Consider the following 181,902-nt stretch of genomic DNA (forward strand, 5'->3'; position numbering starts at 1 on the left):
ACCTTGTCGATGATGTTAAACGCGATATCGCTGGGCATGGCATCGCCGCTGCCAAACAGCAGGCTGGAGTTGAGTTCGATTTCGACCCACAACTCGTTGCCACGCACGGTCATCTGATTGGAGCTGATCAAATCGCCAAATGCTGCACTGATGTCGTCGGCAATGCTCTTGAGCGGATCCTTGCTGGCCTGGGCGATGCCGGCGTCGATCTGCTCGCTGTCCTTGACCAGCGGTTTGGCCGGGGTGACGGTCTTCGGACGCTCGTCACCGATGGGGATCGGCTTGATGGCACGGTCAGAGTTGGTAAAGACCCCGACCAGCGCTTCGGAAATTTCCTTGTACTTGCCTTCGTTGATCGAGGAGATGGAGTACATCACCACGAAAAAGGCGAACAGCAGCGTGATGAAGTCCGCGTAGGACACCAGCCAGCGCTCGTGGTTGACGTGTTCATCATGCTGGCGACGGCGTGCCATGGGTAATCCCTTAGTCCTAGTCCATGAAGCCCTGAAGCTTCAACTCAATGGAGCGAGGGTTTTCACCTTCGGCAATCGACAGAATGCCTTCCAGCAACATTTCGCGATAACGCGACTGCCGCAACGCGATGGATTTGAGCTTGCTGGCAATTGGCAACAGCACCAGGTTGGCGCTGGCCACACCGTAGATGGTCGCGACAAAGGCCACGGCAATGCCGCTGCCCAGTTGCGACGGATCGCCGAGGTTGCCCATGACATGGATCAGGCCCATGACCGCACCGATAATGCCGATGGTCGGCGCATAGCCGCCCATGCTTTCAAAGACTTTGGCGGCTTCGATGTCACGGCTTTCCTGGGTGTAGAAGTCCACTTCCAGGATGCTGCGAATCGACTCAGGCTCAGCGCCGTCGACCAGCAGTTGCAAGCCTTTGCGCGAGTAGCTGTCGGGTTCGGTGTCCGCTACCCCTTCAAGCCCGAGCAAACCTTCCTTGCGCGCGATGAGGCTCCAGTTGACCACGCGGTCGACGCCACCGGCCAGGTCGACACGCGGTGGAAACAGGATCCAGCCGAGAATCTGCATGGCGCGCTTGAAGGCACTCATCGGCGACTGCAACAACGCAGCGCCAATGGTCCCGCCGAGCACGATCAACGCTGCCGGGCCGTTGGCCAAGGCACCGAGATGACCACCTTCCAGGTAGTTGCCACCAATAATGGCGACGAACGCCATGATGATCCCGATAAGGCTTAAAACATCCATCAGATGCATGCCTCGGCCAGGTGCTTGCCGATATCGTCAAGACCGTAAATCGCGTCTGCCAGATCGGCTTTGACAATCGCCATCGGCATGCCGTAGATCACGCAACTGGCTTCATCCTGAGCCCAGACCGCACTGCCGCCCTGCTTGAGCAGACGCGCGCCTTCGCGACCGTCGGCGCCCATGCCGGTGAGGACCACCGCCAGAACTTTGTCGCCGTAGGACTTGGCCGCAGAACCGAAGGTGATGTCCACGCAAGGTTTGTAGTTCAGACGCTCGTCGCCCGGGAGGATTTTCACCGCGCCACGACCGTCGATCATCATTTGCTTGCCACCCGGCGCCAGCAAGGCCAGGCCTGGACGCAGGATGTCACCATCCTCGGCTTCCTTGACGCTGATCTGGCAGAGCTTGTCCAGACGCTCGGCGAAAGCCTTGGTGAAGGCCGCCGGCATGTGCTGGATCAACACGATCGGCGCCGGGAAGTTTGCCGGCAGCTGAGTCAGCACCCGCTGCAACGCCACAGGGCCACCGGTTGAAGTACCAATGGCAACCAGTTTGTAGGCTTTGCGTTTTGGTGCTGGCGACGATGTGCTGGCAGCTGACGCACGCGCAGGAATCGGTGCCGGTGCCGGACGCGCAGGCGCAACTGCACTGCTGCCGAAACTGCTGACACTCGAAGGTGCCGGCGTCGGGGTTGGTGCGGCCGCCGGGGCCGGTGCGCTGTAGGCGCTGAAACGACGGTTACTGCGCGAGATGCTGTGAACCTTCTCGCACAGCAGTTGCTTGACCTTCTCGGGATTGCGCGAGATGTCTTCGAAATTCTTTGGCAGAAAATCCACCGCACCCGCGTCCAGCGCATCGAGGGTAACCCGAGCGCCTTCGTGCGTCAGCGAGGAGAACATCAAAACCGGGGTAGGACAGCGCTGCATGATATGCCGCACCGCCGTGATGCCATCCATCATCGGCATCTCGTAGTCCATGGTGATCACGTCTGGCTTGAGGGCCAGGGCCTGATCGATCGCCTCTTTACCGTTGGTCGCCGTACCGACGACCTGGATACTCGGATCCGCTGAAAGAATTTCCGAGACGCGGCGGCGGAAAAAACCAGAATCATCCACCACCAGGACCTTGACTGCCATAAACACTCCGTTAGACGGAGCGAGGCTCAGTCGCCCCGCTCCATCAGAATCAAATACGCCGTGCGGCGTAACGCTTGAGCATGCTCGGAACATCGAGAATCAAGGCGATGCGGCCGTCACCGGTAATGGTGGCGCCGGACATGCCCGGGGTTCCCTGGAGCATTTTGCCCAATGGCTTGATGACCACTTCCTCCTGGCCCACCAGTTGATCGACGACAAAGCCGATCCGCTGAGTACCCACCGAAAGGATCACCACATGGCCTTCACGCTGCTCTTCGTGAGCAGCGGAGCTGACCAGCCAGCGTTTGAGATAGAACAGTGGCAACGCCTTGTCCCGCACGATAACCACTTCCTGACCGTCGACCACGTTGGTGCGCGACAGGTCGAGGTGGAAGATTTCGTTGACGTTGACCAGCGGGAAGGCAAAGGCCTGATTGCCGAGCATGACCATCAGCGTCGGCATGATCGCCAGGGTCAACGGGACCTTGATGACGATCTTCGAGCCCTGGCCCTTGGTCGAGTAGATATTGATCGAACCGTTGAGCTGGGAAATCTTGGTCTTCACCACGTCCATGCCCACGCCACGCCCGGACACGTCGGATATCTCGGTCTTGGTCGAGAAACCCGGCGCAAAAATCAGGTTGTAGCATTCGGTCTCGCTCAGACGATCGGCGGCATCCTTGTCCATCACGCCGCGTTTTACCGCGATGGCGCGCAAGACGTTCGGGTCCATGCCTTTACCGTCATCGGAGATCGACAGCAGGATGTGATCGCCTTCCTGCTCGGCCGCCAGGATGACTTTACCGCCACGGGACTTGCCCGAAGCTTCGCGCTCTTCCGGTGACTCGATACCGTGGTCGACTGCGTTGCGCACCAAGTGGACCAGCGGGTCGGCCAGAGCCTCGACGAGGTTCTTGTCGAGGTCGGTTTCTTCGCCGACCAGCTCCAGGTTGATCTCTTTCTTCAACTGACGCGCGAGGTCGCGAACCAGTCGCGGGAAGCGCCCGAAGACTTTCTTGATCGGCTGCATCCGGGTCTTCATCACCGCGGTCTGCAAGTCGGCCGTGACCACGTCGAGGTTCGACACGGCCTTGGACATGGCTTCATCGCCGCTGTTGAGTCCCAGACGAACCAGACGGTTACGCACCAGCACCAGCTCGCCGACCATGTTCATGATTTCGTCGAGGCGCGCGGTATCCACACGTACGGTGGTCTCGGCTTCACTGGCCGGTTTTTCAGGTGGCGGTGAAGCCGCTGCGCGGGCGGGGGCCGGGGCAGCAGCGGCAGCAGGCTTCGGCGCTTCAGCTTTTGGCTCGGGTACTTTGGCGACAGGCTTGGGTGCCGCGGCCTTGGCGACGGGTGCCGCCACCGAAGCGGCAGAACCGGTGCCGACCTCAGTGAACTTGCCTTTGCCATGCAATTCGTCGAGCAGCGATTCGAACTCGTGATCGGAGATCAGATCGCTGCCGGCGACTGCGGCCACAGGTGCCGTAGGCGCTGGAACGGCAGCAATCGCCGATTCCAGAGCATCAACGGCGAAGTTGCCTTTGCCATGCAACTGATCGAGCAGGGCTTCGAATTCGTCGTCGGTAATGTCGGAGCTGTCGCCTGCCGCTTTCGGGGCAGCCGGTGCGGTTGGCGCTACCACCGCATCGACAGCAAACTGGCCTTTGCCGTGCAGCTGATCGAGCAACGACTCGAACTCGGCATCGGTAATTTCATCGCTGCCGGCAGCCGCTTCAGGTGCCGGGGCAACGGTTGCCCCCGCTTCGGCCTGCGCCTTGACCGCGTTCAGCGAGTCCAGCAGCAGTTCGAATTCATTGTCGGTGATGTCGCCCGATTCGCTTTCAGCGGCAGGTGCTTGAACCACTTCAGCAACAGGTTGCGCCACATCGGCCGTCTGAGGCTCGGCCAGACGGGCCAGAGCCGCCAGCAGTTCCGGCGTAGCCGCAGTGATCGGTGCACGCTCACGGACTTCGCTGAACATACTGTTCACCGCGTCCAGCGCTTCGAGAACCACGTCCATCAGTTCCGAGTCGACGCGACGCTCACCCTTGCGCAGGATGTCGAACACGTTCTCGGCGATGTGACAGCACTCCACCAGCTCGTTGAGCTGGAGGAAGCCGGCGCCCCCTTTTACAGTGTGAAAACCGCGAAAAATTGCATTGAGCAGATCCGCATCATCTGGTCGGCTTTCCAGCTCAACCAGTTGCTCGGACAGTTGCTCTAGAATCTCGCCGGCCTCAACCAGGAAATCCTGAAGGATCTCTTCATCGGCGCCGAAGCTCATGTGTATGGGTGCTCCTAGAATCCAAGGCTGGAAAGCAAATCGTCTACATCGTCCTGACCGGACACAACGTCTTCTCGTTTATCGGCATGAATCTGCGGACCTTCACCCTGCGAGAGATGTTTTTGCGGATCTTTTTCAGCCAGCATCGCTTCATGGTCATGTTCGATGCCCGCAAAGCGGTCCACCTGACTGGCCATGAGCACGAGCTTGAGCAGGTTGCTTTCGACTTCGGTGACCAATTGAGTCACGCGTTTGATCACCTGACCGGTTAGATCCTGGTAATCCTGAGCCAGCAGAATATCGTTGAGGTTGCCCGAAACGACCTGCGTCTGCTCGGCGCTACGCGTCAGGAAACCGTCGACACGCCGGGCCAGTTCGCGGAACTCTTCGGCGCCGACTTCGCGGCGCATGAAACGCCCCCAGTCCGCGCTCAAGGCCTGGGCATCAGTGCTCAAACCATTGACCAGCGGCGTGCTGTTCTCAACCAGGTCCATGGTGCGGTTCGCAGCCGCCTCGGTCAGCTTGACCACATAGGACAGGCGCTCGGTGGCATCCGTGATCTGCGAGACTTCCTCGGCTTGCGGCATGTGCGGGTCAATCTGAAAATTGACGATCGCGCTATGCAGTTCGCGAGTGAGCTTGCCCACTTCCTGGTACAGGCCTCGGTCACGGGTCTGGTTGAGCTCATGGATCAATTGCACAGCGTCGCCGAACCTGCCCTTTTCAAGGCTTTCGACCAGTTCCTGGGCATGTTTTTTCAGGGTCGATTCGAAATCGCCCTGTGAAGATTCTCTTTGCTCCATAGCTCCCCCCGTGGCGCAGTGGCTCCGCACATCAACCGATGCGTTCGAATATTTTTTCGATCTTCTCTTTCAACGCCTGGGCCGTGAAGGGTTTGACCACATAGCCGTTTACACCGGCTTGAGCGGCTTCGATGATCTGCTCACGCTTGGCTTCGGCAGTGACCATCAGCACCGGCAGGTGCTTGAGCTTTTCATCGGCGCGCACGTGGCGCAGCAAGTCGATACCGGTCATGCCAGGCATGTTCCAGTCCGTTACCAGAAAGTCGATGCTCCCGCTGTTGAGGACGGGAATGGCGGTAATACCGTCGTCCGCCTCGACCGTGTTGGTGAACCCAAGGTCACGCAACAGGTTTTTTATGATCCGCCGCATCGTTGAGAAGTCATCAACGATGAGGATTTTCATGTTCTTGTCCAATTCGACCTCCAAGCAGTCTTAAACGCGCCCAGCACCTGGACGCGCCATTCAATCAATCAGGCAGAGCACTCAACGACTGTCTGGAGCACAACGGATGAAGACCGGCACAGCTTTACGCCATGCCTGTTTCGTTCGCAGTGTCCCCACACTGCTGTCAGCGCGCTCGCCACTCCCCCAAACGCCCCCGCAAACGGGCCGCGCACTGGCTGTGTAACTGGCTGACCCGCGATTCACTGACCCCCAGGACCTCACCGATTTCCTTGAGGTTCAGCTCTTCGTCGTAGTACAGCGCCAACACCAGTCGCTCACGCTCCGGCAAATTGGCAATCGCATCCGCCAGTGCAGCCTGAAAGCGTTCATCTTCCAGGTCGCGCGACGGTTCGAGATGAGCACTCGCGCCATCCTCGTGCAGCCCTTCATGCTCGCCGTCCTGCAACAGATCGTCGAAGCTGAACAGGCGACTGCCCAAGGTGTCATTCAAAATCCCGTAATAATCGTCGAGACTCAATTGGAGTTCGGCCGCAACCTCGTGATCTTTAGCGTCACGCCCGGTTTTAGCTTCAATTGAGCGAATCGCGTCACTCACCATCCGGGTATTGCGGTGTACCGAGCGTGGCGCCCAGTCACCCTTGCGGACTTCATCGAGCATCGCACCACGGATACGGATCCCCGCGTACGTCTCGAAACTCGCGCCTTTGCTCGCATCGTATTTGGTCGATACTTCGAGCAAACCGATCATTCCTGCCTGAATCAGGTCTTCGACCTGAACACTGGCCGGCAAGCGCGCCAACAGGTGATAGGCAATCCGTTTTACCAGTGGCGCGTAACGCTCGATCAGTTCGTACTGCGCGTCACGCGCCGACTTCTTGTACAGGTTGTAACCGCTGGCTGTCATAGAACCGGACCCGCAGTTTGCTGCACCAGGCGCTCGACGAAAAATTCCAGATGCCCACGCGGGTTGGCAGGCAGCGGCCAGGTATCGACTTTCTGCGCGATGGCCTTGAACGCCAGCGCACATTTGGAGCGAGGAAACGCTTCATACACGGCGCGTTGCTTCTGCACGGCCTTGCGCACGCTTTCGTCGTAAGGCACCGCACCGACGTATTGTAAGGCGACGTCGAGGAAGCGATCCGTGACCTTGGTCAACTTGGCGAACAGGTTCCGCCCTTCCTGAGGGCTTTGCGCCATGTTGGCCAGCACGCGGAAGCGGTTCATGCCGTAATCGCGGTTGAGCAGTTTGATCAGCGCGTAGGCGTCAGTGATCGACGTCGGCTCGTCGCAAACCACCAGCAACACCTCTTGAGCGGCGCGAACAAAACTGACCACCGACTCACCAATACCCGCCGCCGTGTCGATCACCAATACGTCGAGGTTATCGCCAATGTCGCTGAATGCCTGAATCAGGCCAGCATGCTGGGCTGGACTGAGGTGAACCATGCTCTGGGTACCGGACGCTGCTGGAACAATACGAATTCCGCCCGGCCCCTGAAGTAATACATCGCGCAGCTCACAGCGGCCTTCAATGACGTCGGCCAGCGTACGCTTGGGCGTGAGCCCCAGCAGGACGTCGACGTTCGCCAGCCCCAGATCGGCGTCCAGCAGCATGACGCGCCGGCCGAGCTCAGCAAGAGCCAGGGACAAGTTCACTGACACATTAGTCTTCCCGACGCCACCTTTGCCGCCGGTCACCGCGATCACCTGTACGGGATGCATGCTGCCCATGTTCTTTCTTTACCTTGTCTTGCTTAGACGCGGGCTACATGACTGGCTGCGCGCTCACTTTGGAACAATGCATGGCAGGCCATCGATGTAGATACAAATCTATTCATTATTACCTCAGCCGACACGCTTGCTCGGGCTGTGGTAGAGGTCAGCGAACATATCAGCCATGGCTTCTTCGCTGGGTTCTTCCTGCATCTGCACGCTTACGGCGCGACTGACCAACTGATGCCGGCGGGGTAAATGTAGATCATCCGGGATTCGCGGCCCATCAGTCAGATAGGCAACGGGTAATTCGTGGCTGATTGCCAGGCTCAACACTTCGCCCAGACTCGCCGTTTCATCCAGTTTAGTCAGGATGCAGCCTGCCAGCCCGCAGCGCTTGTAACTGTGATAAGCGGCGGTCAGCACCTGTTTCTGGCTGGTAGTGGCCAGCACCAGATAATTCTTCGACTTGATCCCGCGACCAGCCAGGCTTTCCAGTTGCATGCGCAACGCCGGGTCACTGGCTTGCAGGCCGGCGGTGTCGATCAACACCACACGCTTGCGCAGCAGTGGATCAAGGGCTTGCGCCAGGGACTGGCCCGGGTCGACGTGAGTCACCGAGACATTGAGGATACGCCCCAGGGTCTTGAGTTGTTCCTGAGCACCGATGCGGTAGCTGTCCATGCTCACCAGCGCGATGTTCTGCGCGCCGTACTTGAGCACATAACGGGCGGCCAGCTTGGCCAGCGTCGTGGTTTTGCCCATGCCGGCAGGGCCGACCATGGCAATTACGCCACCCTCTTCCAGCGGTTCGATCTCGGGGGTGACGATCATCCGCGCCAGGTGCGCCAACAGCATGCGCCAGGCCTGGCGAGGTTCTTCAATTTCAGTAATCAGCTCCAGAAGATCGCGCGACAGCGGGCCGGACAGGCCGATGCGTTGCAGGCGACGCCAGAGGTTGGCTTGCTGGGGACGACTGCCTTGCAACTGGTTCCAGGCCAGCGAGCCCAACTGCACTTCCAGCAATTCGCGCAGCCCATTGAGCTCGAAACGCATCGAGTCGAATGCTCGCGGGTCCACCCCGGCGGACGGTGCAGGCGCTGGAGCAGGACGCGGACGCTCGGCAAAGGTCGGCTCGATCAAAGGTTCCGCAGCGGTCAGCGGCAGGCCGGCGAACAGCTGGCGATTGGTGGCGGCGCTCGCGTCGCCCTCGCCATCGCCACGCAGGCTCAATTCGGCTTGAGCCGTGACGATCCGCGACTGGGTCTTGCGCAGCTCGTCTTCGAGTTCGATGTTCGGCACACGTGGAGCCAGCGCCGACAGTTTGTAATCCAGGGCAGCCGTCAGCTCGACACCACCGGCGATCCGGCGATTACCGATAATGGCTGCATCAGCGCCCAGCTCATCGCGAACCAGTTTCATGGCCTGACGCATATCGGCGGCGAAAAAACGCTTAACTTGCATAAACCACTACCTCAGCCGTTGGGCCCTACTGTCGCAACGATGGTCACTTGCTTGTTGTCAGGAATTTCCTGGTACGCCAACACATGCAACCCCGGGACTGCCAGACGTCCGAACCGCGAGAGCATCGCGCGTACCGGACCTGCTACCAGCAGAATCACCGGGTGACCTTGCATTTCCTGACGCTGCGCAGCTTCGATCAACGAACGTTGCAACTTCTCTGCCATGCTTGGCTCCAGCAGAACGCCCTCTTCCGAGCCTTGTCCTGCCTTCTGAAGACTATTGAGCAATATTTGTTCCAACCTTGGTTCCAAGGTGATCACAGGCAGCTCGGACTCAGTGCCTACAATGCTTTGGACGATTGCGCGCGATACACCTACACGGACGGCAGCCACCAGAGCGGCAGTATCTTGACTCTTGGAGGCATTGTTGGCGATGGCTTCGGCAATACTACGAATGTCGCGAACCGGAACCTGCTCGGCCAACAGTGCTTGCAGTACTTTGAGCAGTTGCGACAGCGAAACAACACCTGGCACCAGCTCCTCGGCCAGTTTTGGCGAGCTTTTGGCCAGCAACTGCATGAGCTGCTGAACCTCTTCGTGGCCGATCAGCTCGCTGGAATGCTTGTACAGAATCTGATTGAGGTGGGTTGCCACCACCGTACTGGCATCCACCACGGTGTAACCCAGAGACTGCGCCTGAGGACGCTGGCTGACTTCGATCCAGACCGCCTCCAACCCAAAGGCCGGATCTTTGGCGGTGATGCCATTGAGCGTGCCGTAGACCTGCCCAGGGTTGATCGCCAATTCGCGATCCGGATAAATCTCCGCCTCGGCGAGGATCACCCCCATCAGGGTCAGGCGGTAGGCGCTCGGTGCCAGGTCGAGGTTGTCGCGGATGTGCACGGTCGGCATCAGGAAGCCCAGATCCTGGGAAAGCTTCTTGCGCACGCCCTTGATCCGCGCCAGCAACTGACCACCCTGGTTGCGATCCACCAGCGGAATCAGCCGGTAACCGACTTCCAGGCCGATCATGTCGATCGGGGTCACGTCGTCCCAGCCCAATTCTTTGGTTTCCATGGCCCGTGCCGGCGACGGCAGCAGCTCCTGCTGGCGCTTGACCTCTTCCAGAGCCTGAACCTTGACGATGTTCTGCTTCTTCCAGAACAGATACGCGGCACCTGCAGCCACTGCCGCCATACTGAGAAAGGAAAAGTGCGGCATGCCCGGCACCAGGCCCATGACCGCCATCAATCCGGCCGCCACCGCCAACGCCTTTGGCGAAGCGAACATCTGCCGATTGATCTGTTTGCCCATGTCTTCCGAACCGGAAGCACGGGTCACCATGATCGCCGCAGCGGTGGATAGCAGCAGTGATGGCAATTGCGCCACCAAACCGTCACCGATGGTCAGCAACGCGTAGACCTTGCCTGCATCACCGAAAGTCATGCCGTGCTGGAAGATACCGACCGCCATGCCGCCGATCAGGTTGATGAACAGAATCAGCAGACCGGCGATGGCGTCACCGCGCACGAACTTGCTGGCACCGTCCATCGAACCGTAGAACTCAGCCTCTTGGGCCACTTCCATGCGACGCAGCTTGGCTGCGGGCTGGTCGATCAGGCCGGCGTTCAAGTCGGCGTCGATAGCCATCTGCTTGCCTGGCATCGCATCAAGGGTGAAACGTGCACTGACCTCGGAAATCCGTCCGGCACCTTTGGTCACCACGACGAAGTTGATGATCATCAAAATCGCGAAGACTACGATACCGACCACGTAGTTACCGCCGATCACCACCTCACCGAAGGCCTGGATCACCTTACCGGCGGCGGCATGGCCGTCCTGACCGTGGAGCATCACCACCCGGGTCGAGGCCACGTTCAACGCCAGTCGCAACAACGTGGCGACCAGCAGAATGGTCGGGAATACCGCGAAGTCCAACGGCCGCAAGGCGTAGACACAGACCAGCAGCACGACAATCGACAGCGCAATGTTGAAGGTGAAGAACACGTCGAGCAGGAACGGCGGGACCGGCAACATCATCATTGCCAGCATGACCAACAGCAACAGCGGCACACCCAGATTGCCTCGACTGAGGTCTGCCAGGTTGCTGCGGGCACTGTTGATTAACTGAGAGCGATCCACCGGTATTCCCCGTTCCTTGAAGCAAACTTTTGACGCCTGAAGCGGGCGCAGGCGGGCTATTGCAAGAAGCCTTCCAACTTTTGCAGAGGTTTGAAATAGAGGTTTGCGCAGGTAAAAAGATCGCAGCCTCCGGCAGCTCCTACGGGTGTACTTAAGTCCGTGTAGGAGCTGCCGGAGGCTGCGATCTTTTGATTTTCCGAGCGGTGAATCAGATCAGGAATCGCGGCGCAGATCCGGTGGAATCGGCAAATCGTCCTTGAGCGGATCCGGGCGCTTGCCCTTGCCGGCGCGGTGCTGGCGGATCTGATAGACGTACGCCAGTACTTGGGCGACCGCCAGATAGAGGCCGCCGGGGATTTCCTGGTCGAGTTCGGTGGAGTAGTAGATCGAACGCGCCAGGGCTGGCGACTCAAGCAACAGAACCTCGTTAGCCACAGCGATTTCGCGGATCTTCAGCGCCAGGAAGTCGTTGCCCTTGGCGACCAGCATCGGCGCACCGCCCTTCTCCGGGTCGTACTTGAGCGCCACCGCATAGTGGGTCGGGTTGGTGATGACCACATCGGCGTCAGGAATGGCCGCCATCATCCGCCGCTGGGACATCTCACGCTGCAACTGACGAATCCGCTGCTTGACCTCAGGACGACCTTCCTGGTCCTTGTGCTCGTCGCGCACTTCCTGCTTGGTCATCAGCAGCTTCTTGTGACTCTGGTACAACTGAACCGGCACATCGACCGCTGCAATCAGAATCAACCCGCAGGCCATCCATAACGTGCTCCAGCCCACCAGTTGCACGCTGTGGATAATCGCCTGCTCCAGCGGCTCATGGGCGATTCGCAGCAAATCGTCGATGTCCGACCGCAGCACGCTGAGCGCGACGAACAGCACCAACAGGAATTTTGCCAGAGCCTTGAGCAACTCGATCAACGCCGTGGAGGAAAACATCCGCTTGAGGCCGTTGGCCGGGTTCATTCGACTGAACTTCGGCGCCAGGCTACTGCCGGCAAACAGCCAGCCGCCCAGAGAAATCGGACCAATGATTGCCGCCAGCAGCAAGGAAAGCAGCACCGGCTGCACCGCGAGAATCGCGATTTTGCCCGAGTTCAGCAAATACAGGCCCATGGCATCCGGGGTGAGCACCACTTCACGAGGCAGCGAGAAATTCAGGCGCATGATTTCCAGCAAGTCCAGCGCCAGCCCACCGCCGTAGATCAGCAGCCCACCCGCCCCGGCCAGCATCACCGCCAAGGTATTGAGCTCTTTGGAGCGGGCGATCTCGCCCTTTTCACGGGAGTCCTTCTTGCGTTTGTCCGTGGGGTCTTCCGTCTTGTCCTGACCGCTCTCGCTTTCAGCCATGACTCAGCGCGCCTGTGCCATATCACGCAACAACTGTAAGGCCTCGGTGGCCAACGGTTGATACTGATTGAGAATGTCCCCCAGGCTGACCCAGAAAATCACCAGGCCCAGCACCAGGGTCAACGGAAAACCGATGGAGAAGATATTGAGCTGCGGTGCCGCGCGAGTCATGATTCCGAAGGCAATGTTGACCACCAACAGCGCGGTGATTGCCGGCAATACCAGCAGCAGTGCCGCGCCCAGTACCCAGCCCATCTTGCCGGCCATTTCCCAGAAATGATTGACCAGCATGCCACTGCCCACCGGCAGGGTCGTGAAGCTTTCCGTGAGGACTTCAAACACCACCAGATGGCCATTCATGCCCAGAAACAGCAGCGTCACCAGCATCGTCAAAAACTGCCCGATGACTGCCGCCGACACACCGTTGGTGGGGTCGACCATGGACGCGAAGCCCATGCCCATCTGGATCGAAATGATCTGCCCGGCCACCACGAACGCCTGAAAGAACAGCTGCAAGGAGAACCCCAGCAGCGCGCCGATGAGGATCTGTTCGGCAATCAGCAGCAGACCACTCAAATCCAGCGGATTGACCTGCGGCATCGGTGGCAGGCCCGGCGTGATGACCACCGTTATCGCCAGTGCGAAATACATCCGAATACGCCTGGGCATCAGGGTCGTGCCGAAGACCGGCATGGTCATCAGCACCGCGCCCACCCGGAACATCGGCAACATGAAGCTTGCCACCCAGGTACTGATTTGCGCGTCGGTCAGCGCCAGCAACGACATGGCTTAGCCGATCAACTGCGGAATACTGGTGTACAAGCGCAGGATGTACTCCATGAACGTTTGTATCAGCCAAGGACCGGCAACGATCAGGGTCACCAGCATCACCAGCAAGCGCGGCAAGAAACTCAGGGTCTGTTCGTTGATTTGGGTGGCAGCCTGAAACATCGCCACCAGCAGTCCCACCAGCAAACTCGGAACCACCAGAATGGCGACCATCATGGTGGTCAGCCAGAGCGCTTCCCGGAACAGGTCTACCGCAACTTCAGGAGTCATATCGCCCTACCCGCCCACAAGGTTCTAAACGCCACCGAAACTGCTCGCCAGTGTACCGATGATTAATGCCCAGCCATCCACCAGCACAAACAGCATGATCTTGAACGGCAGCGAAATGATCAGAGGCGAGAGCATCATCATGCCCATGGCCATCAGCACACTGGCAACGACCAGGTCGATGATCAGGAACGGGATGAAGATCATGAAGCCGATCTGGAATGCGGTTTTCAGTTCCGAGGTCACGAAGGCCGGCACCAGAATGGTCAACGGCGCCTGATCCGGCGTAGCGATGTCGGTGCGCTTGGACAGACGCATGAACAGCTCAAGATCGCTGCTGCGGGTCTGCGCCAGCATGAAGTCCTTGATCGGCACTTGCGCCTTGGCCACGGCATCCTGAGCCGTAAGTTTCTCGGCCAGATAAGGCTGCAAGGCATCCTGATTCACCCGATCAAAGACCGGCGCCATGATGAACATGGTCAGAAACAGCGCCATGCCGGTGAGGATCTGGTTCGACGGCGTCTGCTGCAAGCCCAGGGCCTGACGCAGAATAGAGAAGACGATGATGATCCGGGTGAAGCTGGTCATCAGCATGACGAACGCCGGAATGAAACTCAGCGCGGTCATGATCAGCAGGATTTGCAGGCTGACCGAATATTCCTGAGCGCCATTGGCGTTCGTGCCCAGGGTGATCGCCGGAATCGACAGCGGGTCGGCGGCGAACGCCAACGGCGCAGCCAGCATCAGAACCAACGTCAACAGGATGCGCAACGGCATTACTTCTTATCCTTACCTAACAGCTCCATCAGGCGCTGGGCAAACTCAGGGGTCGCTTGCTCGGTACTGGGAACCTGAACCGGCTCCTTGAGCACATGCAACGGGGTGATGGTGCCGGGGGTCAGTCCGAGCAGAATCTGCTCGTTGCCGACTTGTACCAGTACCAGACGATCACGCGGCCCCAAGGCGCGCGAACCGATCAGCTCGATCACTTGCCCTTTGCCGGCAGGACCCGCCTGCTGAACGCGGCGCAACAACCAGGCGAGGAAGAAGATCAACCCCAGTACCAGCAATAAACCCAGCACCAGCTGAGTCAACTGCCCGGCCGCGCCACTGCCGACCGAGGGTGTCGCGACCGCCGCTACCGGTTCCGCCGCCCACGCACTGAGCGGCAAGGCCAGCAATATGCCGAGAAACGCCTTCACTCAGCGCAGCTTCTTGATGCGTTCGCTTGGGCTGATCACGTCGGTCAGGCGGATGCCGAACTTCTCGTTGACCACCACCACTTCGCCGTGAGCGATCAACGTGCCGTTGACCAGTACGTCCAGCGGCTCGCCGGCCAGACGGTCAAGCTCGATCACCGAACCCTGGTTGAGCTGCAGCAGGTTACGAATGTTGATATCGGTGCTGCCGACTTCCATGGAGATCGACACCGGGATGTCCAGAATCACGTCCAGGTTAGGACCGTCAAGGGTCACTGGCTCGTTGTTCTTCGGCACGCTGCCGAACTCTTCCATCGCCAGACGATTGGAGGACGACGAGGTCGCTGCATCGGCGGCCAGCAAGGCGTCAATGTCGTCCTGCCCGGCATCACCCGTCTCTTCAAGGGCCGCAGCCCATTCATCGGCCAGAGCCTGGTCGTCCTGGGTATTCATATCGTTAGCCATCATTTGTCCTCGGCGGGCAACCATTCAATTGGAAGCCGTCATTTAAAAGCGAATGTGTACGAGCGCCGATCAGCGGCGCTCGATCGGCTCGATCACTTGCAACGCCAGGTTGCCCTTGTGGGAGCCCATTTTGACCTTGAAGGCCGGCACGCCGTTGGCGCGCATGATCATTTCTTCCGGCATCTCGACCGGGATCACATCCCCCGGCTGCATGTGCAGGATGTCCCTAAGGCGCAATTGGCGACGGGCAACCGTGGCACCGATCGGCACGTCGACGTCCAGCACGTCCTGACGCAAGGCATTGACCCAACGCTCGTCCTGATCGTCGAGGTCCGACTGGAAGCCGGCATCGAGCATTTCGCGGACCGGCTCGATCATCGAGTAAGGCATGGTCACGTGCAGATCGCCGCCACCGCCATCGAGTTCGATGTGGAAGGTCGAGACCACCACCGCTTCGCTCGGCCCCACGATGTTGGCCATGGCCGGGTTCACTTCCGAGTTGATGTACTCGAAGTTGACTTCCATGATCGCCTGCCAGGCCTCTTTCAAGTCGACGAAGGCCTGTTCCAGCACCATGCGCACTACGCGCAATTCGGTCGGGGTGAATTCACGACCTTCGATCTTGGCGTGACGACCATCACCACCGAAAAAGTTGTCCACCAGCTTGAAGACCAGCTTGGCGTCGAGGATGAACAGCGCGGTACCGCGCAACGGCTTGATCTTGACCAGGTTGAGGCTGGTCGGTACGTACAGCGAGTGCACGTACTCGCCGAACTTCATCACCTGCACACCACCGACAGCGACGTCCGCCGAACGCCGCAGCATGTTGAACATGCTGATGCGCGTGTAACGGGCAAACCGCTCGTTGATCATTTCCAGGGTCGGCATGCGTCCACGGACGATGCGATCCTGACTGGTCAGGTCATAGCTTTTGACACTGCCCGGTTCAGCAGCGTTGTCGGTCTGTACCAGACCGTCATCGACACCATGCAACAGCGCATCGATCTCATCTTGGGACAGCAGGTCCTGCACGGCCATGTCGTGTTCCTACTGCAGTACGAAATTGGTAAAGAGCAACTGGTCGATAACGACTTTGCCGACTTCCTTCTGCGCCACTTCCTGCACACTGGCAGTGGCTTTCTGGCGCAGCATTTCCTGACCGACCGGGGTCGCCAGAGTATCGAAACTCTGCCCGGAGAAGAGCATGACCAGGTTGTTGCGAATCACCGGCATATGCACTTTCAGCGCATCCAGATCCGCCTGATTACGCGCCTGCAGGGTAATGCTCACCTGCATGTAGCGTTGACGGCCACTCTGGTTGTAGTTGGCCACAAAGGCTGGGGCCATTGGCTCATAAATCGCCGCCGGCTTGACGTTGCTGGCGGCTTCGGCCGCTGGCGCGGGCTTGCTCTGAGCACTGTGCATGAAGTACCAGGTCGCGCCCACGGACAGGCCGATCGCCAGCAGCACGGCCAGCACAATCACGAGAATAAGCTTGAGTTTGCTTTTCCCGGCGGGGTCTTTCACTGCTGCTTCGCTCTTCGCCATGCCAATAATCCGTCACTATTCGAGTTTTCACAGTTACACGGCAAGGCAAGAGCAAGTGTTATGCCAGAAGTGTCGGGAGGGGAAATGGCGGGGATTGAGCGCAATCTACAAAACACCACAAGACCAATGTGGGAGCGAGCTTGCTCGCGAAGCAGACACTGCGGTTTATCTGTTAAACCGCGTTATCGTTCTTCGCGAGCAAGCCCGCTCCCACAGGGTCCTGTGTTTGATCAGGCGTAATAGTCGACTGCGCTGGAGCCAATGACGCTGGTGGTGCTGGCGGTCGCTTCAGCCACGCTCATTGGCGACTCTTCATCCGCCGAGCCCAGGCGACCACCGCTGGCACTGGTGGACCCGCTCTGACCTTGCTGAGCCTGCTGCTGTCCCTGCCCTTGCCAACTGCGGGACTGGTCGGACACATTGACGTCGACCTGCCCCATGCCTTGCTCGGCAAACATATCGCGCAAACGATGCATCTGCCCTTCCAGCGCCTCCCGCACCGCGACATGGGCGCTCATGAAGGTCACTTGAGTCTGCTGATCGGGAACCATGTTCACCCGAATATCCAAGCGTCCCAACTCAGCCGGTTGAAGCTGAATATCGGCAGCCTTGAGGTTGGCACTTGACAGATACATGACCCGATTGACTACTTCCTCGGTCCAGCCGCTCTGATGCATGGCGATCGGTTGATTCACCGGCAATGCATTCGCGGTCTTCGGCGTGGCGGCCTGGGTCAGCGCCGCCAGACGGTTGGCAAAATCGTCAACGCGAGTGTCACTGGTCGCCGACTTCAGATCCTTGAGTCCTTCATCGATCAACCCACTGAAGGACTTTTCTCCACCCTGGCTGGTGCTGTCCTTGCCGGTTTGCACGTCAAGCATGCTTGCCATGCCATTGGCAAAGTTCTGCGCCGCGGTTGGCTGACTATCGGCCTGATCCAGCGCCGCTTTTGTCGGGGACTGACTGGAAGCCGAAACGTGCCCACTTTGCTCCAGCGCCAGACGCAAGGCCGGCATCGCGTCCAAAGGATCAGATGCAGGATCGAACGCGGGATCAGTCGCGGGCGTAGCCGGCGCAGGCGTCACCGTGGCCGCAAGCGCCGCGTCGACCTGAGGCAAGGGCTGGGCCTGAGACACCACTGGCGGTGTATGTGGGTCTGGTGTGGGCACGGGCGTCGGCGCCGGCTGCACCGCCTGCGCCAATGCTGGATCGAGAGCAGGGTCGACCGGAGTGCTATCAGCCACCGGAGCATCCGTGACCTTTGCGTCGGCGCTTGCGGCCTTATCTCCAGTAGTCGCAGTTTTGTCGGCGGGCAAGGATTTGCCGCTATCGGCAACCGTCGGTTCCGGGGCGGCAGACTTGTTGTCCGACGACACTTTGTCACGCGCAGACTTGCCGGTCCCATCAGTGCTTGACGCAGGAGTAGCTTGCGACTGTTTGGCGTAGACCTGAGAAAAGCTTGCGGCCTTATCCCTGGGCTCTGCAGTCGTTGCCGGGGCATTGACAGACACGTTGGCAGACGCAGCCTGAGTCTGGGCCTGCGAGGCGGCCTGAAGAAGCATATTCGGGGCGAGGGGCATAACGGTCTCCGCTGCACTGGGATCGTAGGTACAGTTGAGAAACAAATTGCAAGGGTCGAGCCAAGTTTGATCAAAAGCCGAAAGAACCTGCAACGATGATACTTTCAATAATGAAAACGCTGGCGCTCTGCTTCGTAAAGCGGCCGGACAATAGCGAATTCGCCGTCGATTTCTCCGACCAGTTTTTCAATGCCGAAGGTCTGTTTTTCCCTGGCTCGCAACTCCAGCTCACTGCACAACTCAGCCAGGCGTCTGGCGCCCATATTGCTGCTACTGCCCTTGAAGCTGTGGGCGGTACTGAGCAATTGATCGGGGTCTTGGGTTCTGCGCAGCTGAGTCAAACGCTCTTCGGAGTCCTGAAGAAAAGTATCCAGAAGTTTCGGGTACTCATCCTCCATCACTTCTTGCAGCGCGTTCAGCACTTCGTGGTCCAGATGAATGTCAGTCACTTGCTCGCTCCTTGATCAAGAATGTGCGGATTATGCCTGAGCCTCCCAGGAAAACTCCACGCGGGCACGCCGGCCGTTGTCCGACCAACTGGCGTTGTGGCTCAATTGGCGGACCAGATTCACTCCGCGACCCGACAAGCGGCCGCCATCAACAGGTCGAGCCATCACCTGTTGCACGTCGAACCCCGCGCCACTGTCTTCAACTTCCACCACCAGACAGCCACCCGCACCTTGCGGCGACACTTGCAAATGCACCCGCAGATAGCCGTCCTCAAGTGCGTCCAGGCGCGCATTACGCTGCTCGTAATACCGAGCGAACCCGGATGCATCGCGCTTGAGGCTCGAATCCAGCCCCAGCACACCATGCTCCAGCGCATTGGAATAGAGCTCAGCCAGCACGCTGTAAAGCGCCCCGCTTTGCACCCGCAGCCCATGCACCTCAAGCAACAATTGCAACAGATAAGGCAACGGATTGAAGCGCTTGAGCGTGTCCGCACGAAACTCGAAACTCACCGACCAGTCCAGCGGAGAGGACTGGCCACTGTCGGAATACACCATCGCCGGAGGACTGAGTTGTGCGGCTTCGAGCAGACTGACCTCAACCATGCTGACGTCATCGCGCGCTTCGCCCCGAAAGTCCCGCAACGCCCGTTCAATATCCTCGAACAACCGTTCTGGCTGGCGATTGTCGGCAAACACCCGCTCTAATCGCTCGACACCAAACAGTTGCTCATTGGCATCACAGGTATCGATCACACCGTCCGACAACAGAAACACCCGGTCGCCGAGGGCCATCGGGAACACTTCAGTGCAATCATCAAAGGCTTGCGGGCTCAACACACCCAGCGGTAGATGCCGTGCCAGCAACGTGGTGCGCTTTCCGCTGGCGATGTCATGCAGATAGCCATCCGGCATACCGCCGTTCCAGACTTCCACAGAACGGCGCTGAAAGCTCAGGCACAGCAGGGTCGCGCAGCAGAACATATCCACCGGCAGGATACGCTTGAGCTTGGCGTTCATCTCGCGCAGCATTTCCGCCAGACCGTACCCCTTGGCGGTCATGCCGTAGAACACTTCCGCCAGCGGCATGGCGCCGACTGCCGCCGGCAGGCCATGACCGGTGAAGTCCCCCAGCAGCACATGCATATCACCGGCAGGGGTGAATGCAGCGAGCAACAGATCGCCGTTGAACAACGCATAAGGGGATTGTGAATAACGAATGTTGGGGGCACTCAGGCAACCGGAGTGAGCGACCTTGTCGAACACAGCCTTGGCCACCCGCTGCTCATTGAGCAGGTAATCATGGTGCCTGGCGATCAGATCGCGCTGCTCCAGAACTGTCGCCTGCAACCGCCGCAAGCGGTCCATCGCCTTGATCTTGGCGCCCAGGATCACCCGGTTATAGGGTTTTGCCAAAAAGTCGTCACCACCCGCCTCCAGGCAACGCGCCAAGGCCTCGCTTTCCGTCAGCGAGGTCAGGAAGATGATCGGCACCAGGGTTTCGCCAGCCAGCAGCTTGATCTGCCGCGCCGCTTCGAAACCGTCCATCACCGGCATCATCGCATCCATCAACACCAATTGCGGACGCTGCTGCTGATACAGCTCGACCGCCTCGGCGCCGTTGGCCGCCGTCAACACCTCATGCCCCTGACGACGAACAATACTCGACAGCAACAGGCGATCGGCCGCGCTGTCTTCAGCAATCAGCACCGTCAGCGGCTCGGGTAGCGTCGACATGACGATCAACTGATGTCGAACAACTTGTCGAAATTGGAGATGGCGAGGATTTTCTTCACATCGGAACTGCTGTTGACGACGCGAATATCAGAGTTATCGCCACCGGCGTGATCACGCAGCAGCAGCAACATACCCAGCGCCGAACTATCGAGGTAAGTCGCTTCTTTCAAATCGACCACCACCGAGTTTGGCATCTGCCCGTCAGGGCGCTCGTAGGATTCACGAAACTCCTGATGCTTGGCGAAATCAAACCGCCCCTTGACCGAAATCGTCAGTTTTTGCCCATCCGCGGATACTTCTGTAACGACTGACATGCTACGGCTTCCCTGTCATTGGCAACGTGTAGAAGGTTTAGCACTTGCGGGGAGCGTGAGCAAGGTCAAAAGATCGCAGCCTTCGGCAGCTCCTACATTGACCGCATGCAAATCCGATCCCGAAGGCTGCGATCTTTTGAAACCAGCACTCAATACGGGTCGTGGCGCGGCAAGCGCTGGGAAAGCTCATCGAGCAGCTTTTGCTCACGCCGGTCGTCGAGCTGACGGGCTTCGTCGACGTAGCGCTGCACCAGCTTGCGCAACCCTTCAACCCGGGCAAAAGCCTGCTGCCAGGCTTCACGCGCCTTGTTCAGGTTGTTCTGGTGCCAGTCCAGGCTTTGGCGCTGCTGATCGATAGCGGTTCCAAGCTGCGCGAGAAAACCTTGATACCCCAACAACCATTGCCCCGAGACGCCGTGGCTGCCGCGTTCGATCCATTGTTCCTGATACTCGAGGCGAAAGTTTTCAAGGTCAGCGAGCTTGCTCTCGGCCAACCGCACCTGGCCCTGGAAGTGCCCCAGGCGCTGGACGGCGGTCTTTTCGGCCTTTTCAGCCATATCGACCACGGGCGTCAGGCGCGCTGACCGGCTCAGGGCCATGAGGTGTTAGCCGCCAGCCGCCGGGGCGAAGATCGAGGCAAGATACGCCTCGCTCTCACCCAGGCTGATGCTGTCGTTCAGGCCCTGACGCAAGTACTTGGCCAATTGAGGCTGCAACGAGATCGCCAGATCGGTTTCCCGATCGCCGCCCGCCACATAGGCGCCGACGCTGATCAGGTCGCGACTTTGCTGATAACGCGACCAGAGCTGCTTGAAGTACTGCGCACGCGCCATGTGGTCCGCAGTGACCACCGACGGCATGACCCGGCTGATGGACGCCTCGATGTCGATCGCCGGGTAGTGCCCCTCTTCCGCCAGGCGCCGCGACAGGACGATATGCCCGTCGAGCACGCCCCGCGCTGCGTCGGCGATCGGGTCCTGCTGATCGTCACCTTCGGACAGTACCGTATAAAACGCGGTGATCGAGCCTCCGCCCGCCTCGGCATTACCGGCGCGTTCCACCAGTTTCGGCAGCTTGGCGAATACCGACGGCGGATAACCCTTGGTCGCTGGCGGCTCGCCGATGGCCAGGGCGATTTCCCGCTGCGCCTGAGCAAAACGGGTCAGGGAGTCCATCAGCAACAACACGTTCTTGCCCTTGTCGCGGAAATACTCGGCGATTCGCGTGCAATACATGGCTGCGCGCAAACGCATCAGTGGCGCATCGTCCGCCGGAGACGCAACCACCACGGAGCGCTTGAGCCCTTCTTCACCGAGGATGTGCTCGATGAACTCCTTGACCTCACGACCCCGTTCGCCGATCAGCCCGACCACGATAATATCGGCCTCGGTGAAGCGGGTCATCATACCCAGCAGCACACTCTTGCCGACGCCGGTGCCGGCGAAGAGGCCGAGGCGCTGACCGCGACCGACTGTCAATAATCCGTTGATGGAGCGAATACCCACGTCGAGCGGCTGGCTGATGGGGTCACGCTTGAGCGGGTTGATGGTCGGACCATCCATCGGCACCCAGTCTTCGGCCTTCATCCCGCCCTTGCCATCCAGCGCACGGCCGGCGCCATCAAGTACGCGCCCGAGCATGCTCATGCCCATCGGCAAGCGACCGGTATCGGCCAAGGGCACAACCCTGGCGCCTGGGGCGATGCCCGCGACACTGCCGACCGGCATCAGAAACACCTTGTTGCCGGAGAAACCCATGACTTCGGCTTCGACCTGTACCGGGTGATAACTGTCGTCGTTGATCACCATGCAGCGGCTGCCCATGGCTGCGCGCAGGCCCTCCGCTTCAAGCGTCAGGCCCACCATGCGCAGCAAGCGCCCTTCGAGGATCGGTTGACCGGGCAACTCGGTGGCATGCGCATAAGTACTCAGGCGCTTGCCGAAGCTGGTGCGATCAAGGCGCATCAGCGATTTCCGGCTCTGGCTCAAGCGCTGCGGCAGACGGTTTTTCGCTGACGGGAAGTTCCAGCGTCATATCCGCCTCGGCCGGGTGCAACGCCTGGTCGTGCAACTGATCGAACAGCTTGGCCATGATTTGCGTGATGCGGGTTTCTACTGTCGCGTCGATGCGGCTGTGCTCGGTCTCGACCCGGCATCCACCCGGCAACATGGCTTCGTCTTCGACGATACGCCAGGTCTCTTCATGGCGCTCGCGCAATGCCTTGACCTGCTCGAAGTCCTGCGGATTGATGTACAGACGCACATTTCCGACGCCCAGCGGCAGCAGTTTCAGGGCTTCGCGCATGACATGTTCGATTTGCGTCGAGTCGATGGCCAGTTCGCGCTGAATCACCTGTTTGGCGACGTGCTGGACCAGACCGACCAGGGACTTCTCGATCTGCGTATCTTGTTCGGCAATCGGCTCGAACAGATTGCTCATCAGCAATTCAAGGCTGGCGAGCTTCGCGCTCAGGGCCACGTCAGCTTCCTGACGAACCTTGAGCGTGGCGCTGTGGAAACCTTCTCTCTCGCCCGTGGCGAAGCCTTCGTTGTAGGCTTCCTGACGAATACTTTCGAGTTCTTCGAGGGTCAGTGGCTGGACTTCCTCCAGCGGCACTTCCTCCATCTCCGGCGGTTCTTCTACCAGTTCTGGCTCAGGCTCCGGGACGTACGGGTCGAAGCTGGGCAACGACCAGATATCGAAACCACGGACATCACGCGCACGGATCAGGTCGGTGGGCGAATCATCACTCTTGGATGCCATGGCGTTAAATCATTTCCTCGCCGCCCTTCCCGCCGAGAACGATTTCTCCGGCTTCGGCCATACGGCGGGCAATGGTGAGGATTTCTTTCTGTGCGGTTTCCACGTCGCTGACGCGTACCGGCCCCTTGGCCTCCAGGTCGTCGCGGAGCAATTCGGCCGCACGCTTGGACATGTTTTTGAAGATCTTTTCCTTGACGCCTTCGTCCGAGCCCTTGAGGGCCAGCACCAGCACGTCCGAGGAAACTTCGCGCAACAGTGCCTGAATCCCACGGTCGTCGACATCGGACAGGTTGTTGAACACGAACATGAGGTCTTCGATCTGACCGGACAGGTCTTCGTCGACTTCGCGAATCGAGTCCATCAGTTGACCTTCGATCGAGCTGTCGAGGAAGTTCATGATGTCGGCTGCACGCTTGATGCCACCCAGGTTGGTACGCGCGGCGTTGGAGTTGCCGGAGAATTGCTTCTCGAGAATCTGGTTCAGTTCTTTCAGGGCCGCCGGTTGCACGGTGTTCAGCGACGAAACCCGCAAAATGATGTCCAGCCGCACCTTGTGGTCGAAGTTGCCGAGCACTTCACCTGCCTGATCCGGATCCAGGTAAGCCACGACGATGGCCTGGATCTGCGGGTGCTCGTAACGGATCACGTCCGCCACTGCACGCGGCTCCATCCACTTGAGACTGTCGAGACCGCTGGTATTGCCGCCCAGCAGGATCCGGTCGATCAGGCCGTTGGCCTTGTCTTCGCCCAGCGCCTGGGTGAGCATCTTGCGCACATAGTCATCGGAGCCGACGCCGAGGCTGGTCTGATCGCCAACGATGTCGACGAACTCGCTCATCACCTGCTCGACCTGCTCGCGGTGCACATTACCCATCTGCGCCATGGCCACGCCCACACGCTGAACCTCTTTGGGCCCCATGTGGCGCAGCACTTGCGCAGCATCGGTTGACCCCAGGGACAGCAGCAGAATCGCGGCTTTGTCGACCCGGCTGAGTTTGGCGATAGCGGCTCGGTTATCACTCATCTGCGTTAATCCACTCTTTCACGACCTGAGCCACACGACCCGGATCTTCTGCCACGAGGCTCTTGATTGCGTTCAACTGTGCGTCATAGCCTTCGCTCGGGCTAGGCAGCAGAATACTTTGCGGGCCACCGAGGCTGACACGGTCGTTGGCCAGTTCCCCGTCCAGACCGCCCATGCCACCGAGCTCGACATCGCTGCCGATACCCGCCAGTTGCTTGCCTTTGCCGCCACCGGTGATGTTGTTGAGCACCGGACGCAGCACGCCGAACACCAGCACCAGAATGAACAGCACCCCGAGAACCTGTTTCACCACATCCCAGAACCAGGGCTGCGAGTAGAACGGGATGTCGGCGATGACTTCGCCACGCTCGGCCGAGAACGGCACGTTGATCACGCTGACACTGTCGCCACGGCTGGCGTCAAAACCAACGGAGTCCTGCACCAATCGCGTTAAGCGCGCCAATTCATCGGCGCTCCATGGCGCACGAGTGGTTTCACCATTGGCCGCGTTGACCTTGACCTGATCATCCACGACGACGGCAACCGACAGGCGATTCAATCGGCCCTGCTGCTGCTTGGTGTGGCTGATGGAGCGGTCGAGTTCGAAGTTCTTGGTGGATTGCAGACGCTTGTCCGCCGGGTACGGTGCCAGCATCGGCTGACCGGTTGCCGGGTCCATGATTTGTTGGCCGTTGGCATCGAGCAGCGGCTGACCCGGCTGCACCATGCCGGCGGAAGCGCTCGCGCCACCAGTGGTTTGCGGGGCGGAGGCAGGCGCAGGCGGCTGATTGCTCAGAGCACCGGGAACGCCTTGCGGGCCGTTGCTGGCGGTGCGCTGTTCGGACGTCGACTGCTCGCTGCGCAGTGCCGGCTGATCCGGGTTGAATTGCTCCGAGGTCGACTCGACCGCGCTGAAGTCCACGTCGGCGGAGACTTCAGCCTTGTAGCGATCATTGCCCAACACCGGTTGCAGAATATTGTGCACACGCTGGGTCAGCATGCTTTCCATGCGGCGGCTGTAATCGAATTGCTTGCCGGCCATGGTCAGTTCGGAGTTTTCCGCCTGATCGGAGAGCAAGGTGCCCTTTTGGTCCACGACGGTGATCTGCGACTTGCTTAACTCGGGAACACTGGTCGCCACCAGATTGATAATGGCCAGAACCTGGCCCGGCTCCAGTGACCGACCGGAATAAAGTTCAACCAGTACCGATGCACTTGGCTTGCGTTCGTCACGCACGAATACCGAGCTTTTCGGAATGGCCAGGTGCACACGGGCACCCTTGACGTTGTTCAGGCTGGAAATGGTCCGCGCCAGTTCACCTTCAAGGCCGCGACGATAACGGGTCGCTTCCATGAACTGACTGGTCCCCAGCCCCTGGTCCTTGTCGAGGATTTCAAAACCGATGTTGCCGTCCTTGGGAGTAACACCAGCAGCGGCGAGCTTGAGCCGCGCACGCGCCACATCATCGGCCTTGACCAGCAAGGCGCCGGAGTTGGGTTCGACGGTGTAGGGAATGTCAGCGGCAGCCAGGGTTTCCATGACCTGCTTGGCGTCCATACCGGCAAGGCTGCCGTACAGCGGCCGATAGTCGGGTTGCTGAGACCACAGCACCACGGCAAATCCAATCGCCACGCTCGCAGCCAGGCCAACCAACAGGCCCACCTGACGCAGCATGGTCATCTCGGAGAGGTTTTCCAGGAAGGACAAACCAAACAGCGGCGGTTTGCCGTCTGGAGGCGTGGTCTTGGCCGGAACGTTATTGGCGACTGCTTCTGCCATGACTCAATCTCGTCCTTAAACCGGCATCTGCATGATGTCTTGGTATGCCTGAACCAGCTTGTTACGCACTTGGGTCAACGCCTGAAAAGACACGCTGGCCTTCTGCGAGGAAATCATCACATCTGTCAGGTCGACGCCGCTTTTGCCAATTTCGAACGCATTGGCCAGTTGGGTCGAAGCCTGTTGGGTATCGTTGACCTTGTTGACGGCCTTGCCGAGCATGTCGGAAAAGCTGCTGCCGCCCATTTCCGGCGCCGCGACTGCCGCTTTCGGCTGAGCCATGGCGTCCATTTGCATGGACCGCATGTCCAACATCAACCGATTAAATTCAATTCCCTGGCTCATGGTCTACTCTCTCTGACGACCCGCAATTTTTTGACACTCACGCGGCGGATAGAGTGGTGTTAGCAACAAGGGTGCCAGCTCCATGGCGACCTTTCATAAAAGTCCGACACGGATCACCGCCTCCCCGTAGCAGCTGCCGAGCCCGCGAGGCTGCGTTCGAGGACGAAGTCCTCGCAAATCCTGCGTTCGCGTTTTTTCTGGAAAATCTCGTCGCCCGGTTTACGACTGCTTCGCAGCCGAACGCCGCCTCGCAAGCTCGACAGCTGCTACGGATACGGTTCAGGTCGCAAACAAATAACCTTCGACATCCATTCCGGCATCACGCATTTGCGCCAACTTGTAGCGCAAGGTCCGCGGGCTGATACCCAGACGCTCGGCCGCTTCCTTGCGCCGCCCGCGCTCGGAACGCAACGTATCGATGATCATCTGGAACTCGCGACGCCGCAGGTCATCACCCAATGCGCCCGCTGAATCGCCTTGCGGCGCCTCGACCTCAAGCATTCGCGCCGACATCGGAACTGGCGCCAACACTGGCAATGGCGCGCAAGCGACCGGCCCTGCGAGACAGAAGTCCTGCGGCTGAATCAAGCCACCCTGCTGCAAAATCAGCGCCCGCTGAATAGCATTGTCCAGCTCACGTACGTTACCCGGCCACGGATAACCGATCAGGCAAGCCTGAGCTTCTGGCGACAGTCTGGCAGCGGCATGCTTCATTTTATTGACGTGCTTGGCCAGCAGACGCTCGGCCAGCGGCAAGATGTCGGCAGTGCGCTCACGCAACGGACGCCAGGCCAGCGGAAATACCGACAGGCGATAGTAAAGATCTTCACGAAAACGCCCCGCTGCCACTTCACCCGCCAGATCACGGTTAGTGGTCGCAACCACTCGGATATCCAGTGCAATCGGCTTGCGCGCACCCACACGCTCGACTTCACGCTCTTGCAAAACGCGTAGCAGCTTGGCCTGAAGCCCCAAGGGCATTTCGGAAATTTCGTCGAGCAGAATGGTCCCGCCATCGGCCTGCTCGAACTTGCCGGCCTGAGCCGCAATAGCGCCTGTGAACGAACCCTTCTCATGACCGAACAAAGTTGCCTCGAGCATGTTGTCCGGAATCGCCGCACAATTGATCGCAATGAACGGCTGACTGGCGCGGTGCGAGTGCTGGTGAATGTAACGCGCCAGCACTTCTTTGCCGGTGCCTGACTCGCCAGAGATCAACACCGTCGAATCACTGCGCGCCACACGGGCTGCCAGCTCAAGCAACTGCGCACTGGCCGGCTCGAACGCTACCGGGCCTTCACCTTCGGTAGCGCCGAGACGACCCAGGGCATGTCGCGCCACCAGATCCAGCAACGCCTTGGGCTCGAACGGCTTGACCAGGTAGTCCGCCGCCCCCTGACGCATGGCGTCGACTGCGCGCTCAACCGCGCCATGAGCGGTCATCAGCAACACCGGCAATTGCGGCTGACGAATACGCAACAAACCCAACAACTGATGACCATCCATGCCCGGCATATTGACGTCACTGACCACCAGATTGAATGACTCGCTCGCCACGGCCTCCAGTGCGTCTTCGGCCGAGCCCACCGCGGTGTAATCGTGACCGGCCAGTAGCAGCGTATCCGTTAAGGCCTCGCGCAGTGCGCGGTCATCTTCGACCAGTAAAACCTTGATTGCCATCAACCTCACTCCACGCCTTGAGCGCTGGAAAACAACGGCAAGACCACCACCGCACACGTGCCGCGGCCCAGCCGCGAGCGCAGTTGCAATTCTCCCTGATGAGCACGGGCCACCGCCTTGACCACGGTCAGGCCAAGGCCGGTACCGGTGGTTTTGGTGGTGAAAAACGGTTCGCCCAAACGCGCCAATACGGCCGCGTCGATGCCGCCGCCGTTATCGCTGACGCACAGTCGAAGGGTGTTTCCACGGGTGTATAAATGAACTTTCAGACGTACATCGCCGGCACTGGCCTGAATCGCATTTTCAATCAGGTTCAGCAGCGCGCCGACCAGCGTGTCGCGATTGCACAGCAACTCCCCGGCATGGCTATCGCACTGCCAACGCACCGGATAATCCTGAACATGCGTCAATGCCGCCGCTTGCAGCGATTGCAGGAGCGCCTTGGGCGTCATGCGATCGGTCAACGGCAGCTCACCGCGAGCGAACACCAGCATGTCACGCACCTGATGTTCGAGTTCATGCAGACGCTCTTTCAAACGTCCGGCAAACCGTTGCTGGGTGGCGACCGGCAGCTCCTGCTCAGTCAAATGACTGGCGTACAACAATGCCGCGGATAACGGCGTACGAATCTGATGCGCCAGGGACGCAACCATCCGCCCAAGGGACGACAAGCGCTCATGGCGAGCCAGTTGGTCCTGCAAGTGTCGGGTTTCGGTCAGGTCGTTGAGCAGCACCAACTGACCCGGCTCGGCATCCAGCGAGCGCGTGGCAATCGACAGGCGCCGACCATCCTTCAAGGAAATTTCATGACCGTCGTCTTCACGCGGGGCAAAGCAGCGTGCAATGACATGACGCCACAACTCGCCTTCAAGCGGTAGACCCAGCAGCTCGCTGGCCGCCGGATTGGCTTCGCGCACGATACCTTGGGCATCAATGACGATGACGCCGCCGGGCAGCAAGTCGAGCAGGTTTTGCAGCCGGTTGGCCAGGCGCTCTTTTTCCGCCAGCTCTTGCATGCGCTGAGCACTGACCACCGCCAGCTCACCCTTGAGCTCGGTGACCCGGGCTTCAAGCATGCTGTAGGAGTCGGTAAGTTGGCTCGACATCTGATTGAACAGCGCGAACGCCTGCTCAAGGCCAAGCCGACTTGCCTGCTCTACAGAGGGCGATTGCCCCGAGACTTCGGGGGCAGGAGACATTTGGGCGGCGTGGGGCATCGTGCTCTCTCGCTTGGCTGACCGTCAGTTAAACGGAACGTTGCGAGGGACGTAGCAATACCCGTGCCTAAAAAAAGCCGCCCATTATTCAGCGAGTTGAAAAACAGGCGTCAATCGTCCACCTGCTCATCACCATCGCGACGGCTCATGCCGTACTTGCGCATCTTCTCCACCAGCGTGGTGCGGCGAATGCGCAGGCGCTCGGCGGCACGCGCCACGATGCCATTGGCATCATCCAGCGCTTGCTGAATCAAGCCCTGCTCCAGACCACCAAGGTAGTCTTTGAGGTCCAGGCCTTCTGGCGGCAGCATGGCGTTCGCGGTGAAGTCCGGGGTATGGCCATTAATGGCTACCCGTTCTTCAAGATCGCTGCGCAAGCTATCAACCAGTTGCTCGTCTTCGTCATCGACATAACGGAATTTCTTCGGCAATTCGACCACGCCGATCACGCCGTACGGGTGCATGATCGCCATCCGCTCGACCAGGTTGGCCAGCTCACGGACGTTGCCCGGCCAGCCATGACGGCACAGCGACATGATCGCTGCCGAGTTAAAGCGAATGGAACCGCGTTTCTCGTGCTCCATGCGCGAGATCAACTCATTCATCAGCAACGGAATATCTTCGACACGCTCACGCAGCGGCGCCATCTCGATCGGGAAGACGTTGAGGCGGTAGTACAGATCCTCACGGAAGCTGCCGACCTCGATCATGCTTTCGAGGTTCTTGTGAGTCGCGGCGATGATCCGCACATCGACGCTCTGGGTCTTGTTGCTACCCACGCGCTCGAAGGTGCGCTCCTGCAACACCCGCAGCAGCTTGACCTGCATCGGCAATGGCATGTCGCCGATCTCGTCGAGAAACAGCGTACCGCCGTTGGCCAGCTCAAAACGCCCGGCGCGGCTGGTGATAGCCCCGGTAAAGGCGCCCTTCTCATGGCCAAACAGTTCGCTTTCCAGCAGCTCGGCCGGGATCGCACCGCAGTTGACCGGAACGAACGGCGCGTCGCGCCGCTTGGAGTGATAGTGCAGGTTGCGCGCGACCACTTCCTTGCCCGTGCCGGACTCACCGAGGATCAGCACGCTGGCATCGGTGTCGGCCACTTGCTGCATCATCTGGCGGACGTGCTGAATCGCCCGACTGGTGCCGACAAGACTACGGAAAAGATTGGGTTCGCGGTGACGACCGCGCTCGCGAGCCTGGTCGTACATCTCGCGATATACCTGGGCGCGGTGCAGGGAGTCCAGCAACTTGCTGTAGCTGGGTGGCATTTCCAGAGTGGAAAGCACCCGGCGACGCTGGTCCTCTGGCAGGTCAGCGGAAGAATTATCGCCCATCAACAAAACCGGAAGGAACTCATCCCAGGTAGCCAGTGTCTTTAACAGACCCGGAAGAGCGCCAGGAGCATTCACGGTCCCGATGAGGACACAGATTACTTCACGACTTGATGACAAAGAGCCGACAGCCTGCTGCCAGTCATGGCTACCACAGGGTAAATTTTCTTCGCCAAGAAAATTTAAAATCACCGCCAAGTCGCGGCGGCGGACGCTATCGTCATCAATCAGCAGAATTTTGGTTTCACGCCACATGCAATAGCAACTTCCCTAGTCAACTCAATGCCCGAAATGAGTGGGCAAGCTAGACGCTTGCAGGCACGTTAAGCCTGGTAGACGCCTGAAATCTTCAAACAGCCACTAGTTAAGTCAAAAAACCGTGCACAGTCAAATTTATGGCGCACTACGGTCGGATTAACTGAGGATTAACCGAACAGATGGTAAACCTTTGCCGCGTTCTGTGCTTGATGGATCTGCGACATCTCATCGAATATTGCCTGACGCTCCCCCGTCGCCGCCTCCAACAACTGCCGATATACCCCAAGCAGCTCCTCAAGGTTATCGCGCAACGCCGCCTCATCCAGAGAAGCCTCACTCAAAACGTCTTCCATGCAGGCACGGCAATCCAGGTCCAATTGACCGATAGCTTCCCAGTTACGCTCGGCCAGGGCATCGACCAGGGCTTCACGGGTCTGTTCGATACGCTGCAGTACAAGACTCATGGTGATCTCCTTAAAACTGCGGACCCGGCACTGCGATGGCATCCCAGCCTTCTTTGACCGTACCGAGCAAATCGGCGACTTCGTCGAGGATCTTTGGATCGCTCTGGATATTAGCCTCTGCCAGACGCTTCATCATGTAGACGTAGAGGTTATCCAGCTCCCCCACCTCATCTGCCTTGTTCTCAAGGTCCAGGCCTTCACGCAAGCCGCCAATGATGTCGATGGCCTTGCTGATCAATACCCCTTTACCCGGAATATCCTTTCGCTCCATGGCGCCTTTGGCCTGAGCAATACGATCCAGCCCGCCTTCCATCAGCATCTGCACCAAGCGGTGCGGACTGGCTTCGGAGGTTTGCGCTTGCGCTCCAACTTTCTGATATTGCCGAAGGGCTAACATCGGATTCATGCTCTACCTCATCACAACTCAAGGGCTCGTATAACCAATGTATCGTCTACGAGTCAAAAAACTTTAAAGTCAAAAGGCAAAAACCCGGCGCGTTAAAAACGCAGCCGGGTTTTTGGCGCCGGCTCATGATTTAGCCGCTGGATTTCTGTGCGTTCAAGGAGCTGAAGAACGAGGTGATGCTGGTCGACGTCGCCTTCATCTGCCCGACCAACAGGTCCATGGCATTGTACTTGGCACTCAGCGTCGCGGTCATAGTGGTAACGCGCAAGTCCAACGCCACCTGCTGACTGCTCAGATCGCTTTTCTGCTTGTTCAGGCTGGTGGTGCGCTGATCAAGAATGCCACCGGTCTGCAAGTAAGGCTTGATTGCCGTACCCATCCGAGCCAGCAGACCGTTGGTGCTATTGGTCCCGGTGAACAGCGTCTGAACCTGACTACCCAACGCCTTGTTGGTCATCGCGGTACCGAACTTGGCAGAATCAAAGTTCAGCGTACCGAGTTTCTGATCGGTCGTGATGCCCAATTGCGATAGCACCGCCAATTGCCCCCCAGGCCCTGGAGTCACCAGTTGATTGCGAATATCGGCAATCAGCGAGCGAGGCACCGAGTCGCCGGTCAGCGCAGCAGAGACGGTCAGTTTGCCATTGGCATCGGCCGAGGCCTGGGTCAGCGAGGTCACCGTCTTGACCAGCGTGTTATAGGCGTCGACGAACGACTGTATCGACGTCTGCAAACCAGTGGTGTTGGTTGCCACAGTCACCGTCGAGGTACCCGGCGCAACCAGCGTCATGCTCATGCCACCCACCGCCTGACTGACGGTGTTGGTTTTGCTGGTGATTGCCAGGCCATCAATCGTCAGGCTCGCATCAGCGGCCAGCGCACCGATCGTACCGGAACTGGTTGCAGCAGGGTTCGCGCCCATCACCTGGGTGCCGTCGATTGCCAGACCGGCAATACCACTGACCGTCAGATCCGAGCCTGCGCCCGTTGTGGTCGACCCGATCACCAGACGCGAACCGTTGCTGTCAGTGACGATGTTGGCCGTGATGCCTTTAGCGGTCAGCGTGGTGTTGATCGCATCACGAGTGGACTGCAACGTCGCACCGGACGGGATAGTGACGTTGTAGGCAGTGCCATTTTGACTGATATTCAAAGTACCACTCGGAATGGCACTGGTAGCACCGCCTGCAAATGACGCACTGGCAACCTTGGAACCGGTAGCCAGATTCTTCACATTAATGTTGTAACTACCGTTGACCGCGGTGTTATCAGAGGTCACGGTCAAGGTCGCCGGAGTCGACGAGGTTGCCGCAAAACCCGCAAACGCAGGACTTGTCGAGCTATTGAGCTTGTCCATGGCGGCCTGATAAGCAGCCAAAGCACTTTTGAGCGAGCCCACACCGGAAATCTTCGAGGTGGTGAGCGTGGTCTGGGTGGTGATCTGAGTTTGCTTGGCAGCTTTGTCGCTGTTGACCAACGCTGTAACGATCGAACTGATATCTAGGCCGGAACCCAGACCTGTGCCCGGTAAAATTGGACTTGCCATGTGCATCTCCCTTTCTGTTTGTCGCCGGTCTTTTGACCACTCACGCCGTCAAATGAACGTACACACTATTCATGCCAGTTGTCAGACTTTTGCGTTGAACAGTACGTTGCTCGCCGTATTCAAACTGTCCGCCAGCTTCAACGCTTCTTCGGAAGGGATCTGTCGCACCACTTCACCCGTTGCCGTGGCAATCACTTTTACAACGACCTTGCCGGAGGCTTCATCGATCGAAAACTCGAGGTTGCGTTTGATCGACTGCACGAACTTTTCGATTTCCTGCACGGCGACTTTCAACTTATCCGCATCAGAGTCTGTACTACCGGCCACAGCCTGTACGCTGTCGGCCTGAGGCGCCTCGGCCAGTTTATCGGCAGTGCTGCTCACCGGTTTAACAGCCGGGTAAGACAAGTTCAGCTTTACGCTCATGTCCATGTCCATCACCTTTTTATAAGCAAAAAGCGGAAGAGCACGACCAGCGCACTCCCCCGCCAAAACTCATTGCAAAATTACTGAAGCAGCTTCAGTACGGCGTTTGGCAGCTGGTTGGCTTGCGCCAGAACAGCGGTGGAAGCCGATTGCAGGGTTTGGTTCTTGGTCAACTGAGCAGTTTCCGCAGCGAAATCGGTATCTTGTACGCGACCCAGTGCAGCGGTGGCGTTTTCGTTGACGTTTTGCAGGTTGGAGATGGTGCTGGTCAGACGGTTCTGCGAAGCACCGAGGTTTGCACGAACGGCACCAACGGAGGCCAGCGCAGCATCGATTGCGGTGATTGCACCGTCGATAGCCGAACCAGCAGCAGCGCTGGTAGCACCGGTCAGAACAGTAGTACCGCTACCTACCGACAGGCTGGCGGCGTCGAACTTGCTGCTCAGGGTCAGAGTGATCTGGTTGGCAGCACCGGTGTTGGAACCCACTTGCAGAGTCATGCTGCCAGCGGAACCGTCCAGCAGGTTTTTGCCGTTCAGGTTGGTGCTCTGGGCAATACGAGTCAGCTCGTCGCCCATCTGACTGAATTCCGCGTTGGTCGCGGTCTGGTCAGCAGTGCCGTTGGTGCCGTTACGTGCCTGGACAGCCAGTTCACGCATACGCTGCAGAATGTTGGTGGTCTCTTGCAGAGCGCCTTCAGCGGTCTGAGCCATCGAGATGCCGTCGTTGGCGTTTTTGATGGCTACGGTCTGACCGCGGATCTGGCTGCTCATACGGGTAGCGATCTGCAGGCCGGCAGCGTCGTCTTTCGCGCTGTTGATTTTCAGGCCGGAAGACAGGCGAGTCATCGATTGCTGCAGAGCGTTGGCCGCAGTGTTCAGGTTCTTCTGAACAGCCAGGGAAGCAACGTTAGTGTTTACGCCTAAAGACATGGTGAGTTCCTCGTTGGTTGGGTACTGCGGCTTCCGGCCCTGGCAACCGCCGGGTGTGGCCTAGAGAACCTTCGTAGTAGTTATCGTCGCGATTGCAGGTTGCTTGAGGGCTTTTTTGAAAAAAATTGCCATCACACTGCCACCCCCCCGAAAACAAAGGCTTGTACGAGACCCACGAGAGAAAAATGACGTCAGGAAATTGCCGACAACAGAGCAGCGAGAGGATCGCCTTTGCCGACAGAAAACTATTTCAGTGGTGAGCGTGACCTGCTTCCAGCAAATCGATCAACTCATACTCCATTGTGTCGGCCAGCCCCAGCCAGTCCTGCGCCTCCTGAGCGGCCAGCATCGACACGAGCAGTTGTGCCCACTGCAGCTGGATATCTTCAGGGCTCTGACAAAGCAGTCCCTGCACCTTGTCGAACACATCGACCATGGTCAGCGCAGCCTCGACATCACGTCCGAGACGAAACAGCCCGGCGCATTGCCGGCAATCGATGACACATTGTGCAAGCTCGCTCATTGCACGAATTCCTGATTGAACGTCGTCCCCACAATCATCGCCCCTGCCCGACTGCTGTTAAAAAAGCGTACCTGCGGATGCCCGGCAATGTAGCGCTCCAGCTCACACAGGTAACTGCGGAAATTCAACTGCGTTCGAACCCGCAACCCATGCCCATCAAGCACCCAGTGCTTGGCCAGGTTTACCCCCAGCCCCAGATCGCCATCATTCCAGCCGGCATGGGTTTTGTTCATCGGGAACGCAAAGTCGGCACCGAACAGGGTAATCCGGTCCGCGCCCATCTTGACCGCAAGGTCCACCGCCGGATGGATCACGCTGCCACCGACATACAGTTCAGCCTTGCTGATCTGTTGGCGGATAGCCGCATAGACCGGGCTGGCGGAATACCCGACATAACGCGTGCCCTTCCAGGCTTTCAGCACCTGCGGATCGCTCATGGGCAGGTACACCAGCGGGATGTTGTCAGTGTCCTCGGGCGGCAAGTGCCTGAAGCTGATGCGTCGGTCGATACTGACCACCAGATCTGGCCTGATACCATGCTCGCGCAACGGTCGATAGGCGGTATCGACGCTGATGAACAAGGGCCGCTGTTCGCGCTCGCGTATCGCCAGAAGCTGGTCGAAATGCAGTTCAAGACTTGGCCCTGTGCCGATCACATAGACTTCTCGACCGGTACACGTCGCGAACAACTCGACTACATCGCGATCACGGCTGACGAGCTCACGACTCTCCTCCAGCCGCTCAATGATCGCTGGGGACTGCGGGTCGAACTCACGATTATTGAAGGTAAGGTGCACTTCGCTGATCAGCCGATCGCGAATCTTGGCATTGAAGTCATCTGCCAGCAGCATCTCGGACGGCAACGCAAAAAACGGCAGGTGGATGTCCGACAAGTCGCCGGCGTAGATCAACTCGACCCGCGGATCACTGAGCCACTGCCGCTGATCGAGCAACTGCAGCGTCAACGAGAAAATCGCGCCATTGAGGATATGCACGTACAAACGCTGAAGCTCGGTGCTTTCAAGCAGCACGCACGGCAAGTCACCCAGCCCTGTGCCATAGACATGCACCACCGGACTGCCCGGTGGCAGGCTGGCCGCTTGCAACCGCGCTTCACGCGTGCGGTCATGGCGGCTGGTGAGCTGGATACCGCCAATGCTCAGGGTCGAACCCAATCCTTCCACCAGCTCTGCCTGAACCGCCGCGCTGTCTTCCGTCATCAACCGTACATGCAACGCCGGCCAGCGACGCTCTATCACCTGGAAATTGTCTTCAACGCTGTCGCTCATGCTGCCTCGATAGTCATTCAGGCAAAAAAATAGCGTCCAAGGTTACACCTTGGACGCTATTTTTATGTCACAGGATGTAGCTCAAGGGCGATAAATAATCGCCGAACCCCACGAGAGCCCTACACCAAAACCGCTCAGCGCAACGCGCTTCCATTTGGCGTCGAGTACGTGTTTTTCCAGCAACAACGGAATGCTCGACGATACGGTATTACCGGTCTCGACCATGTCCTTGATGAACTTCTCCGGATCACCTTCGAAACGCCGCGCCACGGCGTCAACAATCGCCGCACTGCCCTGGTGAATGCAGAACGCATCGATATCATCAGCGTGCAGACCGGACTCGTCGAGCAACTCGTGCAAATGCGCCGGGACTTTCAGCAACGCAAAGTTGAACACCTGACGACCGTTCATGAAGAACACCCCGTCAGTGACTTTCAGGTGCGGTGCGCCGGAGCCGTCAGTGCCGAACTTGGCCTTGCCCAGCTGCCACGGGGCGTCTTCGCCCATCCAGGTCGCGGTGGCGGCATCACCGAACAGCATGGTGGTGTTGCGGTCTTCAGGGTCGACGATTTTCGAGTAAGGGTCGGCGGTCACCAACAGGCCATTCTTCAGGCCCGTGGCTTCCATGAAGCCCTTGATCGCGTAGATACCGTAAACGTAACCAGAGCAGCCCAGGGAAATATCGAAGGCGGCAACGGTGGTCGGCAGACCGAGCTTGTCCTGAACGATCGCCGCGGTGTGCGGCAGACCTTCTTCGTCACCATTTTGGGTGACGACGATCAGCACATCGATCGATTCGCGCTTGAGTTCGGGGTTGTTGGCAAACAGCGTATTGACCGCTTCGACACACAGGTCCGAGGTTTCCTGCCCGGCGTCTTTACGCGGCAGGAAAGCGGAACCGATCTTACCCAGGATGAATGTCTCATCCTTTTCAAATTTTGCACCTTGTGCGTAATTGTCCACGCCGGCTACAGGAACGTAGCTCGCAATGCTTTTTATGCCAATCATTACGGCTTCCCAATAATAAACAGCTGAATACCCCCGTTCGCACGAATCGAGGGGCGCCGACACATAGAGTTTGCGCTGCCCGCAACGGGCAACCACGGAAAGCTTAAAGGGCTATCACTGAGCCGCTTACCGGCCAGGCGCCATCTTCCCGATCAATACAATACAGTGAAGATGCCCGTTATGACTCGCAGGTCACGCTATTTTGCGTAATCAGCCACAGATGTTGTCATTCGATAAGCGACCAGGCCAGCGGCGTGCCGCGCTTTAGAGGCTCGCGGGCACGTCGTCCGATAATGCTATCAGCGTGTTTGGGCGCCAGGCCCAGACCTGGGCGGATGGCCCGCAGGTTGTCGGGTGTGAACACCTCACCGGCGGCCATGTCCTGGGCGACGTAAAGCGAACGACGGTACACCAGCGACTTCTGCTCGGCCTCGGTGACGCCATAATGCACCTGCCCCATGGCCTGCCAGGCGCGCTCTGTCTCGACCACCAGACTGGCCAGTTCGGCCGGCTCCAGCGAGAAACTCGCGTCGACGCCTCCGGCAGCCCGATCCAGGGTGAAGTGTTTTTCCACCACCGTCGCCCCAAGGGCCACCGCCGCCACCGAAACCCCGACGCCCATGGAATGATCGGACAAACCGACTTCGCAACCAAACAGTTCGCGCAGGTGTGGAATGGTTCGCACGTTGCTGTTGGCAGGCGTGGCCGGGTAGGTGCTGGTGCATTTGAGCAGCACCAGATCCTTGCAGCCGGCCGCACGCGCCGCACGCACGGTTTCATCCAGCTCGGCGATGCTGGCCATGCCGGTGGAAATGATCAGCGGCTTACCGGTGGCCGCCACCCGGCGAATCAGCGGTAAGTCGGTGTTTTCAAAACTGGCGATCTTGTAGGCCGGCACGTCGAGACTTTCGAGAAAGTCCACGGCCGTCTCATCGAATGGTGTCGAGAATGCCAGCATGCCCAGCTCTTTGGCCCGGGCAAAGATCGGTGCATGCCATTCCCACGGCGTATGCGCCTTCTCATACAGCGCATACAGCGAAGAGCCGGCCCACAGACTGCCAGGGTCCTGGATGAAAAACTCGCCGTGATCCAGATTCAGGGTCATGGTGTCGGCAGTGTAGGTTTGCAGCTTCAAGGCATGCGCGCCGGCCTTGGCCGCGGCCTCGACGATCTGCAACGCGACCTCCAGGGACTGATTATGGTTGCCGCTCATCTCGGCGATGATGAACGGCGCCGCCTGCGCGCCGATCAAACGCGAGCCAATACTGAAGCTAGTCATTGTTCCGATCCTTTAATACACGCTCGAAGCGACAGGCCGACTGAATATACCCAGCCTCGTCAAACAGCTTGATCGAGACCGCGTTAGCGGGCAGCACCTGAGCCTCGATAACCGTCAGGTCTGGCCAATGCTGGCTCACGAATTCCTCACCACGCACCAGCAGCGCCCTGCCCCAACCCACTCCGAAACGACCTTCGAAGAGATACACCGAGACCTCGGCGCGTGTGCCGCACCGGTCGTAGCGCAACACTCCAACGGGACCATCGGTGGTCTGCCCGATCAGCAACAGCCGCTGCGCATTGACCAGACTGGCCGCCATCCAGGCTCGATGAGCGTCCCAACTGATCGGGGCCTGGCTAATCGACCAGCGACGCACCGCCTCGGCATTGCGCCCGTCAAACAACAGCCGTTCATCAGCGCTTTGCGCCTGGCGCAGTTGCAGGCTCTCGCCGCTCAATGCGACAGCAAAACGCCGAGCGCCCAGGCCATCGACCCATTGGCGCGAACGCTGCGCCAGGCTTTGACGCAGGCTGATGTTGCTCAACACAAAACCAACAGCCTGACGCAGGCAATCGACATCCACCTGCTCACTGGTGCCCAGGTACACATGAGCACCCGCCGCCGCCAGGCGTTCGGCATTGGCTTGTTGATTCCCCGACACAGCAATGCAAATGGTCGGCAGGCCCAGCGCCGCGCGCTCCCAACTGGTTCCGCCGCCCGCGCCAATGAACAGATCCGCCTGCGCCATCAACTGTGCAAAGTCACTGACGAAGGTCTGCAGCCGCCATTTGGGCCGCTGCGCCGCCATCGCTTGCATCTGTTCCAGGGCAGGATTGGCTCTACCTGCAATGAAATCCACTTCCAGTTCGGTAAAGTCGGCCAGCGCGCGCATGGCCTTCCAGGTCTCACCCGCCCCATCAAGACCACCAAAATTCACCAATACCCGGCTGGGCCGAGGACTGATCGGCACGGGCTCACGCCTGAACTCGTCGCGAATCAGTGCATAACGGGGCCCGAACAGTTGGCGACAAAGGTTCAGTGCGCGCTGTGCGTACGCCGGATCGTTGGCGGTCAGGTTTTGATCGAACAGCAGGTCGACTGCATGCTTGCGATTATTCAGGTCGTCGATTGCAGCGATGCGCCGGGCCCACTGACGGGCCGCGCCTTGCCACTGATGATCGAGACCGTAATGATCAACCACAATCCAGTCGAAGCGGCCTTCCGCCGCCAGACAATCGCCCAGGGCGTCGATGTCCGCTTGCCACGGTAACAACGCCTCGATCCCCAGCGACGGGTCTTCTCCCGGATAGTCCGCAGGTAAAGCGAACGTGCGAAAGCCTTGTGCCTCCAGCCGCGCCAGGGAATTACCCGGCAACACGCGACAGGCAAACAGGACCTGGGCACCGCTTTCGCGCAGTACCTGGGCCAACGTCAAACAACGCGCCACATGGCCGCTGCCAATGGCCGACGACGCATCGGCGCGGATCAGTACTCTCACGGTTCCAGCTCCCCGGCTGCTTGAAGTGCCGTGTACAGGTATTGCGCGCGCACCCAGTCCTCTTCGGTATCGATGTCCTGGACCAGATGCCGGGGCAACATCACCGGCAAGCTTTGCTCAGAGTACAAAACCGTCCCCTGCAGCCAGGCTTCGCTGCGTCCCCAGTAGAATTGCCCGGCATCCTGATAGGCGGTCGGCAGGTCCTGGGAGCGTGTGTTGCGATACTCGGGATACAGCGGCGTCAAGGCGCCCTGCGGGTTGACGGTCAAGGCGCGCTGCACCGGAAATCCGAAATCACAGACTGAGAAGGCAAAGGACTTTTTCGGGTACAGGGCCAGCAATTCTGCCCCCTGTCGCAAATAGCGTTTTTGCAGCAACGGTGCCGTCGCATAAATGCAGCAGGCCTGGTCAAAAAAACGCCCCTGCTGCTGCAATGTTTCAAGGGCATGTACAATCACCGCCGCCGTCCCGGTGAAATCGTCCGCCAGTTCCGCCGGCCGCATGAACGGCACCTGCGCGCCCAAGGCCCGGGCGAACGCAGCGATTTCATCATCTTCGGTACTGACGATCACTTCATCGAACAACCCCGATGTCAGGGCGACGCGAATCGAGTGAGCAATCATCGGCTCACCGTGAAACAGCTTGAGATTCTTGCGCGGGATGCGCTTGCTGCCGCCACGGGCCGGGATAATTGCGATTGCACTCAAGGGCGTTTTTCCAACAGAAACCAGGTGATGTCGTCGACCGGAAATTGCGGATCACGGTGGTAACCAAAACCATAGTCGAGCAAGTGCAGATCAGCATAGCGATCAAGCATTTCGCCGGCGAAATCGCGCTTGAACAATTTGCCGCTGTTGCCGCGATACGACACCTCGACGGGCGACGGGTTGTAGTACTCGCCGATCAGGATATAACGCCGGCTCAACTCATAGAGCTGTGCATAAGCCGCCGGCAACAACTCGGGCGCCAGATGAATCAGCACGCCTTTGCTCAGGGTCAGATCAAAGCTGCGCTCGCGCGGATAATCGAACAGCGAACCCTGCCAGACCTCGGCAATCCCCAACGCCTGCGCCTCGGCATGAGCGCTGGCATTGATCTCCACGCCGTGCAAGGCGCATTCAGGCAACAGCTGATGCAACGCCCGCAGGTTATTGCCTGAGTTGGTGCCCAGTTCCAACAGGCTGTCGAGACGTGTCGTGCGCGCCAGCGCCTTGGCGAACAGCGCCAGGTTGGCCGCGACCAGCGGTTGCCCCTGGTTACGCGCTACGTACTGATCACCGAACGCTCCGCGCCAGAACTCTTCCTGCTCACTCAACTCACGCATGCGTCACTCTCATCAACCCGTAAAGGAAGGTCTTCAACTGATGATTCGTCTCAGTTGCTCAACCACATAATCCTGCTGTTCATCGCTCAACCCAGGGTACATCGGCAAGCTGATCGCCTCGGCGTAGTAACGCTCTGCTTCGGGAAAGTCGCCATCGGCAAATCCCAGATCACGATAATAGGGCTGCAAGTGCACTGGAATATAGTGCAGGTTCACCCCCACACCCGCCTCGCGCAATGCCTCGAAGACTTGCCGGTGGCTCGGCGTAATCCGCGCGCGCTGCAAGCGCACCACATACAGGTGCCAGGCCGACTCCGCGCCAGGCTGAATACTTGGCAAGGTCAACGGCAGCCCCGCCAGTAGCCGGTCATACCGTGCGACCAGCTCACGGCGCCGAGCGATAAAGCCGTCGAGCTTGTCCAGTTGCGAAAGCCCGAGCGCCGCCTGGAGATCGGTGATCCGATAATTGAAGCCCAACTCCACCTGCTGGTAGTACCACGGACCATGACTGTGCTCGGTCATCTGCGTCGGGTCCCGGGTCATGCCATGGCTGCGCAGGCGCTGCATGCGCTCGGCCAGTTCAGGGCGATTGGTCAGGACCATGCCACCTTCAGCGCTGGTGATGATTTTCACCGGGTGGAAACTGAACACCGTCATCGCCGCAAACTCGCCGCAACCGACCGGACGCCCGGCATACGACGCACCGACCGCGTGGGACGCATCCTCGATCAGCGTGAAGCCATAGCGCTCGCTCAGTTCAGCAATGGCTTGCATGTCACAGCTTTGCCCGGCAAAAGCCACTGCGACCACCACTTTAGGCAACGTCCCGTTGCTCTCCGCCACCACAAGCTTAAGCCTCAGGGCGTTTGCATCGAGATTCCAGGTCAACGGATCGATATCGACGAAATCGACTTCGGCACCGCAGTAACGTCCGCAGTTGGCTGACGCCAGGAAGGTATTCGGGCTGGTCCAGAGTCGATCGCCCGGCCCTAACCCGGCCGCCAGACAAGCAATGTGCAAGGCCGCCGTGGCATTGCACACCGCCACCGCGTGAGCGGCTTCACAGCGTCGGGCCATGGCCTGTTCAAAACGTTCGATGGTCGGCCCCTGGGTCAACCAGTCGGACTGCAACACCGCGACCACTGCGTCGATATCCGCCTGATCCACGCTTTGCCGACCGTAAGGAATCATGCCGACAACTCGGCGTGCAACTCGGCGATCTGCCCGACCGAGAGGAAATGCGCATTGGTGTCGGAGCGGTACTCGAAGTCCTCGCTCACATGCCGTCCCTGCTCACCCACGCCATCCAGCGCAAAATCAATGTCGACGTGAGTAAAACGAATCGACGGCTCGATGGTGTAGTGGTCCTCAAACTCCAGGGTCATCCGTGCGTCATCGAGCGGCACCATCAACTCATGCAGTTTTTCGCCCGGACGAATCCCGACGATCTTGTGCGGCAAATGCTCAGCCATGCCCCGTGCCAGATCGACGATGCGAATAGACGGGATCTTCGGCACAAAAATCTCCCCACCATGCATGCGCGCGAAGCTGTCGAGCACGAACTGCACACCATGATCGAGGGTGATCCAGAAGCGGGTCATGCGCTCGTCGGTGATCGGCAGTTCTTTTGCACCCTCGGCAATCAGTTTGCTGAAGAACGGCACCACCGAACCACGTGACCCGGCAACATTGCCGTAGCGCACCACCGCAAACCGGGTTTGCTGATCACCGGCGATATTGTTTGCCGCGACGAACAGTTTGTCCGAAAGCAGCTTGGTCGCACCGTACAGGTTGATCGGGCTGGCGGCTTTGTCGGTGGACAGCGCAACGACTTTCTTCACACCGTTATCAATGGCGGCGGCGATGATATTTTCCGCGCCATTGACGTTGGTACGAATGCATTCAGTGGGGTTGTATTCCGCCGCGGGCACCTGTTTCAGGGCGGCGGCATGCACCACGTAGTCGATCCCGCGCATCGCCTGACGCAAACGCTCGGCATCGCGCACATCGCCCAAAAAGTAGCGCATGCACGGTGCATTGAAGGTTTGCTGCATCTCGTACTGTTTGAGTTCATCGCGCGAGAACACCACCACCCGCTTGGGCTGGTACTGCTCCAGCAAACGCCGGATGAACATGCGCCCGAACGAACCGGTACCGCCCGAGATGAAAATCGATTTGCCGTTGAACATGCCGTGAATCCTTTTACCTGTGCGCCTGACTTAAACCAGCAACCGCGCCCAATCCACACTGGTCGCGTTGCCGAGGGTGAAACCCTTGCCGGTCAGGGCGAGGTTCTTGTTGTAAGCCAGATCGTGCTGAAACGGCCCGGCCCATTTTTCACGCAAGGCCGCAAGCGCCTGCGGGGCGTCGGGCAAGGTGCCAGGGTGAATGACTTGCACCTGCGGCGTCCACACCACCAGATAGCCGGCCTGACCGGCTTTCAGGCACAGGTCGACATCGCCGTAGGCGTCGGCGAAAGCGCCTTCGTCCAGCCCGCCAACCTCGTCGAACAGCGCTTTGCGGATCATCAGGCACACGGCCGAGACGGCCGAATAGTTCTGCTCCAGCACCAGACGATTCAGATAGCCCTTGGCATCCTTCGACTCGCCGACGAACGCCGAATCGACGCCGTCGTTCATGCCCAGAATCAGCCCGGCCTGAGTGACCTTGGCATCGCGATCAAACAGCTTGGCGCCAACCACACCGACTTCCGGGCGTTGGGCCTGGTTGAGCAGGGATTCGAGCCAGTTCGGGTTGACCACTTCACTGTCTGCCGCCAGCAGCACCAGGTATTCACCCTGGGTCTGCTGACTGGCCTCGTTGTACAACGCCGACAGGCTGAGACGCTCGTGCGCCCGCAGGACACGGACCTTGTCGCCCGGCTGCCCGAGGCCGTCCAGCCATTGCAGGATGTCCGGTGACTGGCTCGCGTTGTCGGCGATCAGTACTTCGTAACGGGTATAGCGGGTTCGCTGCACAATGCCGGTCAGGCACCGTTGCAGCTGCTCTAGATTGTCCTGGCTCGCCACGATGATCGACACCAGCGGACGCTCGGTGTGACGGTAATCGATTTGATAAGTACCAGGCTCGGCGGAGCTGATTTGCGCCTTGTAGCCACGGGTCGCGAGGTGACGGATCAACGCCAGACGCTCGTGGGCATTGTCTTCCAGTACCGGCGCCCGGGCGATCAGCAACGGTTCGTCCAGATGAGCCAGCCAGGCCAGACCGCCTTGCTCGATGATCCGCAGCAGCAGGTCGAACTCCAGCGCCTTGCTGAAGTCGGCCTGATAACCGCCCGCCTCCAGCAACACATCCTTGCGGATCAGCCAGTGCCGCGCCATCAGCGCCGGCAGGCTTTGCAGCAGGTCGAGGTTGAAACCTGGACGGAACACATCGACCAGCGCGCCATTGGCGTCACGCTGAATCTCGTCCGAGGCCACCGCTCGGCATTCGGGCGCGGCCTGCAGTTCCAGACCTGCGCGCAACAGACCGCCGGCGGTGAACTCGTCACCCGCCTCGGTCAGCAACAACCAGTCGCACGGCGATTGACGCGCGATCTGATTGAGCTTGTCGACATAGTTGGCCTGCGTCACGCGAACAAAGTGCAAAGTGTTGTGCACCGTCGTTGCCGCCATCGGCTCGCCCGTGGTGAACACCACGATCTTGAAGGCGTGGTTGCGACCTTCCAGCAAACTGTCGAGGGTGATCTGTAGCTTGGCCGCGTCGTTATCGAGGTCCAGCACCAGAATGCCAAACTGTGGACCGCCATTGTGGGCGGCCAGATAACGCGACGTCGCAGCGACTTCGTCAGCGTCCGGGGTACGCGCCGCCAGCCACTTGAGCAGGCGACCGGAGCGCATGGCACCGAACGCCTCTTCATTGCCTTGAGTCGATACTGCGTCCAGACGCTCGGCCCAGGCGAACATGTCCCGCGCGTCGTCCGCTTCACCCAGAAGCTCCAACTGCTGCGCCAGACGCTTGACCACCTGACGGTTGAACGGGTTGCTGCCGTACGCGTACCCCAGGCGCTCGACGACGCTTTCAGCGGTGTCGTTGTTGCGTGGCCGCATCATGTCGGCCTGCATCGCCCAGATACCTTCAAGCCCCTGAAGCTGAACGCGGCCAGCCGGCATGGCATGCAGCAGAAATTCAAACTGGCTCAACAGGTCGAAGAACTTTTGATTGTAGAAAGGCATTTCGACATATTGCAAAAGCCCGAATTGGCGGTCAGGTCCCTTCTGCACATTGTTCCAGCGCGACTCGAAAATCGGCTCGGCAGTCAACGCCCGACGGTTGCGCAGGCTGTCAGCCATCGCCTCGAAACTGTCCAGTGCCAATTGCCTGGCCTGCTCCGCATCAAGACCGGTGCGGGTGCTCGGCAACGTCGCCAGCAATTGGGCGAACGCTTCACGATCCGCTACCGATTTGGCATCGGCGAGGGTCAGGGTGCTGTAGATCTCGGTGTTGTGCTCCGACTCAAGGTAATTGACCTCTCGCACCACATACGGGATCGGCAGAATTCGCGCCTTGGCCATTGCCAGCATGTAGTACGCATGGCCGATTTCCTGCCATTCGAAGATGGTGTTCTCCGGCATGACCGCGTACCAGTCACGCAACAGCTCAGTGCGGTGAACAGCATAGAACGGCGGGATGTACTGATGCATGAAGTCGATGACACGGTCCTGCGCGCGCTCGGACGAATAGTCCTCACAGACCTTCTTGTCCCGACGGTAGTAGCTCACGCTGTTGGCCAGGGTCAGGTACATCAGGCAATAGCCATGGCACATGCCGTAATCCGGATTGGCTTCCAGGAACGACACCGAAGCGTCGAGGGCGTCATGCACGATGAAGTCATCGTCGGCGGCAAACACCATGTAGGGCGTGGTGACTTGCTGCACGCCGTAGTCGAGCTTGGCACGAATGCCCCAATAACCGTACTGCGGCAGGTGCTGATAGTCGACGGAGGGGTACACGCCGTCGATGCCATCGGTGACCTGGGTCGAAGAGTCCAGTACCAGAATCCTGCAAGGCAAGGTGCTGTAAAACTTCACCGCCCGGCGCGCAAAGGCCGGTCGGTTGTGGGTGATGAGTACCACCGTCAACAACTCGTTCAATGGTAATCCGCTTTCAGAACCGTACTTGCCTTGCATAGTCTTTCCCCACAACCGGCGTATCGCCCGATGAACTCAACAATGATGTCGTTGCTTAACGAACCCGACGCAGATAGCCGTCCGGCGCTACGGTGATCAGCAGCTTGCTGTGAATCCGCGCATCGATTTCAAAGTCGCGGTTTTCTTCCAGGTAGGCCCAGACTGCCGTTTTCGGGTTGTCGCCCTTGCCCCACGGACGATCCGGGAAGGCGTCTTCCGGCATGTCTTCGACCACGGTGTCCATCACTACGCAGTAGCTGCCGACCGAAACCAGCGGCGCATACAGACGCAGCTCTTCAAGCACATGTTCGTGAGTGTGGTTGGAGTCCAGAACCACCAGCACTTTCTTGCCGGCAACCCGCGCACGAACTTCATCAACGATGGCCGGATCGATGCTCGAACCCTGGATCATGCTGATCCGGCGCGCCATCGGGTGGGCTTCAATGGCTTCGCGGTTGTGTTGACGAATGTCGATGTCCACACCCAGCACTTCACCGTGGCCGATCAGTTCCAGCATCGAGGCGTAAAACACCAGGGAGCCGCCATGGGCGATACCCGTTTCGACGATCACCTCCGGACGCAGGTCCCAGATGATTTCCTGCATGGCGACCATATCCTGAGGAAACTGAATGATCGGCCGGCCCATCCAGCTGAAATTGTAGGTGTATTTGTGTTTGGCCGTGACACCGACCCAGTCCAGCGACTCGGACTGAAGTTTTTTGTCCTGCTGCAAGCCTTCGATATTCTGGCTTACTTCTTCGCGAAACTGCTCATGAGGATTCATGCAAACGCTCCGATACGGGGTGTTGTTAGTTGAAAACCCGACCGTCCTGATAAGGGACAGCCTGAGTCTTGATAATTCGTGCGGGATTGCCGACGACGACTGCGTAGTCGGGGACGTCCCGGGTGACCACTGCTCCGGCGCCGACCGTGGCCCAGCGACCAATGCGCAAGCGTGGCAGGATCGTGGCGTTGGTGCCGATGAAAGCCCCGTCACCCACTTCAACGCAGCCGGCGATAGCAACGCCGGGCGCCATGAACACGCTGTGCCCGATCCGACCTTCGTGCCCAATCAGGCTGCCGTAGCTGATGCTGCTGTTATCGCCCAGGGACACTTCGGCCTGGATGATCACGCCTTCCTGCAGATAGTTGCCGGTGCCCATGCGCGTCATGCTCAGATCAACGCCCGGGTGCAGGAAGTTACCCAGCGTGCCACCGGCCTCGATGATCTGCCGTGTCGTCTCGTAACGGGTTTTGGTGTCACGGGTGATCAGGTTCACGAACTGCGTGTCCGGACCTTTCAAGTCGGCCACACGCTCTACCCCACCGATCACCGACACGCCATAAAACAACGTGCCGTGCTTGGCTGCATCGTTGTCGAGAAAGGCAAACTCCACGGCAGGGTTGGCCCGTTTGACGGAGCCGATCATGCGCACCGCTTCAGGGTTCGCCGCGCCCAACAGGTAGACCTTCACCGCACATTCCTTTGCTTGCAGACCGTGCGAATCACCTCAATCACCCGCTGCTGGTCGGCGTCGGTCATGTCGTGGTAACTCGGCAGATTGATGGCCCGTTCCGACAGCGAGAACGCTGTCGGCGTGTGCACCGGTTTATCGGCAAACATCGGCAACGCCGACAATGGCCAGAAAAACACCCGGGCATCGATATCCGCAGCCTGGAAGGCTTCGATCAACAGCTCTCGGGTAATACCGGTGCTTTCATGGAACACCACCGTGGGCATCCAGTAACCGTTCCTGGAATGCTCCGGTTGAGGGTTCATGGACAGCAACGGGATATCCAGCAATCCCTGGGCATACCGATCGAAGATCGCGCGTTTGCGGGCGATCAACTCATCGACACGTTCGATCTGGGCGCAACCAATGGCAGCCTGCAGGTTGCTCATCTTGTATTTGAAACCGATGAAATCCGGCCAGAACTGACGTGTGCTACCACTGACACGACCGTGGTTGGAGAGCGTAAGCACTCGTTCATACAGCGCCTTGTCCGAGGTCACGAAAATCCCGCCTTCCCCGGTGGTCATGGTCTTGGTCCCATGAAAGGAGAACGCGCCGAAGGCCCCCAACGAGCCCGCGGCTTTACCACGCCATTGCGAGCCGATGGCTTCGGCGGCGTCTTCGATGACCGCAATCCCGTACTCGCGGCCGATCGCAAGCAACGTGTCCAGATCGCACAGGTTGCCGTACAAATGCACCGCCACGATGGCTTTCGTTCGTGGCGTAATGGCTTGCCGGGCCTGCTCCGGATCCAGACACCAACTGTCCGGCAACACGTCGACAAAAACCGGTGTCGCGCCCAGGTAATCGATGGGTGCCGCCGAGGCGATCCAGTTGGTGTTGGCCAGAATCACTTCATCACCCGGGCCGATCCCCAGTGCGGCCATGCCCATGTGCAAGGCGCCGGTACAGCTGGACGTCGCAATGGCGTAGGGCACGCCCATGTGCTGCGCGAAGGACTTCTCGAAACGCGTGATGTACTCGTAGCAACGCTCGCCCCAGCCATGCTGCACAGCATCCAGCACGTACTTGGCTTCCAGCTCGCCCACACTGGGCCTGGTGTAGTGAATTCGGCTCATCTGAAGCTCAACTCCGGAATGGCAACGACAAAACGCGCGCCCCAACTGCGGACAACCGCGTATTGCTGGGTGATCTCGTCCAGCAGGTTCCATGGCAGCACCAGAACGTAGTCCGGTTTCTCGATTTCAATCCGCTCGGGAGCGACCACCGGAATGCGGCTGCCCGGCAAGAACTTGCCTTGCTTGTGCGGGTTGGCATCCGCCACCCAGGCCAGCAGGTCTGGCTTGATACCGGCATAGTTGAGCAAGGTGTTGCCTTTGGCGGCGGCGCCATAACCGACCACGCGTTTGCCCTCGGCCTTGGCCTGCAAGAGGAAACGCAACAGTCCGTGTTTGATCCGTTCCGCGGCCGGGGCCAGGGTCGCGTAGTAGGCAGCGGTTTTCACACCGGCCGCCTGCTCGACCTGCAACTGTTGTTGCACCGCAGGCATCACTTCACGGCGCACACCCTCGGCACGCTGCACGAACACTCGCAGTGAGCCGCCATGGGTCGGCAGTTCGCTGACATCGAAAACTTCCAGGCCATTGCGCTCGCACAAACGCTGTACGGCGGTCAGCGACAGATAGGAATAGTGCTCGTGGTAAAGGGTGTCGAACTGCTGCCCGGCCATCAGCGTCAACAGCTGCGGAAACTCGAATGTCGCCACGCCCGAGGGCTTGAGCAGCGTCGCGAAGCCGCTGAGAAAATCATTGATGTCCGGCACATGCGCCAGCACATTGTTGGCGGCCATCAGGTCCGCGCCCCAGCCCTCGTCCAGCAACTGCAAGGCGCTGTCGCGACCGAAGAACAGCTCGCGTATGTCCAGGCCTTTTTCCCGCGCGGCCTGTGCCGTGCTGCGGGTCGGCTCGACACCCAGGCAACGGATACCGCGTTGCGCAACGTACTGCAGCAAGTAGCCATCGTTGGCGGCAATTTCCACCACACGACTCACGGCGGTCAATCCGAAACGCTCGACCATCTCGGCCACATACCGATCGGCATGAGCCAGCCAGGTGCTGGAAAAGGAACTGAAGTACGCATAGTCGGCATCGAACAGACTCTCAGCGCTGGTGTAGTCCTCGGTCTGCACCAGCCAGCATTCCTGGCAGACCGCGACTTTCAACGGGACCCACTGCTCGGCCTGATCCAACTGTTCGGCCCGCAGGTACGCGTTGGACGGCGGCGAGGTGCCCAGATCGATCAACGGCAACGCCAACGGGGTGCCGCAACCTCGGCAGTTCATAGACGCACTCCAGGGAAATGGTCATCAAGCCAGGGATCGGCGGCATCCCGGGTCGACAGATTTTTGACAGGCTCGGGCCAGGCAATCGCCAGACGCGGGTCGAGCACCGACAGGCCGCCTTCGTGATCCGGGGCGTAATCGGCGCTGTGCAGATAAAGCAGCTCGGCATCGTCGCTCAAGGTCTGAAAACCATGGGCGAAACCGGCAGGAATCAACAAGCTGCGACCATCACCGGCGCGCAGGTGCTCGGCGTGCCACTGCAAAAAGGTCGCCGAGTCCGGTCGCAGATCGACCGCGACATCCCAGACTTCACCGCGCAGGCAGGTGATCAGTTTGGCTTCCGGTGCCTGGGCATTCTGATAATGCAAACCGCGCACGCTGCCGCGCTCACGGGTGCAGGACTGGTTGATCTGACGAATATGGAACGGCTCGCCAAAGGCGCTCAGGCTGCCCTCGCAGAACAACCGGGCGAAGTGCCCGCGCTGATCGTCATGACGTTTGTGCTGAACACTGAACAAGCCCTGAAGTGGCAATGCGCTGATCCGGAATTCGCTCACCGCAACCCCCGATACAGGTTCAACTGGCTCAAGGTGATGGCACGCATGTCATCACCATTTTCCCAGGCCAGGTGCCAATCCAGGGTGTGCGTCAGGCAGTCTTGCAACGACCAGCGCGGCTGCCATGCCAACAACTGACGGGCGCGACTGCTGTCCAGACGCAACAGGCCAGCCTCATGCAACTCACTCGGTTCGATGCGCAAACCGCGCGCATGCGGCCAGCGCCTGGAAAGCAGTTCGACCACTTCACCGACGCTGCACATGTCGCCTTCGCTCGGCCCGAAGTTCCACGCACCGGCGAATTGCGGACCGTGCTCATAAAGGCCAGCAGCCAGTTGCAGGTAACCGGCCAGGGGTTCCAGCGCGTGCTGCCAAGGGCGAACGGCCTGTGGGTAACGCAGGGTCACCGGTTCATTCGCCGACCACGCCTTGAGCACATCGGGAATCAACCGTTCCGGGGCGAAATCGCCGCCACCGAGCACATTCCCGGCACGCGCCGTGGCCAATGCCAGACCGTGCTCGACATGCCGTTCGGCAGGGAAAAACGAGGCCGCGTAAGACTGCGCCAACAACTCGCAGCAAGCCTTGCTGCTGCTGTAAGGATCATGGCCGCCAAGGGCTTCGTTCTCGCGATAGGGCCACAGCCATTCCTGATTGGCGTAGACCTTGTCGGTAGTCACCAGAACGCACGCACGTACCCCGCCGATCTGGCGAATCGCTTCCAGCAGATTGAGCGTGCCCATGACGTTGCTCGAGTAAGTCCCGAGCGGGTCACGGTAGCCTTCGCGCACCAGCGGCTGCGCCGCCAGATGCAGGACGATTTCTGGCTGAACCTCGGCGATCAGTTCCAGCAAGGCTGCCAGATCACGCAAATCACCACGCTGATCGTTGATGCCTTCAGCAACACGCGCCAGTTCGAACAGACTCGGTTCGGTGGACGGGTCCAGGGCAAAACCTGTGACCTCAGCCCCCAGGCTTTGCAGCCACAGTGTCAACCAACTGCCTTTGAAACCGGTGTGACCGGTGACCAGTACCCGCTTGCCGCGCCAGAATTGTGAACTCAGTCCCACTGCTTCCATGGGGCCTCCCCGCTCTGCCACAGGTGCTCCAGATGGTTCTTGTCACGCAGGGTGTCCATCGGGTGCCAGAAACCATCGTGCTGGAACGCGTTCAGTTGCCCCTCGGCAGCCAGAGTCATCAACGGCTCGGATTCCCATACAGTCTCGTCGGCGGTGATCAGCGGCAGCACTTTGGGTGACAAGACAAAGAAGCCACCGTTGATCCAGCCACCATCACCGCGAGGCTTTTCGGTAAAGCCACGCACCAGATCACCATCGCGCTCCAGTGCGCCGTAACGTCCGGGCGGCTGCACCGCCGTGACGGTGGCCAGCTTGCCGCTGCTCAAGTGGAAATCCACCAGCGCGCCAATATTCAGGTCCGACACACCGTCGCCATAGGTGAAGCAGAACGCTTCCTGGTCTTCCAGGTAGCGGCTGGCGCGACGCAAACGGCCGCCGGTCATGGTGTCTTCACCGGTGTCGATCAAGGTGACACGCCAAGGCTCGCTGTAGTTCTGGTGAACGTCCATGCGGTTGTTGGACATGTCGAAAGTGACGTCAGAGGTATGCAGGAAGTAGTTGGCGAAGAAGTCCTTGATCGCGTAGCCCTTGTAGCCCAGACAAATCACGAAGTCGTGAATTCCGTGTGCGGAATACTGCTTCATGATGTGCCAGAGAATTGGCTTGCCGCCGATCTCGATCATCGGCTTGGGCTTGAGGTGCGACTCTTCGCTGATCCGCGTGCCCAGGCCACCCGCCAGAATAACTGCCTTCATCTTGTCCCCTCTTGTTCGTCACAGGGCCAGCCCAAGCCCTACAAGGCTTTGCGACCGTCTGGATAAATCGTATGAGGCTGCACCCATCACCTTCTGGCTGCACCGCACATGCTCGATTTATGGCGATTTTCAGGGGGACTTGCAGGAAACGCGCCAGCTGGCACTGACACGGGAACGGGAACGGGAACGGGCGTAGGAGCTGCCGAAGGCTGCGATCTTTTCAATAACACAATCAAAAGATCGCAGCCTGCGGCAGCTCCTACGAAGGTAAGAGGGTAAGGGGGACGTCAGTCGGCCAACCAGCCATTTTCCCAGTACCGCACGTTATCCCCGCGCAGCATGTAGTCGCGCAGCACCGCCTCGCGCAGTTCATCGCCCATGCGGTAGCTGGCATCCGGGTCGGCCAGGTGCATGCGGATGGCTTGCAACCACTCATCGGTGCTGTTGCTGACAACCCGGGTGCACGGCAGATAACCCCGATAGGCCTCGGTATCGGTACAGACCACCGGGTAGCCGCAAGCGCCGTATTCCAGCAGACGCAGATTGCTCTTGCAGTCGTTGAAGATATGAAACTCCAGCGGTGCCAGTGCCAGGTCCAGGTTCAGGCTGGCCAGTTTCGCCGGGTAGACACTGAGGTCGATCACGCCATGGAACTCGTGCATGTAAGGGCGCAACTCTTCGGGACACATGCCGAAGAATACCCAATCCACCTCGTTGGCCAGTTCGCGAACAACGTCGGCAATGATCGCCAGGTCGCCCGAGTGACTGGTACCGCCACCCCAGCCAACCCGTGGCTTTTTCGAGGTGCGACGCTGACTGCGCAGGCCATCCCAAAGATGAGTCGCGAGCATGTTCGGCACGACCCGAATGTCGTGATGCATCGACGACAATGCATCGGCCAGTGGCTGGGTCGACACCACCACCCGATCGCACAGGCCGATGCCGCGACGGACCAGACGCTCCATCTCGACGTTGTCCGGCATATTGCGGATGTGCGCGTTCTTCTTCGGCGCTTTGATGACATAGTCATCCAGCTCGAAAATCAGTCGAGCGTTGGTATAGGGCTTGAAGCCGGCGATCTCGTTGATCGGTCCTTCACTGTAGCGACCCTGCAAAATGATGACGTCCGGCGACTCACGCTCGATCTCGATGATCGACGGCAGGTCGTAGTAGATCCGCCCGGTCGCCCGACCGGCCTTCTCCAGTTCAACAAGTGGCTGAATCGCCCGATAGTGACCGACCGCCGAGGAATTGACCGGCAGCGCCATGACCTTGGGTAGCTGGCGAACGGAAAACGGGCTCCAGCCGGTGCGCAAGCCTGGCTCCAGACTGTAACTGGAGCCGCCCAGCGTATTCAGCATCAGGTTCGGGTTGTACGCCGGGTCGCGGGCAATGATGGGCAGCCAGCGCCGGTAGAAAGTTTCCTGCTCCTGCGTGCGCTGCGCCAGCTCGGCCTTGTCCGGTACGGCAGCAGGCTGTGTCCCGAGGGCCAGTTGGGCATACGGCGTCCACACCACCAGGTAGCCGTTTTGACGGACCCGCAAACACAGATCCACCTCGTTGAGGGTCAAGGCAAAATCCTCTGCCTGAAGCCCACCGACACTCTCAAATACTGCTTTGCGCACCATCAGGCAATCAGCACCGACAGCGCTCAGATCCTGAACCACCTGCAAGCGGTGCATGTAGCCAGCGGCATTCAGCGAGTCAGCGAAAAACGGTGAACCGGCCGGCCCTTGCAGCCCGAGAATCAGGCCGGCATGCAGCACGCAACCGTCGGGATTGAACAGTTTGGCCCCCACGACACCGACTTCTGGACGCTGCGCATGGTTGAGCAGCTCATCCAGCCAGTCCGCACGGGTGACCACTACATACGGGTCAAGTATCAGCAGGTATTCACCGCGAGCCTGCTGCGCCGCGAAGTTGCGCGTCGCCGCGACATTTCCCTGCTGCGGATACGTCAGCACCCGCAACCGGTCAGTGCCCAACTGCGCCATGGCGCTCAGCCACTCAAGCGTCTGCGCAGATTCACTGCCGTTGTCGACCAGCAACAACTCGTACTCGCTGTAGGCAGTTTTTTCCAACAGGCTTTCGACACATCGCTGCAGCACCGCCAACTGGTCTTTGCAGACAATGATGATCGACACCAGCGGCCGCTCCGCATGCCGGTAATCGACACGATTGAGCAAGGTAAAACTGCCCTGGCGAATCTCATGGGCAACGCCCAATCGCTGAAGATGCGCCTCCAGCACGTGCGGGTTGAGCTCGATGATTTCAGGCAGTGCCAGCCACTGCGCGAGGCCGAGCGTCGACTCCAGCATCACTTCGGCAATATGTTCGACGACCTTGATACCGTCGTCCTCGACCATGCGCCACAGCACATCGTGAGGCGCCAGTTCGCCGTAACGTGAATTGAAGCCGCCCAGCGCCAGGAAACGCTCACGCTGGAATGCCAGGGATCGCCCGACGTAGGGATAACTGCGCATCAAGTCCAGGTTGAAATCCGGCTTGAAAACCGGGTCTGCCGACTCCCCGTCGCGCAATCCGCCTTCATCGCCATACACACACAACGCACTCGGTGACGCGCTGATGCGCTCGGCCAGCAGCAACAGCGCCGGCTCCACCAGACGATCGCCGGCACGCAGTACATAGAACCAGTCAACCCCGTCGAGTTGCGCGAGCAAGGCGTTGAGTTGCTCATACAGGTCATCCTGCAACGGCAGGTTGAACACCCGCTCATCGAGTTGCGCTTCGGTACACGCGCTGGACAACACCAGGGTCAGCTCCGGCGCATAGAGCTGCCCGGTAAGGCTTTTAAGGGTGAGATCCAGATTCGCTCGGCTGGCCTGATCATCGATGATGATCGGGACGATTTTCGGCTGTCGCGGCCAACCGGCTACAGTTTCCGGCAATAGACGTCGCTGGGTGTCACTAAGTGTGCGACACGCCAGCCATTGCGTATACAGCTGGGAAAAACTCTCGCTGGCAATGCCAACCCGATATTCCTGGCTGGCCTGGCGGGTGCCCAGGGTTCGACTCAGGGGCAGCTCGTCCCAGACGCGCGGCGCCTCATTGGCGCGACTCAACGGCAGGTAACGAACCCAGCCCCCTGCAGGCGCACCCTCGCCACCTCGAACCTTGAGCATTTGCACTAGCCAGTGCCTTTCCTGCTCCGCTGCATCTTTCATCGGCTGCTGACGAATCAAACGCTCTGGATACAAGCGCTCGACACTCAACACGTAGTTGAGCTGCGCCATGTTGCCCCGGCGCATCAGACAGATGTACAAGGCCAGATCGAGCGACGCCACAAAGCAATGACCGGGCTGGGTCAAGGCTGGCAAAAGCTCCTGCACATCCCTGCGGCGGAACAATGCACTCGTGAAACCACCGAGGAAGTTGACCGGGTAGCTCTCGAATATCGCCAGCAAGTCATCGCCCTTGTACATCCCGCAAACAGGCGAAAGCGTGCTGTTCTCCAGGCGCGATGGCAGCGGGTGATCGTCCGCATCCCAGAACACCCGCTGGGCCAGCACCAGATTGATATCCGCCTGCTCGGTCAGGACCTGCGCCTGGCGCTCGATACACGCGGGAGACAGCTGATCGTCATCACAGAGGAACTTGATGTACTCGCCCTTTGCCTCGCCCAGACACGCCAGCAGATTGCCGACAAACCCCAGTGTCTGCGGGTTTCGTACATACCGCACGCGTTCTGCTGCCTCGCCCGTCAGCGACTCGACAACCTGCTGGATCTCATCGCCGCGACTGTCGTCGCACACAATGATTTCGAGGTTGGCGTATTGCTGGATCAGGGCACTGCGCAGGGCCCGGGCGAAGAAGCGTGGATTGAAGGCGGGAATGACAAGGCTGACTAACGAGACTGGATTCACGGCGGGGCTCTCAAGCGGCGGTCGCTCACCCGGTCGGGTGAGCCCCTGAAACCGCTGAAAAAAGGCGATTGGTATTCGGCGGTTTACGGCCGGGCGCTTTCGCGCCAGGCCCCCTTAGATCTTGTTGAACAGACCCAGCTGACTGATTTTACTGAACGCCAGTTGCGCGGCCTGCAACATGGTTTGCTGCAACGTCAGACGAGTCATGACCGCCGCCGGATCGGAGTCGCGAATGGCCGACTGGCTGGCCGTATTGGCAAGGCCCAGACTCTGGTTGGTTGCAGTCTGATCATCCAGGGCCTGACCACGCACGCCCACGGCAGTGATTGCCGAACCCACCTGCGCCTGCGCAGTCTCCAGGTTGCCAATGCCCGACGCGACGGCCGCCTGCATTTTTTGCAAGGCCACAGCGTTATTATCTGCCGGGGTAGTCAACGCCGTACGCAACTGACTCAGGGTGTCCAGAACGTTCTGGGTCTGGTGGTCATTGGGCTGGATAACAAACTGATCGCCGGCTGCCGGAGTACCGCCGAGCGTGAACGTGACCCCTGCGGCTGTCGCCGTAGAGCCGGCCATGGTGCCCGAGGAAACCGGTTTGCTGCTAGCCGTGATCGGCGATGCATACAGATCGTAAGCGGTGGCGCTGGTGAACTTGAGGATCGCCCCACCCGTCGGGAAGGTGCTGTTGTAGGCGGTCGAGCTGGTCTGGGTGGCGCCGGAGATCACTGCCGTGGACGGGTTGCCCGGGCTGCGTGAAGCGTTGATGGTGTCCGGCTGGACCGACAACTGGAAGCTATGGCCGGCAATCACTGCGTCCGGAACGGTATCGCCAGGCTTCAGATTGATGTTCAGCGTCATGTCCACACCGCGGAAACTGACCGTCTGGTTAGACGCGTCTTTATTGCTGATCACACCGTTCTGGCTGGCCTCGGCGGTGACATCGGTACCCACCGCATCGGTGATCTTCAGCTGCGTGCTGCTGACAAAACTCACGGTGTAAGGCTGACCTGCGGCGAATTTGGAATCGAACGTTCCGCTATTGCTGATCTGACCGTTGGACAGCGTCACGCGACCGTCATCCACCGCAGGTGCGGTCATGGTGGTCTGAGAGCGAGTGGTATTGGCCGCCTTCTGAAAGGCATCCCATCCGGTGATGTTGCTGGCAACCGACATGGAGTCACCGATGGCCAGGTTCACCTCGGACTGGTCACCGTTGTAGCTGTAGGTGCCATCGGAGTTTGCCGTGTACGGAGGCGTGCTGGTTTTGGAGCCACCGAACAGGTAGTTGCCATTGGCGTCCTGACTGTTCATGAGACCCAACACCTGGTTCTGGATCTGCCCCAACTCCTGGGCCGCGGCCCCACGATCGGCATCGGTTTGCGTGCCGTTGCTGGCACCCAACGTCAGCTCCTTGGCCCGCTGCAAGGCGGTACCAATGGCACTCAAGGCGGTTTCGGCCTGGCTGTACGACCCCTTGAGATTGCTGATGTTGCCAGCGTACTGATCCAGCATCGAACTCTGTTGCCCAAGCTGAATCAAACGCGCAGCACCAATCGGATCATCGGCTGCGGTGTTGAGCTTGGTCAGACTGCTCGCTTCGGCGCTGGTCTGCAGTGCATTGCTGTAGTTGCGCTGATAGTTGGCAGCGGTCGTTTCGTAATACTGGGCGGTAGAAATGCGCATGAATTACGACTCCTTAAAGACTGTTGATCAGCGTGCTGAAGGTTTCCTGCGCAGCCTTGATGATCTGCGATGAGGCTGTGTAGTACTGCTGGAACTTCACAAGATTGCCGGTTTCTTCATCGAGATTGACACCCGACAGGGCATCGCGGGCGCTCTTGGCGCCGGTCAGAATCACCGTGGCTGCACTGCTGTCAGACTTGGCCTGGGCAGCCTGGGCACCGACATTGGAAATCAGTTTTCCGTAGGCATCCGAGATGCTGACGCCCTTGCTCGTCGAGCCGGTTTCCACCGTCTGTTTGGTTTGCAAGCCGACTAGCGCGGTACCGTTGCGGTTGTCCGAAGAGTTGGCACCGGTCAACGAAATGCTGAAGCTCTCACCCGAAGCGGGCGAGCCACTGACGGTGGTTTGAACCGAGAACGTCTTCTGTACCCCCGCGCCGTCCAGGATCGGGGCGCCCGTGCCATCGATCATGTTCACTTGCAGGTTCAGGGTATTGCTTTGACCGGGAACGATGGTGCCCGCCCCCATGCTGACGCCCTTGGCATCGTAAAGCTTATAACCCTGAGTCCCGGCAGCTGCGGGATCGAACACCACTTTGACCGGTGTCGAATACTGGAGCCCGGTTTGCATGTCGGCATTGGCCGCCGGGTTGTAGATATCCAGGGTGCTGGTCAACGTTGGCTGGGTGTAGGTGCCTTTGTTGTTGGCACTGGCAACACCGCTCAGAGGTGCTGCCGCGGCGAGGGTTTTCGGATCGGTGATCACGGTCTGGATATCACTGGCACCGCTGCGGGTCGGCGTCACCTTGAAGGTGTCGCCGGCGCTCATCGCACCGCCGCCATTGAGCGCCATACTGAAGCCGTCGATCACCGGAGCCGGTGTCGTAGTAGTGCTGAAGGCACCCATGGCGGTGCCATCGGAGCGCGTGACGCTATAGTTCGTGGCGCTGCTGAAAGTCACCTGATAATCGTTGGTGGTCAGCTTGCCCGTGTCGTTGATGGTGACGTTGAGGTTACCGGAACCGGCGCTGTTACCTGCCTGGGCAATGCTGCGCTGAGAGATCAGCGTGGCACTGTTGATGTTGCTGAAGATCGCCGAACCGAAGCTGCCGTTCTTGTCGATGCCCTGGGCCTGCTGCTGGTTCAGCTGATCGGCGGTGACCAGCGCCACCCGTCCCAGCTCGTTGATTGCCGGGTTGAGCACGTCGCTGCGATAACTCAGCAAGCCACCGATCTGCCCGGTCGTCACCACCGACGTAATATCGATGACGCTCGAACCGCGGTTCAGCTGGAGCATCGACTGACTCGGATCAGTCTTGCTCGGTACGGTTTCCAGGGTGTTGGTGGTGCTGCCCATTACCAGCGGCTGGCCGCTGCCGATGTAGACGTCGTAGTTGGTGCCGCGCTCGACAACCTGAGCACCGACCAGATCGGAAAGCTGACGAACCGCCTCGTTGCGCTTGTCGAGCAGGTCACTCGGCCCACTGCTGTTGCTGGCGTTGTTGCTCGACACTTGAGAGATTTGCTGGTTGTACTGGGCGATCGAGCTCGCCAGCTTATTCACCTGGGACGCCATGTCCGACAGGTTGGAATTGATGCCGGTGTTCTGGTCGCTCAACTGCTTGGAAATCGAGTTGAAGCGATCGCTCAGGGCCTTGGCATTGGTCATCACCGATTGGCGGGACGCGTCATCGGAAGGCGTGGTCGCGACCGCTTGCAGGGAAGTGAAGAACTTCTGCAGCGCGCCACTGAGACCGGTGTCCTTGTCGGACAGCAGCGTGTCGACCGGCGTGACTTTCCCCAGGTAGGACGATGCCTGGCCGTTAAGCGAAGTGCTGGTCTGCAACTGGGTGTCGAGGTAGGCGCTGTACACCCGACGCACGTCCGCCAGGGTCGTGCCAGTGCCGATGAATATGTTGTTGCCATACTGAATCGAGGAGTTGCTGCTCTGCACGGTTTGCTGGCGCGAATAGCCGGCAGTATCAACGTTGGCAATGTTGTTGCCGGTCACCGCCAAAGACGATGAGGCCGCATTCAACCCCGACATCCCGATATTGAGCAAACTCATGGTTCAGACCTTATACCTTATGCCTATAAAGGCGTCGTGGAAGAGCCCGCCGCAGCGTAGTTCTGGTAACTCTTCATCTGCTTGGCAATCTGCGAAATCTTGCTTGCGTAGTTCGGGTCGGTTGCATACCCGGCCTTTTGCAACTCGCGTACAAACTGTTCAGGGTTATCGGCCGACTTCAGCACATCTTGATAGCGATTGTTGCTTTGCAACAAAGTCACCAGGTCATGGAAACTGTCCTGATAAGAGTCGTAGGAACGGAACTCGGCCGTCTCCTTGACCATCGCGCCATTTCTGAATTCGCTGGTGATTGCCCGCGCCGAATCGCCCTTCCAACTGCTGCCGGCCTTGATGCCAAACAGGTTGTGACTGCTGCTGCCATCCTGGGCGCGCATGACCGACTTGCCGTAGCCGGTTTCCAGTGCGGCCTGGGCTACCAGATAGCGCGGATCGACGCCAATACGGTCGGCGGCTGCTTTGGCCATCGGCATCATGGTGTTGACGAATTCGTCGGCAGAGCTGAAGGCTTTCTTCGCCGGCGCCAGCGGTATTTGAGCCATGGCACGACCATAAATCTGCATGCCCCCGCTCGAGGCCGAATCCGTTTGCGAGGCCAGCCAATCGCCATTGAACAGGGGATCGGAAGCGGTCTTGGTGTCCTGAGGCAATTGGGTTTTGTTGAGCGCCATCACGGTGGTCGCAGCGGCAGTCGATGCCGACGGCACCAGACCGGCGAGCAGGCGGTCTGTGAGTTTCGGCGGCAGCGCCAGACGCCGCTGGTTGAGCAGCGCCACGTCATTACTGTGATCAGCCGTTGACAGCGGCGCCTTGACCGACCGCGAAGCCCACAACGGACGTTCACCATTGAGCCGCGACAACGACCCATTCGTGCCCACCGTGCCGGCAGCCACTGGCGTCGACACTGCCGCTTTCGCCGCTTCCTGCTTGGCGGCAGACATCGCCGCCGCCTCGCCCGGAGCCAGCGGTTTGTTCTTCGACATCTGGCGTATCAGCACGTCGGCCAGACCAATACCATGACCCTGACGAGACATGGAAACCGCCAACTGCTGGTCGTACATTTCCTGGTACTGCTTCGCTGCCGGCGTGTTCAGCGGATTGTCCTTGCCCAGCGTTTCGGTGGCCGAACGCATGGACTTGAGCATCTCGCTAAGGAACAGCGACTCGAACTCCTGCGCCACTTTGCGCATGTTCGCATCGCTGTTCTTGTCACCGACCTTGAGCTGGTTAAGCCGGTTCAGGTCCGAGTACGAACCCGAATCGCCACTGCTGACCAGCCCGCTCTTGTGAAGATCCATGTTCGCCATCTCAAATCACGATCAGGTCGGCTTGCAACGCGCCAGCCTGCTTCAAGGCTTCGAGGATCGCCATCAAGTCACCCGGTGCCGCGCCAACCTGATTCACCGCCCGGACAATCTCGTCCAGCGTGGTGCCAGGACCGAACTTGAACATTGGCTTGGCTTCTTGCTGAGCATTGACCCGGGAACGCGGCACGACTGCCGTCTGACCGTTGGACAAAGGCCCTGGCTGACTGACGATAGGGTCTTCGGTGATGGTCACGGTCAGGCTGCCGTGAGTGACGGCGGCCGGTGAAACCTTGACGTTCTGACCGATCACAATAGTACCGGTCCGCGAGTTGATGATGACCTTGGCCACCGCTTGCCCCGGATCGACTTCGAGGTTTTCCAGAATCGACAGGTAGTCGACACGCTGGCTTGGATCGAGCGGCGCGGTGACACGGATCGAACCGCCGTCGATGGCCTGCGCCACGCCTGGGCCGAGCATGTTGTTGACTTTGTCGACGACGCGCTTGGCGGTGGTGAAGTCGGAGCGGTTAAGGTTCAGAGTCAGGCTGTTGCCCTGATTGAAACCGCTCGGCACCGAACGCTCGACCGAAGCACCGCCCGGGATGCGACCGGCCGACGGAACGTTGACGGTGATCTTCGAACCGTCACGACCTTCAGCATCAAAACCGCCAACCACCAGGTTGCCCTGGGCGATCGCATAAACGTTACCATCGATACCTTTGAGCGGCGTCATCAGCAAGGTGCCGCCTCGCAAGCTCTTGGAGTTACCGATCGAGGACACGGTAATGTCAACCTGCTGACCCGGCTTCGCGAACGCTGGCAAGTCAGCGCTGATGGACACCGCCGCGACGTTCTTCAACTGCACGTTGCCCGAACCCGGCGGCACCTTGATGCCAAACTGCGAAAGCATGTTGTTGAAGGTCTGCAGGGTGAACGGGGTTTGCGTGGTCTGGTCACCCGTGCCGTTAAGCCCGACGACCAGGCCGTAACCGATCAACTGGTTGGAACGCACGCCTGAAATACTGGCGATGTCCTTCAACCGCTCGGCGTGAGCGCCGAAGGCGGTGGACAGCAACAACAGGGCCGCCATCAGGTGCTTGAAATTAAACATGAGTCGTTTCATCACCTAGAAAGGGAACAACGGGCTTAAGAAGAAACGGTCGAACCAGCCTGGCTGACTCGCGTCGGCAAACGAACCGGTACCCGAATAGGTGATGCGAGCATCAGCGATACGAGTCGACGACACCGTGTTATCGGTAGCGATATCGTCCGCCCGGACCAGACCGGCAATACGCACCAGTTCATCACCGGTGTTGAGGGTCATCCACTTCTCACCACGTACGGCAATGATGCCGTTGGGGAGCACGTCGGCAACCGTCACAGTAATCGAACCGACCAGGCTGTTGCCCTGCCCTGCCTTGCTGTCACCCTTGGTTGCGCGGTCACCGCTGTAATTGGCACTCAGACTCAGAGGACTATTGGTGGCCGGGGTGCCACCGAACAACGAGGTCAGACCGAGTCCAGTCTTGCTGGTTTTGTCCACCTGGGAGTTGGCGTTTTTGCTGGCCTGGGTTTTCTCGTTCAAGGTGATGGTGATGATGTCACCGACCCGGAAAGCCTTGCGGTCGCCGTACAGGTTCTGCTCGAAACCGGCCTGATAGATCGAACCGTTGTTCGCCGCAGCCGGCAATGGAGTACGAGGCAACACGGGCGCGTAGTACGGGTCATTGGGCTTCGGCGTCGGGCCGACGCAGCCCGCGAGTACGGCGATCCCACTCAGTGCGAGAACAGATACAAAGCGATTCATGACCCTACCTCACGGTGTTGCAGGCGGCCTCATGCCGCCCCACAGACTTGATTACAGATTTTGCGCGACGAACGAGAGCATCTGGTCGGCGGTAGAGATCACCTTGGAGTTCATCTCGTAGGCACGCTGAGTGGTGATCATGTTGACCATCTCTTCAACGGTGCTGACGTTGGAGGTTTCCAGGGTGTTTTGCAGCGTGGTACCAAAACCGTTCAGGCCCGGGGTGCCGACTTGCGGCGCACCGCTGGCGGCGGTTTCCTGGAACAGGTTGTTACCCATGGACTGCAGACCGGCCGGGTTGATGAAGTCGGCGGTTTGCAGGTTGCCGATCACTTGCGAGGCTGCGTTGCCAGGAATGGTCACCGACACCGTACCGTCACGACCGACCGTGAAGGTCTGAGCGTTGTTCGGAATCACGATAGCCGGCTCAAGGGCAAAGCCGCTGGCATTGACGATCTGGCCGTTGGCGTTCAGGTGAAACGTACCGTCACGGGTGTAAGCGGTAGTGCCATCGGGCTGCAGAATCTGGAAGAAACCGCGACCATCGACCGCCATGTCCAGCGGTTGGTCGGTGGTTTGCAGGCTACCGGCGGTGAAGTTTTTCTGAGTGCCGACAATGCGCACACCAGTACCCAATTGCAGACCCGACGGCAGTGCGCTGTCCTGAGTCGACTGGGCGCCTGGTTGACGCTTGATCTGGTACAACAAGTCCTGGAACTCGGCACGGTCACGTTTGAAACCCGTGGTCGACACGTTCGCCAGGTTGTTGGAAATAGTCGTCAGGTTGGTGTCCTGGGCGGACAGACCTGTTTTGGCAACCCATAGAGCCGGAAGCATTCGATTCTCCTCGTGCGCCTGTTTTACGGCGCGACGTTCTGATAATTAGCTGATCTGCAAGACCCGAGCCATGGCCTGGTCGTCATCTTTGGCGGTGTTCATCATCTTGATGTGCAGCTCGAATTGCTTGGACAAGGCCAACACCGAGGTCATCTCTTCAACGGCGTTGACGTTGCTCGACTGAAGGAAGCCCGACACCAGTTGCACCTTGGCATCGGCCGGTGCCGGCTTACCGTCTGCGGTCTGGATCGTGCCGTCCAGGCTCTTGGTCATGTTCTTGATGTCCGGGTTGACCAGCTTGATGCGGTCGACCTCGGCCATGACGCGCGGACCTTCGCCCATCGCCCGAATGCTGATGGTGCCGTCCTGACCCACTTCGATTTTCTGCTCAGGCGGCACGGCAATCGGACCACTGTTGCCCATCACCGGCATACCGTTGCCGGCGCGCAACACACCCAGGGCGTCGACATTCAGACTGCCGGAGCGCACATAGCTTTCGCCACCGCTCGGGTTCTGCACGGCAATCCAACCGTTGCCAGTGACTGCCACATCGAGGTCGCGACCGGTTTCAATCATCGCGCCAGGAGAGAAGTCGGTGGCCGGACGTTCGGTCATGGCAAACGCTCGCGCCGGAAAGCTGTCACCAAACACCGGCATCGATCGCGCCTGCTCCAGGTCCTTCTGAAAACCGTTGGTGGAGATGTTCGCCAGGTTGTTGGCATGAGCCTTTTGCGCCAGTGCGTTCTGGCTGGCGCCGGTCATTGCCACATAAAGGTACTTGTCCACAGTCTTTCCTCTGCATGTCGGACGTTTGCCGCCCACCGCTGTACTGCTGAGCCTCAAGCAATTTGCAGACCAACTTTCATGCAGGGCTTCGCAGCCCTCTAAACAAAGGACTTGAGAGGAATCAGAGGCGAATGGGCAATTGTGTCAAAGACGAAAAACCGGCGCGGTTATGCCGTTTGGCGGCAACCTTTGATCTTGGACAGCGGCCACTACCGCCATCGCGAGCAGGCTCGCTCCCACATTGAGTCTTCATTGGCCACATAATTTGTGAGCACTCCATAACCCTGTGGGAGCGAGCCTGCTCGCGATGAGGCCAGCACAAACACAGCTGGTACCCGCTATGACTCGGTCTTGCCGACTTCATACTCACGCAACTTGTTGGCAATCGTGGTGTGGGATACACCAAGGCGCTTGCCCAGCAGGCGGCTGCTCGGGTGCTCGGAATACAGCCGCTCCAGCACAGCCTTTTCGAAACGCCCGACAATTTCATCCAGCCCGCCTTCCAGCGAGAAATCACCCAGAGGCTGACGCACGCCATAATCCGGCAGGCGAATATGTTCAGCCTTGACCGTACCGCCCTCACACAACGAAACCGCCTGAAACAGCACGTTTTCCAACTGCCGAACATTGCCCGGCCAGTGGTAGTGACTGAGCCGGTCCATCGCCGCCGGCGCCAGTTTGGGCAACGGACAACCAATCTGCCGACTGGCCTGATCAAGAAAGTGCTCCACCAGCGGTGTCAGCCCGTCGAGACATTCACGCAATGGTGGAATGTGCAGCGAAAGCACGTTCAAGCGATGGTAAAGATCCTGACGGAATTCCCCACTCGCACACAGCTCAGACAAATCAACCTGGGTCGCGCAGATCACCCGCACATCCAGATAAACCTCTTCATCGCTGCCGACCCGGCGGAAGCAACCGTCCTGCAAAAACCGCAACAGTTTCACCTGTAAGCGCGGGCTCATCTCCCCCACACCATCGAGAAACAGCGTACCGCCCGCCGTCAGCTCCAGCAGCCCGAGTTTGCCTTCGGCCCGCGCCCCTTCGAACGCACCCGGACCGTAACCGAACAACTCGGTCTCGGCCATCGACTCCGGCAGCCCGGCGCAATTGAGCGCCATCAACGGCGACTGCCCACGCGGACTAGCCAAATGGCAGGCGCGCGCCAACAGCTCTTTACCGGTACCGGTCTCGCCTTCGATCAGCAGCGGCGCATCCAGTGGCGCCATGCGCCGCGCTTCACGAACCACCGCCGCCATGACTTTGGAACTCTGGAATATGCTGTCGAAGCCGCGCAACTCCTGCTTACGCACGTTATAGATGCGCTCGCCGACCCGGTCCGCGCGATGCAGCGTCAACACGGCACCGGCCATTGCCTCACTGTCGTCATGCTCCGATTGCAACGGCGCGATATCGGCCAGGAATACGTCGCCCTTGACCTTGACCCGCAAGCCGTTGATCCGCGACTTGTTGGCGCGCACCAGCTCCGGCAGATCGAAGTCTTCGGCATAACGCGACAAGGGAATGCCCGGCACCTCGTCCACCCGCACACCGAGCAATTGCGCAGCCGCGCGGTTGGCTGCAACGATCGAGCCGCCCATGTCGATCGACAGCACAGGAAACTCCAGCGCGCCAAGCAAGGCATTCAATTCCATATGCCGACGCTCGCTGGGCATCAGCCCTACGCGCTTGACGCCGAATACACCGGCAATCGCCTCGAACTTCGGACGCAATGCCTGGAACTGAATGTTGATCAGGTTCGGGCAATGCAAGTAGATCGCGTTGCCATGCTCGCCGCCGACCTCACCTCGAGCGACGTTGATCCCATACTCCACCAGCAGGTTGAGGATGTCGCGCAGGATGCCGATGCGGTTCTGGCAATGAACTTTGATACGCATATAAAGGCCCGAACGGTGGTGAATAGAGCGCGCGACGAGGATTTTTCTGCTGAGGCGCAAAGTTAGTCGTCAAGATTATGTGACAGCTTTGGGCCTTTTCAAACCGTGAAATCTCAATACCTGCGCCATAGCCGCCGATCTGTAACGAATAGTTTACGAAAAACCAGGAATTTTCCTACGCGCAACGTTTAAACCCTGCTGCAAGGTCAGAGATTTCGGCGTATTTCTGGGTCTATACGCAAGACATAACAAGAACGTATCCCTTTGCAGGAGAGCAGCATGAAGCAGACGCAATACGTGGCCCGCGAGCCCGATGCGCAAGGTTTTATTCACTACACCGCTGAAGAACACGCGGTGTGGAACACGCTGATCACTCGCCAGCTGAAAGTGCTCGAGGGTCGTGCGTGCCAGGAATACATGGACGGCATCGAAAAACTCGGCCTTCCCCATGACCGCATTCCGCAACTCGACGAAATCAATAAAGTCCTCGGCGAGACGACCGGCTGGCAAGTCGCCCGGGTGCCGGCGCTGATTCCGTTCCAGACCTTCTTTGAATTGCTGGCCAACAAGCAGTTTCCGGTCGCGACCTTTATTCGTACTCGCGAAGAACTGGATTACCTGCAAGAGCCGGACATTTTCCACGAGATCTTTGGTCACTGCCCGCTGCTGACCAACCCTTGGTTCGCAGAATTCACCCACACTTACGGCAAACTCGGCCTACAGGCTTCCAAGGAAGAACGCGTCTATCTGGCGCGTCTGTACTGGATGACCATCGAGTTCGGCCTGGTCGACACCCCGCAAGGCCAACGCATCTATGGCGGCGGCATCCTCTCCTCGCCGAAAGAAACCGTGTACAGCCTGTCCGGCGAGCCAGAGCATCAAGCCTTTGATCCGCTGGAAGCGATGCGCACGCCGTATCGCATCGACATCCTGCAACCGCTGTACTTTGTCCTACCCAACCTCAAGCGCCTGTTCGATCTGGCCCACGAGGACATCATGGGCATGGTCCAGCAAGGCATGCAGCTAGGCCTGCACGCACCGAAGTTTCCGCCTAAACCCAAGGCGGCCTGAGAGCGCTGCAGTCGCGGCAACCTTGCAAATGCCCGTAAAAAGTAACAACGTCTAACAAGAACCGAATTCAGGAATAAACCATGAACGCTCTGAACCAAGCCCATTGCGAAGCCTGCCGTGCCGATGCCCCACAAGTCAGCGACGAAGAACTGCCGGTACTGATCAAGCAGATCCCTGACTGGAACATCGAAGTTCGCGACGGCGTGATGCAGCTGGAAAAAGTCTTCCTGTTCAAGAATTTCAAATTCGCCCTGGCCTTTACCAACGCCGTGGGTGAAATCTCCGAGGCCGAAGGTCACCACCCAGGCCTGCTCACCGAGTGGGGCAAAGTGACCGTGACCTGGTGGAGCCACTCGATCAAAGGCCTGCACCGCAACGACTTCATCATGGCCGCGCGCACTGACGAAGTGGCGAAAGACGCCGAGGGCCGCAAATAATGCATTTCGACGCCATCGGCCGAGTACCCGGCGACCCGATCCTCGGCCTGATGGAGGCCTATGCGCAGGACAGCAATCCGCGCAAGTTCGACCTTGGCGTGGGCGTCTACAAGGATGCCCAGGGCCTGACCCCGATCCCGCAGTCGGTGAAACTCGCCGAACTGCGCCTGGTGGATCGTCAGACCACCAAGACCTACATCGGCGGTCACGGCGATGCGGCGTTCGGCAAAGTGATTAATGAGCTGGTGCTCGGCGCCGATTCTGCGCTGATCGCCGAGCAGCGCGCCGGCGCGACCCAGACCCCGGGCGGCACCGGCGCTTTGCGCTTGAGCGCTGACTTCATTGCGCAATGCCTGCCGGGGCGTGGCATCTGGCTGAGTAACCCAACGTGGCCGATTCACGAAACCATCTACGCCACCGCCGGCCTCAAGGTCAGCCACTACCCGTACGTGGGCAGCGACAACCGCCTCGACGTCGAAGCAATGCTGGCAACCCTGAACCTGATTCCCAAGGGCGATGTGGTGCTGCTGCACGCCTGCTGCCACAACCCGACCGGTTTCGATCTGTCTCACGATGACTGGCGCCGTGTGCTGGAAGTGGTTCGCAGCCGCGAGCTGTTGCCGCTGATCGACTTCGCTTATCAGGGTTTTGGCGATGGTCTGGAGCAGGACGCCTGGGCAGTGCGGTTGTTTGCCGCTGAACTGCCTGAGCTGCTGATCACCAGTTCCTGCTCGAAAAACTTCGGCCTGTACCGCGACCGCACCGGCGCGCTGATCGTTTGCGCGAAGGATGCCGAGAAGCTTGTGGACATCCGCAGCCAATTGGCCAACATCGCTCGCAACCTGTGGTCGACACCACCGGATCACGGCGCCGCCGTGGTGGCGACAATCCTCAGCGACCCGGAGCTGAAACAGCTGTGGGCTAATGAAGTGGAAGCCATGCGTTTGCGCATTGCACAACTGCGTTCGGGACTGGTCGAGGCGCTGGAGCCGCATGGTTTGGGCGAACGCTTCGCCCATATCGGCGTGCAACGCGGGATGTTTTCCTACACCGGTTTGACGCCAGCTCAGGTGAAAAACCTGCGGGACAACCACAGCGTGTACATGGTCAACTCCGGCCGGGCCAACGTCGCCGGGATTGATGCCACACGCCTGGATTTGCTCGCGCAAGCTATCGCAGACGTCTGCAAGTAACCCCTGCGGGAGCGGGCTTGCTCGCGAATGAGACGACGCGGTTTATCAGAAAAAACGCGTTATCGTTCTTCGCGAGCAAGCCCGCTCCCACATTTAAATTGTGCCCCTCCTCCTGACCTGTCTAGACAATCCCATCCGTCGCAACAAAGGGAGATAAAAGTCTTTTTGTCATCTCCCCTGCTGTATCCTGCCAAGGCTTTTTAAAAGCGCGGATCTACACAGCGATTTAAAAACAGACCTTGCGAGGAGCGACCAACATGCACGAGATTCCTAATCTCCCCTTCCCAAGCCTGCACGAAACTGAGCAGACAACCACGCAACAAGCCGGCGCCCAACAGCCCGAGCCGAAAGAAGCCACTGGCAGCCGCAAGGCCGACAGCGAAGACTGAAAAAGCACTACCCAGACCGTGTGGAAAGCGCCAACTCATGCGCTTTCCACACAGCCTGAACCAAGGACCCACACATGACCGACACCTTCTCCGAAAGCCAGGCCAGCGTACTGATCGGCACTGCTGAAAAGATGATCGATGTCTGGAACCGCCTGACACCCGAGAAACAAGCCCTGCTACTGGCCCGCTTCGGCAGCCAGGAAAACGCCCTCGCCGCACTGGTTACCACGCAATTGGTCGCACCCGCGAAATCCTGATTCCGTTCAGACAACGCAACGGCCGACACCTGGTTCCAATTTCTCCCCCTTCCCACACCCAACCACCGGTATCATAAGCAGCCTATCTATCCTGCTGTCCCGTGGACCTTTTCCCATGCCAGATCCTCAGCGCCCCATGGCGGTCACGCTGCAAGTCGTTTCCATCGTTCTGTTTACCTTCATCGGCTATCTGAATATCGGCATCCCCTTGGCCGTGTTGCCGGGTTATGTGCACAGCGACCTGGGTTTTGGTGCGGTAATCGCGGGCCTGGTAATCAGTGTGCAATACCTCGCCACCCTGCTCAGCCGCCCGTACGCAGGAAGGATCATCGACAACCAGGGCAGCAAACGCGCGGTGATGTACGGCTTGGCCGGTTGTGGCTTGAGTGGGGTGTTCATGCTGCTGTCGGCCTGGACACAAAGCCTGCCGACCTTGAGCCTGATCAGCCTGTTGATCGGTCGACTGGTGCTGGGCAGCGCCGAGAGTCTGGTGGGTTCTGGATCGATCGGCTGGGGCATCGGTCGGGTCGGGGCAGCGAATACCGCCAAGGTCATCTCCTGGAATGGCATCGCCAGTTACGGCGCACTGGCCATCGGCGCACCGCTCGGCGTGCTGCTGGTGCATCACTTCGGGCTGTGGAGCATGGGCGTGAGCATTCTGCTGCTGGCGGCGCTGGGGCTGCTACTGGCCTGGCCAAAAACCGCAGCGCCGATCGTTGCCGGTGAACGCCTGCCGTTCATGCATGTCCTGGGACGAGTGCTGCCCCACGGCTGCGGACTGGCGCTGGGTTCGATTGGCTTCGGTACCATCGCCACCTTCATCACCCTGTATTACGCCACCCGACACTGGGACAACGCCGTGCTCTGCCTGAGCCTGTTCGGCGCCTGTTTCATTGGCGCGCGGCTGCTGTTCGGTAACCTGATCAATCGCCTCGGCGGCTTTCGCGTGGCGATGGCCTGCCTGTCGGTCGAAACCTTCGGCTTGTTGCTGTTGTGGCTGGCCCCGGATGCTCATTGGGCGCTGGCGGGCGCGGCGTTGAGCGGGTTCGGCTTCTCGCTGGTGTTCCCGGCGCTGGGCGTGGAAGCGGTGAATCTGGTGCCCGCCTCCAGCCGTGGAGCAGCGGTCGGGGCGTACTCGTTATTCATCGACTTGTCGCTGGGAATCACCGGGCCGTTGGCGGGTGCCATCGCGGCCGGATTCGGCTTTGCTTCGATCTTCCTGTTCGCCGCCCTCGCCGCCTTGAGCGGTTTGATGCTCAGCTTCTACCTGTACCGCCAAGCGCCACAGCATCTAAACGAAAAGTATCGAGAAGAACGCGAAGCGCGCTAAAAGTCGACTTTGCCACGCCCGGCCTTGATCGAGCCGCGCTTGGTTTTTGACTCCAGCCGACGCTTCTTCGACCCCAGGGTCGGCTTGGTCGGACGACGCTTCTTTTCAACCTTGGTGGCGCTGAGGATCAACTCGGTCAGACGCGCCAGTGCATCGGCGCGATTGGCTTCTTGCGTGCGATATTGCTGCGCCTTGATGATGATCACGCCTTCGCTGGTGATCCGACTGTCACGCAACGCCAGCAACCGTTCCTTATAGAACTCTGGCAAGGATGACGCCGGAATATCGAAGCGCAAGTGCACCGCACTGGAGACCTTGTTGACGTTCTGCCCACCCGCGCCTTGCGCGCGAATGGCGGTCAATTCGATCTCGGCATCCGGCAGATGCACGTTGTTGGAAATCTCCAGCATGGAAAACGGTCCGGTATCAGGGCGTTCAGGATACCCTGAATGAGATATTCAGCACGCCGAAGATCAACTGTGGGAGCGGGCTTGCTCGCGAAGAGGGAGTGTCAGTCGCATCAACATTGCCTGACACACCGCTTTCGCGAGCAAGCCCGCTCCCACAGGGCTTTGTATGAACCCTGGAAACAACAAACCCGGCACATGGCCGGGTTTGTTGTTTCTGTTTTCTGCGTTACTTCACAGCAGAAGCAGCGGCGTTCAGCGCATGTTGCGCACTGCGCTTGTTCTTGATGCCGTAGCACACCCACATGAACACGACCCACACCGGAATCGCGTACACCGAGATCTGGATACCCGGGATCATCAGCATGATGCACAGGATGAAGGCCACGAACGCCAGGCAGATGTAGTTGCCATATGGGTACCACAGCGCCTTGAACAGCGGTGTTTGCCTGGTACGGTTCATGTGCTGACGGAACTTGAAGTGCGAGAAGCTGATCATCGCCCAGTTGATCACCAACGTCGCAACCACCAGCGACATCAGCAGTTCCAGCGCGTGCTGCGGGATCAGGTAGTTCATCACCACCGCGACGAAGGTGACCGCTGCCGAGGCCAGGATCGAACGCACCGGCACGCCACGCTTATCGATCTTAGACAGCGCTTTCGGCGCATCGCCCTGCTCGGCCATGCCCAGCAACATGCGGCTGTTGCAGTAGGTGCCGCTGTTGTACACCGACAATGCCGCAGTCAAGACCACGAAGTTGAGGATGTGCGCCGCGGTGTTGCTGCCCAGCATTGAGAACACTTGAACGAACGGGCTGCCGCTATAGGCGTCGCCGGAAGCGTTCAGGCTCGCCAGCAGGCTGTCCCACGGGGTCAGCGAGAGCAGAACCACCAGTGCGCCGATGTAGAAAATCAGGATCCGGTAGATCACCTGATTGATGGCTTTCGGGATCACGGTTTTCGGCTGGTCAGCTTCTGCTGCGGTGAAACCGAGCATTTCCAGGCCGCCGAAGGAAAACATGATGATCGCCATGGCCATCACCAGACCGCTGACACCATTCGGGAAGAACCCGCCGTGTTCCCACAGGTTGCTCACCGAGGCTTGCGGGCCGCCATGGCCGCTGACCAGCAGGTAGCTGCCCAGGGCAATCATGCCGACAATCGCCACAACCTTGATGATCGCGAACCAGAATTCCGCTTCGCCAAAAACTTTGACGTTCGCCAGATTGATCGCATTGATCATCACGAAGAACACGGCGGCCGAGGCCCAGGTCGGGACATCCGGCCACCAGTAGTGCACGTATTTACCGACGGCGGTCAGCTCCGACATGCCCACCAGAATATACAGAATCCAGCAGTTCCAGCCCGACAGGAAGCCGGCGAAACCGCCCCAGTACTTGTGGGCAAAGTGGCTGAACGAGCCGGCCACCGGCTCTTCGACGATCATTTCGCCCAGTTGGCGCATGATCATGAAAGCGATGAAGCCACAGATCGCGTAACCGAGGATCATCGACGGGCCGGCCGATTTCAGTACACCGGCAGAGCCGAGGAACAATCCGGTACCGATCGCGCCACCGAGGGCGATCAGTTGAATATGGCGATTTTTCAGGCCGCGTTTAAGCTCGCCTGAATGCGAGTTTTGTCCACTCATGAAAAGGGTCTCACGCAAGGTTTGATGATGTTCGTTAAGACATTGCTGCTCGAATCGGGATTAAGCAGCGCGGATCAAACCCCAGCGCAGGCACCAGGAGTTCAGCGTTTTTTTACCAGTCATGCGTCACCTGTTTGTTTTTATCTGTGACGAAATCGAACCCGACACGCTTGTGGCGCGGCGGAGTTAACAAAGCGGATAGCCTTGAGTTTTGCGCAGTTACGCAGGGAGGTCACAGTTAAAACGCGGCGCATTGTACACCTGTAACCCCCTGCTGCCAGACACCGCTGGATCAGCGCGTCGTTTGCCGGGATTGCCTGTGTCCGCCCCGATCGTCCCGGGCGGCTGCAAAAAAAGACTCAGACCTTTGCGGGTCGTTGACGGGGACGATGGAAAAATCGCCCTTTGAGGAGAGATGGAGATGACTCACGGCGTTCATTGCGCCTCCTTCTTGTTATGCACCTGCACGACAGGCATGGCGCATCTCACCGCTGAAACCGTCCTGAAACAAGCGGACCAGAGCCGTGCAAACCGCATGAACGAGCTCCAGCCGGAAGCTTTTCCTTACAGCCCGCGTGACAACGCGAATCCGTGGTGCAGAACGCGGCTTTTCGTAAAGCCTTCTTTACGATGCGTAACGTATTTTTTCCACAACAGATCTTTCTGTAGACCGACTGCAAATTGACGGTAGTCCCATTCCTATGGATGAGACCGAGTTAGCGATTTGTTTTTAATTGAAAAAAACAACAACACAAAACAGAATAAAAATTTCACAAAAGACAAATTTAAATATTAAATTGTATTTTAAAAAATACTGGACTAGGTTTTCAGCCACTTGCCAGACCGTAAAGTCCTGCAAGTAAGCGGCAACTCTTTTCAGTCGCAATGATTTATTCATGCACGGAAAACAGCACCGCCATTCAACCGAAAAAGTCATCTAGGAGATTCACTATGCAAGCATTGGAAAAAGACTTGGAAACTGAACTGCAACTGGACGATTGGTTTGAGGCGCCGACCCATGACGCTGCCGTCGAAATGATGCAAGCCGACGCGGTCGTTCCGTTCGGCACGGCGATGTGGCCGATGTAAGACATCCAGGCAGCGACGACCCGACCGGTCGCCGCTGCCGCTGTTGGCTGACAGTCAGGGAGGATTCATGGATAGACACCGCGCCATTTCGCATTTCCTTTATTACCTCGAACACCACCCCGCGCTGGTTGGCGTACGTCCGGCCAAGGTTTTGCTTGGGCATACCGCGCCTTACGAAGCATTGACCGGCGCGATCATCGAACAAGCGTCCAACGAGCCATTCCGGTTCAGCGCCATGCGCCTGGACCTCGAACCGACCCAGGCCCTGGCACAGGCCATTGCCGACTGCGATCTGTACATTTTCTTCTACGACTCGTCGACCCTGCCCAACCCGCGCCCGGACGGCCCCGACTTTGTTCGCGCCCTGCAAAGCCTCATGGCCGACAACTGGAAAAAGTCGCTGCTGTTCAAGGATTACGGCGATTACTTCTACGACACCTTCAGCGTCACACCGCAACGTATCGCCGGGCTCAACAGCCACCTGATCCAGCGCATGTCCCAGGCCACGACCCTGAGCTTCAGTGATCGGCATGGCTCTTACTTCGAAACACCGCTGAGCAGTATCAAGAAGTGGACCAATATCAACGGCGTCGGCAATTTCGATCTGGCGCCCGGCGAGATCGCCACCCACAGTGAGGCCATCAATGGCCAGGTGAAATTCGTCGGGACCTTCCTCGGCACCATCCCCTTCGCCCGCAAATATGGCGTGCTCGAATCGCCGCTGGAGTTGTGGATCGAGAACTCGACCATCAACCGAATCGCCACGCAAGTGCCGGGGCTGGAACATGACTTCAACAAGTACCTGGACGCCAACCCGTCCAACCGACGCATCGAGGAATTGGGGATCGGTACCAATGAGGGCGTCAAGGACCTGTATGCGCGCAACGCAGGCTTCGAAGAGCGCCATTGCGGCCTGCATCTGGGGTTGGGCGGTGGCGCCAAGGGCAGCCATCACCTGGACCTGATCTTCGCCAGCGGTGTGCTGGCGCTGGATGACAAGCCGGTGTTTGACGGGCGGTTTGTGTTCTAGAAGCAGCTACAAGCTGCAAGCCTCAAGCTGCAAGTAGAAGAGCAAAAAAAACGCCAACCTCAGGGTTGGCGCTTTTTCACTTGCAGCTTATAGCTTGAAGCTTAGAACTGCTTCACTCCGGCTTGCGACGACCAAAGCCTGGACGCTGGCCGGAACCGGCCGGTGCGCCGCGACGTTTGCCCGATGGCGCGTCACGGTCGACCAGGACGATGCCTGGACGTTTCTTCGGCGCTGGCTTGGCCGGGCGCTTGGTGTCAGACGGACGATCTGCCACTGGCGTACCGCGACCCGACTCACCACGACCTGCCGGAGCACCGCGATCGCTGCGACCACCGGCTGGAGCGCCGCGGCCTTCGCCACGCTCAGTGCGACCGTTGGCCGGACGCGGCGTACGTGGACCGCGCTCGCCGTCCTGACGTGGCGCTGGCTTGCGGGCTGGACGCTCGCCTTCGATCTGCGGCTCACGCGCCGGGCGCGGACCTGCAGCAGGAGCAGCGGTGGCTGGACGCAGGGTCCGCACGCGCTCGCTCTTGCCGACCGGACGGGACGACTTGCGCTGCATACGCTCAAGCTTGTCTTTGCTCTTGGCGTTCATTTGCGGCATGGCCACAGGGGTCAAACCGACTTCAGCACTGAGAATGTCGACTTCATACTGGCTCATTTCGCGCCAGCGGCCCATCGGCAGGTCAGAGTTGAGGAACACCGGACCGAAACGCACGCGCTTCAGACGGCTGACCACCAGACCCTGGGATTCCCACAGACGACGTACTTCACGGTTACGACCTTCCATCACCACGCAGTGGTACCAGTGGTTGAAACCTTCACCACCTGGAGCCTGCTTGATGTCGGTGAACTTCGCCGGGCCGTCTTCGAGAACCACGCCCGCCTTCAGGCGCTCGATCATTTCGTCGTCGACTTCGCCACGTACACGTACCGCATACTCACGGTCCATTTCGTAGGAAGGGTGCATCAGGCGGTTAGCCAGTTCACCGTCGGTGGTGAACATCAGCAAACCAGTGGTGTTGATGTCCAGACGACCGATGTTGATCCAGCGGCCTTCTTTTGGTTTCGGCATTTTGTCGAACACGGTCGGACGGCCTTCAGGGTCGTCACGGGTGCAGATTTCGCCGTCGGGTTTGTTGTACATGATCACGCGGCGGACCGATTCAGCCGCTTCTTCACGCTTGATCACCTTGCCATCGATGGTGATGGCGTCGTGCAGGTCGACTCGCAGGCCAAGGGTGGCATCTTTGCCGTTGACCTTGATCCGGCCATGACTGATCCAGGCTTCTACGTCGCGGCGCGAGCCAACGCCGATACGGGCGAGGACTTTCTGCAGTTTTTCGCCTGCTGGGCCGATTTCCTGGTCGTCTTTCTGGTCGTTGATACTCATCTGGGCACCTCCCGGTGTGGTCTGTTCAGGCCTGGCCTGAAGATTTGAAATCTGGTCTTTGGGCGAAAGGATCGCCGAAGGGTCGCGAATCATACGCGCATGGCGCCGCTCGCGCATCAGAGACTAGCGGATAAACGGTGGGTTAGTGGTTTTTCCGCCGACCGGTGACACAGAGGTTCATCAGACACTGGAGTCATTGTGGGAGCGAGCTTGCTCGCGATGACGGCGTCACATTCAGCATCAATGTCGCCTGGCATACCGCTTTCGCGAGCAAGCTCGCTCCCACAGTGATATGCGTCAATCGTCGAACTGGCGGCGTTCGTTCTCGATCGCTTCGGCGAGGGCCAGGGCTTCGGCTTCTTCGTCGCTCAGCTCAGGTTCTGGCTTGGGTTGTTCCAGTGCGGCGACGGCGGCGAGCAGTTTCTCCCGCGCTTCGGCGACACCGAGGATGTCGTCGTCCTGCTCTGCTTCGATTTCGGCTTCAGGCTCTACGATTTCAGGCTTGGATTCGGGCTCAGGCTGATCCAGACCTTCTTCAGCCTCGCTCACCGCCCCATCACGCAGCAAATCATCGAAGTCGGTCTTGATTCCCTCTTCCATCGAGTCCAGCTCCAGCAACAAGGTATGGAAACTGGTTTCGTCCTTCGGCTCTTCCGGCTCGGCGCTGGCATCGGCCAGTTCTTGCAGGCTCTGCGGCACCGGTGCGTCGTCGAACTCGAGCATCGGCTCGGGCTCCAGCTCGCGCAGTTCGGCCAGCGGTGGCAGGTCGTCGAGGTTCTTCAGGTTGAAATGATCGAGAAACGCCTTGGTGGTGGCGAACATCGCCGGCTTGCCCGGTACGTCGCGGTAACCGACGACCCTGATCCACTCACGCTCCAGCAGGGTTTTGACGATGTGGCTGTTGACCGCCACACCGCGCACATCCTCGATCTCGCCACGGGTGATCGGCTGACGATAGGCGATCAACGCCATGGTCTCCAGCATTGCTCGGGAATAGCGCTGCGGGCGTTCTTCCCACAGACGTCCGACCCACGGCGCGAACTTCTCGCGAATTTGCAGACGGTAGCCCGAAGCGACTTCCTTCAACTCAAAAGCCCGGCCGTCGCAGGACTTGGCAAGAATCGCCAAGGCCTTCTTGAAGACTGGCGGCTCCGGGCGCTCGCCCTCTTCGAAGAGCTCGAACAGACGCTCCATCGACTGCGGCTTTCCCGAGGCCAACAGAAAGGCTTCAAGCAGTGGCGCCAGCTCGCGGGGTTCACTCAGATTCATTGATTTAGCTCGTTATTCGGCTCGCGCCCGCACATGGATAGCCGCAAACGGCTCATTCTGTACCAGCTCGACCAAGGATTCCTTGACCAGTTCGAGGATCGCCATAAAGGTCACGACCACACCCAAGCGTCCTTCTTCAGCGGTGAACAGCTCGACAAAAGGCACAAAACCGCCGCCCTTGAGCCGTTCCAGCACATCGCTCATGCGCTCGCGCGTCGACAACGCCTCGCGGCTGACCTGATGGCTTTCGAACATATCGCCACGGCGCAGCACCTCGGCCATGGACATCAGCAACTCTTCCAGACTCACGTCCGGCAGCAACTTGCGCGCCCGCGCCTCCGGGGCATCAAGCTTGGGCACCACCACATCGCGGCCGACCCGGCTCAGGCCGTCGATACCTTCGGCGGCCGCCTTGAAGCGTTCGTACTCCTGCAAGCGGCGGATCAGCTCGGCGCGGGGGTCGTCTTCTTCCTCTTCGATCTCGGCCGAGCGCGGCAGCAGCATCCGCGACTTGATCTCGGCGAGCATGGCCGCCATCACCAGATACTCGGCGGCCAGCTCCAGCCGCACCGACTGCATCAACTCGACATAGCCCATGTACTGCCGGGTAATTTCCGCCACCGGAATGTCGAGGATGTTGATGTTCTGCTTGCGGATCAGGTACAGCAGCAAATCGAGAGGGCCCTCGAAGGCTTCAAGGAAGACCTCCAGCGCGTCTGGAGGAATGTACAGGTCCAGCGGCATTTCCATGACCGCCTGGCCATAAACCATGGCGAACGGCAGCTCTTGCTGTGCGCCGGCCTGGCTATCGACGGGCTCTACTGCGGACATCTAGGCCTCAACCGTAAACGGCGCGGGATCGCCGCAACCGATGCGAATCACTACTGGCTCGCCGTCGGCCAGGTTGATCACCGTAGAGGCTTTGATACCGCCAAAACCACCGTCGATGATCAGGTCGACCTGATGCTCAAGCAACTGACGCATTTCATAAGGGTCGCTCAACGGATCGGTGTCGCCGGGCATGATCAGGGTCACACTCATCAGCGGCTCGCCCAGCTCTTCGAGCAACGCCAGGGCAATCGGATGGCTTGGCACCCGCAAACCGATGGTGCGCTTCTTCGGGTGCAGCAGCAGTCGTGGCACTTCGCGGGTGGCGTTGAGAATGAAGGTGTAAGGCCCCGGCAAGTGGGCCTTGAGCAAGCGGAAGGTGCCGGTATCGATCTTGGCGAACAGCCCAAGTTGCGACAGGTCACTGCAGATCAGTGCGAAGTTGTGTTTTTCGTCCAGTTGCCGTAGTCGACGCACACGCTCGACAGCGTTCTTGTCGCCGATCTGGCAGCCAATGGCGTAGGACGAGTCGGTGGGATAGATCACCACACCGCCGGCTCGAATGATTTCTACCGCTTGTTTAATCAGGCGCGCTTGCGGGTTTTCCGGATGAATCTGGAAAAATTGACTCACATTTTCTACCTGTTCAGACGGCAATAACGGCTGGGTCATGTTTGAACCGACACCAAAGCGGCGGCAGGTCCTCCGGGATTGGGCGGTATTCGCCGATCTCGGACCAGCCTCCGGGTCCATGGAAATCACTGCCGGCACTGACCAGCAGACCAAATTCACGTGCAAGAATAGCCAGGCTACCGACCTGCTCGGCCGGCTGATGGCCATTGACCACCTCAATAGCGTGGCCACCTGCTTGAATATAGTCGGCAATCAGACGGCGGCGTTTGCTGCGGGTGAAATCATAGTGCCAAGGGTGCGCCAGACTGACCCAGGCCCCGGCGGCGCGCAGGGTTTCGACGGTTTCCTCCAGGGTCGGCCAGTGCTGCTTGACGTCCCCCAGCTTGCCGGCGCCCAGCCACTTGCGGAAGGCTTCGGCGCGGTCCTTGACGAAGCCGGCGCGGACCAAATAGTCGGCAAAGTGCGGTCGGGCCGGCGCATTGCCACTGTCGCCGAGCTCCTGCTGGATAGCCCGCGCGCCTTCCAGCGCACCCGGCATACCCTTGAGTTCGAGCTTGCGGCTGATTTCTTCGGACCTCAGCCAGCGCCCGTCATGCAATTTGGCAATTGCCTCGACCAACGCCGGCGCGTTGACATCGAAACCGTAACCGAGCACATGAATGGTCGCGCCCCCCCAGGTGCAGGACAATTCGACGCCGTTGACCAGTTGCATCCCCAGCGCAACCGCAGCGCTGCGGGCCTCGTCGAGGCCTTCAAGGGTGTCGTGATCGGTCAAGGCCAGGACTCGCACGCCTTTCTCGAACGCACGCGCAACCAGTACCGCAGGCGCCAGGGCGCCATCGGAGGCCGTGCTATGGCAGTGCAAATCAACATTCACAGGACTGTGTAACCTCAAATCAGCTGGCGCTTTCGCGACCCAATATGTTTGTTATTATGCCGCCACATCCTGCTTCTGGCTGCCACTGTGAAACAATTCATCGACTTCATCCCGCTTCTGCTGTTTTTCATCGTCTACAAAATCGATCCACGGGTCGTCGACATCGCCGGTCATCAACTGACGGTAGGTGGTATTTACAGCGCCACTGCGATGCTGATCATCAGCTCCCTGGTGGTCTACGGCACGCTGTTTATCAAACAGCGCAAGCTGGAGAAGAGCCAGTGGCTGACCCTGATCGCCTGCCTGGTCTTTGGTAGCCTGACCCTGGCCTTCCACAGCGAAACCTTCCTTAAATGGAAGGCGCCGGTGGTTAACTGGCTGTTCGCCCTGGCCTTTATCGGCAGTCACTTCATCGGTGACCAACTGCTGATCAAACGCATCATGGGTCACGCGCTGACCCTGCCGGACTCGGTCTGGACCCGCCTGAACATCGCCTGGATCGGCTTTTTCCTGTTTTGCGGCGCGGCCAACCTGTTCGTCGCGTTCACATTCCAGAGCTATTGGGTCGACTTCAAAGTCTTCGGCAGCCTGGGCATGACCCTGCTGTTCCTGGTCGGGCAGGGTATTTACCTGTCCCGCCACCTGCACGATGCCGACACTACTACGCCAAAGACCGAGGACTGACATGCTTTACGCAATCATTGCTACAGACGTCGCCAACTCCCTGGAAAAGCGCCTGGCTGCGCGCCCTGCACACATAGAACGGCTGCAACAGCTCAAGGCCGAGGGCCGCGTGGTTCTGGCGGGGCCGCACCCTGCCGTCGACAGCAATGATCCGGGCGCTGCGGGTTTCACCGGCAGCCTGATCGTCGCCGAGTTCGCCTCCCTTGAAGCCGCCAGGGCCTGGGCCGACGCCGATCCGTATATCGCCGCAGGCGTCTATGCCAACGTTCTGGTCAAACCGTTCAAGCAAGTCCTGCCATAACCCAGCACCGGCGCGATGAACCTTCGGTTGATCGCGCGTTCAACTGCTCATTATTCTCGTTCAACGGCCGACAACCTGCCCAACACTCGATTGGAATCAGGAGTTTCGATGCGCCAAGGTCCGCTGTGCCTGCTGTTGGTCATGTTATCGATCGGGGCCCTCGCCCATGCCGAAGAGCACTCGGACTCAGGTTATTCAACGCCTCTGTCATTAAGCGCCGGCGGCCAGATCACCGAATTGCAGCAACGCTTGAAAGAAAGCGAGCGGCAACGAGAAGAACTGAACAAACAACTGCAAAATGCCGACAACGAACGCGAAAGCGCCCAGCTGGGCCGGTTGCGCGAAGAGAATCAGCGCCTCAAGCTGCAACTCAAGGAAGTCCAGGCCAGCCCCCAGCCGCGTCTGCTGAGCGATCAGCAACAGTGGTTCGTCACGGGCGCGGGAGTAGCGCTATTGGCCCTGCTCTGCGGTATCTTCGCCAGTGGTGGACGTAGACAACGTCGGCAATGGCTAAATTGAGTGAGTCATGAGCGAGCTGTTACTAATTGATGATGACCAGGAGCTGTGTGAGCTTCTGAGCAGTTGGCTGAGCCAGGAAGGTTTTGTCGTGCGCGCCTGCCACGATGGTCTGAGTGCGCGCCGCGCCTTGGCCGAGTCCGCGCCGGCGGCGGTGGTGCTGGACGTAATGCTGCCCGACGGCAGCGGTCTGGAACTGCTCAAGCAATTACGCAGCGACCACCCGGATCTGCCGGTGGTGATGCTCTCGGCCCGTGGCGAACCGCTGGACCGTATCCTCGGCCTGGAACTGGGTGCCGACGATTACCTGGCCAAGCCGTGCGATCCTCGGGAGCTGACGGCCCGCCTGCGCGCAGTACTGCGGCGCAGTCATCCGGCAGCGGTATCCAGCCAGATGGAACTCGGCGATCTGTGTTTCAGCCCGATCCGTGGCGTGGTCAGCATCGATGAACAGGAATTCACCCTGACCGTCTCCGAAAGTCGCCTGCTCGAAGCCCTGCTCAAGCAACCCGGCGAGCCACTGGACAAGCAGGAACTGGCGCAGATCGCCCTCGGTCGCAAGCTGACCCTGTACGACCGTAGCCTGGACATGCACGTCAGCAACCTGCGCAAGAAAATCGGACCGCACCCCGACGGCCGCCCACGCATCGTTGCCCTGCGCAGCCGCGGTTATTACTACAGCCTCTAACGACCGACACACTTCCCTGTAGCAGCTGGCGTAGCCTGCGTTCGGCTGCGAAGCAGTCGTAAAACCTATCGACTCGGTCTCCCTGAAACACTGCAGTGCCTGAATTTACGACCGCTACGCGGCCGAACGCAGGCTCGCGGGCTCGCCAGCTGCTACGGGGGCTTGTTTTGTCAGGACGACAGAAAACCGTCTTTACCCAAGCTTTACGCTCCGCTGACCGCCGCTGACCTTGATCTCCGTAATCTGTACTCATCCGGAACACACCGGGAACGAGACAAGGAGACACACCATGCGCAAGACCCTTATCGCTTTGATGTTTGCTGCCGCACTGCCGACCATTGCCATGGCCGCGCAAGAAGGCCAGGGCCCGATGGGGCCAATGGACGGCCACGGTTACAGCGAGCATATGCACGGCGGCAAAGGCACTTACAGAGAGCTCGACCTGAGCCACGAACAACGCGAGCAGATCCGCAAACTGATTGGCGAGCAGATGCATGCGCGTAGAGAGTTGGTAGAGCAGTACCTGCAAAAACTCTCGCCAGCCGATCAGCAGGCAATGAAAGACCAAATGGCGGCCGGCCGCCAGAAAACCGAGAAAGACATCCGTGCCCTTCTCAAGCCGGACCAGCAGCAGAAGTTCGACGCCATCCAAAAAAAGCAGGCCGAACGCAAAGCCGAATGGGCCGAGTTTCAAGCGTGGAAAGCCCAACAACCGAAAAAAGCGCAATAATGTTCTAGCGCTACATCCCAGCCCAATGGTTAATCGCCATTGGGCTTTCTTTGTTTGAGGACTTCCCGTGCGTTCATTGTTCTGGCGCATCCTTGCCAGTTTCTGGCTGGCCATCGCTCTGGTTGCAGGGCTGTCGATTCTGCTCGGGCACATGTTGAACCAGGACGCCTGGATTCTCAGTCGCCACCCAGGCCTCAATACCCTGGCGCAAGAGTGGACGCAGCTCTACGAAGAAAGTGGCGAGGACGCCGCGCAAGCGCTGCTCGAACAACGCAAACGGCGTTACCACATCGACGTTCAGGTGCTGAACGAAAGTGGCGACCCGGTGGTGCGCGGCACCTTCCCTCGCCGCGCGGCGGCATTGGAAGCAAGACAGAGCGACAACTCCGACGACAACGACCGCCACCTGCCCTGGCGGCGCCTGACCGTCGAGTACACCAGCCCGAAAAGCGCTGAAACTTACTTGCTGATCTACCGTATTCCGCATCCAGAGCTCAACGCCTGGCACCGCTCCAGCCTGCTTTGGCCCCTCAGTGCACTGTCGATTGCCTTGGTGGTGCTGACGCTGTTCAGCCTGCTGGTGACCCTGTCCATTACTCGCCCGTTGAGCCGTCTGCGCGGTGCGGTGCATGACCTCGGCCAAACCACCTATCAACAAAACAGCCTGGCCCGACTGGCCAACCGGCGTGACGAGTTTGGCGTGCTGGCCAACGACTTCAACCGCATGGGCGCACGCCTGCAAAGCCTGATCGGCAGTCAGCGGCAATTGCTGCGCGACGTGTCTCACGAGCTGCGTTCACCGTTGGCCCGGTTGCGTATCGCCCTGGCCCTCGCGGAACGGGCCGGCCCCGAAGAGCGTGAAAAACTCTGGCCACGACTGACCCGCGAATGTGATCGCCTTGAAGCGCTGATCAGTGAAATTCTGGTACTGGCACGGGTCGACGCCGACAACGCGAGTGCCGAAGAGGTTGACCTCAACGCGCTGCTGAACACTCTGAAAAAAGACGCTCAGCTTGGCTCGCCGGAGCAAAGCATACGTATCGAAGCCGAACAGCAATTGAGCCTCAAGGGCTGGCCGACCATGATCGAGCGGGCCCTGGACAATCTGTTGCGCAACGCCCAACGCTTCAACCCGGCTGGACAGCCGATTGAGGTGTTGGCTTTGCGTCAGGCGGATCGGATTGTGCTCAGTGTGCGCGACCATGGCCCCGGCGTAGAGGCCGAGCATTTGAGCCAACTGGGGGAACCGTTTTATCGGGCACCCGGCCAGACGGCCGCCGGACATGGCCTGGGACTGGCCATCGCCCGCCGTGCGGCGGAGCGCCACGGCGGCAGCCTGATTCTGGCCAACCACCCGGAGGGCGGGTTCATCGCCAGCCTGGATCTGCCGTTGGAACCGGGGGCTGTGGTTCAGCCCTGAATACCTGTGGGAGCGGGCTTGCTCGCGAAGAACGATAACGCGGTCCGTCTGGCGTACCGCGGCGCTTGATTCGCGAGCAAGCCCGCTCCCACACAAGCCCTTACACATTAGATCGAAGCCTTCAGCCCTTGGCAGGCCAGGCACTGACGAACTCGGCGAGATCGACTTTGCCAGCCACCCGCGGTTCGTTCTGCGGAGTGCCCAGGTAAAGGAATGCAATGACCTCTTCACCTTCCGCCAGGTCCAAGCCTTTGGCCACATGCGCCGAATAGACCAGCTCGCCAGTACGCCATACCGCGCCGATACCCTGAGCGTAAGCCGCCAGCAAGATACCGTGGGCCGCGCAACCTGCAGCCAGCAACTGCTCGGACTTCGGCACTTTGATGTGGTCTTGCAGACGCGCCACCACAACGACTACCAACGGTGCACGCAGCGGGCCATTGCGCGCCTTGTCCACCAAGGCCTGAGGCACATCGGCGTCTTGCAGGCGTGCAGCCTCGGCCAGCAACTCGCCCAATTGCTCACGCGCCGCGCCTTCGACCGTCAGAAAACGCCACGGCTGCAAATGCCCGTGATCCGGTGCGCGCATGGCCGCAGCAAACAACACTTCCCGTTGTGCGGCAGTAGGCGCCGGGTCGAGCAAACGCGGAACGGAAACACGGTTGAGCAAAGCGTCGAGAGCCTGCATCGGCCACCTCCTGAAAAAAATGTCTGACTATTCTAGCGGCAACCGCCGCCGGGGTGCCGGTTTACATGACCTGCCTCGCAGGTAGAATGGTGCCCTTCCCTATCAGCCCGAGCGGATTTAATGGCGTTGCCGACCTTACGGATTATTGGTTTTATCATCGGCATCTTCCTGATCACCCTGGCCATCAGCATGGTTGTGCCGATGGCGACGCTCGTGATTTACGACCGCACCAGCGACCTGCCGTCGTTCCTCTGGGCCAGCATGATTACCTTTCTCGCCGGTCTGGCGCTGATCATCCCCGGACGACCCGAGCAGGTGCACCTGCGACCGCGAGACATGTACCTGCTCACCGTCTCGAGCTGGGTGGTGGTCTGCATATTCGCTGCCTTGCCGTTTCTGCTGACCCAGCGCATCAGTTACACCGACTCGTTTTTCGAAAGCATGTCAGGCATTACCGCCACCGGTTCCACTGTACTCAGCGGCCTGGACACCATGTCTCCGGGCATCCTGATGTGGCGTTCGTTGCTGCACTGGCTGGGCGGTATCGGCTTTATCGGCATGGCGGTTGCCATTCTGCCACTGCTGCGCATTGGTGGTATGCGGCTCTTTCAGACCGAGTCGTCGGACCGTTCCGAAAAGGTCATGCCACGTTCGCACATGGTGGCTCGGCTGATCGTCGCCGCCTACGTCGGCATTACCATCCTCGGCAGCCTGGCGTTCTGGTGGGCGGGCATGAACCCGTTCGACGCGATCAACCATGCGATGTCGGCAATTTCCACCGGTGGTTTCTCCACCTCCGACCAGTCCCTGGCCAAGTGGACGCAGCCGGCCGTGCATTGGGTCGCGGTGGTGGTCATGATTCTCGGCAGCCTGCCGTTTACCCTGTACGTGGCGACCTTGCGCGGCAATCGGCGAGCATTGATCAAGGATCAGCAGGTACAGGGATTGCTCGGCATGCTGCTGGTGACCTGGCTGGTACTCGGTACCTGGTACTGGTGGACTACCAACCTGCATTGGCTGGACGCACTGCGCCACGTTGCGCTGAACGTTACGTCAGTGGTTACCACCACCGGTTTTGCGCTGGGGGATTACAGCCTGTGGGGCAACTTCTCACTGATGCTGTTCTTCTATCTGGGCTTTGTCGGTGGTTGCTCGGGCTCGACCGCTGGCGGGATCAAGATCTTCCGTTTCCAGGTGGCCTTTATCCTGCTCAAGGCCAACCTTAACCAATTGATCCACCCGCGCGCGGTGATCAAGCAGAAGTACAACGGTCACCGTCTCGACGAAGAAATTGTTCGTTCGATTCTGACCTTTTCGTTCTTCTTCGCGATCACTATTTGCGCCATCGCCCTCGCACTCTCGTTGCTGGGCCTGGACTGGATGACGGCCCTGACCGGTGCGGCCAGTACGGTTTCCGGGGTGGGCCCGGGGCTGGGCGAAACCATTGGCCCGGCCGGCAACTTCGCCACACTGCCCGACGCCGCCAAGTGGATTCTGTCCCTCGGTATGCTGCTCGGGCGGTTGGAGATCATTACCGTGTTTGTGCTGTGTATCCCGGCGTTCTGGCGTCACTGACCTCATTGGGTGCTTCCATCAGCCGCACCCGGTATTCGCCGGGTGTGGTATCGAACCAGCGCCGAAAGGCCCGAAAGAAATTGCTCGGATCGGCGAACCCCAACAGGTAGGCAATTTCCAGCAGGGTCATGCTCGGTTGCGCCAGGTACTGCTCGGCCAACTCGCGGCGCGTGTCGTCGAGTAGCGTTTGAAAACTCGTGCCCTCCTCCTGCAAGCGTCGCTGCAAGGTGCGCTGGGACAAATGCAGGGTTTGCGCCACCGTATCGCGTTTGGGTTCGCCCTGAGGCAACAAACGACACAACACTTGCCGCGCCTTGTGGGTTACCCGACTTTCAGAAAACCGCGCCAGATATTCGCCGGCAAAGCGATCATGCAACAGCGCCATGGCCTCGTTGGCAGTCGGCAACGGCGCCTCCATGTCCGCTCGTTCAAAGATCAGCGCGTCATACGGGGCGTTGAACTCCAGCGGCGCATGAAAGGCTAATTTGTAGGGTTCGAGGTCTACGGGTTGAGCGCCCTGGATCAACACTTTACGTGGCTGCAAGGTGCGCCCGGTCAGCCAGCCGCACAGGCCCAGCGCGCAGGCCAGTGACGCTTCGGCACTTTGTCGGGTTGGTGGCAGGTGGTCGCCATGCACCGTGAGAATCAGCGCATAACCTTCAGGTAACAGTCGAAAACTGAGGTCGGCGCTTTCGGCGATGATCCGCTGATAACGCACCAAGCGCTGAAAGCCTTCAGCCAGGGTCTGGCTGGACATCAAGGCATAGCCGACCACATGAAACGATGCCGGGCGGACCAGCTTGCCCATGTTCAGACCGATCGCCGGGTTGCCGGACAGCTCTACCGCGCGCTGCCAGAGCCGCGTCATCGAATCTTGAGGGAAGCGCGCATCCGGATCATCCAGTGCCGCATAGTCGAGCCCCAGCTGTTTGAACAAGACCCGGCAATCCAGGCCGTCCATCTCCAGTGCTTTGACAATCCCCATCGCCCAGCTTGCAGAAGTCGTTCGTTCGCTCATGGCGTTTTCTTACTTGATGAGCCGCGTGTCACGGCCAATTTTCAGAAGGATACTAAAGTGGCGCCTATTGTCACTGGCTGTTGCCACTGATGACTCTAGACTCAAATAAGCTCCCCGCAGAACATCCGGTCCGCAGAACAATAACCACAGAGATCGCAGTCGTGGAAAACATCAAACGTTTCAGCAGCTTCGCCGAGTTTTACCCGTATTACCTCAGCGAACACAGCAACAGTACCTGCCGACGCCTGCACTTTGTCGGCACCAGCCTGGTCATTTTCATCCTCGCCTTCGCTATCGGCAAAGGTGCCTGGATGCTGTTGCTGACCCTGCCTATCGCCGGTTACAGCTTCGCCTGGGTCGGCCACTTCTTCTTTGAAAAGAACCGACCGGCGACATTTCAGCATCCGTTTTACAGCCTGCTCGGCGACTTCGTCATGTACCGCGACATGATTCTGGGCAAAATTCCGTTCTAGAGCTCCTTTCCAGGATCGCTGACCAGGCTCGCAGGGCCATCAAGCCGTCCCGTGCGGACAGTGCAGCATTGGATCCAGGCTCTACACTGCAAAACGTCCCTGCGAAAACAATAAGAGGATAGCCGATGAATGCGCACGTCCGTTTCACCCACATGAAGGATGGCACGCAGGAAGACTGGGCGATCATCGCCGCAGACTTCAGTGCCTACGCCAAACAATTGCCGACACGGATTGTGGCGCACCTGAAACTGCTGGAGGGTGATTTTGGCGGTTTCCCGGTCGATCGTCTGACCCACTCACTGCAAACCGCGACCCGCGCCTGGCGCGATGGCCGGGATGAGGAATACGTGGTGTGTGCGCTGCTCCACGACATTGGCGATACCCTCGGCACCTACAATCACGCGGACATCGCGGCGGCGATCCTCAAGCCATTCGTCAGCGCTGAAAACCTGTGGATGGTGGAAAAGCACGGGATTTTCCAGGGCTACTACTTCTTCCATCACCTGGGCATGGACCGGCACCTGCGCGAGCAATTTCGCGAACACCCGCAGTACCGACAGACCATCGAGTTCTGCGCCAAGTACGACGCCGCAGCCTTTGATCCAGCGTACGACACGTTACCGCTGAGTTTCTTCGAACCTATGCTGGAACGCCTGTTTGCCCGGCCGAAAAACTCGATCTACAAAGCGGCAATGGAAGAATACGCACCGGCCTGAGATCAAGAGATCGCAGCCTTCGGCAGCTCCTACGGGATCGGGTTAGCACGCGAACATCGTAGGAGCTGCCGCAGGCTGCGATCTTTCCAGCATCAAACCGGTTCCGCGACCTTCACCAACTCCGCCTTCAATTGTGCCTCTCGCGCCTGGGCATCCGCCAACCGGTACAACTCGATCGAGCCATCCCAATGCTCGATCAGCGCCGTGCACGACTCCACCCAATCCCCACAGTTGAGGTAATCCACCTCGCCGACCTTACGGATTTCCGCGTGGTGGATGTGCCCGCAAACCACCCCGTGCAGCTTGCGTTTGACGCACTCGTGGGCAATGGCCTCTTCAAAATCGCTGATGAAGCTGACCGCGGTTTTGACCTTGTGCTTGAGGTACGCCGACAACGACCAGTAACCGTAGCCGTAACGCGCGCGCCAGTGATTGAGCCAGCGATTGAGCGTCAGGGTGAACTCGTAGGCCGAATCGCCCAGAAACGCCAGCCAGCGGTGATAACGCGTGATCACGTCGAACTGGTCGCCGTGAATCACCAACAGATGCCGACCATCCGCGGTGACGTGAACCGCCTCGTCCACCAGTTGGATGTTGCCGAGAATCAGCTTCGAATAACGCCGCAGAAACTCATCGTGGTTGCCGGTGACGTAAATCACCTCGGTGCCGCGCTTGCTCATGGTCAGCAGACGGCGGATGACGTTGGTGTGAGCCTGAGGCCAGTACATGCCGCTGCGCAGCTTCCAGCCATCGATGATGTCGCCGACCAGATAGACCTTGTCAGCCTGATAGCCCTTGAGAAACTGCGACAAATGCTCGGCCTGGCAATCCCGGGTGCCGAGGTGCACATCGGAAATCCACAAGGTGCGCACGCGTTGTTTACGGCTGGGTTTGGCGACTTCGGCGCTGGTCATGGACAACCTCTGCGAGATTTTTCGCAAGCTTGCGCCACAGCGATTAATAGCCCATGACACAAATGCGGCAGTCTGATGACAGCCCGAGCCGGGACGCGGCCGGTGTAGACTGCCACTCTGCCCAGGAGACTGCGATGAGACCGATCCTCACGCTACGCCAATACACCCACGACTTGATCGTCCACAGCCACGACCACGCGCAACTGGTGTTCGGCCTGTCGGGTGCGCTCGACTTCGAGGTCGGCGGGCATGGCAGCCAAGTGGTGCAGCAAAGTTTCGTGGTGGTGCCCTCAGGTGCCCATCACGTCTGTGGCAGCCCGAATGGCAGCCGCTGCCTGGTGCTCGATGTACCGAGCGATCAGTGGGTTTCGCAATCATTGGGCGAGCATGCCGATGCCAGTCGGCGCTTGCTCGACAACCCCGGACGCTTGCCGCTGGACGCTGGGCAAAGTCAGCTAGTGAGCTGGCTGGCGAGCAGCCCGGTAAGTGACCCGCTAATCGCCCAGCAAGGCGCCGTGTTGTTGCTCGCCAGCCTCAACAACGCCGCGCCGAACAGTATCGCCGGGCGACGGTTGCCCTACGCCGCGCTCAACGCTCACATCGACCAATACGCCGCCTACCCGCTGCAAGTCGCCGATCTGGCACGTATCGCCGGGCTGTCCAGCGCGCGCCTGCATGCGCGGTTTGTGGCCGAATGCGGGCAGACGCCGATGGATTACATCCGCAGTCGCCGCTTGCACATCGCGGTGAAGTTGCTGCGTGAGTCCGCGCTGCCCATCGGCGAAGTCGCCAGCCGTGTCGGCTATGGATCCCAGAGTGCCTTCGCCGCCGCGGTGATGCGTGAGTTTGGCGCCTCCCCGGGTGCGCTGCGTCGTACGGTGAGCAAGCGCTAGGCTGACGATAAAAGACGCGAGTTTGACGACAGACAAATCAGGCAGTCACGAGGTTCAATGTCGTAATTGCCTCTATGGATTAAGGATTGAAATGACTCCGCGTACCGCCCTTGGCGCCCTGCATATCGGCGCACTGATGTTTGGCCTGACCGGAGTGTTCGGCAAACTCGCCGTCTCTGCCTCCCCCGCCATTATCGTCTTTGGCCGTGCGGCATTCGCGGTGATCGCCCTGGCGTTCTTTGCCCGTTTCGCCAGCAACACCGGCTGGCAGAAACTCGAAGCCGTGGACTGGCGTCGCCTGCTGCTCAGCGGCCTGTTACTGGCCGGGCATTGGGTGAGCTTTTTCATTGCGGTCAAAGTGGCCGGCGTGGCGATTGCAACCCTGGGCTTCGCCAGCTTCCCGGCGTTCACCGTGATCCTTGAAGGCCTGATCTTCCGCGAGCGGATTCGCACCAATGAAATACTTTTGGTGGTGCTGGTGAGCGTTGGGCTGGTGCTGGTCACCCCGGATTTCGATCTGGCCAGTGAGGCCACCAGCGGTCTGCTCTGGGCTGTAGGCTCGGGCTTGCTGTTCGCCCTGTTGTCGCTGACTAACCGCGCCAGCTCCGGACGTATACCCGCCGTGCAGGCCGCGCTGTGTCAGAACGTGGTGGTCGCGCTCTGCCTGCTGCCGGTGGCGGCACCGGGTTTGAGTGAAGTACGCGCCATCGATTGGCTGTGGATCGGTCTGCTCGGGGTGTTCTGCACCGGCGTCGCCCACAGTTTGTTCGTTGCCAGCCTGGCGGTGATCAAGGCTCGCACCGCAGCGGTGGTGTTCGCTCTGGAGCCGGTTTACGGCATCACCGTCGCCTGGCTGCTGTTCAATGAGAATCCGACACTGCGGATGTTGATTGGCGGTGCGCTGATCATCATCGCGATTGTGGTTTCCAGCAGTCTGTCTGGCAGTTCAAGCAAGAAAAACGTGGCGGCTGAAGCAGCCTCTCATTAGGTTCGACGAAAACCAGCCGAGCGAAGATCAGGCAAGACAAAAGCTGGTGAGAAAGCGGAGTTGACGCTAGTCAATGAGCATTTCGAACCTGCTTTTAACGCAGCATGATCGATGAGCAGACGGTTTTCGTCACCTAACGGTCGTTGTGGCCGAGGTCGCGGCTTGGATCGATCTGATCGCGAACCCGCTGCTTGAGCACCTTGGCCTCCGGGAAGCCGCCGTCGGCCTTGCGCTCCCAGATCTGTACCCCGGCGCAGGTAATGTGAAACACCCCGCCGGTTCCCGGCACCAGTGAAACCTTGCCCAGGTCGTCACCGAAGGTGCTGAGCAACTCCTGGGCCAGCCAGGCGGCGCGCAACAGCCATTGGCATTGCGTGCAATAGGTGATGACAACTTCTGGTTTGCTGGTGGTCATGGTGCGCTGGACTCCTGAGCTCGATGGCATCGCTATCATAGCCGGCGCTGGAGGAGTTCAGCGAATGCTGGCCAACAGGCTGCGGGCGGTGTGCTTCAAGGATTCGTCACTGTCCTTGAGTAACTCGTTCAACACTGGATGGCGCTGTCCAGATCACCGTCGTCGATACAGTTCTGCGCCTCCTCCAGTTTGCCGGCGTGGACCTCTTCGCGCTCCTGCCCTGCGAACTCCACCGGCAACGGCTCAAGTTCCAGGGCCGGTGAGGCATCGGCGAAATCGTCGAGAAAACCATCGTCCAGCGGCTCCAGCTGATCCACGGGTTTAGCCATTGCCACTGTTGTGTCGGACGGACTGACCAGATCCCAGCTCGATTCCATCGACAAATCATCCAGATTCAACTGGAACTCATCCCGTACCGAAACAGCAGGTTCAGCCGTCGATTCAAGAGTCGCCGAAGATTGTGCACTGGCCAGTTTTGGCGAACCCGCACGAATCTGCTCCAGCACCTCGGTGCTGTAACCCGCTTCAAGCAGGCTGTTTTCGTGCTCCGAATAACCTGCGCTGTCGCCCTGCTGCCCCAGCACCTCCAATAACTTCAGGTTCAAATCACTGCGCTGCGGTTCTTTGAGCAAGGCTTCGCGCAACAAACTGACCGCCTCGGCGAAGCGGCCATACGTCAGGTAGATACCGACGCCCTCAAGCACTTCCGCCCCATGAACGGTTTCGCGGTTCGCGGGGGTGGCTTGTGTCGTAGAAAGCTCAACCAGTAGTTTCTGTGCAGTACCGGGTGCTGCCCAACCGACCACCGGCTCATGTCGCGGCGCTGGTTCTGACACAGGCTGTACCCGCCGCTGACGGCGCACAAACCAGCCCAACAGCAACAGCGCGCCAAGCACCGGCACCATCAGACCGACGATCAACCACAGCGTCGATCCACTGTTTGTCTCATCCACCGGTGCAACGGGTAGCGGGACTGGCGCAGCAGGAGTGACGGGTGTGGGTAAGGGCTTTTGGGCTTCGGCCAACTCGGTTTGCAGATCGCTGACTTGCTTGCGCTGGCTGGCGATCTGCTCATCCTGGGCTTGTAGCCGGGTGTTCAACTGATCGACGGTTTGTTTCAGTTGCTGGTTTTCCAGAACGCTGGCTGCCAGCAATTCAGAAGTGGGGTCGGTAGCCGCAGGCAGCTTGCTCGCCGGGGCAGCAGCAGGCGTTTTGGCGGGTGCGACGGCAGTGGGTTGCCGGCTGATCGCCGGGGTCGGCTCAACGTCACTCGCCGGTACGATTCCCGGTGAGCCCGGTGGATCGATCAGCAACGTGTATTCGCGCAGTAAATGCCCGTTGGGCTGGTTCACCTGCACCAGAAAGTTCAGGAAAGGTTCATTGACCGGTTTACTGGACACCACCCGAATCACGCGGCGATCGCCACGCAGAACGGCGGTAAAACGCAGGTCGTTGAGAAAAAACACTCGCTCGACACCGGCGCGGGCGAACTCGTCCGCCGTCGCCAGGCTGACCGAGAGTTCACCGTCGGTCAGAGGACCGGGATCGACCAAGGCGATTTCGGCATTCAACGGTTGGTTCAAAGCTGAGTGCAACGTGATGTCGCCCAACCCGAGCGCAGGAGCCAATGCTGAGTAAAACAAGGCGCCAGCGATCGACAACAGGTTGACGGAGCGCCGTAACACAGACTGCAAACTCTCAAGCATGAGCATCCCTTCGATAACCAGAACCACCAATGCGTATTCGCACTTCCAGTACGAACACGTTATTGCCTGGTAATTCTTATAGTCTGCTCAGCGCCAGTTCTCAAAAGTCTGCTGTGTGGTTATGCCTCAAGATTTTTCCAGATTGGCCAGAATGTGCCCATGAACCCGCATGCACACCCGCAGCTCTTCCTCGTCGACGCCCTCGAACAGCTCGTGGCGCAACTCGGTGGCAATGGTTTCAATTTGTTCAATCAAGGGACGGGCGGACGCACACAGCACGATTTTTTTCGCCCGGCGGTCTTCCACCACGGCCTGACGCTGCACCAGACCCTGGGTTTCCAGGCTATCAAGCAGGCGGGCCAGCGTTGGCCCTTCAACACCCACGCTTTGTGCCAGCTCACGCTGAGTGGGGGCCTCTTCGAAACGCGCCAGGTGCAGCAGCACCAGCCAGCGGGCCTGAGACAGGCCAAGGCCGGCGAGACGGCGATCCAGTTCGGCGCGCCAGCCGCGAGACATCTGCGCCAACTGCATGCCAAAACGGTGTTGATCGGTTAACGGCATAAAAAACTCATGGTTAGACTGAAATAAGGTGAAACTAATTATTAGTCAGCTAAGCATGACCCTCGATTCGAAGCAAGGCTCGGTCTGTACTGAATCGTTACATCTTGATATTCGGCACTTAAACTTCAAACTCCGACTGCAACGCCGCTCTCACGCAGTACAAAACACCCTCAGGGACACGGCCGGCAAACAACGCGGAAATCTCCGACACTGGCGGCAACTCGCCCTCGCCGTCCAGAAATGCGTCCTGGACTTCACCCATCAGGTCTTCCGGAAGGTCCAGTGCCTGTTCCAGCGACAATTGCTGCTTGCCAATGGCCTCGGCGAGCATCGTGTACACGTTCTTTTCCGAGCATTGCAACTGACCGGCAATCTGCATCGGTGTCATGCCGGCGCGCGCCAGGGTGATCAATTCGTGACGCAGGTCGGCGACCACTTTCGGCGCCTCGACCTGGCCGCCCAGCACTTCGAGGAAGGCCTCGCCATAGCGCTCCAGCTTGCGCGCACCGACGCCGCTGACCTTGGCCATTTCCGGCAGGGAGCTTGGCTGGCTGCGGAGCATTTCGAGCAAGGTCGAATCGGGGAAGATGACGTACGGCGGCACGCCATGTTCTTCGGCGAGCTTGCGTCGCAGAGCGCGCAATGCTTCCCATTGCTCGCGTTCTTCGCCGCGTACCAGCTGGCTGGCCTGGCTGGTGCTGCTTTTCACGGTAGTTTGCGGCTTGAGGTCGCGGCGCAGCTCCAGGGTCACTTCACCCTTGAGCAGCGGCCGGCAGCTGTCGCTCAAGCGCAAGCCGCCGTAGCCTTCCAGATCAATATCCGCCAGACCGCGCGCCACCAGCTGTCGGAACAATGAACGCCATTCGCCTTCAGCCCGCGCTTTGCCGACACCGAACACCGACAGATGCTGATGGCCGATGCTGCGGACTTTTTCGTTGTCCTTGCCCAGCAACACATCAACCAGATGCCCGACGCCGTAGCGCTGGCCAGTGCGGTAGATCGCCGAAAGTGCCTGACGGGCCGGTTCGGTGGCGTCCCAGGTCTGCACACCGTCGACGCAGTTGTCGCAATGCCCACAGGGTTGCGGCATGTCTTCGTCGAAATAGGCCAGCAAGGTCTGACGGCGGCAGCGGGTTTCTTCGCAGAGCGAGAGCATGGCGTCGAGCTTGTGCTGCTCCAGACGCTTGTGGCGTTCATCGCCTTCGGAGTTCTGCAGCATCTGCTTGAGCATCACCACGTCTTGCAGGCCGTAAGCCATCCAGGCATCTGCCGGCAGACCGTCACGGCCGCCGCGACCGGTTTCCTGGTAGTAGGCCTCAAGGGATTTCGGCAAGTCCAGGTGGGCGACAAAACGCACGTTGGGCTTGTCGATGCCCATACCGAACGCCACGGTGGCGACCATGATCAGGCCTTCTTCGTTGAGGAAGCGCTTCTGATTATGTGCCCGCGTATCGTTGGGCAGACCGGCGTGGTACGGCAGCGCCGGGAAACCTTGCTCGCTGAGGAACACAGCCACTTCGTCGACCTTCTTGCGCGACAGGCAATAAACGATGCCGGCGTCGCTGCGCCGCTCCGCCAGGAACGCCAGCAACTGCTTGCGCGGCTGCTCCTTGGGCACGATGCGGTAGAAAATATTCGGCCGGTCGAAACTCGACAGGAAGCGCTCGGCATTCTGCAGATGCAGGCGCTCGACGATTTCTTCGCGGGTACGCTTGTCGGCCGTGGCGGTCAGGGCGATGCGCGGGACATGGGGGAACAATTCCGCCAATTGGCCCAATTGCAGGTATTCCCGGCGGAAGTCGTGACCCCATTGGGACACGCAGTGAGCTTCGTCAATGGCGAACAGAGCAATTTCAAGACTTTGCAGGAACGCCAGCATCCGTGGTTGAACCAGGCGCTCAGGTGCCAGGTACAGCATCTTCACTTCGCCACGCTTGATCCGCGCCGCCAGATCGCGCTGTTGCTCGGCGCTCAGGGTCGAATTGAGCGCCGCCGCGGCCACACCGAGCTCTTCAAGCGTCGCGACCTGATCGTCCATCAGCGCAATCAGCGGTGAAACCACTACCGCGAGGCCGTCACGCAGCAGTGCCGGGACCTGGAAACACAAGGATTTACCGCCGCCGGTCGGCATCAGCACCAAGGCGTCACCGCCACTGGCCACGCGCTCAATGATGGCACCCTGACGGCCACGGAAACTGTCGTAGCCGAAGATGTCCTTGAGGACGCGCTGAGCCTGTTCGAGCATGAATAACTCCAAATGGTGCTGAATATCCCTGTGTGCAGGCTGGATCAAAAAACCACGTTGTTCACGGACAGATCCGTAAGCGGATTTGTCCGGGACCGTCGCGACACCTGCAGGGCTTTGCAAAACGCGCGAGTATACCCGAGCGATACCGGCCAAAGGGTGTCACTGACGAATAGCCGCCCCGTCCAGATCAACAACTCCCCCGTAGCAGCTGGCGCAGCCTGCGTTCGGCTGCGAAGCAGTCGTAAACCCTATCGATTCGGTCTACCTGAAACACTGCGGTGCCTGATTTTGCGACCGCTTCGCGGCCGAACGCAGGCTCGCGGGCTCGCCAGCTGCTACAGATCGGGTTTAGACCGGCTTGGAATGCGGGCAAATCTGCCGCGCGGCTGGCCGGACCGCTCAAGAACGCCTAGAATTGGGCATCGTATATTCCCAAGGTAGCCCTTCAATGTCCTTCGCTGAGCAACTAACCCGCCTGCAAGCCTTCCTCGACGCCGACGAGCTGCATGACGAGGCGCTGGACTATGTGGCCGCCCACGGCTATCTGACGGCCCTGTCGATCTGTTCCGAGACGGTGCCTGATCGTGAGTGGATCGACGCGCTGTTCGCCGAAGAGCCGCATTATCGCGACGACGCCGAGCGTGCAGAAATCGAATCGACCCTGTTGGCCCTCAAGGCTCACATTGCTCGCCAACTGGCGTCCGATGAAGAGTTCGAGCTGCCGTGTGACCTGGACCTGGGCGAAGAGCCGGATGATTCCGACCTGCGCGGCTGGTGCATCGGTTTCATGGAAGGCGTATTCCTGCGTGAAGAAGCCTGGTTCGAAACCGCCGAAGACGAAGTCAGCGAAATGCTGCTGCCGATCATGGTCGGTTCCGGCCTGTTCGATGAGCAGCCTGAATTCTCCGACATCGCGGCCGACGCCAACCTGATGGACGACATGATCGTGCAGATCCCGGAAGCCCTGACCGCGCTGTACCTGCTGTGCAACGCGCCAGACGAAAAACCGGCGATCCTCAAGCCTCGTCACCACTAACAGGCCGTTGAAAAAGGATTTGCCTGTGGCTGACCCCATAGGCAAACCCTCCCTGGTACTGCGTCCTCGTCCTCCTGCCTTGGGCATGCGGCTTCATGCTGACCAGCGCGGTGCTGGTGACGGTGTCTATCCTGCGGCAGAAACCCCCTACCAAATCCTGAATACCCCCCCTTTGTGCTGAGGGAGCTTGCTCCCGCGCGGCGACCTGCCCTGCTTTTCACAAAACAGCACCTAAACTGCAGACATCTGCACGTCAGTCGCCAGACATATCCCATCGTTCGCCCAAGGCCAACGTGGCGACTGCGAAGGTTCGCGATGGGTGATGGCTAACGCCGTCAACCCGCAAGGAGCGCCTCATGTCGCTGCTCAAACAGTTGTTTCTGGCCATCTGCCTGTTCTTGCTGGTGGCCTTCAGCGGTAGTTTTTTTGTCAGTCTGGAGAGTTCGCGCGAGCAAATGCTCGGTCAATTGCGTTCGCACGCCCAGGACGCCGCCACTGCGCTGGGGCTGTCGTTGAGCACACAGATCGACGACCTGTCGAAGATCGAGTTGATGGTCAGCTCGATCTTCGACAGCGGCTACTTTTCCAGTATTCGGGTCATCAACATCGAGGACGAGCGCGTACTGGTGGAGCGTAACGCTGCCGCCACCCCCAAAGACGTACCGGGCTGGTTCGTCGATCTGGTGAACCTGCACCCGCAAGGGGGCAATGCCTTGGTCATGCGCGGTTGGGAGCAAGCGGCGCGCGTTGAAGTGGTGAGCAACCTACAGTTCGCCCTGACCAAACTGTGGGACAGTACCCTTGGCAGTCTGGTCTGGTTACTGCTGTGCGGGTTGCTCAGTGCGGTGTTCGGCGGCTGGTTGCTGCGCCGGCAACTGCGCCCGCTGGATGCCATGGTCAAACAGGCTGAAGCCATCAGCAAACGCGAGTTTCTCAGCCTGCCGAAGTTGCCCAGAACCCCGGAACTCAAACGCGTGGTGCTGGCGATGAACCAAATGGTCGAAAAACTCAAAGGACTGTTTGCCGAAGAGGCCGCACGCAGCGAAAAACTCCGCGTCGAGTCGTATCAGGACAGCCTCACGGGGTTGGCCAACCGACGGTTACTGAATGAGCAACTCACTGACCATTTGCTGGTGACCGAACAAAGCAGCGCCGGACACCTGCTGATGCTGCGGATCAATGACCTGACCGGGCTCAATCAGCGACTGGGTGGCCAGCGCACGGACGCGCTGATCACAGCAGTCGGTCAGTTACTTAAACGCCTGATTCAACAGCCTGATCGCCATACCTGGCTGGCCGCACGCAATCGTGGTGGTGAGTTCAGCCTGCTGACCCCCGGCCTGGACAACAAGGACGCGACGCGCCTGGCCGCAGAGATCAGCGCCACCCTGGAGAACCTGCGTCTGACCGGCGCCAGCGACTGCATGCCAGTGGCGCATCTGGGGATAGTCGCCTACACACCTGGCGAAGCGTCCACCAACGTACTGCTGCGCCTCGATCAGGCACTGACTCAGGCCCAGCAGCACCCTGAACGGCCATGGGTGCATCTGGCGCAGTCCGATAACGCACCGAACCAGACGCAGCATGACTGGCGCACCTGGATCGATGACGCCCTGACCCACGGCAAAATGCAGCTGTACTTGCAACCCGTGGTGCAATGCGCCGACACCAGCCAGGTGCTGCACCACAAAGTGCTGGCGCGGCTGCTCGACCCGCAGGGCGAAGCCATTTCGGCAGGACACTTTCTGCCATGGGTCGAGCGTCTGGGCTGGTCGGCACGGTTCGATCTGGCGATGCTCGAACACACCCTCGACTATCTGGCCGAACACAGCTGGCCGCTGGCCTTGAGTTTGTCTGGCAGCACCCTGCGCGATGCCACACAACGGCGCCTGATCCTCGACATGCTCGACGCCCTGCCCGGCCTCGCACCGTTGCTGACCCTTGAGTTCGACGAACGCCAACTGCCGCCCCCCGAAGAGTTGCGTCAACTGAGCCTGAGCCTGCGCGACACCGGTTATGGGATCGGCCTGCAGCACTTCGGCGGCAGCTTCAGCCAGATCGGCAACCTCACCCAACTGGGTTTGGCCTACTTGAAAATCGACGGCAGCTACATTCGTGCCATCGACCAGCAAAGCGACAAACGACAGTTCATCGAAGCCATTTTCCGCGCGACCAATAGTATTGATTTGCCGTTGATAGCCGAGCAGGTAGAGACACAGGCTGAGCTGGAGGCGATCACGTCGCTGGGGCTCTTCGGCGTCATGGGCCGGCTGATCGGACCGCCAGCGCCCATATAGGTGACTCGACAGGCGCACGCCATGTGACATTGGCCAATGCAGGAGGATTTTTTAGCCCGTCGTTGCCCGCCAGGGTTCAAAGCAGGGCAAACTGTGCGCGGTTTTGCCCCCCCACATTCGACACAGCGACCGCCCATGACCAAGACAAGGACTGCGCTCAAACACTTCGATATGCTGGCCGCCCGGCACGCTTACGCGCAAGGCCGGAACATAACGGAGCTGCTTCGCCAACAAAAGCAACTGAGCTACAACTCCCCCGAGATCATTGAGGCCGCCTACGATTTGCAGGCCGGCACGTACATCGATTACGTCGAAAACAACCTCACCCAGGCCCACGCCTACGCCGGTGAACTGGCCAGCCTGCTGAGCCAGCACCTCAAGCCTCAGGACTCACTACTGGACATCGGAACCGGTGAGTTGACGACCCTGAGCCTGATCGCCCGGCAGTTACCCTTCCCGCCCGAACAACTTTATGCCTTCGACATCAGTTGGTCACGGGTGCACAAGGGCATGGCATTTGCGCAGCAACACATGGGCGAAACCTTCGAACGACTCACGCCGTTTATCGCCGACATCAGCGAAATCCCCCTGCTCGACAAATCCGTCAACGTCACCGTTTCAAGCCATGCGCTGGAACCCAATGGCGAAACGCTCAGCGAACTCCTAGAAGAGTTGTTCCGTGTGACGATCGACAAGCTGGTGCTCTTCGAGCCGTCCTACGAAATCAACAGTGAGCAGGGCCGACAGCGTATGGATCGGTTGGGTTACATCAAGAACATCGCCGGGGTCGTTGAACAGCTCGGTGCAACCCTGGTCGAACAGATCCCGATAAAGACGTCCTCCAACCCGCTCAACCCCACGGTCTGCTTTGTCATCACCCCTCCCGACGTAGCGACCCGACGCGCTCCAACCGAGCGCCGCCCCAGCGAGGTATTTTCGGTGCCGGGCACCAATCTGCCGCTGGAAAACCGGGATGGGTTCTATTGCTCACAGGACACCAGGCTGTGTTTTCCGGTGCTCAAGTCACTGCCGATCCTTAAATCCAGCGCGGCGATCCTGGCATCGGCGCTGATGGATTGAACGCACGGCGTTGAAGGGAAACAAAGATCGCAGCCTTCGGCAGCTCCTACATGGGATGCGTACACCTGTAGGAGCTGCCGAAGGCTGCGATCTTTTCGCTTCTAGCCACCATGATTTTTCTGGTAGGTCTGCTCCCCCATCGCCGCGATCTGCCCTTCGATCAATGCCTCGAACGGCTTTAACAACGGCTCGAAAGAGGCCGGTGCTTCGAGGGTTTGCAACGCCTGCACGATCGCTTCCACGGTCGACAACGCCCCCGGCCCCGGCGCCTTGCGCAACCGATAACGCGACACCGCGCCTTCGGTCAGCGTCACTCGGGGCAACGCCGCCAGCAATGGATTGAGGTGCAACAACTTGCGCGCCTTGCGCCAGGTGCCGTCCGGTACTACCAGCAGCAACGGTTGATCGGAGGGCGTATAGGCCTGCAACGGCTGCGCGTCGTCAGCCGGGAATAGCAAGCGGGCCTGATAACCCGGTTGATTCAGCCGTTGCGACAAATCCTCGAACACTTCGCCGACGATCAGTTCGGCATTGTTCAGCCCCAGCGCCGCCAGCCGCGCGGTGTTCAGCGCATGGTTCACCTCGCTCGGATGCTGCAACAGCAACACCCGGGTGCGACTGTCGAGGCAGGGAATCAGCGGGCACAGGCAATGGGTTTGCGGGCGCAGGCAACGGGCGCATTGGCTTCTGGACATACGATTCTCCCGATCAGGCCTGGTTGAGCTGCGCTTTGAGCAGGTCGCGGAAGGTCTGGATCAGCGGCTCACGGCTGCGTCCGCGGCGCACGATCATCGAAAACGGCGCCTGATAGCCGAAAGTGGCCGGCAGCAGCACACGCAAATCGCCCTTGTCGGCCCAGGCCTGGGCGTAGTGCTCCGGCAGGTAGCCGATGTAGGCGCCGGACAGCACCAGAATCAGTTGCGCTTCCATACTTTCCACGGTCGCCGCGCTGTGTTTGAAGCCGTGGCGAGCCAGTTCGGCCTGGCTCCAGTAACCGCGACCGACCATGCGCTGCTGGGTGATCAGTTGCTCGGGAATTCGCCGTTCGGTGAACAACGGGTGGCGGCTGCTGCAATACAACCAGTGCTGTTCGCGATAGAGCGGCATGTAGACCAGCCCACTCATGCGCGTGGAGAACGCACCGATGGCCAGGTCGAGGCGGTTGTCTTGCACACCGAGTTGCAGTTCGTAAGGGCTCATCACCGACAGGTGCAAATGCACGGCCGGGTGTTCCTGGCTGTAGGCACCGATGGCTTCGGCGAACGGCAAGGCCTTGTCGCTGACGGTGGAGTCGATCACCCCGAGGTTGAGCGTACCGCGCAGCTCGCCCTTGAGCGCGGCGGCGTATTGCTCGAAGCCTTCGAGTTCGCCGAGCAGGCGCAGCGTCTCCTGATGGAACAGCTCGCCCTTGCTGGTCAGGCTGAAACCGCCCCGCCCACGATGACAGAGCACCAGCCCCAACGCCGCTTCGAGCTGGCTCATGTAGGTGCTGATGGCCGAGGTCGAGAGGTTGAGCTCCTGCTGGGCATTGGCAAACCCCTGATGGCGCACCACGCTGACGAAGATGCGCAATAGTTTCAGGTCGGGTAAAGCGTTGGCCATGGTGAAGGTTCCGAGTGAAATGCAGTCATCGTCGCGACACAACCCCTGTAGCAGTTGCCGAAGGCTACGTTCGGCCGCGAAGCGGTCGCCATCCAGGCAACTCAATTTTCCTGAAATCTCAAGTACCGCAATCACGACTGCTACGCAGCCGAACGCAGGCTACGCCAGCTGCTACGGGACGTATTCCAGCTTTCATTGGGTGGGAAGTCTAGCGCCCCTCTGGCCATTAGTTTAGAAAAATCTGAACTAAGTATTTGCCGGTAGCGATTCTTCTCCCGCACTGCATTTCGCAGAATCCGCTCAACAGGTGCCTGTGCAATCCCTTTGCGCGGAGCAACCCCATAAATAAAACAATGATGATGAGGCCATACCCGTGGACAAGATTCTTCACCAACCACTGGGCGGCAATGAAATGCCGCGCTTCGGCGGCATCGCCACCATGATGCGACTCCCCCATTTGCAATCCGCTGCCGGTCTGGACGCTGCCTTCATTGGTATCCCGCTGGACATCGGCACCTCCCTGCGCGCCGGCACCCGTTTCGGGCCTCGCGGGATCCGCGCTGAATCGGTAATGATCCGCCCGTACAACATGGCCACCGGCGCTGCGCCGTTCGACTCGCTGTCGGTTGCCGACATTGGTGACGTGGCAATCAACACCTTCAACCTGCTGGACGCCGTGCGGATCATCGAAGAGTCCTACAACGAGATCCTCGAACACGACGTGATCCCGCTGACCCTCGGTGGTGACCACACCATCACCCTGCCGATCCTGCGTGCCATCCACAAAAAGCACGGCAAGGTCGGTCTGGTCCACATCGACGCCCACGCCGATGTGAACGATCACATGTTCGGCGAGAAGATCGCCCACGGCACCACCTTCCGTCGCGCCGTTGAAGAAGGCCTTCTGGACTGCGACCGCGTCGTGCAAATTGGCCTGCGCGCTCAGGGCTACACCGCTGAAGACTTCAACTGGAGTCGCAAGCAGGGCTTCCGTGTGGTTCAGGCTGAAGAATGCTGGCACAAGTCGCTGGAACCTTTGATGGCTGAGGTCCGCGAAAAAGTCGGCGGTGGCCCGGTGTACCTGAGTTTCGACATCGACGGCATCGACCCGGCCTGGGCTCCGGGCACCGGCACCCCGGAAATCGGCGGTCTGACGACCATTCAGGCGATCGAAATCGTTCGTGGCTGCCAAGGCCTCGACCTGGTCGGCTGCGATCTGGTAGAAGTCTCGCCGCCGTACGACACCACCGGCAACACCTCGCTGCTGGGCGCCAACCTGCTGTACGAAATGCTCTGCGTACTGCCGGGCGTGGCTCACCGCTGAGGTTTGACCATGAACGCACGTGATCAGGTTCTCAACGCTGCCGCCGAACTGGTGTCGGCGTTCGCTCGAAATGATCGCGAAGCCTACTTCGGCGCTTTCAGCGCCGATGCCAGCTTCGTGTTCTACACCCTCGAACAGCCGTTGCTGTCGCGCGATGCCTATCAGGCGTTGTGGGACAGCTGGCGCTCCGAGGATGGCTTCGAGGTGCTTTCCTGCACCTCAAGCAACGCCTTCGTCAGCCTGCAAGGGGACGTGGCGGTGTTTGTCCATGACGTGGCCACCGAGCTGCGCATGCAAGGGGAGCAACACTTCAGCCAGGAACGCGAAACCATTGTTTTTAGAAAACAGGTGTCTCGCCAACAACAAGAAGGCCATTGGCTGGCCTGCCATGAACATTTGTCCGCAATGCCGGAAGGGCTGCCCTCCTCTTAGCCAAGACAGGTGACGCTCGCACACGATGAGCGCGCCTCTTTGATCGGAGCTGATCATGAATAACAACAACAAAGAACAAAGCCTTAGCAGCATCGAAACATTCGGGGTCGAACAGATCCCCGACCACGAACGTACCGCAAGTCCGCTGGATTTGTTCCGGATGATCTTCGGTGGTTCGAACACCTTCGCCACCGCCGTGCTCGGCAGTTTTCCGGTGCTGTTCGGTTTGTCTTTTCAAGCCGGCGTCTGGGCAATTGTGTTGGGTGTACTGGTCGGCTCACTGATTCTTGCGCCGATGGGCCTGTTCGGCCCGCTCAACGGTACCAACAACGCCGTGTCTTCCGGTGCGCACTTCGGCGTGCACGGGCGGATCGTCGGATCGTTCCTGTCGCTGCTGACCGCTATCGCATTCTTCTCTCTCTCGGTGTGGAGCTCGGGTGATGCGTTGATCGGCGGCGCCAAGCGCTTGATCGGTATTCCGGAAAATGACCTGACCCTGGCCCTGGCCTACGGCCTGTTCGCGATTCTGGTCCTGACGGTGTGCATCTACGGCTTTCGCTTCCTGTTGTGGGTCAACAAGATCGCGGTGTGGAGTGCCAGCCTGCTGTTCCTGCTGGGTATCTTCGCCTTCGCCGGCCCCTTCGATGCGAACTTCGCCGGTAGCGTCAACCACGGTCAACCCGGCTTCTGGGCAGCCTTCATCGGCTCCACGCTGCTGGCGATGAGCAACCCGATTTCCTTCGGTGCGTTCCTCGGTGACTGGTCACGCTATATCCCGCGTGATACCTCGAAAAGCCGAATCATGGCCGCTGTGGTGATCTCGCAGATCGCTACCCTGATCCCGTTCATGTTCGGCCTGACCACCGCGACCATCGTCGCGATCAAGGCACCGGACTACATCGCTGCGAACAACTATGTCGGAGGCCTGTTGGCCGTGTCGCCGAGCTGGTTTTTCCTGCCGGTGTGCCTGATCGCGGTGATCGGCGGTATGTCCACCGGCACCACCTCGCTGTATGGCACCGGCCTGGACATGTCCAGCGTGTTCCCGCGCCTGCTGTCACGGGTCAAGGCAACCTTGCTGATTGGCGTGCTGTCGATTGCCTTCATCTTCATCGGGCGCTTTGCGGCGAACCTGGTGCAGAGCGTGTCGACCTTCGCCGTGCTGATCATTACCTGCACCACCCCGTGGATGGTGATCATGATCATCGGCCTGCTGGTGCGTCGCGGCTTCTACTGCCCGGATGACTTGCAAGTGTTCACCCGTGGCGAGAAAGGCGGACGTTACTGGTTCCAGCATGGCTGGAACTGGCGCGGCCTGGGCGCCTGGATCCCGAGCGCACTGGTCGGTCTGTGCTTCGTCAACCTGCCGGGGCAATTTGTCGGCCCGTTGGGCGACCTGGCCGGCGGAATCGATATCAGCCTGCCGGGGACTCTGGGTCTTGCGTCGCTGGTGTACCTGGCACTGCTGAACCTGTTCCCGGAGCCGGCGGCCGTGTTCGGGCCGAACGATCCACGCAGCAAGGGCACGGATTCGCTCGCTAAACCGGTCATGCGCCAAGCAGCCTGACTCAAGCACTACCCGTAGGAGCAAGGCTTGCCCGCGATGAACGATGACGCGGTTGAGTTTGATGCACCGAGGCGCCTGTATCGCGGGCAAGCCTTGCTCCTACGAGACTCTTATAAGAAAGACAATCGGAGACACGCTTCATGGCTTTAGATTTATTCGTCGTACTCATCTATGCCGCCGGCATGCTGGTACTGGGCTATTACGGCATGCGCAAGGCCAAGACCCACGAAGACTACCTCGTGGCCGGTCGTAACCTCGGCCCGACCCTGTACATGGGCACCATGGCCGCCACCGTACTGGGCGGCGCATCGACCGTCGGTACCGTTCGCCTGGGCTACGTCCACGGCATTTCCGGTTTCTGGCTCTGCGCTGCGCTGGGTTGCGGGATCATCGCGCTGAACCTGTTCCTGGCCAAGCCGCTGCTCAAACTGAAGATCTTCACCGTTACCCAGATCCTCGAAAAGCGTTACAACCCAATGGCCCGTCAGGCCAGTGCGGTGATCATGCTGGCCTACGCGCTGATGATCGGCGTGACCTCGATCCTCGCTATCGGCACCGTGCTGCAAGTGCTGTTCGGCCTGCCATTCTGGATTTCGGTAGTGCTCGGCGGTGGCGTAGTGGTGGTGTATTCGACCATCGGCGGCATGTGGTCGCTGACCCTGACCGACATCGTTCAGTTCGTGATCAAGACCGTTGGCCTGATGTTCATCCTGTTGCCTATCTGCCTGTACCGCGTGGGCGGCTGGGATGAACTGGTGTTGAAACTGCCGGCGTCCAGCTTCAGCTTCACCACCATTGGCTGGGACACCATCATCACCTACTTCATGATCTACTTCTTCGGCATCCTGATCGGTCAGGACATCTGGCAACGGGTGTTCACCGCCAAGAACGAAAAAGTCGCTCAGTACGCAGGTACCGTCGCCGGTGTCTACTGCATTTTCTACGGCCTGGCGTGCGCGCTGATCGGTATGGCTGCTCATGTGCTGATCCCGGACCTGGGCAACGTCAACAACGCCTTCGCCGCGATCGTCAAAGCTTCGCTGCCGGATGGCATTCGTGGTCTGGTGATCGCTGCTGCCCTGGCGGCCATGATGTCCACCGCCAGCGCCGGCCTGCTCGCCGCGTCCACCACACTGACCGAAGACCTGCTGCCAAAACTACGCGGTGGTAAACAGTCGAGCCTGAAGATCAACCGCCTGTTCACTATGCTGACCGGTATTGTCGTGCTGGGTATCGCGCTGGTTGTGAGTGACGTGATCAGCGCCCTGACACTGGCCTACAACCTGTTGGTGGGCGGCATGCTGGTCCCGTTGATCGGCGCCATTTTCTGGAAACGTGCAACCACCTCCGGCGCCATCGCCAGCATGGGCCTGGGCTTCGTCACCGCCCTGGTGTTCATGTTCAAGGATGGCTTGGATGCCAACACCCCGATCTACTACAGCCTGGCTGTCGGCCTGATCAGCTTCGTCGTGGTCAGCCTGCTGTCCCCTCGCCCTGTCACCGTGGCAAACGCGATCTAACCTCAGGTTAGACGCTATACACCTTTCTTCGGCGGGTGCAGCGTCGGTTGCTGCACCCGTTTTTTTTCGTCTGGAGGAAAGTGCCATGAAGATCGTCAGTCGCGACCAATGGTTCGAAGTCAAACAGCTGAGTGACGGCATTCGGCTGATTCACGAGCCGTACATCCGACCGTTCTACCGCTGCAACCTGTGGCACATTCAGGGCCGCGACAAAGACCTGCTGCTGGACAGCGGCTCGGGCCTGGTCAGCCTGCGCGAGCAACTGCCGTGGATTACCGAACGGCCGCTGGTGGCCGTGGCCAGTCATTGCCATTTCGACCATATCGCCGGTCATCACGAATTCCCCGAGCGGCTGGTGCATCCGGCCGAAGCGCAGATCCTCGCCGAGCCTGACGGCGACAACACCCTTTCAAAGGCTTTTGTCGGCGACGAGATGTTCGAAGCCCACCCCGATTGCCCACTGTGCTACGCCGAATACCGGGTCAAAGCCGCACCCGCCACGGGACTGATCGAAGAAGGCGACGTGCTGGACCTGGGCAATCGAACCCTGCAAGTGCTGCACACTCCCGGCCATTCACCGGGCGGCATCAGTCTCTTTGAAGTCGCCACCGGCACACTGTTCAGCGGCGACATCATCTACGACGGACCGTTGGTCGAAGACGCCTACCACTCCAACCTCGAGGATTACGCCCGCAGCCTGCAACGCCTGCGCACACTACCGATCCGCACCGTGCACGGCGGGCATTTCGGGAGTTTTTCCGGGGAGAAGTTACAGATAATGATTGACCAGTGGCTGCATAAGCACGCTTGAGGTGGGTGCGCTATCGCAGCACTATCGCGCCTCCGACAATGCGGTCGAAGGCTGCGATTTTTTCACGCCTTACCCCTTTTACCGGCGGCGTTGCTGACGTCGACGTTGCTCATCGTCGGTGCGGATTGGCACGGGTTGCAGAGGTGGTTCGATCAAACCAAGCGCGACACCGAGGTCATGGAGCCAGTTTTGCAGTTTCTCTTTCATGGTGCCCCCCTTCAGGGTAGTGCTGAGCGACCGGGTTCTATAGACGCTTCATACAGATAGTAGTCCGAAGTCTTACGCAATGCTCGCCTCAGAAGGCAAAGATCTGTTACCGAATCCATCAAAATCAGCCCCAATCGGGCAGCTACCGCCGAACGCTGCTTGCTGCACTTCGATCCAGGCATTGAGATTGGCGCCGACCATGCCCTTGCGCCACATCAGCCAAGTAGTGGCACTGGCGAAAGGCTCGGCCAGCGGGTGTACGGTCACGCTCTCGCGTCCCGGCAGACTGGCCAGCATCGACTCGGACATCAGCGCCACGCCAGAACCGGCAATCACACAGGCCAGCATCCCTTGATAGGACTCGATTTCCATCGCCCGACCCATGGCCGCGTGATCATGAGCGAACCAGGCCTCCAGGCGCATCCGGTAAGAGCAGCCCTGGCGAAAGGTGAACACCGAGCGCCCCTGCACATCCAGTGCGCTGCGCACCGGCGGATGATCGGCTTCGCTGATCAGCACCAGTTTTTCGTCACACAGTGGCACACCGTCGAGCCCGGCCAGCTGCAGCGGGCCATCCACCAGTGCGGCATCAAGGCGCCCGGTGAGCAGGCCTTCGAGCAACTCGCCACTGGGCCCGGACTGCACTTGCAGGTTCACCGCCGGGTAAGTGCGGTGATAGCGCGCCAGCAACGCCGGCAGATGAATCGCCGCGGTGCTGTACATGGTGCCAAGCACGAAATCGCCGGCCGGTTGCCCGCCCTGCACTGCCGCGTGGGCTTCGTCATGCAGGGCAAACAGCTTGGCGGTGTAGTCCAACAGCACTTTGCCTGCGGGCGAAAGTTGCAATCGCTGACGCTCACGCAAGAACAGCTCTACGCCCAACTGGTCCTCAAGCTGCTTGAGCCGGGTCGACAGATTTGACGGCACCCGATGCAAGCGTTCGGCGGCGCGGGTGATGGAACCTTCCTCGGCCACAGCCTGGAAGATGCGCAATTGACTGAACTCCACACCTTTCTCCAAACAAGAACAAGTTACTCACTATTATTCATTTTTAAAGAAAGTCAATCAGTCCTAGCCTGACGGTCATCGCACCAATGCAGGAATCCTGACCATGTCGCCACTTGTACGCTTACTCGCCAGTTTCATTGCCTTGATGATGGCCATGGGCATTGGGCGCTTTGCACTCACCCCACAGCTGCCGCATTTGCTCAGCGAAGGTCAGATCGACCTGACCGCCGCTGGTCTGATTGCGGCAGCCAATTACCTGGGCTACTTCATCGGCGCCGTGGACGCGATGTTCGCCCGTCGCCCCGAGCAAGTCCGTCAGCGCTTGCTCAGCGGTTTGTGGTTGTGCGTGCTACTGACCCTCGCCTCGTTCTGGGCCAAAGGCTTCTGGCCGCATCTGTTTTTGCGCTTCGGCACCGGCGTGGCCAGCGCCTGGGTGCTGGTGATGATCACCGCGCTGAGTCAGCCATTGGCGATGACTGCCGGGCGTCCAAGGCTCGGCGCATTGGTATTCGCCGGGCCGGGATTGGGGATTTTTCTGACGGGCGTGCTCGCACTTGGCTCGAACCTGTTGGGACAAAGCTCTGCGACCTTGTGGCTGGTATATGCCGGCGTGGGCCTGGCAATGCTGTTAGTGATTCTGCCGATCCTGCCGCAACCGGCCGCGAGCGTGACAATCACACCCACTGCCATCGCGTCAAAGAGTGCCGGAATCTCACGACTGGGTTTGATCTACACGTTGTACGGTCTGGGCTACATCATTCCTGCGACCTTCCTGTCGCAGATGGCCAGCGCGCGCTTTCAAGGTCAATGGCAGGCAGATTTGTTCTGGCCGTGTTTTGGTCTGGCGGCCGCCACCGGTGTGTTGCTGGTGAGTTTGCGCCGGCATAAACCCAATGCCACGCGTCACTGGTTGATCGCAACGTTGTGGCTGCAAGCGGCCGGGGTCTTCGCGTGTCTGTTGGGCAGCGGTCTCGGTCTGGCGTTGGGGGTCATTCTCTGCGGCACGCCGTTTCTGGCCTGCATGCAACTGGTGATGCAACGCTCACGGGAGCTGGCACCGCATGCCACCCAGCGCAACGCCGGCCTGCTGACCGCGTGCTTCGCCGTGGGTCAGCTCAGCGGGCCATTGCTGGCGGCGCTGAGCAGCCACTTCAGTGGTGGTTTGCAACCGGCGTTGATGGTGGCTGGCAGCGGCTTGTTGGTAGCCGGCGGTTTGCTGCTGCGTCCACTCAACGCTCCAGTGCTTTGCGCAAACGACGGCGCACCCACTGTTCTGCGCTAACAAAAGTGATACCGAGCAACACCAGCACCGCACCGACGACGAAGTTGAAACTCAACGGTTCATTGAGCAGCAACACCCCGAAGGTGACACCGAACAGCGGTGTCATGAAGGAGAACACCGCGAGGTTCGACGCCAGGTAACGGCGCAGCAGCCAGAACCACGTCAGGTAGCTGAAAAACGACACCACCAGCCCCTGGAACAGCACGCTGGCCACCGCCACCTCAGTCAGGTGGACATGGGTGATCTGCCCGCTCAGGGCGGCAATCAGCAACAGGCCGAGAAAACCGACGATCAGTTGGTAAAACAGGGTCAAGGTCGCCGGAGCTTCCGACAACCGTGAGGCGCGCACTACCACGGTAGTCGCGCCCCAGGCAGCCCCGGCCAGAACGCCAAATGCATCGCCGAGCAGCATGCGCCGGTCCAGATTGTCCCAGGACACGCCTCCGGCAAATGCCACGGCAATCCCGATAAACGCCAGCAAGATCCCCAGCCATTGCAGTGGTCGCAAACGCTCGCTTGGCAGCAGCCAGTGCACACCCAATGCGGTGAAGATCGGTGCGGTATAGAGGAACACCGACATGTGTGCCGCTGTGGTCAGTTGCAGACCTTCAGCGATGAACAAAAACTCGATGGCAAACAGGCTGCCCGCCAGCAAACCGCCGCGCCAGGTACTGCCGACCTGGTCCCAGCCACCCTTCCAGCAGACCAGCAAACCCACCAGCAACGCGGAGATTCCGGAACGCCCGGCGGCCTGCATCACGGGTGCGATGTCCGCCGCCGCCCATTTGATCATGACCTGCTGAATACCCCAGACCAGGCACAGCCCCAGCATCACTTGCAGAGCAAAACCATCGGCGCTGCGCCGAGTGGCAATCACGACAACGCCTTGCACATCCATAAACACATGGCAGTTTCTCGACAGCAGGCAAAAGCCCCAAAACGGGGTAAAAAAGAATGCTGTAAATTATTAATCAAACGTCTGAAAAGATCGCAGGCTTCGCCAGCTCCTACACTCATCGCCTGTAAGAGCTGCCGTAGGCTGCGATCTTTTGATCTTGCCCCCGCCGAGCAGCCGTAAAAGTGAAGAACGCAGTCTTCGGTGGGCGCAAAGGCATCAGCTCAGCTCAATGCGATCCGCGTGAATGACGATCTGGCCGTTCTTGTAGAGCGCGCCGATGGCCTTCTTGAAGTTGCCCTTGCTGACACCGAACAGGCTGCTGATCAGCGCCGGGTCGCTCTTGTCGCTGACCGGCAAGGTGCCGTCGTTGTCGCGCAACTTGGCGAGAATCTTCGAGTTCAGGCTGGTGGCGGCTTCTTCACCCACGGGTTGCAGGCTCAGGCTGATCTTGCCGTCGGCGCGGATCTCCTTGATGAAGCCCTTCTCTTCCTTGCCGGCACGCATGAACTTGAAGATTTCGTTCTTGTGGATCAAACCCCAATGCTTGTTGTTGATGATCGCCTTGAAGCCCATGTCAGTCGCTTCGGCCACCAGCAGGTCAACTTCCTGGCCCGGCTTGTAGTTGGCCGGGGTTTTGTCCAGGTAGCGATCCAGACGCGCGGTCGCGGTGATGCGGCGGGTATGCTTGTCGAGGTAGACGTGCACCACGCAGTATTCGCCAGCGGTCATCTGACGCTTTTCTTCGGAATACGGCAGCAGCAGGTCCTTGGGCAGACCCCAGTCGAGAAACACACCGATGCTGTTGACTTCAACGACTTTAAGGCTGGCGAAATCACCGACCTGAACTTTCGGTTTTTCCGTAGTTGCGATGAGTTTGTCATCGCTGTCCAGATAAACAAAAACGTTCAGCCAGTCTTCATCTTCACTGGGAATATCTTTTGGAATATAACGATTAGGCAGAAGGATTTCGCCATCCGCGCCACCGTCCAGATATAAACCAAAGTTAGTGTGTTTAACCACTTGCAAGCTGTTGTAGCGCCCGACTAAAGCCATTTCCAATACCCTCGTTGCTTGGGCGCCATTCTACCCGGTTTTGCCGGCGCCGTTGGGTGACCGGCTTGCTTGCGAAGAAAAATCCGCTGCGAGGCTCATTTTTCCTGGGTTCTACGCCAGAGCAGAGCCCGCTCGTCAGACCGTTCAGACGGTTTTCGCTGACATCGGTAAGCCATACGCGATATTTTTCACGCCTGTGTTCTTATTTAAAACAGTAGCTTAGGTGGTTATTGCGAACAGCAACTTATGATTAATCGACACCCGCCCTCGGTTATTTCAGGCAGATATTTACCAAGCAATTGTCAAGTATTTCCTGTACGATGCCTGGCCAAGTTAATTTTCTACAGGTTAATGGCCGCCATGCGTGTAAAAGCATCCAACAGCAAAGCAAAGCCAGCTCCAGCCGTTGAAACCAGCGAATCGATCAACGATCAGATCGCTCTTTTCCTTAAGTCCGGCGGCGAGATCCAGCAAATTGCCAAAGGCGTCAGCGGCCAGACATTCGGCCCGTCCAAGCAGATCACTCTGGGCAAAAAGTAATACCCCCTCGCATCACCCTGGTCCCTAAGCGCTTTGAGCTTCGAAGCGCTAGGACTGGAACCCTCCCCCTCAGCAACATCCTTCAAGACCAAACGTGTGTTCTATTGATCAGCTGAACGGCCAGGTCCATCCTGCGTGCAGATACCAGAACTACGCCCTTGCAAGGATTGGCTCATGTCGCGCTGGTTGAAACACCTCGCTCTGTTCCTGACCCTGTGCCTCTCACTACCGGCCTGCAACCGCGTGGGCCTGGCCTATCGAAATCTCGACGTAATCATTCCCTGGACGCTCAACGACTACCTGGACATGAACAGCGAGCAGAAAGACTGGCTCAACGAACGTCTCAAGGAGCACCTCAATTGGCACTGCTCCACGCAGTTGCCCGGCTACCTCGACTGGCTCGGTCGCTTGCAGCAGATGGTCGAAACCCACCAAGTCACCGACGCCGCGCTGCAAGCCAGAATCCTCGAAGCCAAGCAAGCCATCGCCCAGACCGCCCTGGAAATCACCCCGTCGGCGGTCGAGTTGTTGCAGGGTTTGAATGACCAACAGGTCAACGAGATGAAGCAGGCCTTCGCCAAAGACCTGCGCGAGCGTCAGGACAAATACCTCAAACCGTCGCTGGCACAGCAGATCAAACATCGCAGCGAACGAATGGACAAGCGCCTGGGTGACTGGCTCGGCCCACTCAGCAATGCTCAGGAGCAGCGCGTTGTCGCCTGGTCCAACACGCTGGGCGAGCAAAATCAGCAATGGATCGCCAACCGCGCTCATTGGCAGGCACAGTTCAGTGCAGCAGTGGAACAACGTCAGAGCAGCGACTTTGCGCAACGCATTGAAACCCTGCTGGTCGATCGCGAGAGCCTATGGACCCCGGCCTACCGCGAGGCTTATGCCAACACCGAAGCCCAGGCGCGTAGCCTGATTGTCGACCTGATGACCGACAGCACTGCCGATCAACGCCAGCACCTGCTGAAGAAACTCGACAAGGTGCGCAGCGATTTCAGCGCGTTGAAGTGCTTGAAGGCGGCGCGAGCCTCTTAAATACCGATAACCGACCAGCGCTTTGTCGATTTACCCGTCGGCCAAACGACTACGCTGTGTAAGCCATAAAACGCCAACCTCGCAGGAGGGAACGTCATGAACAGCGTGCAACAGCACAAGGTCGTGTCCCGAGAAGAATGGCTCGCGGCCCGCAAACAGCATCTGATTCACGAAAAGGCCTTTACCCGGGAGCGCGACAAACTCAGCGCCGAACGTCGCGCACTGCCCTGGGTGAAGGTCGACAAAAACTATGTTTTCGAAGGCCCCGACGGGCGGCAAAACCTCGCGGATCTTTTCGGTGGCAACAGCCAGCTGATCATCTATCACTTCATGTTTGCCAAGGGTTGGGAAGAAGGCTGCCACGGCTGCTCGTTTGTCTCGGATCACATCGACGGCGCCAATCAGCACCTGGCCCACCATGACGTCTCGCTGGTGGTGGTTTCCCACGCGCCATTGACCGAATTCCAGGCGTTCCGCAAACGCATGGGTTGGCAGTTCAAATGGGTCTCATCGGCCGGCAGCGACTTCAACGCCGACTACAAAGTGACCATCAGCGAGCAAGAACTCGCGGACGGCACCGCGACCTACAACTACGAAAAAAGCACCAGCACTGAAGGTGAACTGCCGGGGCTGAGCGTGTTTTATCGCAACGACGCCGGCGAAATATTCCACACCTACTCCACCTATGCTCGCGGGCTGGACTTGTTGGTCGGCGCCTATAACTACCTCGACCTGACGCCCAAGGGCCGCAACGAGGAGCAAGGCATGAAATGGGTGCGTCATCACGATCGTTACGAGACAGCGCCGAGCGCCAAACACTGTGGCTGCGAGTAACTCTGCCGGCCCCTCGCCCCAGCCGGGGCGAGGATGCACCTCCCTTCACTACAAGGCTCGACACTCAAAGATCATTAAAGGACACCCTTGATGAACGTCACCTTGATAGAACTGCCACCCGCCCGCGTCGCCTACCTGCGCTACACCGGCCCTTACGGCCCAGGCATTGGTACCTTCTGGCGCGAGACTGTCGCCCCGTGGATGATCGAAAACGATCTGCTGAACAAGGTGCGCTATGGCATCGGCCATGACGACCTAAGCGTCACCCCGGCCGCGCACTGCCGATACGACGCTTGCGTCGAGGTCCCGGAGGGTTTCAATGCGGCCTTCCCGTTCGCCGTCACCACCCTGCCCGGTGGTCTTTACGCGGTGGCCCGCTTCAAAGGTCCGGCCTTGCACATTGCCGCGGCATGGGGCGAACTCTGCGGTCAGTGGATGCCGGCCAGTGGCCTGGACTACGACAAACGTCCCAACTTCGAACGCTACCCAGTGGATGCTTCCTACGATCAGAAGAGCGATGTGATGGAAATGGACATGTGTGTGGCGGTGAAGAAGCGCTAAGACCTGCGCCTGTTGATGTACCTCCTCACGCAGGCGTGCTCAAGTCTCTCCAAGGTTTTACGGGAGCTTGAGCCGTGCCTCACGAGACATAGGCCATCAGGTTGATCTTGTTGCCATTGACTGATTGCCACTCTCAAATTTTAGCGGTAGATGACTCAGACAACGCGGTCTCTTCTCGACGACAAATAGCCATCAAAATGATATTTTAACGCCATCATCCAGAGGAGATTCAGCGCAGTGGATATGGCCGGCATGCAACCAAATACTCGAATGACAGAGACGGTAGTCACAAAAAACAACCATTCGCTGAAAGCATTCAAAGATGACCTGATCACTCAAAAAATAAAAAAAAGGGGCATTTATGAAGGTTTGCCACTTTCGCTTGTCGCCAGAATCCTGCAAAAAATTGAAAACGCTGTGGTCCTGGATATCGGAGCGAATATTGGCAATCACACCTTGTCGTTTTCTCTGGATGCCGCCCGGGTCTACGCTTTCGAACCCGTCAAGGCCACCTTCAACCTGTTGAAGGAAAACATAGAACGTAACCGCATTGACAATGTGACCTGCTTTAACTACGGACTCTCGGACACCGATGCTTCGGCAGAAATATTTGTTGATGAGACCGGCAATATAGGTGGCTCGAGCATTGAGTACAAAGGCCAGAAATCCTGCGCCGAAGTCATCCAGCTTGCCTGTGGCGATAGCTGGGCCGAATCATTGGCCGGCACTATAAATAAAATCGACTTTGTCAAAATAGACGTCGAAGGGCATGAACCCAAAGCACTCAAAGGCCTGAAAAATACGCTACTGAAGTTTCGACCGCTCGTCATGCTCGAATATAACGATAAAGCCAATATCGAAGCCTTCAAAAAGATGAACATATTTGACTCATACTTTCCGGACTATCAGATATTCGTCCTAGGCAACAGCTTTGACCCTGAGTATTACGAACAGCGAAGCCTGGCTAAAGTGAGACGCTTTGTGGCTCGTACCGTAACCAGAAAATCCGTAAAGCTCTACGCTTTCGATCCATCAAGGCTCTATCACAACCTGTTGTTGGTCCCGAAAGAGAAGGTTTCTTTCCTGGCGCAAAAAGATTTGAAGTAAGCCACTTTCGGGCTTCAGCGTACGAAGATAGGGCGCGCGGTTTTCCTGGATGAAGAGTCAGGTTCTGAGTCGACGGGAAAGCCGTGGTTTCCTCTAATAATGGGTGTCTCCTTTTTGCTATCAAACAGGACGATTTTATCTTCGACAACCTTGCTCAGGCGCCGGTAAATAAATCAGCCCCCTTTCCCTGTTAATCCCGCCCAGTTGCGTTCATCGCAACCGGCGATCGGTATCTGCGCGCACGGCAACTGTCAGTCTCGGAACAAACCTACAAACAAACCACCTGCGTCGGACCTTAGGGCGATTGACTGCCACAGCCTCACTCCCTATCCTCGCGCCTGTCACGACTCATTCGTGATCGGGTTTGACGGCCCGTATTTTCTTACGACGTGCATAGCCTCTCTCTGCTCGAGCACTTTTGTGCCCGCTGCATTGCATATGGCGACTGTGCGCGGGGCACCTTCGGGTGCGCCGGTGTTCGTGAGAGCCGGTCCGTCAACCCACGCACAGTTGCCACCCAATATCGTTTGACGGCGTTTTTTGTGGCAGCTCTTTTGAATCTCACGGAGCTACACCCATGACCGATCCAACCACAAAATCCACCCCCTTCGCCCGCTGCGACCACGTCGACCATTACCTGTTCGCCGTTCAACCCGACATCCCGTTACTCGACGCACTCGAACATGCTTCGGTCTACCTGAGCTGCGCCGAAGCCCTCGCCCATCAAGCCCCCACCGCCACCCGCCCGGAACACATCGTCTCGTTACGCTGGGCCAGCCAGCAGATGCTCGGCACCGCCCGATCATTGGTCCAGGCTTCGATCGACGGACTGCACGCCGCCCAACCGGGAGATGACGCATGAACCCGCACATGCCGATGACCAACAACGATTGCGACATCCCGGTGCTGCTGGTCGCCACCCAAGCGCCGCTGGATGTGCTGCACAGCAATGCCGCGACGCGGTTTCTGGCGGTCACGCAGATGATGGAAAGCCTGGCCAGCCTCGACATTACCCATGCCAAAGGCGCAGACGTGCAGCAAATCGCCCACGCAGCGGCCATGCTGCTGCGTGATGGCTGCGATGTGATGGATGTATTGGGGCGCCAGATTCGGGCGCAGCACTGAAGTAACGCATAGGCTGTTCCCGCACGTTGCGGGGAAGCCAATTGCGCCTCACAGCCGTGCGTGCAAAATCTTGCAAAACGATGGTGCTCAACGCCGTACCCCCGCGATAACCATGTACCTCATCGCGGGGAACGATTTATTTGAGAGTAAGGCTCGTTTTCAGAGTGGGCCCAATGATGGAGCCTTCTAAGCCGCGATCAATCTGCTCCAAAAAGGGGACACCCATTAGCCTTGACTTGAGACCGGCTAATGGGTGTCCCCCTTCTCGCTCAGCAACTAGCGTGAAGGAATATCCCTGATGTCGGACACGATAAATGTCGGCAAGGTACGGATATAGAAAGGCTCCACGTCAGAATTATCTTTGTGGGTCAGCGCCGCCACCATCGTCTTCATATTGCGAAGCTGACCAAATGCACCGGCAGGCTGCAGCCCCTCGCGAGCTTGGGAGAAATGCAACACTTCGGTACCAGCCTTTTTGACCTTGACCTGATAACTGAAATCAACACTGGCGAGGATCGTATTGTCGTCGACGATGACCGACACCAATCCACCATTGGAGTTGCCGATCCGACGCTTGTAGACGGTGTTCACATCCAGCAGGTAATCGGCACTTTCCTTGCTCGTCGCATAGCGATTAGCGCTCGACAATTGACTGATCAGCTCAACGCTGAGCTGCTCGCGCAACGCGTCTTGCGGCATAAACCGCTCATTCTTGCCGACCAGTTCAACGTCGAAGTTATCGATCCAATAGATGGCGGTCGCCGGGATCTGAACCGGTGTGGGGGAGATGTAGTAAGCCGGTTTGGAGGCGCAGCCGGACAAAAATGAGATTGCCAAGAGTAGAACCAATACACGCATGTGAGTTCGTCCTTGAGGAGGGTTACGTTAAATTAAGAGTGGGATTTTACAAACACAGAAGGGACTGATTTGTTTACGGCGACAAACGCCTTAATCGGTCTTTGCGCGATCAAACTGATAATACTAGATAGCCATCATCGACTCGTAACGATATCCTTGCCCCTCCCAATACATACAAGCTGCGAGTTCTGTCCGACAGCCTCCGGCCACAAGGACAAACCATGGACGCCTTCCAGGGATGGCTCAAACGCATCTTTAATCGCACCGCTCATACTTCTCCCACCATTGCACCACGCGACGAGACTCCCCTCCCAGAGGACGTGCGCAACGAAGACCTGCGTACTGACGAAGAGATTCGCCGCGACCAAGCGATGGCCGTGCTCAGCACGGCTCAGAGCACCGGCGATTGGTGCGCTCTGAGTCGTCATCGTAATGGATTCGTCCGCGAGGCGGCCGTACGTCGGCTCATGCAGATTGAGGGCCGCGATGCACTCGCAGCGTTGATCGACAACTTGAACGACTACGTGCCGCAGATTCGCACACTGGCCAGCGATCATGTGCAGCGTTTTCTCGATCCACAACATGCAGTAATGCTGATTCAGGTACTGGACCCATTCATCGCCCTGGTCCAGAAAAACCGTATCAATCACCAATCCACGCTGACAAACGTCATTCGTATTCTGGCGGCGCCTTCGGTGCGAAATACCAGCCTTGAAGCGTTCAAGGCAACGCATGGAAAACCAGCACGCCTGCTGCTGGAGATATTAGAAAAGGCGTTTGCGCATGATCTCGCCCACGTGCTGGAAATAGCCCTGAACCATCAGGACCCATCGGTCCAACGCATGGCATTACAGGCAAGCCTGCAGTTGCCCGACGCACAGGTACAGGCTCTATTGCTCGGTGCATTAACCAGTCACGCCGCTAATCTTCGAGTGAATGCTCTGCGCGCTTGGTTGAATCTGGCAAACACCTCAGATCAGACTCACTGCGTTTTGAAAAGAGCGTTGTTCGACGCTTCGACCTCGGTGCGTTTCCTTGCATGTTGGGCGTCGTCGAAGTGGCAACTAGACAGTCGAGAGGTGTTGCAACAACGCCTGCAAGCGCCATTACCGACTACCCAACGCGAATGGATTGGCTTGATCGGGTTGGCTCGAGAGCTGAACGAACCGCAGGCCAGAGAGATGCTCGAGTCAGCTGTCGAGTATTCCGCCCCGAGAGTTCGTGCGCAGGCTTTAGAGACATTAGAACAAGTGTGTGGCGAAGCTTCGTTGCCTGCACTGATACGCGCACTGGGCGACCCCTCGCCTCGTGTGTTCCGTGTTGCAGTTGAAGTATTGAGCAAACAATCCAGTCCGGCGGTCGATGGTCCGGTCTCGGATCTGCTCGAGTCCAGCTCACGAACGCTCAGTCATGAGCAGCGCCGGGCGCTGGTCGGCATCAAGGCAAGCTGGGAACAACTCAATTACTGGATGCGCGGTTTGAGTCAGGCCGACACCGATTACGTCGACTGGTTGGCTGAAATCAATAGATGGTGTGAGACGCGCCACAAGACGTCGGACTACACGACACCCAAAGCCCTGCGCCTGCAATTGTTGCACGCACTTGGTGAACTCGAGAGTCAGGGCAAAGTAGCAGGTGGAACCGTCGCCAGTTTGCGCTGACGTCAAACTCAATGACATAAACCGGACACTGTCCGGTTTTTTATTGCCTCGACTTTTGCATCGATGGAACAAAAAAATGGGACACCCATTAGCCTTGACTCGAGACCGGCTAATGGGTGTCCCCTTTTCGTAGGAAAAACGTGGTCTGTCCCCGTTTATACACGTTAAGACTCGTTAAGACTCGTCTTTGAGTCTTTCGAGCACTGAGATTGTATTTTTCTCAGGCAAAACAAAATAAGCGGAAAAACCTGTGAATAACATAGCTACAAAAAAAACCGCCACGAGTAAAAAACCATAGCCAGAAATATAAGTCTTCTGCCCTCCACCGTTAATCACAAGAATAATAAGCAACCCCCATAGCGAGGCCACAGCACCACCAATTATAGAAATAGTCCGCAAGGCACTTGTCGTTTTTCTAACTTTCCTTACCACCACAAAAAAACCCAAAAAAGAAAATGGAATAATAAATACCAACTCAGCCATGAGCGGAGCCATGACAAGCACCAACATACCTTCAGCCCCTCGCACCTCACCTAACAAGCGCGGATTACTAACCAAATGAAAAATCGTTACTATCAGGGCAACGACCCCAACTACAAATCCCGAAACTAATGGGCACAGCACAAATGCTGTAAAAACCTTCATAGACGGATATCGTTCATTACTCATGGCGCACACCCTTGCGTCGAATTATAACCTAGCAGCTTGCAACCAAACTCCACTCTGGACTTATAATCCAAAATATCGATCCCGCCCTCCATCCCTTGCTTATCACCCGAAAAGTACTCAACAACATGATTAGCAAGACTATTAGTATCAGTCATATAATTAGAAAGACCCGTAAAATTTTCAGAAAATAAATAAATTTGTCCCCTTTTCGCCTGTCACCGCCTGAGTGTGTTGTAACCGGGTCGTCTGCCAAGTGAGCCCGCTGGGACTGGACGTGCGTGGTGCACGAGACACAGTTCTGTGACACGTTTTGGACACATTGGCGGCATCAACGTTTCTCTGGGGCAGTTCACTGCCAGGGCGGTGCATGCAATACCGCTACCGCTTGATCCACATGGGTGTCAGGCACGACTCGGTCGTAGCCAATGACGAGGAAACGGATTCGACGGGTTCAACCAAGTAGGTTGAGATAGAGGGAAAACCCTGCAGTTAAAAACTGCAGGGCGAGTTGGCTTTTAGCCTTGACTCGATACCGGCTAATGGGTGTCCCCTTTTGATCTATTTCCCTGCGCCTTTTGTAAAAACTAAATTTTAGCTGTAACAACAAAATCAGCGCCAAGCTCGTTTTGTAGACAGTCAACGAGCAATCTACCTTCTCTTTTAAATTCAACTTCCAACTCTTCAGTTTTAAATCCCGAATATTGCGGACAGTCCAAGTCTAGGGTTTCGTCATACAAACTAGCCCATTTCACCAACCGAGATTTAAGCTTTTCAGAAATAGGAAGAGTACTAGGATCTACGTCTCCATACTCATCCGGAGAAATTTCCCAAATAGGGTGACACTGATAATCAGCCATCAATTTTATATATCTCATTTCACCCCTCCTCTTGGGTTAGCGCCAACAACATAACCATTATTACCAACAGTTACCGCTATTCGTTGAGATTGTCCGTTTATAGTCAGTTCATAAATCGGACGACCAACCCCAGAACCTTGATAGCCAATAAGCTTGCCTTCAGAAACAGCTTTCATTACAACGCTCGGAATTTGTGCTTCAGTGACACCCATTTGTGTAAATTGAGTACCGTGTTCTTCAATAATATGTTGCAAACCTGCCTTTGAATTTCCTGTTTCCAAGAACACAACCTGCCCACTTTGGCTACGAGTCGTTGCAATAACATTTTCAGGAGTATATTTCACTCCATTTGCTGTCATTTCCTCGAGGTAATTCGGATTCACTCCAAATTTTGGTGTCTGATTTAAGTATCCAAAGTCCCCATCAGCTCTCGAGACCGCGTTTTCCCAAACCGACGAGGTTCCCGTACTCTTTGCAGCACCCGCCGCCTCACCAACAACAATCGCCTCTCTCAAAGCCCCTTTGCCAAGAATAGACCCAAGAGCCTTTCCAACCCAAGACATCGGCACCGGCACAAGCGACCCTATGGCCAGCGCGTCACTCCTGGCTTTTGCATCCCCGGCTTCAATCCATCGCTTAGTCTCTGGATCATTCAGATCTATGTTAGCCCCAACCGCCACGCAAGAGGCATCAGCGCAAGGCATAAAGCGTGGGTTGAACGCTTCTCCGTCTACCTGGACTGATGAGCGGAAGCCACCCTGAGCATCGAGCACACGACCAGAAAGCCGATCACGTACCTCCTCGCCAACCGTTGGCGTTTTGCTCCAATCATGATCAGGCGCCTTAGGGAACGCGGCCCAGCTGTAATTGTTGGTCGACTCCCGAATATAAGCCACCACATCAAGATCAAGCTTGGCTTGCTGTTGAACGTATTGACCGTTCCCCAAGTCCACCCATTTTGCGGAGGGGTCATAGACCCCGTCTTTGGTGGCAACCATGTCGGTTCCCGCCACAATGTCGGTTCCGTTGACGTTGGAAAGCCGAAGCTGCTCTTCGATTTGCTCGGCGCTGTACTTTCCGCCGCTGCGCTCAGCCAGTTGTTTGGCGAGATCCTTGTCGTCCTTGTGCAGTTGTCTGTTGTACTGCGTTGCATTCTTGGCAACCCAAGCTCCCTTCTCCAGCTTGCTCGCATCGACATCCTTTTGCGCTGCGGCAGCCAGAACGCCAACGATCTGAGAGCTCATGCTCAACAGGGTATTGTCGCCCTTGACCAGGTTGTCCAGATGCCCGACCAGCGCCTCATTCGCTCCCGCCGCCAAGGCTCCTGTCTTGAAGTCCCCACCGGTTGCTTGAGCCAGTAGTCCGCCCACCATGGCGTGAATCGCGACCTTCGGCAGGGAGCCGTCAGCAACCACATTTTTCGTGTAATCGCCTACCGCGTTAAAACTGGCTGCCGCCAAGGTGTTGAACAAAGCACTCTTCAGGGCATCACTCATGCTGCCGCCCTGCCCCAACGCCTTGCTCAGCAGCGTGGAGGTCGTATTTTGCAACACTTGGTTCCCTGCAAACTGAGCGGCGCCTGTCCAGGTATTAAGCGGCGGCCCGACGATCTTGCCTGTTATTGAGTCAGTATGGGTCCCCGTCCAACCGTCGAAGTAGGCGGCCGTCAGGCCCGCCGTAACGCCTGAAATGACATAACCCTTGATGGCATCGGAAGAGGTCACGTCCTTGACTACAGCGCCGAGATTGCCGCGATTGTTGACTACGCTAACGGTGGCGTTTGTTGATGCCCCGGCAGCTACGGCACCTGCGGCAGCCCCCATGGCACCACCGCCCGCCATACCGGCAACGGCGGGACCGACAACAGCAGCCATGATGATCGCAATGATGATTTGCGAAGCAGGCCCTAACCCTGAGTTTTCGTACTTGAACGACTCATGGATTTCCTTGACCAACTTCCAGTCCACATCACCGCGCTTTTCGGCGTCCTTGAGCCACGCCAGTTTTGGATCAGCCTTGACCATTGTGTCGATGGTCTGGCTGACAGTTTTTTGGTCAACCTGTTTAATGTCGATTTTCAGGCCATCGACGGCTTTGATCGCAATATTTCCAGCTGCAACCATCTGGCTCTGACGCAAGGTTTCGTCAGTATTGCCCTGACCTTTGGACGAGACCCAAAACGCATTGTTGTCGCTCTTCTCATGACTCTCCTGATGAAGATCCTTCACCCCTTCAAAGGTGATCGAACCGCCACTGTCCAGCGTGATGTCCTTACCGCTTTCGAGCTTGGCAACCTGATACTTCTGGTCCCCACCGCTCTTGAGCGTCAGATCCCCACCGGTCTTGATCTCGCTCCCGACGTTCGTGACCTGGGTCACTTCATCACGCTGGGTTTTACTGCTGCCCCAACTGCCTTTTTTCTTCATGTCGTACAGCGAGTAATCACTGTCTTGCGCAGACAGCAGTTCGATTTTGTCTCCGGCGACCAGGTAGGCTTCATCGCCCGCGCTGACACGGCTGGAGATCAGCGTCATGTCCTTACCCGCACTCAACGCAACGCTGCCACCGGCAGTCACGGTGCTGGAGATCTGTTTGACATGATCCTCTTGACGAGTCTCCTTCTTGTTCTTGAAGTAGGAGTGGCTCTCGTCCGCTGCCGAGGCCAGGGTCAGGTTTTCCGTGGCCGACATCACGATGTCACGCTTGGCATCGATTTGACTGGCAATGGCAGAGATGTCACGACCGGCGCTGACGGAAACGTCGCGTCCTGCGCTGATAGAACCGGTCAGCTGGGTGATTTTCTCGTCGAGAAAACTGCTGCCGCCAGCTAGTTTGCTATCGGTCTTGGCGGAGACCAGATTCACGTCACGACCGGCGCTGATACTAGTGTCGCGACCGCTTTGCAGTACGCCACCAATGTTGTTGACATCTCGACCAGCCTGGAGCGAGAGGTTGTTGGCAGCCTCGATACGAGCAGCGCTGTTGGCGTAGTCGTTGCTGGTACTCATGTAGCCAATGCTGGCTTTGGCAGTGGTGATCGTTCGTTCATTGACCACATCGCCATTGATCGCGGTCAGGCTGACGTCACGACCAGCGATGATGCCGCCGGCCTTGTTGGTCAGGTTGTTGCCGGCCAGCATGTCCAGCCGGTTACCGGCTTCGACCAGGCCACTGTTGACCACGTCATTGCCAGCTGTTGCCGACAGGTTGTTGCTGGCGCGCAGAGTGCCGGCGTTGTTCAGGTCCTTGCCGGCAATCAGGTTGACGTCTTTGCCCTGGATCAATGCACCGTTGGCGGCCAGGCGATTGTTGGCATTGGCCAGGTACAAGACCGGCACCAGCACCTGCTCGCCGTTGACCTCGGCGTTTTCCATCCAGACGATGTCGTGAGTCAGCGCCGCGACCTGTTCGGAGGTCAGGCTCACGCCCAGTGACAGATTGAGCTGCTGTTTGCTGGCGATAGCGTTGTTCATCAGGTACTTGAACAGGCCCTCGTCAGACGTCTGGCCGTCGATGAAACGTTGCCCGGTACGGACGGTGACTGCTTGCTGGACCAGTCTCTGTTCATAAAATCCGTCGCCCAGGCGCTTGGCGCTTTTGTCCGGGTCGTAGCCGAGGTTCGCCAACAGGTAATCCGAGCTCATGAATTGTTTGAGGTTGGTCAGTACCGGGTTGGTTTCGATCAGGTATTTTTGCGGATTGGACCTGCCCGAGGTATCGGGCAGGCCCCGGACGCGGTTGACGCTCAAGGCGCCGGGCTGGATGGCGAGAACGCCAAGCGGGGTCGCCTGAGTCATGCCGTCGTTGGCGGTGTTACGGGCCGGCAGCAGGCTACCCGAGGACGGATCATCGCCCGGAATACCGGCGTTGACGGTGCTGGCGGTCACATTGATATTGGCCGCCTGACGCGTCGCGGTACTCAGGTCGAGAGTGCTCGCCGAAACCTGGGCGACGTTAACCGACTGGATATCCCGCGCTTGAGTGACCGGTAAAGCTTGTTGGCGTTGCGCAGTGCCCAGGCTGGCACCGCCCATGGTCCAGCTTTGTGGACCGCTGTCGACGGGTGTGCTGCCTTGGCCGCTCAGGCGGAATAAACCGTTCTGGCCGGTGGGCAGGGTGAAACCCGGAAGCGTGATCGGGTTGACCTGCTGCTGGGCCAGGTTCGGTGGCAACTGGGCATTGATCCGGACCACGACCGGCGCGCCCGCTCCGGCTACCTGAGTGCCCTGGACTTTGTTGGCGCCAGCGCTGAACCCGTAGTCCTGATGAATGACGCTATTGGTCAGGTCCTGAGTCGCGGAGATCGAGACATTGCCACCGGCCTGGATAACAGCACTGCGGATTGAGCCACTGCCGTCCTTGGCGACTTCGACGTCACCGGTCGGGGTGTATCCCTGCGTGTATGACAGCAGTTGACTGGGCAGCGCTACCAGGTTGTTGGGGTCATACTGGGATTGCGGTTTGGTGCTTAAATAGTTGTAAATAGGGGGTAAGTCGAAGGTATTCACTATCGCATTAGTAACAGCGTCCCTGAACCGAATAACCGGTATCTGTTCCCCGTCATGCCCACCTATGCGGCGCATAGCATCCACCGCGAGTGCCCTACTCAGGCCACCAGAATCATTGAAGTAGTAGATGTTCGGAAAATCAGGATTGTTTCGCGCGTTGTAATTAAACGCAGCGCCAGCAAACTCATTGATTAAATCCTTATCAATATCACCCGTCTGATAGCTGCGCGTGCGCTCAATCGTGCCGCTGACTGCCCCGACGTTTTTCACACTATCGGCCTGAATGGCAATATTGCCGCCGGCACTGATAGTGCTTTTGCTATTGAGAAAGCTGCCACCGCGAAAGGTAAAGTCGCCTCCCGCCGAGAGCGACGCGGTGGCACTGGTGTCGTTGTCCTGCCCTTCGAAAGTCTCACGAGCGACAATACTGGCAGCGTAATAATTCCCCCAACATTCGATGCATTTAATCGCGATAAAACCAGAGACCAGCTTGCGCCCCAGGCTGAAACCCTCCGTGCGGTTCTCGAAGTTGGCGGCATTGATGCTGAACTTGCCGGTGCTTTCCAGCGACCCGGAGATATTGCTGACCTGGGCCGCCTGGGCCGCGCCGCCATAGCCGTCGATGCTGACGGCACCCAGGCTGTAAAGCTGGGCCGAATGGTTGGTGAAGCTGTTGACTTGCAACGCCGTGTCACTACCGCTGAAGATCAGGCCGTTCTCGTTCAACAGGCTGGGCGTGCTCAAACGCAGATTGCCACTGCTGCCCATGGTCCCGTAGTTATTGATTGATCCGGCATTGACAGTCATCCCGGTGGCAGACGTCATCCGACCATAGTTGTTGAGTTGGCCGCCGACATTGATCGTGGCGTCCCCGCCACTGGCAACACTGCCCGCACTGCCCAGACTCATCGAGGCGGCTGACAGCCCCAGATTACCCAGGCTACTGTAGCGACCGTTGCCGCCATAACTGCCGCCCAGCGCCAGGCTCAAGCTGCCATCACTGGCAATCAGCCCATCGTTGTACCAAGTGCCGCCAGTCCCCACGAAGCTGTCAGAGGCCAGCAGTTGACCGCTGGCGGTCTGAGTGAAGTTGTTGACGTTGACGTTCAGGCGCCCGGCCTGGATGACGTTGCTGTTGGTCCAGCTGTCGGCGTTGAGGGTCAGGCCGCCACGGGTCACGATGGAGCCGCCGGCCCCGGTGACGTTGGCCGTGGAGATATCGAAAGTGCCGGTGCCGACGTGCAGCAAGCTGCCGCCGCCATTGAGGAAACCACCGACAGCCAGACTCAGGTCAGTGTTGGCGCTTTCCAGGGTGCCGTTGCGGTTGTCGAACAGGCCGCCAATCTGGAAGTCGGTTTTGCCGCTGGTGCCCATTGCACGCAGCTGGCCGGTCTGGTTGTCGAGGCTGGCGGCTTTGATCGCCAGGGTCGTGTCGCTCTCGATGATGCCCAAGCGGTTGTTCAGCGCACCGTTGAGGTTCAGGGTGATCTGGTTGCCGGCGATCTGGCCGTCGTTGTCGCCACTGTTGTCGAAGTTGTTGCCGGTGACGTTGACCTGGCCCTTGGCATAGAGGCCGCCGTTGCGGTTGTCGAAGTTGCCTGCACCCGTAGCGATGACGGCGTCGCCGGTTTGCGCCGCAATGCGACCACCGTAGTTGTCGATCCCGCCCCACGCTTGCAGGTTGAGGCGCTGAGCCTGAAGGGTGCCGCCCTGACGGTTGTTGGTCAGGTCGTAGCCGTTTTTCAGGACACCGACCACGCGCGCCTCAAGGGCGCCCTTGACGCTGGAGAGCACGCCGCCACGGCTGTCGACATTGGCTGCCTTGAGGGTCAAGTTGCCATCCTGGGCGATAATCTTGCCGCTATGGTTGTCGATATCGCCGGCGACATCGAGGTTAACCATACTCTTGCCTTGCAGCGAACCACTGGCGTTGCCGAGGCTGGCCGCAGTGAGTTGCAGATCCGCATTTCGGCTGGCGATCAGGCCGCCAGCCGTGTTTTGTACCGCCCCCGTCGCCGTAAGCTTAAGGCTGTCGGTGGCCCCTACGGTGCCGTGGTTGCTGTTATCCAGGCCGCCGGTGAGCAGGGTCATCTGGCCCTGGCTGGACAGTTGGCCTCCCTGGTTGTTGATCTGGCTGCCGGTAAAACTCAACGCTTGTTGAGCGTTGACGGTGCCACCGGTGTTGCCGAGGGTCATGGCGCTCAAGGTCAGAGCCGCGCCGCTGCCAATCACGCCACCCTGAGCGTTGTTCAGCAGACCGCTGACGCTGACGGATTGCCCCGCCACGCTGGAGAGGACGCCTTGGTTGCTGTTGTCGAGGCTCGCTGCGTTGACGGTCAGGACGTTCTGGCTGACCAGCGCACCGGCTCCGCTATTGAGTAATGCGCCGCCGAGGGTCACATCGACGTTGCCACTACGGCTGGAAACGGTGCCGTTGTTGCGGTTGTCGAGACTGCTGCCATTGAGGCTCAGCCCCTGCCAGCCGGAGAACAGGCCGCCGTTCTGGTTGATCAGGCTGCCGGCCGTCAGGTTCAGCAGATTGTTGCTGATCAGCTTGCCGGCATTACTGTTGTCCAGGGTGCGAGCCGTCAGGTTGATGCTCTGGACGCTACTGAGTTCGCCGCCCTGATTATACAGGTCGCGCAGGTGATCGATGCTGAGGTTGCCAGCGGTGACGATATGGCCGGCAGCGTTATTCAGGTCACCGGTCGCGCTGCCGAAATCGATGGCAATCGCACTGCCCAGCAGCGAGCCTCCCTGGTTATTGATCCCGCCGCTGTTGAGGGTCAGCGCGGTGGTCGCGTTGATCAGCCCTTGGTTCTGGTTGGTGAGCTGGCCGTCGACGGTCAGGCCCAGTTCGGCACGGCTGGTCAAGGTGCCGCCCGAGTTGTCCAGACTACCGGCATGAGCGCCGACCGCGGCTGCGGCGATCATCCCTTTGACGTTGCTCAAGGCCTGGTCGATGCGCAGGGTCAGGGCCTGGTTGCCCAGCAATTTGCCGTTGTCGTTGTTCAGGCTTTCGGCGGCCAGGGTGTAGGCCTGAGAGCTGGAGATTTCGCCGCCTTGGTTGTTGACGCCCTTGAGGTTGTTCAACACCAGCAACGGTGCATTGATCAGGCCGCCCTGGTTGTTCAACTGGCCGTGGTTGAGGTCCAGGGTCAGCGCGGTATCGCCCTTCAGTTGACCGCCCTGCTGGTCCAGACCGGTGACGCTGGCAGTCAGGGCCTTGGCCGCGCCAATGCGGCCGCCATCCTGGTTGGTCAGTTGCGCGGTGGTCAGGTTCAGGCTATCGCCGCTGCTCAGGAAACCACTGTGGCTGTTGTCGAAGTCGCCAGTGGTGATCAGTACCGGTCCTTGGCCGCTGATCGTGCCCTGCTGGCGGTTATCGAGGCTGGTGCTGTGCAGGTCAAGGCCACCATTGGTGACCAGCCGGCCGCCCTGGTTATCGAGGATGCCGCGGCTGGTGAGGCTGAGCTGGCCGGCACTCGACAGGCTACCCAGGCGGTTGGCCAGGCTGGCCGCGCTGACGGTCAGCAGACCTTCGCTGCTGATCTGTCCGGCGCTGTTGTCCAGGTCGGCGCTGAGGATCAGGCTTAGATCGCGTTGGCTGGTCAGGCGGCCAGTGGTGTTGTCCAGGCTGCCGGCCAGTAGGCTCAGACCCGTCTGGGCCGAGAGCAAGCCGTTGTTGCGGTTGAGCACACGGCCCAGGGTCAGGTTCAGAACCTGGTCGGTCACGACCTTGCCGCCGTCGCTGTTGTCCAACTGGCTGCCAGTCAGGCTCAATGCCGTCTTACCCGAGAGTTCACCACCCCGATTGTCGATCTGATCGACGTTGAGGCTCAGCGCTTTGGTCGCGCCCAGCAGACCACCCTGGCGATTGTCCAGGCTGTTGCCGGTCAGGCCCAGCGCGCCCTGAGCGATCAACTGTCCGTTCTGATTATTGAGCGTGGCTACATTCGCGCGGAGATCGGCCTTGCCGGAAATCTGGCCCTGGCTATTGTCGAGGCTGGTGGCGTTCAACTGCGCATCGCCATCGGCGACCAGGGTGCCGCTCTGGTTGATGAGGGTGGTGTCGACGTTCAGGCCGAGGCTGCCGTGGCTGCTGATCAGTCCAGCAGTGTTGTCCAGGCTGGCGCTACGAACATCGAGCGCGGCGGTGGAAATCAGCCCCTTGACGTTGCTCAGTGCCTGATCGACGCGCAAGGTCAGGGCCTGAGCGCTGATCAATTTACCCTGGCGATTGTCCAGGCTACGGGCTGCGATAGAAAAGGCCTGAGCGCTGGAGATTTCGCCCCCCTGGTTGTTCACATCCTGGAGGTTTTTCAGGACCAGCAGCGGTGCGTTGATCAGGCCACCCTGGTTGTTCAGCTGGCCGTGGTTCAGGTCCAGGCTCAGGGACGTTTGGCTGCCCAGACTACCGCCTTGCTGATCGAAACCGCTGACGCTGGCAGTCAAGGCCTGGTCGCTGGTGATACGGCTGTTGGTGCTGTTGCTCACCTGGCCGGCGCTCAAGTCGAGCGTCGCGTTACTGGTCAGTTGCCCACCCTGCCGGTTGTCCAGGGTGCCGGTACTGATGCGGGTCGCGCCCTTGCCGTTGATTACGCCATTCTGGCGGTTATCCAGGCTCTGGCTGGTCAGGTTCAGGCTGGCGTCGCTGGTGATCGAGCCGCCCTGGCTGACGAGGGCACCGGTGGTGGTGAGGGTCAGGCCGAGGGCGCTGGACAGGCTGCCGCCGCTGTTGTCCAGACTGCCAGCGGTGACGCTCAGGCGGCCGTCGCTGCTGATCAGGCCGTTGAGGTGGGTCAAGGCCTGGTCCAGGCGGATATCCAGGTCGCTGGTCGCAGCCACCCGGCCATGACTGCTGTCCAGACTCTGCCCAGCCAACGAGAGGCTGCCCTGGCTAAACAGCAAGCCTTGGGTCTGGTTGATCACCTGCGCCACGGTCAGGCCCAGGTGCGTGCCAGCCAGGACTTTACCGAGGTCGCTGTTGTCGAGCGTCGAACCACCCAGGCTGACGTCGGCGGTGCTGGAGAGTTCTCCGGCGCGGTTGTCGACAGCATCGACGGTGAGCTTCAGCGCTTTGATCGCCGAGACCAGACCACCGTTACGGTTGTCCAGACCGGCCCCGTTCAGAGTCAGATTGCCTTCGGCGACCAGTTGACCTTTCTGGTTGGCCAGTTGGGTGATGTTGGCATTCAGGTCGTTTTTGCTGGAAATGCGCCCGGTACCGTTATCGGCGCTGGCGAGGTCCAGACGCAGCGGGCCGGCTGCACTCAGCAGGCCACCGCGATTGTCCATGTGCGAGCCATTGAGCGTGACCGCCGCCAGTCCGATGAGCAGACCTTTGTCGCGGTTGTCCAGTTGACCAACGTTGAGCAGCAGGGTGCTGTCGGCGTTGACCTTGCCGCCCCGGTTGTCCAGCACGTTGCCGCGCAGGGTCAGCACGTTGTTGCCGATCAGGCTGCCACCCCGGTTATCGAGGCTATCAGTCTGGACATCCACCGCGCCCTTGGCTCTGAGCTGACCTTGGGCCTGGTTATCCAGCAGACCGCCGATACGGGCCGTGAGACTGCCGTCACTGAGCAGCTTGCCAGCGTTGCGGTTATCCAGGCTGGCGGCGGTCAGGCTCAGGGCCTGCCTTGAACCCAGGGTACCGTTCTGGTTGTTGACGGCGCCGCTCAGACCCAGCGTGAGCGCAACATCGCCAGTGACCTTCCCGGCTCGGTTGTCCAGGTTCGCGGCTTTTATCTGGTTGCTGCCAGCGCTGGAGATTTCGCCGCTCTGGTTATTCAGTGCGCCGTCGAGGGTCAGGGCCAGGCTGTTTGAGCTAGTGACTGTGCCACTGGTGTTATCCAGGCTGGCCGCGCGAACGTCCAACCCGGCGCCGGATACCCGGCCATCAAGGTTGGTTAGGGCCTGGCCCAGACGCAGGGTCAGCGCCTGACGGCTGATGAGTTTGCCGTGGCTGTTGTCCAGGTTGGCGGCGGCCAGGGTAAAGGCCTGGGCACTGGAAATCTCTCCGCTCTGGTTGTTCACACCATTCAGGTTAGTCAGGGTCAGTACAGGGCCGTTGATCAGGCCATTCTGGTTGTTCAGCTGGCCCTGGTTGAGGTCCAGTCCGAGGCTGACAAGGCTGGTGAGTTGACCGCCGTTGTGCTGGTCCAGACCGGAGACACTGGCGGTCAAAGCCTGGTTGCTGGCGATCTTGCCACCCTGGCTGTTATCGACCTGGCCGGCCTTGAGGTCCAGTGTGCTCAGGCTGGTCAGTTGACCACCCTGGTTGTTCAGCGCACCGCTGGCAGTGAGGCGCAATGCCTTGCCGGCCGAGACCACACCGGCCACGTTGTCCAGCGAAGCCAACTGCAACGTCATCGCATCGAAGCTCGACAGCTCGCCACCGTTGTTATTCCAGTAGCCCATTTGCCCGTCGAGGGCCCCGCTGCTGTGAACCAGCCCGCCCTGAGCGTTAAGCAACTGCCCGGCGATCAGACTCAGTGTGCCGGTACTCAGCACCCGTCCGTTGTTCTGATTGTCCAGGGTCCCGGCGGTAATGTTGGCGGTTTGCCCACTTAGCGTGCCGCCCTGGTTGGTCAAGGTCTGCGCAGTGCTCACCGTCAGGTTGCGGCTGGCGATGACGCTTTTGCCGCTGTTGTTGAGGTTCTGTGCGCTCAGGCTCACGTCACCGCTGGCGTTGCGGCTGGTATCGGCGTTGACCCCGGCTTCGATAACGCCGTTGTTGGTCAGCTGGCCGCCGGCACTCAGGTTGATGCTGTCGCGAGCGGCGAGGGATTGCTGGCTACTCAGGTCGCCTTGGGTTTGTACGTTGAGGGCGGTGCCAGCGTAGACCGGTCCCTGGGCATTGAGACTGGCGGCTTTGATATTCACCGCGCCATTGACCGCCGAGGTGTCGGCCAGACTCAAGTGGCCGTTGGCATCGAGCTGGATATCGCCGCCGCTGGCGATCAGTTTGCCGTCGAGCTTCACTCCCACGCCGGCTTCGGTGCCGACCAGCTTGATCGCGCCGGCGTACATGCCGCCGAGAGTAGAGGAGTCGATCGCCAGTTCCGGTTTGGCGCTGCCGTCGTTGGCGCGCGCCGTGGCGTTGAGACTCTCGGCGTTGACGTCGTTGCGACCGGCGACGATGGTCAGGTTGTTGGCCTGGATCTGGGCGTTGATCTTGGCGCTGCGGGTGATGATTTCGAAGCGGTCGATGTTGGTTGCATCAAGCCCGGCGCCGTCGATGGAGACGCTGCCCTGATCGACCTGGAAGCGGTCCAGTCGACCGTTGTCCAATACCGGTTTACCGGTGGTCAAGGTCACCCGTGGGGTATTGATGAAGCCACAGCCGTTGCAGCTGATGCCATACGGGTTGGCGACGATCACCCGCGCCGACTGCCCCGCCACTTCGGTGTAACCGTTCAACTGGCTCGGACTGCCGCCGTTGACTTCGTTGAGGATGGTTTGCGCCGACCCGCTGTTCTTCAGGTTCGGGTTGCCGACGATGTACCCGCCCAGTTGAGTGGCAGAGGTTTGGGTGCCGGCGTTGTTGAGGATCAAGCCCTGCAGGGTGACGTTGTAGTCGTGGAACTGGTTGTGCGAGAGACCCGTCGCATTGGGCGTGGCGATGTTGACGATCGGCACGCCATTGCCGGCACGATCCAGGCTGGTGCCCGGCGCGCTGACCACGATGCCGTCCGCCTGCGCCCACATCGGTTGCCAGAACATGACGTTGGCCAGCAGGAACGCCAGACCGCGTTTGGGCATACCCATGAAACGTTCACGGGGAATTACGGCAGCAGAAGACTGGCCGGCCAGAAAGGCCAGTTGGCGAACGTCCATATTCAGGTCTCGATGAAGCGAAAAATTAGAGGGAGAAATCCACGCGGAAATAGATCGGTGCTTCGCGCTCGGTCAACGCATCCGGCCGCTCCAGGGAGTGGGCGAAGGTCACGCTGGCAGACACATGCTGACCACGGGCAAACAGCTCGATCGAATTGCTCGACATCCGCCCATGTTGCTCGCCGCTGTAGCGGCCATGACTGATCACGCCCTGGTCGTAGCCCAGACTGGTGCCATATTCAGCGAACACCGGACGCAGCCATTCCCAGTTCACCGGACGCGTCCAGCGCAGATCGTTGCGCCAGTAGCCGCCGCTGTCACCGGACAGTGACTGGTCCTTGTAACCACGAATCGACGACAACCCGCCAAGGCTGGTGCGTTGCGGGCTGAACAGCACCTCTTCGCTGCGCTGGCCGGTCATCAAACTGCTGAAGCTCAATGACTCGCCCCAGACTTTGAACGGCTGCAAGTAGCTCAGGGTGCCGGTGTATTTGCGGTACCGCGCATCCGGTTCGCCCGGTCCCGGGTGGCCGTTGCTCTGGGCATCGAAGGCGCCGATACCTTTCTGCATGCCGAGGTCGAGGTTGACGAAGGCTGAGCCGATGCGCCGTCCGTGGTTGATCCCGAACTGTGCTTCGCTCAGATGGTTACTGCTCAGGGCCAGCTTGCTGCCTTCGATGAAGTTGTTGTTACGCAAGTGAGACACGCCGGTGCTCAAGGACGTCTTGCTCACGGCATCGCGATAGATCACTCGCTCGGCCTTGAACTGGTGAGTCTGGCTGTCGCCGGTCTGCTTGAAGTTGTAACCATTGGCGGCAATCTGCGAGCGGTAATCGCTATGGCTGTAGCTGTAGTCGAAGTTCCACCAGCCCCACGGCAGGCTGTAATCGAGCATGGCGTTGCTCGAGGTGTGGTTATGATCGCTCACCGCATCGTGACCACCGCGCAAACTCAACTGGTCCGCCAACCCCAGCGGGCTGTCCCAGTCAAAGGTCGTGCCCCACTGCTGCTCACCGGTGCTGCGCTGACCTTCGTTATTGCGCGACAAGCCAGCGCGCCAGGGTTTCTGCGGGGTGTTCTTGACCAGGACTTCGCTGCCACCCACCGCTTTGCCGGGTGCCAGTTCCATCTGTGCCTGATTGGAGGGCAAACGGTTCAACTGATCGACCAGTTGTTCGATCTCCCGCAGGTTCAGCAACTCCCCTGCCTTGCCTGGAAAGGCCATGGCCAGCTCACGGTCCGACAGCTTGCTGCCGTCCGCGCTCTTGAGGCCCTCAAGCTTGCCTTCGACCACCAGCACCTTCAGATGACCGCTGGAAAGGTCCTGCTGCGGCAAGTAAGCACGACTGGTCACCAGACCTTTCTCGAGGTAGTAATCGGTGATGACTTTCAGCAGCTCGTTGAGCTGCGTGACGCCCAGGCACTGGCCAATGTAAGGCTTGAGCAAACGCTCGCGCTCACGGTCCGAGAGGCTGTCGGCACCTTTGAGTTCGATGTCTTTGATCGGGAAGCAACGGGTATCGGCAGGGGCTGTCGGGGCGGTCGGTTTGGCGACCTTACCGGGCAATTCCTTGAGTTCTTCCAGACGCCGACGCTGCTCTTCGAGCAGGCGATCCTGGCGATCGCGAATCAGGTCTTGTTCACCGGGGGTGGGGGCAGCATGGGCAAGGTTTACGCTGGCGAAACACAGCAACAGACACGGCAAAGCCGCACACATCCTCTTCGCGAGGGTGGGCAGGTACATGTTCGATCCCTCGAAATGACAAGTGATATCAATATGATGGCGCGATGTTATGTTGCCATCATTCTGGCGTCAAGAAGTAGGTTACAAATTTGTTGCAGAGTGTGTCTTGATTGATACGTTCAGTCACAGCTAAAACTTTATCGTTTCAGAAGCAAGTGGGGCTCCTGACGACGCTGGCGTCAGGCTCGATCTCAGATCGCCATAGGCTGTAAATGAAAAAACCCGGACGCTGTCCGGGTTTTTTATGGGATCGCTACGGCACGTTATTCAGCGGCCGGTGCTTCTGGCTTGCGGCGCTTGAGCGGGGCCATGCCGTCCTTGCTGACCAGCGACAGGGCGTCGGTCTTCGGGCGGTTGGCGATCTTGCGCTTGGTAGGGGCCTTGGCTCCGGTCTTTTTCTTCTCACCTTTGGCGTCGACCTTTTTCTTCTTCACGCCAACCGCTTTACCCGAGGCCTTGACCTTTTTCGGTCCGCCGTAGGTGCCTTTGACTTCCTTGATGGTGCGGCGCTCGAAGCTCTGCTTGAGGTAGCGCTCGATGCTCGACATCAGGTTCCAGTCGCCGTGGCAGATCAGCGAGATGGCCAGGCCATCGTTACCGGCACGGCCGGTACGACCGATGCGGTGAACGTACTCGTCGCCGCTGCGCGGCATGTCGAAGTTGATCACCAGGTCCAGGCCTTCCACGTCCAGGCCGCGCGCGGCGACGTCGGTGGCAACCAGGATCTTCACTCCGCCCTGCTTCAGACGGTCGATCGCCAGTTTGCGATCCTTCTGGTCTTTCTCACCGTGCAAGACAAACGCCTTGTACTCCTGCGCCACCAGACGGCCGTAGATACGGTCAGCCATGGCTCGGGTGTTGGTGAAGACGATGGCCTTCTGATAGGTCTCGTTAGCTAGCAGCCAGTTAACAATCTGTTCTTTGTGCTGGTTGTGGTCAGCGGTGATGATTTGCTGACGAGTGGTGTCGTTCAACTGGCTGACGGCATTGAGCTGCAAGTGCTCAGGGTTGTTCAGCACCTTGGCGATCATCTCGCGCAGGCCCGAACCGCCGGTTGTGGCAGAGAACAACATGGTCTGCTGACGGTTGGTGCATTCTTCGACCAGACGCTGCACGTCTTCGGCAAAGCCCATGTCGAGCATGCGGTCGGCTTCGTCGAGCACCAGCACTTCAACTTCTTTCAAGTCGAGGTTGCCGGCGTTCAGTTGCTCGATCATCCGGCCCGGGGTGCCGATCAGAATGTCCGGCACCTTGCGCAGCATGGCAGCCTGGACCTTGAAGTCTTCACCACCGGTGATCAGGCCGGATTTGATGAACGTGAACTGCGCGAAGCGTTCAACTTCCTTGATGGTCTGCTGGGCCAGCTCGCGGGTCGGCAGCAGGATCAGGGTTTTGATGCTGACGCGGACTTTGGCCGGGCCGATCAAACGGTTGAGGATCGGCAAAACGAATGCAGCGGTTTTGCCGCTACCGGTTTGCGCAGTCACCCGCAGGTCACGCCCTTGGAGCGCGAGCGGGATAGCCGCTGCTTGCACAGGCGTTGGCTCGACAAATTTAAGCTCGGCCACGGCTTTGAGCAGGCGTTCGTGCAGGGCGAATTGGGAAAACACGGGTGCTACCTCGAAGAAATACAAAAAATCAGCTGCATAGGGTAACGGTTTCGAGCGCGAAGGCCGAGTTTCTTTATACAAACGGGCGCAAACAGTGGCTATTTTGTTAGCTGATTTGTCCCCGAACGCAGCTCGATGCGTCTTAAACGCTCTAATCGTCCCGTCTCGTCCTGCGGAAAAATCGTTTTAGCCCATGGATCTCAAACAGCTCTGGCTCAATACCCAAGACCTCTGGGGCGCTCTCGATCAGCACCCGCTTGTGCATTCCAGCCTGGCGCTGATGGTGCTGTTGGTGATCGCCTTGCCGCTCGGACGAGTGGCGCGTTATGTGGTGTTGCATGTGTTCGGCGCGATCATCATCGTCGCGCCCCTGATCCACCGCTCACAATTCAGGGCGTACCGCTGGAAATCTATTGCTTCACCCGCACCACGGTGTGGGCCGATTACGAGCGGATCCAGGGCGATATCTTCGATTATCTGTTGGCGGTGCTGCCGGAGTTTGGTTTGAGCCTGTACCAGCAACCGAGCGGTAATGATTTGCGCGCAGGTTTGTTGCCGGCGGTGTTGGGGGCGAGCCATTTTTCAGAGTCTGAAAAACGAGCCTTGTAACAACCTCGCTCCCTGTAGAAACCAGCTTTGCAGCGATAAAGTCGGCAAGTTAAAAGGGCTGTAGCTGTTCTCGGATGGCAAACCTAGCGCTTCTGAAGATCCATTTTGTAGCCCGCACCAGGGACTCCCTCGTGCAGCGCCGATTGGATTTTCTCGTACAAACCATTGGCCTCGGCAGTGGTTATCGACCGTGAACAATCACGCAGCACCACCCGTAAAAGCACGTTCTCCTGTCCGGGCAAAATCCCCAGACGCTCAATCGCTTGAAGAGGCAACTCCGCCAAAGGCCAGCGCCCTTTGATCTGCATTTCCTCGATCCAGCCTGAACACTCTCCGGCTGCCTGCAACATCTTTTCGGTCAATACTTCTTCGCTTTGGCCTGGCGTTACCGCCAAGGAAATATCCCGGGTAATTGAGGGTAAACGCGATACTGCCTTCCACGGTTTCAAGTCATTCATCTGAGCTTGTACTCGTGCATTGGGGTCACGAAGCAGGCGAATATCCGGAATACCTTTGCGCAGCATGGTCAAGCGATCCAACCCCATGCCCAAGGCCAGTCCACCATGGTGCAGCGGATCAATCTGTAACCGTTTCAATAACGAAGCAGCAATACAACCGCACTCCAACACCTCAACGGGTAGGTCATTGTTTAGCAGATTTACCTCGATCCCACCTTCGGTGTAGTGATGTGGGCTGTCGCGATAGACCCAGGGCTTGTCAGGAACTGCCAACTGGAGGATGTCGCCCACCAAACGCAGTAAATGTTCACGCGTCGAAAGCTCAGGATCGCCCAGTACCCAGATATCCATTTGATGGGGTTCAGCACAATGCCATCGATCACGACTGTCACGACGAAAGGTAATACCGGGCGCAGCCAACAGGATCGTTTCACCCGGCTGCCGCCTCTGCGCTGCACGCTGGAGCGCAGCCGGGATTTGACTGGTGGTTTGCGTACGTAACAAGGAATGGTCGTCGACCCATCGAGTGTGTTCGCTGCCGAGGGTGATTTCAGCAGGGTCATAACCCAACAACCCATAATTTTCCTCCGCGGAAACAATACGCGGACCTGTCTGCACTTCGGCGCCGGACCAACCTTTTTTAGCAAGCCCTTCGACAACTTCAATGAGCAACATTCGTATGGCATGTTCGGGGACGCTTGACGCGGTAAGATCAACCAACGCCAATGCCGACTGAACAGAATCATCCGTGAGATATTTCTTCGAAGAGTACATCGCTAGCTCTCTATATAATTGGCGTAGGGTGCCCCTATTCAAGCGAGCAATACATAACAGATAAAAACCAACTTACCCGTTTAGTACATATACCTACAACCAACCAGACTCGAAATCCCAAAAATCAGAATAAGCCTACAGAGGCAACCTACACAAATAACTTTAGGTGTCAAAATAACACCGCGAAACGCCAAATCACTCTAAAAGAACCTTAAAATCAGTAGTTACCATTAACAATACATGCCTCACCTTACGCACTGATTGAAGAAGATATAGTCCATAACTTAATTCAGTCCGTAGCCGATTTTTTTCGAAGTTCATTACGCCCACATGAAACCACAAGAGCCCTGCCCATTCACATTTAACGGAAGTTTGAAAACATCAGGGATATTATTACCAGGTCAACTCCCAGATGAATGAGGGCATCAGTGGTGTCCATTTGGTGATAGGTGATGGTTCTTCGGGCTACCACATCGATTTTTTAAGTCCGGGCGTCAACGTAACCCCAATAGAACAGCAGCTCCCTTAGGAGCGCCTCTCCTCTTACGCTGGGGTTGCGACTTGCCGGACACCCAACCGACTAATCCACACCGCCGCCAGAATCACCGAGCCGCCCAGGAACAACCGCCCCAACGCTTCATGCTGATTCCAGATCAGCAAGTTGATCAGCAGCCCCACCGGCACGTGCAGGTTGTTCATTACCGCCAGCGTCCCGCCATTGACCAGGCAGGCGCCCTTGTTCCACCAGTACAGGCCCAACGCGGTGGACACCAGGCCGAGGAACACCAGCACGCCCCACTGCAATGGCGCTTCTGGCAGGAAGTTCTGTTTGCCGAACAGCAGAAACGCCGGCAACGCCACCGCCAGCGCGCCGAGGTAGAAGTAACCAAAACGCCGGTAGTGCGGCAGATCGCTCGGATGGCGCGCCACCAAATGTTTGTACAGCACCTGACCTGGCATAGGTGAAGTTGGCCAGTTGCAGCAGCAGGAACCCCATGAAGAAGTCCGGATTGATCCGGTCATAGCGGATCACCGCCGCGCCGAACACGGCAACCAATGCCGCCACCAGCGCCCAGGGATTGAAGCGGCGGTTCAGCGCATCTTCGATCAAGGTCACGTGCAACGGCGTGAGGATGGTGAACAGCAAGACTTCCGGCACCGTCAGCACCCGGAAGCTCAGGTACAGGCAGACGTAGGTCACGCCAAACTGCAACGCGCCGATCAACAGCATCCCGCGCATGAACGCCGGTTCCACCTGACGCCAGCGGGTCAACGGAATGAACACCAACCCCGCCAGCAACACCCGCACCAGTACCGCGAAATAGCTGTCGACATGCCCGGCCAGGTATTCGCCGATCAAACTGAAGGAAAACGCCTGAATCAGCGTGACAAAAAGTAGATAGCCCATGCTCGCCTCGTTTCGAATGGCGGCGACGATAGCGGGTTTTGCCTGTTATCGCGAACAGTCAGCCAATACACAAAACCTGTGGGAGCGGGCTTGCTCGCGAAGAGGGAGTGTCAGTCGACATCATTGTTGAATGACACACCGCTATCGTCGGAACGCCGCCCGGAGCAAGCCCGCTCCCACAGGTTCGTGCCCGGCCACAAAATCGCAGGCAAAAAAAAGCCCGATCTCGCTAAAGCGTTCAATCGGGCTAGAGCACTCATGAGCAACAAGTGCAAAGGGAGGTTCGATGCGCGAACCGGCTTGAAGGGGTGTGCGAGTGCTACTTAACCATCAGGTGATTATCTGGCGATTAACGGCTCAGGCAACCTGGGCAAGCTTGGCGTTGGCCTGGTTCAGACCCTTTTCGTGGAAGTCACCGCCCAGGTTCATGCCTTCGGCGTGAATGAAGGTGACATCGTGGATACCGATGAACGCCATGACCTGACGCAGGTACGGTTCCTGGTGATCGGAAGTACTACCGGTGTGGATCCCGCCACGAGCGGTCAGGACAAACGCCCTTTTACCGTTGAGCAGACCTTGCGGACCGGTTTCGGTGTACTTGAAGGTCACACCGGCACGCAGTACATGGTCGAGCCAGGCTTTGAGCGTGCTGGGGATCGCGAAGTTGTACATCGGTGCGGCCATGACCAATACGTCGGCAGCCAGTAATTCGTCGGTCAACTGGTTGGAGCGTTCCAGCGACGCCTGTTCGGTTTCGTTGCGTTGCTCGGCAGGTTTCATCCAGCCACCCAGCAGGTTGGCATCCAGATGCGGAACCGGATGGGTCGCAAGGTCACGAACGCTGATCTGGTCGGCCGGGTGTGCGGCTTTCCATTGACTGATGAAGGTTTGAGTCAGCTGACGCGATACCGAGTCTTGCTGGCGGGCACTGCTTTCGATGATCAGAACGCGGGACATGGGATGTAGCCTCCATCGGTGAATGCTGTAAGTCGATGGAGTGGAGATTAAACAGAGTCGTATCGATGAAAAAGCACAAATAACTGCTATAAACCATCAATAAATTCGTTTATAAGCGGAGCGTATCTGCCCCGCCTGTGCAACAGCCCTTATTTGGGTTTGCAGGTCAGGGTGATGTACAGCTTGATGATTTCGCGGTTGAACCTGGCCGAAAGGTCGGCGCTTTTGCCGGCATCCAGGCTCACGCGGCGAGTTCGCGGTGATTCCGGACCGTTGCGAAACGCCACCGAGCATTCGGCGGCTTTATCGCCGTAGTTGTTCAGCGTAATGGCGCCCATGTCGTACGTGGTGTCGTAGGTGGCGTAGTTGATCTTCAGGCCATTGAGGTCTTTCTCGACATCAATGGGGTAGGCAAATGCAGTCAGCGGCAGCATTGCCAGCACCACACAACAGATTTTTTTCATTCGGCAGCCTCCAATGGAAGCTGCCAGCTTAGGACAAGAGGAGCTCATCATGAAAGCGCCCCGCGTGACCCTTGATCAATGGCGCACGTTGCAAGCCGTGGTCGACCACGGTGGTTTCGCCCAGGCCGCCGAAGCGCTGCACCGTTCGCAATCGTCCGTCAGCTACACCGTAGCGCGCATGCAGGACCAGCTCGGTGTGCCGCTGTTGCGCATCGACGGCCGTAAGGCAGTGCTGACCGAAGCCGGCGGCGTGCTGCTGCGTCGCTCCCGGCAACTGGTCAAACAGGCCAGTCAGCTGGAAGATCTGGCGCACCACATGGAGCAAGGCTGGGAGGCGGAAGTGCGGCTGGTGGTCGACGCCGCTTACCCGAACGCCCGGCTGGTTCGCGCCTTGAGTGCATTCATGCCGCAAAGTCGCGGCTGCCGGGTGCGGCTGCGTGAAGAGGTGCTGTCCGGGGTCGAGGAAGTGCTGCTCGAAGGCGTGGCTGACCTGGCCATCAGCGGCTTCAACATTTCCGGTTACCTGGGCGCGGAGTTAAGTGCCGTTGAGTTCGTTGCCGTCGCCCACCCCGATCATGCCTTGCATCGACTGAACCGTGAACTGAGTTTCCACGATCTGGAAAGTCAGTTGCAGGTGGTGATCCGCGATTCCGGTCGCCAGCAACCGCGTGATGTCGGCTGGCTCGGTGCTGAACAGCGCTGGACCGTCGGCAGCCTGGCCACCGCCGCCACCTTCGTCAGCAGCGGCCTGGGGTTTGCCTGGCTGCCGCGGCACATGATCGAACGCGAACTCAAGGAAGGCCTGCTCAAGCTGCTACCGTTGGATCAAGGTGGCAGCCGGCATCCGACCTTTTATCTGTATTCGAACAAGGACAAACCCTTGGGGCCGGCGACGCAGATTCTCGTCGAGTTGCTGCGCACCTTTGATACCGCGCCGCTGGATGCGCCTTTCGCTGCACCAGAACAAGCCTGACAAGGAGTTGCGCCATGGCCTATTTCGAACACGAAGGTTGCACCTTGCACTACGAGGAATATGGCCACGGCACACCCCTGCTGCTGGTTCACGGGCTGGGCTCGAGTACGCTGGACTGGGAAAAACAGATCCCCGAGCTCTCGACCCGTTATCGGGTGATTATTCCGGACGTACGCGGCCACGGTCGTTCCGACAAGCCCCGCGAGCGCTACAGCATTGCCGGTTTCAGCGCCGATCTGGTCGCACTGATCGAACACCTGAACCTTGGCCCGGCGCATCTGGTCGGGTTGTCCATGGGCGGGATGATCGGTTTTCAGCTGGCGGTGGATCAGCCAGCGCTGCTTAAAAGCCTGTGCATCGTCAACAGCGCACCCGAGGTCAAAGTCCGCACGACGGATGATTACTGGCAATGGTTCAAACGCTGGAGCCTGATGCGCATCCTCAGCCTGCGCACCATCGGCACGGCTCTGGGTGGCAAATTGTTTCCCAAACCCGAACAGGCGGAATTGCGGCATAAAATGGCCGAGCGCTGGGCAAAAAACGACAAACGTGCTTATCTCGCCAGCTTCAATGCCATCGTTGGCTGGGGAGTTCAGGAACGACTGGCGAAAGTCACCTGTCCAACCCTGATCGTCAGCGCCGACCGTGACTACACGCCGGTGGCGCTGAAAGAAGCCTATGTAAAACTGCTTCCCGATGCGCGGCTGGTGGTGATCGAAGATTCACGCCACGCAACGCCATTGGACCAGCCACAACGTTTCAACCAAACCCTGCTTGAATTTCTAACCGCAGTCGACACCACTACCCAGGAACATTGACCCATGCTGAAAAAAATTGCCCTTGTCGCCGGCTCCGTTCTGTTCGCCGCCAACCTGATGGCCGCAGACGCTGCCAAGGCTCCGCACGTTTTGCTCGACACCACCAACGGCCAGATCGAAATCGAGCTGGATCCGGTCAAGGCACCGATCAGCACCAAGAACTTTCTCGCCTATGTCGACAGCGGCTTCTACAACAACACGATTTTTCACCGTGTCATTCCTGGGTTCATGATCCAGGGTGGTGGTTTTACTCAACAAATGCAGCAAAAAGAAGCCAACGCTCCGATCAAGAACGAGTCCAAAAACGGCTTGCATAACGTTCGCGGAACGCTGTCCATGGCCCGTACTTCGGTCCCGGATTCGGCTACCAGCCAGTTCTTCGTCAACGTCAAGGACAACGACTTCCTCGACCAAGGTGACGGCTATGCAGTATTCGGTAAAGTCGTGAAAGGCATGGACGTGGTAGACATCATCGTCAACTCGCGAACCACCACCAAACAAGGTATGCCGGATGTCCCAGCCGACCCTGTGTTCATCAAGTCCGCCAAGCGCATCGACTAAGCTGAACAGGGAGTCTTGAGCTGCGCTTCATTGCGCAAGCGCAGCTCACATCGTTTAAAGGAGAGCCCGTGCGCGGGTGGAGAACCAATGCTTTATCGTCGTTTCGAAAAACTGATCGATATTTTCCGTGACGCCCCGACGGCGGCTCCGCCGAGCCGGGTTCTCCCCTTCTATACCTATTACTTGCGCCAGGTGTGGCCGAGCTTTGCCGCACTGTTGGTCGTCGGCTTGATCGGCGCGCTGATCGAAGTGGCGTTGTTCAGTTACCTGAGCCGGATCATCGATCTGGCCCAAGGCACGCCAAATATAGACTTCTTCAAGATTCACGGCGTCGAGCTGGCCTGGATGGCGGTGGTCGCACTGATTCTGCGGCCGATATTCGTCGGCCTGCATGACCTGCTGGTGCATCAAACCCTGAGCCCCGGCATGACCAGCATGATTCGCTGGCAAAACCACAGTTACGTGCTCAAACAGAGCCTGAATTTTTTCCAGAACGACTTCGCCGGGCGCATCGCCCAACGGATCATGCAGACCGGCAACTCCCTGCGCGACTCTGCGGTGCAAGCCGTTGACGCGCTGTGGCATGTGCTGATCTACGCGATCAGCTCGCTGGTGCTGTTTGCCGAAGCCGACTGGCGCCTGATGATCCCGCTGTTGACCTGGATCGCCTGCTACATCGGCGCGCTTTGCTACTTCGTGCCACGGGTCAAGGAACGCTCGGTGGTGTCCTCCGATGCGCGCTCCAAACTCATGGGCCGGATCGTCGACGGCTACACCAACATCACCACGCTGAAACTCTTCGCCCACACCAACTTCGAACAGCAATACGCCCGCGAAGCCATCGCGGAGCAGACCGAAAAATCCCAGTTGGCCGGCCGCGTAGTCACCAGCATGGACGTGGTTATCACCAGCATGAACGGCCTGCTGATCGTCGGCACCACCGGCCTGGCGCTATGGCTGTGGACCCAGTCGCTGATCTCGGTTGGCGCCATTGCCCTGGCCACTGGCCTGGTGATCCGCATCGTCAACATGTCGGGCTGGATCATGTGGGTGGTCAACGGCATCTTCGAAAACATCGGCATGGTCCAGGACGGCCTGCAAACCATCGCCCAACCGATCAGTGTTACCGACCGCGAACCGGCACCACGCCTGGAAGTGGCCCGCGGCGAAGTGCGTTTCGAGCATGTGGCATTTCACTACGGCAAGAAAAGCGGAATCATCGGCGACCTCAATCTGACGATCAAAGCCGGCGAAAAAATCGGATTGATCGGCCCTTCAGGTGCGGGCAAATCGACCCTGGTGAACCTGCTGCTGCGCCTCTACGATCTGCAGGACGGGCAGATTCTGGTCGACGGCCAGAACATCGCCAACGTGGCCCAGGAGAGCCTGCGCGAGCGGATCGGCATGATCACCCAGGACACCTCGCTGCTGCACCGTTCGATCCGTGACAATCTGCTTTACGGCAAACCCGACGCCACTGACGAAGAGCTCTGGGAGGCGGTCCGCAAGGCCCGCGCCGACGAGTTCATCCCGTTGCTGTCGGACGCTGAAGGTCGTACCGGCTTCGATGCTCACGTCGGTGAGCGCGGGGTGAAACTCTCCGGTGGTCAGCGCCAACGGATCGCCATCGCCCGAGTGCTGCTCAAGGACGCGCCGATCCTGATCATGGACGAAGCCACCTCGGCGCTGGACTCGGAAGTCGAAGCGGCGATTCAGGAAAGCCTGGAAACCCTGATGCAGGGCAAAACCGTGATCGCCATCGCTCACCGACTCTCGACCATCGCCCGGATGGATCGTCTGGTAGTGCTGGAAAAAGGCCGGATCGCCGAAAGCGGCAGCCACGCCGAACTGCTGGCCCATGGCGGGTTGTATGCGCGGTTGTGGCAGCACCAGACCGGTGGGTTTGTCGGCATCGATTGAGGACGTTCGTTATCCGTAGGAGCTGCCGAAGGCTGCGATCTTTTCGGGCCTGAAGCCGATAAAGATCAGGATCAAAAGATCGCAGCCTGCGGCAGCTCCTACACAGGTCGTGTACATCCGCAGTCAGTGCATGAGTCCCACCTCAGCCTTGTCGGTACGGCAAGGCTGTCTTCGCCTCTTCGGCATAACCCATGACACCCAGACGTTCGCGTTCAAGAAAATCCTTCACCGCCGCTTTCAATCCGGCATGCCGCAAGTAGTGCCAGGAATGAGTGATCACCGGCTCAAAACCACGGATCAATTTGTGCTCACCCTGTGCGCCGGCATCGAAACGCTGGAAGCCGTTAGCGATGGCGTACTCCATGCCTTGATAGAAACAGGTCTCGAAATGCAGGCGGTCGAACTCCGCCAGGCAGCCCCAATAACGTCCATAAAAACTATCGCCACCAACCAGACTGAAGGCCATGGCCACCGGCCGTGATCCTTGTTTGGCCAAGACCACCCGAATGGCTTCGGGCATGCGTTCGGCCAACAGACTAAAAAACTCCCGCGTCAGGTACGGCGACTGCCGACGCACCGCATAAGTGTTGGCGTAGCAGGCGTAGACAAAATCCCACAGTGCCTGGTCAAGTTGATGCCCCTCAAGCCATTCAAACTCGATGCCCTGCCCCGCCACTTGTTCACGTTCCTTGCGCATCTGCTTGCGCTTGCGTGAACTGAGTGCGTCGAGGAAATCCTGAAAATCCCGATAGCCGCGATTCTGCCAGTGATACTGGCAGCCAATGCGTTGCAACCAGCCCGGTTGCTCGGCCAATGCTGCATCGGTGAAGGCGTCGGTAAAGTTGATATGGGCGCTGGAGAGTCCTTCAACTTCCAGATAACCCGGCACGCTTTTCAGCAGTTCGAAACCATCCTGTACATTCGCCGCCAACAAACGTGGCCCGCTGACCGGACTGAATGGCACAGCCGTCAGAAGCTTGGGGTAGTAATCGATCCCGGCGCGCTCGCAAGCATCGGCCCAGGCATGGTCGAACACGTATTCGCCGTAGGAATGCCATTTGCGGTAACTCGGCAACGCCGCGAGCAGCCGACCGCCTTCGATGTGCAGCAGATGCTCCGGCTGCCAGCCGGACTGCGGACCCAGGCTGCCACTGTCCTCCAGCGCCCCCAGAAAAGCGTGACGCAGAAACGGCTGAGTCTCGGGTACCAGCGCATCCCACTCTTGAGGCGCGATGGCGGACAGACTGTCCAAAACGTGTAACGGCATTCTGTTCCCCAACGATTGTTGCCTACAAACCCGTCGAGTATCGCCCATCCCCGGCGCTTGCCGAAATAAAAAAAACCGCCGATGCGGGGTCAAAACCAAGTATGAGGGAGGTGCGACCTGAAACTATTTTTTACCTTTTTGCCGCTCGGCGGCCAGGCGTTCGGCGAGCTCGTCGACACCGGGAAGCGGTTTTTCGGGCATGACGCGCAAAGTCGCCTGCATCAAGCGCATCTGCCGAATGAACCGCCGGCAATTGGGGCAAAACATCAAATGATGACGCATCATCAGCCGCTCACGAAAACTCAACTGGCCATCGAGATAGTCGCTGGACCGCGCCACTTGTTCCTTGCAGGTCAACATTCGCCGGTTTCCTCAAAATGCTCCACGGTTGCAAAGACCTTCAACCGTGCCCGGTGCAGCAGCACCCGAACATTGGAGAGCGAGATCTCCAGAAGATTACAGATCTCCTCCAGCTCCAGGCCTTGACGCTCACGCAACAGCAGCACGCTGCTTTGCAGTTCCGAAAGGCTGAGCAAGGTATGTTCCAGGCATTCACGTAGCTCGTTTTCGGTGAGCAGCGCTTCAGGGGTGTCCTGATGCCAGTTGAACGGCGCCACCAACCAGTGGCCATCTCCGGGGGAGAAACGATCATCATCGATGGTGCCGTGGGGTGACGGCAGGTCATCGAGCAGCACTTCCCGGCGGTTTTGTTTATATCGACCTTTTGCCGCGTTGGCGGTGATGGTCAGCAGCCAGGTCTTGAGGCTGGAACGCCCCTCGAACCCGCTCAGGTTGCGCACCACCGACAGCCAGGCATCCTGCACCACTTCATCGGCATTGCGCGAACCAACGATGGCATAAGCCACCGCCCGCATGGCGCTCTGGTAGGTGCTGACCAACTCCTTGAAAGCCTTCTGCTCGCCCGCCAACAGGCGTTCGAGCAGTTGCGTGTCGTCAGCTGCGGCCATTGATACCTCGTTTCCGAATGTGTGGTGCCCGATAGAAAAAGATCGCAGCCTTCGGCAGCTCCTACGGGGGTTGGGCTTCTGCCCTTCTCGCGTAGGAGCTGCCGCAGGCTGCGATCTTGAACTCAGCGTTTGCGCAGAATCACGCTGCCAATCGAATAACCGGCACCAAACGAGCTGAGTACCGCCAGCGAACCGGCTGGCAAATCGTCCTGGTTCTTGTGAAAGGCAATCACCGAACCGGCGGAGCTGGTGTTGGCATACGTGTCGAGAATCACCGGGGCTTCTTCTTCGGTGGCTTCGCGGCCCAGCAGCTTCTTGACGATCAGGTGGTTCATGCTGAGGTTGGCCTGGTGCAGCCAGAAACGCTTCACGTCGCTGACGTTCAGTTTGTTCTCGTCCAGATGGGTTGCGATCAGTTCCGCGACCATCGGGCAAACGTCACGGAACACCTTGCGACCTTCCTGGACGAAGAGTTTGTCACGGGCACCGATGCCCTCTTCCGCCGCGCGGTTGAGGAAGCCGAAGTTGTTGCGAATGTTGTTGGAGAACTTGGTCAGCAGTTTGGTGCTGACGATGTCGAACTGATACCTGGACGTGGCCAGATCGGCACGTTCGATGATTACCGCAGTGGCGGCGTCGCCGAATATGAAGTGACTGTCACGGTCGCGGAAGTTCAGGTGACCGGTGCAGACTTCCGGGTTGACCATCAGGATCGCCCGGGCCTGGCCCAGCTGTACGCTGCTGGTGGCGGCCTGAATGCCGAACGTCGCCGAGGAACAGGCCACGTTCATGTCAAAACCGAAACCTTCAATACCCAGCGCTTCCTGGACTTCGATGGCAATGGCCGGGTAGGCGCGTTGCAGATTGGAGCAGGCGACGATCACACCGTCGATATCCGCCGCGGTCTTGCCGGCGCGCTGCAGGGCCTGCTCGGCAGCGCCAATGGCCATCTGGCAGAGTACTGACCATTCGTCGTTGGAACGCTCAGGCAAACGAGGCGCCATGCGCTTTGGATCGAGAATGCCTTCCTTGTCCATGACAAAGCGGCTTTTGATCCCGGAGGCTTTTTCGATAAAGGCTGCGCTGGATTCGGTCAACGCTTCCACTTCGCCACGCTCGATGGCGTCAGCGTTGTCAGCGTTGAACTGGGTGACGTAAGCATTGAAAGACTGCACCAGCTCTTCGTTGGAGATGCTGTTGGCCGGGGTATACAAGCCGGTGCCGCTGATGACGACGTTATGCATGGTCGTTTCTCTAATCTGTTCAGGCAGAAAGCGTTGGCACCGACGTACCAACACATAAAGGGTTTATCCCGTCAAAGGGCATCAACCTGGCATCGCTTTATTCCGATCCGCCCAGGCTGCGAAGGCTCAAATCTGCGGGGCAGGCGTTTATAACAGCGAAGTTTGCCATAAACATTGGCGCTTGGCCCCTTTTGCGAGAGCAAGCGCTTACCCAATGTGGGAGCGGGCTTGCTCGCGAAGGCGGTGGGTCATTCAGCTTAAATGTTGACTGCCCCACCGCCTTCGCGAGCAAGCCCGCTCCCACAGGGTTTAGGGTTCGACTTGACCCCATTGCTTGCTCAAGCGTTTGTCGGAGATCGGTACTTTGGTCCCCAGTTGCTGGGCAAACAGCGAAACCCGGTATTCCTCCAGCCACCAGCGATAGAGTTCAAGCTGCGGATCGCGCTTGCCTTCCTGCGCGTGCTTGTTGGCACGAGTCTGGTATTGGGTCCAGAGACCGGACAACTCGCCGCTCCAGACCCGGTCCTTCTGCACCTGAGCGCCAAGTTTCTCGAAGCGCTGCTCGATGGCCTTGAGATAACGCGGCAGTTCCTTGAGCCATTGCATCGGGGTTTCACGGACAAAACCTGGATAAACCAGGTGACTGAGCTGCTGCTTGATGTCGTTCAGGGCCACCGCTTGCGCCAGGTCGATCTTGCCTTTGAAGCGCTTCTGCAAACCGTGCCAGAGCTTGAGAATCTCCAGTGTCAGTTTCGCCAGACGCTCGGCATGTTCGGTCCACGCACCGCGCTTGCGCTCGGCCAGCGAGGCCAAACCAGCACCGTCACGCGGCAAACTCGCTTCGCCGTCGAGAATGCAGCTGTCGAGGCTCGCCAGCAGAATGTCTTCCACCAGACTGTCGATGCGCCCCAGGTCGCGGTACATCAAGCCCAGCTCAGTGAGCCCCGGCAGCTTGCCGCGCGGGAACTTCGCCGGCTCGGCCAGTTGCTGCATGAGCAAACGCTGCAACGCCCGACGATGCTGGAACTCAGCCTCGGCCGGCGTCGAGAAACGCCCTTCCTTGACCGTGCCTGCCTCTTCCACCAATGCCGGGTAAACCGTCATCGACAGCCCTGCGATCTTTTGTTGAGTTTTTTCTGCCACCGCGGCAAAGACTTTCGCCTCCACCGGCTGCTGACTTTTCGCAGTCTGCGGGACAGCCAATGCCGCCTGACTGGCCTCGGCAAAACGTGCGGTCAGCTCAGGCAGATCACGGCCCTCGCCGAGGAATTTGCCCTGGCCATCGACGATTTCCAGGTTCATCCGCAGATGACTTTCGACCTGCTGCGCCGCGTCGCTCCAGGCTTCATCACTGACCCGCGCACCAGTCATGCGCAATAGTTCACGACCCAGCGCCTGAGGCAACGAACCCTCGGCGAAAGTGATTCGCTGCAACGCCGCTTTGACGAAGTCCGGCACCGGTACGAAGTTCTTGCGCAATGCCTTGGGCAGGTTGCGCACCAGCGCGATGCACTTGGCTTCAATCACGCCGGGTACCAGCCATTCCAACCGCTCCGGCGGCAGCGCCGGCAACAGCGGTGCCGGCACACGCAGGGTCACGCCATCGCGGGGATGGTTGGGCTCGAAGTGGTAACTCAGCGGCAGGGTCAGATCGCCCAGACGCAGGGTGTCCGGGTAATGCGCGGCGGTAACTTCGCTGGCTTCGCGGGCCAGTACGTCTTCTTCGCGCATGATCAGCAGTTGCGGGTCTTTCTGGCTGTTGATCCGATACCAGCTGTCGAAGGTCGCGGTCTGATGGATCTCTGCCGGCAAGCGCGCGTCGTAGAAGGCAAACAGGGTTTCCTCGTCCGCCAGAATGTCGCGACGACGGGCCTTGGCCTCCAGTTCGTCGAGCTGTTCCAGCAGTAAGGTATTGGCGCTCAAGCACTTGGCTTTGGACTGAATCTCGCCCCGCACCAGCGCTTCGCGGATAAACAGTTCACGCGAGGTGACAGGATCGATCGGCCCGTAATGCACCGCCCGACGACCGACCACGATCAACCCGAACAAGGTGATCTGCTCGTAGGCCACGACCTGTCCACGCTTCTTCTCCCAATGGGGTTCGAAGTGGTTCTTCTTGATCAGGTGCCCGGCCAGCGGCTCGATCCAGTCCGGCTCGATCTTCGCCACCATGCGCGCGTAGAGCTTGGTGGTTTCCACCAGTTCGGCGGTCATCAGCCATTGCGGGCGTTTCTTGCCCAGGCCCGATGACGGGTGAATCCAGAAGCGCCGCTGACGAGCACCCAAGTAATCGCCGTCTTCGGTTTTCTGGCCGATCTGGCTGAGTAAACCGGACAGTACGGCTTTGTGCAGTTTCGGGTAGTCCGCCGGCTCTTTGTTCAGACTCAACTGCATGTCGCGGCAGATCAGGCTCAGCTGACGATGGGAATCGCGCCACTCGCGCAGGCGCAGGTAATTCAGGAAATTCTTGCGGCACCAGTTGCGCAGCGGACTGGCGGTCAGGGCCTGGCGTTGCTCTTCAAAACCACGCCACAGATTGACCAGCCCGGCGAAGTCCGAGTCCACGTCTTTCCATTGTGCGTGGGCCTGATCGGCGGCCTGCTGACGCTCCGGCGGACGCTCGCGCGGGTCCTGAATCGACATGGCACTGGCGACGACCAGCACTTCCTGCAAGCTGCCGAGCTTCGCCGCTTCCAGCAGCATCCGGCCCATGCGCGGGTCCACTGGCAACCGCGCCAGTTGCCGGCCCAGCGGCGTCAGCTGACTGTTGCGGTCGACGGCCGAGAGCTCTTGCAGCAGGTTGAAGCCGTCGCTGATGGCCTTGCCATCCGGCGGCTCGATAAACGGGAAGTCGGTGATTTCACCGAGGCGCAGATGGAGCATCTGCAAAATCACCGCCGCAAGGTTGGTACGCAGAATTTCCGGATCGGTAAATTCCGGGCGCCCAATGAAGTCTTCTTCGCTATACAGACGTATGCAAATACCCGGCTCGACCCGCCCGCAGCGACCTTTACGCTGGTTGGCGCTGGCCTGGGAAACCGCCTCGATCGGCAGGCGCTGTACCTTGGCCCGGTAGCTGTAGCGGCTGATGCGCGCAGTACCGCTGTCGATCACGTAACGAATGCCCGGCACGGTCAGCGAGGTTTCCGCAACGTTGGTCGCCAGCACCACGCGACGACCTGGGTGGGACTGGAATATCCGCTGCTGCTCGGCCGGCGACAGACGTGCGTACAGCGGTAAAATCTCGGTGTGCTTGAGCTGGGCTTTACGCAGCATGTCCGCTGCGTCACGAATCTCTCGCTCGCCAGGCAGGAACACCAGCACATCGCCAGGACTACGACGTTCGCTGCGTTCGAATGCAGCAATTTCATCAAGGGTGGCGAGGATCGCCTGATCCACGGTCAAGTCGTCTTCGACCCGATTGCCCTCCTCGTCCTGCTCCAGCGTCAACGGCCGGTACCAGGTGTCCACCGGGAACGTGCGGCCCGAGACTTCGACAATCGGTGCATCGTCGAAGTGCTTGGAGAAACGCTCCAGATCGATCGTCGCCGAAGTGATGATGACTTTCAGGTCCGGGCGGCGTGGCAGCAGGGTTTTCAGGTAACCGAGCAGGAAGTCGATGTTCAGGCTGCGTTCGTGAGCTTCGTCGACGATGATCGTGTCGTAGCGTTCGAGGTAGCGGTCGTTCTGGGTTTCCGCCAGCAGGATGCCGTCGGTCATCAGTTTGATCAGTGTATTGGAATCGCTCTGATCCTCGAACCGCACCTGATAACCGACCAAGGCACCCAGCGGCGTTGCCAGCTCTTCGGCAACCCGGCTCGCGACGCTGCGTGCTGCAATCCGGCGGGGTTGGGTATGGCCGATCAAGCCGTGTTGGCCACGACCGATTTCCAGGCAGATCTTCGGCAACTGGGTGGTTTTACCCGAGCCGGTTTCACCGGCGATGATCAGCACCTGATGCTTGAGCAGCGCCTGCTTGATTTCGTCGCGTTTGGCGGCAATCGGCAGGCTGTCGTCGTAACGAATCACCGGCAGGCTGGCGCGCCGCGCCAACACCTGATCGCAGGACGCTTGCATGCGCGTCACCCACAGGGCCAGCTTGGCGTCGTCGGGCTTATTGCGCAGCTCGAGCAACTGCCGCCGCAGCCGGTGGCGGTCGGCGAGCATGGCGTGGTCGAGGTTTTTCAGCAGTTTGTCGATGGAAGGCGATTCGTCAGTCATCAGGTACGCAAAGGTCGTCTAGTGGTGCAGGGGGCGGATTGTCGCAGATTTAACGAGCGAACGAGATCCTTGTAGCAGCTGGCGAAGCCTGCGTTCGGCTGCGAAGCAGTCGTAAAACCTGCTTCCCGAGTATTCCTGATGTACCGCGAACACCGGTTTTGCGAGGACTTCGTCCTCGAACGCAGGCTTCGCCAGCTGCTACAGGGTTGTGCGGAGCCGGTTATTCGTTATCGAGGCCTTTGCGCCGATACGGGAACACATCGATCACTTTGCCGGCGCGAATCGCCTCTTGCAGGCCTTTCCAATAGTCGGCGTTGTACAACTCGCCATGCAGTTGATCGAATAACCGTCGTTGCGCGGAATCGGCGAACAGGAACGGCGGGAACTCCTCGGGGAACACATCCAGCGGGCCAATCGAATACCACGGCTCGGAGGCCATTTCGTCTTCCGGCGTGCGCGGCTGCGGGATGTGGCGGAAGTTGGCTTCGGTGAGATAGCAAATCTCATCGTAGTCATAAAACACCACCCGTCCATGTCGGGTGACGCCGAAGTTCTTCAGCAACATGTCGCCGGGAAAGATGTTCGCCGCCGCCAGTTGCTTGATCGCCAGACCATAGTCTTCAAGCGCTTCACGCACCTGAGCGTCGTTGGCGTGTTCCAGGTAGAGGTTCAACGGCGTCATGCGCCGTTCGGTCCAGCAGTGGCGGATCAACACGGTGTCACCTTCCACCTGGACCGTCGAGGCGGCGACTTCCAGCAACTCGGCCAGGCAAGCCGGCTCAAACTTGCTCAACGGAAAACGGAAGTCGGCGAACTCCTGGGTATCGGCCATGCGCCCGACCCGATCGACACTTTTTACCAAGCGGTACTTCTCGATCACCGTGGCGCGGTCGACGTTCTTCGACGGTGAGAAACGGTCCTTGATGATTTTGAACACGGTGTTGAACCCTGGCAGGGTAAACACGCTCATGACCATACCGCGCACACCCGGGGCCATGATGAACTGGTCGTCGGTGTTGGCCAGGTGATTGATCAACGCCCGGTAGAACTCCGACTTACCGTGTTTGTAGAAACCGATCGAGGTGTACAACTCGGCGATATTCTTGCCCGGCAGAATACGTTTGAGGAAACCGATGAACTCCGCTGGCACCGGCACATCGACCATGAAGTATGAGCGGGTGAACGAGAAGATGATCGACACGTCGGCTTCATCGGTGATCAATGCATCGATCTGAATCCCCCGACCTTCTCGGTGCAGAAACGGAATCACCAGCGGCCATTGCTCGTCGGTGGTGAAGATCCGCCCCACCAGGTAGGCGCCCTTGTTGCGGTAGAGCACCGAGCAAAACAGCTCGACGCTCAACTCCGGATCCTTGCAGACCCAGTCCGGCAGATTCTCGCGCAACTGGGCTTCCAGGCGCCGCAGGTCGCCGGACAAATTGGCGTAAGCCTCGCTGAAGCTGAAATCGACAAAGATCTGTTCGAGCATGCCCGACAGCGCGCCATGGGGCTTGTACAGACGGGTTTGCGCAGCCCGGGCGCGGTGCAGGCTAGGGCGCGTGGTGTGGATGAACATGCAGCCGTCGCTGATCAAGTCGTGACTGAACAACCCGCAAAACGTCGAGTTGTACCAGGTCTCGGACAGTTCATCGTCGAAACGCAGGTCGATCAGGCTGATGTAGGCGCTTTTCACCAGCGGCCAGCAGCTGACATCCAGCAGCACGTCAGCCTCGAAGGAGGCGCGCAGGCGCCCCACCACTTCACTGACCTTTTCTTCGTAGAGGTTGATCCGCGCCGCCGATGCTACCTGCGCTTGCTGCCACTGCGCCTGTTCGAAACGCCCCCGGGCGCCGTCAGTGATCTGACGGAAATGCTCGCGGTAATCGTCGAAGCCGTCGAGGATCATCTGGGCGATATCGGCGGCGGGCCATGGCTGCGGCATGTGGAGACCTCTGCGGGATGATTCTTATCGTTGGAGGCTGAGCTTAGAGGTCAATTGTTACGCAAAGCAACCATTGCCTTGGCTCCGGGAGGCAGCGACACTTGCGCCCTGATAATGGAAGGAACGAGCCGTGAACCCCGTCGATATTCTGCGTTTGCTGTCACTTGCCGCTATTTGGGGCGCGAGCTTTCTGTTCATGCGCATCATCGCCCCAGTGATTGGCACAATCCCCACTGCTTTTTTCCGTGTTTCGATCGCCGCCACCGGCTTGCTGGTGATTCTGGCGCTGATGCGGGTCAGTTGGGATTTCCGCGGCAAGTTCAAAACCGTACTGCTGCTCGGGGTGATCAACTCTGGCATTCCAGCGACCATGTACTCGGTGGCCGCTCAAGTGCTGCCGGCCGGCTACTCGGCCATTTTCAACGCCACCACCCCGCTGATGGGCGTGTTGATCGGCGGGCTGTTCTTCAGCGAAAGACTCACCACCTCGAAGATTGCCGGGGTTGGCCTCGGATTGTTTGGCGTCGCCATCCTGACCCGCGCGGGGCCCGTGGCTTTTGACATGGAACTATTGATGGGCGCACTCGCCTGCCTGCTGGCAACCACGTGCTACGGTTTCGCCGGGTTCCTGGCGCGGCGCTGGCTCGACCATCAGGGCGGCCTAGACAGTCGTCTCTCGGCACTGGGCAGCATGCTCGGCGCAACGCTGTTTCTATTGCCGTTGTTCGGCTACAGCGTCATCAGCCAACCGCCCGTTAGCTGGGGTGGCTGGAGCGTCTGGTTGTCGCTGCTGGGTTTGGGCCTGGGGTGCACGGCGTTTGCCTACATCCTGTATTTCCGCTTGCTCAGTTCCATCGGCCCGGTCAAATCGATGACCGTGACCTTCATGATCCCGCCGTTCGGGGTGTTGTGGGGCGCGTTGTTTCTGGATGAGCCGCTGTCGATGGCGCATCTGTATGGCGGGATGTTGATTGCGGGGGCGCTGTGGTTGGTGTTGAAGCCTGCGGCGCTGCCGAAGGCTTCAACGGTCAGCGATTAAGCGCTTTTACGGAACACAAACACCAACCCGACGATGATCAACAGCATGCCCAGCATGCTCAACATCGCCAGTCTGTTGCCGAAAATCAGGTAGTCCATCACCGCTGTCACGGCTGGCACCAGGTAGAACAAACTGGTGACATTCACCAGATTGCCTCGGGCGATCAGGCGATACAGCAACAAGGTCGCCAGCAGCGAAACCACCAATCCCATCCACAGCACCGGCACCACAAACCCGGTGCTGTGCTCGAAGTGGAACGGCTGGAATGGCACGAAAACGCCACACAACAACAGCCCGGCCAGGTACTGCACCGGCAGCGTGCCGAGAGGATTTTCGGTGATGCGCTTCTGCATGATCGAACCTACGGTCATGCTGACCAACGCCAGCAACCCAAAGAGCATCCCGGCCAGCGACATCCCGGCCAGTCCGATTCCCTGATAGACCACCATGATCAACCCCGTCAGCCCCAGTATCAGGCCAAATATCCGGCTCCAGGAGCGCTGACGTTCAATCAGCACCACGGTAAGGATCGGTTGAACCCCCATGATCGTGGCCATGACCCCAGGCGTAACCTTCAGGTCCAGCGCCAGCAGATAGAAAATCTGGTAGGCGCCCAGCAATATCAGACCGGTAGACGCGGCATAGAGCATCGGCTTGCCGCGACGGGGCAGTTTGAGTTTGAGGATGGGGATCAGGATCACCAGCCCAACCAGGGCAATGGCAAAGCGGATCAGCAGAAAAGCAAAGGGTGAGGCGTGAGCCAATCCCCACTTGGAGAAAATCGCCCCACTACTCCAGAGCAGAACGAACAGGCTCGTGGAAGCCGCCGCAAGCGCGGAGTTTTTTGAAATGAGCAACATGAAAACCACCTGTCATCAGGCAAAAAGCCAACTCAGCCGAAGCTGAAATTCAGTCGTTGTGTTCAGGCGGGCACAGGGAACAGCAGAAACCGCTGATCAGCCCGAGAAGCCAACACCTGGCGGTGAAACCACCGCGCACACCGGCGTGCGACTGACAGGAGGGGGATAGTGACTGATCTGCGCAGGCTGCAAATTCCCGCACGGCACGACGCCAGCGTTGACCGCTGAATCGACTACCGCGTTGATGAGGGATGCAGGCATGGGCTGATCTTTTTTGAGGGAGAAATCGCTGGTTGGAAACGCAACGAGCGCTGACTATAACCAGCGCTCGACACAGATTGCAATGACTTGACCAAAACGCCAGTAACGACAGGCAATGAAGCCCTGCCTACTCTTGAGATCAATAGAAACGCCCGCTATCGGGGGACATGGAACTCAAGAGATCAAATGCCAAGAGAACGGACTCATCTTCGGTATCAGTTGTACAGATCAAAAGCCAGGAAACTCGCTAACGCCATCACCACTCAATTGAACGCTCAGGGGCTGATTGACGGCACAGAAACTGATTTGTCCCATATACGTTTCGAAGCAATCGATGTTAAAGCACTGACGGCTTATAGCTTTTGGGGGGATGACTCACACTTTTCATGGGACGAGGTTATCAATTGGAAAACAAGGGAACCCATGTCTTTCGACCTTTCCATCTGGTCCGACCTAGAGTTGTGCGGGCTATTCTTCGCCAATCCAAACCAGAGCCGGCTTCGAGTCAAAATTGTTCGGCTGGAGGGAAAACCTGGCAAAACCCACCCCCTGAAAAACCGAATTGCCCCGCTGGCCCTGATTGCTATTGAGCATTACGCCCGGATCATTGGCAGTAGATTTATCGAGATTCAGGAACCGACCAGGGGAGCGATCCCGATCTATAAACAGCTCGGTTTCGAATTCGACGCTAAAGGCCGACTTGTGATGGCCGTAGAGAGCGGCTAGCATCGTGAAATCTGTTCAATTACTGATCAACACAGGAGGCTCCATGAGAGCTCTCGTTGAAAAAAGTACCGCCAAGCACGGATCGTCCAAGGCGAAAAAAAAGCGCGCTACTGAACTTTCTGCCAATCAGTTGCGCTTTATAAAGGCCGCCTTGGCCGGAACCCAGACAGAAGAACCAAGCCTCCTCGCTGGGCGCCCGTAACATTCGCCTCTTCAATAAAAAACCGCTCACAAGGAGCGGTTTTTTATTGAAGCGGCTTCAGCCAAACAACCAGTAACCCAATGCCGTCAGCACCACAACCGCCAATACTGGCCGCAGGGCGCGGTACAGCTTCGGATTACGGCGCTTCCACTGTTTGAATGCAGCACTGAACTTGTCACTGGAGTTCTTGCTCCAGGCATAAGCCTTGTTGATCCCGCCGACGCGCTCGTCATCGAGGTTTTGCGGCGCCGTAGCACGGCCCAGCAGACCACTGACACAACGGTTGATACGCGTCATCACGCGATTACTCAGCGGTCGCTCGATGTCACAGAACAAAATCACCCGGGTCGTTTCGGTTTCGTTCTTGACCCAGTGCACGTAGGTTTCATCGAACATCACATCTTCACCATCGCGCCAGGCATAGACCTGACCGTCGACAAAAATGCGGCAGTCGTCGGAGTTCGGTGTCGACAAGCCCAAGTGATAACGCAGGGAACCGGCAAACGGGTCACGGTGCGGGTTGAGGTGGCTACCGCCCGGCAACAGGGCAAACATCGCGCCTTTTACGTTGGGAATGCGGCTGACCAGCTCGACGGTTTTCGGGCACAACAATTCGGCTGACGGCAGTGGTTTGTCGTACCACTTGAGGTAGAAACGCTTCCAGCCCTTCTTGAAGAACGAACCGAAGCCGGCGTCGTTGTTCTTCTCGGCGGCGCGAATGTAGCCCTCGTCGAACAGGTGCATGGCCTCGTCACGAATGACTTCCCAGTTTTCCTTGAGCACATCCAGTTCCGGAAACTTGCTGCGGTCCAGATACGGTTTGGACGGCACTCCCGAGAACAGGTACATCAAGGCGTTGTAAGGAGCGAACAGCGCCGAGTGATTGACGAACTGACGCAAGACCGGCAAACGCGCCTTTCCGCGCAAATGCACGTAAAGGGTGCTGCCCACAAACAGCAGCAACAGCGAGGCCTTGGCAGCAAAGGAAAAGGTCATGCAACAACTCCTTGAGAATAAACAACGCTGCGCACCGCCCTTTACCCGGCGTGGCAGTCGGCCATGATAAACACTACCGACCTTCGAAAAAACCCGCATAACTGAACAATCAGTATTAAGGATTGCGCAACAAAGCAGTTATTAACATAAGGCGCCTGAACCCTGACTGATCAAAATCAAAAGATCGCAGCCTTCGGCAGCTCCTACGTTGGCGCAGGAGTTGGCGAAGGCTCGGGCCGCGTTCGGACGATCTTTTGATTGTTACTGCTGCAACTCTTGTTCGGTGAACAGATCGCTGAACAACATGCTCGACAGATAACGCTCACCGGAATCCGGCAGGATCACCACGATGGTCTTGCCCTGCATTTCCGGGGTTTCGGCCAGACGCACGGCAACCGCCATGGCCGCACCACAGGAAATTCCGGAGAGAATCCCCTCCTCCTGCATCAGACGCAGGGCCATGGCCTTGGATTCTTCATCGCTGACCAGCTCAACCCGGTCAACCATCGACAGATCGAGGTTTTTCGGCACAAAACCAGCGCCGATGCCCTGGATCTTGTGCGGGCTTGGCTTGATTTCCTCACCGGCCATGGCCTGGGTGATCACTGGCGAGACCACCGGTTCCACCGCCACCGACAGAATCGGCTTGCCCTTGGTGTTCTTGATATAACGCGAAACGCCGGTGATGGTTCCACCGGTGCCGACACCTGCGACCAGCACGTCGATCGCGCCGTCGGTGTCGTTCCAGATTTCCGGGCCGGTGGTTTTTTCGTGGATCGCCGGGTTGGACGGATTTTCAAACTGTTGCGGCATGTAGTACTGGGCCGGATTGCTGGCCAGAATCTCGGCAGCCTTTTCGATGGCACCTTTCATGCCTTTGGCGGGCTCGGTCAGTACCAGTTCGGCGCCAAGGGCCTTGAGGACCTTGCGCCGCTCGATGCTCATGGACGCCGGCATGGTCAGCACCAGCTTGTACCCACGCGCGGCGGCGACGAACGCCAGACCGATACCGGTGTTGCCCGAGGTCGGCTCGATAATGGTCATGCCCGGCTTGAGTTTGCCGCTGCTTTCGGCGTCCCAGATCATGCTCGCACCGATCCGGCATTTGACTGAATAGCCCGGATTGCGCCCTTCGATCTTCGCCAGAATGGTCACACCGCGAGGCGCAATACGGTTGATCTGCACCAATGGCGTGTTGCCGATGGAATGCGCGTTGTCAGCAAAAATGCGGCTCATGGCTGGGTCCTTATGCAGCGTTGGAGAAGCCTTCAAGGGTATGCCTCACACCTTTGGGCGTCCAGTCGCGACGAGCGGCGGCACACACTTTGTATCCAGTTCCTGAGCTGACCGAGTCACCCCGTGACGCCCCATTCAGAGACTGAATACGCCGTCTGCGTTCACAGTCGACCGGGAGCCGCGTTATAGTCGCGCATGACTTTTACTTCGCCCGCCCTGCCTGGCGCAGATCGGCGTTACCGTTCGAGGAATTACCGATGAAGTTCGAAGGCACCCGCGCATACGTCGCCACCGATGACCTGAAGCTGGCGGTCAACGCCGCCATCACCCTGGAGCGGCCATTGCTGGTCAAGGGCGAACCTGGCACCGGCAAGACCATGCTCGCCGAGCAGTTGGCCGAATCCTTCGGTGCGCGCCTGATCACCTGGCACATCAAGTCCACCACCAAGGCGCATCAGGGCCTGTATGAGTACGACGCGGTCAGCCGCCTGCGTGACTCGCAGTTGGGCGTGGACAAGGTCCATGACATCCGCAACTACCTGAAAAAGGGCAAGTTGTGGGAAGCCTTCGAGTCCGAAGAGCGGGTGATTCTGCTGATCGATGAAATCGACAAGGCCGACATCGAGTTCCCGAACGACCTGCTGCAAGAACTCGACAAGATGGAGTTCTACGTTTACGAGATCGACGAGACCATCAAGGCCAAGCAGCGCCCGATCATCATCATTACCTCCAACAACGAGAAAGAGCTGCCGGACGCCTTCCTGCGCCGCTGCTTCTTCCACTACATCGCCTTCCCGGACCGCGTCACCCTGCAAAAAATCGTCGACGTGCACTACCCGGACATCAAGAAAGACCTGGTCAGCGAAGCGCTGGACGTGTTCTTCGACGTGCGTAAAGTCCCGGGTCTGAAGAAAAAGCCCTCGACCTCCGAACTGGTGGACTGGCTCAAGCTGCTGATGGCCGACAACATTGGCGAAGCAGTACTGCGCGAGCGCGATCCGACCAAGGCCATCCCGCCGCTGGCCGGCGCCCTGGTGAAAAACGAACAGGACGTGCAGTTGCTGGAGCGTCTGGCGTTCATGAGCCGTCGCGGCACCCGCTAGGCTCTGTACGAAAACTGCCTGCGCGTCGATCAGGCTGCGTTAAAAACAGGCTCGGAATGCTCATTTAGTAAACTAAACTCCGCTTCCTCGCCTGTTTTTGCCTTGCCTGATCGCCGCTCGGCGAGCTTTCGAACAGACCCAAAGATTATTTAAGGGCGATAGCCATGCTGCTCAACCTGTTCAATGAAATGCGTGCAGCCAAGGTGCCGGTCTCGGTGCGTGAGCTGCTGGACCTGATCAACGCGCTGAAACAGCGCGTGACCTTCGCCGACATGGACGAGTTTTACTACTTGTCGCGGGCAATTCTGGTGAAGGACGAACGGCATTTCGACAAATTCGACCGGGCGTTCGGGGCCTACTTCAATGGCCTGGAAAAACTCGACGACCACCTTCAGGCGCTGATTCCCGAAGACTGGTTGCGCAAGGAATTCGAACGTTCGCTGACCGATGAGGAACGAGCGCAGATCCAGTCCCTCGGTGGCCTCGACAAGCTGATTGAAGAATTCAAGAAGCGCCTGGAAGAACAGAAAGAACGCCATGCCGGCGGCAACAAATGGATCGGCACCGGTGGCACCAGCCCGTTCGGCTCCGGCGGTTTCAATCCCGAAGGCATCCGGGTCGGCGATGCCGGCAAACGTCAGGGCAAAGCGGTCAAAGTCTGGGACCAGCGCGAGTACAAGAACCTCGACGATCAGGTCGAGCTGGGGACGCGCAACATTAAGGTTGCCCTGCGGCGGCTGCGCAAATTCGCCCGTCAGGGTGCGGCAGATGAGCTGGACATCGACGGCACCATCGATCACACCGCCCGCGACGCGGGGCTGCTGAATATCCAGATGCGCCCGGAGCGACGCAACAACATCAAGTTGTTGCTGTTGTTCGACATCGGCGGCTCGATGGACGCCCATGTGAAAATCTGCGAAGAGCTGTTCTCGGCCTGCAAGACCGAGTTCAAACACCTGGAGTACTTCTACTTCCACAACTTCATTTATGAATCGGTGTGGAAGAACAACATGCGCCGTGGCTCGGAACGCACGGCAACCATGGACCTGCTGCACAAGTACGGCGCCGACTACAAAGTGATTTTCGTCGGCGACGCAGCCATGGCGCCTTACGAAATCACCCAGGCCGGCGGCAGCGTCGAGCACTGGAACGAAGAAGCCGGTTATGTCTGGATGCAGCGCTTCATGGAGAAGTACAAGAAGCTCATCTGGATCAACCCGTACCCGAAAGACACCTGGGGCTACACCTCCTCGACCAACATCGTGCGCGATCTGATCGAAGACCAGATGTTCCCGCTGACCTTGCGCGGGCTGGAAGAAGGGATGCGGTTTCTCTCGAAGTAATCTTTGTTTGTGTTGTCTGCACTGGCGCCATCGCGGGCAAGCCTTGCTCCTACAGGTTTTGTGTCGTTTATCAATGCTGCAATCGACCCAAATCCGTAGGAGCAAGGCTTGCCCGCGATGCTTTTAGCGGTTGATGAACCTGCGCAAATACTCGACTTGTTGTCGATGTGCCGTTTCCTGCACCACTGGCGCCAACCGGATCTGCTGCCCCGGCAAACACTGCGCCAGCCGTGCCAACGCCAACGGCGTCAACGCCCCTAACCGTGGATAGCCGCCGATGGTCTGCCGATCATTGAGCAACACGATCGGCTGCCCATCCGGTGGCACCTGAACCGCGCCCAGCGGGATGCCTTCGGAGATCATCGGCTTGCCTTGATACTGCAACGCCGTCCCCAGCAAGCGGATGCCCATGCGATCAGCGCGGCTGTCGAGGGTCCAGATACGGTTGAAGGCATCGAACAGGCTTTGCCCGCTGAACTCACCGTGTTGCGCACCGAGCACCAGATCCAGTGGCTGATTCAACGTGAAGTCCGGTCGCTGCTTGTGTGGCACCTCGCGCAGAGCCTGCGACGATCCCGAATAACTCAACTCGGCACCTCGCGCCAATGGCCGGCCAAAACCGTCCAGCCCACCGAGTTCTTCACGCACCACCGTCGCACAACTGCCCAACACCTGGGGCGCGTTGAAACCACCGGGTGCCGCCAGATAGGCACGGGCACCGAGCAAGGGTTGGGTGAATTGCAAACGCTGACCTTTCTTCAGGTGGAAACTGCGCCACGGCGCCAATGGCTGGCCGTCCAGCAACGCCCCCAGGTCCGCCCCCGCCAGCGCCAGGCAGCAATCGTCCCTGGCCTCCAGCGTCAAGCCGCCGAGGGTGACTTCAATCACCGCCGCATCCAGTGAATTGCCCAGCAGCCAGTTGGCCCAGGACATCGACAGCCAGTCCGCCGCCCCGCCCTGGGTCACGCCCAGATGCCGCACGCCGAATCGGCCGGCGTCCTGCAGCAGACACAGCGGCGTGCTGGTTTCGATCGTCAAACGGCTCATGCCTGTACCTCCAGCGGCGTATCGTCGCCGCCCAGATTGACGAACTCGGCATGACTGACCGCCGCAAAGCGCACCGTATCGCCCGGCTGCATCAGACTGTAACCCTCGCGCTCGCGGTCGAACAGTTTGGCGGGGGTGCGGCCGATCAGGTTCCAGCCACCCGGCGATACCACCGGATAAGCCGCTGTCTGCCGCTCGGCAATCCCCACGCTACCAGCCGCCACGCGCTTGCGTGGGGTATTCAAACGGGGCGCGGCCAGCACTTCTTCAACCAGCCCCATAAAGGCAAACCCCGGCACAAACCCCAACGCGAACACCTGATACTCACGCTCACTGTGGCGGCGAATCACCTCCCCCACAGTCAGCCCGCTGCGCTGAGAAAGCAGGCTCAGTTCAGGCCCGACACTCACGTCATACCAGACCGGCAACACATGGCATTGACCACTGGCCCGGGCGTTGGGTGTCAGATCGCTCAAGGCTTCGGCGATCACTTCCCGCGCCTGAGAAGGGCTCAACGCGAGCAGATCGTAATGCACCATCAGGGTCGTATAGGACGGCACCAGATCGATCAAATGTCCAGCAAACCCAACGCGCAGTCGCTCGCTGGCGGCGAGCATCCACGGCATGTTAGCTTCGGCGATTTCATCGAACAGCCGCACCATCAGGCAATCGATGGCTACCACTTCAACCCGTGGCTTCATGGTGCGCTCTGCTGATTCAAGGCCTCGCGGATCCGTTGCACGGCCGCCACCGAACTGGCGTTGTCGCCGTGTACGCAGAGGGTGTTGGCCTGCAAATGCAAGGCGCTGCCGTCGCTGGCAACCAGACTGTCACCGCGAGCGATGGTCAGCGCCTGTTGAATTATTTTCTCTGGATCGTGATGCACCGCACCTGGCAACTGCCGCGAAACCAGATGCCCGGCGCTGTCATAGGCGCGATCGGCGAACGCTTCGAACCACAGCGTCACACCGTACTCATCGCCGATCAGCTGAGCCGCGCTGTTGTCACGAGTTGCCATCAGCATCAGCGGCAGTTGCCGGTCATACGCCGCGACGGCTTGAATCACCGCACGCAGTTGCGCCGGATTGGCCATCATGTCGTTGTACATCGCACCGTGGGGTTTGACGTAACTCACGCGAGCGCCCTGCGCCCGGCAAATGCCGTCCAGCGCGCCGATCTGGTAGTGCAGAAGATCCTGAAGCTCCTGTGCGGTATAGGCCATGGAACGACGACCAAATCCCACCAGATCCTGATAAGCCGGATGAGCGCCAATCTGCACGCCATGGCTCAGCGCCAGGCTGACAGTCTTGCGCATGATGCTCGGGTCACCGGCATGGAAGCCGCAGGCGATGTTGGCGCAATCAATGTACGGCATCACTTCGGCATCCAGACCCATGGTCCAGTGACCAAAGCTTTCGCCGATATCGCAGTTCAATAGCAGGCGGCTCACGGTGGGCGCTCCTTTAAGCTGTTGTTGTTTTAGCGACGGGACATTTCTATCTGTCCCGAAGATTATCAGTTACTGCGCATCGAGTTGCTTGCCACGGGTCTCCGGCAGGCTCAATGCCGCCAGGATCACCACGCCATAGGACACTGCCGCGAACGCACCGATCCCGACACTCAGCGGCACTTTCTGGCTGAGCAAACCGATCAGCAGCGGAAACAGCGCCGCCAGCGCCCGGCCGACGTTGTAGCAAAAACCCTGACCGGAACCGCGAATCCGCGTCGGAAACAGCTCGGTCAAAAATGCACCCATGCCGCTGAAAATCCCCGAAGCGAAGAACCCCAGCGGAAAGCCCAGCCAGAGCATCACGCCATTACTGACCGGCAGTTGGGTGTAGAGCAGCACAATGGTGAACGAGCCGACCGCGAACAGAATGAAGTTCTTCTTGCGACCCAGAATGTCGGTCAGGTAGGCGCTGATCACATAGCCTGCGTAGGACCCGACAATCACCATCGCCAGATATCCACCGGTGCCGAGTACGCTCAGTCCGCGCTCGTTTTTTAGGAAGGTCGGTAGCCAGGAGGTGATCGCGTAGTAACCGCCCAGAGCGCCGGTGGTCAGCAAGGACGCACGCAACGTGGTGCTAAGCATGCCGGGGGCGAAAATCTCGTAGAACTTCGACGGGCTGCTCGGTTCCTGTCTGGCCTTGGCCTGGCGGTAGATTTCCGGGTCCTTGACCAGTCGGCGCACGAAGATCACGAAAATCGCCGGCACGATGCCAAGGATGAACAACGCTCGCCAGGCGTCTTCCGGCGGCAGGATCGAGAACAGCAGCGCATAGAGAATCGCTGTCAGGCCCCAGCCCAAGGCCCAGCCGGATTGCACCATGCCCACAGCCTTGCCGCGATCCTTGGCCCGGATCACTTCACCCATCAGTACCGCGCCGGCGGTCCATTCGCCACCGAAACCGAAGCCCATCAATGTTCGGGCGATTAGCAGTTGTTCGTAGTTTTGCGCGAAACCGCAGAGGAAGGTGAAGCCGGCAAACCACAGCACCGTCAGTTGCAAGGTGCGCACGCGACCGATGCGGTCAGACAGAATCCCGGCGACCCAACCGCCAATGGCCGAAGCGATCAGCGTGCTGGTGTGGATCAGCCCGGCCTGGCCTGTGGTGATGCCCCACATGGCGATCAGCGTCGGCACCACGAAACTCAACATCTGAGTGTCCATGCCGTCCAGGCCATAGCCGATCTTGCAGCTCCAGAAAGTCCGGCGTTCCTGCTGATTGATGTTGCGATACCAGTCGAAGGGACCGGGGCGGCTCTCAATCTTGGGCTTGGCGACATTGAGCGTGTCGGGCGCACTCATGGCAAATCTCCGCTTGGTTTTTATTGGTATTGTTCTGAATCTCCACGACGCCTATCGTGGGTTTGGCGCATTTTTCGACGACGGCGCCCTGCCCGTCCAACTAATAAAAGCCCTGCCAAGGCATAAGAAAAAGTTGATCGCATGAACCTCAAATTTCTCGAAACCTTCGTGTGGGTCGCCCGGCTGAAAAGTTTTCGCCTGACTGCCGACAAGCTCTTCACCACCCAGGCATCGATTTCCAGCCGCATTGCAGTGCTCGAAAGCGAGCTTGGGGTAAAGCTTTTTCTACGTGATTCACGCGGCGTGAAGCTGACGCCCGAAGGCGTAAAGGTGCTCGATTACGCCGAGCAAATGATCGACACCATGCAGGCGCTCAAGCAGTCGCTGGAGACGCGTTCAAGCAAGGTCGGGCGGGTTCGCATCGGCGTGATGGACACGGTCATTCACACTTGGCTCAGTCCGCTGGTGGCGCAGATGACCGATCACTATCCGCTGCTAGAAATCGAATTGGTCGCCGATACCTCGCTGAACCTCTGCGATCAGCTGCAAAAAGGCTTTCTTGATTTGATTCTGCAAACCGACCTGCTGCGCCAGGAAAGCGTGCGCAGCCTGGAACTGGCCAGCCACCCGATTGGCTGGATCGTCGCCAGCAATTCGATCTACAACCGCGACTACACAAGCGTCGCCGAACTGGCCCGTGAACGGATCATCACCTACTCGAAAAACTCCCATCCGCATCAGGACGTGCTCAGTCTGATGCAGGCCAATGGCGTGCTCGCGCCAAAGCTCAGTTGCGTGAACTCGGTGTCGGCGATTACCCGATTGCTGCGTGACGGTTTCGGTATTGGTGCCTTGCCGCCGGTGTTGGTCAGTGAAGAACTGGCCCGGGGCGAATTGACCTTGCTGGCCATCGACCAACGCCCGCCCAACCTGCAAGTGGTGGTGTCGTGGCGGGTCGGTGCGGAGTGGGTCGAGGAGATCGTGGCGTTGTGTCAGCAGGTCGTGGAGCGCTATGCGCAGAAGGTCGGCGAGCAGTACATCGTTTTGAGCAAACCCTTGGTGAAGCTCTGAAAAGGACCTTTCCCACACCGCAAGCAGGCGTTTCTATCATTGGCATTATTTTCAAGGAGGTATTCTCAGCGCGCTTTCAGCTAAACACCTGTCCAGAAGGAATCGGACGTGATGCGCGCTCACACGCAAAAACAGCCCTTATTGCCTGCTGACGGTCGCACCTTGCGACTGCTGATCGTCATCCAGTTGGTCTCTATGGGCGCGATGGAAATGAGCGGCCCGTTCTGGCCTTTGCAGATCCAGCATCTGCTCGGCCCAGAGGGCGCCGGCTACACCGCGCTGTTATCGGCGCTGGTCTATGCCGGTCCGATGCTCGCGGCCATGCTCCTGACTCCCGTGTGGGGTCGGTTGGGAGATCGCACCGGGCACAAGCCGATGATCGTTCGGGCGTTACTGGCACTCGCACTGTGCCAAGGGTTGGCGGCCATCACCCTCGACCCGTGGCTATTGGTGGGCATTCGCGTGATGCAAGGCGCGTTGGCCGGTTTTCTCGCAGCGGCGCAAGCCTATGCCTTGGCCTGCTGCGACAGTTCCCGGCGCGGTCACACCTTGGCCCGTCTGCAATCGGCGACCGCCGTCGGCTCGTTGATCGGCCCGGTGCTGGGCGGTTGGTTGATGGACGTCTCGGGGTTTGCCCTGCTCTGTTATGGCGCGACGGCGATTTGCCTGCTGTGCGCACTGGGGAGTTTTTTCCTGCCGACCGACAAGGCGCAGGCAGCGAAGAAAAAACCTGTTGCGCCGGCGGCCCTGCCCAAAGGCTGGCTCGGTGGAATCCTGTTGGTAATCGTGTTGATTCAGGCCGCGAAGATGATGCCGCAGCCGTTCTACGCCCTGTACGTCGCGAACATTCTGCATGCCCCGAGCTGGCTGATCGGCGCCACCTATGCAGCGAGCGCCGCAACCCTGGCCATTTCCGCACCGCTGTGGGGACGCCTGTTCGACCGCTGGCAGCCGGCCTACACCTTGCGCGTCATCGAAGCCGTCGCCTGGCTGTGCGCCCTGACGCTAGCGGCCACGGCACTGGCCAACGAATGGCTGGGATTTCTGCTCAGTCGGCTGGTCTGGGGTATCTGGCAAGGCGCCCTGCTGCCCGTCGCGTACGCATTGATTGCCAATACCGTGTCCTCAAGCCAGCAGGGTTTTGCTCTCGGCCTCGGCAACAGCGCGGCCAAGGCCGGCGCTCTGCTGGGGGCCGTTCTCGGCGGTATCGGCATGGGAATGGTGGGGCTGGCTCACAGTTTCTGGCTGGTGGCGCTGACCTATGTGTTTGCCGCCATCGGGATCCGCTGGGTGCGCTCATTCGCCGCCACGCCCGGCCCCTCGCAATGAAGATGCGTTTTAACCGGTCAGCCGCACCGCATCGCTGCAATTCCCGGCAAGCCGGCATCGACAATTTCGACGGTATTACAAACCGCGCATATCGCGTTCTTCAATCGGCCGGCTCTGGCGCAGGCGCTTGCCGCCCAACACCACCCAGTCGATCAGACGGAACAGGCATTCCAGACCGAACGACAGCAACATCGCCCCACTCAGCCCCCAGCCCATGGCTTCAGGTGTCAGCAAAAGCTGGTAGCTGTAGCCATTCCAGGTTTCCTTGCGAATATCCGGATCAGCGGCCAACACCACCTGCAAGACGCGGATGTACCACGGGCCTTGCATGGCCTGGAATTGCTTGTCCAACGCCAATTGGCGAGTGAGCAAAGTACTCAGGCTGTCGGCATCGCTGCGAAATACCGGGTCTTCACTGGCACGGTAATGCGCGACCAGTGCTTGCAGGTCGCCCTTGAAGAACTGCTCGGCAGTGCCCTGAAAGCCCCGCAGACCGGTCTGCGCTTCGATCAGATGCGCCTCGACCCGCTTCGCGTAATCGTTGATGAAACCCGGCACTTGCACACCCACCAACAGGCCGATCGCAAACAACACCAGCCGCAAATAACTGAGCAACATAAAAAGGTGTTCCTTATTCGGTCTTGCCCTGACTGACGCATTCACCGCGTCGCCACAGGCTCCACTGGCCCGGTTCATAACGGGTCCAGGTTTCGTTTTCGGTCAGGGGTTCGGTGGCAATGACCGTCACCACATCGTTAGGCGTGGTTTCGGACTGGAAGTCGACGATCACGTCCACATCCTTCAAACGTGCAGGACCAAACGGAGCACGACGGGTGATCTGCGCCAATTTGGTCGAGCAATAACAAAACAGCCAGTCACCGTCGCTCAACAGGCAGTTGAACACGCCTTTGCTACGGTATTCGGCGCACGCCGCCACCAGGCTCGGTAGCAACTGCTCGACTTCGACCGGTTCCGGGAAGGCTTCACGCACACGATTGAGCACGTCGCAGAACGCCGCTTCGCTGTCGGTATCGCCAACCGGCCGGTAAAAACTGGCGGTCGGCTGGAAGTCGGCGAGTTGACCATTATGCGCAAAACACCAGTTGCGCCCCCACAACTCACGCACGAACGGCTGAGTGTTGGACAGACAGACCTTGCCGACGTTGGCCTGGCGGATGTGCCCGATCACCACTTCGCTTTTGATCGGATAGCGCTGCACCAGCAGTGCGACTTCGGAATCGCAACTCGCCGCCGGGTCCTGAAACAAACGCAGGCCACGGCCCTCATAAAAAGCGATGCCCCAGCCGTCCCGATGCGGACCGGTTCGACCGCCACGCTGCATCAGCCCGGTGAAGCTGAACACGATATCGGTCGGGACATTGGCGCTCATGCCCAATAACTCACACATGCCGGGACTCTCGCTTCAATGCCGGGGCAACGTCAAAGACGGGGTTCGACTCGCGAACGCTGGGGGTTGCTGGGAACCGGCGGGCGACCATATCGATCATCGCCAGCACCGCCAAAGGGTTGATCATCATCCGGATCGGCCGCCTTGGCAGCAGCTTTCGCGGCGGCCTCCCGTTCCTTGCGGGCGTTGGAGGCGCGTTCGACAGGAAAGCGGATCAGCGCGAAGATCAGGTAAATCCCGAAGACGATCATGCCGTACATGAACAGGTCGGAGATCGCCCGCCAGGCGTTGTTACCGACCTTGAACATCAGGTCCAGGGCCGTAATGGCGATGGCCGGGGCGAATTTCTCCTTCACCGGATCAATGATGGTCGGGCTCAACAACAGCACGGCCACGAGCAGACGCAGTGGCTCGCGCAACCAGCGCCACATCCAGCGGGTCAGGCGCATCCACACCAACAGGCAGCCCAAAGCGGCAAAGGCGTAAAGGCCCCAAGCGATCAGATAGTCGTTCTCGGTCATGGTGTCCATGGCAAGGCAGGCAAAGAGGCGCTTATGATAACGGCTTTTCACTGATCAGGCTGCCCCGCTGACAGTGAAGTCCTTTTTGCATAACGCCCGAGAGCCCTTCATGCCCCTATCTGCCCACGTTTACAGCGCCCCGATTGCCCACAAGGCCGAGGGTGATGACCCGTACGCCTGGCTGCAGGAGCGCGACAGCGCGCAGGTGCTCGACTACCTCAAGGCTGAAAACAGCTATCAGGAAGCGCAACTGGCCGATCAGGCCGAGCTGCGTGAAACCCTGTTCAACGAAATAAAAAGCCGGATTCTCGAAACCGACCTGTCGCTCCCCTCCCCGTGGGGCCCGTACCTTTATTACACCCGCACCACTGCCGGTGACGAATATGCCCGGCATTACCGCTGCCCACGCCCGGCCGACGACAGCCTGCTGGTCGACGAAAGCCAGGAACAGCTACTGCTCGATCCCAACGTGCTGGCCAACGGCGGCTTTTTCTCGCTGGGCGCCTTCAGCATCAGCCCGGACCACCAGCGCCTGGCCTACAGCCTGGATACCAGCGGCGAAGAAATTTACACGCTGTTCGTCAAGGAGCTGTCCAACGGCAAGGTCAGCGAACTTGCGTTCGAGGACTGCGACGGCAGCATGACCTGGGCCAACGACAGCCTGACGCTGTTCTTCGGCGAGCTGGACGATACCCATCGTCCGCACAAGCTGTTTCGTTATCGACTCGACGGTACCGCCGCCGAAGAAGTCTTCCACGAACCGGACGGGCGGTTTTTCCTGCACTGTTACCGCTCAAGCTCCGAACGCCAGTTACTGCTATCGCTGGGCAGCAAAACCACCAGCGAAGTCTGGGCGCTCGATGCATCGCAGCCACAAGAGGCATTCACCTGCCTGGCGCCACGGATTGAAGATCACGAGTACGACGTCGATCACGGCAAGCTCGACGACCAATGGAGCTGGCTGATTCGCAGCAACCGCGACGGCATCAACTTCGCGCTGTATCAGGCCGCCGACACCGGCGTCGTGCCGACGCAAGACGACTGGCAAAATCTGATCCCTCACAGCGACACGGTGATGCTTGACGGCATGAGCCTGAATGCCTCGGCCATGACCCTGAGCCTGCGCGAAGGTGGTTTGCCGATCATCGAAGTTCACCCGCAAGGCCTGCCCGCCTACCGCGTGCAGCTACCGGACGCGGCCTACAGCCTGCATGTGCAAAACAGCCTGGAATTTGTGAGCGACAAGATCCGCCTGCGCTACGAGGCGCTGAATCGCCCAGCGCAGATTCGTCAGCTCGACCTCGCCAGCAGCGAACAGAAAGTTCTCAAGGAAACCCCGGTACTCGGCCCCTTCGACGCCGATGCCTACATCAGTCAACGTCTATGGGCGACCGCGCCCGATGGCACACAGGTACCGATCAGCCTGGTGGTCAAACGCGAGATGCTTGGCAAACCGACGCCGCTTTACCTCTACGGCTATGGCGCCTACGGCGAAAGCCTCGACCCGTGGTTCTCCCACGCGCGCCTGAGCTTGCTCGATCGCGGTGTTGCCTTCGCCATCGCCCACGTGCGCGGTGGCGGTGAATTGGGCGAAGCCTGGTATCGCGCCGGCAAGCAGGAACACAAGCAGAACACCTTCAACGACTTCATCGCCTGCGCCGAACACCTGATCGCCAACGGCTTCACCACCTCAAAACAACTGGCCATCAGCGGCGGCAGTGCGGGCGGATTGCTGATCGGTGCGGTACTCAACCAACGGCCGGAACTGTTCGCGGCGGCGATTGCCGAGGTGCCGTTCGTCGATGTGCTCAACACCATGCTCGACCCGGATCTACCGCTGACCATCACCGAATACGACGAGTGGGGCAATCCTGAAGAGCCAGCGGTTTATGATCGGATCAAGGCTTACGCGCCGTACGAAAACATCAGCGCACACGCCTATCCGGCGACGCTGGTGATCGCCGGCTACAACGACAGCCGCGTGCAGTACTGGGAAGCGGCCAAGTGGGTGGCCAAGTTGCGAGCGACCAAATCCGACAACAATCTGCTGCTGCTCAAGACAGAACTGGGCGCCGGCCATGGCGGAATGAGCGGGCGTTATCAGGGATTACGTGACGTAGCCCTCGAATACGCATTTGTTTTCAAGGTATTGAGCATCGCCTGAGGAACTCTGCCCGCCGGCCCGGTCTTAAATGTGGGAGCGGGCTTGCTCGCGAAGAGGCCATCACCTTCAACATTATTGTTGACTGACACACCGCTTTCGCGAGCAAGCCCGCTCCCACAATAGATTTACGGATACCCCTTATTCGAACCTGCAACAGACACAAAAAAAGACCGTGACGACATGCCTGAACCGACCTCATTGAACACCGAAATTCGCGACTGGCTGATGGACTGTGGCCTGTTCGATCAGCTGCAACTGGCCGATTTCACGGCGGCTGCCGGCTACTTCAGCATCAGCACCATCGCCCAGGGCGACGAGATCTTCCACGAGGGCGATGCCGGCAGCTTCATGTGCATTATTCACTCGGGCCAGGTAGCGGTGCAGAAAACCAACAGCGACGGCAAGCGGGTGACCATCGCAACGTTGCGCAACGGCCGGGCATTCGGCGAAATGGCCGTACTCGACGGCGAACGGCGCTCGGCCAGTTGTGTCGCGGCGAGTGATTGCCAACTGCTCAACCTGGGCAAGGACTCGCTGGAAAAGATGCTCAACGACGCACCGAAAATCGCTGCGAAGATCATCCGCGCCATCGCTGTGTCGTTGTCCAAACGCCTGCGCATGGCCGACGGCCAATTGCTCTCGCAACAGATTTAACCGCCGGGGGATTTGTTTTTTTGCTGGGTCTGCTCAAGCCCCGGCAAGGTCTGATCCTTTGGCGGATTGGGTATTTCGACCGGTGGCAACAGGGTTGCACCGCCGCTGCCGCTGCCGCTGCCGGCCTTGGGCACACTGGTCGGGGTAATCTGCGGGTACGGCGTGGGGGTTGCGGTACCGGGTGAGCCGGGTGCCGCTGAAGGTGTAGTCGGGACTGCTTGCAACTCTTGCGCCTGCGCTGCACTTATCGAGAGCGCGGCCAACACAATGACCGTTAGAATGGTGCGCTTCATCAATGGCTCCGTTGCCCTTGCTTGATGCCTTAAGGCTACTCCCAACCGCGCAAGATTGCCTTTCTCAATGCCGGTTTCCCCTCCCTGATGCCAGTTTCCCTCCTTAAAGAGAGCCCCATGAAACGTTTCGTTCTACTCGACACCACCCCGATCCCCGAAAACGGCGGAGCCCTGTGCCTGTTCGAGTACGGCGAAGATTTCGTCATCAAGATCCAGGGCGGTGACGGCGGACAACTGATGAACACCCGCATGCATGGTTCCGAAGATGCCCTGGCCGAGATCCCCTGCCGCAAGGTCGCCGGCCGTCCGAATTCACGGGTGTTGATCGGGGGCCTGGGCATGGGGTTCACCCTGGCTTCGGCGCTCAAGCATCTGGGCAAGACCGCTGAAGTGGTGGTCGCCGAACTGGTGCCGGGGGTGGTCGAGTGGAACCGCGGGCCGCTGGGCGAGAAGTCCGGACGACCGCTGCTCGACCCGCGCACGGTGATCCACATGGATGACGTGGCCAAGGTCCTGCAGGCCGAGCCGCAAGGTTTCGACGCAATCATGCTCGACGTCGACAACGGCCCCGAAGGCCTGACCCAGAAAGCCAACAGCTGGCTGTACTCGTCCGGCGGCCTGAGTGCCTGCGCCAAGGCCCTGCGCCCCAAAGGCGTGCTCGCGGTGTGGTCGGCCAGTGCTGACCGGCACTTTTCCGACAAACTGCGCAAAGCCGGTTTCAAAGCCGAAGAAGTACAAGTGTTCGCCCATGGCAACAAGGGCACCCGGCACACAATCTGGATTGCCGAGAAGCTCAAGGGCTGAGCGTGGGCCTGTCATCACTTATTTCCTAGGCCGCGTTGCTCGGAGCTTGTTTGGAATGACCAAACTACGCTCCTCGCGCCTTGCCCTGCACCACAGCAGACCCGGCGCGGCCTAGGAAATAAGTGATGACAGGCCCTACACTCTATTCATAACCGTCATTAGTCTTTTTACAAAGGTGAACCCATGAGTTCGTCAACGCCTCCCTCCAACACGGCCAAACTGGACCGCATCCTCGCCGACGCCCAGCGCGACCGTGAAATGGGTTACCGCGACAAGGCCCTGAAGATGTACCCGCACGTCTGCGGACGCTGCGCCCGTGAGTTCTCCGGCAAGCGCCTGAGCGAGTTGACCGTGCACCACCGCGACCACAACCACGACAACAACCCGCAGGATGGCTCCAACTGGGAGCTGTTGTGCCTGTACTGCCACGACAACGAACACTCGCGCTACACCGACCAGCAGTACTTCGGCGACGGCTCGCTGAGCACTCCGAAAATCGCCAAGGCGACGCATAATCCGTTTGCCGCGTTGGCGGGGTTGATGAAGAAAGACGAATGAAGATCTTCAGCGCCTGAGCGGGCCTCATCGCGAGCAAGCTCGCTCCCACATTGGTCTTGGGTGATCACAAATAGTGTGTTCACAGAAGATTCCCTGTGGGAGCGAGCCTGCTCGCGATTGCAATAGACCCAACGCCACCAATCTACAATCTGACCGCCCTCTCGCAATCCCCGTATAATCGCGGTTTTTCTCGAAGGGCACCCCGCTCGTGGCAAACAAACGGTACAGCTGCATTGGTTTGTATAACCCCAAATCACCGGAGAACGTCGGTTCGGTGATGCGCGCCGCCGGCTGTTACGGTGTGGCGTCGGTGTTCTACACCGGCAAGCGTTATGAACGCGCCCGTGACTTTGTCACCGACACCAAGAAAATCCATCACGACATCCCGCTGATCGGTATCGACGACCTGAAGAAAATCCTCCCGCTGGGCTGCGTCCCGGTGGCGGTCGAGCTGGTCGACGGCGCCCGTTCGTTGCCCGAATACACCCACCCGGACCGTGCGCTGTATATCTTCGGCCCGGAAGACGGCTCGCTCGATAAAGAGATTCGTGAATGGTGCGAAGACGTGGTCTACATCCCGACCACCGGTTGCATGAATCTGGCCGCCACCGTCAACGTGGTGCTTTACGACCGCATGGCCAAGGGCAATAACACCCGTTCCGGTCCAAAATTTCGCTGAATGCTGAATGGAACGAGTCGGCCGCCTGCGCAGTCAGCTGTATATCCATTGCCCCTGAGGAGACAGGTCATGAGCGACATCAAACCCGTTGAGCGTATCGACTCCACGCCGTTCCAGACTCAACCGACACAGAACGTCCAGGGCTGGGAACGTATCGGTTCGCTGGCCGGCGGTGTGGTGATGGTGGGCAAAGGACTACGCCGCGGTGGCGTATTCGGCCTGATTGAGGTCGCGCTTGGTGGTGTAGCTCTGGCCCGGGGGATCACAGGCCATAGTTCGGCAAAAAGCTTCTTCGAAAAAAGTCGTCAGGACATGGCCAATGTCCGTTCGAAAATCGAACGGGCCGGTGAAGAGCTCAAAACTCTGAAAGCCAGTGCCGATGCGGCAACCCGTACCGCGACGGTGGCAGGCAATGATTCGCTGAAGTCGCCCAAGGCCGGGGTTTGATCAAAAGATCAAAAGATCGCAGCCTTCGGCAGCTCCTACGCAGGTGTGCCTGTGACCCTGTAGGAGCTGCCGAAGGCTGCGATCTTTTTTGTGATTATCGCAGCAACTCAGTATCCAGCACCTTAGAGGGCTCGCCGATAATGCTCTCGGCCAACGCCACAAACTCTTTGGTGCTCACCCGTCCGAGGTCCATGGCGCCGCGTAACATGTCGTCCAGTGAACGCTTGTTGCGGGTTTTCAGACGAATCTCGCGGTCCAGTTCCTGCAACAGCAACACCGCTTTGGCTATGGCCTCCGGGCTGAGCTGATAACCGCGCAGGGTGCTGACTTTATGGCTGACCTTGGCCATTTTGTCTTCCAGTGTCTGATAACGCTCATCGCTCATGCCGCCGGCACGGCGCAGCAGTTCAATGGCGTAGTACTCGGCAAAGCCCTCGCTGATCCAGTCACTGCGATCACTGTCCTTGATCCGCCCGAACACCTGGGCCAGCTCACGGATCAACGGGCTGCTGCCGCTTTCGCTGACCAACGGCGAACGACTGTGCAGATAAATCGACTCGTGCCCGGCCAGGCTGCCGCGCCACATCGGGTCGGCGGCCCCCACAATCAGCAGCTTGCCGGGATGACGGGGGTACAGCGCCTGCACTTGCGGCCAGACGAAGGTCAGCAGAGTCAACACGTCCATCCGGCGCATGCCCTGCCCTTGCGGCGAGACGACCGTGACTTCGGTTTCTCCCAGGCGCGTGCGGCGGCTACCCAGGTTGCCGGCGAGCATCCAGCCCGTAGGCCGGTCGAGTCGCCGAGAAACGTTGTCGATGCGGAAGCGGTTCTTGCCGATCCGTGGCCAAGCGGTCTCGACGCTTTTCCAGCCCTCCGGTAATTCGAATTCCAGCCGCGACACCAGTTCAATGCCGTCCTGCTGATCCAGGCGCGCCGCCGGGACCAGATCGTCGCCACGCATCAGCGCCCAATTCGGCGTCATACGGGTATCGAAGCTGGCGTTCTTCAGGGAATGGCTGATGCGTACGCGGTAGGTCAGGCTGGCCTTGTCGGCAGCCGGGCGCCATACACCTCGTGTCACGTTACCCGGTGTGAGCTGCCACTGACCGTCGGCCTTGAAGTCGCTGTATTGGCTGCCGTCGCCCAGATCAAAATCCAGGCTGTGCACCGCCGAGCCCTGCGCCAGGGTCAAGCGCACTTCGGCCTGATCGCTTTGCGGCAGCAATCGCACGTGGTAATCCAGATCGACTTTCTTTGCCGCCCACACCGGTGAACTCAGCAACAGCAGCGACAAAGCCAACGGCAGCCTCAATCCCACAGCCATACACACTCCCTCGTGATTTCTTTCTGGAACGCGGAGCGTCAGCCCGCGCGAAAAATCAGATGATCTTCCCAATCATCCTCAGCCACGCTGCCTTCGGCGAGCATGCGCCCGGACTGGGAAATACGCTCGTGGTGCACTGCGTCACGATCGCCGCAAACCAGGTGATGCCAGAGCGGCAAGTCCTTGCCCTCACTGACCAACCGGTAACCGCAGGTCGGCGGCAGCCACTTGAACTGATCGGCCTTGCCCGGCGTGAGCTGGATGCAATCGGGCACTGAATCGCGACGGTTCGGATAATCGGTGCACTGACAGGTTTTCAGGTCCAGCAGTTTGCAGGCAATGCGCGTGTAGTAGACGCTGTTGTCTTCTTCATCCTCAAGCTTTTGCAGGCAGCACAGGCCACATCCGTCGCACAACGACTCCCACTCTTCTTGATCGAGTTGTTCGAGGGTTTTGCGTATCCAGAAAGGTTCGACTTTGGCGGCCATGGCTCAAGCATCAACATCAGGTGGTGAAAAGGCCGCCAGTCTAGTACCCAAGACCCCGCGGGCCAAGCGCTGGCGACTGTCGGTATAACAGGACTTGTCAGTTATCACGCCGCAAAGTAGCTTTGCGCGTCATAAACGTAGTCAGGAAACTCGTCCATGAGTGCTAATCCCCGCGTTGCCGAATATGCCATTCACCCACAGTTCACTGACCGCTGGTCGCCGCGCGCCTTCACCGGTGAAAGTATCCCTGAAGAAACCCTGCTGAGCTTCTTCGAGGCCGCTCGCTGGGCGCCGTCGGCCTACAACTCGCAGCCATGGCGTTTTCTCTACGCGCGCCGCGACACGCCGAACTGGGAGCGTTACCTGGGTCTGCTGAACGAGTTCAACCGCAGCTGGGCGCAACACGCCTCGGCCCTGGTGATCGTCATCTCGAAAACCACCTTCACCGTGCCTGGCGCCACTGAAGAAACCCCGGCCCTGTCGCACACCTTCGACACCGGTTCCGCCTGGGGCCATCTGGCGCTGCAGGCCTCTATCAGCGGCTGGCACACCCACGGCATGGCCGGTTTCGATCAGGAGCTGACCCGCAAGGAGCTGAACATTCCTGAAGGCTACGCGCTGCACGCAGCGGTCGCGGTCGGCAAGCTGGGTGACAAGGCGACCCTGGCCGATTACCTGCAAGCCCGCGAAGAGCCAAGCCCGCGTCGCCCATTGAGCGAGCTGGCGGCTGAGGGTGATTTCAGCCTGTAAAAAACAAAAGATCGCAGCCTACGGTGTTGTGGTTCAGTTTTTTTGAACCGCTCTGTAGGAGCATTAGGCCGCTTGCTGCTCAAACAGCGCAGGCGGCAGGTGGTTCGAGGCGGAGTGGC

General features: G+C 59.0%; 164 protein-coding genes and 5 pseudogenes (1 of these 169 running past the window's edge). 57 read left to right on the forward strand and 112 right to left on the reverse strand.

Translation table 11 applies throughout. The annotated features are described in order from the left end of the window. From motD to ACIPIN_RS03955, 62 genes are all read right to left on the reverse strand, one after another. Window positions 1-473 carry the 5' portion of a flagellar motor protein MotD gene (gene motD / locus ACIPIN_RS03650; RefSeq protein ID WP_401115409.1) on the reverse strand. The gene continues 415 nt to the left of window position 1, outside the view, so 473 of the gene's 888 nt are visible here — the first part of the coding sequence; it begins with the start codon at window positions 471-473; its stop codon lies off the left edge, out of view. 16 nt (window positions 474-489) lie between these two features. Then, a complete protein-coding gene (locus ACIPIN_RS03655; protein ID WP_401115412.1) occupies window positions 490-1,230 on the reverse strand; it encodes a flagellar motor protein in 741 nt (246 codons plus the stop codon). Next, window positions 1,230-2,366: a chemotaxis response regulator protein-glutamate methylesterase gene (locus tag ACIPIN_RS03660; protein ID WP_401115415.1), complete on the reverse strand. Its 1,137-nt coding sequence runs from the start codon at window positions 2,364-2,366 to the stop codon at window positions 1,230-1,232. Before ACIPIN_RS03660 ends, ACIPIN_RS03655 begins: the two co-directional genes overlap by 1 nt. A 49-nt stretch (window positions 2,367-2,415) precedes the next feature. Beyond that, complete coding sequence (locus ACIPIN_RS03665) at window positions 2,416-4,656, reverse strand: chemotaxis protein CheA (protein ID WP_401115418.1); 2,241 nt, start codon at window positions 4,654-4,656, stop codon at window positions 2,416-2,418. Window positions 4,657-4,670: 14 nt separating this feature from the next. Next, window positions 4,671-5,459, reverse strand: a complete 789-nt coding sequence (locus tag ACIPIN_RS03670) for a protein phosphatase CheZ (RefSeq protein ID WP_401115421.1) — start codon at window positions 5,457-5,459, stop codon at window positions 4,671-4,673. A gap of 31 nt (window positions 5,460-5,490) precedes the next feature. Then, entirely contained in the window at window positions 5,491-5,862 is a 372-nt protein-coding gene (locus ACIPIN_RS03675; RefSeq protein WP_008006721.1) for a chemotaxis response regulator CheY, read from the reverse strand. 166 nt (window positions 5,863-6,028) lie between these two features. Further along, complete coding sequence (fliA, locus tag ACIPIN_RS03680; protein ID WP_007894214.1) at window positions 6,029-6,769, reverse strand: RNA polymerase sigma factor FliA; 741 nt, start codon at window positions 6,767-6,769, stop codon at window positions 6,029-6,031. Beyond that, window positions 6,766-7,596, reverse strand: a complete 831-nt coding sequence (gene fleN, locus ACIPIN_RS03685) for a flagellar synthesis regulator FleN (RefSeq protein ID WP_093417037.1) — start codon at window positions 7,594-7,596, stop codon at window positions 6,766-6,768. Before fleN ends, fliA begins: the two co-directional genes overlap by 4 nt. 114 nt (window positions 7,597-7,710) lie before the next feature. Continuing rightward, the gene (flhF, locus tag ACIPIN_RS03690) at window positions 7,711-9,042 is read right to left on the reverse strand and encodes a flagellar biosynthesis protein FlhF (RefSeq protein ID WP_401115426.1); all 1,332 of its coding nucleotides are present in this window, start codon (window positions 9,040-9,042) and stop codon (window positions 7,711-7,713) included. Between the two features lie 11 nt (window positions 9,043-9,053). Next, entirely contained in the window at window positions 9,054-11,183 is a 2,130-nt protein-coding gene (gene flhA, locus ACIPIN_RS03695; RefSeq protein WP_401115429.1) for a flagellar biosynthesis protein FlhA, read from the reverse strand. Between the two features lie 213 nt (window positions 11,184-11,396). Then, window positions 11,397-12,536 carry a flagellar biosynthesis protein FlhB gene (gene flhB / locus ACIPIN_RS03700; RefSeq protein WP_401115432.1) on the reverse strand — a complete coding sequence of 380 codons (1,140 nt, stop codon included), beginning with the start codon at window positions 12,534-12,536 and terminating at the stop codon, window positions 11,397-11,399. A gap of 3 nt (window positions 12,537-12,539) precedes the next feature. Continuing rightward, window positions 12,540-13,322: a flagellar biosynthetic protein FliR gene (gene fliR, locus ACIPIN_RS03705; RefSeq protein WP_401115435.1), complete on the reverse strand. Its 783-nt coding sequence runs from the start codon at window positions 13,320-13,322 to the stop codon at window positions 12,540-12,542. A 3-nt stretch (window positions 13,323-13,325) separates the two neighbouring features. Beyond that, window positions 13,326-13,595 carry a flagellar biosynthesis protein FliQ gene (fliQ, locus tag ACIPIN_RS03710; protein ID WP_262116688.1) on the reverse strand — a complete coding sequence of 90 codons (270 nt, stop codon included), beginning with the start codon at window positions 13,593-13,595 and terminating at the stop codon, window positions 13,326-13,328. A 24-nt stretch (window positions 13,596-13,619) separates the two neighbouring features. Further along, the gene (fliP, locus tag ACIPIN_RS03715; protein ID WP_071551272.1) at window positions 13,620-14,369 is read right to left on the reverse strand and encodes a flagellar type III secretion system pore protein FliP; all 750 of its coding nucleotides are present in this window, start codon (window positions 14,367-14,369) and stop codon (window positions 13,620-13,622) included. Then, a complete protein-coding gene (gene fliO / locus ACIPIN_RS03720; protein ID WP_401115439.1) occupies window positions 14,369-14,794 on the reverse strand; it encodes a flagellar biosynthetic protein FliO in 426 nt (141 codons plus the stop codon). The genes fliP and fliO overlap by 1 nt, the downstream gene beginning before the upstream one ends. After that, window positions 14,795-15,256 carry a flagellar motor switch protein FliN gene (gene fliN / locus ACIPIN_RS03725; RefSeq protein WP_401115442.1) on the reverse strand — a complete coding sequence of 154 codons (462 nt, stop codon included), beginning with the start codon at window positions 15,254-15,256 and terminating at the stop codon, window positions 14,795-14,797. Window positions 15,257-15,325: 69 nt separating this feature from the next. Continuing rightward, window positions 15,326-16,294 (reverse strand): flagellar motor switch protein FliM, encoded by a 969-nt coding sequence (gene fliM, locus ACIPIN_RS03730; protein WP_010456950.1) that lies wholly within the window; start codon window positions 16,292-16,294, stop codon window positions 15,326-15,328. 9 nt (window positions 16,295-16,303) lie between these two features. Next, window positions 16,304-16,804 (reverse strand): flagellar basal body-associated protein FliL, encoded by a 501-nt coding sequence (gene fliL / locus ACIPIN_RS03735; protein ID WP_401115445.1) that lies wholly within the window; start codon window positions 16,802-16,804, stop codon window positions 16,304-16,306. A gap of 230 nt (window positions 16,805-17,034) precedes the next feature. Next, window positions 17,035-18,384, reverse strand: coding sequence for a flagellar hook-length control protein FliK (locus ACIPIN_RS03740; protein ID WP_401115448.1), 1,350 nt, complete (start codon window positions 18,382-18,384; stop codon window positions 17,035-17,037). Between the two features lie 104 nt (window positions 18,385-18,488). Beyond that, a complete protein-coding gene (locus ACIPIN_RS03745; RefSeq protein WP_401115450.1) occupies window positions 18,489-18,833 on the reverse strand; it encodes an Hpt domain-containing protein in 345 nt (114 codons plus the stop codon). A gap of 30 nt (window positions 18,834-18,863) precedes the next feature. Further along, a complete protein-coding gene (locus tag ACIPIN_RS03750) occupies window positions 18,864-20,570 on the reverse strand; it encodes a SpoIIE family protein phosphatase (RefSeq protein ID WP_401115453.1) in 1,707 nt (568 codons plus the stop codon). A gap of 5 nt (window positions 20,571-20,575) precedes the next feature. Next, window positions 20,576-20,884 carry an STAS domain-containing protein gene (locus tag ACIPIN_RS03755; protein ID WP_401115456.1) on the reverse strand — a complete coding sequence of 103 codons (309 nt, stop codon included), beginning with the start codon at window positions 20,882-20,884 and terminating at the stop codon, window positions 20,576-20,578. Window positions 20,885-21,033: 149 nt separating this feature from the next. Then, window positions 21,034-21,483 carry a flagellar export protein FliJ gene (fliJ, locus tag ACIPIN_RS03760; RefSeq protein ID WP_401115459.1) on the reverse strand — a complete coding sequence of 150 codons (450 nt, stop codon included), beginning with the start codon at window positions 21,481-21,483 and terminating at the stop codon, window positions 21,034-21,036. Between the two features lie 6 nt (window positions 21,484-21,489). Continuing rightward, a complete protein-coding gene (gene fliI / locus ACIPIN_RS03765; RefSeq protein ID WP_401115462.1) occupies window positions 21,490-22,848 on the reverse strand; it encodes a flagellar protein export ATPase FliI in 1,359 nt (452 codons plus the stop codon). Further along, window positions 22,838-23,647, reverse strand: a complete 810-nt coding sequence (gene fliH / locus ACIPIN_RS03770) for a flagellar assembly protein FliH (RefSeq protein WP_401115465.1) — start codon at window positions 23,645-23,647, stop codon at window positions 22,838-22,840. Before fliH ends, fliI begins: the two co-directional genes overlap by 11 nt. A gap of 4 nt (window positions 23,648-23,651) precedes the next feature. After that, window positions 23,652-24,671, reverse strand: coding sequence for a flagellar motor switch protein FliG (gene fliG / locus ACIPIN_RS03775; RefSeq protein WP_401115468.1), 1,020 nt, complete (start codon window positions 24,669-24,671; stop codon window positions 23,652-23,654). Continuing rightward, a complete protein-coding gene (fliF, locus tag ACIPIN_RS03780; RefSeq protein ID WP_401115471.1) occupies window positions 24,664-26,451 on the reverse strand; it encodes a flagellar basal-body MS-ring/collar protein FliF in 1,788 nt (595 codons plus the stop codon). Before fliF ends, fliG begins: the two co-directional genes overlap by 8 nt. A 15-nt stretch (window positions 26,452-26,466) precedes the next feature. Further along, entirely contained in the window at window positions 26,467-26,796 is a 330-nt protein-coding gene (gene fliE, locus ACIPIN_RS03785) for a flagellar hook-basal body complex protein FliE (protein ID WP_401115474.1), read from the reverse strand. Between the two features lie 279 nt (window positions 26,797-27,075). Then, the gene (gene fleR, locus ACIPIN_RS03790; protein WP_401115477.1) at window positions 27,076-28,476 is read right to left on the reverse strand and encodes a sigma-54-dependent response regulator transcription factor FleR; all 1,401 of its coding nucleotides are present in this window, start codon (window positions 28,474-28,476) and stop codon (window positions 27,076-27,078) included. Between the two features lie 5 nt (window positions 28,477-28,481). Further along, a complete protein-coding gene (locus ACIPIN_RS03795; protein ID WP_401115845.1) occupies window positions 28,482-29,675 on the reverse strand; it encodes a sensor histidine kinase in 1,194 nt (397 codons plus the stop codon). Window positions 29,676-29,803: 128 nt separating this feature from the next. After that, window positions 29,804-31,279 (reverse strand): sigma-54 dependent transcriptional regulator, encoded by a 1,476-nt coding sequence (locus ACIPIN_RS03800; protein ID WP_401115480.1) that lies wholly within the window; start codon window positions 31,277-31,279, stop codon window positions 29,804-29,806. A 170-nt stretch (window positions 31,280-31,449) separates the two neighbouring features. Continuing rightward, window positions 31,450-31,746 carry a flagellar protein FliT gene (locus ACIPIN_RS03805; protein WP_401115483.1) on the reverse strand — a complete coding sequence of 99 codons (297 nt, stop codon included), beginning with the start codon at window positions 31,744-31,746 and terminating at the stop codon, window positions 31,450-31,452. Window positions 31,747-31,756: 10 nt separating this feature from the next. Further along, window positions 31,757-32,152, reverse strand: a complete 396-nt coding sequence (fliS, locus tag ACIPIN_RS03810) for a flagellar export chaperone FliS (protein WP_401115486.1) — start codon at window positions 32,150-32,152, stop codon at window positions 31,757-31,759. 130 nt (window positions 32,153-32,282) lie between these two features. Further along, window positions 32,283-33,698 (reverse strand): flagellar filament capping protein FliD, encoded by a 1,416-nt coding sequence (gene fliD / locus ACIPIN_RS03815; RefSeq protein ID WP_401115489.1) that lies wholly within the window; start codon window positions 33,696-33,698, stop codon window positions 32,283-32,285. Between the two features lie 81 nt (window positions 33,699-33,779). Next, window positions 33,780-34,130, reverse strand: a complete 351-nt coding sequence (locus tag ACIPIN_RS03820; protein ID WP_401115492.1) for a flagellar protein FlaG — start codon at window positions 34,128-34,130, stop codon at window positions 33,780-33,782. A 74-nt stretch (window positions 34,131-34,204) separates the two neighbouring features. Then, complete coding sequence (locus ACIPIN_RS03825; protein WP_401115495.1) at window positions 34,205-35,056, reverse strand: flagellin domain-containing protein; 852 nt, start codon at window positions 35,054-35,056, stop codon at window positions 34,205-34,207. 250 nt (window positions 35,057-35,306) lie between these two features. Continuing rightward, the gene (locus ACIPIN_RS03830; RefSeq protein ID WP_401115498.1) at window positions 35,307-35,579 is read right to left on the reverse strand and encodes a hypothetical protein; all 273 of its coding nucleotides are present in this window, start codon (window positions 35,577-35,579) and stop codon (window positions 35,307-35,309) included. Further along, window positions 35,576-36,868, reverse strand: coding sequence for a motility associated factor glycosyltransferase family protein (locus ACIPIN_RS03835; RefSeq protein ID WP_401115501.1), 1,293 nt, complete (start codon window positions 36,866-36,868; stop codon window positions 35,576-35,578). The genes ACIPIN_RS03830 and ACIPIN_RS03835 overlap by 4 nt, the downstream gene beginning before the upstream one ends. Window positions 36,869-36,949: 81 nt before the next feature. Then, window positions 36,950-37,876: a ketoacyl-ACP synthase III gene (locus ACIPIN_RS03840; RefSeq protein WP_401115504.1), complete on the reverse strand. Its 927-nt coding sequence runs from the start codon at window positions 37,874-37,876 to the stop codon at window positions 36,950-36,952. Between the two features lie 226 nt (window positions 37,877-38,102). Further along, entirely contained in the window at window positions 38,103-39,155 is a 1,053-nt protein-coding gene (gene pseI / locus ACIPIN_RS03845) for a pseudaminic acid synthase (protein WP_401115507.1), read from the reverse strand. Continuing rightward, a complete protein-coding gene (gene pseG, locus ACIPIN_RS03850; RefSeq protein WP_401115510.1) occupies window positions 39,148-40,653 on the reverse strand; it encodes a UDP-2,4-diacetamido-2,4,6-trideoxy-beta-L-altropyranose hydrolase in 1,506 nt (501 codons plus the stop codon). The genes pseI and pseG overlap by 8 nt, the downstream gene beginning before the upstream one ends. Continuing rightward, a complete protein-coding gene (gene pseF / locus ACIPIN_RS03855; protein WP_401115513.1) occupies window positions 40,650-41,360 on the reverse strand; it encodes a pseudaminic acid cytidylyltransferase in 711 nt (236 codons plus the stop codon). The genes pseG and pseF overlap by 4 nt, the downstream gene beginning before the upstream one ends. Next, window positions 41,357-41,977, reverse strand: coding sequence for a pseudaminic acid biosynthesis-associated methylase (locus ACIPIN_RS03860; protein ID WP_401115516.1), 621 nt, complete (start codon window positions 41,975-41,977; stop codon window positions 41,357-41,359). The genes pseF and ACIPIN_RS03860 overlap by 4 nt, the downstream gene beginning before the upstream one ends. Before the next feature lie 33 nt (window positions 41,978-42,010). Beyond that, the gene (gene pseC, locus ACIPIN_RS03865; RefSeq protein ID WP_401115519.1) at window positions 42,011-43,168 is read right to left on the reverse strand and encodes a UDP-4-amino-4,6-dideoxy-N-acetyl-beta-L-altrosamine transaminase; all 1,158 of its coding nucleotides are present in this window, start codon (window positions 43,166-43,168) and stop codon (window positions 42,011-42,013) included. Further along, window positions 43,165-44,166, reverse strand: a complete 1,002-nt coding sequence (gene pseB / locus ACIPIN_RS03870; protein WP_401115522.1) for a UDP-N-acetylglucosamine 4,6-dehydratase (inverting) — start codon at window positions 44,164-44,166, stop codon at window positions 43,165-43,167. Before pseB ends, pseC begins: the two co-directional genes overlap by 4 nt. A gap of 30 nt (window positions 44,167-44,196) precedes the next feature. Further along, complete coding sequence (locus ACIPIN_RS03875; protein WP_401115525.1) at window positions 44,197-47,127, reverse strand: TIGR00180 family glycosyltransferase; 2,931 nt, start codon at window positions 47,125-47,127, stop codon at window positions 44,197-44,199. A gap of 55 nt (window positions 47,128-47,182) precedes the next feature. Beyond that, window positions 47,183-47,911 carry a cephalosporin hydroxylase family protein gene (locus tag ACIPIN_RS03880; protein WP_401115528.1) on the reverse strand — a complete coding sequence of 243 codons (729 nt, stop codon included), beginning with the start codon at window positions 47,909-47,911 and terminating at the stop codon, window positions 47,183-47,185. Window positions 47,912-47,936: 25 nt separating this feature from the next. Further along, entirely contained in the window at window positions 47,937-48,602 is a 666-nt protein-coding gene (locus ACIPIN_RS03885; RefSeq protein WP_401115531.1) for an acetyltransferase, read from the reverse strand. Further along, window positions 48,599-49,720: a DegT/DnrJ/EryC1/StrS family aminotransferase gene (locus ACIPIN_RS03890; protein WP_401115534.1), complete on the reverse strand. Its 1,122-nt coding sequence runs from the start codon at window positions 49,718-49,720 to the stop codon at window positions 48,599-48,601. Before ACIPIN_RS03890 ends, ACIPIN_RS03885 begins: the two co-directional genes overlap by 4 nt. Further along, on the reverse strand, window positions 49,717-50,943 hold the full coding sequence (locus tag ACIPIN_RS03895; protein ID WP_401115537.1) for a methyltransferase domain-containing protein: 1,227 nt from the start codon (window positions 50,941-50,943) through the stop codon (window positions 49,717-49,719). The genes ACIPIN_RS03890 and ACIPIN_RS03895 overlap by 4 nt, the downstream gene beginning before the upstream one ends. Beyond that, window positions 50,940-51,500, reverse strand: a complete 561-nt coding sequence (locus tag ACIPIN_RS03900; protein ID WP_401115540.1) for a dTDP-4-dehydrorhamnose 3,5-epimerase family protein — start codon at window positions 51,498-51,500, stop codon at window positions 50,940-50,942. The genes ACIPIN_RS03895 and ACIPIN_RS03900 overlap by 4 nt, the downstream gene beginning before the upstream one ends. Further along, window positions 51,497-52,579: a CDP-glucose 4,6-dehydratase gene (gene rfbG / locus ACIPIN_RS03905; RefSeq protein WP_401115543.1), complete on the reverse strand. Its 1,083-nt coding sequence runs from the start codon at window positions 52,577-52,579 to the stop codon at window positions 51,497-51,499. The genes ACIPIN_RS03900 and rfbG overlap by 4 nt, the downstream gene beginning before the upstream one ends. Further along, window positions 52,561-53,334: a glucose-1-phosphate cytidylyltransferase gene (rfbF, locus tag ACIPIN_RS03910; protein ID WP_401115546.1), complete on the reverse strand. Its 774-nt coding sequence runs from the start codon at window positions 53,332-53,334 to the stop codon at window positions 52,561-52,563. Before rfbF ends, rfbG begins: the two co-directional genes overlap by 19 nt. Window positions 53,335-53,621: 287 nt before the next feature. Next, on the reverse strand, window positions 53,622-57,218 hold the full coding sequence (locus ACIPIN_RS03915; protein ID WP_401115549.1) for a glycosyltransferase: 3,597 nt from the start codon (window positions 57,216-57,218) through the stop codon (window positions 53,622-53,624). Window positions 57,219-57,332: 114 nt separating this feature from the next. Next, entirely contained in the window at window positions 57,333-58,901 is a 1,569-nt protein-coding gene (locus ACIPIN_RS03920; RefSeq protein ID WP_401115552.1) for a flagellar hook-associated protein 3, read from the reverse strand. A gap of 13 nt (window positions 58,902-58,914) precedes the next feature. Then, window positions 58,915-60,969: a flagellar hook-associated protein FlgK gene (gene flgK / locus ACIPIN_RS03925; protein WP_401115554.1), complete on the reverse strand. Its 2,055-nt coding sequence runs from the start codon at window positions 60,967-60,969 to the stop codon at window positions 58,915-58,917. Between the two features lie 23 nt (window positions 60,970-60,992). Continuing rightward, window positions 60,993-62,285, reverse strand: coding sequence for a flagellar assembly peptidoglycan hydrolase FlgJ (gene flgJ / locus ACIPIN_RS03930; RefSeq protein WP_401115557.1), 1,293 nt, complete (start codon window positions 62,283-62,285; stop codon window positions 60,993-60,995). A gap of 10 nt (window positions 62,286-62,295) precedes the next feature. Next, window positions 62,296-63,405, reverse strand: a complete 1,110-nt coding sequence (locus tag ACIPIN_RS03935) for a flagellar basal body P-ring protein FlgI (protein WP_401115560.1) — start codon at window positions 63,403-63,405, stop codon at window positions 62,296-62,298. A 15-nt stretch (window positions 63,406-63,420) separates the two neighbouring features. Continuing rightward, window positions 63,421-64,101, reverse strand: a complete 681-nt coding sequence (gene flgH / locus ACIPIN_RS03940) for a flagellar basal body L-ring protein FlgH (RefSeq protein ID WP_071551314.1) — start codon at window positions 64,099-64,101, stop codon at window positions 63,421-63,423. Between the two features lie 51 nt (window positions 64,102-64,152). Beyond that, window positions 64,153-64,938, reverse strand: a complete 786-nt coding sequence (flgG, locus tag ACIPIN_RS03945; RefSeq protein ID WP_401115563.1) for a flagellar basal-body rod protein FlgG — start codon at window positions 64,936-64,938, stop codon at window positions 64,153-64,155. 45 nt (window positions 64,939-64,983) lie between these two features. Then, window positions 64,984-65,724: a flagellar basal body rod protein FlgF gene (locus ACIPIN_RS03950; protein WP_401115566.1), complete on the reverse strand. Its 741-nt coding sequence runs from the start codon at window positions 65,722-65,724 to the stop codon at window positions 64,984-64,986. Window positions 65,725-66,062: 338 nt separating this feature from the next. Beyond that, window positions 66,063-67,622, reverse strand: coding sequence for a sigma-54-dependent transcriptional regulator (locus ACIPIN_RS03955; RefSeq protein ID WP_401115569.1), 1,560 nt, complete (start codon window positions 67,620-67,622; stop codon window positions 66,063-66,065). A 279-nt stretch (window positions 67,623-67,901) separates the two neighbouring features. Between ACIPIN_RS03955 and phhA the strand changes: the two genes are divergently transcribed. From phhA to ACIPIN_RS03985, 6 genes are all read left to right on the forward strand, one after another. Next, complete coding sequence (gene phhA / locus ACIPIN_RS03960; protein ID WP_401115572.1) at window positions 67,902-68,693, forward strand: phenylalanine 4-monooxygenase; 792 nt, start codon at window positions 67,902-67,904, stop codon at window positions 68,691-68,693. An 80-nt stretch (window positions 68,694-68,773) separates the two neighbouring features. Beyond that, a complete protein-coding gene (locus ACIPIN_RS03965; RefSeq protein ID WP_019692410.1) occupies window positions 68,774-69,130 on the forward strand; it encodes a 4a-hydroxytetrahydrobiopterin dehydratase in 357 nt (118 codons plus the stop codon). After that, entirely contained in the window at window positions 69,130-70,323 is a 1,194-nt protein-coding gene (locus ACIPIN_RS03970) for an amino acid aminotransferase (protein ID WP_401115576.1), read from the forward strand. The genes ACIPIN_RS03965 and ACIPIN_RS03970 overlap by 1 nt, the downstream gene beginning before the upstream one ends. A gap of 257 nt (window positions 70,324-70,580) precedes the next feature. Further along, entirely contained in the window at window positions 70,581-70,712 is a 132-nt protein-coding gene (locus ACIPIN_RS03975; RefSeq protein ID WP_401115579.1) for a hypothetical protein, read from the forward strand. Window positions 70,713-70,786: 74 nt separating this feature from the next. Continuing rightward, window positions 70,787-70,969, forward strand: a complete 183-nt coding sequence (locus ACIPIN_RS03980; RefSeq protein ID WP_401115582.1) for a hypothetical protein — start codon at window positions 70,787-70,789, stop codon at window positions 70,967-70,969. A 115-nt stretch (window positions 70,970-71,084) separates the two neighbouring features. Beyond that, window positions 71,085-72,299, forward strand: a complete 1,215-nt coding sequence (locus ACIPIN_RS03985; protein WP_401115585.1) for an MFS transporter — start codon at window positions 71,085-71,087, stop codon at window positions 72,297-72,299. Here ACIPIN_RS03985 and arfB read toward each other — a convergent pair. Beyond that, window positions 72,296-72,709: an alternative ribosome rescue aminoacyl-tRNA hydrolase ArfB gene (gene arfB, locus ACIPIN_RS03990; RefSeq protein WP_401115587.1), complete on the reverse strand. Its 414-nt coding sequence runs from the start codon at window positions 72,707-72,709 to the stop codon at window positions 72,296-72,298. The two genes, ACIPIN_RS03985 and arfB, sit on opposite strands and share 4 nt — an antisense overlap. Window positions 72,710-72,935: 226 nt before the next feature. Next, entirely contained in the window at window positions 72,936-74,357 is a 1,422-nt protein-coding gene (locus ACIPIN_RS03995) for an amino acid permease (RefSeq protein WP_401115590.1), read from the reverse strand. A gap of 951 nt (window positions 74,358-75,308) precedes the next feature. Here ACIPIN_RS03995 and ACIPIN_RS04000 point away from each other — a divergent pair. Next, window positions 75,309-75,446, forward strand: coding sequence for a hypothetical protein (locus ACIPIN_RS04000; protein WP_262116637.1), 138 nt, complete (start codon window positions 75,309-75,311; stop codon window positions 75,444-75,446). Between the two features lie 67 nt (window positions 75,447-75,513). Continuing rightward, window positions 75,514-76,476, forward strand: a complete 963-nt coding sequence (locus tag ACIPIN_RS04005; protein ID WP_401115593.1) for a leucyl aminopeptidase — start codon at window positions 75,514-75,516, stop codon at window positions 76,474-76,476. 112 nt (window positions 76,477-76,588) lie between these two features. Here the strand turns inward: ACIPIN_RS04005 and rluB are convergent, their stop codons facing one another. The 5 genes from rluB to ACIPIN_RS04030 form a co-directional block, all read right to left on the reverse strand. Then, a complete protein-coding gene (gene rluB / locus ACIPIN_RS04010) occupies window positions 76,589-77,869 on the reverse strand; it encodes a 23S rRNA pseudouridine(2605) synthase RluB (RefSeq protein WP_401115596.1) in 1,281 nt (426 codons plus the stop codon). 297 nt (window positions 77,870-78,166) lie between these two features. Further along, complete coding sequence (gene scpB, locus ACIPIN_RS04015) at window positions 78,167-79,138, reverse strand: SMC-Scp complex subunit ScpB (RefSeq protein WP_401115599.1); 972 nt, start codon at window positions 79,136-79,138, stop codon at window positions 78,167-78,169. Between the two features lie 12 nt (window positions 79,139-79,150). Beyond that, window positions 79,151-79,849, reverse strand: a complete 699-nt coding sequence (locus ACIPIN_RS04020; protein ID WP_401115848.1) for a segregation and condensation protein A — start codon at window positions 79,847-79,849, stop codon at window positions 79,151-79,153. 120 nt (window positions 79,850-79,969) lie between these two features. After that, on the reverse strand, window positions 79,970-80,599 hold the full coding sequence (locus ACIPIN_RS04025) for an L-threonylcarbamoyladenylate synthase (protein WP_401115602.1): 630 nt from the start codon (window positions 80,597-80,599) through the stop codon (window positions 79,970-79,972). A 13-nt stretch (window positions 80,600-80,612) separates the two neighbouring features. Continuing rightward, window positions 80,613-81,476, reverse strand: a complete 864-nt coding sequence (locus ACIPIN_RS04030) for a PHP domain-containing protein (RefSeq protein ID WP_401115605.1) — start codon at window positions 81,474-81,476, stop codon at window positions 80,613-80,615. An 87-nt stretch (window positions 81,477-81,563) separates the two neighbouring features. On the opposite strand from ACIPIN_RS04030, the gene ACIPIN_RS04035 reads away from it, so the two are divergent. The 6 genes from ACIPIN_RS04035 (at window position 81,564) to ACIPIN_RS04060 (ending at window position 85,815) form a co-directional block, all read left to right on the forward strand. Next, window positions 81,564-82,160 (forward strand): septation protein A, encoded by a 597-nt coding sequence (locus tag ACIPIN_RS04035; protein WP_401115608.1) that lies wholly within the window; start codon window positions 81,564-81,566, stop codon window positions 82,158-82,160. A gap of 1 nt (window position 82,161) precedes the next feature. After that, window positions 82,162-82,461: a YciI family protein gene (locus tag ACIPIN_RS04040; RefSeq protein ID WP_401115611.1), complete on the forward strand. Its 300-nt coding sequence runs from the start codon at window positions 82,162-82,164 to the stop codon at window positions 82,459-82,461. Between the two features lie 108 nt (window positions 82,462-82,569). Next, window positions 82,570-82,980 (forward strand): translation initiation factor 2, encoded by a 411-nt coding sequence (locus ACIPIN_RS04045; protein ID WP_401115614.1) that lies wholly within the window; start codon window positions 82,570-82,572, stop codon window positions 82,978-82,980. Window positions 82,981-82,987: 7 nt separating this feature from the next. Beyond that, window positions 82,988-83,665, forward strand: coding sequence for a response regulator transcription factor (locus ACIPIN_RS04050; RefSeq protein ID WP_401115617.1), 678 nt, complete (start codon window positions 82,988-82,990; stop codon window positions 83,663-83,665). Between the two features lie 289 nt (window positions 83,666-83,954). After that, complete coding sequence (locus ACIPIN_RS04055; protein WP_401115620.1) at window positions 83,955-84,395, forward strand: LTXXQ domain protein; 441 nt, start codon at window positions 83,955-83,957, stop codon at window positions 84,393-84,395. A 67-nt stretch (window positions 84,396-84,462) separates the two neighbouring features. After that, on the forward strand, window positions 84,463-85,815 hold the full coding sequence (locus ACIPIN_RS04060) for a sensor histidine kinase (protein WP_401115623.1): 1,353 nt from the start codon (window positions 84,463-84,465) through the stop codon (window positions 85,813-85,815). A gap of 121 nt (window positions 85,816-85,936) precedes the next feature. On the opposite strand, the gene ACIPIN_RS04065 is transcribed toward ACIPIN_RS04060, so the two are convergent. Then, window positions 85,937-86,503 carry a nitroreductase family protein gene (locus tag ACIPIN_RS04065; RefSeq protein WP_401115626.1) on the reverse strand — a complete coding sequence of 189 codons (567 nt, stop codon included), beginning with the start codon at window positions 86,501-86,503 and terminating at the stop codon, window positions 85,937-85,939. A 120-nt stretch (window positions 86,504-86,623) separates the two neighbouring features. Here ACIPIN_RS04065 and ACIPIN_RS04070 point away from each other — a divergent pair, with 120 nt between their 5' ends. After that, window positions 86,624-88,078 (forward strand): TrkH family potassium uptake protein, encoded by a 1,455-nt coding sequence (locus tag ACIPIN_RS04070; RefSeq protein WP_401115629.1) that lies wholly within the window; start codon window positions 86,624-86,626, stop codon window positions 88,076-88,078. On the opposite strand, the gene ACIPIN_RS04075 is transcribed toward ACIPIN_RS04070, so the two are convergent. Then, complete coding sequence (locus ACIPIN_RS04075) at window positions 88,035-89,096, reverse strand: AraC family transcriptional regulator (RefSeq protein WP_401115632.1); 1,062 nt, start codon at window positions 89,094-89,096, stop codon at window positions 88,035-88,037. The two genes, ACIPIN_RS04070 and ACIPIN_RS04075, sit on opposite strands and share 44 nt — an antisense overlap. Window positions 89,097-89,257: 161 nt before the next feature. On the opposite strand from ACIPIN_RS04075, the gene ACIPIN_RS04080 reads away from it, so the two are divergent. Further along, complete coding sequence (locus ACIPIN_RS04080) at window positions 89,258-89,569, forward strand: Mpo1-like protein (RefSeq protein ID WP_401115635.1); 312 nt, start codon at window positions 89,258-89,260, stop codon at window positions 89,567-89,569. A 125-nt stretch (window positions 89,570-89,694) separates the two neighbouring features. After that, window positions 89,695-90,285: an HD domain-containing protein gene (locus ACIPIN_RS04085; protein WP_401115638.1), complete on the forward strand. Its 591-nt coding sequence runs from the start codon at window positions 89,695-89,697 to the stop codon at window positions 90,283-90,285. A 92-nt stretch (window positions 90,286-90,377) separates the two neighbouring features. Here ACIPIN_RS04085 and ACIPIN_RS04090 read toward each other — a convergent pair whose 3' ends face one another. Further along, window positions 90,378-91,199 (reverse strand): UDP-2,3-diacylglucosamine diphosphatase, encoded by an 822-nt coding sequence (locus ACIPIN_RS04090; RefSeq protein WP_401115641.1) that lies wholly within the window; start codon window positions 91,197-91,199, stop codon window positions 90,378-90,380. A gap of 134 nt (window positions 91,200-91,333) precedes the next feature. Between ACIPIN_RS04090 and ACIPIN_RS04095 the strand changes: the two genes are divergently transcribed. After that, window positions 91,334-92,092: an AraC family transcriptional regulator gene (locus ACIPIN_RS04095; protein ID WP_401115644.1), complete on the forward strand. Its 759-nt coding sequence runs from the start codon at window positions 91,334-91,336 to the stop codon at window positions 92,090-92,092. Window positions 92,093-92,183: 91 nt separating this feature from the next. Beyond that, window positions 92,184-93,080: a DMT family transporter gene (locus ACIPIN_RS04100; RefSeq protein WP_401115647.1), complete on the forward strand. Its 897-nt coding sequence runs from the start codon at window positions 92,184-92,186 to the stop codon at window positions 93,078-93,080. Window positions 93,081-93,213: 133 nt separating this feature from the next. Here the strand turns inward: ACIPIN_RS04100 and ACIPIN_RS04105 are convergent, their stop codons facing one another. From ACIPIN_RS04105 to recQ, 4 genes and pseudogenes are all read right to left on the reverse strand, one after another. After that, the gene (locus ACIPIN_RS04105; RefSeq protein WP_401115650.1) at window positions 93,214-93,495 is read right to left on the reverse strand and encodes a SelT/SelW/SelH family protein; all 282 of its coding nucleotides are present in this window, start codon (window positions 93,493-93,495) and stop codon (window positions 93,214-93,216) included. 57 nt (window positions 93,496-93,552) lie between these two features. Beyond that, window positions 93,553-95,201 (reverse strand): annotated as a pseudogene (locus ACIPIN_RS04110) (FimV/HubP family polar landmark protein). Window positions 95,202-95,327: 126 nt separating this feature from the next. Continuing rightward, window positions 95,328-95,762, reverse strand: a complete 435-nt coding sequence (locus tag ACIPIN_RS04115) for a MarR family transcriptional regulator (RefSeq protein ID WP_401115653.1) — start codon at window positions 95,760-95,762, stop codon at window positions 95,328-95,330. A gap of 118 nt (window positions 95,763-95,880) precedes the next feature. Further along, entirely contained in the window at window positions 95,881-98,007 is a 2,127-nt protein-coding gene (gene recQ, locus ACIPIN_RS04120; protein ID WP_401115656.1) for a DNA helicase RecQ, read from the reverse strand. A gap of 451 nt (window positions 98,008-98,458) precedes the next feature. Between recQ and ACIPIN_RS04125 the strand changes: the two genes are divergently transcribed. From ACIPIN_RS04125 to ACIPIN_RS04140, 4 genes and pseudogenes are all read left to right on the forward strand, one after another. Continuing rightward, a complete protein-coding gene (locus tag ACIPIN_RS04125; RefSeq protein WP_401115659.1) occupies window positions 98,459-99,046 on the forward strand; it encodes a UPF0149 family protein in 588 nt (195 codons plus the stop codon). A gap of 59 nt (window positions 99,047-99,105) precedes the next feature. Beyond that, a pseudogene (locus tag ACIPIN_RS04130) lies at window positions 99,106-99,207 on the forward strand (DUF454 domain-containing protein); the annotation flags it as partial. A gap of 195 nt (window positions 99,208-99,402) precedes the next feature. Next, window positions 99,403-101,343, forward strand: coding sequence for a cyclic di-GMP receptor LapD (gene lapD / locus ACIPIN_RS04135; protein WP_401115662.1), 1,941 nt, complete (start codon window positions 99,403-99,405; stop codon window positions 101,341-101,343). Between the two features lie 135 nt (window positions 101,344-101,478). Beyond that, window positions 101,479-102,423, forward strand: coding sequence for a class I SAM-dependent methyltransferase (locus ACIPIN_RS04140; RefSeq protein ID WP_401115665.1), 945 nt, complete (start codon window positions 101,479-101,481; stop codon window positions 102,421-102,423). Between the two features lie 101 nt (window positions 102,424-102,524). Here ACIPIN_RS04140 and ACIPIN_RS04145 read toward each other — a convergent pair whose 3' ends face one another. Both ACIPIN_RS04145 and ACIPIN_RS04150 read right to left on the reverse strand, forming a co-directional pair. Then, a complete protein-coding gene (locus tag ACIPIN_RS04145) occupies window positions 102,525-103,118 on the reverse strand; it encodes a tRNA-uridine aminocarboxypropyltransferase (protein WP_401115668.1) in 594 nt (197 codons plus the stop codon). Between the two features lie 13 nt (window positions 103,119-103,131). Next, on the reverse strand, window positions 103,132-104,025 hold the full coding sequence (locus tag ACIPIN_RS04150; protein WP_401115671.1) for a LysR family transcriptional regulator: 894 nt from the start codon (window positions 104,023-104,025) through the stop codon (window positions 103,132-103,134). A 373-nt stretch (window positions 104,026-104,398) separates the two neighbouring features. On the opposite strand from ACIPIN_RS04150, the gene speB reads away from it, so the two are divergent. From speB to ACIPIN_RS04175, 5 genes are all read left to right on the forward strand, one after another. Continuing rightward, window positions 104,399-105,349, forward strand: coding sequence for an agmatinase (gene speB, locus ACIPIN_RS04155; RefSeq protein ID WP_401115674.1), 951 nt, complete (start codon window positions 104,399-104,401; stop codon window positions 105,347-105,349). Between the two features lie 9 nt (window positions 105,350-105,358). Beyond that, window positions 105,359-105,781: a YybH family protein gene (locus tag ACIPIN_RS04160; RefSeq protein WP_401115677.1), complete on the forward strand. Its 423-nt coding sequence runs from the start codon at window positions 105,359-105,361 to the stop codon at window positions 105,779-105,781. A 55-nt stretch (window positions 105,782-105,836) separates the two neighbouring features. After that, window positions 105,837-107,348: a purine-cytosine permease family protein gene (locus ACIPIN_RS04165; RefSeq protein WP_401115680.1), complete on the forward strand. Its 1,512-nt coding sequence runs from the start codon at window positions 105,837-105,839 to the stop codon at window positions 107,346-107,348. Window positions 107,349-107,488: 140 nt separating this feature from the next. After that, a complete protein-coding gene (locus tag ACIPIN_RS04170) occupies window positions 107,489-108,868 on the forward strand; it encodes a sodium:solute symporter (protein WP_401115683.1) in 1,380 nt (459 codons plus the stop codon). Window positions 108,869-108,953: 85 nt separating this feature from the next. Next, a complete protein-coding gene (locus ACIPIN_RS04175; protein ID WP_401115686.1) occupies window positions 108,954-109,679 on the forward strand; it encodes an MBL fold metallo-hydrolase in 726 nt (241 codons plus the stop codon). A gap of 78 nt (window positions 109,680-109,757) precedes the next feature. On the opposite strand, the gene ACIPIN_RS04180 is transcribed toward ACIPIN_RS04175, so the two are convergent. Both ACIPIN_RS04180 and ACIPIN_RS04185 read right to left on the reverse strand, forming a co-directional pair. Continuing rightward, window positions 109,758-109,886 (reverse strand): PA1414 family protein, encoded by a 129-nt coding sequence (locus ACIPIN_RS04180; protein WP_009042667.1) that lies wholly within the window; start codon window positions 109,884-109,886, stop codon window positions 109,758-109,760. 72 nt (window positions 109,887-109,958) lie between these two features. Next, entirely contained in the window at window positions 109,959-110,894 is a 936-nt protein-coding gene (locus tag ACIPIN_RS04185) for a LysR substrate-binding domain-containing protein (RefSeq protein ID WP_401115689.1), read from the reverse strand. Between the two features lie 103 nt (window positions 110,895-110,997). Here ACIPIN_RS04185 and ACIPIN_RS04190 point away from each other — a divergent pair, with 103 nt between their 5' ends. After that, on the forward strand, window positions 110,998-112,176 hold the full coding sequence (locus ACIPIN_RS04190) for an MFS transporter (RefSeq protein WP_401115691.1): 1,179 nt from the start codon (window positions 110,998-111,000) through the stop codon (window positions 112,174-112,176). On the opposite strand, the gene ACIPIN_RS04195 is transcribed toward ACIPIN_RS04190, so the two are convergent. Together ACIPIN_RS04195 and ACIPIN_RS04200 are read right to left on the reverse strand one after the other, a co-directional pair. Next, on the reverse strand, window positions 112,124-113,053 hold the full coding sequence (locus ACIPIN_RS04195) for a DMT family transporter (RefSeq protein WP_401115694.1): 930 nt from the start codon (window positions 113,051-113,053) through the stop codon (window positions 112,124-112,126). The two genes, ACIPIN_RS04190 and ACIPIN_RS04195, sit on opposite strands and share 53 nt — an antisense overlap. Window positions 113,054-113,290: 237 nt before the next feature. Further along, the gene (locus tag ACIPIN_RS04200; protein WP_401115697.1) at window positions 113,291-114,127 is read right to left on the reverse strand and encodes a S1 RNA-binding domain-containing protein; all 837 of its coding nucleotides are present in this window, start codon (window positions 114,125-114,127) and stop codon (window positions 113,291-113,293) included. Between the two features lie 351 nt (window positions 114,128-114,478). Between ACIPIN_RS04200 and ACIPIN_RS04205 the strand changes: the two genes are divergently transcribed. From ACIPIN_RS04205 to ACIPIN_RS04235, 7 genes are all read left to right on the forward strand, one after another. Beyond that, window positions 114,479-114,667 (forward strand): hypothetical protein, encoded by a 189-nt coding sequence (locus ACIPIN_RS04205; protein ID WP_185015272.1) that lies wholly within the window; start codon window positions 114,479-114,481, stop codon window positions 114,665-114,667. 174 nt (window positions 114,668-114,841) lie between these two features. Next, the gene (locus ACIPIN_RS04210) at window positions 114,842-115,711 is read left to right on the forward strand and encodes a DUF6279 family lipoprotein (protein WP_401115701.1); all 870 of its coding nucleotides are present in this window, start codon (window positions 114,842-114,844) and stop codon (window positions 115,709-115,711) included. Window positions 115,712-115,807: 96 nt separating this feature from the next. Continuing rightward, window positions 115,808-116,545: a DUF899 domain-containing protein gene (locus tag ACIPIN_RS04215; protein ID WP_401115704.1), complete on the forward strand. Its 738-nt coding sequence runs from the start codon at window positions 115,808-115,810 to the stop codon at window positions 116,543-116,545. Between the two features lie 90 nt (window positions 116,546-116,635). After that, window positions 116,636-117,106: a GyrI-like domain-containing protein gene (locus ACIPIN_RS04220; protein WP_401115707.1), complete on the forward strand. Its 471-nt coding sequence runs from the start codon at window positions 116,636-116,638 to the stop codon at window positions 117,104-117,106. Between the two features lie 243 nt (window positions 117,107-117,349). Then, window positions 117,350-118,213 carry an FkbM family methyltransferase gene (locus ACIPIN_RS04225; RefSeq protein ID WP_401115850.1) on the forward strand — a complete coding sequence of 288 codons (864 nt, stop codon included), beginning with the start codon at window positions 117,350-117,352 and terminating at the stop codon, window positions 118,211-118,213. Window positions 118,214-118,790: 577 nt separating this feature from the next. Then, complete coding sequence (locus tag ACIPIN_RS04230; protein WP_123427885.1) at window positions 118,791-119,075, forward strand: DUF3077 domain-containing protein; 285 nt, start codon at window positions 118,791-118,793, stop codon at window positions 119,073-119,075. Beyond that, the gene (locus ACIPIN_RS04235) at window positions 119,072-119,338 is read left to right on the forward strand and encodes a short-chain dehydrogenase (RefSeq protein WP_401115710.1); all 267 of its coding nucleotides are present in this window, start codon (window positions 119,072-119,074) and stop codon (window positions 119,336-119,338) included. The genes ACIPIN_RS04230 and ACIPIN_RS04235 overlap by 4 nt, the downstream gene beginning before the upstream one ends. 276 nt (window positions 119,339-119,614) lie before the next feature. Here ACIPIN_RS04235 and ACIPIN_RS04240 read toward each other — a convergent pair whose 3' ends face one another. Beyond that, complete coding sequence (locus ACIPIN_RS04240; RefSeq protein ID WP_401115713.1) at window positions 119,615-120,196, reverse strand: hypothetical protein; 582 nt, start codon at window positions 120,194-120,196, stop codon at window positions 119,615-119,617. 221 nt (window positions 120,197-120,417) lie between these two features. On the opposite strand from ACIPIN_RS04240, the gene ACIPIN_RS04245 reads away from it, so the two are divergent. Next, window positions 120,418-121,857, forward strand: a complete 1,440-nt coding sequence (locus ACIPIN_RS04245; protein ID WP_401115716.1) for a HEAT repeat domain-containing protein — start codon at window positions 120,418-120,420, stop codon at window positions 121,855-121,857. A gap of 174 nt (window positions 121,858-122,031) precedes the next feature. Here ACIPIN_RS04245 and ACIPIN_RS04250 read toward each other — a convergent pair whose 3' ends face one another. The 5 genes from ACIPIN_RS04250 to ACIPIN_RS04270 all read right to left on the reverse strand — a co-directional run bounded on the left by ACIPIN_RS04250 (window position 122,032) and on the right by ACIPIN_RS04270 (window position 139,084). Then, window positions 122,032-122,526, reverse strand: a complete 495-nt coding sequence (locus tag ACIPIN_RS04250) for a hypothetical protein (protein WP_401115719.1) — start codon at window positions 122,524-122,526, stop codon at window positions 122,032-122,034. A gap of 584 nt (window positions 122,527-123,110) precedes the next feature. Continuing rightward, a complete protein-coding gene (locus ACIPIN_RS04255) occupies window positions 123,111-123,401 on the reverse strand; it encodes a hypothetical protein (RefSeq protein ID WP_401115722.1) in 291 nt (96 codons plus the stop codon). Next, window positions 123,398-135,730 (reverse strand): filamentous hemagglutinin N-terminal domain-containing protein, encoded by a 12,333-nt coding sequence (locus ACIPIN_RS04260; RefSeq protein ID WP_401115725.1) that lies wholly within the window; start codon window positions 135,728-135,730, stop codon window positions 123,398-123,400. Before ACIPIN_RS04260 ends, ACIPIN_RS04255 begins: the two co-directional genes overlap by 4 nt. A gap of 25 nt (window positions 135,731-135,755) precedes the next feature. Continuing rightward, window positions 135,756-137,474, reverse strand: coding sequence for a ShlB/FhaC/HecB family hemolysin secretion/activation protein (locus ACIPIN_RS04265; protein ID WP_401115728.1), 1,719 nt, complete (start codon window positions 137,472-137,474; stop codon window positions 135,756-135,758). A gap of 263 nt (window positions 137,475-137,737) precedes the next feature. After that, window positions 137,738-139,084 carry a DEAD/DEAH box helicase gene (locus ACIPIN_RS04270; protein ID WP_401115731.1) on the reverse strand — a complete coding sequence of 449 codons (1,347 nt, stop codon included), beginning with the start codon at window positions 139,082-139,084 and terminating at the stop codon, window positions 137,738-137,740. 384 nt (window positions 139,085-139,468) lie between these two features. Here ACIPIN_RS04270 and ACIPIN_RS04275 point away from each other — a divergent pair. Then, window positions 139,469-139,693: pseudogene (locus ACIPIN_RS04275) on the forward strand (mechanosensitive ion channel family protein); the annotation flags it as partial. Window positions 139,694-139,776: 83 nt separating this feature from the next. Here the strand turns inward: ACIPIN_RS04275 and ACIPIN_RS04280 are convergent. After that, the gene (locus ACIPIN_RS04280; protein ID WP_401115734.1) at window positions 139,777-140,925 is read right to left on the reverse strand and encodes a hypothetical protein; all 1,149 of its coding nucleotides are present in this window, start codon (window positions 140,923-140,925) and stop codon (window positions 139,777-139,779) included. Window positions 140,926-141,164: 239 nt separating this feature from the next. Between ACIPIN_RS04280 and ACIPIN_RS04285 the strand changes: the two are divergent. After that, window positions 141,165-141,454 (forward strand): annotated as a pseudogene (locus ACIPIN_RS04285) (hypothetical protein); the annotation flags it as partial. Between the two features lie 14 nt (window positions 141,455-141,468). Here ACIPIN_RS04285 and ACIPIN_RS04290 read toward each other — a convergent pair. The 3 genes and pseudogenes from ACIPIN_RS04290 to ACIPIN_RS04300 all read right to left on the reverse strand — a co-directional run bounded on the left by ACIPIN_RS04290 (window position 141,469) and on the right by ACIPIN_RS04300 (window position 143,754). After that, window positions 141,469-142,333, reverse strand: a pseudogene (locus ACIPIN_RS04290) (carboxylate/amino acid/amine transporter). Window positions 142,334-142,690: 357 nt separating this feature from the next. Then, on the reverse strand, window positions 142,691-143,290 hold the full coding sequence (locus ACIPIN_RS04295) for an FMN-dependent NADH-azoreductase (RefSeq protein WP_401115737.1): 600 nt from the start codon (window positions 143,288-143,290) through the stop codon (window positions 142,691-142,693). 149 nt (window positions 143,291-143,439) lie between these two features. Next, window positions 143,440-143,754, reverse strand: coding sequence for a 3-phosphoglycerate kinase (locus ACIPIN_RS04300; protein WP_401115740.1), 315 nt, complete (start codon window positions 143,752-143,754; stop codon window positions 143,440-143,442). 49 nt (window positions 143,755-143,803) lie between these two features. Here ACIPIN_RS04300 and ACIPIN_RS04305 point away from each other — a divergent pair, with 49 nt between their 5' ends. The 4 genes from ACIPIN_RS04305 to ACIPIN_RS04320 all read left to right on the forward strand — a co-directional run bounded on the left by ACIPIN_RS04305 (window position 143,804) and on the right by ACIPIN_RS04320 (window position 148,026). Then, a complete protein-coding gene (locus ACIPIN_RS04305) occupies window positions 143,804-144,727 on the forward strand; it encodes a LysR family transcriptional regulator (protein ID WP_401115743.1) in 924 nt (307 codons plus the stop codon). A gap of 14 nt (window positions 144,728-144,741) precedes the next feature. Beyond that, window positions 144,742-145,545, forward strand: a complete 804-nt coding sequence (locus ACIPIN_RS04310) for an alpha/beta fold hydrolase (protein WP_401115746.1) — start codon at window positions 144,742-144,744, stop codon at window positions 145,543-145,545. A 3-nt stretch (window positions 145,546-145,548) separates the two neighbouring features. Then, a complete protein-coding gene (locus ACIPIN_RS04315) occupies window positions 145,549-146,106 on the forward strand; it encodes a peptidylprolyl isomerase (protein WP_401115748.1) in 558 nt (185 codons plus the stop codon). Between the two features lie 87 nt (window positions 146,107-146,193). Next, entirely contained in the window at window positions 146,194-148,026 is a 1,833-nt protein-coding gene (locus ACIPIN_RS04320; protein WP_401115751.1) for an ABC transporter ATP-binding protein, read from the forward strand. A 142-nt stretch (window positions 148,027-148,168) separates the two neighbouring features. Here the strand turns inward: ACIPIN_RS04320 and ACIPIN_RS04325 are convergent, their stop codons facing one another. The 6 genes from ACIPIN_RS04325 to aceK all read right to left on the reverse strand — a co-directional run bounded on the left by ACIPIN_RS04325 (window position 148,169) and on the right by aceK (window position 157,668). Further along, window positions 148,169-149,293 carry a GNAT family N-acetyltransferase gene (locus tag ACIPIN_RS04325; RefSeq protein ID WP_401115754.1) on the reverse strand — a complete coding sequence of 375 codons (1,125 nt, stop codon included), beginning with the start codon at window positions 149,291-149,293 and terminating at the stop codon, window positions 148,169-148,171. Window positions 149,294-149,416: 123 nt separating this feature from the next. Next, window positions 149,417-149,653, reverse strand: a complete 237-nt coding sequence (locus tag ACIPIN_RS04330; protein WP_401115757.1) for an anti-sigma factor family protein — start codon at window positions 149,651-149,653, stop codon at window positions 149,417-149,419. Then, window positions 149,647-150,261: an RNA polymerase sigma factor gene (locus ACIPIN_RS04335; protein ID WP_401115760.1), complete on the reverse strand. Its 615-nt coding sequence runs from the start codon at window positions 150,259-150,261 to the stop codon at window positions 149,647-149,649. The genes ACIPIN_RS04330 and ACIPIN_RS04335 overlap by 7 nt, the downstream gene beginning before the upstream one ends. 122 nt (window positions 150,262-150,383) lie before the next feature. Further along, window positions 150,384-151,505, reverse strand: a complete 1,122-nt coding sequence (locus ACIPIN_RS04340; RefSeq protein WP_401115763.1) for a beta-ketoacyl-ACP synthase III — start codon at window positions 151,503-151,505, stop codon at window positions 150,384-150,386. Between the two features lie 309 nt (window positions 151,506-151,814). Next, complete coding sequence (hrpA, locus tag ACIPIN_RS04345; protein ID WP_401115765.1) at window positions 151,815-155,726, reverse strand: ATP-dependent RNA helicase HrpA; 3,912 nt, start codon at window positions 155,724-155,726, stop codon at window positions 151,815-151,817. A 220-nt stretch (window positions 155,727-155,946) separates the two neighbouring features. Further along, window positions 155,947-157,668 (reverse strand): bifunctional isocitrate dehydrogenase kinase/phosphatase, encoded by a 1,722-nt coding sequence (gene aceK / locus ACIPIN_RS04350; protein ID WP_401115768.1) that lies wholly within the window; start codon window positions 157,666-157,668, stop codon window positions 155,947-155,949. 130 nt (window positions 157,669-157,798) lie between these two features. Between aceK and ACIPIN_RS04355 the strand changes: the two genes are divergently transcribed. Then, the gene (locus ACIPIN_RS04355; RefSeq protein ID WP_401115771.1) at window positions 157,799-158,707 is read left to right on the forward strand and encodes a DMT family transporter; all 909 of its coding nucleotides are present in this window, start codon (window positions 157,799-157,801) and stop codon (window positions 158,705-158,707) included. On the opposite strand, the gene ACIPIN_RS04360 is transcribed toward ACIPIN_RS04355, so the two are convergent. Together ACIPIN_RS04360 and ACIPIN_RS04365 are read right to left on the reverse strand one after the other, a co-directional pair. Next, on the reverse strand, window positions 158,704-159,567 hold the full coding sequence (locus ACIPIN_RS04360; protein WP_401115773.1) for a DMT family transporter: 864 nt from the start codon (window positions 159,565-159,567) through the stop codon (window positions 158,704-158,706). The two genes, ACIPIN_RS04355 and ACIPIN_RS04360, sit on opposite strands and share 4 nt — an antisense overlap. 96 nt (window positions 159,568-159,663) lie before the next feature. Continuing rightward, window positions 159,664-159,828 (reverse strand): hypothetical protein, encoded by a 165-nt coding sequence (locus ACIPIN_RS04365; protein WP_401115776.1) that lies wholly within the window; start codon window positions 159,826-159,828, stop codon window positions 159,664-159,666. 186 nt (window positions 159,829-160,014) lie between these two features. Here ACIPIN_RS04365 and ACIPIN_RS04370 point away from each other — a divergent pair, with 186 nt between their 5' ends. Next, window positions 160,015-160,554: a hypothetical protein gene (locus ACIPIN_RS04370; RefSeq protein WP_401115853.1), complete on the forward strand. Its 540-nt coding sequence runs from the start codon at window positions 160,015-160,017 to the stop codon at window positions 160,552-160,554. Between the two features lie 43 nt (window positions 160,555-160,597). Beyond that, on the forward strand, window positions 160,598-160,756 hold the full coding sequence (locus ACIPIN_RS04375; RefSeq protein ID WP_401115779.1) for a hypothetical protein: 159 nt from the start codon (window positions 160,598-160,600) through the stop codon (window positions 160,754-160,756). Between the two features lie 57 nt (window positions 160,757-160,813). Here ACIPIN_RS04375 and ACIPIN_RS04380 read toward each other — a convergent pair whose 3' ends face one another. Further along, the gene (locus tag ACIPIN_RS04380; protein ID WP_401115782.1) at window positions 160,814-161,752 is read right to left on the reverse strand and encodes an aspartyl/asparaginyl beta-hydroxylase domain-containing protein; all 939 of its coding nucleotides are present in this window, start codon (window positions 161,750-161,752) and stop codon (window positions 160,814-160,816) included. A 261-nt stretch (window positions 161,753-162,013) separates the two neighbouring features. Next, window positions 162,014-162,988, reverse strand: a complete 975-nt coding sequence (gene cysK, locus ACIPIN_RS04385; protein ID WP_401115785.1) for a cysteine synthase A — start codon at window positions 162,986-162,988, stop codon at window positions 162,014-162,016. A gap of 257 nt (window positions 162,989-163,245) precedes the next feature. Between cysK and ACIPIN_RS04390 the strand changes: the two genes are divergently transcribed. Further along, window positions 163,246-164,091, forward strand: coding sequence for a MoxR family ATPase (locus ACIPIN_RS04390; RefSeq protein ID WP_103316235.1), 846 nt, complete (start codon window positions 163,246-163,248; stop codon window positions 164,089-164,091). Window positions 164,092-164,255: 164 nt separating this feature from the next. After that, window positions 164,256-165,434, forward strand: a complete 1,179-nt coding sequence (locus tag ACIPIN_RS04395) for a VWA domain-containing protein (RefSeq protein WP_401115789.1) — start codon at window positions 164,256-164,258, stop codon at window positions 165,432-165,434. A 123-nt stretch (window positions 165,435-165,557) separates the two neighbouring features. Here the strand turns inward: ACIPIN_RS04395 and ACIPIN_RS04400 are convergent, their stop codons facing one another. From ACIPIN_RS04400 to ACIPIN_RS04415, 4 genes are all read right to left on the reverse strand, one after another. Beyond that, window positions 165,558-166,481 carry a biotin-dependent carboxyltransferase family protein gene (locus ACIPIN_RS04400; RefSeq protein WP_401115792.1) on the reverse strand — a complete coding sequence of 308 codons (924 nt, stop codon included), beginning with the start codon at window positions 166,479-166,481 and terminating at the stop codon, window positions 165,558-165,560. Next, entirely contained in the window at window positions 166,478-167,182 is a 705-nt protein-coding gene (locus tag ACIPIN_RS04405; protein ID WP_401115795.1) for an allophanate hydrolase subunit 1, read from the reverse strand. Before ACIPIN_RS04405 ends, ACIPIN_RS04400 begins: the two co-directional genes overlap by 4 nt. After that, entirely contained in the window at window positions 167,179-167,931 is a 753-nt protein-coding gene (locus ACIPIN_RS04410; RefSeq protein ID WP_401115798.1) for a 5-oxoprolinase subunit PxpA, read from the reverse strand. The genes ACIPIN_RS04405 and ACIPIN_RS04410 overlap by 4 nt, the downstream gene beginning before the upstream one ends. 69 nt (window positions 167,932-168,000) lie before the next feature. Continuing rightward, window positions 168,001-169,293, reverse strand: coding sequence for an MFS transporter (locus ACIPIN_RS04415; RefSeq protein ID WP_401115801.1), 1,293 nt, complete (start codon window positions 169,291-169,293; stop codon window positions 168,001-168,003). 141 nt (window positions 169,294-169,434) lie between these two features. Here ACIPIN_RS04415 and ACIPIN_RS04420 point away from each other — a divergent pair, with 141 nt between their 5' ends. Both ACIPIN_RS04420 and ACIPIN_RS04425 read left to right on the forward strand, forming a co-directional pair. Continuing rightward, window positions 169,435-170,364 (forward strand): LysR family transcriptional regulator, encoded by a 930-nt coding sequence (locus ACIPIN_RS04420; protein WP_401115803.1) that lies wholly within the window; start codon window positions 169,435-169,437, stop codon window positions 170,362-170,364. A gap of 141 nt (window positions 170,365-170,505) precedes the next feature. Continuing rightward, window positions 170,506-171,693 (forward strand): MFS transporter, encoded by a 1,188-nt coding sequence (locus ACIPIN_RS04425; protein WP_401115856.1) that lies wholly within the window; start codon window positions 170,506-170,508, stop codon window positions 171,691-171,693. A 75-nt stretch (window positions 171,694-171,768) separates the two neighbouring features. Here ACIPIN_RS04425 and ACIPIN_RS04430 read toward each other — a convergent pair whose 3' ends face one another. Genes ACIPIN_RS04430 through ACIPIN_RS04440 form a run of 3 tightly spaced genes read right to left on the reverse strand, consistent with a single transcriptional unit; the run spans window position 171,769 to window position 173,631 of the window. After that, entirely contained in the window at window positions 171,769-172,311 is a 543-nt protein-coding gene (locus tag ACIPIN_RS04430) for a DUF2937 family protein (protein WP_401115806.1), read from the reverse strand. 13 nt (window positions 172,312-172,324) lie between these two features. Then, window positions 172,325-173,101 (reverse strand): class II glutamine amidotransferase, encoded by a 777-nt coding sequence (locus tag ACIPIN_RS04435; RefSeq protein ID WP_401115809.1) that lies wholly within the window; start codon window positions 173,099-173,101, stop codon window positions 172,325-172,327. 32 nt (window positions 173,102-173,133) lie between these two features. Then, window positions 173,134-173,631, reverse strand: coding sequence for an MFS transporter (locus ACIPIN_RS04440; RefSeq protein WP_401115812.1), 498 nt, complete (start codon window positions 173,629-173,631; stop codon window positions 173,134-173,136). Between the two features lie 100 nt (window positions 173,632-173,731). Between ACIPIN_RS04440 and ACIPIN_RS04445 the strand changes: the two genes are divergently transcribed. Continuing rightward, window positions 173,732-175,786 (forward strand): S9 family peptidase, encoded by a 2,055-nt coding sequence (locus ACIPIN_RS04445; protein ID WP_401115814.1) that lies wholly within the window; start codon window positions 173,732-173,734, stop codon window positions 175,784-175,786. Between the two features lie 180 nt (window positions 175,787-175,966). Then, complete coding sequence (locus ACIPIN_RS04450; RefSeq protein WP_401115817.1) at window positions 175,967-176,440, forward strand: cyclic nucleotide-binding domain-containing protein; 474 nt, start codon at window positions 175,967-175,969, stop codon at window positions 176,438-176,440. On the opposite strand, the gene ACIPIN_RS04455 is transcribed toward ACIPIN_RS04450, so the two are convergent. Further along, window positions 176,437-176,733: a hypothetical protein gene (locus ACIPIN_RS04455; RefSeq protein ID WP_401115820.1), complete on the reverse strand. Its 297-nt coding sequence runs from the start codon at window positions 176,731-176,733 to the stop codon at window positions 176,437-176,439. The two genes, ACIPIN_RS04450 and ACIPIN_RS04455, sit on opposite strands and share 4 nt — an antisense overlap. A 117-nt stretch (window positions 176,734-176,850) precedes the next feature. Here ACIPIN_RS04455 and ACIPIN_RS04460 point away from each other — a divergent pair, with 117 nt between their 5' ends. From ACIPIN_RS04460 to ACIPIN_RS04475, 4 genes are all read left to right on the forward strand, one after another. After that, window positions 176,851-177,537 (forward strand): spermidine synthase, encoded by a 687-nt coding sequence (locus tag ACIPIN_RS04460; protein ID WP_401115822.1) that lies wholly within the window; start codon window positions 176,851-176,853, stop codon window positions 177,535-177,537. 183 nt (window positions 177,538-177,720) lie between these two features. Continuing rightward, window positions 177,721-178,095: a YajD family HNH nuclease gene (locus ACIPIN_RS04465; protein WP_003184246.1), complete on the forward strand. Its 375-nt coding sequence runs from the start codon at window positions 177,721-177,723 to the stop codon at window positions 178,093-178,095. 208 nt (window positions 178,096-178,303) lie between these two features. Then, a complete protein-coding gene (locus tag ACIPIN_RS04470; RefSeq protein WP_019692493.1) occupies window positions 178,304-178,774 on the forward strand; it encodes an RNA methyltransferase in 471 nt (156 codons plus the stop codon). Between the two features lie 69 nt (window positions 178,775-178,843). Next, window positions 178,844-179,221, forward strand: a complete 378-nt coding sequence (locus ACIPIN_RS04475) for a DUF2892 domain-containing protein (protein ID WP_401115827.1) — start codon at window positions 178,844-178,846, stop codon at window positions 179,219-179,221. A gap of 94 nt (window positions 179,222-179,315) precedes the next feature. On the opposite strand, the gene ACIPIN_RS04480 is transcribed toward ACIPIN_RS04475, so the two are convergent. Together ACIPIN_RS04480 and ACIPIN_RS04485 are read right to left on the reverse strand one after the other, a co-directional pair. After that, complete coding sequence (locus ACIPIN_RS04480; RefSeq protein ID WP_401115830.1) at window positions 179,316-180,545, reverse strand: hypothetical protein; 1,230 nt, start codon at window positions 180,543-180,545, stop codon at window positions 179,316-179,318. Window positions 180,546-180,583: 38 nt separating this feature from the next. Continuing rightward, window positions 180,584-181,033 (reverse strand): YcgN family cysteine cluster protein, encoded by a 450-nt coding sequence (locus tag ACIPIN_RS04485; RefSeq protein ID WP_071551400.1) that lies wholly within the window; start codon window positions 181,031-181,033, stop codon window positions 180,584-180,586. A gap of 156 nt (window positions 181,034-181,189) precedes the next feature. On the opposite strand from ACIPIN_RS04485, the gene ACIPIN_RS04490 reads away from it, so the two are divergent. Further along, window positions 181,190-181,783: a nitroreductase family protein gene (locus tag ACIPIN_RS04490; protein WP_401115833.1), complete on the forward strand. Its 594-nt coding sequence runs from the start codon at window positions 181,190-181,192 to the stop codon at window positions 181,781-181,783. Window positions 181,784-181,902: the final 119 nt, after the last annotated feature.

This window comes from Pseudomonas sp. NPDC087697 (genome assembly GCF_044743155.1).
Lineage (GTDB): Bacteria > Pseudomonadota > Gammaproteobacteria > Pseudomonadales > Pseudomonadaceae > Aquipseudomonas.

Excerpts from the sequence above, each read along its gene's own strand:
- ACIPIN_RS03655 (WP_401115412.1), bottom strand. The coding sequence starts at position 1,230 with ATGGATGTTTTAAGCCTTATCGGGATCATCATGGCGTTCGTCGCCATT.
- ACIPIN_RS03660 (WP_401115415.1), bottom strand. The coding sequence starts at position 2,366 with ATGGCAGTCAAGGTCCTGGTGGTGGATGATTCTGGTTTTTTCCGCCGC.
- ACIPIN_RS03665 (WP_401115418.1), bottom strand. The coding sequence starts at position 4,656 with ATGAGCTTCGGCGCCGATGAAGAGATCCTTCAGGATTTCCTGGTTGAG.
- ACIPIN_RS03670 (WP_401115421.1), bottom strand. The coding sequence starts at position 5,459 with ATGGAGCAAAGAGAATCTTCACAGGGCGATTTCGAATCGACCCTGAAA.
- ACIPIN_RS03675 (WP_008006721.1), bottom strand. The coding sequence starts at position 5,862 with ATGAAAATCCTCATCGTTGATGACTTCTCAACGATGCGGCGGATCATA.
- fliA (WP_007894214.1), bottom strand. The coding sequence starts at position 6,769 with ATGACAGCCAGCGGTTACAACCTGTACAAGAAGTCGGCGCGTGACGCG.
- fleN (WP_093417037.1), bottom strand. The coding sequence starts at position 7,596 with ATGGGCAGCATGCATCCCGTACAGGTGATCGCGGTGACCGGCGGCAAA.
- flhF (WP_401115426.1), bottom strand. The coding sequence starts at position 9,042 with ATGCAAGTTAAGCGTTTTTTCGCCGCCGATATGCGTCAGGCCATGAAA.
- flhB (WP_401115432.1), bottom strand. The coding sequence starts at position 12,536 with ATGGCTGAAAGCGAGAGCGGTCAGGACAAGACGGAAGACCCCACGGAC.
- fliR (WP_401115435.1), bottom strand. The coding sequence starts at position 13,322 with ATGTCGTTGCTGGCGCTGACCGACGCGCAAATCAGTACCTGGGTGGCA.
- fliQ (WP_262116688.1), bottom strand. The coding sequence starts at position 13,595 with ATGACTCCTGAAGTTGCGGTAGACCTGTTCCGGGAAGCGCTCTGGCTG.
- fliP (WP_071551272.1), bottom strand. The coding sequence starts at position 14,369 with ATGCCGTTGCGCATCCTGTTGACGTTGGTTCTGATGCTGGCTGCGCCG.
- fliN (WP_401115442.1), bottom strand. The coding sequence starts at position 15,256 with ATGGCTAACGATATGAATACCCAGGACGACCAGGCTCTGGCCGATGAA.
- fliM (WP_010456950.1), bottom strand. The coding sequence starts at position 16,294 with ATGGCCGTGCAGGACCTGCTGTCCCAAGATGAGATCGATGCGCTGTTG.
- fliL (WP_401115445.1), bottom strand. The coding sequence starts at position 16,804 with ATGGCGAAGAGCGAAGCAGCAGTGAAAGACCCCGCCGGGAAAAGCAAA.
- ACIPIN_RS03740 (WP_401115448.1), bottom strand. The coding sequence starts at position 18,384 with ATGCCCCTCGCCCCGAATATGCTTCTTCAGGCCGCCTCGCAGGCCCAG.
- ACIPIN_RS03750 (WP_401115453.1), bottom strand. The coding sequence starts at position 20,570 with ATGTCGACGCTACCCGAGCCGCTGACGGTGCTGATTGCTGAAGACAGC.
- ACIPIN_RS03755 (WP_401115456.1), bottom strand. The coding sequence starts at position 20,884 with ATGTCAGTCGTTACAGAAGTATCCGCGGATGGGCAAAAACTGACGATT.
- fliJ (WP_401115459.1), bottom strand. The coding sequence starts at position 21,483 with ATGGCCCTGAGCCGGTCAGCGCGCCTGACGCCCGTGGTCGATATGGCT.
- fliI (WP_401115462.1), bottom strand. The coding sequence starts at position 22,848 with ATGCGCCTTGATCGCACCAGCTTCGGCAAGCGCCTGAGTACTTATGCG.
- fliH (WP_401115465.1), bottom strand. The coding sequence starts at position 23,647 with ATGGCATCCAAGAGTGATGATTCGCCCACCGACCTGATCCGTGCGCGT.
- fliG (WP_401115468.1), bottom strand. The coding sequence starts at position 24,671 with ATGAGTGATAACCGAGCCGCTATCGCCAAACTCAGCCGGGTCGACAAA.
- fliF (WP_401115471.1), bottom strand. The coding sequence starts at position 26,451 with ATGGCAGAAGCAGTCGCCAATAACGTTCCGGCCAAGACCACGCCTCCA.
- fliE (WP_401115474.1), bottom strand. The coding sequence starts at position 26,796 with ATGAGCCAGGGAATTGAATTTAATCGGTTGATGTTGGACATGCGGTCC.
- fleR (WP_401115477.1), bottom strand. The coding sequence starts at position 28,476 with ATGGCAATCAAGGTTTTACTGGTCGAAGATGACCGCGCACTGCGCGAG.
- ACIPIN_RS03795 (WP_401115845.1), bottom strand. The coding sequence starts at position 29,675 with ATGTCTCCTGCCCCCGAAGTCTCGGGGCAATCGCCCTCTGTAGAGCAG.
- ACIPIN_RS03800 (WP_401115480.1), bottom strand. The coding sequence starts at position 31,279 with ATGTGGCGTGAAACCAAAATTCTGCTGATTGATGACGATAGCGTCCGC.
- ACIPIN_RS03805 (WP_401115483.1), bottom strand. The coding sequence starts at position 31,746 with ATGAGTCTTGTACTGCAGCGTATCGAACAGACCCGTGAAGCCCTGGTC.
- fliS (WP_401115486.1), bottom strand. The coding sequence starts at position 32,152 with ATGAATCCGATGTTAGCCCTTCGGCAATATCAGAAAGTTGGAGCGCAA.
- fliD (WP_401115489.1), bottom strand. The coding sequence starts at position 33,698 with ATGGCAAGTCCAATTTTACCGGGCACAGGTCTGGGTTCCGGCCTAGAT.
- ACIPIN_RS03820 (WP_401115492.1), bottom strand. The coding sequence starts at position 34,130 with ATGGACATGAGCGTAAAGCTGAACTTGTCTTACCCGGCTGTTAAACCG.
- ACIPIN_RS03825 (WP_401115495.1), bottom strand. The coding sequence starts at position 35,056 with ATGTCTTTAGGCGTAAACACTAACGTTGCTTCCCTGGCTGTTCAGAAG.
- ACIPIN_RS03830 (WP_401115498.1), bottom strand. The coding sequence starts at position 35,579 with ATGAGCGAGCTTGCACAATGTGTCATCGATTGCCGGCAATGCGCCGGG.
- ACIPIN_RS03835 (WP_401115501.1), bottom strand. The coding sequence starts at position 36,868 with ATGAGCGACAGCGTTGAAGACAATTTCCAGGTGATAGAGCGTCGCTGG.
- ACIPIN_RS03840 (WP_401115504.1), bottom strand. The coding sequence starts at position 37,876 with ATGATTGGCATAAAAAGCATTGCGAGCTACGTTCCTGTAGCCGGCGTG.
- pseI (WP_401115507.1), bottom strand. The coding sequence starts at position 39,155 with ATGACTAGCTTCAGTATTGGCTCGCGTTTGATCGGCGCGCAGGCGGCG.
- ACIPIN_RS03860 (WP_401115516.1), bottom strand. The coding sequence starts at position 41,977 with ATGCGTGAGTTGAGTGAGCAGGAAGAGTTCTGGCGCGGAGCGTTCGGT.
- pseC (WP_401115519.1), bottom strand. The coding sequence starts at position 43,168 with ATGATTCCTTACGGTCGGCAAAGCGTGGATCAGGCGGATATCGACGCA.
- pseB (WP_401115522.1), bottom strand. The coding sequence starts at position 44,166 with ATGTTCAACGGCAAATCGATTTTCATCTCGGGCGGTACCGGTTCGTTC.
- ACIPIN_RS03875 (WP_401115525.1), bottom strand. The coding sequence starts at position 47,127 with ATGCAAGGCAAGTACGGTTCTGAAAGCGGATTACCATTGAACGAGTTG.
- ACIPIN_RS03880 (WP_401115528.1), bottom strand. The coding sequence starts at position 47,911 with ATGAATCCTCATGAGCAGTTTCGCGAAGAAGTAAGCCAGAATATCGAA.
- ACIPIN_RS03890 (WP_401115534.1), bottom strand. The coding sequence starts at position 49,720 with ATGAGCCGAATTCACTACACCAGGCCCAGTGTGGGCGAGCTGGAAGCC.
- ACIPIN_RS03895 (WP_401115537.1), bottom strand. The coding sequence starts at position 50,943 with ATGAACTGCCGAGGTTGCGGCACCCCGTTGGCGTTGCCGTTGATCGAT.
- rfbG (WP_401115543.1), bottom strand. The coding sequence starts at position 52,579 with ATGGAAGCAGTGGGACTGAGTTCACAATTCTGGCGCGGCAAGCGGGTA.
- rfbF (WP_401115546.1), bottom strand. The coding sequence starts at position 53,334 with ATGAAGGCAGTTATTCTGGCGGGTGGCCTGGGCACGCGGATCAGCGAA.
- ACIPIN_RS03920 (WP_401115552.1), bottom strand. The coding sequence starts at position 58,901 with ATGCGCATTTCTACCGCCCAGTATTACGAAACGACCGCTGCCAACTAT.
- flgK (WP_401115554.1), bottom strand. The coding sequence starts at position 60,969 with ATGAGTTTGCTCAATATCGGGATGTCGGGGTTGAATGCGGCCTCATCG.
- flgJ (WP_401115557.1), bottom strand. The coding sequence starts at position 62,285 with ATGGATCTTCACAAGAGCGGGCTGGTCAGCAGTGGCGATTCGGGTTCG.
- ACIPIN_RS03935 (WP_401115560.1), bottom strand. The coding sequence starts at position 63,405 with ATGTTTAATTTCAAGCACCTGATGGCGGCCCTGTTGTTGCTGTCCACC.
- flgH (WP_071551314.1), bottom strand. The coding sequence starts at position 64,101 with ATGAATCGCTTTGTATCTGTTCTCGCACTGAGTGGGATCGCCGTACTC.
- flgG (WP_401115563.1), bottom strand. The coding sequence starts at position 64,938 with ATGCTTCCGGCTCTATGGGTTGCCAAAACAGGTCTGTCCGCCCAGGAC.
- ACIPIN_RS03955 (WP_401115569.1), bottom strand. The coding sequence starts at position 67,622 with ATGCGTATCAAAGTTCATTGCCAGAACCGCATCGGCATCCTGCGCGAC.
- phhA (WP_401115572.1), top strand. The coding sequence starts at position 67,902 with ATGAAGCAGACGCAATACGTGGCCCGCGAGCCCGATGCGCAAGGTTTT.
- ACIPIN_RS03965 (WP_019692410.1), top strand. The coding sequence starts at position 68,774 with ATGAACGCTCTGAACCAAGCCCATTGCGAAGCCTGCCGTGCCGATGCC.
- ACIPIN_RS03970 (WP_401115576.1), top strand. The coding sequence starts at position 69,130 with ATGCATTTCGACGCCATCGGCCGAGTACCCGGCGACCCGATCCTCGGC.
- ACIPIN_RS03975 (WP_401115579.1), top strand. The coding sequence starts at position 70,581 with ATGCACGAGATTCCTAATCTCCCCTTCCCAAGCCTGCACGAAACTGAG.
- ACIPIN_RS03980 (WP_401115582.1), top strand. The coding sequence starts at position 70,787 with ATGACCGACACCTTCTCCGAAAGCCAGGCCAGCGTACTGATCGGCACT.
- ACIPIN_RS03985 (WP_401115585.1), top strand. The coding sequence starts at position 71,085 with ATGCCAGATCCTCAGCGCCCCATGGCGGTCACGCTGCAAGTCGTTTCC.
- arfB (WP_401115587.1), bottom strand. The coding sequence starts at position 72,709 with ATGCTGGAGATTTCCAACAACGTGCATCTGCCGGATGCCGAGATCGAA.
- ACIPIN_RS03995 (WP_401115590.1), bottom strand. The coding sequence starts at position 74,357 with ATGAGTGGACAAAACTCGCATTCAGGCGAGCTTAAACGCGGCCTGAAA.
- ACIPIN_RS04000 (WP_262116637.1), top strand. The coding sequence starts at position 75,309 with ATGCAAGCATTGGAAAAAGACTTGGAAACTGAACTGCAACTGGACGAT.
- ACIPIN_RS04005 (WP_401115593.1), top strand. The coding sequence starts at position 75,514 with ATGGATAGACACCGCGCCATTTCGCATTTCCTTTATTACCTCGAACAC.
- rluB (WP_401115596.1), bottom strand. The coding sequence starts at position 77,869 with ATGAGTATCAACGACCAGAAAGACGACCAGGAAATCGGCCCAGCAGGC.
- scpB (WP_401115599.1), bottom strand. The coding sequence starts at position 79,138 with ATGAATCTGAGTGAACCCCGCGAGCTGGCGCCACTGCTTGAAGCCTTT.
- ACIPIN_RS04040 (WP_401115611.1), top strand. The coding sequence starts at position 82,162 with ATGCTTTACGCAATCATTGCTACAGACGTCGCCAACTCCCTGGAAAAG.
- ACIPIN_RS04045 (WP_401115614.1), top strand. The coding sequence starts at position 82,570 with ATGCGCCAAGGTCCGCTGTGCCTGCTGTTGGTCATGTTATCGATCGGG.
- ACIPIN_RS04050 (WP_401115617.1), top strand. The coding sequence starts at position 82,988 with ATGAGCGAGCTGTTACTAATTGATGATGACCAGGAGCTGTGTGAGCTT.
- ACIPIN_RS04055 (WP_401115620.1), top strand. The coding sequence starts at position 83,955 with ATGCGCAAGACCCTTATCGCTTTGATGTTTGCTGCCGCACTGCCGACC.
- ACIPIN_RS04065 (WP_401115626.1), bottom strand. The coding sequence starts at position 86,503 with ATGCAGGCTCTCGACGCTTTGCTCAACCGTGTTTCCGTTCCGCGTTTG.
- ACIPIN_RS04070 (WP_401115629.1), top strand. The coding sequence starts at position 86,624 with ATGGCGTTGCCGACCTTACGGATTATTGGTTTTATCATCGGCATCTTC.
- ACIPIN_RS04075 (WP_401115632.1), bottom strand. The coding sequence starts at position 89,096 with ATGAGCGAACGAACGACTTCTGCAAGCTGGGCGATGGGGATTGTCAAA.
- ACIPIN_RS04085 (WP_401115638.1), top strand. The coding sequence starts at position 89,695 with ATGAATGCGCACGTCCGTTTCACCCACATGAAGGATGGCACGCAGGAA.
- ACIPIN_RS04090 (WP_401115641.1), bottom strand. The coding sequence starts at position 91,199 with ATGACCAGCGCCGAAGTCGCCAAACCCAGCCGTAAACAACGCGTGCGC.
- ACIPIN_RS04095 (WP_401115644.1), top strand. The coding sequence starts at position 91,334 with ATGAGACCGATCCTCACGCTACGCCAATACACCCACGACTTGATCGTC.
- ACIPIN_RS04100 (WP_401115647.1), top strand. The coding sequence starts at position 92,184 with ATGACTCCGCGTACCGCCCTTGGCGCCCTGCATATCGGCGCACTGATG.
- ACIPIN_RS04105 (WP_401115650.1), bottom strand. The coding sequence starts at position 93,495 with ATGACCACCAGCAAACCAGAAGTTGTCATCACCTATTGCACGCAATGC.
- ACIPIN_RS04115 (WP_401115653.1), bottom strand. The coding sequence starts at position 95,762 with ATGCCGTTAACCGATCAACACCGTTTTGGCATGCAGTTGGCGCAGATG.
- recQ (WP_401115656.1), bottom strand. The coding sequence starts at position 98,007 with ATGCTCGAACAGGCTCAGCGCGTCCTCAAGGACATCTTCGGCTACGAC.
- ACIPIN_RS04125 (WP_401115659.1), top strand. The coding sequence starts at position 98,459 with ATGTCCTTCGCTGAGCAACTAACCCGCCTGCAAGCCTTCCTCGACGCC.
- lapD (WP_401115662.1), top strand. The coding sequence starts at position 99,403 with ATGTCGCTGCTCAAACAGTTGTTTCTGGCCATCTGCCTGTTCTTGCTG.
- ACIPIN_RS04140 (WP_401115665.1), top strand. The coding sequence starts at position 101,479 with ATGACCAAGACAAGGACTGCGCTCAAACACTTCGATATGCTGGCCGCC.
- ACIPIN_RS04145 (WP_401115668.1), bottom strand. The coding sequence starts at position 103,118 with ATGTCCAGAAGCCAATGCGCCCGTTGCCTGCGCCCGCAAACCCATTGC.
- ACIPIN_RS04150 (WP_401115671.1), bottom strand. The coding sequence starts at position 104,025 with ATGGCCAACGCTTTACCCGACCTGAAACTATTGCGCATCTTCGTCAGC.
- ACIPIN_RS04160 (WP_401115677.1), top strand. The coding sequence starts at position 105,359 with ATGAACGCACGTGATCAGGTTCTCAACGCTGCCGCCGAACTGGTGTCG.
- ACIPIN_RS04165 (WP_401115680.1), top strand. The coding sequence starts at position 105,837 with ATGAATAACAACAACAAAGAACAAAGCCTTAGCAGCATCGAAACATTC.
- ACIPIN_RS04170 (WP_401115683.1), top strand. The coding sequence starts at position 107,489 with ATGGCTTTAGATTTATTCGTCGTACTCATCTATGCCGCCGGCATGCTG.
- ACIPIN_RS04175 (WP_401115686.1), top strand. The coding sequence starts at position 108,954 with ATGAAGATCGTCAGTCGCGACCAATGGTTCGAAGTCAAACAGCTGAGT.
- ACIPIN_RS04180 (WP_009042667.1), bottom strand. The coding sequence starts at position 109,886 with ATGAAAGAGAAACTGCAAAACTGGCTCCATGACCTCGGTGTCGCGCTT.
- ACIPIN_RS04190 (WP_401115691.1), top strand. The coding sequence starts at position 110,998 with ATGTCGCCACTTGTACGCTTACTCGCCAGTTTCATTGCCTTGATGATG.
- ACIPIN_RS04200 (WP_401115697.1), bottom strand. The coding sequence starts at position 114,127 with ATGGCTTTAGTCGGGCGCTACAACAGCTTGCAAGTGGTTAAACACACT.
- ACIPIN_RS04205 (WP_185015272.1), top strand. The coding sequence starts at position 114,479 with ATGGCCGCCATGCGTGTAAAAGCATCCAACAGCAAAGCAAAGCCAGCT.
- ACIPIN_RS04210 (WP_401115701.1), top strand. The coding sequence starts at position 114,842 with ATGTCGCGCTGGTTGAAACACCTCGCTCTGTTCCTGACCCTGTGCCTC.
- ACIPIN_RS04215 (WP_401115704.1), top strand. The coding sequence starts at position 115,808 with ATGAACAGCGTGCAACAGCACAAGGTCGTGTCCCGAGAAGAATGGCTC.
- ACIPIN_RS04220 (WP_401115707.1), top strand. The coding sequence starts at position 116,636 with ATGAACGTCACCTTGATAGAACTGCCACCCGCCCGCGTCGCCTACCTG.
- ACIPIN_RS04225 (WP_401115850.1), top strand. The coding sequence starts at position 117,350 with ATGGCCGGCATGCAACCAAATACTCGAATGACAGAGACGGTAGTCACA.
- ACIPIN_RS04230 (WP_123427885.1), top strand. The coding sequence starts at position 118,791 with ATGACCGATCCAACCACAAAATCCACCCCCTTCGCCCGCTGCGACCAC.
- ACIPIN_RS04235 (WP_401115710.1), top strand. The coding sequence starts at position 119,072 with ATGAACCCGCACATGCCGATGACCAACAACGATTGCGACATCCCGGTG.
- ACIPIN_RS04240 (WP_401115713.1), bottom strand. The coding sequence starts at position 120,196 with ATGCGTGTATTGGTTCTACTCTTGGCAATCTCATTTTTGTCCGGCTGC.
- ACIPIN_RS04245 (WP_401115716.1), top strand. The coding sequence starts at position 120,418 with ATGGACGCCTTCCAGGGATGGCTCAAACGCATCTTTAATCGCACCGCT.
- ACIPIN_RS04250 (WP_401115719.1), bottom strand. The coding sequence starts at position 122,526 with ATGAGTAATGAACGATATCCGTCTATGAAGGTTTTTACAGCATTTGTG.
- ACIPIN_RS04255 (WP_401115722.1), bottom strand. The coding sequence starts at position 123,401 with ATGAGATATATAAAATTGATGGCTGATTATCAGTGTCACCCTATTTGG.
- ACIPIN_RS04260 (WP_401115725.1), bottom strand. The coding sequence starts at position 135,730 with ATGGACGTTCGCCAACTGGCCTTTCTGGCCGGCCAGTCTTCTGCTGCC.
- ACIPIN_RS04265 (WP_401115728.1), bottom strand. The coding sequence starts at position 137,474 with ATGTACCTGCCCACCCTCGCGAAGAGGATGTGTGCGGCTTTGCCGTGT.
- ACIPIN_RS04280 (WP_401115734.1), bottom strand. The coding sequence starts at position 140,925 with ATGTACTCTTCGAAGAAATATCTCACGGATGATTCTGTTCAGTCGGCA.
- ACIPIN_RS04295 (WP_401115737.1), bottom strand. The coding sequence starts at position 143,290 with ATGTCCCGCGTTCTGATCATCGAAAGCAGTGCCCGCCAGCAAGACTCG.
- ACIPIN_RS04300 (WP_401115740.1), bottom strand. The coding sequence starts at position 143,754 with ATGAAAAAAATCTGTTGTGTGGTGCTGGCAATGCTGCCGCTGACTGCA.
- ACIPIN_RS04305 (WP_401115743.1), top strand. The coding sequence starts at position 143,804 with ATGAAAGCGCCCCGCGTGACCCTTGATCAATGGCGCACGTTGCAAGCC.
- ACIPIN_RS04310 (WP_401115746.1), top strand. The coding sequence starts at position 144,742 with ATGGCCTATTTCGAACACGAAGGTTGCACCTTGCACTACGAGGAATAT.
- ACIPIN_RS04315 (WP_401115748.1), top strand. The coding sequence starts at position 145,549 with ATGCTGAAAAAAATTGCCCTTGTCGCCGGCTCCGTTCTGTTCGCCGCC.
- ACIPIN_RS04320 (WP_401115751.1), top strand. The coding sequence starts at position 146,194 with ATGCTTTATCGTCGTTTCGAAAAACTGATCGATATTTTCCGTGACGCC.
- ACIPIN_RS04325 (WP_401115754.1), bottom strand. The coding sequence starts at position 149,293 with ATGCCGTTACACGTTTTGGACAGTCTGTCCGCCATCGCGCCTCAAGAG.
- ACIPIN_RS04330 (WP_401115757.1), bottom strand. The coding sequence starts at position 149,653 with ATGTTGACCTGCAAGGAACAAGTGGCGCGGTCCAGCGACTATCTCGAT.
- ACIPIN_RS04335 (WP_401115760.1), bottom strand. The coding sequence starts at position 150,261 with ATGGCCGCAGCTGACGACACGCAACTGCTCGAACGCCTGTTGGCGGGC.
- ACIPIN_RS04340 (WP_401115763.1), bottom strand. The coding sequence starts at position 151,505 with ATGCATAACGTCGTCATCAGCGGCACCGGCTTGTATACCCCGGCCAAC.
- hrpA (WP_401115765.1), bottom strand. The coding sequence starts at position 155,726 with ATGACTGACGAATCGCCTTCCATCGACAAACTGCTGAAAAACCTCGAC.
- aceK (WP_401115768.1), bottom strand. The coding sequence starts at position 157,668 with ATGCCGCAGCCATGGCCCGCCGCCGATATCGCCCAGATGATCCTCGAC.
- ACIPIN_RS04360 (WP_401115773.1), bottom strand. The coding sequence starts at position 159,567 with ATGTTGCTCATTTCAAAAAACTCCGCGCTTGCGGCGGCTTCCACGAGC.
- ACIPIN_RS04365 (WP_401115776.1), bottom strand. The coding sequence starts at position 159,828 with ATGCCTGCATCCCTCATCAACGCGGTAGTCGATTCAGCGGTCAACGCT.
- ACIPIN_RS04370 (WP_401115853.1), top strand. The coding sequence starts at position 160,015 with ATGCCAAGAGAACGGACTCATCTTCGGTATCAGTTGTACAGATCAAAA.
- ACIPIN_RS04375 (WP_401115779.1), top strand. The coding sequence starts at position 160,598 with ATGAGAGCTCTCGTTGAAAAAAGTACCGCCAAGCACGGATCGTCCAAG.
- ACIPIN_RS04380 (WP_401115782.1), bottom strand. The coding sequence starts at position 161,752 with ATGACCTTTTCCTTTGCTGCCAAGGCCTCGCTGTTGCTGCTGTTTGTG.
- cysK (WP_401115785.1), bottom strand. The coding sequence starts at position 162,988 with ATGAGCCGCATTTTTGCTGACAACGCGCATTCCATCGGCAACACGCCA.
- ACIPIN_RS04390 (WP_103316235.1), top strand. The coding sequence starts at position 163,246 with ATGAAGTTCGAAGGCACCCGCGCATACGTCGCCACCGATGACCTGAAG.
- ACIPIN_RS04395 (WP_401115789.1), top strand. The coding sequence starts at position 164,256 with ATGCTGCTCAACCTGTTCAATGAAATGCGTGCAGCCAAGGTGCCGGTC.
- ACIPIN_RS04400 (WP_401115792.1), bottom strand. The coding sequence starts at position 166,481 with ATGAGCCGTTTGACGATCGAAACCAGCACGCCGCTGTGTCTGCTGCAG.
- ACIPIN_RS04405 (WP_401115795.1), bottom strand. The coding sequence starts at position 167,182 with ATGAAGCCACGGGTTGAAGTGGTAGCCATCGATTGCCTGATGGTGCGG.
- ACIPIN_RS04415 (WP_401115801.1), bottom strand. The coding sequence starts at position 169,293 with ATGAGTGCGCCCGACACGCTCAATGTCGCCAAGCCCAAGATTGAGAGC.
- ACIPIN_RS04420 (WP_401115803.1), top strand. The coding sequence starts at position 169,435 with ATGAACCTCAAATTTCTCGAAACCTTCGTGTGGGTCGCCCGGCTGAAA.
- ACIPIN_RS04430 (WP_401115806.1), bottom strand. The coding sequence starts at position 172,311 with ATGTTGCTCAGTTATTTGCGGCTGGTGTTGTTTGCGATCGGCCTGTTG.
- ACIPIN_RS04435 (WP_401115809.1), bottom strand. The coding sequence starts at position 173,101 with ATGTGTGAGTTATTGGGCATGAGCGCCAATGTCCCGACCGATATCGTG.
- ACIPIN_RS04440 (WP_401115812.1), bottom strand. The coding sequence starts at position 173,631 with ATGGACACCATGACCGAGAACGACTATCTGATCGCTTGGGGCCTTTAC.
- ACIPIN_RS04445 (WP_401115814.1), top strand. The coding sequence starts at position 173,732 with ATGCCCCTATCTGCCCACGTTTACAGCGCCCCGATTGCCCACAAGGCC.
- ACIPIN_RS04450 (WP_401115817.1), top strand. The coding sequence starts at position 175,967 with ATGCCTGAACCGACCTCATTGAACACCGAAATTCGCGACTGGCTGATG.
- ACIPIN_RS04455 (WP_401115820.1), bottom strand. The coding sequence starts at position 176,733 with ATGAAGCGCACCATTCTAACGGTCATTGTGTTGGCCGCGCTCTCGATA.
- ACIPIN_RS04460 (WP_401115822.1), top strand. The coding sequence starts at position 176,851 with ATGAAACGTTTCGTTCTACTCGACACCACCCCGATCCCCGAAAACGGC.
- ACIPIN_RS04465 (WP_003184246.1), top strand. The coding sequence starts at position 177,721 with ATGAGTTCGTCAACGCCTCCCTCCAACACGGCCAAACTGGACCGCATC.
- ACIPIN_RS04475 (WP_401115827.1), top strand. The coding sequence starts at position 178,844 with ATGAGCGACATCAAACCCGTTGAGCGTATCGACTCCACGCCGTTCCAG.
- ACIPIN_RS04480 (WP_401115830.1), bottom strand. The coding sequence starts at position 180,545 with ATGGCTGTGGGATTGAGGCTGCCGTTGGCTTTGTCGCTGCTGTTGCTG.
- ACIPIN_RS04485 (WP_071551400.1), bottom strand. The coding sequence starts at position 181,033 with ATGGCCGCCAAAGTCGAACCTTTCTGGATACGCAAAACCCTCGAACAA.
- ACIPIN_RS04490 (WP_401115833.1), top strand. The coding sequence starts at position 181,190 with ATGAGTGCTAATCCCCGCGTTGCCGAATATGCCATTCACCCACAGTTC.